Annotated in this window: 206 protein-coding genes and 7 pseudogenes; 106 read left to right on the forward strand and 107 right to left on the reverse strand. The window is 61.7% G+C overall.

The features are described from left to right. Positions 1–277 precede the first annotated feature (277 nt). Complete coding sequence (locus tag ACYCCG_RS00005) at positions 278–1279, reverse strand: bile acid:sodium symporter family protein (protein ID WP_209966417.1); 1002 nt, start codon at positions 1277–1279, stop codon at positions 278–280. 107 nt (positions 1280–1386) lie between these two features. Here ACYCCG_RS00005 and ampC point away from each other — a divergent pair, with 107 nt between their 5' ends. Beyond that, complete coding sequence (gene ampC / locus ACYCCG_RS00010; protein ID WP_209966420.1) at positions 1387–2529, forward strand: class C beta-lactamase; 1143 nt, start codon at positions 1387–1389, stop codon at positions 2527–2529. Positions 2530–2829: 300 nt separating this feature from the next. Beyond that, positions 2830–3162, forward strand: a complete 333-nt coding sequence (locus ACYCCG_RS00015) for a hypothetical protein (protein WP_003253895.1) — start codon at positions 2830–2832, stop codon at positions 3160–3162. A 46-nt stretch (positions 3163–3208) separates the two neighbouring features. Here ACYCCG_RS00015 and ACYCCG_RS00020 read toward each other — a convergent pair whose 3' ends face one another. The 6 genes from ACYCCG_RS00020 to ACYCCG_RS00045 all read right to left on the reverse strand — a co-directional run bounded on the left by ACYCCG_RS00020 (position 3209) and on the right by ACYCCG_RS00045 (position 7252). Further along, positions 3209–3520 (reverse strand): hypothetical protein, encoded by a 312-nt coding sequence (locus ACYCCG_RS00020; RefSeq protein ID WP_176683996.1) that lies wholly within the window; start codon positions 3518–3520, stop codon positions 3209–3211. Between the two features lie 143 nt (positions 3521–3663). After that, positions 3664–3852, reverse strand: coding sequence for a hypothetical protein (locus ACYCCG_RS00025; RefSeq protein WP_021782365.1), 189 nt, complete (start codon positions 3850–3852; stop codon positions 3664–3666). 138 nt (positions 3853–3990) lie between these two features. Then, a complete protein-coding gene (locus ACYCCG_RS00030; RefSeq protein WP_209966422.1) occupies positions 3991–4311 on the reverse strand; it encodes a YbjQ family protein in 321 nt (106 codons plus the stop codon). Between the two features lie 70 nt (positions 4312–4381). Continuing rightward, positions 4382–5266 carry an EamA family transporter gene (locus ACYCCG_RS00035; protein ID WP_129932508.1) on the reverse strand — a complete coding sequence of 295 codons (885 nt, stop codon included), beginning with the start codon at positions 5264–5266 and terminating at the stop codon, positions 4382–4384. Between the two features lie 164 nt (positions 5267–5430). Beyond that, positions 5431–6186 carry a class II aldolase/adducin family protein gene (locus ACYCCG_RS00040; RefSeq protein ID WP_176683997.1) on the reverse strand — a complete coding sequence of 252 codons (756 nt, stop codon included), beginning with the start codon at positions 6184–6186 and terminating at the stop codon, positions 5431–5433. A gap of 22 nt (positions 6187–6208) precedes the next feature. Further along, complete coding sequence (locus tag ACYCCG_RS00045; RefSeq protein WP_209966424.1) at positions 6209–7252, reverse strand: ABC transporter substrate-binding protein; 1044 nt, start codon at positions 7250–7252, stop codon at positions 6209–6211. Positions 7253–7427: 175 nt separating this feature from the next. Here ACYCCG_RS00045 and ACYCCG_RS00050 point away from each other — a divergent pair, with 175 nt between their 5' ends. From ACYCCG_RS00050 to ACYCCG_RS00060, 3 genes are all read left to right on the forward strand, one after another. Continuing rightward, positions 7428–9380 carry an oxidoreductase gene (locus ACYCCG_RS00050; protein WP_209966426.1) on the forward strand — a complete coding sequence of 651 codons (1953 nt, stop codon included), beginning with the start codon at positions 7428–7430 and terminating at the stop codon, positions 9378–9380. Between the two features lie 39 nt (positions 9381–9419). Further along, entirely contained in the window at positions 9420–10019 is a 600-nt protein-coding gene (locus tag ACYCCG_RS00055) for a helix-turn-helix domain-containing protein (protein ID WP_176684000.1), read from the forward strand. A gap of 80 nt (positions 10020–10099) precedes the next feature. Further along, positions 10100–11302: an NAD(P)/FAD-dependent oxidoreductase gene (locus ACYCCG_RS00060; RefSeq protein ID WP_459669142.1), complete on the forward strand. Its 1203-nt coding sequence runs from the start codon at positions 10100–10102 to the stop codon at positions 11300–11302. 74 nt (positions 11303–11376) lie between these two features. On the opposite strand, the gene ACYCCG_RS00065 is transcribed toward ACYCCG_RS00060, so the two are convergent. Beyond that, a complete protein-coding gene (locus ACYCCG_RS00065; RefSeq protein ID WP_339535189.1) occupies positions 11377–11988 on the reverse strand; it encodes an FMN-dependent NADH-azoreductase in 612 nt (203 codons plus the stop codon). A 133-nt stretch (positions 11989–12121) separates the two neighbouring features. Here ACYCCG_RS00065 and ACYCCG_RS00070 point away from each other — a divergent pair, with 133 nt between their 5' ends. Both ACYCCG_RS00070 and ACYCCG_RS00075 read left to right on the forward strand, forming a co-directional pair. Then, positions 12122–13024: a LysR substrate-binding domain-containing protein gene (locus ACYCCG_RS00070; RefSeq protein ID WP_339443551.1), complete on the forward strand. Its 903-nt coding sequence runs from the start codon at positions 12122–12124 to the stop codon at positions 13022–13024. Further along, positions 13017–13376: an MmcQ/YjbR family DNA-binding protein gene (locus tag ACYCCG_RS00075; RefSeq protein ID WP_339443552.1), complete on the forward strand. Its 360-nt coding sequence runs from the start codon at positions 13017–13019 to the stop codon at positions 13374–13376. The genes ACYCCG_RS00070 and ACYCCG_RS00075 overlap by 8 nt, the downstream gene beginning before the upstream one ends. Before the next feature lie 58 nt (positions 13377–13434). Here the strand turns inward: ACYCCG_RS00075 and ACYCCG_RS00080 are convergent, their stop codons facing one another. Both ACYCCG_RS00080 and ACYCCG_RS00085 read right to left on the reverse strand, forming a co-directional pair. Further along, on the reverse strand, positions 13435–13848 hold the full coding sequence (locus ACYCCG_RS00080; RefSeq protein WP_176684004.1) for a DUF1294 domain-containing protein: 414 nt from the start codon (positions 13846–13848) through the stop codon (positions 13435–13437). Then, positions 13841–14671: an undecaprenyl-diphosphate phosphatase gene (locus tag ACYCCG_RS00085; RefSeq protein ID WP_176684005.1), complete on the reverse strand. Its 831-nt coding sequence runs from the start codon at positions 14669–14671 to the stop codon at positions 13841–13843. Before ACYCCG_RS00085 ends, ACYCCG_RS00080 begins: the two co-directional genes overlap by 8 nt. Before the next feature lie 389 nt (positions 14672–15060). On the opposite strand from ACYCCG_RS00085, the pseudogene mcpP reads away from it, so the two are divergent. The 12 genes and pseudogenes from mcpP to ACYCCG_RS00145 form a co-directional block, all read left to right on the forward strand. After that, a pseudogene (gene mcpP, locus ACYCCG_RS00090) lies at positions 15061–15732 on the forward strand (methyl-accepting chemotaxis protein McpP); the annotation flags it as partial. Between the two features lie 138 nt (positions 15733–15870). Next, complete coding sequence (locus ACYCCG_RS00095) at positions 15871–16605, forward strand: methyl-accepting chemotaxis protein (RefSeq protein WP_422630963.1); 735 nt, start codon at positions 15871–15873, stop codon at positions 16603–16605. Positions 16606–16848: 243 nt separating this feature from the next. Then, positions 16849–17415, forward strand: coding sequence for a nicotinamide riboside transporter PnuC (gene pnuC, locus ACYCCG_RS00100; RefSeq protein ID WP_209966434.1), 567 nt, complete (start codon positions 16849–16851; stop codon positions 17413–17415). Next, on the forward strand, positions 17412–17981 hold the full coding sequence (locus ACYCCG_RS00105) for an AAA family ATPase (protein WP_339443553.1): 570 nt from the start codon (positions 17412–17414) through the stop codon (positions 17979–17981). Before pnuC ends, ACYCCG_RS00105 begins: the two co-directional genes overlap by 4 nt. Before the next feature lie 298 nt (positions 17982–18279). Then, on the forward strand, positions 18280–18717 hold the full coding sequence (locus ACYCCG_RS00110) for a hypothetical protein (protein WP_209966438.1): 438 nt from the start codon (positions 18280–18282) through the stop codon (positions 18715–18717). 1 nt (position 18718) lies between these two features. Then, the gene (locus ACYCCG_RS00115) at positions 18719–19297 is read left to right on the forward strand and encodes an adhesin (protein WP_176684010.1); all 579 of its coding nucleotides are present in this window, start codon (positions 18719–18721) and stop codon (positions 19295–19297) included. Between the two features lie 49 nt (positions 19298–19346). Continuing rightward, the gene (locus ACYCCG_RS00120) at positions 19347–20798 is read left to right on the forward strand and encodes a heme utilization protein (RefSeq protein ID WP_176684011.1); all 1452 of its coding nucleotides are present in this window, start codon (positions 19347–19349) and stop codon (positions 20796–20798) included. A 61-nt stretch (positions 20799–20859) separates the two neighbouring features. Continuing rightward, positions 20860–21540 (forward strand): C39 family peptidase, encoded by a 681-nt coding sequence (locus ACYCCG_RS00125; protein WP_209966443.1) that lies wholly within the window; start codon positions 20860–20862, stop codon positions 21538–21540. Positions 21541–21585: 45 nt separating this feature from the next. Further along, the gene (locus ACYCCG_RS00130; RefSeq protein ID WP_209966445.1) at positions 21586–22338 is read left to right on the forward strand and encodes a hypothetical protein; all 753 of its coding nucleotides are present in this window, start codon (positions 21586–21588) and stop codon (positions 22336–22338) included. A gap of 46 nt (positions 22339–22384) precedes the next feature. Beyond that, complete coding sequence (locus tag ACYCCG_RS00135) at positions 22385–23665, forward strand: hypothetical protein (RefSeq protein WP_209966447.1); 1281 nt, start codon at positions 22385–22387, stop codon at positions 23663–23665. A gap of 135 nt (positions 23666–23800) precedes the next feature. After that, a complete protein-coding gene (locus ACYCCG_RS00140; protein WP_459669143.1) occupies positions 23801–26002 on the forward strand; it encodes an LTA synthase family protein in 2202 nt (733 codons plus the stop codon). 93 nt (positions 26003–26095) lie between these two features. Further along, complete coding sequence (locus tag ACYCCG_RS00145; protein ID WP_252458515.1) at positions 26096–26824, forward strand: DUF899 domain-containing protein; 729 nt, start codon at positions 26096–26098, stop codon at positions 26822–26824. Between the two features lie 1185 nt (positions 26825–28009). On the opposite strand, the gene ureG is transcribed toward ACYCCG_RS00145, so the two are convergent. The 9 genes from ureG to ACYCCG_RS00190 form a co-directional block, all read right to left on the reverse strand. After that, positions 28010–28633 (reverse strand): urease accessory protein UreG, encoded by a 624-nt coding sequence (gene ureG / locus ACYCCG_RS00150; RefSeq protein ID WP_209966451.1) that lies wholly within the window; start codon positions 28631–28633, stop codon positions 28010–28012. An 11-nt stretch (positions 28634–28644) separates the two neighbouring features. Beyond that, a complete protein-coding gene (locus ACYCCG_RS00155; RefSeq protein WP_209966453.1) occupies positions 28645–29319 on the reverse strand; it encodes an urease accessory protein UreF in 675 nt (224 codons plus the stop codon). Next, positions 29319–29864, reverse strand: coding sequence for a HupE/UreJ family protein (locus ACYCCG_RS00160; protein ID WP_021782341.1), 546 nt, complete (start codon positions 29862–29864; stop codon positions 29319–29321). The genes ACYCCG_RS00155 and ACYCCG_RS00160 overlap by 1 nt, the downstream gene beginning before the upstream one ends. An 18-nt stretch (positions 29865–29882) precedes the next feature. Next, entirely contained in the window at positions 29883–30386 is a 504-nt protein-coding gene (ureE, locus tag ACYCCG_RS00165; RefSeq protein ID WP_459669144.1) for an urease accessory protein UreE, read from the reverse strand. 10 nt (positions 30387–30396) lie between these two features. After that, positions 30397–32100, reverse strand: a complete 1704-nt coding sequence (gene ureC, locus ACYCCG_RS00170) for an urease subunit alpha (RefSeq protein ID WP_459669146.1) — start codon at positions 32098–32100, stop codon at positions 30397–30399. Then, on the reverse strand, positions 32097–32414 hold the full coding sequence (locus tag ACYCCG_RS00175) for an urease subunit beta (RefSeq protein WP_010953752.1): 318 nt from the start codon (positions 32412–32414) through the stop codon (positions 32097–32099). Before ACYCCG_RS00175 ends, ureC begins: the two co-directional genes overlap by 4 nt. A 19-nt stretch (positions 32415–32433) precedes the next feature. Continuing rightward, complete coding sequence (locus tag ACYCCG_RS00180) at positions 32434–32736, reverse strand: urease subunit gamma (protein ID WP_003253929.1); 303 nt, start codon at positions 32734–32736, stop codon at positions 32434–32436. A 9-nt stretch (positions 32737–32745) separates the two neighbouring features. Beyond that, positions 32746–33579 (reverse strand): urease accessory protein UreD, encoded by an 834-nt coding sequence (locus tag ACYCCG_RS00185; protein ID WP_459669147.1) that lies wholly within the window; start codon positions 33577–33579, stop codon positions 32746–32748. Between the two features lie 278 nt (positions 33580–33857). Continuing rightward, on the reverse strand, positions 33858–34772 hold the full coding sequence (locus tag ACYCCG_RS00190; protein WP_021782337.1) for a site-specific integrase: 915 nt from the start codon (positions 34770–34772) through the stop codon (positions 33858–33860). Between the two features lie 215 nt (positions 34773–34987). On the opposite strand from ACYCCG_RS00190, the pseudogene ACYCCG_RS00195 reads away from it, so the two are divergent. After that, positions 34988–36169: pseudogene (locus ACYCCG_RS00195) on the forward strand (NnrS family protein). A 99-nt stretch (positions 36170–36268) separates the two neighbouring features. On the opposite strand, the gene ACYCCG_RS00200 reads toward ACYCCG_RS00195, so the two are convergent. From ACYCCG_RS00200 to ACYCCG_RS00220, 5 genes are all read right to left on the reverse strand, one after another. Then, a complete protein-coding gene (locus tag ACYCCG_RS00200; protein WP_459669148.1) occupies positions 36269–38530 on the reverse strand; it encodes an ATP-dependent DNA helicase in 2262 nt (753 codons plus the stop codon). Beyond that, positions 38527–40176 carry a VRR-NUC domain-containing protein gene (locus ACYCCG_RS00205; protein WP_252458942.1) on the reverse strand — a complete coding sequence of 550 codons (1650 nt, stop codon included), beginning with the start codon at positions 40174–40176 and terminating at the stop codon, positions 38527–38529. The genes ACYCCG_RS00200 and ACYCCG_RS00205 overlap by 4 nt, the downstream gene beginning before the upstream one ends. A gap of 146 nt (positions 40177–40322) precedes the next feature. Next, positions 40323–41678 (reverse strand): GntR family transcriptional regulator, encoded by a 1356-nt coding sequence (locus ACYCCG_RS00210; protein ID WP_209966465.1) that lies wholly within the window; start codon positions 41676–41678, stop codon positions 40323–40325. Then, positions 41678–43063: a hypothetical protein gene (locus ACYCCG_RS00215; RefSeq protein ID WP_209966467.1), complete on the reverse strand. Its 1386-nt coding sequence runs from the start codon at positions 43061–43063 to the stop codon at positions 41678–41680. Before ACYCCG_RS00215 ends, ACYCCG_RS00210 begins: the two co-directional genes overlap by 1 nt. 516 nt (positions 43064–43579) lie before the next feature. Then, positions 43580–44602 (reverse strand): zinc-dependent alcohol dehydrogenase family protein, encoded by a 1023-nt coding sequence (locus ACYCCG_RS00220; RefSeq protein ID WP_209966470.1) that lies wholly within the window; start codon positions 44600–44602, stop codon positions 43580–43582. A gap of 206 nt (positions 44603–44808) precedes the next feature. Between ACYCCG_RS00220 and ACYCCG_RS00225 the strand changes: the two genes are divergently transcribed. The 7 genes from ACYCCG_RS00225 to ACYCCG_RS00255 all read left to right on the forward strand — a co-directional run bounded on the left by ACYCCG_RS00225 (position 44809) and on the right by ACYCCG_RS00255 (position 54163). After that, on the forward strand, positions 44809–45723 hold the full coding sequence (locus tag ACYCCG_RS00225) for a LysR family transcriptional regulator (protein ID WP_003253946.1): 915 nt from the start codon (positions 44809–44811) through the stop codon (positions 45721–45723). Between the two features lie 904 nt (positions 45724–46627). Continuing rightward, positions 46628–46981, forward strand: a complete 354-nt coding sequence (locus ACYCCG_RS00230) for a hypothetical protein (RefSeq protein ID WP_459669149.1) — start codon at positions 46628–46630, stop codon at positions 46979–46981. Next, positions 46978–48183, forward strand: a complete 1206-nt coding sequence (locus ACYCCG_RS00235; protein WP_459669150.1) for an MFS transporter — start codon at positions 46978–46980, stop codon at positions 48181–48183. The genes ACYCCG_RS00230 and ACYCCG_RS00235 overlap by 4 nt, the downstream gene beginning before the upstream one ends. Before the next feature lie 46 nt (positions 48184–48229). Then, entirely contained in the window at positions 48230–49276 is a 1047-nt protein-coding gene (locus ACYCCG_RS00240) for a fatty acid desaturase family protein (protein ID WP_196996481.1), read from the forward strand. 130 nt (positions 49277–49406) lie between these two features. Continuing rightward, complete coding sequence (gene leuS, locus ACYCCG_RS00245; protein WP_196996482.1) at positions 49407–52001, forward strand: leucine--tRNA ligase; 2595 nt, start codon at positions 49407–49409, stop codon at positions 51999–52001. 689 nt (positions 52002–52690) lie between these two features. Beyond that, positions 52691–53413, forward strand: a complete 723-nt coding sequence (locus ACYCCG_RS00250) for an NAD(P)H-dependent oxidoreductase (RefSeq protein WP_459669151.1) — start codon at positions 52691–52693, stop codon at positions 53411–53413. A gap of 69 nt (positions 53414–53482) precedes the next feature. Continuing rightward, positions 53483–54163 carry an HAD family hydrolase gene (locus ACYCCG_RS00255; protein WP_459669152.1) on the forward strand — a complete coding sequence of 227 codons (681 nt, stop codon included), beginning with the start codon at positions 53483–53485 and terminating at the stop codon, positions 54161–54163. Positions 54164–54181: 18 nt separating this feature from the next. Here the strand turns inward: ACYCCG_RS00255 and dapB are convergent, their stop codons facing one another. Then, complete coding sequence (gene dapB / locus ACYCCG_RS00260) at positions 54182–55000, reverse strand: 4-hydroxy-tetrahydrodipicolinate reductase (protein ID WP_339535941.1); 819 nt, start codon at positions 54998–55000, stop codon at positions 54182–54184. A gap of 297 nt (positions 55001–55297) precedes the next feature. Between dapB and ACYCCG_RS00265 the strand changes: the two genes are divergently transcribed. Next, positions 55298–55876, forward strand: coding sequence for an NAD(P)H-dependent oxidoreductase (locus ACYCCG_RS00265; protein WP_209966493.1), 579 nt, complete (start codon positions 55298–55300; stop codon positions 55874–55876). Between the two features lie 165 nt (positions 55877–56041). Next, on the forward strand, positions 56042–56425 hold the full coding sequence (locus ACYCCG_RS00270) for a MerR family transcriptional regulator (RefSeq protein WP_209966496.1): 384 nt from the start codon (positions 56042–56044) through the stop codon (positions 56423–56425). Positions 56426–56494: 69 nt separating this feature from the next. Here ACYCCG_RS00270 and ACYCCG_RS00275 read toward each other — a convergent pair. From ACYCCG_RS00275 to arfB, 3 genes and pseudogenes are all read right to left on the reverse strand, one after another. After that, positions 56495–56950 (reverse strand): annotated as a pseudogene (locus ACYCCG_RS00275) (transporter); the annotation flags it as partial. Beyond that, a pseudogene (locus ACYCCG_RS00280) lies at positions 56946–57386 on the reverse strand (outer membrane lipoprotein-sorting protein); the annotation flags it as partial. The pseudogenes ACYCCG_RS00275 and ACYCCG_RS00280, both read right to left, overlap by 5 nt. 403 nt (positions 57387–57789) lie before the next feature. Continuing rightward, positions 57790–58203 (reverse strand): alternative ribosome rescue aminoacyl-tRNA hydrolase ArfB, encoded by a 414-nt coding sequence (gene arfB, locus ACYCCG_RS00285; RefSeq protein WP_021782324.1) that lies wholly within the window; start codon positions 58201–58203, stop codon positions 57790–57792. A gap of 252 nt (positions 58204–58455) precedes the next feature. Between arfB and ACYCCG_RS00290 the strand changes: the two genes are divergently transcribed. Genes ACYCCG_RS00290 through ACYCCG_RS00305 form a run of 4 tightly spaced genes read left to right on the forward strand, consistent with a single transcriptional unit; the run spans position 58456 to position 68589 of the window. Next, positions 58456–60288, forward strand: coding sequence for an AAA family ATPase (locus tag ACYCCG_RS00290; protein WP_339533744.1), 1833 nt, complete (start codon positions 58456–58458; stop codon positions 60286–60288). A 2-nt stretch (positions 60289–60290) separates the two neighbouring features. Then, positions 60291–60926, forward strand: coding sequence for a 4Fe-4S cluster-binding domain-containing protein (locus ACYCCG_RS00295; RefSeq protein ID WP_209969852.1), 636 nt, complete (start codon positions 60291–60293; stop codon positions 60924–60926). A 14-nt stretch (positions 60927–60940) separates the two neighbouring features. After that, complete coding sequence (locus ACYCCG_RS00300) at positions 60941–67240, forward strand: AAA domain-containing protein (protein WP_459669153.1); 6300 nt, start codon at positions 60941–60943, stop codon at positions 67238–67240. Beyond that, positions 67237–68589, forward strand: coding sequence for a hypothetical protein (locus ACYCCG_RS00305; protein ID WP_459669155.1), 1353 nt, complete (start codon positions 67237–67239; stop codon positions 68587–68589). The genes ACYCCG_RS00300 and ACYCCG_RS00305 overlap by 4 nt, the downstream gene beginning before the upstream one ends. Before the next feature lie 189 nt (positions 68590–68778). Here ACYCCG_RS00305 and ACYCCG_RS00310 read toward each other — a convergent pair whose 3' ends face one another. Further along, positions 68779–70053 (reverse strand): type II toxin-antitoxin system HipA family toxin, encoded by a 1275-nt coding sequence (locus tag ACYCCG_RS00310; protein ID WP_459669157.1) that lies wholly within the window; start codon positions 70051–70053, stop codon positions 68779–68781. After that, on the reverse strand, positions 70046–70363 hold the full coding sequence (locus ACYCCG_RS00315) for a helix-turn-helix domain-containing protein (RefSeq protein ID WP_021782301.1): 318 nt from the start codon (positions 70361–70363) through the stop codon (positions 70046–70048). Before ACYCCG_RS00315 ends, ACYCCG_RS00310 begins: the two co-directional genes overlap by 8 nt. Before the next feature lie 439 nt (positions 70364–70802). On the opposite strand from ACYCCG_RS00315, the gene ACYCCG_RS00320 reads away from it, so the two are divergent. The 3 genes from ACYCCG_RS00320 to ACYCCG_RS00330 all read left to right on the forward strand — a co-directional run bounded on the left by ACYCCG_RS00320 (position 70803) and on the right by ACYCCG_RS00330 (position 73457). Next, positions 70803–71396, forward strand: a complete 594-nt coding sequence (locus ACYCCG_RS00320; RefSeq protein WP_459669158.1) for an N-acetyltransferase family protein — start codon at positions 70803–70805, stop codon at positions 71394–71396. Next, entirely contained in the window at positions 71393–71752 is a 360-nt protein-coding gene (locus tag ACYCCG_RS00325; RefSeq protein WP_021782298.1) for a cupin domain-containing protein, read from the forward strand. The genes ACYCCG_RS00320 and ACYCCG_RS00325 overlap by 4 nt, the downstream gene beginning before the upstream one ends. Positions 71753–71819: 67 nt before the next feature. Next, entirely contained in the window at positions 71820–73457 is a 1638-nt protein-coding gene (locus ACYCCG_RS00330; protein ID WP_459669159.1) for a mechanosensitive ion channel family protein, read from the forward strand. 11 nt (positions 73458–73468) lie between these two features. Here the strand turns inward: ACYCCG_RS00330 and ACYCCG_RS00335 are convergent, their stop codons facing one another. Together ACYCCG_RS00335 and ACYCCG_RS00340 are read right to left on the reverse strand one after the other, a co-directional pair. Beyond that, positions 73469–73627 (reverse strand): hypothetical protein, encoded by a 159-nt coding sequence (locus ACYCCG_RS00335; RefSeq protein ID WP_339443199.1) that lies wholly within the window; start codon positions 73625–73627, stop codon positions 73469–73471. Then, positions 73624–74511 (reverse strand): MerR family transcriptional regulator, encoded by an 888-nt coding sequence (locus ACYCCG_RS00340; RefSeq protein ID WP_209966530.1) that lies wholly within the window; start codon positions 74509–74511, stop codon positions 73624–73626. Before ACYCCG_RS00340 ends, ACYCCG_RS00335 begins: the two co-directional genes overlap by 4 nt. Positions 74512–74665: 154 nt before the next feature. Between ACYCCG_RS00340 and ACYCCG_RS00345 the strand changes: the two genes are divergently transcribed. The 7 genes from ACYCCG_RS00345 to ACYCCG_RS00375 all read left to right on the forward strand — a co-directional run bounded on the left by ACYCCG_RS00345 (position 74666) and on the right by ACYCCG_RS00375 (position 80173). Next, positions 74666–75112, forward strand: a complete 447-nt coding sequence (locus ACYCCG_RS00345) for a PAS domain S-box protein (RefSeq protein WP_339443197.1) — start codon at positions 74666–74668, stop codon at positions 75110–75112. 104 nt (positions 75113–75216) lie between these two features. Then, complete coding sequence (locus tag ACYCCG_RS00350) at positions 75217–75639, forward strand: nuclear transport factor 2 family protein (RefSeq protein ID WP_339443196.1); 423 nt, start codon at positions 75217–75219, stop codon at positions 75637–75639. Continuing rightward, complete coding sequence (locus ACYCCG_RS00355; protein WP_459669160.1) at positions 75636–76388, forward strand: SDR family NAD(P)-dependent oxidoreductase; 753 nt, start codon at positions 75636–75638, stop codon at positions 76386–76388. Before ACYCCG_RS00350 ends, ACYCCG_RS00355 begins: the two co-directional genes overlap by 4 nt. A gap of 6 nt (positions 76389–76394) precedes the next feature. After that, a complete protein-coding gene (locus ACYCCG_RS00360; protein ID WP_459669161.1) occupies positions 76395–77642 on the forward strand; it encodes an NAD(P)/FAD-dependent oxidoreductase in 1248 nt (415 codons plus the stop codon). Further along, complete coding sequence (locus tag ACYCCG_RS00365; RefSeq protein WP_209966538.1) at positions 77639–78448, forward strand: DUF1365 domain-containing protein; 810 nt, start codon at positions 77639–77641, stop codon at positions 78446–78448. The genes ACYCCG_RS00360 and ACYCCG_RS00365 overlap by 4 nt, the downstream gene beginning before the upstream one ends. Next, a complete protein-coding gene (locus ACYCCG_RS00370; RefSeq protein WP_459669163.1) occupies positions 78423–79685 on the forward strand; it encodes a class I SAM-dependent methyltransferase in 1263 nt (420 codons plus the stop codon). The genes ACYCCG_RS00365 and ACYCCG_RS00370 overlap by 26 nt, the downstream gene beginning before the upstream one ends. Beyond that, entirely contained in the window at positions 79685–80173 is a 489-nt protein-coding gene (locus tag ACYCCG_RS00375; protein WP_459669164.1) for a DUF2878 domain-containing protein, read from the forward strand. The genes ACYCCG_RS00370 and ACYCCG_RS00375 overlap by 1 nt, the downstream gene beginning before the upstream one ends. On the opposite strand, the gene ACYCCG_RS00380 is transcribed toward ACYCCG_RS00375, so the two are convergent. Genes ACYCCG_RS00380 through ACYCCG_RS00400 form a run of 5 tightly spaced genes read right to left on the reverse strand, consistent with a single transcriptional unit; the run spans position 80111 to position 83202 of the window. Beyond that, positions 80111–80293 (reverse strand): DUF2256 domain-containing protein, encoded by a 183-nt coding sequence (locus ACYCCG_RS00380; protein WP_209966545.1) that lies wholly within the window; start codon positions 80291–80293, stop codon positions 80111–80113. The genes ACYCCG_RS00375 and ACYCCG_RS00380 overlap by 63 nt on opposite strands. Beyond that, the gene (locus ACYCCG_RS00385; RefSeq protein WP_459669165.1) at positions 80290–81816 is read right to left on the reverse strand and encodes a cryptochrome/photolyase family protein; all 1527 of its coding nucleotides are present in this window, start codon (positions 81814–81816) and stop codon (positions 80290–80292) included. The genes ACYCCG_RS00380 and ACYCCG_RS00385 overlap by 4 nt, the downstream gene beginning before the upstream one ends. An 8-nt stretch (positions 81817–81824) precedes the next feature. Then, positions 81825–82130 (reverse strand): DUF6482 family protein, encoded by a 306-nt coding sequence (locus ACYCCG_RS00390; RefSeq protein WP_021782287.1) that lies wholly within the window; start codon positions 82128–82130, stop codon positions 81825–81827. Beyond that, on the reverse strand, positions 82127–82663 hold the full coding sequence (locus ACYCCG_RS00395; protein WP_003254010.1) for a DUF3833 domain-containing protein: 537 nt from the start codon (positions 82661–82663) through the stop codon (positions 82127–82129). The genes ACYCCG_RS00390 and ACYCCG_RS00395 overlap by 4 nt, the downstream gene beginning before the upstream one ends. 2 nt (positions 82664–82665) lie before the next feature. After that, positions 82666–83202 (reverse strand): chalcone isomerase family protein, encoded by a 537-nt coding sequence (locus tag ACYCCG_RS00400; protein ID WP_339443191.1) that lies wholly within the window; start codon positions 83200–83202, stop codon positions 82666–82668. Positions 83203–83361: 159 nt separating this feature from the next. Between ACYCCG_RS00400 and ACYCCG_RS00405 the strand changes: the two genes are divergently transcribed. From ACYCCG_RS00405 to ACYCCG_RS00420, 4 genes are all read left to right on the forward strand, one after another. Further along, positions 83362–83853, forward strand: coding sequence for a DUF1543 domain-containing protein (locus tag ACYCCG_RS00405; protein WP_209966551.1), 492 nt, complete (start codon positions 83362–83364; stop codon positions 83851–83853). 78 nt (positions 83854–83931) lie between these two features. Then, on the forward strand, positions 83932–84702 hold the full coding sequence (locus tag ACYCCG_RS00410) for an SDR family NAD(P)-dependent oxidoreductase (RefSeq protein WP_459669166.1): 771 nt from the start codon (positions 83932–83934) through the stop codon (positions 84700–84702). A gap of 95 nt (positions 84703–84797) precedes the next feature. Next, positions 84798–85490: a DUF421 domain-containing protein gene (locus tag ACYCCG_RS00415; RefSeq protein WP_209966555.1), complete on the forward strand. Its 693-nt coding sequence runs from the start codon at positions 84798–84800 to the stop codon at positions 85488–85490. Positions 85491–85582: 92 nt separating this feature from the next. After that, the gene (locus tag ACYCCG_RS00420; protein WP_209966557.1) at positions 85583–86122 is read left to right on the forward strand and encodes a type 1 glutamine amidotransferase domain-containing protein; all 540 of its coding nucleotides are present in this window, start codon (positions 85583–85585) and stop codon (positions 86120–86122) included. Positions 86123–86178: 56 nt separating this feature from the next. Here the strand turns inward: ACYCCG_RS00420 and ACYCCG_RS00425 are convergent, their stop codons facing one another. Next, positions 86179–86703, reverse strand: coding sequence for a hypothetical protein (locus tag ACYCCG_RS00425; protein WP_176684064.1), 525 nt, complete (start codon positions 86701–86703; stop codon positions 86179–86181). 193 nt (positions 86704–86896) lie between these two features. Here ACYCCG_RS00425 and ACYCCG_RS00430 point away from each other — a divergent pair, with 193 nt between their 5' ends. From ACYCCG_RS00430 to ACYCCG_RS00440, 3 genes and pseudogenes are all read left to right on the forward strand, one after another. Next, the gene (locus tag ACYCCG_RS00430) at positions 86897–87754 is read left to right on the forward strand and encodes a glucose 1-dehydrogenase (RefSeq protein ID WP_021782280.1); all 858 of its coding nucleotides are present in this window, start codon (positions 86897–86899) and stop codon (positions 87752–87754) included. A 37-nt stretch (positions 87755–87791) separates the two neighbouring features. After that, positions 87792–87923 (forward strand): annotated as a pseudogene (locus ACYCCG_RS00435) (hemerythrin domain-containing protein); the annotation flags it as partial. 75 nt (positions 87924–87998) lie between these two features. Further along, complete coding sequence (locus ACYCCG_RS00440) at positions 87999–88307, forward strand: hypothetical protein (protein ID WP_080694523.1); 309 nt, start codon at positions 87999–88001, stop codon at positions 88305–88307. Here ACYCCG_RS00440 and ACYCCG_RS00445 read toward each other — a convergent pair. Then, positions 88249–89190, reverse strand: coding sequence for a GlxA family transcriptional regulator (locus tag ACYCCG_RS00445; RefSeq protein WP_459669167.1), 942 nt, complete (start codon positions 89188–89190; stop codon positions 88249–88251). The two genes, ACYCCG_RS00440 and ACYCCG_RS00445, sit on opposite strands and share 59 nt — an antisense overlap. A 109-nt stretch (positions 89191–89299) precedes the next feature. Here ACYCCG_RS00445 and ACYCCG_RS00450 point away from each other — a divergent pair, with 109 nt between their 5' ends. Further along, positions 89300–90097 (forward strand): SDR family NAD(P)-dependent oxidoreductase, encoded by a 798-nt coding sequence (locus tag ACYCCG_RS00450; protein ID WP_176684065.1) that lies wholly within the window; start codon positions 89300–89302, stop codon positions 90095–90097. A gap of 151 nt (positions 90098–90248) precedes the next feature. Continuing rightward, on the forward strand, positions 90249–91256 hold the full coding sequence (locus ACYCCG_RS00455; protein ID WP_176684066.1) for a zinc-binding alcohol dehydrogenase family protein: 1008 nt from the start codon (positions 90249–90251) through the stop codon (positions 91254–91256). A gap of 119 nt (positions 91257–91375) precedes the next feature. Here ACYCCG_RS00455 and ACYCCG_RS00460 read toward each other — a convergent pair whose 3' ends face one another. After that, the gene (locus tag ACYCCG_RS00460; protein WP_176684067.1) at positions 91376–91549 is read right to left on the reverse strand and encodes a hypothetical protein; all 174 of its coding nucleotides are present in this window, start codon (positions 91547–91549) and stop codon (positions 91376–91378) included. A 214-nt stretch (positions 91550–91763) separates the two neighbouring features. Between ACYCCG_RS00460 and ACYCCG_RS00465 the strand changes: the two genes are divergently transcribed. From ACYCCG_RS00465 to arsH, 4 genes are read left to right on the forward strand one after another with little or no spacing between them, the layout of a single operon-like run. After that, positions 91764–92111, forward strand: a complete 348-nt coding sequence (locus ACYCCG_RS00465) for a metalloregulator ArsR/SmtB family transcription factor (protein ID WP_209966561.1) — start codon at positions 91764–91766, stop codon at positions 92109–92111. 21 nt (positions 92112–92132) lie between these two features. Continuing rightward, complete coding sequence (locus ACYCCG_RS00470; RefSeq protein ID WP_209966563.1) at positions 92133–93416, forward strand: arsenic transporter; 1284 nt, start codon at positions 92133–92135, stop codon at positions 93414–93416. A 28-nt stretch (positions 93417–93444) separates the two neighbouring features. After that, on the forward strand, positions 93445–93915 hold the full coding sequence (locus ACYCCG_RS00475) for an arsenate reductase ArsC (protein ID WP_209966565.1): 471 nt from the start codon (positions 93445–93447) through the stop codon (positions 93913–93915). A gap of 13 nt (positions 93916–93928) precedes the next feature. Next, positions 93929–94630, forward strand: coding sequence for an arsenical resistance protein ArsH (arsH, locus tag ACYCCG_RS00480; protein WP_010953631.1), 702 nt, complete (start codon positions 93929–93931; stop codon positions 94628–94630). A 12-nt stretch (positions 94631–94642) separates the two neighbouring features. Here arsH and ACYCCG_RS00485 read toward each other — a convergent pair whose 3' ends face one another. From ACYCCG_RS00485 to ACYCCG_RS00540, 12 genes are all read right to left on the reverse strand, one after another. Then, positions 94643–96007 carry a sensor histidine kinase gene (locus tag ACYCCG_RS00485; RefSeq protein ID WP_209966568.1) on the reverse strand — a complete coding sequence of 455 codons (1365 nt, stop codon included), beginning with the start codon at positions 96005–96007 and terminating at the stop codon, positions 94643–94645. Next, positions 96004–96666, reverse strand: coding sequence for a response regulator (locus tag ACYCCG_RS00490; protein WP_010953629.1), 663 nt, complete (start codon positions 96664–96666; stop codon positions 96004–96006). The genes ACYCCG_RS00485 and ACYCCG_RS00490 overlap by 4 nt, the downstream gene beginning before the upstream one ends. Before the next feature lie 2 nt (positions 96667–96668). Further along, entirely contained in the window at positions 96669–97310 is a 642-nt protein-coding gene (locus ACYCCG_RS00495) for a hypothetical protein (protein WP_339533783.1), read from the reverse strand. Next, the gene (locus tag ACYCCG_RS00500; RefSeq protein ID WP_339533785.1) at positions 97307–98113 is read right to left on the reverse strand and encodes an SDR family oxidoreductase; all 807 of its coding nucleotides are present in this window, start codon (positions 98111–98113) and stop codon (positions 97307–97309) included. Before ACYCCG_RS00500 ends, ACYCCG_RS00495 begins: the two co-directional genes overlap by 4 nt. After that, positions 98100–98780, reverse strand: coding sequence for a TenA family transcriptional regulator (locus ACYCCG_RS00505; protein WP_103462401.1), 681 nt, complete (start codon positions 98778–98780; stop codon positions 98100–98102). The genes ACYCCG_RS00500 and ACYCCG_RS00505 overlap by 14 nt, the downstream gene beginning before the upstream one ends. Before the next feature lie 8 nt (positions 98781–98788). Beyond that, positions 98789–100258: an AMP-binding protein gene (locus tag ACYCCG_RS00510; protein ID WP_209966575.1), complete on the reverse strand. Its 1470-nt coding sequence runs from the start codon at positions 100256–100258 to the stop codon at positions 98789–98791. Then, positions 100248–100928 (reverse strand): thermostable hemolysin, encoded by a 681-nt coding sequence (locus ACYCCG_RS00515; RefSeq protein WP_459669168.1) that lies wholly within the window; start codon positions 100926–100928, stop codon positions 100248–100250. The genes ACYCCG_RS00510 and ACYCCG_RS00515 overlap by 11 nt, the downstream gene beginning before the upstream one ends. Before the next feature lie 117 nt (positions 100929–101045). Continuing rightward, complete coding sequence (xth, locus tag ACYCCG_RS00520; protein ID WP_209966579.1) at positions 101046–101843, reverse strand: exodeoxyribonuclease III; 798 nt, start codon at positions 101841–101843, stop codon at positions 101046–101048. After that, a complete protein-coding gene (locus ACYCCG_RS00525) occupies positions 101840–102082 on the reverse strand; it encodes a hypothetical protein (RefSeq protein WP_209966582.1) in 243 nt (80 codons plus the stop codon). Before ACYCCG_RS00525 ends, xth begins: the two co-directional genes overlap by 4 nt. 66 nt (positions 102083–102148) lie before the next feature. After that, a complete protein-coding gene (locus tag ACYCCG_RS00530; RefSeq protein ID WP_245355074.1) occupies positions 102149–102538 on the reverse strand; it encodes a hypothetical protein in 390 nt (129 codons plus the stop codon). Continuing rightward, positions 102535–103719, reverse strand: coding sequence for a M20 aminoacylase family protein (locus ACYCCG_RS00535; protein WP_209966584.1), 1185 nt, complete (start codon positions 103717–103719; stop codon positions 102535–102537). The genes ACYCCG_RS00530 and ACYCCG_RS00535 overlap by 4 nt, the downstream gene beginning before the upstream one ends. A gap of 1 nt (position 103720) precedes the next feature. Further along, positions 103721–105022, reverse strand: a complete 1302-nt coding sequence (locus ACYCCG_RS00540) for an MFS transporter (RefSeq protein WP_176684081.1) — start codon at positions 105020–105022, stop codon at positions 103721–103723. 373 nt (positions 105023–105395) lie between these two features. Here ACYCCG_RS00540 and ACYCCG_RS00545 point away from each other — a divergent pair, with 373 nt between their 5' ends. Beyond that, complete coding sequence (locus tag ACYCCG_RS00545; protein ID WP_209966585.1) at positions 105396–106526, forward strand: porin; 1131 nt, start codon at positions 105396–105398, stop codon at positions 106524–106526. Here ACYCCG_RS00545 and ACYCCG_RS00550 read toward each other — a convergent pair. Together ACYCCG_RS00550 and ACYCCG_RS00555 are read right to left on the reverse strand one after the other, a co-directional pair. Beyond that, positions 106503–107441 (reverse strand): LysR family transcriptional regulator, encoded by a 939-nt coding sequence (locus tag ACYCCG_RS00550; RefSeq protein ID WP_176684083.1) that lies wholly within the window; start codon positions 107439–107441, stop codon positions 106503–106505. The genes ACYCCG_RS00545 and ACYCCG_RS00550 overlap by 24 nt on opposite strands. An 86-nt stretch (positions 107442–107527) precedes the next feature. Next, entirely contained in the window at positions 107528–108028 is a 501-nt protein-coding gene (locus ACYCCG_RS00555) for a peroxiredoxin (RefSeq protein WP_209966588.1), read from the reverse strand. 210 nt (positions 108029–108238) lie between these two features. Between ACYCCG_RS00555 and ACYCCG_RS00560 the strand changes: the two genes are divergently transcribed. From ACYCCG_RS00560 to ACYCCG_RS00575, 4 genes are all read left to right on the forward strand, one after another. Continuing rightward, positions 108239–109222, forward strand: a complete 984-nt coding sequence (locus tag ACYCCG_RS00560; protein ID WP_176684084.1) for a DUF1852 domain-containing protein — start codon at positions 108239–108241, stop codon at positions 109220–109222. 27 nt (positions 109223–109249) lie between these two features. Beyond that, positions 109250–110284, forward strand: a complete 1035-nt coding sequence (locus ACYCCG_RS00565) for a methionine synthase (protein WP_176684085.1) — start codon at positions 109250–109252, stop codon at positions 110282–110284. 25 nt (positions 110285–110309) lie between these two features. Then, the gene (locus ACYCCG_RS00570) at positions 110310–110819 is read left to right on the forward strand and encodes a flavin reductase family protein (RefSeq protein ID WP_209966590.1); all 510 of its coding nucleotides are present in this window, start codon (positions 110310–110312) and stop codon (positions 110817–110819) included. A gap of 98 nt (positions 110820–110917) precedes the next feature. Then, the gene (locus ACYCCG_RS00575) at positions 110918–111847 is read left to right on the forward strand and encodes a LysR family transcriptional regulator (RefSeq protein WP_392462434.1); all 930 of its coding nucleotides are present in this window, start codon (positions 110918–110920) and stop codon (positions 111845–111847) included. Between the two features lie 66 nt (positions 111848–111913). Here ACYCCG_RS00575 and ACYCCG_RS00580 read toward each other — a convergent pair whose 3' ends face one another. Beyond that, positions 111914–112801: a LysR substrate-binding domain-containing protein gene (locus tag ACYCCG_RS00580; protein ID WP_176684088.1), complete on the reverse strand. Its 888-nt coding sequence runs from the start codon at positions 112799–112801 to the stop codon at positions 111914–111916. Positions 112802–112896: 95 nt separating this feature from the next. On the opposite strand from ACYCCG_RS00580, the gene ACYCCG_RS00585 reads away from it, so the two are divergent. The 11 genes from ACYCCG_RS00585 to ACYCCG_RS00635 all read left to right on the forward strand — a co-directional run bounded on the left by ACYCCG_RS00585 (position 112897) and on the right by ACYCCG_RS00635 (position 125728). After that, positions 112897–114339, forward strand: a complete 1443-nt coding sequence (locus ACYCCG_RS00585) for an aldehyde dehydrogenase family protein (protein ID WP_459669169.1) — start codon at positions 112897–112899, stop codon at positions 114337–114339. Between the two features lie 13 nt (positions 114340–114352). After that, positions 114353–115339 (forward strand): dipeptidase, encoded by a 987-nt coding sequence (locus ACYCCG_RS00590; protein ID WP_209966596.1) that lies wholly within the window; start codon positions 114353–114355, stop codon positions 115337–115339. A 55-nt stretch (positions 115340–115394) separates the two neighbouring features. Continuing rightward, on the forward strand, positions 115395–116945 hold the full coding sequence (locus tag ACYCCG_RS00595) for a BCCT family transporter (protein ID WP_176684091.1): 1551 nt from the start codon (positions 115395–115397) through the stop codon (positions 116943–116945). 26 nt (positions 116946–116971) lie between these two features. Then, complete coding sequence (locus tag ACYCCG_RS00600; RefSeq protein WP_459669170.1) at positions 116972–118666, forward strand: hypothetical protein; 1695 nt, start codon at positions 116972–116974, stop codon at positions 118664–118666. Positions 118667–118668: 2 nt separating this feature from the next. Then, positions 118669–119364, forward strand: coding sequence for a DUF3726 domain-containing protein (locus ACYCCG_RS00605; RefSeq protein WP_209966600.1), 696 nt, complete (start codon positions 118669–118671; stop codon positions 119362–119364). Between the two features lie 27 nt (positions 119365–119391). Beyond that, entirely contained in the window at positions 119392–119763 is a 372-nt protein-coding gene (locus ACYCCG_RS00610; protein WP_012052761.1) for a RidA family protein, read from the forward strand. A gap of 431 nt (positions 119764–120194) precedes the next feature. Further along, positions 120195–121604, forward strand: a complete 1410-nt coding sequence (locus ACYCCG_RS00615) for a circularly permuted type 2 ATP-grasp protein (protein ID WP_176684094.1) — start codon at positions 120195–120197, stop codon at positions 121602–121604. Between the two features lie 3 nt (positions 121605–121607). Next, complete coding sequence (locus ACYCCG_RS00620) at positions 121608–122558, forward strand: alpha-E domain-containing protein (RefSeq protein WP_176684095.1); 951 nt, start codon at positions 121608–121610, stop codon at positions 122556–122558. Further along, on the forward strand, positions 122555–123334 hold the full coding sequence (locus ACYCCG_RS00625; protein WP_176684096.1) for a transglutaminase family protein: 780 nt from the start codon (positions 122555–122557) through the stop codon (positions 123332–123334). Before ACYCCG_RS00620 ends, ACYCCG_RS00625 begins: the two co-directional genes overlap by 4 nt. A gap of 73 nt (positions 123335–123407) precedes the next feature. After that, positions 123408–124130, forward strand: a complete 723-nt coding sequence (locus tag ACYCCG_RS00630) for a proteasome-type protease (RefSeq protein WP_209966604.1) — start codon at positions 123408–123410, stop codon at positions 124128–124130. Between the two features lie 248 nt (positions 124131–124378). Beyond that, complete coding sequence (locus ACYCCG_RS00635; protein WP_339443179.1) at positions 124379–125728, forward strand: D-serine ammonia-lyase; 1350 nt, start codon at positions 124379–124381, stop codon at positions 125726–125728. Positions 125729–125803: 75 nt separating this feature from the next. Here ACYCCG_RS00635 and ACYCCG_RS00640 read toward each other — a convergent pair whose 3' ends face one another. The 15 genes from ACYCCG_RS00640 to pedF form a co-directional block, all read right to left on the reverse strand. After that, entirely contained in the window at positions 125804–127468 is a 1665-nt protein-coding gene (locus ACYCCG_RS00640) for a PAS domain-containing hybrid sensor histidine kinase/response regulator (RefSeq protein ID WP_019436698.1), read from the reverse strand. Continuing rightward, positions 127452–128615 (reverse strand): alcohol dehydrogenase-like regulatory protein ErcA, encoded by a 1164-nt coding sequence (ercA, locus tag ACYCCG_RS00645; RefSeq protein WP_053870448.1) that lies wholly within the window; start codon positions 128613–128615, stop codon positions 127452–127454. Before ercA ends, ACYCCG_RS00640 begins: the two co-directional genes overlap by 17 nt. Before the next feature lie 89 nt (positions 128616–128704). Then, positions 128705–128977, reverse strand: a complete 273-nt coding sequence (pqqD, locus tag ACYCCG_RS00650; RefSeq protein WP_209966612.1) for a pyrroloquinoline quinone biosynthesis peptide chaperone PqqD — start codon at positions 128975–128977, stop codon at positions 128705–128707. Between the two features lie 51 nt (positions 128978–129028). Further along, a complete protein-coding gene (gene pqqA, locus ACYCCG_RS00655) occupies positions 129029–129100 on the reverse strand; it encodes a pyrroloquinoline quinone precursor peptide PqqA (protein WP_003243383.1) in 72 nt (23 codons plus the stop codon). 230 nt (positions 129101–129330) lie between these two features. Next, entirely contained in the window at positions 129331–130851 is a 1521-nt protein-coding gene (gene exaC / locus ACYCCG_RS00660) for an acetaldehyde dehydrogenase ExaC (protein WP_209966614.1), read from the reverse strand. Positions 130852–131167: 316 nt separating this feature from the next. Further along, complete coding sequence (gene pedH / locus ACYCCG_RS00665) at positions 131168–132955, reverse strand: PQQ-dependent alcohol dehydrogenase PedH (protein ID WP_209966615.1); 1788 nt, start codon at positions 132953–132955, stop codon at positions 131168–131170. A 163-nt stretch (positions 132956–133118) separates the two neighbouring features. Next, positions 133119–134336, reverse strand: a complete 1218-nt coding sequence (locus ACYCCG_RS00670) for an MFS transporter (protein ID WP_339443175.1) — start codon at positions 134334–134336, stop codon at positions 133119–133121. A 42-nt stretch (positions 134337–134378) separates the two neighbouring features. Next, positions 134379–134765, reverse strand: coding sequence for an ectoine synthase (locus ACYCCG_RS00675; protein ID WP_176684102.1), 387 nt, complete (start codon positions 134763–134765; stop codon positions 134379–134381). A gap of 36 nt (positions 134766–134801) precedes the next feature. Next, positions 134802–135974 (reverse strand): acyl-CoA dehydrogenase family protein, encoded by a 1173-nt coding sequence (locus ACYCCG_RS00680; RefSeq protein ID WP_459669172.1) that lies wholly within the window; start codon positions 135972–135974, stop codon positions 134802–134804. Beyond that, complete coding sequence (locus tag ACYCCG_RS00685; RefSeq protein ID WP_209966618.1) at positions 135967–137001, reverse strand: class I SAM-dependent methyltransferase; 1035 nt, start codon at positions 136999–137001, stop codon at positions 135967–135969. The genes ACYCCG_RS00680 and ACYCCG_RS00685 overlap by 8 nt, the downstream gene beginning before the upstream one ends. A gap of 15 nt (positions 137002–137016) precedes the next feature. After that, the gene (locus ACYCCG_RS00690; protein ID WP_459669173.1) at positions 137017–138558 is read right to left on the reverse strand and encodes a class I adenylate-forming enzyme family protein; all 1542 of its coding nucleotides are present in this window, start codon (positions 138556–138558) and stop codon (positions 137017–137019) included. 809 nt (positions 138559–139367) lie between these two features. After that, positions 139368–140306 carry a quinoprotein relay system zinc metallohydrolase 1 gene (locus ACYCCG_RS00695; protein WP_459669174.1) on the reverse strand — a complete coding sequence of 313 codons (939 nt, stop codon included), beginning with the start codon at positions 140304–140306 and terminating at the stop codon, positions 139368–139370. Positions 140307–140344: 38 nt separating this feature from the next. Continuing rightward, complete coding sequence (locus tag ACYCCG_RS00700; protein WP_459669175.1) at positions 140345–141106, reverse strand: quinoprotein dehydrogenase-associated SoxYZ-like carrier; 762 nt, start codon at positions 141104–141106, stop codon at positions 140345–140347. A gap of 8 nt (positions 141107–141114) precedes the next feature. Next, the gene (locus ACYCCG_RS00705) at positions 141115–141990 is read right to left on the reverse strand and encodes a substrate-binding periplasmic protein (protein WP_209966622.1); all 876 of its coding nucleotides are present in this window, start codon (positions 141988–141990) and stop codon (positions 141115–141117) included. Between the two features lie 5 nt (positions 141991–141995). Then, positions 141996–142457 (reverse strand): cytochrome c-550 PedF, encoded by a 462-nt coding sequence (pedF, locus tag ACYCCG_RS00710; protein ID WP_176684107.1) that lies wholly within the window; start codon positions 142455–142457, stop codon positions 141996–141998. Between the two features lie 254 nt (positions 142458–142711). Between pedF and exaA the strand changes: the two genes are divergently transcribed. Both exaA and ACYCCG_RS00720 read left to right on the forward strand, forming a co-directional pair. Then, positions 142712–144607 (forward strand): PQQ-dependent methanol/ethanol family dehydrogenase, encoded by a 1896-nt coding sequence (gene exaA / locus ACYCCG_RS00715; protein WP_209966623.1) that lies wholly within the window; start codon positions 142712–142714, stop codon positions 144605–144607. 66 nt (positions 144608–144673) lie between these two features. Next, positions 144674–145333, forward strand: a complete 660-nt coding sequence (locus ACYCCG_RS00720; protein ID WP_459669176.1) for a pentapeptide repeat-containing protein — start codon at positions 144674–144676, stop codon at positions 145331–145333. Between the two features lie 658 nt (positions 145334–145991). Here the strand turns inward: ACYCCG_RS00720 and ACYCCG_RS00725 are convergent. After that, on the reverse strand, positions 145992–146630 hold the full coding sequence (locus ACYCCG_RS00725) for a response regulator (protein WP_003254098.1): 639 nt from the start codon (positions 146628–146630) through the stop codon (positions 145992–145994). Beyond that, on the reverse strand, positions 146630–147904 hold the full coding sequence (locus ACYCCG_RS00730; RefSeq protein WP_209966626.1) for a HAMP domain-containing sensor histidine kinase: 1275 nt from the start codon (positions 147902–147904) through the stop codon (positions 146630–146632). Before ACYCCG_RS00730 ends, ACYCCG_RS00725 begins: the two co-directional genes overlap by 1 nt. A 150-nt stretch (positions 147905–148054) precedes the next feature. Between ACYCCG_RS00730 and ACYCCG_RS00735 the strand changes: the two genes are divergently transcribed. The 6 genes from ACYCCG_RS00735 to ACYCCG_RS00760 all read left to right on the forward strand — a co-directional run bounded on the left by ACYCCG_RS00735 (position 148055) and on the right by ACYCCG_RS00760 (position 153387). Then, positions 148055–149248, forward strand: a complete 1194-nt coding sequence (locus ACYCCG_RS00735; protein ID WP_459669177.1) for an ABC transporter substrate-binding protein — start codon at positions 148055–148057, stop codon at positions 149246–149248. A gap of 30 nt (positions 149249–149278) precedes the next feature. Beyond that, entirely contained in the window at positions 149279–150268 is a 990-nt protein-coding gene (locus ACYCCG_RS00740) for a YVTN family beta-propeller repeat protein (protein WP_459669178.1), read from the forward strand. Further along, positions 150265–151005 carry an ABC transporter ATP-binding protein gene (locus ACYCCG_RS00745; RefSeq protein WP_459669179.1) on the forward strand — a complete coding sequence of 247 codons (741 nt, stop codon included), beginning with the start codon at positions 150265–150267 and terminating at the stop codon, positions 151003–151005. Before ACYCCG_RS00740 ends, ACYCCG_RS00745 begins: the two co-directional genes overlap by 4 nt. Next, entirely contained in the window at positions 151002–151793 is a 792-nt protein-coding gene (locus tag ACYCCG_RS00750) for an ABC transporter permease (protein ID WP_401097654.1), read from the forward strand. Before ACYCCG_RS00745 ends, ACYCCG_RS00750 begins: the two co-directional genes overlap by 4 nt. A 313-nt stretch (positions 151794–152106) precedes the next feature. Continuing rightward, positions 152107–152667, forward strand: a complete 561-nt coding sequence (locus ACYCCG_RS00755) for a PQQ-dependent catabolism-associated CXXCW motif protein (protein ID WP_020193874.1) — start codon at positions 152107–152109, stop codon at positions 152665–152667. 54 nt (positions 152668–152721) lie between these two features. Then, entirely contained in the window at positions 152722–153387 is a 666-nt protein-coding gene (locus ACYCCG_RS00760; RefSeq protein WP_209966632.1) for a response regulator, read from the forward strand. A 45-nt stretch (positions 153388–153432) separates the two neighbouring features. Here the strand turns inward: ACYCCG_RS00760 and ACYCCG_RS00765 are convergent, their stop codons facing one another. From ACYCCG_RS00765 to ACYCCG_RS00815, 11 genes are all read right to left on the reverse strand, one after another. Continuing rightward, positions 153433–155331, reverse strand: a complete 1899-nt coding sequence (locus ACYCCG_RS00765; RefSeq protein ID WP_339533807.1) for a PAS domain-containing hybrid sensor histidine kinase/response regulator — start codon at positions 155329–155331, stop codon at positions 153433–153435. Next, positions 155300–156463 carry a nitric oxide-sensing protein NosP gene (gene nosP, locus ACYCCG_RS00770; protein WP_339533808.1) on the reverse strand — a complete coding sequence of 388 codons (1164 nt, stop codon included), beginning with the start codon at positions 156461–156463 and terminating at the stop codon, positions 155300–155302. Before nosP ends, ACYCCG_RS00765 begins: the two co-directional genes overlap by 32 nt. A 140-nt stretch (positions 156464–156603) precedes the next feature. Continuing rightward, positions 156604–157791: a porin gene (locus ACYCCG_RS00775; protein WP_209966636.1), complete on the reverse strand. Its 1188-nt coding sequence runs from the start codon at positions 157789–157791 to the stop codon at positions 156604–156606. Between the two features lie 345 nt (positions 157792–158136). Beyond that, complete coding sequence (locus tag ACYCCG_RS00780; protein ID WP_209966638.1) at positions 158137–158736, reverse strand: hypothetical protein; 600 nt, start codon at positions 158734–158736, stop codon at positions 158137–158139. After that, positions 158736–159434, reverse strand: a complete 699-nt coding sequence (locus ACYCCG_RS00785) for a hypothetical protein (RefSeq protein WP_209966640.1) — start codon at positions 159432–159434, stop codon at positions 158736–158738. Before ACYCCG_RS00785 ends, ACYCCG_RS00780 begins: the two co-directional genes overlap by 1 nt. Positions 159435–159528: 94 nt before the next feature. Next, complete coding sequence (gene pstB, locus ACYCCG_RS00790; protein ID WP_003254117.1) at positions 159529–160314, reverse strand: phosphate ABC transporter ATP-binding protein PstB; 786 nt, start codon at positions 160312–160314, stop codon at positions 159529–159531. 50 nt (positions 160315–160364) lie between these two features. Then, positions 160365–161258: a phosphate ABC transporter permease PstA gene (pstA, locus tag ACYCCG_RS00795; protein WP_209966642.1), complete on the reverse strand. Its 894-nt coding sequence runs from the start codon at positions 161256–161258 to the stop codon at positions 160365–160367. After that, on the reverse strand, positions 161255–162223 hold the full coding sequence (pstC, locus tag ACYCCG_RS00800; protein WP_004574212.1) for a phosphate ABC transporter permease subunit PstC: 969 nt from the start codon (positions 162221–162223) through the stop codon (positions 161255–161257). The genes pstA and pstC overlap by 4 nt, the downstream gene beginning before the upstream one ends. 70 nt (positions 162224–162293) lie before the next feature. After that, a complete protein-coding gene (gene pstS / locus ACYCCG_RS00805; protein ID WP_014591398.1) occupies positions 162294–163325 on the reverse strand; it encodes a phosphate ABC transporter substrate-binding protein PstS in 1032 nt (343 codons plus the stop codon). Between the two features lie 217 nt (positions 163326–163542). Further along, positions 163543–163776, reverse strand: a complete 234-nt coding sequence (locus tag ACYCCG_RS00810) for a hypothetical protein (RefSeq protein WP_339533813.1) — start codon at positions 163774–163776, stop codon at positions 163543–163545. A 71-nt stretch (positions 163777–163847) separates the two neighbouring features. Further along, positions 163848–164273, reverse strand: a complete 426-nt coding sequence (locus tag ACYCCG_RS00815) for an MAPEG family protein (RefSeq protein WP_176684121.1) — start codon at positions 164271–164273, stop codon at positions 163848–163850. A 156-nt stretch (positions 164274–164429) separates the two neighbouring features. Here ACYCCG_RS00815 and ACYCCG_RS00820 point away from each other — a divergent pair, with 156 nt between their 5' ends. The 3 genes from ACYCCG_RS00820 (at position 164430) to ACYCCG_RS00830 (ending at position 167850) form a co-directional block, all read left to right on the forward strand. Continuing rightward, positions 164430–165248: a helix-turn-helix domain-containing protein gene (locus ACYCCG_RS00820; protein ID WP_209966644.1), complete on the forward strand. Its 819-nt coding sequence runs from the start codon at positions 164430–164432 to the stop codon at positions 165246–165248. Between the two features lie 206 nt (positions 165249–165454). After that, on the forward strand, positions 165455–166330 hold the full coding sequence (locus ACYCCG_RS00825; protein WP_459669181.1) for a universal stress protein: 876 nt from the start codon (positions 165455–165457) through the stop codon (positions 166328–166330). Between the two features lie 293 nt (positions 166331–166623). Then, on the forward strand, positions 166624–167850 hold the full coding sequence (locus ACYCCG_RS00830) for an MFS transporter (RefSeq protein ID WP_209966652.1): 1227 nt from the start codon (positions 166624–166626) through the stop codon (positions 167848–167850). A gap of 106 nt (positions 167851–167956) precedes the next feature. Here the strand turns inward: ACYCCG_RS00830 and ACYCCG_RS00835 are convergent, their stop codons facing one another. From ACYCCG_RS00835 to pdxR, 4 genes are all read right to left on the reverse strand, one after another. Further along, the gene (locus ACYCCG_RS00835) at positions 167957–168334 is read right to left on the reverse strand and encodes a DUF2493 domain-containing protein (protein ID WP_003254146.1); all 378 of its coding nucleotides are present in this window, start codon (positions 168332–168334) and stop codon (positions 167957–167959) included. Positions 168335–168355: 21 nt separating this feature from the next. Beyond that, entirely contained in the window at positions 168356–171070 is a 2715-nt protein-coding gene (gene mgtA, locus ACYCCG_RS00840; RefSeq protein ID WP_459669182.1) for a magnesium-translocating P-type ATPase, read from the reverse strand. 741 nt (positions 171071–171811) lie between these two features. Then, positions 171812–173437 carry a methyl-accepting chemotaxis protein gene (locus ACYCCG_RS00845; protein WP_339533818.1) on the reverse strand — a complete coding sequence of 542 codons (1626 nt, stop codon included), beginning with the start codon at positions 173435–173437 and terminating at the stop codon, positions 171812–171814. A 248-nt stretch (positions 173438–173685) separates the two neighbouring features. Then, a complete protein-coding gene (pdxR, locus tag ACYCCG_RS00850; protein WP_459669183.1) occupies positions 173686–175176 on the reverse strand; it encodes a MocR-like pyridoxine biosynthesis transcription factor PdxR in 1491 nt (496 codons plus the stop codon). Here pdxR and ACYCCG_RS00855 point away from each other — a divergent pair, their 5' ends adjacent. Then, positions 175177–176943, forward strand: coding sequence for an NAD(P)H dependent flavin oxidoreductase family protein (locus ACYCCG_RS00855; protein ID WP_339443161.1), 1767 nt, complete (start codon positions 175177–175179; stop codon positions 176941–176943). A 115-nt stretch (positions 176944–177058) separates the two neighbouring features. Continuing rightward, complete coding sequence (locus ACYCCG_RS00860) at positions 177059–177505, forward strand: GNAT family N-acetyltransferase (RefSeq protein ID WP_176684129.1); 447 nt, start codon at positions 177059–177061, stop codon at positions 177503–177505. 36 nt (positions 177506–177541) lie between these two features. Here ACYCCG_RS00860 and ACYCCG_RS00865 read toward each other — a convergent pair whose 3' ends face one another. From ACYCCG_RS00865 to ACYCCG_RS00935, 15 genes are all read right to left on the reverse strand, one after another. After that, positions 177542–178054, reverse strand: coding sequence for an AmiS/UreI family transporter (locus ACYCCG_RS00865; protein ID WP_209966662.1), 513 nt, complete (start codon positions 178052–178054; stop codon positions 177542–177544). A 12-nt stretch (positions 178055–178066) separates the two neighbouring features. Continuing rightward, the gene (locus ACYCCG_RS00870; protein WP_012052055.1) at positions 178067–178651 is read right to left on the reverse strand and encodes an ANTAR domain-containing response regulator; all 585 of its coding nucleotides are present in this window, start codon (positions 178649–178651) and stop codon (positions 178067–178069) included. Then, positions 178648–179805: a transporter substrate-binding domain-containing protein gene (locus tag ACYCCG_RS00875; RefSeq protein WP_245355072.1), complete on the reverse strand. Its 1158-nt coding sequence runs from the start codon at positions 179803–179805 to the stop codon at positions 178648–178650. The genes ACYCCG_RS00870 and ACYCCG_RS00875 overlap by 4 nt, the downstream gene beginning before the upstream one ends. A gap of 21 nt (positions 179806–179826) precedes the next feature. Beyond that, positions 179827–180948 (reverse strand): AAA family ATPase, encoded by a 1122-nt coding sequence (locus tag ACYCCG_RS00880; RefSeq protein WP_459669184.1) that lies wholly within the window; start codon positions 180946–180948, stop codon positions 179827–179829. 55 nt (positions 180949–181003) lie between these two features. Next, positions 181004–182047: an aliphatic amidase gene (locus ACYCCG_RS00885; protein ID WP_176684133.1), complete on the reverse strand. Its 1044-nt coding sequence runs from the start codon at positions 182045–182047 to the stop codon at positions 181004–181006. Between the two features lie 186 nt (positions 182048–182233). Further along, positions 182234–183100 carry a 4-hydroxy-tetrahydrodipicolinate synthase gene (gene dapA, locus ACYCCG_RS00890; RefSeq protein ID WP_209966669.1) on the reverse strand — a complete coding sequence of 289 codons (867 nt, stop codon included), beginning with the start codon at positions 183098–183100 and terminating at the stop codon, positions 182234–182236. A gap of 337 nt (positions 183101–183437) precedes the next feature. Next, positions 183438–186956 carry a cellulose synthase complex outer membrane protein BcsC gene (bcsC, locus tag ACYCCG_RS00895; RefSeq protein WP_339443158.1) on the reverse strand — a complete coding sequence of 1173 codons (3519 nt, stop codon included), beginning with the start codon at positions 186954–186956 and terminating at the stop codon, positions 183438–183440. Then, a complete protein-coding gene (gene bcsZ, locus ACYCCG_RS00900) occupies positions 186944–188059 on the reverse strand; it encodes a cellulose synthase complex periplasmic endoglucanase BcsZ (protein ID WP_209966674.1) in 1116 nt (371 codons plus the stop codon). The genes bcsC and bcsZ overlap by 13 nt, the downstream gene beginning before the upstream one ends. Next, complete coding sequence (gene bcsB / locus ACYCCG_RS00905) at positions 188059–190347, reverse strand: cellulose biosynthesis cyclic di-GMP-binding regulatory protein BcsB (protein ID WP_339443156.1); 2289 nt, start codon at positions 190345–190347, stop codon at positions 188059–188061. Before bcsB ends, bcsZ begins: the two co-directional genes overlap by 1 nt. After that, positions 190344–192953: a UDP-forming cellulose synthase catalytic subunit gene (gene bcsA / locus ACYCCG_RS00910; protein ID WP_459669185.1), complete on the reverse strand. Its 2610-nt coding sequence runs from the start codon at positions 192951–192953 to the stop codon at positions 190344–190346. Before bcsA ends, bcsB begins: the two co-directional genes overlap by 4 nt. Beyond that, positions 192950–193657 (reverse strand): cellulose biosynthesis protein BcsQ, encoded by a 708-nt coding sequence (gene bcsQ / locus ACYCCG_RS00915; protein ID WP_176684139.1) that lies wholly within the window; start codon positions 193655–193657, stop codon positions 192950–192952. The genes bcsA and bcsQ overlap by 4 nt, the downstream gene beginning before the upstream one ends. Beyond that, the gene (gene bcsR, locus ACYCCG_RS00920) at positions 193654–193872 is read right to left on the reverse strand and encodes a cellulose biosynthesis protein BcsR (protein ID WP_209966682.1); all 219 of its coding nucleotides are present in this window, start codon (positions 193870–193872) and stop codon (positions 193654–193656) included. The genes bcsQ and bcsR overlap by 4 nt, the downstream gene beginning before the upstream one ends. Continuing rightward, the gene (gene bcsG / locus ACYCCG_RS00925) at positions 193869–195482 is read right to left on the reverse strand and encodes a cellulose biosynthesis protein BcsG (RefSeq protein WP_339443154.1); all 1614 of its coding nucleotides are present in this window, start codon (positions 195480–195482) and stop codon (positions 193869–193871) included. The genes bcsR and bcsG overlap by 4 nt, the downstream gene beginning before the upstream one ends. Then, a complete protein-coding gene (gene bcsF, locus ACYCCG_RS00930) occupies positions 195475–195660 on the reverse strand; it encodes a cellulose biosynthesis protein BcsF (RefSeq protein WP_176684142.1) in 186 nt (61 codons plus the stop codon). Before bcsF ends, bcsG begins: the two co-directional genes overlap by 8 nt. Further along, complete coding sequence (locus ACYCCG_RS00935; RefSeq protein ID WP_339533840.1) at positions 195657–197147, reverse strand: BcsE family c-di-GMP-binding protein; 1491 nt, start codon at positions 197145–197147, stop codon at positions 195657–195659. Before ACYCCG_RS00935 ends, bcsF begins: the two co-directional genes overlap by 4 nt. Positions 197148–197450: 303 nt before the next feature. On the opposite strand from ACYCCG_RS00935, the gene ACYCCG_RS00940 reads away from it, so the two are divergent. Beyond that, positions 197451–199304, forward strand: a complete 1854-nt coding sequence (locus ACYCCG_RS00940; protein WP_459669186.1) for an ABC transporter ATP-binding protein — start codon at positions 197451–197453, stop codon at positions 199302–199304. Positions 199305–199381: 77 nt separating this feature from the next. On the opposite strand, the gene tssM is transcribed toward ACYCCG_RS00940, so the two are convergent. Genes tssM through vasI form a run of 3 tightly spaced genes read right to left on the reverse strand, consistent with a single transcriptional unit; the run spans position 199382 to position 205100 of the window. Continuing rightward, entirely contained in the window at positions 199382–203002 is a 3621-nt protein-coding gene (gene tssM, locus ACYCCG_RS00945) for a type VI secretion system membrane subunit TssM (protein WP_459669187.1), read from the reverse strand. Further along, complete coding sequence (gene tssA / locus ACYCCG_RS00950) at positions 202999–204462, reverse strand: type VI secretion system protein TssA (RefSeq protein WP_459669188.1); 1464 nt, start codon at positions 204460–204462, stop codon at positions 202999–203001. Before tssA ends, tssM begins: the two co-directional genes overlap by 4 nt. Continuing rightward, positions 204450–205100, reverse strand: coding sequence for a type VI secretion system-associated protein VasI (gene vasI / locus ACYCCG_RS00955; RefSeq protein ID WP_459669189.1), 651 nt, complete (start codon positions 205098–205100; stop codon positions 204450–204452). The genes tssA and vasI overlap by 13 nt, the downstream gene beginning before the upstream one ends. A gap of 327 nt (positions 205101–205427) precedes the next feature. On the opposite strand from vasI, the gene tssB reads away from it, so the two are divergent. From tssB to ACYCCG_RS01055, 20 genes and pseudogenes are all read left to right on the forward strand, one after another. Beyond that, positions 205428–205931: a type VI secretion system contractile sheath small subunit gene (tssB, locus tag ACYCCG_RS00960; RefSeq protein ID WP_209966696.1), complete on the forward strand. Its 504-nt coding sequence runs from the start codon at positions 205428–205430 to the stop codon at positions 205929–205931. 17 nt (positions 205932–205948) lie between these two features. Then, a complete protein-coding gene (tssC, locus tag ACYCCG_RS00965) occupies positions 205949–207439 on the forward strand; it encodes a type VI secretion system contractile sheath large subunit (protein WP_176684148.1) in 1491 nt (496 codons plus the stop codon). Then, positions 207436–207846: a type VI secretion system baseplate subunit TssE gene (gene tssE / locus ACYCCG_RS00970; protein ID WP_010953542.1), complete on the forward strand. Its 411-nt coding sequence runs from the start codon at positions 207436–207438 to the stop codon at positions 207844–207846. Before tssC ends, tssE begins: the two co-directional genes overlap by 4 nt. Before the next feature lie 3 nt (positions 207847–207849). Beyond that, on the forward strand, positions 207850–209616 hold the full coding sequence (tssF, locus tag ACYCCG_RS00975) for a type VI secretion system baseplate subunit TssF (RefSeq protein WP_209966698.1): 1767 nt from the start codon (positions 207850–207852) through the stop codon (positions 209614–209616). Further along, entirely contained in the window at positions 209580–210596 is a 1017-nt protein-coding gene (gene tssG / locus ACYCCG_RS00980) for a type VI secretion system baseplate subunit TssG (protein WP_209966700.1), read from the forward strand. The genes tssF and tssG overlap by 37 nt, the downstream gene beginning before the upstream one ends. After that, the gene (locus ACYCCG_RS00985) at positions 210593–211162 is read left to right on the forward strand and encodes an FHA domain-containing protein (protein ID WP_209966703.1); all 570 of its coding nucleotides are present in this window, start codon (positions 210593–210595) and stop codon (positions 211160–211162) included. Before tssG ends, ACYCCG_RS00985 begins: the two co-directional genes overlap by 4 nt. Beyond that, positions 211159–211956: a type VI secretion system lipoprotein TssJ gene (tssJ, locus tag ACYCCG_RS00990; protein ID WP_209966705.1), complete on the forward strand. Its 798-nt coding sequence runs from the start codon at positions 211159–211161 to the stop codon at positions 211954–211956. The genes ACYCCG_RS00985 and tssJ overlap by 4 nt, the downstream gene beginning before the upstream one ends. 55 nt (positions 211957–212011) lie before the next feature. Further along, entirely contained in the window at positions 212012–213349 is a 1338-nt protein-coding gene (tssK, locus tag ACYCCG_RS00995) for a type VI secretion system baseplate subunit TssK (RefSeq protein WP_459669191.1), read from the forward strand. A 1-nt stretch (position 213350) separates the two neighbouring features. After that, the gene (gene icmH, locus ACYCCG_RS01000) at positions 213351–214220 is read left to right on the forward strand and encodes a type IVB secretion system protein IcmH/DotU (RefSeq protein ID WP_209966709.1); all 870 of its coding nucleotides are present in this window, start codon (positions 213351–213353) and stop codon (positions 214218–214220) included. 133 nt (positions 214221–214353) lie between these two features. Beyond that, a complete protein-coding gene (locus ACYCCG_RS01005; protein ID WP_209966711.1) occupies positions 214354–214869 on the forward strand; it encodes an Hcp family type VI secretion system effector in 516 nt (171 codons plus the stop codon). 75 nt (positions 214870–214944) lie between these two features. Further along, entirely contained in the window at positions 214945–217113 is a 2169-nt protein-coding gene (locus tag ACYCCG_RS01010; RefSeq protein WP_339443150.1) for a type VI secretion system Vgr family protein, read from the forward strand. Beyond that, complete coding sequence (locus ACYCCG_RS01015) at positions 217110–218033, forward strand: DUF4123 domain-containing protein (protein ID WP_256818979.1); 924 nt, start codon at positions 217110–217112, stop codon at positions 218031–218033. Before ACYCCG_RS01010 ends, ACYCCG_RS01015 begins: the two co-directional genes overlap by 4 nt. After that, positions 218026–221016: a T6SS effector BTH_I2691 family protein gene (locus ACYCCG_RS01020; protein ID WP_459669192.1), complete on the forward strand. Its 2991-nt coding sequence runs from the start codon at positions 218026–218028 to the stop codon at positions 221014–221016. The genes ACYCCG_RS01015 and ACYCCG_RS01020 overlap by 8 nt, the downstream gene beginning before the upstream one ends. A 2-nt stretch (positions 221017–221018) precedes the next feature. Further along, positions 221019–221909, forward strand: a complete 891-nt coding sequence (locus ACYCCG_RS01025; protein ID WP_459669193.1) for a DUF6708 domain-containing protein — start codon at positions 221019–221021, stop codon at positions 221907–221909. Then, positions 221906–222115: pseudogene (locus ACYCCG_RS01030) on the forward strand (toxin VasX); the annotation flags it as partial. The gene ACYCCG_RS01025 and the pseudogene ACYCCG_RS01030, both read left to right, overlap by 4 nt. 30 nt (positions 222116–222145) lie before the next feature. Then, a pseudogene (locus ACYCCG_RS01035) lies at positions 222146–223123 on the forward strand (T6SS effector BTH_I2691 family protein); the annotation flags it as partial. Positions 223124–223125: 2 nt separating this feature from the next. Continuing rightward, positions 223126–224019: a DUF6708 domain-containing protein gene (locus ACYCCG_RS01040; protein ID WP_339535036.1), complete on the forward strand. Its 894-nt coding sequence runs from the start codon at positions 223126–223128 to the stop codon at positions 224017–224019. Continuing rightward, entirely contained in the window at positions 224016–224273 is a 258-nt protein-coding gene (locus ACYCCG_RS01045) for a PAAR domain-containing protein (protein ID WP_209965346.1), read from the forward strand. Before ACYCCG_RS01040 ends, ACYCCG_RS01045 begins: the two co-directional genes overlap by 4 nt. Positions 224274–224594: 321 nt before the next feature. Next, positions 224595–225008 (forward strand): histone-like nucleoid-structuring protein, MvaT/MvaU family, encoded by a 414-nt coding sequence (locus ACYCCG_RS01050; RefSeq protein ID WP_209965344.1) that lies wholly within the window; start codon positions 224595–224597, stop codon positions 225006–225008. Positions 225009–225294: 286 nt separating this feature from the next. Then, positions 225295–226620 carry an MFS transporter gene (locus ACYCCG_RS01055; RefSeq protein WP_103469077.1) on the forward strand — a complete coding sequence of 442 codons (1326 nt, stop codon included), beginning with the start codon at positions 225295–225297 and terminating at the stop codon, positions 226618–226620. A gap of 153 nt (positions 226621–226773) precedes the next feature. Here ACYCCG_RS01055 and ACYCCG_RS01060 read toward each other — a convergent pair whose 3' ends face one another. Beyond that, positions 226774–227589 carry a sugar phosphate isomerase/epimerase family protein gene (locus ACYCCG_RS01060; RefSeq protein WP_459669194.1) on the reverse strand — a complete coding sequence of 272 codons (816 nt, stop codon included), beginning with the start codon at positions 227587–227589 and terminating at the stop codon, positions 226774–226776. A 29-nt stretch (positions 227590–227618) separates the two neighbouring features. Next, the gene (locus tag ACYCCG_RS01065) at positions 227619–228671 is read right to left on the reverse strand and encodes a Gfo/Idh/MocA family protein (RefSeq protein WP_459669195.1); all 1053 of its coding nucleotides are present in this window, start codon (positions 228669–228671) and stop codon (positions 227619–227621) included. Positions 228672–228732: the final 61 nt, after the last annotated feature.

Raw genomic sequence — 228732 nt, forward strand, 5'->3', positions numbered from 1 at the left:
CAGAAGCAAAAAGCTTCCTCGAATAGGCCTGATACATAGATGCAACCGGGTTCCTATGTTCAAAAAGCAGCTAGACAGTGTGGGCGAGTCCATACATAGGAGCGGGTTTACCCGCGAATACGGTGGCGGCGGCAACGGTGAACGGCGGGTGGAGATTGGCCAGCAGCCCTGGCCTCTTCGCGGGTAGCAACCCTTTGTACGACCAAGCTTTTCAGCTCTCAGCACCGCAGAAAAGCTTGACCACCAACACAGCATCTACATGGGAACGTAAAGGCGCTCAAGACACCGCCGAAGCCTCCACCGCCTGCTCACGGCTGGCATAACGCTGCGCCAGCACAGCACACACCATCAGTTGTATCTGGTGGAACAGCATCAGCGGCAGGATCATCGCGCCAATGCCACTGCCCACGAACAACACCTGGGCCATGGGCACACCAGTAGCCAGGCTTTTCTTGGAGCCGGCAAACAGGATGGTGATGCGATCCTCGAGGTCGAAGCCCAGGGCCTTGCCAAGCATGCGTGTGCCGAACAGCACCACTGCCAGTAGAATCGCGCACACCACGAACAACCCCGCCAGGTGCTGCGGCGATACGGTATGCCACAGCCCGGTAACCACGGCCTCACTGAAGGCGGTGTACACCACCAGCAGGATCGAACCCTGGTCTACCACCTTGAGCCAGCGGGCATTGCGCTTGACCCAGGCACCGATCCAGCGCCGCGCGATCTGCCCGGCAACGAACGGCACCAGCAGCTGCAAAGTGATCTTCAATACCGCATCCAGGCCGGACCCCGTATCACCACTGGCACCCAGCAACAACATCACCAGCAACGGTGTGAGGAAGATACCCAGCAGGCTGGAGGCCGCCGCGCTGCAGATGGCCGCTGGCACGTTACCGCGGGCCAGCGAAGTAAAGGCAATGGCCGACTGCACGGTTGCAGGCAAGGCACACAGGTACAGGACGCCCAGGTAAAGCTCGTTACCTACCAACGGTACGAACAGTGGTTTGAACGCCAGGCCCAGCAGCGGGAACAATGCGAAAGTACAGGAGAACACCAGTAGGTGCAGGCGCCAGTGCCCGGCACCGGCAATGATGGCTTCACGCGACAGTTTGGCGCCATGCAGGAAGAACAACAGGCCGATGGCCAGGTTGGTCAGCCAGCCGAAATACACCGCGCCATCGCCCGAGCAAGGCAGCACGGTGGCGATGAGTACCACCCCGAGCAAGGCCAAGGTGAAATTGTCAAATAACATGCGCAAATACTTCATCACTGTATCCATCTTGTCATTGTGGCTGGGCAGACGATAAGGTCTCTGGCTCTCCGTCGCTAACGCCGGAACCCCGAGTGGTATCGCTCAACGGACACGTTCCACAACAAGGACTCGCCATGCTCCGCCCACGTCTGGCTGCACTTGCAGCCGCCATTACCTTTGCTTTGGGCCATGCCAGCGCCCAGGCCGACGACCAGTTACAGGCCAAGGTCGACCAGATCATCCGCCCACTCATGCAGGAACAAGGCATCACCGGCATGGCTGTGGCCATCTATGCACGCGACCACGCGCATTACTTCAGCTACGGCGTGGCCAGCAAGGCCGACAACGTACCGGTGAGCCGCGATACGCTGTTCGAGATCGGTTCGCTGAGCAAGACCTACACTGCCACCCTGGCCGCACTTGCCAGCGCCGAGGGCAAACTTGACCTCCAGGCCCCGGCCAAGCGCTATCACCCGGCACTGGCCGGCGTCCCCATCGGCGACGCGACCGTGCTGGAACTGGGCGCCTATAGCGCCGACTGCCTGCCACTGCAGTTCCCCGACACTGTGCAATCGCCGCAACAGGTAGTTGATTTCTTCCGCCACTGGCAACCTCGCGCCAAACCCGGCACCCAGCGCTGCTACTCGAACCCCAGCCTGGGTTTGTTCGGTGACCTGGCCGCCCGGGCGCAACACCAACCGTTCTCCACGCTGATGACTGAAGGCCTGCTGGCGAAGATGGGCCTGAAGAATACCTACCTTCAGGTTCCGGCCAGCGCCCAGGGGCTTTATGCCCAAGGGTATGACGCCGCCGACAAGCCGGTGCGTGTGGGTCCGGGCCCTTACGCCGACGAGGCATACGGCATCAAAACCAGCGCCAGCGACCTGCTGCGCTATGTGCGGCTGCACATGCAGCCGCAGGGCCTGCCACCGGCCCTGGTGAAAGCCACCGCCATTACCCAGCAAGGCTATTTCCAGGTTGGCGCCATGACGCAAGGACTGGGCTGGGAACGCTACCCCTACCCGGCCACGCTGCGCACTCTGATCGATGGCAACAGCTCGCTGCTGATCCGTGAACCGCAGGCAACCACTCGCTTGCAACCGGCCCTGCCCGCGCTACCGGCAGCCTGGTACAACAAGACTGGCTCCACCAATGGCTTCGGCGCGTACGCCGCGTTCGTGCCGGCAGAACAACTGGCAGTCGTGTTGCTGGCCAATCGGAATTACCCCAACCAAGCGCGGGTGCAAGCCGCCTTCGACATCCTTTCCGGCTTGTAACGCCAGCGGTGATTGTCGGACAAAACGACAGAATGTAGTGAGCAAAAAAAATCACTACAAAACGGTTGACGCCGTTCATCGCGCTTGGGCATGATGAAGCCGTCTCCCCGATCGGGAGCGGTGGCAAGGGTGTTCCAGACGGCCTGCGCGGTAACGCAGGCCGTCCGTGGAGAGGGAAACTGTCCAAAAGGCAGCGTGAGAAAGCCCCTGTTGCGATGCTGCTGTAGCAGCCTTGGTAGTGCGCTACACCGTGATAGCGCCAACTGTGAAAATCACCTATGAATGGGTAATGGGGGCTTTATGATGAACTTGAACAACAATCCGACTATCGACCAATTGGCCCAGCTGTTCGCCGTGCGCAAGGACAGCCTTGACGACCATCTGCTGTGGGTTAGCCAAACCGGTGAAGTGCGCCTCGACCGCCTGCCACCGAACACCGTCGAAGATGAATTTGAAGAGCACCTGCCCAGCATGCGTGCCCGCTTCAAGGTCTACCGCCGTGGCCAAGGCTACGTCGGCAAGAAAGCCGCCGCCGACACCGAATTCGTCGGCCGCGTGCTGCAGACCCTGCAACAAGAATGGCCCGCTGCCCGTGAGCAGCAGGCAGTCAAGGTGATCGAACCGCTGAATTGAGGGTTCGTACCCTTACCAGAGCCCGGCCCGCACAGGCCGGGCTTTTTCATGCCTGGCGCCGCTGCAAGCGGGTTTCCGGCAAAGGCAAGGCGCCCGTTGCCATCGCCCGGGCGCGGTCGACACCCCACACCAGCGCACGGGTCATGGTCTCGCCCGGCAGCGCAGGGTAATACTCTTCCAGCAACGCCCGCCCATTCCCGGCGTACAACCCCAGAAAAAGCTGCGTCGCCCCCAGGCGCGACAAGCGCACCTGCACGTCCAGTGTGGTGCCGTCGCTGAGCGCTTCGTCGTGGCAGCGGCTGTGCAACTGTGCGTCGGCCCACTGCCAATAGGTTTCTTCCCTGACTCGCATGAGCATTCAATCCTCCGTCGCTGGAATGCCGCGTCAGAAAACCACAGGCCGGGCCATCCGGCGAGCGCTACCGGGCAATACCATGAGGCGGATCAACGAATGGCAATAAAAACCCCGCCGTTGGGCGGGGGGCGTGTGCAGACGCGGGATCACTTCTTGATCGGTACCCGCGGCATGAAGCGGCCTTTTTTGCTGCGCTGCAAATGTGCAGGCTGGAGCTGTTCGGAATCATCCAGCGTCATGTGGGCGAAACCCAGGCGAAATGCCGCCTGGCCGCAACGCACCTGGCTGTTGATCGGGAACGCATCGTTCAGGTCTTCGAAAAAGGATTCGCTCATGCCCAGTCTCCCTCCGGTGGCGGTCGCGTCGGCAACCAGACAAGTTGCCCAGGAAACGCGGCCTGTGAGAGTGAGACTAGCTGGTCATTTGCGGACCGACCGGACAAGAACCTTGTAGCCGACCAATGGCCGCAGGCTTTACTTCAGGCGTACTGCCGTACCGGTGGCAAATACCACGACCATGCCGCCCTGTACCGACGGCATGCTGATCTCAAAGTCCACCCCCACTACCGCATCGGCTTGCAACTGTCGTGCCCGGACCTTGAGTTCTTCCGTGGCCTGCTCCCGGGCCTCGCGCAACGCGCTTTCCAGGGTTTGCGAACGGCCGCCGAAGAAGTCGCGAAACCGTGTAAAGAAATCGCGCACGAAGTTGATGCCCTGCACCGATTCGGAACTGACCACGCCCAGGTATTCGGCAATCGGGCGGCCTTCGAGCTGGCTGGTGGTGGAAATGATCATGGATGCGCTCCGTTGGCCTGGCAAAAAGAGGCCGATTCTAACAGAGCGCAGCTCAGCAGATTGAAGCGCCTTACGCGTTGGCTGCCCGCAAACGCTGACCGATGCGCGCACCAAACACATTCACCAGCAGGCCGGCCATCACCAGCAATGCACCCCAGCCCTGCGTAGCGGTCAGGCGCTCTCCCAGCAGCAAAGCCGACGAACTCAGGCCAATCACCGGTACCAGCAGCGAGAACGGCGCCACCTTGCCTGCCGGGTGGCGCGACAGCAACTTGCTCCACAGGCTGTAGCCGAGCATGGTGGCCACAAAGGCCAGATACGCCAGGGCCAGCACCGAACTCCAACTGATATTGGCCAAGGCATGGCCAATGCGCTCGGGGCCTTCCAGCCACCAGGACAGTGCCAGAAATGGCAGTGGCGGTATCAGCCCGCCCCAGATCACCAACGCGACCAGGTCGACCGAGCCAAACCGTCGGGTAATGATGTTGCCCAGGCCCCACATTGCGCCGCCACACAGCGTCAGCACCAGCGCCAGCATGGGCACATGGCCGCCGTCTTCGCTGCCGATCAGCGCCAGGCCACTGGCCGCCACCAGTAGCCCCAGCACGCTGGCAAGGCGCAGCCGCTCACCGAGAAACAACGCTGCAAAACCGAGGGTGAAGAAGGCTTGCGACTGCAGGATCAACGAAGCCAACCCTGGCGGCATGCCGCTGTACATGGCCTGAAACAGGAACGCGAACTGGCCCAGTGAAATGGTCGCACCGTAAGCGATCAGCCAGCGCCACGGCAGTTTGGGCCGCCTGACCAGCAAGATCGCCGGGAACGCCACCAACAAGAAACGCAATGCCCCCAGCAACATCGGTGGCAGCCCGTCGAGGCCAACCTTGATGACCACAAAGTTGACTCCCCAGGCGACAATCACCACCAGGGCGATAAGCAGGTCCTTGAGTGGCATTGCGACTTCCTTCTGCAGGCTTTTTAGACATATTTCGTTACAGCATAAAGGTATTCCACACAAAGGGACCAGCACAGTTGAAACCAATGGTTGCACTACAGTGACTGTTCCGTCCGCCCGCTATCTGGCTGGACATCTACGCAACCAAATCAGCAAGCACAGGTTCAATCCTGATAACCAGGCGCCACCTTCTCCAGCATTCGCAACAACGCCGCCCACGCCAATTGCAGCGCATCCGGGTCGGTCAGTTCCCCCTGCTTCAAGCCGCTCCCCGGCGCGTTGAACTGCCGTTCGGTACGACTGCACACATCAGTCGACGGGAAAATCAGTTGCCCAGCACGCTGCGCCGCCAACTGGATCTCGCAAGCCTTCTCCAGGTAGTACATGCGCAGGAAGGCTTCAGCCACACTGCGCCCCGTGGTCAACAGCCCATGGTTGCGCAGTATCATCACCGGCTTGTTGCCCAGGTCGGCCACCAGCCGTTGCTGTTCATCCATGTCCAGCGCGATGCCCTCGTAGGCGTGGTAAGCCACATTGCCGTAAAACTCCATGGACATCTGGCTGACCGGCAGCAGGCCACATTCCAGTGCGGCCACCGCGCAACCTGCGCGGGTGTGGGTGTGCAGCACGCACTGGGCATCCTCGCGGGCAGCGTGAATGGCACTGTGAATGACGAACCCGGCCGGGTTGACTGGGTGACGGGCAGCCCCCACCGGCCGCCCTTGCAGGTCGATCTTCACCAGACTGGAAGCGGTGATCTCATCGAAGAGCAGGCCATACGGGTTGATCAGGAAATGGTGCTCCGGCCCAGGCAAGCGCAAGGAGATATGCGTGAAGATGAGATCACTCATGCGAAAATGTGCGATCAGCCGGTAGCAGGCAGCCAACTCCCGACGCAGGCTTTGTTCCGTTGCAGTCATCTTGTTGCCCCTTTACTGAACGCTATTTGCTGGCCCAGGCGTTGAAGCGTTGCTCCAATTCTTCGCCATGGTCGACCCAGAATTCCACGTTCATGGCCAGTGCCCCTTGCAGGTTCTGTGGTGACGTGGGTACCCAATTGGCCAGGGACGGGTCAAGCCTGGCTGCGGCCTGGGTATTGGTCGGCCCATAGGGTATCTGCTGCACATACCGCACCTGGGTATCCGGCTGATTGGCATAGGCAATCAGCCGCTTGGCCTGGTCGACATGCCGCGAGCCTTTGATGATCGCCCAATAGTCCATACCGTACAGGCTGCCAGGCCATACCACGGCCAACGGGCTGCCCTGCTGCGCCGCCACCGCAATTCGTCCGCTGTAGGTGGAGGTCATCACCACGTCACCGGCTGCCAGCCATTGCGCGGGTTGAGCGCCGGCGTCCCACCACTGGATATGGGGCTTGAGTTCGCTGAGTTTGGCGAAGGCCCGTTCGACACCCGCCGGCGTGGACAGTACCCGGTAAACGTCCTCGACCTTGACCCCGTCAGCCAACAGCGCGAATTCCAGGTTGTACACCGCACGCTTGCGCAGGCCACGCTTGCCAGGGTACTTGTTGATGTCCCAGAAATCGGCCCACGAGGCCGGCGCCTGGGCGAGCTTGTTGCGGTCATAGGCAATAGCCACGCTCCAGACCAGCGCGGCCGACCCACAATCCTGTGCGGCTGCCGGGATCAGTTCGTCTGCATGGCCCAGGCGCTGCCAGTCCAGGTGCTCGTATATTCCCTCGTCGCAGCCGCGCATCAAGTCAGGGCCTTCGATCTGCACCACGTCCCAATCGACGTGGCCGGTGTCAGCCATGACCTGGATACGTGCCATTTCGCCGTTGTATTCACTCTGAATCAACTGACTGCCGTCCTGGTCACTGAAGGGTTTGAAGATCGCCTCATCCTGGGCCTTCTGGCCTGCGCCGCCATAACCGACCACAACCATCTGCTGCGCAGCTTGCGCATTGCCCAGGCCAAGGCCCAGCAAGGCTGCGCAAAGGCCGGTCATTCGTGGAAATAGCTGCATCGTAGCTTCCTCCTTCCGGTGCCCGACGGGCCCCTTTTTCTTGTTGTTCTGAGGTCACACCCTCGCCACGCGAGTGAGGAAAACCTAGACAGACACTAGTAAAAAAACAAGTTGATTTTTTACTATCGCTACACTTTTATAAGAAAAAATAACAAACCCGTACCGGAGCCGCCTGATGCAGACCGCCTTCCCTCACCTGTTCGAGCCCTTGCAGATCCGCGGCAAACGCTTGAAGAACCGCATCATGTCCACCGGGCACGACACCTGCCTGCCCACCGACAACCTGGTCAACGACAAACTGATCGCCTACCAGCGCGACCGCGCTGCCGGCGGCGTCGGCCTGATCGTGCTGCAGGTCGCCGGGGTGCACGACAGTGCCCGCTACACCTCGCATGTGCTGATGGCCACTGACGATGCCTGCATCGCCGGCTACCGCCAGCTTGCCGAGGCCTGCCACGCGCACGGCACCGTGGTGCTGTCGCAACTGTTTCACCCCGGGCGGGAGATCATGGAGTCGGCAGACGGCCTGTTGGCGGTAGCCTACTCGGCCTCTGCGGTGCCCAATGAGCGCTTCCGGGTGATGCCGCGTGCGCTGGACCAGGCAATGATCGACGAAATCGTCCAGGGCTACGCCAGCGCCGCCCGCCGCCTGCACCAGGCCGGGCTGGATGGCGTCGAGGTGGTGGCCAGTCATGGTTACCTGCCCGCGCAGTTTCTCAACCCGCGGGTGAACGTACGCAGTGATGGCTACAACGGCGATCTGGATCAGCGTCTGAGGTTCTTGCGCGAAGTGCTGGCCGCAGTGCGCGCCGCCACCGATGAGCAGTTCATCATTGGCCTGCGCATCAGTGCTGACGAGCGCGACAGCCAGGGCCTGAGCGAAGACGAGTCACTGGCTGCTGCCGTGGCCTTGCAGGGCCAGCTCGACTACCTGCATATCGTCGCCGGCACCTCGGCCTCACTGGGTGGCGCAGTCCATATCGTGCCACCGATGGCCATCGAACCGGCGTACCTGGCCCGCGAGGCTGGCACCTTCAGGCAGCAGCTGGCCATCCCCCTGTTCGTCACCGGGCGCATCAACCAGCCCCAGGAAGCCGAGCTGATCCTGGCCCGCGGTCAGGCTGATGTGTGCGGCATGACCCGGGCGCTGATCTGCGACCCGTTGATGCCAGTCAAGACCGAAAGCGGCCAGGTCGAAGACGTGCGCGCCTGCATCGCTTGCAACCAGGCATGCATCGGCCATTTCCATCGCGGCTTGGCCATTTCCTGCATCCAGCGCCCGGAAACCGGCCGAGAGTTACAGTACGGGCACCTTACGCCCACTTCCTCGCCCAAACGCATAATGGTCGCCGGCGGCGGGCCTGCCGGCATGAAAGCCGCCGCCGTGGCTGCCGCGCGCGGGCACCAGGTCACTCTGTACGAGGCGGGCCCGCAGCTCGGTGGGCAGGTGCTGCTCGCCCAACTGCTGCCACGGCGCAGCGAGTTCGGGGGGGCCAGCACCAACCTGCAACGGGAAATGGCCCTGGCGGGGGTAGAAGTGGTGCGCAACACCCGGGTCGACCGCGCACTGGTCGAACGTGAGCGCCCTGATCTGGTCATCGCTGCTACCGGTGCCACCCCCTACTGGCCCGCGTTCGAACGTACCGGCGAGCTTCAGGTAGTGGACGCCTGGCAAGTGCTGCGCAATGAGGTGAAACCGGGGCGTTCGGTGCTGGTGATCGACTGGCGCTGTGACTGGATCGGCCCCGGTATCGCCGAACGCCTGGTGCGTGAAGGCCATCAGGTACAGTTGGCGGTCAACGGCACTCATTGCGGCGAGAGCCTGCCGCTTTATGTACGTGACCAACTGGCCGGCGAGCTGCATCGCCTGGGTATCCCTGTCACACCATACGCACGCCTGTATGGTAGCGACGACAACACGGTGTACCTGCAGCACACCGCCAGCGGCGATCCGATGATCTTCGAAGGCATCGACACCCTGGTGCTGTGCATGGGGCATCAACCGCAAGACCGCCTGGCCACCGAACTGGCAGGTGTGGTGGACGTCCGGCGGATTGGCGACTGCCTGGCGCCGCGCACGGCCGAAGAAGCGATTCACGATGGTCTGACGGTTGCCTGGTCGCTCTGAGGCTGTACATACTGCGGCTTTTGCGATGGACCGACGCGCATGAGCCAACCCTCCCAGCCTCCCGCCAGCGAACCCGGGGGCGCCGCGCCGCAGTTCCTCGGCACCCGCATCCGCGGTCTGCGCAAGCGCCGCGGCATGACCCTGGCGGAGCTGGCCGCACACAGTGAACTGACCGCAGGCTACATCAGCCAGCTGGAGCGCAACCTGTCCTATCCGTCGATCCCGGCGCTGTTCAACATCGCCCGCAGCCTGGGCGTGACCATCCAGTGGTTCTTCGCCAGCGAGGCCACCACCGCGCCCGAAGACCAAGGCTATGTGGTGCGGCGCAACAGCCGCCTGAGCGTGCATTATGAAGACGGCATCGTCGATCAACTGCTCACCCCCCAGCCCAACCGCCAGTTGGAGATGCTGCACTCCCGTTTCCCTCCGGGAACCTACAGCCAGCAAAGTTACAGCCACGACGGTGAAGAAGCCGGCTACCTCCTCAGCGGCACGTTTGAGCTGTGGGTAGGCGAGCGGCATTTCCAGCTGAGTGAAGGCGACAGCTTCAGCTTCCCGAGCCAGGAACCACACCGCTACGGCAACCCCGGTGAAGTGGATGCCGTGGTGATCTGGGTGATCACGCCGCCAACATTCTGAAGCACTCCAGCAAGCACTGGTAACACCGTTGACCGGCAATAAGGTCTACCTTGTCCACCGAACTTCAAAGGAGCACAACCATGAAGCAGATCCTGATCATTGGTGCGGGCTTTGCCGGCCTGTGGAGCGCGCTCAGCGCCATCCGCCAGCTTGACCTCAACGGCAGCAAGGACGTCGAGGTCACCTTGCTCGCGCCCCAGGCTGAACTGTCTGTGCGTCCGCGCTTCTACGAGCCAGACGTGCATACCATGGCCGCACCACTGCAGGCGCTGTTCGACGCTGTCAATGTCCGCTTCGTGCAGGGCACGGCATTCCACATTGATGAGGCAGCCCGTCGCGTGGGCTACCGCACCCGCAGCGGCACTCGCTGCGCCCTGCCCTACGACCGCCTGATCATGGCCTGCGGCAGTGTGCTCGATCGCCCTGACATGGTCGGCATCGAGCATGTCTTCGATGTCGACACGCTCGACAGCGCTGCACGCCTGGAAACCCACCTGAAGTCACTGGCCAGCCTGCCGAACACGCCGGCACGCAACACCGTGGTGGTAGCCGGGGGCGGTTTTACCGGCATCGAGACGGCCACCGAACTGCCGGCCCGCTTGCGCGCGATACTGGGTGAAGACGTCAGTTTGCGCGTAGTGGTAATCGACCGCGGCGCAAACATTGGTGCAACCCTGGGTGACGGCATCCGACCGGCCATCGAGCAGGCATGCGAGGCCCTGGGCGTGGAGTGGGTTTGCGGTGCCACGGTGGTTTCGGCAGACCCTGCCGGAGTGCAGCTGGACAACGGCCAGCGTATCGACACCAGCACGGTGGTCTGGACGGTTGGCTTCAAGGCCAACCCGCTCACCGAACAAATCAGCGGCGAGCGCGACAACCGCGGCCGCTTGCATGTCGATGGCAACCTGAAGGTCAAGGGCAATGAGGCCGTGTATGCAGCTGGAGACGTGGCTTACGCTACCTGTGACGCGCTTGGCAATCATGCCGTGATGTCGTGCCAGCACGCGATTCCGCTGGGGCGCCATGCGGGCAACAATGCCGCAGCCGATTTGCTTGGCGTAGCACCAGTGGCTTACAGCCAGCCCAAGTACGTGACGTGCCTGGACCTGGGGGCCTGGGGTGCGGTTTATACCGAAGGATGGGACCGTGAGGTTTCACCACCGGAGGACAAGGCCGAAGCCAAGGCGCTGAAGCGCCAGATCAATTCAGTGTGGATTTATCCGCCAGCGGCTGACCGGGAAGCGGCCTTGGCGGCAGCTGATCCGCTTATCCCGGTGGTCTGAGTCACTCTTCTACAGGTTGGAGTGGCCTTGTGCCTCGACAGGGGCCACTCTTGCGATCCACCGCATTCCCTTGATCAGGCAGCAGCAAACAGCTCGTTGGCGATCTGCGCCTGTGCAGCATCGATCGCCTGGCTCCGCTGCTCCGGGCCATAGGCCAGGCCATGGGCCCGGACGATTTCAAGGTCGGTAACACCGATGAAGCCCAGGAACACTTTCAGGAAGTCTTCGTGCCCGGCACCAGTCGGCTGGCCAGCGTGCAGGCCACCCGCGGTGGAAACCAGCACCACTTTCTTGTTGCCGCACAGGCCTTGCGGGCCGGCTTCGGTGTAGTGGAAGGTCTTGCCGGCGACGGCCACGCGATCAATCCAGGCTTTTAGCTGGGTCGGCACGGTGAAGTTGTACATTGGCGCACCAATCACCACGGCATCGGCAGCCAGGAACTCTTCGAGCGTCTCGGTGCTCAGCTTGGCTTCGAAAGCCTGGGCCGCGTCGCGTACGTCTTCAGGGGTGCCTGCAGCCACAAGGGTGGCGGCGGAGAAGTGGGCAATGGCATCGGCAGCCAGGTCGCGGTAAATCACTTCAACGCTTGGGTCTGCAGCCTTCCAGGCTTCGACCACTTCGCGGCTCAACTGGCGCGAGGCGGAATTGTCGCCCAGGATGCTCGAATCGATGTGCAACAGTTTCATGGGACTCTCCTGTGATTGAAGACCGCATCTGTGGGCGATCACGATGGGGAAGATCCTACCGAAGTGATCAATAGCTGATAAGTAAGCAAAAATGCGTTAGTTTGTCCCACAGATGGAACAGTGAGACATTCCCATGCAAGACCTCAACGACCTCTTCTACTTCGCGCGCGTCGTCGAAGCTGGCGGATTTGCCGCCGCCGGGCGCCAGCTGGGCATCCCCAAGTCGCGCCTGTCGCGGCGTATCGCCGAGCTTGAAGAGCGCCTGGGCACACGTCTGTTGCAGCGCACCACACGGCAACTCAAGCTCACCGCAGTGGGTGAACGTTACTTGCATCATTGTCAGGCCATGCTGCTGGAGGCCGAAGCCGCGGACGAAACCGTGGCCAGCATGAGCAGTGAGCCGCGCGGGCGTTTACGGGTTTCCTGCCCGGTGGCACTGGCACACGCCTTCCTGCCGGATGTGATCAGCCGCTTTCTTGAGCAGTACCCGCTGGTGCAACTGGACATGGTATTGCTCAACCGCCGGGTCGACCTGATTTCCGAAGGCATTGACGTAGCGTTGCGCGTACGCGACCTGGGCGACGAAGACCCGGCCCTGGTTACCCGCCGCCTGCGCCAGGCACAAATGCAACTGGTAGCCGCGCCCGGCTTTGCCGACCACATTCGCGAACCGGGCGAGTTGGCATCATTGCCCGTGCTGGGCGCAGCCGAAGCAGACCGGCTGGTACACTTCCGCCTGTTCGGCCCCCATGGCAAGCAGCAGGAAATAGCGCTGGAACCGCGCCTGGCGATCGATGATTTCGTAGTACGTAACGCTGCTGTACGTGCCGGCCTGGGGTTCACTGCGCTGCCCAGCATGTTCTGTGAAGAGGAACTGGAACGCGGCGAACTGGTGCGCCTGCTGCCAGACTGGTCGCTGCCGGGTGGCTACCTGCAGGCAGTTTACCCACACCGGCGTGGCTTGCTGCCTGCGGTCCGGGCGTGGATCGATCACCTGGCGGCGTCATTCGAGGCTTGTGGAGAGCGGTATGTCTGAACGAAAAATGAGCGAAGCCCAGGTAGCGGCGTTTTGCCTGAGCCTGCCAGGTTCGCGGGAAGACTACAAATGGGGCGGCATCCGAGTGTTTTCGGTGGCAGAAAACAAGATGTTCGCGGTGCTCGACCTGGCGGGTGCCGGGTTATCGTTCAAGGTGGCCGACGAGCTGTTTCTGGGTTATTGCGATCGCCCGGGGATACGGCCGGCTCCGTACCTGGCGCGGGCGCGGTGGGTCAGCATGGCGACACCCTACCCGATGGGGCGTGATGAACTGTGTGACGTGTTGCAGCGGTCGCACCAGCTGGTAGTGCGTCGGTTGCCCAAGCGGTTGCAAGTGGGGTTGGTCATGTGATCTAGCTGTGCCGGCCCGTTCGCGGCTTTACCCGCGAAGAGGCCGGTACAACTGCACATCAACCAAAGGGCAGATAACGCCCGTCAAGAAACAGCCAGTCTGCCCAGAACACCTGGTGCACCAGCACAATCCCCCAGCACACCAATTGGAACGAAACCTTGCGGGTCTTGTGCCGAAACAGCTGCTGTGCCAACAGCGCCCCCGGCCAACCACCGAGCAATTCACTGGCATGCAGCACTTTCTCGGGTGTACGCCAGGCCCGCGTACGTGCCTGCTGCTTGTCCTGCCAATACAGCAACAGGCTGATCAGGCTCATGGCCGGGTACAACGCCAACGGCCACCAGGTCTGATCGTTCCAGGCCATGCGCGCCGCCCCCAAGCCGGGCAACAGGCAAAGCACGCCCAACACCAGCAGCTTCAGGCGCACATTGCGCACACCTTCAGCCCGTTGCCCACGCAGCGCCTCAGCCATGCGCCGTGGACCAGTCGACCCAACCAAACTGCCAGGTCGCCAGAATGAACAGGCCGAACACAATGCGATACCAGGCAAATGCCGCGTAGCTATGGTTGGCAATGAACTTGAGCAATGCCCGTACGGCAATCATGGCAAAGATGAACGAGGTCACGAAGCCGAGCGCGAACACCGGCAGATCGCCGGGCTGGAACAAGTCGCGGTACTTATAGCCCGAATACACCGCCGCACCGACCATGGTCGGCATTGCCAGAAAGAACGAGAACTCGGTCGCTGCCTTGCGCGACAGGCCGAACAGCAGGCCACCGATGATGGTCGAACCGGAGCGCGACGTGCCCGGGATCATCGCCAGGCACTGGATGAAGCCGATTTTCAGTGCATGGCTCCAGCGCATGTCGTCCACATGGTCCACCTGCACGCGGTGCTCACGGCGCTCGGCCCAGAGCATGATGATGCCCCCCACCACCAGTGCCGCCGCCACGGTGACGGGGTTGAACAGGTATTCGTGAATAAGGTCGGCGAACAGGACACCCAGCACCACCGCAGGCATGAACGCCAACAGCAGGTTGCCCGTAAAGCGGCGCGCCGTGGGCTGACGGGTCAGGCCGAAGACCACTTCGAATATCTTGCTGCGAAACTCCCACACCACCGCCAGGATCGCCGCCAGCTGAATGATGATGTTGAAAGCCATGGCCCGTTCGCCGCCAAAACCGATCAGGTCGGCGACGATAATCTGGTGGCCGGTACTGGAGATCGGCAGAAACTCCGTCAGCCCTTCGACCACGCCTAAGATGATTGCCTGGAAGGCAGTCCAAAAATCCATCATTCCCCCGGATGGAGCGCTGCTTGTCGCAGGCCCCTTATTCTTGATTCGCTTGAGATTGCCTTACACGGCCCGGCTGTTTTACAGCGACTGTTGGGCGCAACGCCAGTGGAAAAGTTCACGCCTGTTAAAGGTTTCATCTTGCGCGGCCGAAATCCTGACAGAGCCCCTTGGCAATCGCTTTAACGACCTGTTGCAGACTATCACCAACATAGCACTTAGCCATTAGTCGAGTGGGGGCTCGCTGCAAAGCATGCTTCGATGCACCTCAATAAAAAGAACAATGCGGGAGCTGATGGATGAACACTCTGAGATCGATGTCAATCAGTCGGCGCCTGTGGCTGATCCTTGTGGTAGCGGTGGCCATGCTGGTGGTCCTGGGCCTGCTGATGCTGCGGCAGATCCATGGTGACCTTTACCAGGCCAAGGCGGAGAAAACCCGCCATGTGGTGCAGACCGCCGCGGGTGTGTTGGCCTATTACCAAGGCCTGGAAGCTGCCGGCACGCTCAGCCGCGAAACCGCCCAGCAACAGGCGCTGCAAGTGGTGCGCGCGCTGCGCTACGACCATGACGACTATTTCTGGATCAACGACCTGGGGCCGAAGATGATCATGCATCCGGCCAACCCCAAGCTCGACGGCCAGGACCTTTCAGCCATTCGCGATCCCGATGGTTTCGCCGTGTTCAACGAAATGGTCGCCCTTGCCCGTCAGCAGGGCGCCGGCCCGGTCAACTATCGCTGGCCCAAGCCCGGCGCCAGTGAGCCGGTAGCCAAGACTTCCTATATTCAGCTGTTCAAGCCGTGGGGCTGGATCATCGGTTCAGGCGTGTATGTGGATGACGTGCAGGCCGAATTCGCTCGCCAGTTGCGCGACGCTTCGCTGGTTGGCGTGGGCATTGCCCTGCTGATGGCGCTGGTGGTCATGCTGATTGCCCGCAGCATAGCCCGCCCGCTGCAGGAAGCGGTGCAGGCGATGGGCAACATTGCCAGCGGAGAAAGCGACCTCACCCGGCGCCTGGACACCCATGGCCGCGACGAGATCACCCACCTGGGCGAGCACTTCAACCGTTTCAACGGCAAACTGCAAGGCGTAGTCGGCCAACTGCAAGGCGCGGCCCACGCGTTGGCCCAGTCCGCCGGGCACGTCGGTGACAACGCGGGTGCCGCCCAACAGCACAGCGCCCAGCAATCGCTACAGATGGACCAGGTGGCCACTGCAGTCAATGAGGTGACCTACGCCGTGCAGGACGTGGCCAAGACTGCAGAACAGGCCGCCGGAGAGATGCGTACGGCACAACAACAGGTGACCCACGGTCAGCAGGCCATCCACGGCAGCCTGGCGCAGATCGACCGCCTGTCGCTGACCATCGATCAGGCCGTACAGGTGATTCGCGACCTGGCCGGGCACAGCACGCGCATTGGTGGTGTGCTGGACGTGATTCGTTCCATTGCCGAACAGACCAACCTGCTGGCGCTGAATGCTGCCATCGAGGCGGCGCGGGCCGGCGAGCAAGGCCGAGGCTTTGCCGTGGTCGCCGACGAAGTGCGACTGCTGGCCCAGCGTACAGCGCAATCGACGGCCGAGATTCATACCATGATCGAGCACCTGCAGAGCCAGTCGGACGCTGCAGTCAAGGCCATAGACACCAGCAGCGAGGCATCGCGCCAGACCGTCGAACAGGCACGCGAGGCCGGCGCCAGCCTGGACGCCATCAACCAGGTGCTGAACAACCTCACCGCATTGAATGCCTCCATCGCCAGCGCCACCTTGCAGCAGTCGCATGTGGTCGAAGAGATCAACCGCAATGTGCTGGATACCGCCGGGTTGTCGCAGCAGACCGCCGATGCGGCCCGTCAGTCCAGCGATGCCGGGGCGGCGCTGGGGCGATTGAGCGAAGAGTTGGAGCAGTTGTTGCGGCAGTTCCGGGTCTGAGAACAAGCCCTTGGTGGGCGGGCATGCCTGCTCTTGCAGGTATCGAGTGACCTTGAAGCCTGCGCTGCACCTGTGGGAGCGGGCATGCCCGCGAAGGAAGCAACGCGGTGGATGGCACCGGCGCTGCCGGTGTTCGCGGGTGAACCCGCTCCTACCAAGGGGCATCCCACCGCTGCGCCCTACACCTTCCGCGGCCGACCCGCTACAATCGCGCCCCTCCCCCGTAGCCTCCAAGGATCGCCGATGTCCGGCCTTGAACTCATTGCCGCCGTCCTCGGCGTAACCGCTGTCTGGCTCACGGTCAAGCAGAACGCCTGGTGCTGGCCGATCGGCCTGGTCATGGTGCTGATCTATGGCTGGCTGTTCTACGAGGTAAAGCTGTATTCGGGCATGTTGCTGCAACTGGCCTACGCCATCCTACAACTGTACGGCTGGTGGCAATGGAAACGCCCCGACCACGTTGAGGACGCCCGCCAGGTCTCCCGCCTGCAACGCCCGGCACTGCTCACCGGGCTGGCCGCCGGGGCGCTGCTGAGCGCAGCCCTGGGCGCGGCCATGGCCAACTGGACCGATGCCGCCCTGCCCTGGCTGGATGCCACCCTGACCGGCTTCAGCCTGGTGGCGCAACTGTGGATGGCGCAGAAACGCCTGCAGTGCTGGCCACTGTGGGTCGTGGTCGACATTATCTATGTGGGCCAATACCTGCATCAGCAGCTGTATTTCACCGCAGGCTTCTTCGCCGTGCTCACCCTGATTGCTGTACGCGGCTGGCTGGAATGGCGCCGCGACCCGGCGCTTGTACAGCCATGAGTGCGCAGCAATCAATGAAAGTGCTGGTACTGTGCGGCCCTGAATCCAGTGGCAAAAGCTGGCTTAGCGGGGTGATCCAGGCACATTTTGGTGGCGTGCTGGTGGGCGAGTACGTGCGCCATTTCATCGACCAGCAATGCCGTGACACCTGCTACGCCGATATTCCCGCCATCGCCCGTGGGCAACTGGCATGGGAGGACCGTGCGCGCGAGCAGGCGCCACCGCTGCTAATTCTGGACACCCACCTGCTGAGCAACATGCTCTGGAGCCGCGCACTATTCGACGACTGTCCAACCTGGCTGGAAGAAGCACTGCTGGCACGGCGTTATGACCTGCACCTGTTGCTCAGCCCGCAAGGGGTGGACTGGATTGCTGATGGCCAGCGTTGCCAACCCGACCTCAGCGATCGTCAACGCTTTTTCGAGGACAGCCTGGCTTGGCTGAAGCGGCACAACCAACCGCACCAAATACTGGATGGCAATTGGCCGCAGCGCCAATTGGTGGCCTTGCAGGCGGTTGCTACGCTACTTAGCGGCGATGAGCCATCATGCCCTACCGAGTGTTAAGCCTCTGACACAACCTGGCGGGGCAAAGCCCCCGAAATTGCGGGGCTTTCCCCCGACCCGGGGCCAGTGTCACGCTCATGAAACACACTCTGCAAAAACCCTTCCACTCAAGGCCACCGCTGCCTTTGCCGGCAACGATCACGGCAAGCTGTTTCACGCCTGAGACAGCATGCGCCGCATTTTGTCAGCCTCCAGCGCTAACTATCTGATCCGAAAAGAATTCTAAAAAGCGGCACACCTTCTGCTCTGTGGTACGCATCGCTGAACAGGGCCAGCGCTCAAAGAAGGAGTTGCCGTCGTGAGGAAAAGTGACAATCACCTCTATCACCTATTACTGGTGGGCTGTGTACTGGGGTCACTAAGCCTGACGGCTCAGGCGGACAAGGGGATCATCATCATCAAGCGCGATGTGCAAGTGCGCAACGCGACCATCCCCCCTCTGATCCCAGACCCGAGCCCTACCACCATCAATGCCAACCCTTCAGCTCACGTGCTCAAGCAAACCAGCGAGCTGAGCGATGGCGACTTCGCCAGCATCAGCAGTGGTGCAGGCATCAGCAACATGATCACCCAACAAACCAACAACCTGGGGGGCAACCTCGGCAACCAGAACCAGCTCCCCAACTTGGCGGGCGGGCGCGGTACGGGGTCGGGTAACGGTATCTCGAACATGGTCAACTCAAGCGTGCAGCGTGGCCTCGCGCCGCTGCAGATTCTGACCGGCGGGGGCAAGTGAGATGAAGCGCACTCTGCTGATGCTGGCCGCCCTTTGCACTGCACCGGTCTTCGCGCAATCCCTGGTTCCCGTCATCAACAACGCCGATATCGACAGCTCCGGCAGCCGCTATCAGGGGAACCTCTCTGTCAACCAGGCTGCTGGCGACATGCAGCAGCAGGTCAATGCGCGTGCCATCGCCGTCGGCCCCGAAGCCAGTGCAAGCACCCAGATCCGGCAACGGCTCAATACGCCCGCCGACCCTGCAATGGACGCCCGCTCGACCATCCAGGGCAACGCCTTCAGCAACGGCAGCGGCGCCCTGGGGATCAACCAGAGCGCAGGCGCCAACACCCAGCAAGCCAACGCACTGAACATCAGCATTGGTGCGCAGCCGCAAAGCATCGACGACAGCGTCCTCATGCAACAAAACGTGGCGCTGATCAACAACTCCGGAGCAACTGACATTCCAGCAGGCTATCGCCAGGTCACCACCAGTGACCAGGCCTTCACCGGTAGCCACGGGGTGATCCAGTTGAACCAGAGTGCCGGGGTGGGAAACCGAATGGCCAACACCTTGAGCATCCGGGTCGCGGATTGACCCTGCAGTTAAGAACGACACTTAACCTAATAGCGTACGGAGAATCACCATGAAACCCTCGATGGCAATCAAGCCTCTGGTTTTCGCAATTGCTGCGGTCATGGCTGTTGCTGTACAAGCTGGGCAAAATGATCGGCGTAATGACCACCATAACGGCCACCATAACAATGGTCATCACACGCCTCCACCCACCAAGATCCCTGTGTATGCAACGGCCAATGCCTGGGATACCCAAACCAGCACGCGTAACCGCATCACCAACCAAGGCACCATCAACGATGCCGAGATGAGTGACTCTGGCACCGGCTCCAGCGGCAACGTTGGCATAAACGTGGCGGCCGGTAACGGCAACCAGCAAGATAACGCCGCTGCCATTGCCAACGCAGGCTCTGACTCGAGCCTGGACAACAGCTTCGTGTTCGGCATGGCCAATGCCACGGCTGACGTTGTGCAAACCAGCAGAAACAACCGGGTCGACAACTACTCGACCCAGTCTTCGGCTGTGATGAGCGGCTCAGCCAGCGGGGCTGAGGGCAACATTGGCATCAACATTGCCGGTGGCGACCTCAACCAGCAGAAAAACACCATGGCCATCGCCAACACCGGTGCACCGTTGGGTAACGCCACCGCCACCGCGTCGGCCAATCAGGACGGTCCAGGCCTGATTGTAAACAATAGCGCTGACCGCACCTACCGGGTGGATACGATTACCATCACCAAGTCGGCCAGCGGTTCAAGCTCGCGTGATGGCTCGTTCAACTCGACCGACGACCGCAGCTCGTCCTCGAGCTTCAGCCTCGCCGGTGCGCATAGCGCCAGCTCCAGCGGCTCCAGTGGCTGGGACTCCAGCGGCTCGCATTCCAGCAATGCCAGCGGCTCCCACAACTCGAGCGCAAGTGGCTCGAGCGGTTGGGGTGCCAGTGGCTCTGCCAGCGGCAGCCACAGCGCGTCGAGCAGCGCCAGCCTGGCAGCTTCGCTGGACGCTGAAGTTAACGCCACGCGTACCCATACCACCGACTATGGCCGTTATGAGCGCTCCCACTCCAAGTCCTTCGATGGCTCGCTGAGTGCATCGCTGGATGCATCGGTCGACAAGTCGCGCGAAAGTGCATACGACTCGTCGTTCGAGAAAGCATTCGACTCCAACTACGACAAGTCGCGTGAATCGGCGTATGACAAGTCCAAGGACTCTTCGTACTCCAAGTCTCACGACTCTTCGTACGAGAATGCTTCGGCGTCCGACTTCTCGAAGTCTGGCGAGCAATCGAAACAATCCTCGAACGACGTTTCGAAGAGCTACAGCGAAAGCAGCGCTTACGACTTGAGCAATACTGTGTCCTTCCAAGTGCTGACCCCGACCGGCTGGGCCAACCCAGTTACCAACACTGCAACCCTTAGCGGTTCGGTGAATGGTGGCAGCGGTAACCTGGGCGTCAACGTAGCAGCCGGTGTGGGCAACCAGCAAAGCAACTCGCTGGCCATCTCCAACACCTCGTTCTGACCGCTGTGCTTGAGGCCCCCTTCGGGGGGCCTTTCTTCAACACACCGTAAGGCACCCGATCATGCGTATTTTCGCCTTGGCGTTTTTGCTGTGCCTGGCCAGCGTGAGCGAAGCTGCACAAATGCCCCTGTCCGTCCTGCCGGGCGGCGCCGTGGTGTTCAAACCGATCCAGAGCTTGCGTGAACGCAAGTTCGCCGACCTGGTGCAACAAAAGACCGACTTCAGCTGCGGCGCCGCCGCACTGGCAACCATCCTGCGTCAGGCCTACTGGCTGGACGTGGACGAACATCAGATCATCGAAGGCATGCTGGCCCACGCCGACCAGGACCTTGTGCGCACGCAAGGCTTCTCGATGCTCGACATGAAGCGCTATATCGAAAGCCTCGGGATGCGTGCCCGCGGTTACCGGGTGGCGCCCGAAACCCTGCAAAGCGTGCGCATTCCCGTCGTGGTACTGATGGATGTGCGCGGCTACAAGCACTTCGTGGTCATGCAGAAGGTCGACAAAGGCTGGGTGTACATCGGTGACCCGGTGCTGGGCCACAAGCGATACAAGGTCGACGATTTCCTCAAGGGCTGGAACGGCATCATCTTCGCGGTGATCGGCCAGGGTTACGACAAGAACAACATCCTGCTCGACCCGCCCCTGCCACTGACCGCCAAGGGCCGGGTGAACAACTTCACCCCCGTGCAGGACTCAGAGCTGCTGGACTTCGGCTTCATCAGAAGCGACTTCTTCTAACGACTGTTCTAATGACAAGGAGCATGATGCTCCAGGGAGCATTTCATGAAGACTTCATTGTGGTTGGCCATGGCCTGTCTGGCAGCCAGCCTGCCCAGTCACGCAGAGGCATTCAAACCCATCGAACTGAAGGACCAGGAGCTGGCGAACCTGCGGGGCCGCTATGTGATGCCCGGACGAATCGTGAGCTTCGGTATCATCATGTCCAGCACCTGGCAAAATGCCAAAGGGGATGTGATCGGGGCAACGTCCACGCTGCAGGTTCAGCAATCGACCATCAAGCCCCAGTTCTATGTATCGATGATTGATAAAAAAGGCGCAGGTAAGGCGCCGAGCAGCGCTTCTGCTGCCGGGACTGGCGTGGTAACGGGCGGCAACGGCCTGACCACCACCGAAGGTGTGACCCAGGTGGTGCGTGCAGCCGGTGACAACAACGCCGCTTACAACAACGTCGATATCAACGTGACCAAAGCCAACCAGGCCCCCGCCGTACAACAGCACGGCCAGGTACTGGCCGCCGGCCAGACCCTGGTTGGGGAAAATGGCGCCGGCGCACTCAGTGTGTCTTCCAGCGGTGTGGGCGTGCAGCTCAACATCAATGCCAGCAACAACCAGGGCAGCAGCGTGCAACGCCTGGCCCAGGGTGGCCTGCTGCAGAACTCGACGCTGCTCGGCAACGGTAACCTGGTCAACAACGTCACCAGCCTGAACGTTGTCATGCGTGAGAGCGTGCCGACAGCGGCTTCGCTCAGCGGTAGCCTCGACCAGCTCAAAGGTCTTCGCACCTTCGGATACTGATCTACGCTCAGTCTCATCGAAAGTAGTTGGAAGGGACGGCAACTCCATGTACCGATCTTTTACGCTCAGAGCTTTTGTGTGCTTGACTGCCTTGGCCCCAGCCACAGCACTTTACGCAGCCGCTGACCCACAGGTCGAAGCGCTGAAACAGGAACTGACTGAACTCAAACGCCGCTATGAGGCACAGCAACAGGCACTGATGGTGCTGGAACAACGTGTACGCCAGGTCGAAGAGGCCCCTGCAGCAACGCAACCCAGACGCCTGGTCAAGTCTCCCGCCGAGGGGGTAAAAGGTGCGCAAACCGTTGCCTCTGGGGCACCGGGCACTTCAGGTAGCTCCTACGGTCAGGCACTGACGGCCGACTCCCAGCCGGCGCAAAGCGTTACCAACCTGTATGACGAAGCCAGCGGATTCTTTGGCGGGGGCAAGTTCAGCTTCGAAACCGGCCTCACCTATACCCATTACGATACCCGTGCGCTGACCCTCAATGGCTTTCTGGCACTGGACTCGATCTTCCTCGGCAGCATCAACCTCGACCGGATCAAGGCTGACAACTGGACCCTGGACATGACCGCGCGCTATAACCTGGCACAGCGCTGGCAGTTCGATATCAACGTCCCCGTGGTCTACCGCGAGTCCACCTACTCGTCTGGCGGTGCGGGAGGGGCCGGGGCAACCACCTCCGATGCCAGCGTGACCCGCGACCCGGAAATCGGCGATATCAACGTTGGGGTGGCCTATAAATTCCTCGACGAGGACGAAACCTGGCCGGACGCAGTGGCCACCCTGCGAATAAAGGCACCGACCGGCAAGGACCCCTATGGCATCAAACTGCGTGAGGTGGATGGCAACAACAACCTCGCGGTACCGGAAAGCCTACCGACTGGCAACGGTGTATGGTCGATCACACCGGGCATCTCGCTGGTCAAGACCTTCGACCCGGCCGTGCTGTTCGGCAGCCTGTCCTACACCTACAACATGCAAGACTCGTTCAGCGACATCAGTCCGCAGGTGAACAGCAAGGTACCGGGTGACGTCAAGCTTGGCGACTCGTGGCAGATCGGCGGCGGCATCGCCTTTGCCCTGAACGAAAAGATGAGCATGTCGTTCTCGGTATCCGACCAGTTCGCCCGCAAGAGCAAGATCAAACCTGATGGCGGCGACTGGCAATCGATTTCCAACAGTGACTACAACGCCGCCAACTTCAACATTGGCATGACCTTCGCCGCCAGCAAAAACCTGACTATCGTGCCCAACCTGTCCATTGGTCTGACCGATGATGCACCTGACTTTTCCTTCAGCCTGAAATTCCCTTATTACTTCTGATAGTTGCCATCGGCCGGGGCTGTGCGAACGACCCCGGCTTTGGTTACCAACCTTGTAATCGACCGCCTTCCCTGGCCTGGCCTGTTATCATCAAGCACAGATGCATGACGATTTAATGGCAAAAGGGAAGTTTTTGTGAAGAGCCTGTCCGACCACCCACGCACCCGGCTTGCCGCTTTGGCGGCCCTGGTGTTGGTGATCCCACTGGGTACGCGCGCCATGCTGGGTTGGTCCAACCCGTTCGGCTACCTGTCAGACCTCGCCCTCGGCAGCCTGTTGATCGTGCTGCTACACCGCAGGCCGTGGTGGCTTGCGTTGCCCGTGCTGCTGGCCTGGGCGGCGCTGTGGGTGGCCTCGGCCGAACTGGTGAGCGCAGTGGGCCGACTGCCCACCAGCGCCGACCTGAACTACCTGGTCGACCCGCAGTTCATGGAGAATTCGACCGGTGGCAGCCTGGCCCATGCCTGGCTGCCCTGGGCTCTGGGTGGCGGCTTGCTGGCCTGGCTGGCCTTCGCATGGCGCAGCCGTGCACAGGCCAGCCAGCCACTGCCGCACAAGGCCTGGGCCATACCCGTACTGCTGTTTGGCACGCACTGGGGCAGCCAGCAGTTGCTACCTTCCGATGCCGACCAGTGGCGGCAATACAACCTCCCCCACCAGTTGATGTCTGCCGGGGTCGGTAACCTGCAACGCCAGGTCGAAGGCTGGATGGGCCGCACGCAAACCTTCACCCCGCTCGCCAGCAGCGGCCTGACTCAATCCGACCTGCATGGGCAAAGGCTGCTTGCCGGCCCGGGAAGCGCCCGCAACCTGCTGGTGATTACCATGGAAGGCATCCCGGGCGCCTACCTGCGGCCTAACCGCCAGGCGCTGAACAGCCGTTTCAATGAGGACTTGATGCCCAGGCTCAGCAAGTGGGCCGAGCGCGGCATGAACACCCCAGACTACGTGCTGCACACCCACCAGACCATCCGTGGCCTGTATGCGATGCTGTGCGGCGATTACGACAAGCTGGCCAATGGCACGCCCAAGGGCGTGGAACTGCTGACCCAGAACGCACGCAACCAGGCCTGCCTGCCGGCACAATTGCGCCAGGCCGGTTTCACCACCCACTACCTGCAAGGCGCGGGCCTGCGCTTCATGGCCAAAGACCGCATCATGCCGCACATCGGTTTCGATTCGGTGCATGGCCAGGAGTGGTTCAGCAACAAGAACTACCTGAACTTCCCATGGGGCAAGGATGACCGCGCTTTCTTCGAAGGCGCCCTGGGCTATGTGGGCCAGTTGCAGAAGCAGGACAAGCCATGGATGCTGACGCTGCTCACCGTGGGCACCCACCAGCCCTATTCGGCGCCGGCCGAGTACCTCAAGCGCTACGACACAGCGAAACAGGCAGCGGTCGCCTATCTGGATGACGCGGTCGGGGCATTTCTTGACAACCTCGAGCGCCAGGGCGTCCTCAAGGACACACTGGTGGTGCTGACTTCCGACGAGTCCCACGGCATCGATGGCGTGCGCCTGGCCTCGTCCTGGGGTTTCAACCTTACCCTGGCGCCGGAGCAGGCCCAACTGCCAACCATCAAGCACGGCACTTACGGCCATATCGACCTGGCCACCTCGCTGCTCGACTACTTCGCACTGCCCATTCCTGTCGCGCTTGGCGGCCGCTCGTTGTACCGCGACTACGACAACGGCCGCGAAATGATCTCCTACACCAACGGCATGCTGCGCTACCACAACGGCCAGGGCCTGTTCACCGAATGTGACTTCCAGCAGCGCTGCCGGCGTTATGCCAGTGAAGGTTTCATCGCCGACCAGGCCCGCTACCTCGGTCCGGCCGACAGCCTGCTGGGCCAGCAGATCGGCGCCCTGGTCGGGGTGCTCGACCAATCCCTGCTGCAAACCCCGCTCAACCTGCGTTACCAGTTCGGCGGCCCTTCGCCGATCAAGTTGCGCAAGCGCATTCACGATGACTGGGCCGACAACCTGATTGGCGCCCAGTACCTGGAAATGCCTGGAGGCTCGCACACCCGCGTGCGGGTCAAGGTACGCTCGCTGGATCCCAAACGTGCGGCCTATATACGGCTCAAGGCCAAGCAGTTGGAACAGGACGTGCCGTTAGGCCTGCCAGAAGAGGTAAAGGTCACCGCCGACGCGCCCCTGGAGATGGAGTTCAGCTTCGACAACCCGACCGAACGCAAGGCGTTTTCCTTCCATTTGCTGGGCTATGGCGGCGGCAAGGTAGAAGTCAGCGATTTCAGCGTGATCACCGCCCTGCCTGGCGAGGATGACGGCGCCGATGAACTGGCCGAGGGGCATATCGCCCACTCGGGATGAGCCGGTACCGCTCATCGCCCGGCCACCGGTGCCTGTCGATTCGACCCGGCCGTAGTCGACCAAGGTGTGAATCCCCAGCGAGGAGACAGCACCATGAGCACCAGCGAAAGCAGGCACCCGGTGGTTTCCCGCAGCCAGTGGCTGGCGGCTCGCCAGCAACTGTGGCTGCACGAAAAAGCGTTTACCCACCACCGCGACGCGCTAGCCGCAGCCCGTCGCGCCCTGCCATGGGTAAAGGTCGAACAGGATTACCGCTTCTTCGGGCCAAACGGCGCGTTGAGCCTGGCCGACCTGTTCGCAGGCCGCAGCCAGTTGCTGCTTTACCACTTCATGTTCGCCGAGGGCTGGAGCGAGGGCTGCCCTGGCTGCTCTTTTCTGGCCGACCACTTTGACGGCGCCAACCTGCACCTGGCACACCACGATGTGTCGCTGGTGGCGGTGTCACGGGCGCCGTATGCCGAATTCCAGGCATTTCGCCGGCGCATGGGCTGGCTGTTTCCGTGGTATTCATCGAATGGAAGCGACTTCAACGAGGACTTTGGTGTCAGTGTCGGCCGCGAAGGCCAGCGCCAGTATAACTATGAGCCGTATGAGGGTAATGAAAGCGAGCTGCCCGGCTTGAGTGCGTTTTTCCGCGAAACCGACGGCAGCGTGTACCACACCTACTCGACCTACGCCCGCGGGCTGGACATTCTGGTCAACACCTACAACTTCCTCGACATTGCGCCACTGGGGCGCAACGAAGGTGGGACTATGGACTGGGTGCGGCACCATGACCGCTATGAAGGGCAAACGGAAAAGCCTCACTGCTGTCACAGATGATGCAGGCGACACACGCACCTGTGGGGGGTAACTGTCCTGCTCAACACTTGAAGGCCTGCGCAGTCGCCCGTAGGAGCGGGTTCACCCGCGAAAGGGCCGGGCCTGCTGGCCAATATCCCTGGCCGTTCACCGTTACCGCCGCCACCGTATTCGCGGGTAAACCCGCTCCTACGCCTGATCGGTGACGGACGCACATCGGGGGGCACAGGCCATCGTAGGTGCGGGGTCACCCGCGAACGGGTCGGGCCTGCTGGCTAATATTCCTGGTCATTCACTGTTGCCGCCGCCACCGTATTCGCGGGTAAACCCGCTCCTACGCCTGATCGGTGACGGATGCACATCAGGGGGGGACACAGGCCATCGTAGGTGCGGGGTCACCCGCGAACGGGTCGGGCCTGCTGGCTAATATTCCTGGTCATTCACTGTTGCCGCCGCCACCGTATTCGCGGGTAAACCCGCCCCTACACAGATCGGTGGTGGACACACATCGGGGGTTGGACACAGGCCGCCGTAGGAGCGGGTTTACCCGCGAAAGGGCCGGCCCTGCTGGCCAATTTCCACCAGCCGTTCACGGTTGCCGCCGCTACCGTATTCGCGGGTAAACCCGCTCCTACACAGATCGGTGGTGGACACACATCGGGGGTTGGACACAGGCCATCGTAGGTGCGGGGTCACTCGCGAACGGGCCGGGCCTGCTGGCTAATATTCCTGGTCATTCACCGTTGCCGCCGCCACCGTATTCGCGGGTAAACCCGCTCCTACGCCTGATCGGTGACGGACGCACATCGGGGGGAGACACAGGCCATCGTAGGTGCGGGGTCACCCGCGAACGGGCCGGGCCTGCTGGCTAATATTCCTGGTCATTCACCGTTGCCGCCGCCACCGTATTCGCGGGTAAACCCGCCCCTACGCCTGATCGGTGACGGACGCACATCGGGGGTTGGACACAGGCCATCGTAGGAGCGGGTTCACCCGCGAAAGGGCCGGGCCTGCTGGCCAATGTCCCTGGCCGTTCACCGTTGCCGCCGCCACCGTATTCGCGGGTAAACCCGCTCCTACACACTGATGATCGGTGGTGGACACAGGCCGTCGTAGGAGCGGGTTCACCCGCGAACACCGGCGGAGCCGGTGCCATCCACTGCGTTGGTTTCTTCGCGGACATGCCCGCACAGAGACCTCGATCTGTCAGGCTCGCACACCCAGCATCCCGCGCTCGACGATAAAATCGATCACCGCCTGCAACCCCTCGCCCTTCTTCAGGTTACTGAAGGTCCAGGGCCGCTGCGGCCGCATGCGCCGGGTGTCGCGCTCCATCACTTCCAGTGAAGCCCCGACGTAAGGCGCCAGATCGGTCTTGTTGATCACCAGGAAGTCAGACTTGGTAATGCCTGGGCCGCCCTTGCGCGGGATCTTCTCGCCCTCGGCCACGTCGATCACGTAGATGGTCAAGTCGGCCAGCTCCGGGCTGAACGTGGCGCTGAGGTTGTCACCGCCACTTTCCACGAAAATGACTTCGAGGTTACCGAACTTGCGCGCCAGCGCCTCGACCGCCGCCAGGTTCATCGACGCGTCTTCACGAATGGCCGTGTGCGGGCAGCCGCCGGTCTCCACGCCGACGATGCGCTCCGGCTCAAGGGCGCCGGCCTCGGTGAGAATACGCTGGTCTTCCTTGGTATAGATATCGTTGGTAACCACGGCAATCTGGTAGTGATCGCGCATGGCCTTGCACAGCGCTTCCAGCAGTGCGGTCTTGCCAGAGCCGACCGGGCCGCCGACACCGACGCGCAGGGGTTGTTGATAGCTTTGCATGCAGGCAGTCCTCAGGAACGGAACAAACGGGTGTATTGGGTTTCGTGACGCGATGAAGCGATGGCCAGCAGCGGCAGGCCGCCGCCGAGCTGGTCATCGCCCAGGGCCAGCGCCTGGTCCAGTGCAGCGGGCAAGTCGGCGCCAAGGTCGCGCAGCAAGGTCTGGGCAGCCTGCTGGCCGAACGGCACCAGCTTGACCCCGGCCATGACCGCACCCTCCAGCCAGGCAAAGCCATGGCCCAATGCCAGTTGGCGCAACGGGATGGCCCAGTGCGCGGCCAGCCAGGCCATGCCACCCAACTGGGTCAGCTCAAGGCTGGTGCGCCAGGCCGGTGCCTGGCCCAGTTGCCAACCGTCGAGCAACCGCGCCAGCGCCGCGCCGCGCTGTTGTTCTTCCAGGCGCAGCTCGGCGGTTTCGCGGTTGGCCAGCAAGAACCGGCTCCAGTGGTAGAACGCTTCGGCGTCCTCGGCCTGGCAGGCGTGATACAGGCGCGCCAACACCGGCCAGTCAAGACAAGCCAAGGTGTCGTGAAGCTGCTCACGCTGCCAGCTGGCAAAGCTGTCCACGCCGCGAACCCAGCCGGCCTCGACCGCCCACTCCAGACCTTGCGAATAGGTAAAACCACCCACTGGCAAGCCGGGGCTGGCCAACTGCAGCAGGCGCAGCAGCGCCAGGTCGCTGTTCATCAACCGGCCAGCACCAGCGCGGCGCCGGCCAACAGGCCACCGCCAAAGGCCTTCTGCAGGCCGCTGTGGCGGCGCAGCAGGCAACCGATTGCAAAGCCTGCCGCCAGCAGCAAGCCGCTGACCGCGACAAACCCCGCGCTGAATTGCCAGAAAGCGCTCGGCGTGGCTTCCACGCCATGGGCCCAGCCATGGAACAGGGCGAACACCGGCATGGCCATGGCCAGCAGCAACTGGCGGCTCGGCAGCAGCACCGCCCCGGCAGCCACCAGCAGCGACACGGCAATCAGGGTCTCCATGCCCAGCACATCGCCGAACAGGTGACCGCACACGGCACCACCGAACATGGCCGCCAGGGTCGCCAGGGGCAACGTCAAGTTGCGCCGGGTCAACGCGGCGAGCACGCCGGTGCCCAGCAGCATAAGCAGGTGATCGAGCCCGGTCAGCGGGTGCAGCAGGCCGTCCTGCAGCGGGTTGCTGTCATGGCCTGGATGGGCGAAGGCTGGCAGTGCCAGCATCAACAGAAACAGGGCGAAAGTCTTTTTCATCGGTTGCTCCAGGGCAGTTCAGGAATGGGCAGGCAGGCGAACGAACGGGTGATCGTGGCCATGGGCATGACTGTGGCTGTGGCCATGCGGTGCACTTTGGTAAGCACCCGCTTCAGGCTCGAACGGGGCCTGTTCGGTCTCTACCGTCAGGCCCAGCCCCCGCAGCATGTCGTCCAGCACATGGTCGTGCTGGAAGCGCAACAGCCCGGGTTCGATCTGCAGCGGCACATGGCGGTTACCCAGGTGGTAGGCGGCGCGGGCCAACAGGTGTGGATCGGTACAGCGCACCGTCGACACCGCCTCGGGCGCCGCCAGCACGCGGATCAGCTGGGTGCCCTCGGCATCGGCCAGCAATTCACCTCCGCGCAGCAGGTGGCCGCGCTCCAGCATCAGCCCGGCTTCGCGACCATCGTCCAGAGTTACTCGCAGCCGGCTTTTGATACGGCTGTCCACGTCAAGGGTCACAGTGCCACTGACAACCCGCGTGCCGGGTTCGGAGATACGGCGGTTCAAGACAATCATGGGGGGCTCCTCAGAACAGGAAATAGCGCTGAGCCAGCGGCAGTTCGCTGGCCGGTTCGCAGACCAGCAGCTCGCCATCGGCACGCACCTGATAGGTCTGCGCATCGACTTCGATCAGCGGCTGCAGGGTGTTGTGGACCATGTCCGGCTTGCGAACCCGCCGGCAGCCGTTGACCACGCCAATCAGGCTGCGCAGGTTCAGCTCCTCGGCCAGCCCGCGGTTCATTGCCGCCTGGGGCAGGAATGTCATGCGTGTGGCATGCCGCGCCGCGCCCAGAGCGCCGAACATCGGCCGATAGTGCACCGGCTGGGGGGTGGGAATGGAGCCGTTGATGTCGCCCATTGGCGCAGTGACGATCATCCCGCCCTTGAGCACCAGGGCCGGCTTGACCGCAAAGAACGCTGGCGACCACAGCACCAGGTCAGCCAGCTTGCCGACCTCCACCGAGCCCACTTCGTGACCGATGCCGTGGGTGAGTGCCGGGTTGATGGTGTACTTGGCGATGTAGCGCTTGACCCGGAAGTTGTCGCTGTAAGGGGTGTCTGGTGCCAGCGGCCCGCGGCGCAACTTCATCTGGTGCGCCACCTGCCAGGTGCGCAGCACCACCTCGCCAACACGCCCCATGGCCTGGGAGTCGGACGAGGTCATGGCAAAGGCGCCCATGTCGTGAAGGATGTCCTCGGCAGCGATGGTTTCGCGGCGAATGCGTGACTCGGCAAAGGCCACGTCCTCGGCAATGCTGGGGTCCAGGTGGTGGCAGACCATGAGCATGTCCAGGTGCTCGTCCACGGTATTGATCGTGTAAGGCAGGGTCGGGTTGGTCGAGGATGGCAGCACGTTGGCCTGCCCCGCTGCACGGATGATGTCCGGGGCATGGCCGCCACCGGCACCTTCGGTATGGAAGGTGTGGATGGTGCGGTCGCCGATGGCCGCCAACGTGTCTTCGATACAGCCCGACTCGTTGAGGGTGTCGGTGTGAATCGCCACCTGGATATCCATTTCCTCGGCCACGCCCAGGCAGCAGTCGATGGCCGCTGGCGTAGAGCCCCAGTCTTCATGCAGTTTGAGCCCGACAGCACCTGCGGCAATTTGCTCACGCAGCGCTTCTGGCTGCGAGGCATTGCCCTTGCCGAGCAACCCGATGTTGATCGGCAAGCTGTCGGCGGCCTGCAGCATGCGCGCAAGGTACCAGGGGCCGGGCGTGCAGGTGGTGGCATTGGTGCCGGTGGCCGGCCCGGTTCCGCCGCCGATGAACGTGGTGACACCGCTGTTCAATGCCTCGTCCACCTGTTGCGGGCAAATGAAGTGGATATGCGAATCGACACCTCCGGCGGTGACGATCTTGCCCTCGGCCGCGATCACCTCGGTCCCTGGCCCGACCGGCACGTTCACGCCTGGCTGCACATCGGGGTTGCCGGCCTTGCCGATCAGCGCGATGCGTCCATGCTTGATACCGATGTCGGCTTTGACGATGCCCCAGTGATCGATGATCAGCGCATTGGTCAACACCAGGTCCATGGCCTCGGCCGCCAGCATCTGGCCCTGCCCCATGCCATCGCGAATGACCTTGCCGCCGCCGAACTTCACCTCTTCGCCGTAGATGGTGAAGTCTTTCTCGACCTCCACCCACAACGCAGTGTCGGCCAGGCGCACGCGGTCGCCAACCGTGGGCCCGAACATGTCGGCATAGGCCTGACGGGAAATACGGCTCATGCCCTGCCCTCCAGCGCGCCCATCACTTTGCCCTGAAAACCATAGACCTCACGCTTGCCGGCGTAAGCCACCAGTTGCACGGTACGCGCCTGACCCGGTTCGAAGCGCACGGCAGTGCCGGCCGGAATGTCCAGGCGAAAGCCCAGGGTGGGCGCACGGTCGAACACCAGCGCGTCGTTGACCTCGTAAAAGTGGTAGTGCGAGCCGACCTGCACCGGCCGGTCGCCATGGTTGGCCACGCTGACGCTGACCGTTTCTCGGCCACTGTTCAACTCGATGTCGCCCGCGGCGACCTGGATTTCACCTGGGATCATGCAACGCTCCTTGGCGGTTTCAGACGATGGGGTCATGCACGGTCACCAACTTGGTGCCATCCGGGAAGGTCGCTTCGACCTGCACGTCGTGAAGCATTTCAGCGATACCGGGCATCACCTGCTCACGGGTCAGCACTTCGCGCCCCAGGCTCATCAGTTCGGCGACTGTGCGGCCATCGCGGGCGCCTTCGAGCACTGCGGCGCTGATCAGCGCCACGGCTTCCGGGTAGTTGAGCTTCAGGCCACGGGCCAGACGCCGCTCCGCCAGCAGCGCGGCAGTGAACAGCAGCAGTTTGTCTTTCTCTCTCGGGGTAAGCTCCATGGCGCTCTCTCAGGTAGCCCAGATACGCGGCGGGCAGGCTGGCAGGCCGAGGATGGCCGGACGCAGCACATGCCACAGGCGTTGCAGGGTGCGTTGCAGGTGTTGGTTGTCATGGTCGAGCAGGCGGATCACCAGCAACGACCCGAGCAGGGTCGCACCGGTCGGGTTGCCCAGTTCATCGAGCAGCGGGCGAACCTGCTCCAGCACGGTCTGATCGGCCGGTGCGGCACAGAAGGTGGCAAGTAGCGGATGCCCACCCAGCTTGTCCAGGTGTCCGCCCTCGAGACGCAGGCGCTCATGCAGGCCAACCTCGTCAGGCAGTACGATGTGCAAAAGGCTGTCGAGGGCGCCGTGGTCGAAACGCTCGTGCATGACCGGGCGGCCCAGGCACAGGGTTTCCCAAGCCAACAGGCGGGCGCCCGGCTCGAGGGTAAAACGGCTGGCAAGGCTGGCGCGGGCGCCGGAGAAGAAGATGCTGTCCTGCGGCAGCCACTCCAGAGTGCTGCCCGCGGTCAGGTGAAAGCGCTGGGTCAACCGCGCGGTCGGGCCGATGCTGCGATAGAACTTGCTGGCGCCGGGCATGGTCAGCAGCGCATGGCTACCCGGCTCCAGGTGAATGTCCAGTTCCAGGCGGTCGCCGGCGACGATGCCGCCCGGCGGGTGCAGGACATAGACATGGCATGGCGCACCCTCAGGATAAAAAGGCCGCTGCACCAAAAGAGGTCCAAAATGCTTCCACGCACCAAGGCGGGTCACGCTGTCACGCTGCACAAAGCGCAACTGCAGGTGAGCACTCCAGCCTGCATCGTCTTGTTGTTGTTCGATCCGCTCCGCGAGCGACATCCTGCGGCCCCTGAAATCCGTGGCCTGCTGGCCGTTTAGAGGGTCCGGCGCGGGCGCCTGCCAGCGCGCACGGCCTGACCACTCGATCAAATTCGCAGGCTGGATATAGCAGGTTGCGGGCCAACTCCGCAGGTGAAGGATGATGAAACTTATGCTGCGGCCGCTCTGGCATCGGGCATACGGGGGGATGGCGCACAAAGCAGGGGCGTACGCCGGCCCTGTTTCGGTGCCGGCGCCTGTGAAAATGGGGCAGCTTTGCAGCCCCTGAAAATCAAACCTCAGTAATCGAAGCGGTCAACGGCACGCCGACGCTCGTTGTCATCACGCCGGTCATAGATGGCCGTGGTCTGGATATTGGCATGGTGCGCCAGCTTCTGCGCAATCGACAGGTCGTGCTCTTCGATCACCCGGGTGATGAATGCCCGGCGAAAATCGTGCGGCATGATCTTCACCCCCACCTGCGCGCCGCGCTGGCGGGCAATGTAGTAGATCGCATGCTTGGTAATGCGCGCACGGGTAATGTGGCTGCCGCGACGGATGCGGTTGAACAAAAACGGGTCATCCTCCGCCCCGGCAGGCAGGTCCTGGCGGCGCAGTTCAAGCCACGCCTGCAGCTTCTCGAACGCCCACGGCGGTGCATACTTGACCAACTGGTGGTTGCCCTTGCCCACTACCTGCAGGCTGCGCGCCTCGAAGTCGACCTGGTCGAGGTCGATGTCGACCGACTCCGACTTGCGCATGCCGGTGCCGTACAGCAAGGCAATGATCGCCGCATCACGTACCCCCTGTGGCCGCGGGTCGGCTGCGCACACATCCATCAGCTCGCGGATCAGGCTGCGGCGCAGGTTGCGCCCTGGCGGCAGACGGGAGCCTGTGGCCGGCTTGACCTCGCGAATGCGCAACAGCTGCTCGTGGTCGATCAGGCCCTGACGCCAGGCCTCGTTCATCACCCCGCGAATCGCGTTGACGTACAGCGACGAACTGTTGGGCGCGTAGCCATCAGCACGCAGGGCTGCCACCAGTGCAATCACATGGCCCGGCTCGAGCCGATGCCAAGGCACATCGACGATGTTGCAGTCGACGAAACCTAGCCGGTCGGCGGCGTCCTGAAGAATGTAGCGCATGGTTTGCTGGCTGGATGGGGCCAGACGGGCCATGTACTGCAGCAGCGGATTTTTCGAGAGGTCGGACAAAACGTGAATCCTGTAGCGAAGCGTCAGCCGGCACTGAACCAAGCGAACCCTGAAGCAAGTCAAAACGACATACAAGCTAGTCCGAATGACTGCAAAACGCGCGTGTCATTCGGACCCTGAGAAGTGCCATCACCTTGATATTCAAGGGCTTTGCAACTGGCACGGATCGTGATCTTACCCCAATTGAGCCCTACTGAACGAACCAAGGACCGCCCATGCTCTTGCAACCCACTGCTTCACGCCCGCGCCAAGCCGTCTGGGGTTTGGGTTTTCGCCCGTTCTTCCTGGGTGGCAGTTTGTTTGCGCTGATCGCCCTGCTGTTGTGGGCCGGCGTACTGGCCGGGGTACTGGCCCCTGCCCCGCCCGGCGGCATGCTCGCCTGGCACCGCCACGAGATGCTCTACGGCTTCGCCGCCGCCATTATCGCGGGTTTTCTGCTGACCGCCGTGCAGAACTGGAGCGGCATCCCAGGCTTGAGCGGGCGGGCGCTGCAGGGTTTGTTCCTGCTTTGGCTGCTGGGCCGGCTGAGCTGGTTTCTGCCACTACCGGGTAGCGTGCTGGTACTGGTCGAGGGTAGCTTCCTGCCATTGGTGGCACTGAGCCTGGCACGACCGATCGTGCAACGGCGCCTGCGCAACAACTACCCTATCGTGGTGCTGGTGCTGTTGATTGCCGCTTGCCAGTGGTTGACCTTGGCCGGCTGATTTCAGCAGGACGAACTGTGGCAGCGTCGTGGAATATTTGCCGGGCTGTGGCTGGTGACGGCGATGATGACCGTGCTCGGCGGCCGGGTCATACCATTTTTTACCCGCCGTGGCCTGGGTCACCTTGGCGCGGCCCCTGCCCGTCCATGGCTGGACCGTGCCTGCCTGTTGCTCAGCGTGGCAGTACCGCTGGCGTTTGCCACCGGCCTGGCCGATAAGCCCCGTGCCAGCCTGGCGGTGCTGTTTTTTGCCTTGTTCGCGCTGCACGCGACCCGACTGCTGTTGTGGCACGACCGTGGCCTGTGGCGCGTACCGTTGCTGTGGTCGCTGCACCTGGCCTACGCCTGGATCGCCCTGGCCTGCCTGGGCATGGCGCTGTGGCACAGTGGGGTGGCCCTGAGCCCGAGCCTGGTGACCCACGCGCTGACCGTTGGCGCCATGACCGGGCTGATCCTGGCCATGATGGCGCGGGTCAGCCTGGGCCACACCGGCAGGCCATTGCAGGTACCGACCAGCATTGCCTGGGCCTTTGCCCTGATGCAACTGGCGACCCTGGCCCGGGTGATTCTGCCGCTGTTCACATCGCTGGGGGTAAGTGTTTCGGCACTGTGCTGGAGCCTTGCGTTGCTGCTGTTCCTGCGCCATTACCTGCCGATCCTGCTGCGGCCCCGGGCAGACGGCATGCCCGGTTGACGCGCTTGGGCCGCATTGCAGCGATGCGCCATGAGGGGAGCTTGGTGGGTGGTTTGCTCACCCTCCTGATTGCGACTGATCGCCAAAGGCAAAGTACCGCTAGACAATAGCCGCCGCCCACCACCCTGGAAACATCTGCTGCACCCGGGGCTCGGCGAAGCGTTCGTCAATCAGCACCAGTACGCCCCGGTCCTGGTCACCCCGAATAACCCGGCCCGCCGCCTGGATAACCTTGCGCACGCCCGGGTAGAGATACGCGTAATCGAAACCCGCACCAAATTGCCGCCCCAGGCGCTGTTTGAACTGCTCGTTGACCGGGTTGACCTGAGGCAGCCCCAGGGTGGCGACAAACGCGCCAATCAGCCGCGTGCCGGGTAAATCCACCCCTTCGCCGAAAGCACCGCCCAATACGGCAAAGCCCACACCTCGGCCATCGGCGACAAAGCGATCGAGAAATGCCTGACGGGCCGCCTCGTCCATGCCCGGCGCCTGTGCCCACAGCGGAATCTGACCATGCCGCTCGGCCAACAACCCTGCCACCTGTTGCAGGTATTCGAAGCTGCTGAAGAACGCCAGGTAGTTACCCGGCATGCGCTGATACTGCCGGGCAATCAGGTCAACGATCGGCGCCAGGGAGGCTTGGCGCTGCTGGTAACGGGTGGACACCTGGCTGGCAATGCGCACTTCCAGCTGTTCGGCACGGAACGGGGCGGCCACTTCCAGCCAGGCGGTATCGGCTGGCATGCCTAGCAGGTCGCTGTAGAAGTGCCGTGGGCTCAACGTGGCGGAAAACAGCGTCACACTGCGCGCCGCCTGCATGCGTGGTGCCAGCAGCCGTGCCGGGGTGACATTGCGCAGGCACAGGGTGGCCAGCCGCCGTTTGCGCGGGCCCTGGCGCTGGCTGATGTCAAACAGAAAGTGCTCGTCGAACAGTTCGGCAACCCGGCAGAACTGCAAGGCCTGAAAATAGAACTGCAACACCTGGGGGTCCATGTGCGTGGGCGCCTGGTTCATCTGCTCCTGAATCAGCTCAACGCACTGCTGCAGGGCGCGCAACAGCCCTTCAGGCAGCGACTCGCTGGCCTGGTACGGCGCACGCTGCTCTTTATACAGCGCGTTCCATTGCCTGTTGAGGCGCTCCAGCGCACTGACCAGCCCAGGCGGTTTGCTCTGGCGCAACGCCAGCAGCTGGCCCTGGTCAAGGCTGGCGCTGTACATGCCGCGCCCACGCTCGACCAGGTTATGCGCTTCGTCCACCAGCACTGCCACTCGCCACTGGTTGAGTTGGGTAAGGCCGAACAGCAACGCATGCGCGTCGAAGTAGTAGTTGTAGTCGGCGACCAGCACGTCGACCCAGCGCGCCATCTCCTGGCCCAGGTAGTACGGGCATACCTGGTGCGCCAAGGCCACTTCACGCAGGTTGGCTCGGTCGAGCAACGGTACTGCTGCAGCAGCCTCGCGCGCAGCCGGCAAACGGTCATAGAAGCCTGCGGCCAATGGGCAGGACTCACCATGACAGGCCTTGTCCGGGTATTCACAGGCTTTGTCGCGAGCGATCAGCTCCAGTGTGCGCAACGCAGGTTGTGGCGTGGCATCGGTGATCTGGCGCATGGCGTCCAGCGCGAGCGCCCGGCCTGGTGTCTTGGCGGTGAGAAAAAACAGCTTGTCCAGCTGCTGCGGCACCATGGCCTTCAGCAGCGGGAACAAGGTACCGAGGGTCTTGCCAATGCCGGTGCTGGCCTGGGCCATCAGGCAACGGCCGGTGCTAACCGCCTTGTACAAGGTTTCAGCCAACTGCCGCTGTCCCTTTCGGAACTGTGGGTACGGGAAACTCAGCGCCAGCAGGCCTTGGTCACGTTCGGCCAAGCGTTGTTGCTGCAATCGGGCCCAGCCCAGAAAGCGCCGACACTGGGTTTCGAAGAAGGCCCGCAACTCGGCAGCCGAACAGTGCTCACTGAACAGCGTCTGGCCATCGCTGTCCACATCGAGGTACACCAGCGCCACCTCGATGGCCGGCAGTTGTCGCGCCTGGCACATCAACCAGCCATAGACCTTGGCCTGTGCCCAGTGCAACTGACGGTGATTGGCCGGTTGACGCGCCAGATCGCCACGGTGCGTCTTGATTTCTTCCAGGCGATTGCTGCCAGGGTCATAGCCATCGGCACGGCCCCGCACCGTCAGGGTTTCGAACTGGCCTTCAAGGGTGATTTCCGACTCGTAGCCAGCAGCCCGCCGTGCTACCACCCGCTGATGACCCTCGATACCCTCCTGGGCGGTGGGCGACGGCGTGAAACGCAGGTCCAGGTCGCCAACCTTGGCGCTGAACTCACACAAGGCGCGCACCGCTACGCTGTAGCTCAAGGCGTTTCGCTCCAGCGCACGTGGCACACCGCGACCGGCAGGCCGTGTTGCCTGCAGAACTCCAGCCAGCGCAGCTGATTGTCCTGCAGGCGGTCACCGGGCCCCTTGACCTCGACCATGCGATAACGGCCCTGCTCGGGCCAGAACTGGATCAGGTCGGGCATGCCGGCACGGTTGCTGCGAATGTCCTGCAACAGGCGCAGAAAACATTGCTTGAGCGCAGCGGCCGGCAAGCAAGCCAAGGCCTGCTCCAGCAGTGCCTCGCTGAGCATGGACCAGAACACGAACGGCGACTGCAGCCCCTGTTTGGCCACGTAGCAGTCGAGAATCGCCTGGCGGTGGCTGCCATCGTCTAGCCTCCCGAGGCAGCGTTCGAACAGTGCACTGCGCCGTTGCTGGAAGTCGCTGTCGTGCAGGTCCTGTGGCGCGACCTGGAACGGGTTGAAGAATGCGCCGGGCACCGGGGCGAAGATCGCCTCCCAGCACAACAGGCCAAACAGGCTGTTGAACAGCGTGTTTTCCACGTAATGCGCCTGCCCCCCCTCTTGCATCAGGTGCTGACGCACGGCTTCTTCAACGCCCAGCGCAGCATGCCCGCGGGGCAGCTCGAGCTCGATCAGTTCCAGCGGCGTGGTGCGCTGGCGCCGCTGTGGCGGGCCGCCAAGTTTGCGCGCCAGGCGTGGCAGCATGCGCTGCAGCGCCTGCTCCTCCAGCGCGTTGGCAGGTGCCGCAGCCAGTTGCAATGCCAATGCATGGGCCTGGTGCCACTGTTCGCTGCGCTCCAGCACCCTCACCTGGCGAATGCGCGCCTGGGGATGGTTGCACTGCGCATACACGGCCGAGGCCAGGTCCCACTCACCCAGGCGCTCGCATTGTTGGCCCACGGCGAATTGCAGCCGTGCATGGCGCCGGGCCAGCCAGGGGTTGTCGCTGTGCAGGCCCTGCAGGGTGGCAAGGATCGGCACCGGGTCACCGCCCTGCTCCAGGCGTTCGGCGCACTGGTGCAGGGCCATGGCCAGGTCGACATCGTCACGTTGCTGCAGGGCGCGAGAATCGGAGCTGAACGGTACCTGCTCGTAACGCAGCAAGCCCAGGTCGGCGAGGACAAAATCTGACCAGTCCTGGTACAGGTTGCCGAAGAACAGCAGGCGCATGCGGTCGCACAGAGGTTGCAGGCACCACTGCAGAATGCGCACCTCGCTGTCGGGAAACCATTCGGCCAGTGACCGCGCCGCCAGCGCCAGGGGTTGCAATTGTGCCAACAGCTTATGCTTGGCTGCGCGCGGGCGGCTCAGTTGCCGGGCGAAGCAGCGGGCCAGCTCTTCTTTGCGCAGCAACGCGAACAGCTGTTCAAGCTCCAGTTGCTCGGGCTCCCTTACCCAGCCAAGGGCCAGCAACGGCTGCAGCGCCAGCGCGGTATCGCCGATTTCGGCGTAGTCGAGCCGATCGCTGCGAAACAACTCGCCTTTGCGCATGACCATACGCACCATCAAGGCCTGGGATGGCGCTTGCAGTTGCCTGAAGGCACGGATGAAGGCCAGTTCCTGGTCATCGAGCAGGTCCTGGTAGCGCTGTTCGACCCACGACACTACCTGGCGGAAGTTATGCAGGTAGTAGAACGGGTCGTCGACGGAATGGGCAATCACGGGATAGCATCAGGTAGCAAAAACAGACACTGGTTATACATACAGAAAAGCGTACCTGACAAGAGCCGTGGGTCAGCCCGTTGACTCGTTCATTTGACTTGTCGGCCCCTTCGCAGCAACTGTCAGCGCCTGCAAGCGTCTTGGTTTCAACTCGAGAAGCGGATATTTCGCCCGCAGTGCACCTCAAGCGCCTGCGCCAGTCGCCTTACCGCCCGCTGCAGTTCATCCGGGTGCCCGCCCAGCCAAATCAGCGCGAGGTGTTGGGGGTAATGCCCCTGCAGGCCGAACTGCTCGCCCGGTAGCGCATGCAATGCAGAGCCGGCCAACGCCAAGGCAATACCGTCCCACGCCAGCGGCTGGCGGAAACTCACCCACAGCATTTGCCCTCCTTGCGGTAGCTCGAAGACCACCCGCTGGCCGAATTGCGACTGCAGCACATGCGCCAGGTATTGCGTGCGCCTTTGCAAGTCTGTGCGCTGTTGGACCAGTTGCGTCTCGATTTCCCCCTTGCCGAGCATGTGAGCAAGCGCCTGCAAGCGTAGCGGCGCAAGCCGAAACGCTCGCTCGGCGAATGCCTTGGCCAACACGGTGTCACGGCTCAGTAAATAGGCATACGGCGCCTCTGCCCCCACCGCGGCCTCGAACGTGCCCATCACCAACAGCCAGCGCGGGTCGATCCAGTCACGCAGGCGTGTGCTCGGCGGCCCGTCGTAACAGAGCTCGCTGTCCAGGTCGTTTTCCAGCAGCCATACCGGGTGTTGGCCAAGCAACAGCCCAAGCTGCTGCTGATAATACGGTGAAACCAGCCGCCCTTGTGGCATGCCCAGGCAAGACGGCATGACCAACAGGCTTACCGGCTCGCTCTCAAGCAGCTTGGCCAAAGCGTGCAGCTCGGGGTTGCCACGGGCATCCCGTGGTACCTCCAGCACGCGCATGCCGACACGTCCCAGGGCGCGCAACACTTGCCAGCAACAGGGCGAATGCACCAACGCAGTACCACCTTGCATGGCCAGTGCCCTGAGCAGTGTCTCCAGTAACGCCAGCACATCGGGGGCCAACTGGACGTCATCGGCCTGCCAGTACTGGTTGGAGCAGCGGGTGTATCGCTCAGCCACAGCGCTACGCAAACGGGCGCTGCCAACCGCTTCCCACGAGGCGACGCTGCGATCACGCCGACGCGCCAAACGCCGTTCATGACCAAGCAGAATGCGCTCCAACAGTGGCTGAGTCGGCAAGGGAGGCTGCCGCGCCACCTCTACAGCCTGATCTTTGCCACCGTTCTGTACGTAATAACCCGACCTCGGCAGGCAATGTACGCGGCCCTCCTCTTCCAGCAGGCTGTAGGCACTCTGTACCGTGGCCAACGACACCCGTAACCGCCGGGACAGCTCACGCAATGACGGCAACCTGCATGTGCCAACGCCCGCAGCCTGGTCGATCAACGCTTCCAGGTAGCGATACACCTTGCGATACGCGAACTCGCCTGGGGCCGCTCGCCCCATCAAGGCAGCCCCGCAACACCACGCCGCCGCCCCACCGCCTGCTGCGGTAGCAACCTCAGGTGTACATCCCGACGGGCCAGGTGGTTAAGCAGGCGCCATCCCGTCAGCGGTAACTGCCCATCATAAATCTGCCGCAGTTGCCCCAACGGCAGGCCACTGGTGTTCACCAGCCAGGCTTTGACTGCATCAGGGCAGGGTTTGCCTTGCAAGGCCCTGTGCAGGTACGGCAACGCCACGACCATATCGGCATGCCGGCACTGCAAGAACCGCTCGAGGTTTTTCCCCTGCCTGGCAAACGGGCTGAACAGCAGGCACACCATTTGGGCCTGATTGATGCCGTAGGCTTTGCCAAATAGCAACGGGGTGGCGTCACGCTGCTTGCTGCCACCCGCCTGCCCTGCCAGCTTCAGCGCTGGGCGACCGGCCTGCGGCTCCAGGCTACGGGCACGCAGTTCATGCAACTGTGCCGTGGCTAGCGAGTCGACGAACTCAGACAGCGGCAAAGCATCCGCAGCTGCCTCGAAGTGACAACCCAGCATCGCGTCAAGCTGCTGCTCTTCAAGCAAGTGCGGTAACAGGTCATCAATAGCAATCAGCCGCACCGTCGCACGCTCCGGTACGGCGCCCGGTACCAGCCCGTGCTGGCCACCCGGTGCGCCCCCAACAGCGCCGTGCAATCGGCTCAGACCTTGGGCCAGTGCCGCCAGGCACTGGTGCACTGCATGCGGGCCACGCTCGCCGGCCAGGCGCAGGCTACGCCGGGCCCACGCCAGGTATCGGCGCCGCTGGAACCCGGGCACGGCAGTGACCAATGCATCGGGAGGCACCGCTGACTGCAACGCATGATCCACGGCCCCCGCCAGCTCCAGGTGCAAGCGGCAACCCAGCAGGGCTTCAGGCCTGGCATCGATCATGTGGCCGAACATCAACAACGCATCCCTGGCGAGCAGCCAGCGCTCCGGCATTACCGAAAGCCGACGACTGAACGGCACCACTGCGCGCCCCTCGATCATCTGCAATTGCACCCGCGGGTCATCCTGCATGAACAGGGCGCTAAAACTGCGCTCGTGAGCTTCCAGCGTGGCGCTGTCGGCAACCGGCAGGCTGACCACCAATACCCGCAACTGGAAGGTTACCGGCGAACGCAGGGCAATACTCAGTTGCGCGGCACGCAACATGGCCAGCAGCCGGCTGCTATGGCGGTCGCTACCTTGCAATAGCTGCAAGCTGAAAGTACCGATGTACTCGGGCCCACCTGCAGCAACCAACAGGCGTTGTATCAACAACTGCAAGGAAGCGCGCTGCGCCTGAGACATGTGGTTCAACAAGCGCTCGAGTACTTGCTGGTAGATATAATGCATCGCCTGGTCGTGAATAGCAGTCACGCAATCACCTCATCAACTTCATGCAGCCAGCGCATGCCGTACCAACCATTTCAACTTGAACATGCGCCAAACTTACCCAGAAGAAATTTCCTACAACCAAATGAAAGTAATGACGGAACCCTTCACTGTCGCCAGGCCATCGAGAAAAAACCACCACTGCGATGCCCTGTCGCTGTCACATGCTGCTCTATACCAGGCATAGCCATGCTCATCCCACGTTCCTTGCACAAACTATCATTGGGCCATTATCGAGAGGGAGGCAGCGCGAATTGAAGACACAGTTCACGGTAAAAAAACCATTCAGCGGCCGTGTCAGTTCACAGTGGCTCGCAAGGGAAAAGCGTTCAAGGCTGAATATTTGGCGGGATATTTCTGAAACCCCAAAGACCACTGACTTATATGTAGTCCGCGTCGCAACTTATTGTAGGAACAATCCTACTTTAAAAGTTGAATCACTTTACCCCGCGCACAAAAAACCCGGGGGCTGCCCGGGTTTGCTGGTCATTTCAGTAACCGTCAGTGTTGCGCCATGTCCAGCACCACCCGCCCGCCGCACGGGCATTTGTCCATGTAACGATGCGCCTCGACCACCTGCTCGAACGGGTACACCTTGATGATCTGCGGCGTCAGCAGTTGGTCGGCGGTGAACTGGTTGATATCGCGCAAGGCACGCTGCAGTGCCACCTGGTCCTGGCTGATGCCAAGCTCTGGCTTGCCGGTGAAATTACCGATGCAGTGCACATAGAACTGAATGTTTTTCTGGAATGCCGCGCAGGCCGGGAACGGTGTCTGGTTGCCGCCTTGCAGGCCGTACAGCACCAGGCTGCCACGCGGCGCCAACACATCGCCCAACAGCGACATCTGCGGGCCACCCATGCCATCGAGCACCATGTCCACACCACGGCCATCGGTGTACTTGCCAATCTGCAGCAGCAGGTCCTGCTCTTCGGTGACAATCACTTTGTCTGCGCCCAAGCCCAGCAGGTAGTCACGCTGCGCCGCTTCCTTGGTGGCGGCGAACACTTTCAGCCCCAGGGCCCTGCCCAGCTGCACGAAGGCAGGCCCGGCGCAATGGCTGGCATCGGTGACCAATGCTGTCTGCCCAGCCTTGGCCCGAGCCAGGTCGACGTAGGCGAAATAGGCAATCAGCAGCGGGGTGTAGTGCACGCTGGCTTCGATCGGGGTGAGCACATTCGGGTAGCGAGTAATGGCTGTACGCGGCAGTACGATGACATCGCCATATACCGGATGGTCGTTGGCGCTGGTTGCCGGGAAACTGGCAACCCGGTCACCGACGGCAATGTCATCGACCCCTTCACCGACCGCCGTCACCACCCCGGCCATTTCGTGACCGATCCCTGCTGGCAGACGTGCCTGGGACGGTGCCAAATTCTGGCGCCAAAGCACGTCATACCAGCTGACGCCAACCGCTTCGACGCGGATCTGCACCTCGTCGGCAGCGGGTGACGGTTCGGCCTGCTCTTCGCAACGAAGCACGTCAGCAGCGCCGAACTTGTGGAAACGGATCATGCGGGACATCGCATACCTCGCCTTTGTGAACCTCTAATTACCACTGACTCTATCCGGGCTTTGCCCGTTAGACCATCAGTGGCCATTAATAGTCGACATGCTTGTCATCGATTGGGCACCTGACTTTCCCTGCGATTGGTCCCCCTAAACCCGTGCAGGGTAACAGCCTTTGGCCTTAAGATTCACCTCTGCCCCACATTAGGCGAAGCGCACCGATGAATCGAAACGACCTGCGTCGTGTAGACCTCAACCTGCTGATTGTGTTCGAAACGCTGATGCACGAGCGCAGCGTGACCCGCGCCGCAGAAAAACTGTTTCTCGGCCAACCGGCCATCAGCGCGGCGCTGTCGCGCCTGCGCAACCTGTTCGATGACCCGCTGTTCGTGCGCACCGGGCGCAGCATGGAGCCGTCGGCACGGGCCCACGAGATCTTCGCCCTGCTGTCACCGGCACTGGATTCGATTTCCACTGCAGTCAGCCGCGCCGCCGAATTCGACCCGGCCACCAGCAATGCGGTGTTCCGCATCGGCCTGTCGGACGACGCCGAGTTCGCCTTGCTGCCGCAACTGCTCAAACGCATTCGCGCCGAGGCGCCCGGTATCGTGCTGGTGGTGCGACGGGTCAACTACTTGCTGATGCCAACCCTGCTGGCCTCGGGCGAGATTTCAGTGGGTGTCAGCTACACCAGCGAACTGCCGGCCAACGCCAAGCGCAAGGTGCTGCGCCGCAGCATGCCGAAACTGCTGCGCGCCGACAGCGTACCCGGCAGCATCACCCTGGATGACTTCTGCGCGCGGCCCCATGCGTTGGTGTCGTTTGCCGGGGACTTGTCCGGGTTCATTGACGAAGCCCTGGAAGAAATCGGCCGCAAGCGCCACGTGGTGCTGGCGGTACCGCAGTTCAACGGGCTGGGGAGCTTGCTGGCAGGCACCGATATCGTGGCGACGGTACCGGACTACACGGCGGATGCACTGACGGCCGCCGGCGGCTTGCGGGCCGAGGACCTGCCGATACCCGTGCGCAGTTTCGAACTGCACATGGCCTGGCGCGGGGCACAGGACAATGACCCGGCGGAGCGGTGGCTGCGGTCGCGGATACAGATGTTCTTTGGCGATCCGGACAGTCTTTGATCAGAACGCCATGAAGGCAACAGTCCGGCCGGACAACTGCCATGGCACTCGCCGACGCGATAAGCCGAGACAGCGAACGGCCGTGACACAGCACCACGCCCTACCACAGCGCATGGAGTGGGACCTTCTTGGTTGGACTGATGTCCATCTCTGCCCATGCTTTCGCCACAACCCTCCCCCCCATATCGTCAGCCAGTGCCCTGACGGTGTCACGGGACACAGTACAAATCATGCCCAGCGACATGCCCGGACAACATTGCGGCGTAGGTGGCCGTTCCAGATTGAAGTTGGAAAGTCAATAACGGCAACCGCAAGACTTGTCATCTCCGACTATGGTACACGCCAATGACACCTATTACTGCGCTATACGCAGAGGCTGACGGGAGTTGTTTTCATGGCTACTCGGAATAATGAGTCCTCTACTTTTGACATCTTGAAGATGTGCGATACAAGGGTGCGGTGCAAAAGGATACTCGAGGAACATTTTGTAACGAAACCCAATGCACTCCGACGATTTTTCCTACAACTAAGTCGCCACCTTTAAACAGATCGATCACCGCCTCCAATGAGCGAAACTATGAATCGGATTTCGGTTCGAGGCGAGACGCTTAGGCGCTGAAGCCGCCAGCACCGCCCCAGGATTAGATAATTCAAGGACAGTTGCCTTTGACGCGACTATTGACAGCTCGATTTACTTGTCCGAAATAAATGCTTGACATCAAAATTGGGTTTTGGCCATATTTAAACGCACTGAGCACCGGCTACTGACCTACTACAACTGTGGTCAACGACTGAAACTCAGGTCAGTTTCTTCACTGCGCCCCCATACGGATACCCGAGGCAGCGCTCGACGTATTCGCAAAGACAACTTTTATCGAGCTTGAACCAAGCAAATGGAAGGTTTATGTCTAATTTGAAGAACCAATACATCAATACTGCCAGGACGGTCGAAATTGGTAATCCCTCCTGGCAACTTGCACAGAACTCAGGGCTGACCGACTTCCGGGTGGCCGCCATCGACTTCATCTACCCGCCCCACGCGGGGGTATTGGTCAAGGTGCATGCCGCACTGCCCGCACTGCCCGCAGGCGTCAGGTCGCAATTGGTCGTCGAGGCCGCCTCCGGCCGCACCTTGAAGCTGCCGCCGGATGCCTTTCTTGATCGAGCTGCGTTCATCATCACCCAGGCAGATACGGCGCACGAATGCCGTGCAGCGAGCACTGCGCGCGTTCGTGACACCGAGGTGATCCTCAAGTGAACAAGCTCTTCAAGGACGCGGGGCTGACGACGGCGATGCGCAACATCATCCTGCTTCGTCTGCTTTTCGTCATGGCGAACGCGTTGGGGCCATTCGCAGCGCTGTTTTTCAACCGTCACTACCATCTCGATGGCTCGGCAGTGGCGCTGGTGATAACGCTGGTATCGGCGTTCTACTTGACGGGCAACTTGTTGGGTGGGGCCTTGGCCAGTCGCTGCTCCTTTCGCTCACTGTTGCTGGGCACATCATTGTGCTCGTCGGTCTTTCTGCTGCTCGCGATGGTGTTCAACACGCCGACCACGTCCATTGCCATGGTGCTGATGTTCATGCTATGCGCAGGCGTGATCACGCCAGTGTTCAGCATGCTGACCTCGCTGGCGGCGGACGATGGCAACCGCATTGCATCCTTCGGCTACCTTCACCTGGCCAGCAACCTGGGCGCCGCGCTGCTGTTTGTCATCGGTGGGTATCTGCTCGGCCTGCATAGTCATTACCTGATGGTATTCGCCGCCGGCGTCAGCATTGCGTGTTTCCTTGCGAGTGTTTTCCTGGTGCTGCCTGAGCGACAGGTTCATACGCCACAGGCACGACGCAGAATCTTGCGCAACATGGTCGACATACCGAGGATCGTGATCGTCGCCGGCGCAATGTTTTTCGCTTTGTCGGTGTTGGATGCGCAGCGTGAGTATCAGCTACCGTTGTGGCTCGATGTAATAGCCGTTGACCGTGCCGCAAGCATCTTCGCTGCCGTGGGGATCGTCAACTCGTTGCTGGTCATCCTGATCACGCAGCCTCTGATCGCGCTAACCTCTCGATTCAGCACGCTCGCCAACCTGGCCGCGGCAGGAATCTTCTACGGTATCGGATTTAGCGCCTACGCGTTTTTCGAGCATACCGCGTTGATTCTGACGTTCGTTTTCTTCTGGACGATGGGTGAGATTCTCGGCATCACCCATATCACCGCGTTGATTTCCCAAAAGACATCATTGCAAACCCAGGCCAGCCTCTTTTCGCTGATTCCCATCCTGCTCGCGCTCGCCAGAATGGTCTCGGTGGGATTGGGCGCCTCGTTGAACTCCAGCGCTGGGTTCACGCTGAGCTGGAGCCTCTACGGACTGCTGGGTCTGCTGCTCGGAGGCGTCTGCTGGTTGTGGGGCCGGGAAGCCAAGGCTCCACAGGTTTCATCACCACGAAGAAGTTGAGCCAGGAGGCTCGTTTCAGACATCAAAAGGAAGAGGTGCATTCAGCATGAGCGAGACACTGACGCAGGACCTGTACGAGCGTTTGTATCGTGGCAATCCGACCCTGGTCAAAACCCGCGACTTCGACGATATCGATGTCACGACCAACAACTTGATCTTTGTATTTCTTGTACTGGTCAACGGCTACCAGTTTCTCATCGCTCCCCTGTTGATCTCTACAAACCCCTGGTTCATGCTGACCCTGCTACCCACCCTGTTGTTCTCTTCGACCACCGGCGTCATGGTGCATGAGGCGATACACGGATTGCTGCACCCTGCCCCCCGGAGGAACCGGCGTATGGGCCAGGTGATGGCGGTGTTCATGGGCATCGCCTATGACTTGCAACGCTTCGATCATCTGCGGCATCACCGCGTCAATCGTACCGAGCATGATTGCGACGAGATCTATATCGCCCCGCGCCGATCGACGCGCAAGGTCGTCAATTATTACTATCGCAAATTGTTTGGTGCTTACTGGCACGACTTCGTGCTGACCGCAATCGTCTGCTTCCTGCCGCCCCGTTTTATCTACCCGCTGACGAGCCTCATCTACGGTTCGACAGTAGTGCCGTCGGACCATTGCGCGCTGTCCATCACCCTGCGCAATAAAAAATTGAGCGCACTGCGCACCGAAGGCGCGTGCACCTTGCTGCTGTTAGCTTGCAGTGCTTTTCTGTATGGCGCCAACTGGTGGATATTGGTGATCATCTACTTACTCAGAGCATTCATTCTCACTGTGCTGGACAGTTTTGCCCACTACCAGACGCCCATCAATGACTCGCTGTTTGCGAGAAACGTGAAAGTGCCACTCTTTTTCGAGCGAGTGTGCCTGATGAACTTCAACTACCATGGCGCCCATCATATTTTTCCTACAGTTCCATGGGATAAGATCCCACAGTATATGCAGCACTTCCAACCCGATTTCTGCTTGATTACTCACGGCAGTCTGTTACGGTCGCTTAAAGCCAAATACAAGCCGCCTCGGGCTTTCAGCGTGTGGCCCCGTGGCTGGTTGGCGGGAGGGCGCAAAGAGGAAAAAACTTTTCAAACCTAATCCCTGCCAGATTACCGTAAGCGCTTACACTTGCGGCAAGCGATGTTCAACAGGCCGAGCGATATCTTACAAGAACATATGAGCCGGGCGATTTATCGTCGTCCAGCTCCAACAATATCGAGGACCCCCTATGCGACAGCAGTATGATCCTGCCTGGGTTGAAAGCACGGCTCAGGCCAAATGGCTTCGCGATGAAGTATTCAAGGCTGTCCAGGACGAAAGCCGGCCAAAGTTCTATGCCTGTTCCATGCTGCCCTACCCTTCCGGAAAGTTGCACATGGGGCATGTGCGCAACTACACGATCAATGACATGTTGGCCCGTCACATGCGGATGAAGGGCTACAACGTCCTGATGCCGATGGGATGGGATGCGTTCGGCCTACCGGCAGAAAACGCCGCGATGCAGTCGGGCGTATCACCCGCTCAATGGACACGGATGAACATAGCCGACATGAAGTCGCAGATGCAGCCGCTAGGACTGGCTTTCGACTGGTCACGAGAAATCGCCACCTGCGATCCCGAATACTACAAATGGAACCAGTGGTTTTTCTTGAAGTTGCTGGAAAAGGGCGTGGCCTACAAGAAGACCCAGATCGTCAACTGGGACCCCGTCGACCAAACCGTGCTGGCCAACGAGCAAGTGGTGGATGGCCGGGGTTGGCGATCCGGAGCGCTCGTCGAGAAACGCGAGATTCCCGGCTACTACCTGCGCATCACGCAGTATGGAGAGGAACTGCTGTCGGCCATCGATACCCTGGAGGGTTGGCCGGACATGGTCCGCAGCATGCAGCGCAACTGGATTGGCAAGGCCAGTGGAGTCCGCCTGGCCTTTGTCCACACTGTCGAAGACGCAAACGGGCAGTTGATCGACGCAGGCAAGCTGTGGGTGTTCACGACGCGCGTCGATACGCTGATGGGTGTGACGTTTTGTGCCGTTTCCCCTGATCATCCGCTGGCCAAGCGTGCCACGGCGCTCGATCCAGGGCTCGAGCCGCAGGTGCAGGCGTGTCGACAGGCGGCACAGACCAGCCCCGCCGCCGGCGCGCAGGCGAAGCTCGGTATCCCGAGCGGCTTGCACGTCGAGCATCCATTGACCGGCGAACCGGTCGCCGTGTGGATCACCAATTATGTGGTTGGTGAGTATGGGGAAGGCGCCTTGATGGGGGTGCCGGCCCATGATGAGCGCGATTTCGATTTTGCCCGTCAGTATGGCTTGCCCGTACACCCCGTCATCGCGCTCGACGGGGCTCCTTATGACCCTGCAGCTTGGTCGGATCGCTACGGCAGCCAGGAAGGTCGCCTGATCAACTCTGGCGCCTATGATGGTCTCACGGTGGAGCAAGCTGCCCTGGCAATCGTCGACGCCCTGGCCGAGCGTGGGCGTGGCGAGCAAGCCACCACGTGGCGCCTGCGTGACTGGGGAATCTCCCGGCAACGATACTGGGGAACTCCGATTCCGATCATTCATTGCGAATACTGTGGCGATGTACCAGTACCTTACGCAGACCTGCCGGTAATATTGCCGACCGATTGCATTCCCGACGGAAGCGGCAATCCGTTGCTGCAGCGTGAATCGTTCCGCCTCGTCGCGTGCCCTCGTTGTGCAGCACCCGCGCAACGGGAAACGGACACAATGGACACCTTCGTCGACTCGAGCTGGTATTTCATGCGCTACTGCGATCCCGACTGCCACACTTCGATGGTAGGGCCTGGCAACCGATACTGGATGCCCATCGACCAGTACATCGGCGGCATCGAGCATGCGGTGCTGCACTTACTCTACGCCAGGTTCTGGACAAGGGCGATGCGCGACGAGGGATTGGTGGACTTCAGTGAACCATTCAAGAATCTGTTCACTCAGGGTATGCTGCTGCGGGAAAGTTATTACCGCAAGGCGCAGGACGGTAGCCGACGATGGTTCTACCCCTGCGAAGTATCGGTTCAATACGATGAAAAAGGCCGTCCGGTCAGCGCGACAGCGATCGAAGATGGCTTGCCTGTCACCCTGGGTGGCGTGGAGAAGATGTCCAAGTCGAAGAACAACGTGGTCGAGCCCAAGGACATCATCGACCGGTTTGGTGCGGACACCGCCCGGTTGTTCACCATCTTCGCCGGCCCCCCTGATCAAAGCACGATCTGGAGCGACACCGGTGTCGAAGGGGCTTATCGCTTCCTGCGCCGTCTCTGGAGCTTTGCCGTTGATGAGCAGGCACGCTGGAGCGAAAGTGACGGCCAGGCGGCAGACGCCACAGAAGCCAGCCGTGTGCGCTTCATGACCCATGACTTGTTGAAGCAAATCAATAACGATTATGAGCGTCTGCAATACAATACCGTCGTATCGGGTGCAATGAAGATGCTCAAGGTACTGGAGAGTGCCCGCAGCGTTGGTCACCAGGTCTGCCGGGAAACCATGTCCATTCTCTTGCAGGTGCTGCAACCTGTGACGCCACATATCTCCCAGGTTCTCTGGGAGGCATTAGGATTCCCCGGCGCGATCTACGACAGTGCCTGGCCGACCCCGGACAGCGACGCCTTAAGGCAGGACGAAGTGAAGTTGATGGTACAGGTCAATGGCAAGCTACGGGGGGAGATTCTGGTCCAGGCCGATGCCGACCATGACACAATCCGTGACCAGGCGCTGTCCGATCCTGTGTTGAGCAAATATCTGGAAAGCGCAGGAAGGATGATCGTAGTGCCTAACCGATTGGTGAACTTCATCGTCTGACCATTCAGGTTGTCCCCTGAAACCAGAAAGCCGGCTTTCTCAGGAAATGTCGGCTTTCTGGTTCAGGCCTCAGTGGAAAACGTGTGCATCCCACCCACTGACTGCTGCGACGCGTAGCGACTGTGACGAGCCCAAAGCATAAGTTGCGCAAATGGGCGAGGGATTGCACATTTGAAACCGATCCCTCCTCGTTGCCTCCACTGGAATCCACTCGTAGCTGCAGTTGAAAGGGGTACATCTGCGGGTACAAATCTAATTTCCCATTCATAACCATTTGATTTATATGAATGTCCAAATGTTCTTTGGGGATCCTGACAGTCTTTAGAGGATAGTGTCCCGAGAGGTGGTGTAACTCATCCTGCGACGCTATTTAGCGTCCTCCCCGCCTATGCTTGATCAGCAGAAAACCAAGATTGACCATGTAAGGATTTGAACGAGCCCCCTTGAACACAACACATCCACCACAATCCGCAAAGCGCCATGGAGTGATGATCGGTGTGCACGATCCGGCGCAGAAACCCACTGACGCACCGCTGAGCGCCCCCCTACCTGAGATAGTTCGCAGCTAGCCGAAATGCCCCCGTTTGGCCAGAGTTTGCGGGCGAACGGCGTGAATCTGCCCTGCATGAGATGGGCTGAGTATGCACCGTTCGTTTACTTCCATCAGCGAACGACTCCCGGGAACACACATGAAAGTACACATCGTCCATGCCCATCCTGAAGCCAAGAGCTTCAACGCTTCACTCACAGCCCAAGCCTGCAGCCACCTCACTCAGCAAGGTCATGAAGTCACGGTTTCAGACCTCTACGCGATGAACTGGCAGGCACTGTCCAGGCGTGGCAACTTCACAACCTGTGCCGACCCTGACTATTTCAAGCAACAGGTCGAGGAGGCGCACGCTACCGAAAACTCAGGCTTTGCCCCGGACATTCAAGCAGAGATCGACAAGCTCTTTGCTTGCGACGCGCTGATTCTGCAGTTCCCACTTTGGTGGTTTTCGATGCCTGCGATTCTGAAGGGCTGGGTAGATCGAGTGCTGGCTTACGGTGCGGTCTATGGCGCCGGGGCCTGGTATGACAACGGCAAGTTCGCCGGCAAGAAAGCCATGGTTTCGCTTACCACCGGGGGCGGCGCCTCGATGTACGGCCATGACGGCATCAACGGCAACATCAATACGCTGCTGTTTCCCATTCAGCACGGTGTACTGCGTCTGACCGGCTTCGATGTGCTCGAACCCTTCATCTGCTGGCAACCTGCAAGTGTCTCCGCCGAGGTTCGTGCGGACTACCTACAAGCCTACCGTGATCGCCTGGACCATTTGTTCACAGCCGAAGCGCTGCCTTTCGCCAGCCTCCACGACTATGACCCCAGCACGTTCCGCCTTCGCCAAGCCACGACGCAAAACACCTAATTTCCCGCTTTGAGAAGCAGCCCGCGCTGCTTCTCGTCGGCTATGCGCCCATTTGAGATGGAATCCAGAATGAACAAGCTCGAAAAAATTCGCCATTTCGCGATAGACACCAATGGTGTATTGCTGAGCGATGTCTATAGCACTCCAATTCGTACCTTCGTCGAACGCCATGGCGGCCACTACACGGCCGATCTAGAACGCCAGATACTAGGCTCGCCGCATATGGCCGGGGGGCACATCATGGCGCTGGCCTGCAACCTGCCCTGGACAGCCATGGAAACCATAGATGCCTTCCTCGCAGAACAAGCCCAGTACGCCGCACGCCACCCTGTACAGCTGGCACCGGGAGCCGTTGCCTTGCTCGCCCGGCTCAAAGAAACAGGCGCTCGTATCACCGCATATGGGGGAAGCCCCAAGGCAGCGATCTTCGACCGCTACCTGGCGTCGGTAAGTGAGTACTTCGATGCCGACCTGCCTTACATCGACATGGGCCACGCACGCCCGGGCATGGCTGAAATCCAACGTCAAACAGCTACCGGTGCCGGCGAGCTGGTGTTCATCGATGACCTGAACCGGGTCGCCCAAGTGAGCAAAACGCTCGGTTGTGGCTTTATCGGCAAACCCGCAACCCTGTACCAGAAACAGCAGATGCAGGCATCGGGTGTGCGGTTCATCTGCAAGGATCTGGACGAGATCGACCAGACACTCTTGCAAGCGCTGGACCAATCCATGCGACTAGAGCACCACTAGCCCGCATCGCACACACGCTCAACTCACTGCCAAGCCAAGCACCGCTTGCATGGAATATACCCCGGCAGGCTGATGCCAAGCCCAGCGTGCCGCCCGCAGCGCCCCTCGGGTGAATACCTGCCGATCTAGTGCCTGGTGGCTAAGGGTAAATACTTCTCCTTCGCCCGCAAAGATGAGTGAGTGATCCCCCACCACTGAGCCACCCCGAAGGGTGGCGAAACCAATGGTGCCCACTTCACGCGGGCCGGTCAGCCCATCCCGCACGCGCACCGCCTGGCTGCCTAGGTCCACCTGCCGGCCCTTGGCGACTGCTTCCCCCATCATCAACGCCGTGCCGGACGGTGCATCTACCTTATGACGGTGATGCATTTCCAGCACCTCAGCATCCCAATCCTCCGCAGGTAGCACTCGACCGGCAATTTCAGCGAGGGCACTGAGCAACTGCACCCCTACGCTCATGTTGCCAGACTTGACAATGCGCGCCCCTTGGCTGCCAGCAATCGCCGCTTCCTGCTCGGGGTTGAAACCAGTCGTACCAATAATGTGAACCAACCCTCGGGCCGAGGTGTACTCCAAGCATTGCAACGTGACTTCGGGCTGGGTGAAATCAAGCACGCCATCAGCCCCGTCGAGCGATCGCAACATATCGTCAGTGAAATGCACCCCAGTCGGGCCACTCCCCACCACTTCAGCGCAGTCCTTGCCAACCAAGCTGGAACCAGGCCGTACCACCGCAGCATGCAGGCACGCACCCTGGGCATGAAGCAAGCTTCGCACCAGTCTCTGACCCATGCGCCCCGACGCGCCCAACACCACCAGTCTTATTGGTCTATCCATAGGTATCAAAACGTCTCCTTTAAAAAACGGTCTGCACGACCGGTATGAGGTACGAGACCTCTAAAAACACACCCTCAACGAAACTTGTGCGGCCGGCTCATCTCGCGCCGGTAAGGCTTCATAGACGCGTTGAGTGCTGGCTCAACGCACATTGCGTTTCTGCACCCGCTCATTCAACGTTTGCCGGGCTACACCCGAGCGCTGCTGGACTGTCTGTCTCTACCACTAACCGGCAAGGCTTGACTCTACCGTAAGGGGCAGACTTTACCCTTGGCACTTCATTACCCGGAGTTTGTCATGAAGCGCAAACGCATGCTCGTAATCCTCGGCCACCCTTCGAACAACAGCTTTTGCGGCGCTGTGTCCGAACGTTATGTCGAGGCCGCCACGCAAGCAGGCCATGAGGTGCGCCTGCTGCGCCTGGACACCCTGGATTTCGATCCGGTCTTGCACGATGGCTATAACCAGATCCAGTTGCTTGAGCCCGATTTGATCGACGCACAGAACGACATTACCTGGGCCGAACACCTGACATTGGTGTACCCGATCTGGTGGGGCGGCATTCCGGCGTTGCTCAAGGGGTTCTTCGACCGCGTGTTTCTGCCCGGTTTTGCCTTCAAGTACCGCAAGGGCTCGCCTTTCCCGGATAAGCTGCTCAAGGGCCGCACGGCTCACCTTTTGGTGACCATGGACACGCCACCGTGGTACTACCGGTGGGTGTATCGCATGCCGGGCCTGCACCAAATGCGCAAGACCACCCTGGAGTTCTGCGGCATAAAACCCCTGAAAACCCTGACCTTCGGTCCGGTATTGGGCTCCAAGCCGCAACAGCGCGAAGCCTGGCTCAAACAAGTCCAGGCAGTCGCCAGCCGCTGATCGGCCCCGGTCGGGCCGTGCCTCTGCGCTGCCCAGCCGAGCCTCCCTGCTGTGACACCTTGTCCAACTTGGCTTCCCACACCCTGATGCTCGTGCAAAGATGTCGCGCGCCTGTACGAGCACGCGACATCTTTTCGCTTCTGATGCGTCAAAAAAGGGATTTTCATGTACATCGGCAAAGCGGCCCAGCTGTCGGGCACCACCGTCAAAAGCATTCGACATTACGAAGAAATCGGCCTGCTGCCCCCCCCGCAACGCGAAGGCAAGTACCGCATCTACAGCCAGCAAAGCGTAGAGCTGCTGACCTTCATCAAATGCGCTCAGCAACTCGGTTTCAAGCTCAAGGAAATGCAGGCCATTCTGCAGGATCATCGCGGCCAGGAGCTGCCCTGGGATCTGGCCATGCAGGCCATCGATAACAAAAAGCAGGAATTGATGGGGCAGATCCAGGCCTTGCAGCAAGTGCATGACGGCTTGGTTGAGTTTGAGCTGAGCCTCAAAGATGCTCAGATGCAATGCCAGTTCGAACACCTGAAAAAAGCCCGCTGAATCCGCTCCGCTGCCCCTGAACGGCCATGGCGCACGGTGCCGTTTTCAGCACGCAGGCGCCACGGCGAATTAGCCTGGCACAGCCCCACCCCCCGGCTGCTCACCCTCTTGCACTGCTGGCTGCGGCACAATCGCGGCAAAGAACCACGGCGAAATCAGCGTGACCAGCAAAATGCTAATGAAGCCGCCGGATGACAGCGCCAGTATCACCAATACACCCAGGTCAATGACGGGTTTGTAGGCGCAGAACAGTAGCGCGGCAAAGCCCATCGAGAAGATCACGACATTGACCACCGTCGAGCGCCCGACGCCCTGCATGGCCGCCAGGATAGCCTCGTCGATCTCGAAGCCCTTCTGCACCAGCATCCTGATCCGTGACAGCAGGTGTACGACGTAATCCACGACGCCCACCACCAGGAAAGTCACCAGTGTGGTACCGATGCTCAACTCGATGTCCAACAGGTACATGCTGCCGTACACCGTCACCGACGTGGTCAGCAACGTCAGCATGCCGAGGATGGGCAGACACGGCGTATTCCGGCAAGTCGCCGGCTATCAGCCCGCACTTGATCGCGGTCTGCGTGAACAGGCGGTCGTCCAGCGCGACGTTGTACTGCAACTGGTTGAAGCGAAGCCGAGAGCGAGTACCGGCGATGAAGTCCTCGGTTTCGCTGTGGGTAATGCTGTCGATCTGGTCGAGGTCGGCATAGGAGTAGTCGCTACCCATGAACGCCCCGCGTTTGTCGGTGGTGGAAATCCTGCGGGTCTGTCGGCTGACCGGCAAATACATCCATTGGCTGTCTTCGAGGCCCAGGACCTCGCGCGGATTTTCGATGTGAAAGGCGACGTCACGCACATCACTCGGCGCGGAGAAGTACAGGGTGAATTTGTCGCTGTCCGGGTAATCCTTTTGCAGGTAGCTGAACTCGCGGATGCGGCTGTTACCTTGGGATCCTGACAGTCTTTAGGCGTCGTCGGGCGGGCTGTTCATCTGACACTCTCTTTTAGCCAGCCGTACCTGCGCTTGAGGCAGCCGTACTGCAGAGCCCAAGCTCTGTACGAAAAGCCTTGATACTTGTTCATGCTGCGTTGAAAACAGCCTCGGAATGCTCATGTACTCCAGTACAGTCGGGCGCGACCCCAGCCGTTCCTCGGCTGTTTTCGCCTTGCCTGACCTGCGTCTCAAGACTTTTCGTACAGCGCCTAGTGTGGTGTTTTGCAAATATGGCCAATAACTCGCGAGCGATTTTTGCGTTCAGGCAAGGCGTCGCGACGAGTCGTAGCCCAGCTACGGCGAGGAGCGACAACGCCGCATGAGTGCAAAAAGCGCCGCGAGTTATGGTCGTTATTTGTGAAACACCACACTAGAACTCCACCTTGCCCCGCCCCATCTTGATAGTGCTGCGTCTGGCTTTTCCTTCGAGCCGGCGGGTCTTCGAGCCGAGGGTCGGCTTGGTGGGGCGGCGCTTTTTCTCGGTCTTGCCGGCAGCGATGATCAACTCGGCAAGACGCGCCAGTGCGTCAGCGCGGTTCTGCTCCTGGGTGCGGTACTGCTGGGCCTTGATGATCAACACGCCGTCACCGGTGATGCGACTGTCACGCAACCCTAACAACCGCTCCTTGTAAAACTCGGGCAGCGACGAGGCCGGGATGTCGAAGCGCAGGTGCACCGCGCTGGACACCTTGTTGACATTCTGCCCACCCGCGCCTTGCGCGCGAATGTATGTCAGTTCGATGTCGGCATCCGGCAGATGCACGTTATTGGTGATGGTCAGCATGACATGGCCCGTGTAATTGCCCCCATTATTACAGCCTGCGCCGCTGTCCCATAGCACCATGCACAATTCCTTGAATCAGCGCCGAAATCTACCATTGCTGAACTCATGGACTTGTCTGGTTGCCATCCTTGGTACGTATCGAGGCATACTTGAAATGCTGCCCTCCAACGCGCTGAACTTTCAGACAGCAATACTGGAAAATGCGCGCAAGGACCAATACCCTGCCAAGGATACAACCTAGACGAGTTGAACATGTCAGGGACTACACCGTTTCAAACCCCGCGTTGGATGCGTGACCTCGTCCGCTTCCTGCCACTGAAAAGCCAATTCGTCCTGTCGGGCAACATCCGCGACCTCCAGGCTTGTGAGGTCGTTCCTGGCACGGTCACGGCCCAGAGCTTCAACCAGACCCTGTGCAATGCCCTGCTCGACACCGGCTATGGCCATGTGCTGGCTTGGGACCCGGTGGCTGGTTTTCGTGTGCTTGGCAAGCCCGGCAACGACCCGGCACCGGGCCAAGCCCTGCTCCAGGAACTCGGCCTGACCCCGGTGAACGGCGCCGCGCCTGCGGGTATCGACCTGCTGGCCGCCACCATGCAGCGGCTGCTGGCACGCACCGATACGCCTGTCGCCCTGATCATCGACTTCGCCTCGCGCCTGGCGGTACGTAGCGATTCCTTGAGTGCGGCCGAGCATCAGCTGTTCACTCAGGCCTTGGTGCATGCCCACCAGGCGCGCAGCCGGCCCCAGCCACAAACGCGCAAGCCTTTCTTCAATACGCTGCTGTGGCTGGTGGAGAAAGAAGGCGACCTGCCGGACTGGCTGCTGGTCGACAACCCCCGGATTCGCCACATTCCCGTCTCAAAACCTGACCAACTGGCCCGCCGCGCCCTGGCCCCGGCGCTGCTCAAGGGGCTCGCCGGTAGCCAGGAGGCGAGTCTGGAAGCGCTCGCCCAGGCCGCGGACGCCTTCGTGCAGAACACCGAAGGCCTGCTGCTGCTCGACCTCAGCGCCATCGCGCAACTCGCACGGGTCGAAGGTGTGGGCATGGTGCAGATCGCTGATGCCGTGCGCCGGTATAAAGTGGGTGTCACCGAAGACCCCTGGCTGCGCATCGATCGCCAGCGCATTCGCCAGGGCGAAGAACTGGTGCACCAACGGGTAAAAGGCCAGGACCACGCCGTGACCCACATGCTCGACATCGTCAAGCGGGCAATGACCGGCGTCGGCGCCAGCCGCAAGGGCAATCGCCCGCGTGGCGTAGCCTTCCTGGCTGGGCCGACCGGGGTGGGCAAGACCGAGCTGGCCAAAACCATGACCAGCCTGCTGTTCGGCGACGAAAGCGCGTATATCCGTTTCGACATGTCGGAATTCAGTGCAGAACATGCCGACCAGCGCCTGATCGGTGCACCACCCGGCTATGTCGGCTACGACGTCGGTGGCGAACTGACCAATGCGATTCGCGAGAAACCCTTCAGCGTCGTGCTGTTCGACGAAATCGAAAAAGCCCACCCGCGCATCCTCGACAAGTTCCTGCAAATTCTTGACGACGGCGTACTGACCTCCGGTCGCGGTGACCGGGTGTACTTTTCCGAGGCGCTGATCGTGTTCACCTCCAACCTGGGCATCTACCGCCTGGGCGAGAATGGCGAGCGCGTTGCCAACGTGCTGCCGGGCGAGCCTTACGAGCAGGTTCGGGAGAAAGTCCACTGCGAGATCGACCGGCATTTCAAGCAGGTGCTCAATCGTCCGGAGATCCTCAACCGTATCGGCGAGAACGTCATCGTGTTCGACTTCATTCGTGAGGATGTCGGTCAGCAGATCTTCGAACAAATGGTCGATGGCACCTTCAAGGACCTGCAGCAGCAGAAACTGCACGTGGCCATCGCCCCTGAGGCGCGCCAGGCATTGCACGCTTTGTGTCTGCGCGACCTGTCCAACGGCGGCCGTGGCATCCGCAACCAGCTCGAGGCGCATCTGCTCAACCCGCTAGCGCGGGCCCTGTTCGACCAGGACGCTCAACCTGGCGAGCATTTCACCATCAGCCGTCTGGGTGTCGGCGAATTGACCCTGGAACGCCGTTGACCATGGAACTGAGCCTGTCCCGCGTGCACTTCCCGGTCACCACCCTCGGCCCTGGTCGTCGCCTGGGCATCTGGTTTCAGGGCTGCAGCATCCGCTGCGCAGGGTGTATTTCCGTCGACACCTGGGGGCCAGGCAAGCGCCGCGTGGGCATCGCACAGTTGCTGAAGCAACTGATGCCCTGGCTGGCCGAGGCTGAGGGCATCACCGTCTCCGGCGGCGAACCCTTCGACCAGTTCCCTGCCCTGCTCGCCATGCTCCAAGGGCTTCGCCAGTCGAGCCCACTGGACATTCTGGTGTACAGCGGCTACTCGCTGGAGCAACTGCAACCCCAACTGCAACAAGCCGAAGGCCTGATCGATGCGTTGATCAGCGACCCCTTCGACAAGCGCAGCGAACAATCCCTGGCCTTGCGTGGCAGCGACAATCAGCGCCTGAACCTGCTGACCCCGCTCGGCCATGAACGCCTTGCCAGCTACCAGCGTCCCCTGCAACCCGCTGACCAGGCCCTTGACCTGATGTTCGACGAGAACGGTAGCGTGTGGATGGCAGGGATCCCTCGGCGTGATGACGTACTGCGTCTGCGCGACCTTTTGAACGCGCAAGGCCACCAGGTTAGCACCAGCGTGCACCGCCACTGACCGGAATTCGCCCAATGATTCGCTATTGCCCAAACTGCAACACCGCACGCCCGGTACAGGAAATGTTCTGCGAGGGCACCGTCGACCAGCACCCCTGCAACTGGGACCTGGCCGGGGAGCCGATCCACGCTGACGGCTGGCGCCCGCAGATCATCCATACCGTGGACAATCTCCCGCCGACGGACACATCTCCGGCGCCCGGCCTCGTCTGTGAAAACGGCCATGCCATGGACCCTGGCGACCTGATGTGCCTGCAGTGCGATGCTTCGCCGGCCCAGTCAGCAGCGGCCAACGGTGTGCCGGCTGCCCCGTCCGACGATGCGCCCGCAGCCAGCGAAACCTTGATCGACGGCTGGTCGCTGATCCGCCAGATCAGCAATACCGACGGCGTCCGCGAGCGTTACCTTGCAGTGCACCAGGAAACCGCTCGCCAGGCGGTGCTCACCCTTTATCGACCAGGTGCGGAGCCGGACCCAGCGGTCTATGACGTGATCCGCCGCCTGCCCCGCGAGCATGTGCCCGAAATCATCGCCACCGGCCGCTGGGATGGCCGTGCATTCGAAGTGGTCGAGGAACTGACCGGCGGCAGCCTGGCCGACCTCGGCGGCGTGATCCGTGAAGCCCACAGCGTGCGCCATATGCTGCGGGAGCTGGGCCAGGCACTGCACGCCTTCAACGAGGCCGGCTTGCGCCACCGTGACCTGCGCCCGAGCAGCCTGCTGGTACGTGCCCACGAGCCACTGGACCTGGTGATCAGCGGCTTTGGTTCGGCGCGCCTGTCGGAGTTCGACCTGGACATCGTCTCGCCGTTGGAAACCAGCCGCTACATGGCCCCTGAAGCCGTCGCCGGCGGTGTGGCGGCCGCCTCGGACTGGTGGAGCCTCGGCATGATCCTGCTCGAGCAACTGACCGCAGGGGCCTGCTTCGAGGGCATCCATGCCAATGCCTTCCTCATCCATGTACTGGCCAATGGTGTCCCGATTCCCGACGACCTCGACCCACAGCTGAACCTGCTGTTGCGCGGCCTGCTGGCACGCGACCGGCACCAGCGCTGGCAATGGCCCGAGGTCGAGGCCTGGCTCGACGGGCGCCCGGTGCAGGCGCCGGCCTCAGCCTTCACCGAACGCGACGACGGTGAAGGTGCTGCCTTGCAACTGGGTGATACGCGCTACCACAAGCCGGCGGTCTTCGCCCTCGCTGCCGCGCACGCCGAGCACTGGCAGCAGGCGCTCGACCATCTGTTGCGCGGCGTCATCGTCACCTGGGCCGAGCAGCTCGGCCTTTCCCCTTCATTGCTCGCCGGCCTGCGCCAAGTGGTGCAGCATGACGGGCTGGAGGACGATTTCCGTTTGATGCTCGCGCTGAAACTGCTCAACCCGGAAATCCCGCTGATCCACCGCGGTGAGATCGTCACCCCGGGCTGGTTGCTCGAGCATCCGCTGGAAGGCTACCGACTGATCAGTGGTTCGGTGCCCGACCTGCTGGAGCAACTGCAGACCGACAACTGGCTTTCTCGCCTCAAACTGCGCGCCGAGCAGGTGCGTCAGCGTGCCCTGCATCAGCAGATCGAACTGGTCGAGGAGACGTTGAGGGTATACCTGCTGTCAACCTCGCGGGCAAAGCTGGCCAGCGAATGGCAGGCACGCCAACGCCTACTGCCGGATACCGCGCACCCCGGCCTGCTGGCGTTGGCGGAACGACGGATCATCGCCGAAGAAGACCTGATCGTGTTGCTCAGCGCTTCGATCGGCCAATTCCGCTCGGTGGAGGCGATCATCCAGGAAGCGGCTGAGCTGGCGAACAGCGTCGAAGTCGGCTGGTTCGACAGCGACGCTGCCACAGCGCTGCTACAGTACCCGCGCCAGGATCTTTACCACAGCGTCGATGAGCGCATACGCGGGTTCGCCCGCTGCGGCGTTGCCGAAGTGGATGCATGGGCCGAGCAGTTCCGCCTGGAACGGCGCATGCCGCTGGCCCAGGCCTTGGTGCTGCTGGCCATTCCGGCAAGCCAGTGGCTTGAGCCGCAAAAGCAGCAGTATGTGTCACAGATCCTCGAGTTCTTCGAGAAGAAGGTGGTAACCGCAGTGATGCGCGGCCCGCTGGTGCGCATGAGCATCGGCAAGACAACCGCCCGGGTCGATCTCAACGAACTGCACAGCGAGCGCCACCCAGCCGCAGCCTTGCTCGACCACCTGCTGCTGCGCAATGAACGGCCCGTGAACCTGGACCCGGAATGCTTCCAGGCCATGCCGCAGATTGCCTCGCGCCTGCACGCGCTACACCGGCAGAGCGCATTGTACAAACGCGATACCGGCATCGACGGCCTGTACCTGGGCTTCCCTTTCCTGCTTAGTCGCGACCCGCGCGGCACCACGCGCACACGCATCATTCCGCTGTTGTTGTGGCCGGTGAAGCTGCTGCTGGAAGTGGGTAACCGCGGCCTTGCGGCCCTGGCCTTCGACAGCGAACGCGAAGAAGTGCGCCTGAACCCGGCGCTGGAAAGCGTCCTCGGGGCCGAGGCCTGCAAGCGCTGGCGCAAGACGGCCGATGAGTTGCTTGGCCGCTCTTCGATCCGCGCCAGCGATGTGATGGATGCGTTCGGCATGCTTGCCACCGCGCGCTCGCGCAGCATCGTCGGACTGCCGGCCAGCAGCGTGGAAGTGGTGCCTTACCAGGACGAACTGGCATGTGCCGGCGTGTTGTTTCACGTCACCTTCATGGGCCAGGCCATCGGCGAGGACCTGCGCCAGCTGAAGTCACTCTCGCCTGCCGGCAGCGGGCTCGAGACCGCACTGCGGCTCAGGACCGACGAGGAGGACGAGGCCGTGGCCCCGCCGGCCGAACTGCACCGCTACTTCACCGTCGCCAGCGACCCCTCCCAGGAGGCGGCCGTGCTGCAAGCGCGCCAAGGCCCGGGTTTGCTGGTGGAGGGGCCACCGGGCACAGGCAAGAGCCAGACCATCGTCAACATGGTCGCCGATGCCATTGGCCGCCAACGCAGCCTGCTCATCGTCTGCCAGAAGCATGCGGCGCTGGAGGTGGTGTACAAGCGCCTGGTAGCCGAAGGGTTGGGGCAGCGTATCGTCATGCTCAACGACGTCAATCGCGACCGCGAACCGATCATCCGCAGTATTCGCGAACAGCTGGAAACCCTGTTCATCGGTGGCGATGAAGGCCAGGGCCTGCTCCGCCAACGCGAACAAGTGGCGGCGCGTATCGAGACACTCGAAGGCGAGCTGGACCGCTTCCACCAGAGCCTGCACCGCCCGGACCCGGCAACCGGTTTGAGCTACCGGCGCCTGCTGGGCGAACTGATCGAGCTCGAAGACGGGCCGGCACCGCTCGAATTCCCGGCGTTGCGCCAGCGCCTGGCCGTGCTTGACGTTGCCAGCCTGACACGTCTGGAAGAAAACTGTGCGCCGCTGATACGCCTGTGGCTGCCTGCCCGCTACGAAGGCAGCCCTCTGGTGCAGTTGCAGCCGTTCGCCACTGACCGCTCCACTCTGCTGGCCTTTACCGACAGCCTGCAAGCCTTCAGCCAGGCTGAGCTACAGCGTCAGGCGACCCTGCAAGCACACCCGGCCAGCTTCGAGATCGACGACCCTGCGCCGTACCGGGCATGGATGGCCACCCATGTGGCGACCTTGCTCGGTCTGAGCCAGGAGCAGCGACTGCGCCTGGCCCGCTGGCTACCCCTGTTCCGCAGCAAGGACGGCGAACAGCTGCCGCGTGGCGAATCGATGCTGAATGAGCTGCGGCAACTGCAGCAGCAGCTCGACCAACTGCCCGAAGGCGATTACCTGACAGCACTGTCGCCTGCCTTGAGCCTGGTGGACAGCAAGCCGCTTCGCAGCCTGGAAAGCGATTGCGCCAAAGTCATGGCCGCTCGCTCGTGGCTGACGCGCATGAACCCGATGCACCTGCTCAGGCGCAAGCGACTGCGCGATTTCCTCGTAGCTCAGGGTAATGACCGTGTGGATGAAGCCCTGCCAGGGCTGCGCGCGGCCATCGACCTGGAACAGCAATGGCGCCCTCTGCGCGCCGAACTGGCTGCACTTCACCAGGCCCTGGCCCTGGACAGCGTTGCCCCGCAGGCAGGCCTGGAGCTGGCGGCCTTGGTAAAGGCTGATATCCATCAGCTCGTCGAGGTCCAGGTTTTGGCGCAGGCATTGGCACAGTCGCCCCGCGCACACCAGGCAGACGACGCCGTGCTTACCGGCGACAAACAACACCTGGAGGCCTTGCTCGGAGATCTGGATGCCTCGCTGCTGCGCCAAGGCGTGCGCCAGTCCAGCCTTGACCAGCTCAAGCTGCTCGAAGACTGGCTCGGCAAGGAACTGGCTCAACAGTTGCGGCATGCCGTGGAACACAACCTGAGCAACGAACTGGCGCTCAGCCGCCTGCACGACGCTTTGCCCCACCTGGCGGCCTACCAGGGCTTCCGCGCCCGCGCCAGGCAGCTCGCCGAGGCTGACCTGGAGTTGCTCGCCCTGCTGCGCCAGCGCCAGGCGCAACTCGACCTGTTGCCCTCAGAACAGCTCGACGCCGCCGTGCGCCGCCTGCTCAACCGCGAAGCGCGGCTGGGCTGGAAACACCGCATCGAACAGGCCAACCCGGAGCTGCTGTTCAGCCAGGAGGAGGCCCAGGCCAAGGTTGCCAGCCTGGCTCAAGCCGATACACGGATGCGTGAGCTCAACCGCCAACTGCTGGCCACAGGTATCGACCCCGCGCGCCTGGGTAGCCGCAAGCAGTGGGAGGATGTGACCCGGCTGACCGGCAAGCGCTCGCGCCGGCTGCGTGAATTCCTCGAACTGGGTGCTCCGCTGGGGCTGATGACATTGCGCCCGGTATGGCTGATGAACCCGGACGTGGCCAGTCGGGTGCTGCCATTGAAGAACGGTCTGTTCGACACGGTAATCTACGACGAGGCATCACAGATGCCGGTGGAGTTTGCCCTGCCGACTCTGTTCCGCGGCCAGGTCACCGTGGTCAGTGGCGACGAGAAGCAGATGCCGCCGACGGCGTTCTTCTCCAGCCGGGTCGAAAGTGACGAGGCCGAGTTGTTCGATGGCGATGAGCCTGACGAGGACGCCGACGAAGAACAACGCGAAGCCTTCGAAGACACCTGGAACCGCCGCGAAATCAAGGACTGCCCAGACCTGCTGCAACTGGCGCGCAACGCCCTGCCCAGCACCACCCTGCAGATCCACTACCGCTCGGCCTACCGCGAACTGATCGGTTTTTCCAATGCCTCGTTCTACGGCAACCGCCTGAACGTGCCGGTGCGCCACCCCCAGGCGAGCATTCGTCAGCTCAAGCCACTGGAACTGATCCAGGTCGAGGGCCTGTACCAGAACCAGAGCAACGCGACCGAAGCCGAGCGTGTCGTGCAGTACCTGGAGGCGCTCTGGCAGCTGCCTTACGCTCAGCGCCCGTCAGTGGGCGTGGTGACCTTCAACCGCAAGCAGGCCGAGCTGATCGAGGAGCACCTGGAAGCCCACGCCACCGAAAACGAAGCCTTCCGCGCCGCGTACGCCCAGGAGCGCGAACGCAGCGAGGGCGGTGAAGACATGTCGGTGTTCGTCAAGAACGTCGAGAACGTGCAGGGTGACGAGCGCGACGTGATCGTGTTTTCCTCCACCTTCGGCCGCAATAGCCAGGGCACCTTCCGCCGTCACTTCGGGGTGCTCGGACAGACCGGTGGCGAACGCCGCCTGAACGTGGCGGTGACCCGTGCTCGGCGCAAGGTGGTGATGATCACCTCAATGCCCATCGCCGACATTTCGGACATGCTCAACACCCAGCGCGCGCCCGCCAGCCCGCGCGACTACCTGCAAGGCTACCTGGAATATGCACGCGCGCTGTGTGCCGGCGAATTCGACTACAGCGGCAAGCTGCTGGGCCGCCTGCAGACGGACCGCAGCACGCAGGTGCATGGGCACGACCAGGGCCACGACGGCTTCGCCAGGATCGTTGGCGCGTTCATCGCGTCCCTGGGCTGGAATGCCGCCCCGGCCAGCGAAGGCGACGCGTTTGGCCTGGACTTCGCCATCGCAAGCCCGCAGACCGGAACCTATGCCATCGGCATCGAATGCGACGCGCCCAGCCACGCCCTGCTCGAGCGCGCCCGGGCCCGGGAAATCTGGCGGCCCTCGGTACTGCGCCGGGCGATCCCGCAGATCCACCGCGTCTCGTCCCAGGCCTGGTATCACGATGGCGACAACGAGCGCGCCCGCTTGCGCGCGGCCATCGAGGACGCCATGCAGGCACGGCAGCCGGTGGCCGCATCCAACGACAAGGAGACCTGCCAATGAGTGGCCCAAAGGTGGTGCGCATCGTCACCCGTGAAGAAATCATCGCCCTTTGCGAAGGCCATCTGCGCCGCCTTGATCAGGCTGTGGCCCGCTGGGAAGCCCAGGCCGAAAAGCTTGGCCAGCTGAGCGAGCAGGAACGCGCGGCCACGCGAGCACGGCAAGCGCGGTTGCGCGCCTTGCTCACTGAGGACCAGTACCAGGCATTGCAGAAAGCCGTCCCCATCGAAATCGAACACCTGCGGCGCGACCAGCTTGCCCGCGAGGAGCGCGCTATTGAGCAAGCGACCGAGCAGCGCCAGCATCAACGCCGCATGAAGGAAAATGCAGCGTTTCTGCTCAAGGCCCTGGTCAGCCGCACCGACACCGCCCCGCAGGTGGTGCAAGCCCTGACAAAGCTGGCCGATGGCGCCCAACTGGACAATGCCGAGCAACTGCTTGCCCAAGGCTTCGCCCAATTGAGCAGCAGCAACGAAGCGCAAACCCTGGACGAACAGCAACGCGCGCTGGCTCTGCGGCTCATGGATGAAGCCCCCACGCCCAATCTCACCACGTGGCTGGCCGCGCGAGCACAAGCCACCCGTGACCCACGCCTGCAGCAGATTGACCGGCATATCGCCGAGCTTCACCTGCTGCAAGGCACAGCCTGTGCTGAGCCCTTCGTACAAGCCTTGGCCCGGGCCGAGGCGCAGCCCCAGGCGCAACAGCGCAACTTGCTGCTCGACAGCCTGGTGATCGAGTTGGCTGACAGAAGCCGCGACTTCCAGCTGAGTCGCGATTCGCTCGCCAAGCTCCACGAACTGGCAAACGAAGTAAGAACCCGCCTGGGCGCCGGGAATGAGGCCTTGCTCAAGCAGGTCTGCCTTTGCACGACCACCAGCCCGCAAACCACGGTGAGCGAGCTGACGAGCCGCTGCGAAGCATTGCTCGCCGTGCATGTGCAAGCGCAAGCCGCCCTCGCCCGTCGCGAGGCCATGCTCAAGGGCCTGGCCGAACTCGGTTACGAAGTGCGCGAAGGCATGACCACCGCCTGGGCTGACGCGGGCAAGATAGTACTGCGCAAGTCGGCCACGCCAGGCTATGGCGTGGAGCTGGGCGGCAAGGCCGAGAATGGCCGCATGCAGGTGCGTGCGGTGGCATTGAGCCGTGATCGCGACACGCAGCGCGACAAGGACATCGAGACGATCTGGTGCAACGAGTTCGGGCGCCTGCAGGCGATGCTTCAGGGTAATGGAAGCGAACTGCTGATCGAGCGAGCGATGGGGGTGGGAGAGACGCCACTCAAAGAAGTGTTTGGCGCTGAAGACGAAGACATGGCTGCTGCCGGACAGCTACGGACGAAGTCATCATGAATGGGCACGATCTGTATGTTGATCTCAAGGATGTGCTGAGTCGTTGCCGAATAAACGGGTAGCTAGCCTGGGCTAATCCTGGAGCCGTTTTTCCGCTTGGTAGTCTCTCCATGAGGGCATCACCATCCCGCCCTTCGATCTCCCTTGCCAAAAATCGGCGCGCCGACTGAGCGCCCGCTCCTCCCTGCTTCAATGGCAACCGCTGCCCTGTAACCGAGCTACGTTCTGATCGATGCGGCCTTGGATCGTGCGCAAGGTGTCTGGCGTAATGACCTGTGGGTACAGGTTCTCGGCGATGCTTGCAAACTGGCTAGCCACCTCACAAATGCCGTCAATCATTCTGCCTGCAACCTCCGGGGGCACCTCGGCTTCCTCGGCAAGCCGAAGCATTTGTGTGCGGGTAATCGACAGGGCCTCCCCCATTACATCCATCTGGTGATATCCACCTGGCCCCTCGCAAAAGGTCACATCGTAGGCCGGCGACAGTCTCCAATGACCGTCCTGCGACATGACGTAGGCAAAGTTCTTGGGATGATCATCTCTGTTGTTGAACGCTACATTGAAGACGGCACGTTCGAAGGCCACCGCCATCTCTCGCACGTCGTTGGTACACATCTGGGTTGCCCGCAGGAAATTGACGTAGTCCAACACGCCTGGAGACCGGTAACTCGCCCCCGTGAAGGCCGCGAGGCTTTGCATGGGCACGCGCAGGCCACCCTGACGGTCAAATCGCTTGCTGGCAAACGCCGCCAACCCATCAGGCAGGCTGAAGTACTGCGTGTCAGGGGTCTCGATACCGCACATGCGCAGGCATTCGGCGTAGACCATTTCGACAGCGCACACCTCGGCATGCTCTTCCTTGGCCGGGAACTTGACCAGCCAGGCTTCAAAGCCCGCCGTCACGGCAGTTGTAAACCGGCCAGTTTCGGGATCACGATAGACGAGGGCCTTAGGCCTTGCACCTTGAGGCGAGCCACCCACCAGCAGCAACCTCTGCAGGAACTCACCGCCGTCTCCATGGAGCACTTCCTGCACTTCGGCGGCTAGCTGCTCCAGCGGGATGTGGACTTCAGACGCCTGCCCTTCGGGCGCCACGGGTTCAAACGTCATGGCCCCCATGGCATTACCACCGATATAGGCCAGCCGTTCCAGTGAGCCGATGCGCGCTGTGGTGAGCCCGCGGCGCCTGAACATACGGTCCATCAGCAACATGCCCCATCCGTCCGGCAAGGCGTCGTAAACAGGCCCTGGCAAGTACAGTTGGTGGTCTGGAAAGTCTCGGCGCAGTTGAGCCCCCTCCAGCGGCAGCGTGTAGGACGACAGCTCCAAGCCCCTTTGCCTGGCTTCATTGCTGTACTCGAACACAATCAGTGGACGACCGGTCAGGGCAGTCGTGGAGACCAGCGTGCCCCATTGCCATCGCTCCCCCCACCCTTCGTAGAAGACGTTCACCTGCTCAAGCATTGCCGGGCTTCCTCTTGGTACGAAGACGATTGGCGCTGTTTTCGTAGCGCCGGATATCCTCGATGCTGTCCAGCTTTGGCAGGAAAAGGCCTTCCAGTTCCTTGGTCCGGCCAAGCGCCATCGCCACCCGAACGACGTTCTCGAATCCGACATTGCGCCCGGCTTCAAGGTTGGACACTGTGTTTGTGGCGATGCCGGCACGCCCGGCCAAGTCTGCCTGTGTCATGTCCCGCGCCAAGCGCTCTGTGCGCAAGCGATCGCAGAGGCGCTTCACGACCTCACTCGGCTTGCTGAAGCTTAAATCCAACATAGTGTGTACCAAGCCCGCTCTGTACGAGTTAATCCACAAAATTATAGAATTAACGCAAGGCCCTATCAAGCGAGCTAATTCCCTTAATTTGCGTCTTATCGCTTAATTTCTAAATCTACCCACAATTTAGTGGATTTACGGACGCTTGCACAGAGGCTTCGTCGGCGGTTTGAAAGGGGTTGCACGATCCAATACCCAAGCCATCCCGAACCTTTTATAGCGCCACGTGCATGCGGGCATGTGGGCATGTGGGCATGTGGGCATGTGGGCATGAGGGCATGAGGGCATGAGGGCATGAGGGCATGAGGGCAGTGTCGCACGCCGTGCTGATGGTGTTCGCGCAGAGCATCATGGGAACCGCTGAAACCGTCTACCCTGCCCCGCAGCCAAAGGCTTAGCCCTTGCAAAATGACCACGCGGCCCCTTGGGAGCACTGTACATGTCTATCGACTTCAGACCCGCTCGGGTCTCGGACGCGCATGATATTGCGCGCTTCTTTCAACTGACATCGGAGGGCATGGCCGATTACATATGGAGCAAGCTCGCCGCACCTGGGGAAGCATTGCTGAGTGTCGGTGCGTCTCGCTATGCCAGAGAACAGGGCGACTTTTCATACAAGAACTGCCTGATGGCCACTTTCGAAGGGCGCGTAATCGGCATGATGCATAGCTATGTCTTGCGCGCGACGCCTGACAGGCCAGTCGAGGCCGACCCCGTCCTCGCGCCTTATTCCGACATGGAAATACCCGATACCTTGTACATATCCAGCCTGGCACTGGATGAGGCCTGGCGGAGCCAGGGGCTGGGTGCCCAGTTTCTTCGCCACGCCCAGCAGCGCGCTGACGACGCTGGCCTCGATGGACTGTGCCTGATCGATTACGCAGAAAACCACGGTGCACGCCGCTTCTACGAACGTCATGGATTTCAGATCGTGAAAACCTGCCAGATCGTTCCGCACCCGATGCTGGGCGTAACCGGTGAAGCCTATTTAATGTATCGCCCTACTCACAACGTGCTCGAGAAACAGCCATGAACCAGAAACTGACCGTGTTCCGCGAACTGGATATCCAACCGCTGCGCGACCTGCCCTTCTTTGAAGAAGTTTTGGAAGGTACCCCTCACACGCTGACGTCCAAGTACTATCACGATGAACAGCAAGGTCGCATTTCCGGAGAATGGGAAGCCAGCACCGGGGCGTGGCGCATTGACTACAAAGTCTGGGAGTTCTGCCACGTTTTGAGTGGATGCTGCATCATCGAGCTTGAGGGTTGCGCCCCGGTCAAACTGGCCGCTGGCGACACGTTCATTATCGAACCGGGCGCCAAGGGCAAATGGACCGTAGTGGAAGACATGAAGAAGAACTTCGTGATCCTCTTGCCCGCGAACTAAGCCACTGAATGCTGGCTGAAGCCGACTATGCTGGTAGCAATCCACACGCCGGCACAGGGGCTGTTAAATGGGCAAGAAGCGCAGGTTCGGACAGGCTGCTTGGCTGGTGCTACTGACCCACTTGCTGTTCTCGCCCCTGCTCCATGCAGACACCCCTCAGTCCGGGCCAGAGGTAGAGGGTGTCATTGCCGAGCCCGCCCCGCTGACCGTCATCAACCGCACGGTGCTGGTCTTTCGTGCGACGCTGCTGGGCGAAACACCCAAGGTGCGCGCCCAGCGCGCCAAGAAGGTCATCGAGGAAACGCTCCAGGAAACGAACGATCTGGAGGTTCGCGTCGACCCTATTCTGCGCAGCTACCTGGTGCTGCTGGGCGGGCGCCGTGCATTCATCGTGACGCCGCTGGATGCTGCGGCCGATAGCATTACAGCAGGCGAAGCCGCCGAGCAGGCCGCCGAGAACCTGCGCCTTGTCGTCGAGGAAACCCGTCAGGCGCGTAGCCTGCGCTTTTTGCTCACGGCGATAGGCTACGGCGCTGCGGCAACCCTGGTGTTTTTCATGCTGGTAAAGGCCGCAGGCTACTGTCGACGCAAGCTCTTGGGGCTGCTGCCCAAACTGATGGGCAAACACTCCGAGCGCCTCAAGGTCGGCCACACGCAACTGTTCGACCTGCAGAACCTGTACTACCTGATAGACCGCTCACTCTGGCTGCTGTACTGGTTGGTCGTGTTGTTGCTCTGCTACCAGTGGCTGGGCTTCGTGCTATCCCGGTTCCCTTACACCCGGGCCTGGGGTGAAAGCCTCAATATCCACCTGATGGAACTGCTCAACTACCTGGTCAGCGGCATTTTACGTGCCATGCCCGGCCTGGTAGTTGCGCTGTCGATCTTCTTCATCGCCCGTGGTATCAGCGCCTTCTCCAAACGTGTGCTAAGGCGCATGGCACGCCCGGGCACGTTGAAATGGCTGACCGCCGAAACCTTGCAACCGACCATGCGCCTGACGTCGCTGGCGATATGGCTATTCGCCCTGGTGATGGCCTACCCCTATCTACCCGGCTCGGGCACCGATGCCTTCAAGGGGCTCTCGGTGTTGCTCGGTCTGATGATTTCACTGGGGGCGACCAGTGTCATCGGCCAAGGGGCCGCCGGATTGATCCTTACCTACACACGCACGATGCGCGTCGGCGAGTTTGTACGCGTGGGCGATTACGAGGGCACGGTGACCGAAGTGGGCATCTTCACCACATCCATACGCACCGGGCTTGGCGAAGTGCTGACACTTCCCAATTCAATGATTACCGGCTCGGTGACCAAGAACTACTCGCGTATCGTGGAAGGGCCAGGCTATGTGGTCGATACCGTGGTGACCATCGGCTACGACACCCCCTGGCGTCAGGTCGAGGCGATGTTGCTGGAAGCGGCTCGGCGCACCGACGGCGTGCTGCAAACGCCCGCGCCCCAGGTATTCCAGACGGCGCTGTCGGATTTCTACCCCGAGTATCGATTAGTGGCCCAGGCCATTCCGTCAGAGCCCAGGCCACGCGCGCAGCTACTGAGCTTGTTGCACGCCAATATCCAGGACGTGTTCAACGAGTATGGAGTGCAAATCATGTCGCCTCACTACCTGGGCGATCCCGAGCAACCTAAATGGGTGCCCAAGGAGCAGTGGCACGCGGCTCCGTCCAAACCTGAAAACACCGCGTGAGCAATGAGACCTCAGGTGCCGGTCAGTGCAATGATCATCGGCCCACAGAGCGCCAACAGGGCATTGGAGACGGTGAAACCGATATGGGGCCAAAGCATGCCGAGCAGCGCCAGCATCACCAGCCCGCTATGCACCCAACCACTTTGAGCACGGCGCAGAACCAAACTCAAAGGTCCAGCGCCCCTCGGAGCAAGGCGTCAAGCACGCGCGCGACGTCAGCACCATGCTCGTCCAGCAGGCACACCGGCAGCCCGTGCAAGGCCGCCTGCACACCGGCCAGCCCCTCGCCTGTCAAGGCCAGCGGACAAGCAATTTCCATCTGCAGCGAGCGCAGGCGCTTGGCCAAGGCAGGGCTCACCGGTGGCTGCAGCGCGATCACCAGTGCCGCAGGCTGCATCGCCGCACACAGCAGCGGGAGCTCTTCCAGGGGCTGCCCGCAGCCAAGCACTTCGATGCGTTGTTGCTCACTGCTCAACAGCAGCCCGGCGCACAACACCTGGCATTCGGCTTGGCCCTCGGTGCCTGCCAGCAGTACCCGTGGGGCGTCGGCCTGGTTCATCTGCAAGCGCAGCAGCAGCCGGGCGCGCAAGAACGTATCGAGAAACAACCATTGGCTACGCTGGCCTGGCGCAGTGCCTGAAGCCAGGTCATGCCAAACCGGCATCAGCACGTCCCGCAGCACCGTGGCCTTTGGCAAAAGTGTGAACAGCTGTCCATGGATCGCTTCCAGCGCCTGCGCATCGAATGCCCTGGAAGCGCGCGCAACGGCGGCGCGCCAGTCGTCAAAGGCCGAGGGCTGCTGCACAGGCGCCTCAGGCTGGCCGGCGAGCCTGTCGCCAACCTTGCTGATGGGCAGGCCGTTGGCGGTCCAGCGCAAGATGTCGCGTATGCGCTGCACATCCTGGGCGGTGTACAAGCGATGGCCGCCCTCGGTGCGCTGCGGGCGAATCAACCCATGACGCCGCTCCCAGGCACGCAAGGTCACCGGATTGATGCCGGTCAGGCTGACCACATCGCGCATGGGTAGCAATTCGGGTGGGGTGGCGTCGGTCATAACGAGGTGTCATTCAAGGGGTGATACATTCTAAACCCAGATGCACCTTCTGCGGCGAGCCTCCTTGGTTCATCATGCAACAAACGGCGCCAAAAGCTTCTGTACCGGAAGCCTTTGGCGCATATCGCATACGAAATGTCTGTAGGTGAGCCCCATGATCAACGCAAAACTCCTGCAACTGATGGTCGAACATTCCAACGATGGCATCGTTGTCGCCGAGCAGGAAGGCAATGAGAGCATCCTTATCTACGTCAACCCGGCCTTCGAGCGCCTGACCGGCTACTGCGCCGAGGATATTCTCTATCAGGACTGCCGTTTTCTTCAGGGCGAGGATCACGACCAGCCGGGCATCGCAATTATCCGCGAGGCGATCCGCGAAGGCCGCCCCTGCTGCCAGGTGCTGCGCAACTACCGCAAAGACGGCAGCCTGTTCTGGAATGAGTTGTCCATCACACCGGTGCACAACGAGGCGGACCAGCTGACCTACTACATCGGCATCCAGCGCGATGTCACAGCGCAAGTATTCGCCGAGGAAAGGGTTCGCGAGCTGGAGGCTGAAGTGGCGGAATTGCGTCGGAAGCAGGGCCAGGCCAAGCACTGACAAAAAAACCTATACAAGACCGTTGACTTGTATAGATAAAGGCTTAGGCTTCAGTTATACCTGTACAACAAGTCAATTTTGTACAGGATTGCCTGGAGCCCAGTATGTCTGCGTACCTACAGCAATTCGCCGAGCGCTTCGCCTGCCTCGATGGGGCTAGCCTCGACACCCTGGATAAACTGTACAGCGACGATGTCACCTTTCGTGACCCCCTGCACCAGATACAGGGGCTGCAGGCCCTGCGCGCCTACTTCCAGCAGATGTACGCCAACGCCACCGATATCCGCTACACCTTCACCAGCGCCGACGAGGTAAAGCCCGGGCAGGGCTACCTGCGTTGGACACTGCAGTTTTGCCACCCGCGCCTGGCCGGCGGCCAGCCGATCACGTTGCAAGGCTGCAGCTGCCTGCATTGGCGCGACCGTGTGCATTTTCACCAGGACTATTTCGACGCCGGCGCCCTGCTTTATGAGCACCTTCCCGTCATGGGCACTGCGATCCGCTGGCTCAAAGGCAGGCTGGCATGAGCCGCTGCTGGCTGACCGGCGCCAGCAGCGGTATCGGTGCCGCGCTCGCGCAAGTCCTCCTGGAGCAAGGCCACCAGGTGGCCTTGGGCGGGCGCAACGCCGACCGCCTTGCCCCGCTGGCCGAACGGTTTCCCGGGCAAGCATTGCTGGCCATTGGCGATCTTGACAACCCGGAGCAGGTCGCCGGCATCGCTGCGCATATCGAGCAGGCCTGGGGAGGCCTGGACATGGCCATTCTCAATGCCGGCACCTGCGAATACCTGGAGCCAGGGCATTTCGATCCGGCGTTGGTCGAGCGCGTCATACGCACCAACCTGCTGGGTGTCAGCTACTGCCTGGCGGCAGCACTGCCCTTGCTTCGCGCAGGCAAACGCCCCCACCTGGTGGTGATGGGCAGTTCGGTGACCTGGTTGGCCTTGCCCCGCGCTGGCGCCTATGGCGCGTCCAAGGCCGCGGTGCGCTATCTGGTGGAGTCACAGCGAATCGACCTGGATCGCGAGGGCATCGCGGTCACCCTGGTAAGCCCAGGCTTCGTGGACACACCACTGACCCGCCGCAACGATTTCCCCATGCCACAGTTGTGGTCCGCGCAGCGTGCCGCCCGGCATATCGCCAGGCGCCTGCCCCGCCGCCCTCTGGAAATCAACTTCCCCGGTCTTTTCACCTTGGTGTTGCGCCTGCTCGGGGCGCTGCCCGCGCGCCTGCGCCTGGCGCTGGGCCAACGCCTCGCCCGTCATGAACAGGAATGATGATCCATGCGTATAGCAATCATCGGCAGTGGCATCGCGGGGCTGACCTGCGCCCATTTGCTGTCACGCAAACACGAAGTCACGGTTTTCGAGGCCGAGCAATGGGTCGGGGGCCACACGCACACCCTTGATGTGGTCTGGAAAGGCCAGCGCCATGCAATAGATACCGGTTTCATCGTCTTCAACGACTGGACGTACCCGAACTTCATCCGCTTGCTCGACCAGCTCAAGGTTCCTTCGCAGCCGACCGAGATGAGCTTTTCCGTGCATGACCCGATCACGGGCCTGGAATATAACGGCCACGACCTGAACACCCTGTTCGCCCAACGCAGCAACCTGGTGTCCCCAGGGTTCTGGGGGATGATCCGGGACATTCTGCGCTTCAACCGTCAGGCACTGGCCGACCTGGACAACCAGCGTATCGATGCCAGCACCACGCTGGGCGCCTACCTTCAGGCGAAACGCTATGGGCAACGCTTCATCGATCATTACATCGTACCGATGGGGTCGGCGATCTGGTCGATGTCTCGCGCAGACATGCTCCACTTCCCGCTTGAGTTCTTCGTGCGCTTCTGTCGCAACCACGGCTTGCTGTCAGTCAACCAACGCCCACAGTGGCGGGTGATCAAAGGCGGCTCACGCAGCTATGTCGCGCCGCTGTGCCGACCGTTCGCTGAGCGCATCCGCCTCAACTGCAAGGTTTACCGCGTCAGCCGCGACGAAGGTGGCGTGACCCTCGTGAACGCGGCCGGCACCGAGCGCTTCGACAATGTGGTGTTCGCCTGCCACAGCGATCAGGCCCTGGCACTGCTGGAAAGCCCCAGCAACCAGGAGCGCGCCGTGCTCGGCGCGATCGATTACGCCAGCAACGACGTGGTGCTGCACACCGATACCCGGCTGCTGCCACGCCGCCAGCGCGCCTGGGCCAGCTGGAACTACCGCCTGGGCGGCCCCGAGCAGGCTCCCGCCGCGCTGACCTACAACATGAACATTCTGCAAGGTATCCAGGCACCGACAACTTTCTGCGTGAGCCTCAACCAGACCGCACTGATAGACCCGGCGCAGGTGATCGCCCGCTTCCAGTACGCCCATCCCCAGTACAGCGTTGCCGCGTCCGCCGCGCAAGCGTGCCAGGAGCAACTGCAGGGGCAACAGCACAGTTACTTCTGCGGCGCTTACTGGGGCAATGGCTTTCATGAAGACGGGGTGGTCAGCGCACTGAAAGTGGCCGCGCACTTCGGAGAGCAACTGTGAACAGCAGCCTCTGCCTGGGCTGGATCAGCCACCGTCGGCTGACGCCGCGGGCCCACGCGTTCCGCTACCGGATCGGCATGTTCTACCTGGACCTGGACGAACAAACCTGGCTGATGGGCCTGTCACGCTGGCTGGGGCGCTGGCGCCTGGCGCCGTTGTGCTGGCGCGAAGCCGACTACCTGCCCGCCCAGACCCGCCAAGGCGAATCGCTGGCCCAGGCTGCACGCTTGCTGGTCGGGCAGGCGACGGGGCATATGCCCGAAGGCCGGGTACAGCTGCTCACGCAACTGCGGTGCTGGGGGCTGTCGTTCAACCCGGTGAGTTTCTATTTCTGCCATGACCGCGACGGGCGCCTGACCGCGATCCTGATGGAAGTGCGCAACACGCCCTGGCGTGAACGCTTTCACTACGTGCTACCGGTGCAAGGCAACCTTGCCAGGCCCTTCAGCGTCGGCAAGGCCTTCCATGTGTCGCCGTTCATGCCGCTGGACATGGACTATCGCCTGCGCTTTTTCCTGGACGCGCACCATGTGCGCATTCACATGCAGAACTGGCAAGGCGGCACAAAGGTGTTCGAGGCCGACCTCGCCCTGCGCCGCACGCCACTGGATGGAGCAGCGCTGCGCCGGTATGTCCTGAACTTCCCATGGATGAGCCTGCGCACTGTCTCGGCCATCTACTGGCAAGCGCTCCGCCTGTTGCTCAAACGCACGCCCGTGCATGACCACACCGCCTGCCAGGGTGACCTGGCGCTCGGCCAACCTTGCGAGGACCTTGATGATGTCGAATCCCACCCTGAGCGTTAGCAAGTTCGCAGGCCTTGCGCCCCTGCTCGGCGGGCTGGCACGAAGCGCCGTGCTCGCCCAGTTGGGCAAGCTGCGTCACGGCCACCTGCGCCTGCTCAGCCACGGGCAGCAATGGAGTTTCGGTGATGCCGAAAGCCCCTTGCAGGCGGAGGTGGAAATCCTCGATGACGCCACCTGGAGCCTGATCGCCGGCAATGGCTCGATCGGAGCTGGCGAAGCCTACATTCACGGCTATTGGCGCAGCCCCGACCTGGCGCTGGTGACCCGCCTGTTCGTCGCCAACCTTGAAGTGCTCGACGCGCTCGAGGGTGGCCTGGCCCGCTTGGGCCGCCCTGCCCTGCGCCTGCTGCACCGGCTCAACCGCAACGACAAGCGCGGTGCCCGGCGCAACATTCTGGCGCACTACGACCTGGGCAATACCCTGTTCGAGCGGCTGCTGGACCCCACCATGATGTATTCGGCTGCGCAATTCGAACACCCTGACCAATCACTGGAGCAGGCCCAGTTGCACAAGCTGGAGCGCATCTGCCAGAAGCTCGAGCTGAGCCCTGACGATCACCTGCTGGAAATTGGCAGCGGCTGGGGCAGCCTCGCTATCCACGCAGCCACCCGTTACGGCTGCAGGGTCACCACCACGACGCTCTCCGAGGCGCAGTACAGCCATACCCTGGAGCGCGTCAAGGCCTTGGGGCTGGGGCAGCGCGTGCAAGTGCTCCGCGAAGACTACCGCGACCTTCAAGGCACGTTCGACAAACTGGTTTCGATCGAGATGATCGAAGCGGTCGGCCATCGCTACCTGCCGGTGTATTTCCGCCAGTGTGCTTCGCTGCTCAAGCCTGAAGGCCTTATGCTATTGCAGGCGATCACCATCCGCGACCAGCGCTATGCCCAGGCGCAGCGCTCGGTCGACTTTATCCAGCGCTACATCTTCCCCGGTGGCGCCCTGCCTTCGCTGAGCGTGTTGCTCGACACCGCCAGCCGGCACACTGGCCTGAACCTTGTGCACATGGAAGATTTTGGCCTGGACTACGCCCACACCCTGCGACACTGGCGCGAAAACCTGCGTCAGGCACGCACTGCGCTGACGGACCTTGGCTACGACGACATGTTCCAGCGCCTGTGGGAGTTTTACCTCTGCTACTGCCAGGGCGGTTTCGAGGAACGTACCATCGGCGTAGCGCACCTGCTCTGGGCAGCCCCCCAGGCACGCCGCGCGCCCTTGCCTGGCGGTGCCTGATGCCCAGCCGCTGGCTGATCGGCAATGCCCTCTGGCTGCAAGCCGGCTGGTGGGTCTGCGTGCTGGGCGCCGAGCGGCCCTTGCTGTTGCTGCTGGTGATTCCGGGCGTGGCAGTGCACCTGCGCCTGTGCCCGGACATCAATGCCGAGCTCAAGGCGCTGTTGCGCGTCACCTTTGTCGGCTGCGTGCTCGACAGCGTGCTGGGAGCACTGGGGGTGTTCGGTTTCGACGCCTGGCCCCTGCCGCTGTGGCTAGCGCTGCTGTGGTTGGTGCTGGCCAGCGGGATGCGTCACAGCCTGGCATGGGCCGGCAGGCACTGGCGAATCGGCGCACTGCTGGGGGCGCTTGGCGGCCCCCTGGCCTATGTAGGTGGCGCCAGGCTGGCAGATGTCGCCTTGCCATTGGGCGCGCTGGAAACCGGCCTGCTACTGATGCCGATATGGGCTTTGGCCCTGCCCCTGCTGGCGCGCATCGCGGCGCGGCGCTGACCGGCGACATCGCTCGGAGCAGTAGCGCACCTGCTCCCAACAGCGTGCCCAGCGCTTGCGCCAGGTGAACGACCGGCCACACACCACGCAAACCTTGCTGGGCAGAAGGCTCTTTTTCATAACACCTGCCCCGCATCGAGCCGCGCCAGCAGTGACTGGCCACGCTGCCACACGGCATCGCGACGACCAGGGGGCATGCCATCGAGGCTGCGATAGACCAGGGCCAGGCGCGGGTTAGCCGAGAGCTGGGGGCGATGGCGAATGAGAAAATGCCAATACAAGGCATTGAACGGACAGGCATCCTCTTCGGTCACCTGGTCGACCCTGTAACTGCAAGCCTTGCAATGGTCGGACATGCGCTGGATATAACGACCACTGGCGCAATACGGCTTGGACCCCAGGTAGCCGCCGTCGGCGTGCATCACCATGCCAAGCGTGTTGGGCAGTTCGACCCACTCGAAGGCATCCATGTAGACCGCCAGGTACCACTCACAAATCGCGGTTGGCACGATACCGGCCAGCAGGGCGAAGTTGCCGGTAACCATCAACCGCTGAATATGGTGAGCGTAGCCCAACCGCAGGGTTTGCCCGATGGCTTGCGCCATGCAGCGCATGCGGGTGCGCCCGGTCCAGTAGAACGCTGGCAGCGCCCGGTCGTTGTTCAGGTGATTGAGCCCGGCATACGCCGGCATGCGCTGCCAATAGATGCCGCGCACATACTCACGCCAGCCGATCAGCTGGCGAATGAAGCCTTCAGCTGCATTGAGCGGCACACGCCCCTCGCGCCAGGCCTTGTCGACGTCGTCGCACAGACGACGCACATCCAGAAGGCCGATGTTGAGCGCCGCACTGATGCGCGCATGAAACAGGTACGGCTCACCTTCGGCCATCGCGTCTTGGTAGTCCCCAAAAGCCGCCAGGCCGAAATCCAGAAAATGCTGCCAGAGCTGTTGTGCCTCGGCGTGGGTCACGGGGTAGTCGAAACCGTCGACGCCCCCGTAGTGGTCGCTGAAGCGCTGGCGCACCAAGGCCACCACCGCTGCCGTGATGTCGTCTGGCGCGAAATGCGCAGCGAACGGGCCACGCAGCTGCCGTGGCAATGGCTTGCGATTGTCGCCATCGAAATTCCAGGCCCCGCCTGCCGGGCTGCCGTCAGGCTCCATGAGCAGGCCGGTTCGCTTGCGCATGCCACGGTAGAAGTGCTCCATACGCAGCTGGCGACGTTCTGTAGCCCAGCGCCCGAAGGCTTCACGGGAGCACAGAAAACGCGTGTCGCGAAACCACACAAGCGGCAGCGCAGCATCACGCAAGGCCTGCTCCAGGCGCCACTCCCCGCACTCGGTCAGGTGGATGTGGGTGGCGCCCAAGGTTTGTTGCCATCGACGCAACTCACCCACGATGCTGCCGCTGTTACCCTCGGCGTCCAGCTTGACATAGTGCACCTGCCATCCCCGTTCACGCAGGGCCTGGGCAAAATGGCGCATGGCGCTGAAGATGAGAACGATCTTCAGCGGATGATGCGGTACGTATCGGGCCTCCCCCTCCACTTCCGCCATCAGGACCGCATCGCGAGCAGGGTCCAGGGACGCCAGGCTTGCCAGGTCGAACGACAGTTGGTCACCCAGCACCAGGCCCAGGCGCATCGTCCGGGCTACCACTGGCTGGTGAGCGTTACCGGTACGCGCAGCGGCGCGATGGGGCCGTCACGTTGCCCGCACATCTCATCGTGCACCACCTGCTGCACCAGCATGCACGGCACCGGCGGCAGGTCGGCCAGCAACTGCCGCAGTTCGGTCGTGGAGCGCACGCGCACGGGCTGCCCCTGGGCATCGCTCAATGTCACAGGGCCGGCGTCGGTCAGGGCGCGCAGGAGGTAGAAGCCCCCCTCCAGCGACAGCAGTTCAAGTTCCTTGGCTTCGCCGGTCGAAACCAGCTGGGTCAGCGCGTTCAGGTTCATGGTGTGCCCTCTGGCAGGCGGCGGAAGAACAAGGTGATCTGGCCAATCTCCACGCCCAGTTTGCTCATGCTCGAGCGGTTGATCAGGGTGTCGTCATCCATGAGGTACATCCAGTCGTCCAGGTCTACCTGCCAGTGCCGCCCGTCGACTGGCAGATCCAGTTGGTAACGCCATCGCAGCGCGTTGCCCGCCACTTCCCCGCGCGCCTCGCCGATCACGTCCCCCGCTGTTCCCCGCCAGCGCCCGGGGCCGTCCGGCACCAGCGTCCAGGTACGCTGCTGGCGTGTGCCATCGCTATAGAGGAAATGCTCGTCGAGGATCAGTCGTTCACCTTCGCGTCGGCTGTCGATGCGCACATGGAAGCGCTTGACCACCTCACCGGAACGCTTCTGGAACATCCCCCACGCCTGAACCGGGCGCGAGAAGAACGCCGCCAGGTCCAGCTTCGGCTGCTCCTGGGCATAGTGCTCAATACCGACATTGCCACAACTGCCCAGAAGCAGGCAGGCAGCCAGCAACAGCGCTTTGTACATGTTCAGGCTCCTCGGTCATCGCCAGCCAGCCCAAGCAGCCGCTGACGCAATTGGGGGTCTCTGGCCCGGGGGTCGAGCCAGATGGCGAAGAAGGCCCGGGCGAACACCGGATCATCGATCGCGTGGCTCAGTTTGCCGTCGACGTAGAAGCGGCAACCCTGCCCCGGCAGGTACAGGCCCGTGATGCGCATGCCAGGGCTCACGTCCACGAATGCCTGCTCTATCGCCCTGGTCCATGCCGCGCGCTGCTGCGCCGTCATGCTGCCGCCATCCAGGCGTTGCATTTCCTTGAGGCTGGCCTTGACCAGCGTGTCCCTGGACAATGACCGGTGATAGAGCAGCTCAAGGGCGAACGGCTGGTTCCAGTCCTGAACCGGGCCAACTGCCCACAACCGGGCGGTATACAGCCGCAGGCCGAACCAGGTGAAATCACCGGCGCCCAGCCGTTGCGCCGCAGGCAGCTCCGCTCGCCAGTCTGCCGCCGACGACATGGCGGCTAGCAGCAGGCACAAACAGGTCCAACGTGCGGGGTGCGCCATTCTGACCTCGAGCACTTCGGGAAATATTATACAATAGTAGACTCTTGTACACATATTCGCTGGGGCATGTATAGATTTCAATGCCGAGCATGCATATTTCTGCAAGCCTCGCGCCCCGTTATCGAACACCCATGAAAGTCGAGATAGAAGGAATTGCTCATGCTGTACGTCGTCATGCTCGGTGGACGCCACCCACGGGCGAATATCGAGGTCCACGACGTGGTGTTCGCGCAGGCGGACTCACTTGAACAGGCCTACCCATGTCTGCGCCAAGCCTGGTTCGGGAGCCGAACGGGCCTGCACATCGACGCGTGGATGGAAGTCGACGGTATTGACCGCTACCGCGTCGCGTTCAGCCAGGTAGCGCCTGGCCCACACGATCCCAGGCTGTTCTTCATCAACCTTGGCGGCTACGAGCCCGGGGTGTTTGGCGAGGCACACCGCTACCTGCTGGTGATGGCGAAGGACAAGGCCGAGGCCAGGCAACTGGGCAAACAGCGCCTGCAGGCAGACTGGCTCAAGCCGCATACCGACGCGGTACTGGACGTCGACGATTGCCTGCCGATCGACTGGGTGAACGACCGTTACGTGCACTTGATCGAAGGGCCCCATGCCGGCTTACGGCAGTACAGTGACTATATCCTGCTGTGAGCTCACCCCTGCCAGGTGCGAGAACGTTGGCAGGCATCACAGGACGAGGCGCCAGCGCCCAGCCAAGAGGACACTCCGATGAGCCTGATCAACGACCTTCACACACCCGCCAACGTGCTGGTCTGCGGGGCCAGTGAAGGGATTGGCCTGGCATTGTGCACGCAGTTGCTGGCGCGCGATGACATCGGGCTGGTGTTCGCCGTTTCGCGACGAGCCACCACCAGCCCTGCGCTGGATACCTTGTTCACAGAGAACGGACGACGGTTGGTTCGCCTCGACTGCGACGCCCGATCCGAGCAGGCACTGCAAACACTGGCCGCGCAGGTGGGCGCCTGCTGCGACCAGCTGAACCTGGTCTTCAGCACGCTTGGCGTGCTGCAAGAAGGCCCGGCACGGGCTGAAAAAGCGCTGACCCAGCTTGATATGGCGGGTTTGCTGAGCAGTTTCACAACCAACTGTTTCGCCCCTGTTCTGCTGCTCAAGCACTTGCTGCCGCTGCTGCGTCGGCAACCGATGGCCTTCGTCGCCTTGTCTGCGCGAGTCGGGTCGATAGGCGACAATCACCTGGGTGGCTGGTACAGCTACCGTGCCAGCAAAGCCGCGCTCAACCAGCTTCTGCGCACTGCAAGCATCGAGCTGAAGCGACTGAACCCCGCTTCAACGGTACTTGCATTGCATCCCGGAACCACCGACACCCAGCTTTCCCGCCCCTTTCAGGGCAACGTGGCGCCGGACAAGCTGTTCTCGCCCGCGTTTGCCGCCACCTGCATCCTGGCGCTTGTGAGCCGTCATGGCCCGGCGCAGAGCGGAACGTTCTGGGCGTGGGATGGCATGCCGATTCCTTGGTGACGAGCACGGAGAGCGCCCGGCCAAGTTGATGAACCAGGCATGCGCGAGAACGGTCAACCCTTTATCTGAAAACGGCAGAAGGAAGGGTGGAACGAATGGTTTCGTTTGATCTGCAACGGATGCTGTTAGGCAACTTCCCTTTTACCTTTCTGCTGGAAGTTGCCGTGCGTGTTTCAGCGGCTTTCCTGGCCGTGTTCTTTTTTCTGAAGTTCAGTGGCCGGCGCGGTATCAGACAGCTGTCCCGGTTCGAGCTCGTGGTCATTCTCACGCTGGGCTCTGCTGCCGGCGATGTGACCTTTTACGAAGATGTACCGCTGCTTCCGGTGGCCGTGGTTTTCCTCACCCTGTTCATGCTTTATCGAGGAACGGTCTACCTCATGAGGCGAAACAGAACCTGCGAGGCCTGGATCGACGGGTTGCCGGTCACGGTAGTAAAAGATGGCATGTACGAAATCCATTCGCTGCGTCACCTGAACATTTCACCGAATGAGCTGTTCATGGAGCTACGCCAACAAGGTGTCGAGCATCTGGGCCAGGTTCGGCTGGGCCTTCTGGAAACCGATGGCGACCTCAGCTTGTATTTCTACGACCAGCAAGACACACGCCCCGGCCTCTCAGTGCTGCCGTTCGAGCATCGCCCAGAGTACAGATCACCGCCTGGCGCCGGGTTGCATTGCTGTGTGAGCTGTGGTTTTCCGGCCTACCATGAGCCTCACGACACCCTGGCGTGTTCACGTTGCGGTCATACGGTCTGGTCGCCTGCATTGGATACCATGCGCAACCGTTAGCAGGTTCTCCCCATACCGCCAGGCATCGAGCAGGAACTTTGCTCGCTGTTTGCAGGCCCTTATGAAAGGCCTATCAGCACGAGGAGAGAATGATGAGTGCACAATTGAACGGCAAGCGTGTGGCCTTTTTGGTCACCGATGGCTTTGAACAGGTGGAACTGACCGGCCCGCGTGACGCCTTGGAGAACAGCGGCGCGGTGGTCGATATCCTGAGCGAGAAAGAAGGCACGGTACGTGGCTGGAACCATGACGAACCCGCCGACGGGTTCAGCGTGGATGCGACTTTCGACAGTGCACAGCTTGACCTCTACGATGCCCTGGTGCTGCCTGGCGGTGTACAGAACTCGGACACGATTCGCTTGATGCCCGGCGCGCAGAAGCTGCTAAAAAGCCATGATGCGGCCGGCAAGCCGCTGGCGGTCATCTGTCACGGCGCGTGGCTGCTGATATCGAGCGGGCTGGCCAACGGTAAGCGGATGACCAGCTACAAGACCTTGCAAGATGACATTCGCAACGCTGGCGGTACGTGGGTGGATGAACCAGTGGTGGTCGATGGCAACCTCATCACCAGCCGCCAGCCGGATGACATCCCCGCTTTCAATGAGCAGTTGATCAAGGCATTGGCAGGCTAAGCCTGATGCTCTTCAGCGCGTGCTGGTCGCCCATGGCACCGACCAGCACGCGCTGGTCACGCCAGCTGGATGAAAACCGAATAGCTGCCCAGCAAAACCCAGAAGCACAGGAAAATCCAGGGCGTGCGCAAGGAAAACAGCAGCGATTTACGGTGCCCTGCCTGAGAGGTTTCGGCCTCGCAGAACAGCGGCGACTCGTCATAGGCCAGGCCCATCATCGGCTCGCTGCGCAGCAGGTGGCTCTGCTTCATCTGCCAGTGCTCGATAATCCGGAAGGCCGCGCGGATGCCAGGCCAGGCATTCAGTGTACTAAGCACACCGAGCAGTGCGAGAAAAGCCGGCACCATCAAGGTGAACATCTCGCCCCAGCCTGGGTTCAGGTTGCCCATCGATGACACATAGGCAATCACCAGGAACGACTGGGCAGCAAGATAAGCGTCAGTGCGGTTGGCCAGGATGGTGGTCTCATACTGAATTTCGCGTCGATAGAAATCCAGTCGCTCTTTGGGCGTACCGAACATCCTCTCGCTCGTCTGGTCGATCTCATGCTCCGGCGTGGAAGGCGTGATGATTCGAGGCACTGCAGGCTCCTTGATAACGTGGGCCTCACCCATGCCAGCAAGCCCCGTCAGCGGTAGAGCCAGGCGGTTGGTAAAAATTCATTGGAAGTGGGTGCATCAACCGCTCGTCGCTCAGCACGAAGATCCACTTCAACACTGCCTTGGCGCGCCTTTCGAACGGAAATGAGCGTTTCAACCTGCAGGAGCTTCCAGCATGAGCGACTACCCTACCCCTCCATTCGCCTCCCAACCGCAAAGCGTTCCAGGTTCCCAGCGCAAGATGGAGCCGTATCCGGACTGTGGCGAGCAGAGCTACACCGGCAACAATCGCCTCGAAGGCAAGATCGCCTTGATAACCGGTGCTGACAGCGGCATCGGCCGTGCGGTAGCGATTGCCTATGCCCGGGAAGGCGCTGACGTAGCCATTGCCTATCTGAATGAACACGAAGATGCGCAGGAAACCGCGCGCTGGGTCAAGGCTGCTGGCCGCCAGTGCCTGCTGCTGCCCGGCGACCTGGCACAGAAACAGCATTGCCATGACATCGTCGACAAGACCGTGGCGCAGTTTGGTCGCATCGATATCCTGGTCAACAATGCCGCGTTCCAGATGGCCCATGAAAGCCTGGACGACATTGACGACGATGAATGGGTAAAGACCTTCGATACCAACATCACCGCCATTTTCCGCATCTGCCAACGCGCTTTGCCCTCGATGCCAAAAGGCGGCTCGATCATCAACACCAGCTCGGTCAACTCTGACGACCCGTCACCCAGCTTGTTGGCCTATGCGGCCACCAAAGGGGCCATTGCCAATTTCACTGCAGGCCTTGCGCAATTGCTGGGCAAGCAGGGCATTCGCGTCAATAGCGTCGCGCCCGGCCCGATCTGGACACCGCTGATACCGGCCACCATGCCTGATGAGGCGGTGAGAAATTTCGGTTCCGGTTACCCGATGGGGCGGCCGGGTCAACCTGTGGAGGTGGCGCCAATCTATGTCTTGCTGGGGTCCGATGAAGCCAGCTACATCTCGGGTTCGCGCTACGCCGTGACAGGGGGCAAACCTATTCTGTGAAAGTGCTGCCGGGGCCTGCTGACGCGGGCCTCGGTGCCACATCGAGGAAGAGGAAGAAGAGCTCTTCCCCACCGCGAAAAAACTGCTCGGAAAAGACCAACTGGAAGAGCTGGGGCTCGCCATGCAAGCCCAGAAAAAACTGCTGAAGGGTGAGCAACGGGCCGCGTGAATCAAAGGCGCCAGGCCAGGTCGGGCACGATCGACCCGCCCTGGTGCCATGGGTTAATGTTGGGGACTCGCTTCGATGGAGAGCTGGATCGACTTGCTGGAGTGGCCGGCCATGCTGGTCACAGTGGTGGCAGCCTGGTGCATCGGGTCGCACCGCCCAGGACGGCGCATGGTGGGCTTCTGCTGTTTTATCGCCAGCAACATACTGTGGTCAGTCTGGGGGTGGCATGCCCAGGCCTGGGCTTTGATTGTGCTGCAGCTTGTGTTGTGCGTCATGAACCTGAGGGGATGGCGCAAGAATAAAAGCGCTTCAACGAAAGCGCAGGTCACACTTGCCGAGCATCCCTTCGCACCGCCTGAGGAGGGACGCCAAACCCACGGATGAACACCTCGCGCATGTGCCGGCGATCCCTGAACCCGGTTTCCTTGGCCACCACCTCCAGGCTGTGCCGGCTCTGCTCGATCATCAGCCGGGCAGCCTCGAGCCGCAGGCCCTCGATGGCCTTGGCGGGTGATTGCCCGGTCTCGGCAGTGAATACACGGGTGAACTGCCGAGGGCTCAGGTGCGCCACCTGGGCCAGCTCCTCCACGCTCAATGGGCGGCTGAGGTGCACGCGCGCGTAATCCAGCGCGCTCTGGATACGGTCAGTCCTGGGCGACAGCGACAACAACTCGGAATGTTGGGACTGCCCACCAGAACGGCGTTGATGCATGACCATCTTGTGCGCCACCGACCTGGCTATCTCGTTGCCCAGATCCTTTTCCACCATGCCCAGGGCCATGTCCAGGGCGGCGGTCATGCCGGCGGACGTCCATATCGACCCATCGACGATGAAGATCCGGTCTTCCTCGACGTCGATCTTCGGATGTAACTCACGCAACTTGTTCGCGTAGGCCCAGTGGGTTGTAGCACGCCGCCCATCCAGCACCCCGGCCTGCGCCAGTACGAAACAGCCGGTGCAAAGGCCCGCAGTGCGCCGCGCAGCGTCGACGAAGCCCCGCACGCTGGCCAGCACCTCTTCACCGGGCGGCGTCAACGGCGTCAGCGTACCCGTCACCATCCAGGTGTCGGCTAGGCCAGGGGCGGCCAAAGGCAGCGTCTCGACAGACACCCCCTGCGAGGAGCGCACCGTACCGCCACCGACAGAGAAGTTCTCGAGCCTGTAAACCGCTTTGCCGGCGACGATGTTGGCAAACTCGAACACGGTTTGCGTTGCCAGGGACATGATCTGAAAGCCTTCGGTTAACAAATAGCCGACCCGGTGCATGGTTGAACCTCACTGAGCAATGTCCTGAAACACTACCATATACGTCCTTTAAGACAATAACCATCTTCTGCATCATGGCTCCACCCACTCAAAGCAACGGAGTATCACCATGGCACAGGCATTCAAAGGCACCGCGCTTGTCACCGGCGCTTCCACCGGCATCGGTTCGCTCTACGCAGAGCAGTTGGCACGCCGCGGTTATGACTTGGTACTGGTGGCCCGCAACCGGGAACGCCTCAACGCATTGGCGGGCCGGCTCACTACCGAAACCCGGCAGAATGTGGAAGTGTTCCCGGCCGACCTGGCCAATACAGATGACCTTGCCAAGGTAGAACGCAAACTGCGCGAAGATGCCAGCATCAGCATGCTGGTGAACAACGCCGGCATCGGCACCCATACCAGCCTGCTGGAAAGCGATGTCGAGCGCATGGCCGAAATGATCAGCCTGAACGTGACCGCCCTCACCCGCCTGACCTATGCGGCTGTACCTGGCTTTGTGGCGCGTGAGCGGGGGGCGATCATCAATATCTCGTCCATCGTCAGCCTGGCGCCAGAACTGCTCAACGGCGTCTACGGCGGCAGCAAGGCGTACGTCACTGCGTTCACCCAGTCCTTGAACAAGGAGTTGGCAGGCAAGGGGGTGCAGGTGCAGGCGGTACTGCCCGGGGCCACCGCCACTGACTTCTGGCAAATCGGCGGCTTACCGGTCGAAAACCTCGACCCCGGCATCGTGATGTCGGCCCAGGACTTGGTGGACGGTGCGCTGCAGGACTTCGACAACGGGGTGCTGATCTCCTTGCCGTCAATGCAAGATCTGCAAGCCTTCGACCAATACGAAGCTGCCCGCCAGGCCTTGTTCGGCCAATTATCCAGCAACCAGCTTGCACCGCGGTACAGCGCCAGCTGACGGTTGCGCGTGAGGCGCTTACGCTTGGTAACGAGCGCCTCACACCATTTTCACTGAAGGAGAGAAAGTCTTGCGCTATTTGGCCAGTTTATCGCCTTAATCGAAACGACTAGCCTGAGCTCACTTTTCCCCTACCCAAGAGGTTGCGCCAATGAAGGCTGTCGTTTACACCCAACCCGGTTTGCCGATCCAGGACCCGCAGTCGTTGTATGACGCGCAGTTGCCCGAACCCAAGACGGGAGCCCGGGATCTGCTGGTCGAGGTAAAGGCCATTGCTGTCAACCCGGTCGACACGAAAATCCGCGCGAGCCGCGGCGGTGAGCAACCACAGGTTCTCGGCTGGGATGCGGTTGGCGTTGTTCGCGAGGTTGGGCCAGAAGTCACGCTGTTCCAACCTGGCGATGAGGTTTTCTACGCCGGTGCCATCGACCGTGCTGGCAGCTACAGCGAGCGCCATGTGGTGGACGAGCGTATCGTCGGACACAAGCCCCGCAGCCTGGACAACGCCAGTGCCGCAGCCCTGCCCCTCACCTCCATCACCGCATGGGAGCTGCTGTTCGACCGCCTGGGTGTTGAAGAAAACGGGGGCCAGGGCCAAAGCCTTCTGGTGATCGGAGCCGCCGGCGGGGTGGGCTCGATCTTGGTCCAGCTCGCCAGCAAACTCACACAGCTGGTTGTCATCGGCACCGCTTCAAGGCCTGAAACCCAGGCCTGGGTCAAGGAACTGGGGGCACATCATGTCATCGATCACACCAAACCGATCCCCCATCAACTGGAAGCGCTCAAGTTGAACCCGGTCGATCATGTGATCAGCCTGACCCATACCGACACCTACCTCCCCCAACTGGTAGAAGTGCTTCGTCCACAAGGCAAGCTCGCGCTGATCGACGACCCGGCACAACTGGATGTCATGCCGCTCAAGCGCAAATCCCTTTCCCTGCACTGGGAGCTCATGTTCACCCGTTCGCTGTACCAGACCGAGGACATGATCAAGCAGCATCAACTACTCGATCGCATTTCACAGCTGGTCGATGATGGGGTGCTCAAGACCACCCTCGGCGAGCACTACGGCACCATCAACGCCGAGCACCTCAAACGCGCTCACGCCTTGATCGAGAGCGGGAAAGCACGCGGCAAGATTGTTCTGGAAGGTTTCTGATCGCGTTCCGGTTCCGAGGCAAGGCTCAGCTTTCATGACCACCCCGGACTCCGCCTCGCGAATGCACAAGCCGTGAACCATCACCTGAAAGGAACGTTTCACGGCGGCTGCCGGCATCCTCAAGGCTTTACAGTGCGCCCTTTTTTCCACTGCGCCCTGGAAACACCTTCAGAGTAACCGGTGACACCGATCGCTACCTGCTGAATGCGGCCGCCATGCTGAAGGAAGGCCTCGACCTGCTCGCAGATGCGCACATGGGCTTTTTGGGCCGCGTTGGGGTACGTCTGGGACATGTTGGCATCTCGGTTATGAGCCACTGAACGACAGTCACCCGAGCAGGCACTATACACCCTGCATTGCCATCAGGGCCTGAAGCCTGCCAAAACCCTGCTTTTGTCGACCGGAGGGGCCATGGCCATGCCGGGCTGCATGTGCCCACGCCCAAGAATGCTTGCCTGAACATATGGTAATACGTATATTCGGTTTTCCATATGTTCAGGCGCACCCATGATCACTCCGCCCGATGTCTTCAAGAGCCTCTCTGACGAAACCCGCGCTCGCGCGACCCTGCTTATCGCCAGCCTGGGCGAACTGTGCGTCTGCGAACTGATGTGCGCGCTGGACGACAGCCAGCCCAAGATCAGTCGCCATCTGGCACAGCTGCGCAGCAATGGCATGCTGCTGGACCGCCGTCAGGGCCAGTGGGTGTATTACCGCCTGAATCCGGAGCTGCCTTCCTGGGTTCACGACATGCTGCAGGTCACCTTGCAGGCCAATTCGCAATGGCTGGCAGACAACGCCCTTCGGCTGAAGAACATGGACGGTCGCCCCGTTCGTGATTCGGTCTGCTGCTGAACATCACCAAGCGAGATATTCATGCTGCCCGCCATTGCTGTCTTTGTGTTCACCCTCATATTGGTCATCTGGCAGCCCAAGGGGCTCGGGGTTGGCTGGAGCGCCGCGCTAGGCGCCCTCATCGCCCTGGCTGCAGGCGTAGTTTCCCTGCATGACATCCCTGCCGTATGGGCCATTGTCTGGAACGCCACCGCCACGTTCATCGCGGTCATCATCATCAGCTTGCTGCTGGATGAGGCGGGTTTCTTCGAATGGGCAGCATTGCATGTAGCGCGCTGGGCAAACGGCGGCGGCTACCGCCTGTTCGCCTTCTGCGTACTGCTCGGCGCCGCTGTATCGGCCCTGTTCGCCAACGACGGTGCGGCGCTGATCCTCACCCCCATCGTCATGTCGATGCTGCTCGCGCTGCGCTTTTCGCCTGCAGCGACACTGGCCTTTGTCATGGCAGCAGGCTTCATTGCCGACACGGCAAGCCTGCCGCTGGTGGTCTCCAACCTGGTCAACATCGTTTCGGCCGACTACTTCGGCCTGGGCTTCGCCGAATACGCATCGGTGATGGTGCCGGTGAATATCGCCAGCGTGGCGGCTACCCTGCTGGTGCTATTTCTGTACTTCCGTCGTGATATCCCCAAGCAGTACGCGCTCGATGCGCTGAAGGCGCCGAGCGAGGCAATTCACGACCACGCCACCTTCAAAGTCGGTTGGTGGGTGCTGCTGGTGTTGCTTGCAGGCCTGTTCGCACTGGAACCTCTGGGTATCCCGATCAGTGCGGTGGCCGCCGTCTGTGCCGTAATCCTCTTTGCCGTGGCCGCTCGCGGTCACCGCATCTCAACCCGTCGCGTGTTGCGGGAAGCGCCGTGGCAGGTGGTGATCTTTTCTCTGGGCATGTATCTGGTGGTGTACGGCCTGAAGAACGCCGGCCTTACCGACATGCTCACCCAGCTGCTGGACTGGCTTGCCGGGCAGGGACTGTGGAGCGCGGCCATTGGCACCGGGTTGATCTCCGCACTGCTGTCCTCAGTCATGAACAACATGCCCAGCGTGCTGATCGGCGCATTGTCGATCCAGGCCAGCGGCGCAGAGGGCCTGGTACGTGAGGCGATGATCTACGCCAACGTCATCGGCTGCGACCTCGGCCCGAAGATCACCCCGATCGGCAGCCTCGCCACGCTGCTTTGGCTGCATGTGCTGGCGCGTAAAGGCATGCGCATCACCTGGGGTTACTACTTCAAGGTCGGCCTGCTGCTCACGGTACCGGTTTTGCTGATCACCCTTTCTGCTCTGGCACTGCGCCTGAGCCTCTGACGTTCGCCCCCCAGCGGAGGAGCCCTCCATGCGAGTCCTGTTCATGTGCACGGCCAACAGCTGCCGCAGCATCCTTTCCGAAGCAATGTTCAACCACCTGGCACCGCCCGGTTTCGAGGCAGTCAGCGCTGGCAGCTTCCCCAAGGGCCAGGTGTTGCCACGCAGCCTGAGCACGTTGCAGCAGGCCAATATCTCGACCGAGGGCCTGAGCAGCAAAGGCAACGATGCGTTCGAGGGCACCCCGCCAGACATCGTCATCACCGTCTGCGACAAGGCCGCAGGCGAAGCCTGCCCGGTGTATTTCGGCCCTGCGCTGAAGTCACATTGGGGGCTGGAAGACCCGTCCGATGTCGTGGGTGACGAAGCTACGGTCGATGCGGCTTTCCGGGCCACACTGGCCCGCATCGAATCTCGCTGCCAGGCCTTCTTCGCGCTGCCGTTCGATCACCTCGACCGCGAGCAGCTCAAGCACGCGCTGGATCGCATCGGCTCGCTTTGAACAGGAAGAAAACATGTCCGAGCAACTGCCTAACCTCGACCTCACGCTGTTCGACCTGCCGCCTTCGGCAACCCCGACCTGCGAACACAAACCTCGCATCCTGCTGCTGTACGGGTCTACCCGAGAACGCTCCTTCAGTCGCTTGCTGGTAGAAGAAGCCGCGCGTCTGCTGGAGCACTTCGGTGCCGAAACCCGCACCTTCGACCCGTCGGGCCTGCCGCTGCCTGACGATGTACCCGTGGAGCATCCCAAGGTGCAGGAGCTGCGTGAACTGGTGCAATGGTCAGAAGGCCAGGTGTGGTGCTCGCCGGAGCGCCATGGGGCGATGTCTGCAGTGTTCAAGGCACAGATTGACTGGATTCCCTTGGCGCTGGGGGCATTGCGCCCCACCCAAGGCAAGACCCTGGCCGTGATGCAGGTGTGCGGCGGCTCGCAGTCGTTCAACGTGGTCAACCAGTTGCGCGTGCTGGGCCGCTGGATGCGGATGTTCACCATCCCGAACCAGTCTTCGGTACCCAAGGCTTATCTGGAGTTCGACGATGCTGGGCGGATGAAGCCATCGCCCTACTACGATCGCGTGGTTGATGTCATGGAGGAGCTGGTAAAGTTCACCGTCCTGCTACGCGACCGCCAGGCATTCCTGGTGGATCGCTATTCGGAGCGCAAGGAAAGCGCCGAGCAGCTATCTGAGCGGGTCAATCAGCGATCAATCTGAAGCAAAGGTGATTCAGGACAGTGGAAACGACAAGCTAGCGGCCAGCCCGCCAGCGGCTCTGTTTTCAAGACGTACCTGCCCACCCATGCGGTCGATGATCGTCGCGACGATGGAGAGCCCAAGGCCAGCACCATTTTGGCTATTGCGGCTATAAAAGCGCTCGAATACACGAGAAAGGCTCTCCTCATCGATACCCGTCCCTTCATCCTCGACGACCAGTTCGACGCTGCTGTCCAGGCGCTTCAGTGACACGGCTATCCGCCCCCCAGGCGGTGAATGTTCTACCGCGTTGGACACCAGGTTCTGTAGCGCAATGCCCAGCGCGCCGGCGTCGATCTGCAGGTGGTGGTCCCCTTCGTCGATGTCCAGCGAGGGTTCCAGGCCACGGTCCAGTATCCATGGGGTCAGTTCAGCCAGGGTTTCGGTGACGACCTCGGCCAGGTCGACCCGGGTGCTGGCTCGCTGCCCCAGTCTTGGCTCGACGCGGGCCAATGTCAGCAACTGGTTGACCACCCGTGTCAACCGATCGACCCCGCCCACAAGAAAGCCCAGGGCTTTCTGGCGCTCGGCATCATTGCTGGCGGCCAGCGCGTTCTGCGCGTGCAGCCGCAGTACGGCCAGAGGCGTACGCATTTCGTGGGCAGCATCGGCAATGAAGCGATGTTCACGCCGCAGCAGATCGTCGATCTGCGCCAGCAAGCGATTGATGGCGGCCTGCATGGGCTCCAGTTCAGTGGGAAGCGGTACCAGTTGCAGCGGCTCCAGCGAATCGGCATGGCGTCTGCGGATGACATTGGCCATGTTCTGCAGTGGCCTCAGCCCCCAGCCGATCGCAGCCCACACCAGCAGTGCCAACGCCAGGCTGCCAAGCAGGAACGGGAACAGCGTGTGGCGAACGATGCGGTCGATCAGGTCGTAGCGCACATCATCACGTTCACCCACCCAGATAAGCCAGTGTTTTTCCGGCACCGGCAAAACGAAGCCGCGCCATTGTTCACCGCCACTGGAAAAGTCGTAGAACCCTGGAGCAGTGGGTGGTGGGTCGATTGGCGGCGCACTGGGTGTATGCACCAGCAACGCCATGCCTTCCCCCCAGACCTGGAACGCCAGTTTGCTTTCGTAAGGGTGCCCCACCTGATGGCGCCCTGCTTTGCCCAAGGCGTCATTGAAGGCCTGATAAAGCGCATCACGCGAGCCCTCTTGTACCGGCATGCTCATGACGCCTTGCAGCAAACGCGCGTTCTGGGCCAGGTGCGCGTCATACACCTCGTTAATTTCGTGGCTGCTGTCGTGGTAGTTATAGAGCGCGAGCAAGCCGGTACCGAGCAGCAGCAAGAGCATCACGCGCCACAGCGTGCGCTGGCGAAGCGAGGTCATGCCTTGACCTCGACCAGATAGCCAATGCCGCGCACCGTGCGAATCAGGCCGTTGAACAGCTTCTTGCGCAGGTGGTAGATGTTCACCTCCAGCGTGTTGCTCTCCGGCTCTTCATCCCAGCCATACAGCAGCTGAGTCAGGCGCTCACGCGTGAATACCTTGCCGGGCTGTGCCAGCAGCTCATGCAACAGCACATACTCTTTGGGGGTGAGCACAACCTCGACGCCGTTGTATTGCACTTGCTGGGTGGTCGGGTCCAGGCTGACCCCGGCATGCTCGATCAGCACCTTGGCGCGCCCGACGCTGCGCCGCAGCAAGGCGCGCAAGCGTGCCTTGAGCTCGTTGAGGTCGAAAGGCTTGACCAGGTAATCATCGGCGCCGGCATCCAGGCCGGCAATGCGATCATCGAGGGCATCCCGTGCGGTGAGGATCAGCACCGGCAAACTGTCGCCGCCGGCGCGTAACCGCCTGAGTAGCTCGAGGCCATCCATACGGGGCAATCCAAGATCCAGGATCACCAGGTCGAAGGTCTCGTGCTGCAACGCATGCAAGCCACTGACACCGTCGCGCAACCAGTCGAGGGTGTAGCCCTCCTGGCGCAAGCCGTCGCAGATCCCTTCCCCCAGCGCGATGTCATCCTCAACCAGCAACAGCCGCATGTTCAGTCCTGTTTGTCCTTGATGGCCTTGAGTAAAGCATCGATATCGGCACGCCGGCCCTGGTCAGCCAACTCACGCCCCGGCCGGGGCGGGGCCTGCAAGGCTTTCTGCAGGGCTGCGGTAGCTTCAGGGTAGCGCTTCTGCCGATACAGATGATCAGCCCAGAAATAGTTGCTGTCGATACCGTTGGGGTTGATCTGCAAGGCTTTGCGCAGCATCTTGTCGGCCATTTCGGCATCACCGAAACCGATAGGCCAGCCGGGCACCTGGTCATACAGCGTGCCCAGGCTGGTGTAGGCCGAACCCTGCAGGGCGTTGGGGTCCAGCTTCATGGCCTGCTCCAGGCTGGCTTTCGCCGCCTTGACCTTGCCCAGTGCACTGAGGCCACCCGTCGCCCCCGCCCAACTGCTGTTGATGATGCCCTCCCAAATCAAGGGTTCAGGTGTGCCGGGATACTGATGAACAAATGTTGCTGCATCGCCTGCCAGCTTTTCGAAGGCGTCGGCACGCTTGTCCTTGGGCATTTGGTACTGAATCTGCGCCCAGCGCTTCTGCAAATCGCTCAGGCGCTGGCTGCCTGCCTGGTCCAAAGCCCAGGTGAAGGGTGCGAATGCCAGCAAGCTGGCAATGAACAGACGCTTCATTTGTTCGACTCCTTGGAATGGCTGCCGATATAGCGGCGAATGACAGGCAGTTGCTTGCGCAGTGCACGATCGACCATGCCCGGCAACATGCCGTTGATACGCACGAAGAGCTTTTCCGGCCACCCCAGATAAAGCTCGGTGCGCTCGGATTGCACCGCCTGAAGCACAGCACGAGCGACGTCCGCAGGGTCGTCCATGCCAACTTTCAGCGCTTGATTAAGCGCAGTCGCAGCGCTGCTGTTCATTGTTGTGCGGGTCGCCCGGGGGGCGGCATACAGCACGTTCACCGTGGTATCGGCCAACTCGCGGCGCAGCGCTTCCGAAAAACCACGCAGCGCAAACTTGCTGGCGCAGTAGGTGGCGTAGCCGGGGTAGCCGATCGAGCCATAGGTTGACCCGACATTGACCACCAACGCCTTGGGCTGAGCGCGCAGCAACGGCAGGCAGGCGCGTGTCAGTTGCAAGGGCGCCTTCAGATTGATGTCCAATAGCTCGTCCAGCGCATGCTCATCCAGCTGGTCGAGCAGAGCGAAGCGATTCACGCCAGCCGCGTTGATCAGCACATTGACAGCCCCCATCTCGCGTGCCCGCTCGATGACGTGTTCGCGCCCTGACGGGCTGCGCAGGTCGGCTTCCTGCCAGCGCAGCCGGTCGGGGTACCGATTCATCAGGCCAGCCAGCTTGCCCATATGCCGGCTGACCGCCAACACTTGGGCACCGGCAGCGCAGAGCTGTTCAGCCAGTTCCAGGCCTATGCCCCCACTGGCGCCGGTGAGGATCACCACGGACTCAGCCAAACGCATGGTGCACCTCTTGCTGCCCGGCACGCGGCAAGCCCTGGAACATCTCGGTATACAAGCGGTAGACGACCTTGGCCGCGTGGAGGACGGCCTGCTGGTCACCGGCATCGTCGAGACGGTCCATCAACTGTTTGTAAGTCACCATGTGGTCCTGATCGAGCGCACCGTGCGAGCTAAGGTAGCTGAACGCCTGGTCAGGCAGTGCCAATGTGTTCTGGATAACGCCCGCCGCCTGGGTGGCAAGGGCGATGCTGGTGCCTTCGAGCACGTTGACCATGCCGAACAACCCGACCGGGTTGCCGCGGGCGATCAGGTCGTACAGGTAGGCGACCATCAGCTCGATGGATTGCACCGGCTGGCCATCGCGCACGGCCTCCCAGTCACCGCCGCACGCTTTGATGTCGTTGAGGATCCACTGCTCGTGGCCGTATTCCTCCTCGATGTATTCGCAGACCGCGCCGCGCAGCCACTCCAGCCGTAGCGGCAATCGTGCGCCACAGGCCATCATCAGCGGCACGGTATGGCGCACATGGTAATAAGCCTGAGTCAGGAACGCGACGTAGCTGTCCAGGCTGACCTGGCCGGCCAGGGCCTCGCGGATCACCGGTACGGCGAACAGCGCCTGACGCTCTTGGGCGGTTTGTACTTGCAGGGTGTCGAAAAAGGACATTGTGAGCCTCACAACGAGATGTCGGATAACAGGGTGTGGTAACGCTGCAAGATCGCCTCACGTCGCGGGCGGCCATTGGCAGTCAGGGTTTCGTCAAGCGTGCTCAGAGGCACAGGTAAACGGCGCCAGGCATGCACCCGGGCGTAATCGGGCAACCGCACGTTGCATTGCTGTACGGCCTGTTCGATGGCCTCGTCGCTGATGCCGGGATCCAGTGGCCAGAGCAAGGCAAGGTTGTTTGGCAGGGCTTCGCCATGCACGAAAGCCTGGGCGATCACGCCACTTTGGCTCAGCTCGGCTTCCACCCACTCCGGGTTGACGTTGCGCCCGAAGCTGGTAATGAACTGGTGCTTCTTGCGGCCATCCAGATACAGGTAGCCATCCTCATCGAGGTGGCCTACATCGCCTGTTGCCCACCACTGCCCGGTTACAGGCGGCTCTCCCAGGTAGCCCAGCAATATCGAGCCGGCCACCAGGACTTCGCCATCGTCGGCGATGCGCACCTGCACATGCGGCAACGGCTTGCCAACGCTCCCCGGGCGTACAGCCCCTGTGCGGTTGAGCGCCACTACCGAGGCGCACTCGGACAAGCCGTAACCTTCGAACACCGGCAAACCGACCGCCTCGGCCCGCGCGAGCAGGCTTGGCGATACCCGAGCACCGCCTACCGCCACCAAACGCAGTGGGCCGACCCGCATCAGCCCACGCTCGATCGCTGTCACCAACCCCATCAGCAACTGCGGCACAAGGATCAGGCTTTGCGCCCCACTGAGGGCGATTGCGCCCAGCAGGCGCTTGAAGTCGACCTGGCTTGCCCCACCCATCCCCAACTGCTGCTGTGGATAGAGCTGCACACAAGCGCCAGCCATGAGCGCGGCGTAGACGCCCAGGTTTTCCAGCAAAACGCCCAGTGGCAGTACCGCCAGGTATCGCTGCGGCTCGGCTGGGCGGCTGGCGGCCTCCAGCTCATGCGCCACACGCAGCATGGTTTCAGCGCTCAGGCACACGCCTTTGGGCGTACCGGTGCTACCGGAGGTGTAAGTGATCTTGGCAGTGCCCTCAGGCAGCGCCGGGGCGACAACACGGTCACGCAGCCAGACATTAGCTGGTGCCTGCCGGTCAAAGCCAAGCGCAGTGAGCTGATCAGCCCACTGCGCCTCGCACACCACCGCCGTGACTCCGCTTTGCTGCAAGCAGTGCTGGAACTGGGCTGCGCTGAAAAACGGCGGCACTGTCACACTGGCGCGTTCGGCGAACAGCGCCGCCAGATCCCAGAATAGCGCTTCGGGCCCGTTATCCAGCACCACGGCGAAGGTTCCCGCAGGTTGGTTGCGCAGGCTGGCCGCGCGAGATTCGACTTCGTCGAGCAGTTGCTGGTAGGTGTAACACTGCGCATCTCCCTGGACGGCCACGGCGTCAGGATGTTCCAGGGCGTGTTGGCGCAACAGTGCCTGAAAGGCTGTCAGTTCATGCCGCATGGCCGGTCTCCAGGGCTAACATGGGAAACCCAAGCCGCTCGAACATGCCCGCCTGCTTCAGGGCATCGAAGCCAAAGCCTATGTTGCCGGCAAATACCTGGGGGCGCTGGTCGTAGTAGGTCCCCCATTGGTCCACTTGGCCCTGCAGGCGCGCAGGATCCGCTGAGGCCAGAACAGTGGGCACCAGCCCCAGTCGCCGGAAACTGTTGAACAGTGTCGCGGCGCCCGTGAATGCCACCCACTCCAAACCGCGCATGGCCAGCAACCACGTCACGGCGATGATCATTATTCGAGCGTTGCCGGCGCTGAGCGAGGCCAGGTTGCCTACTTCTACCATGCAGTTGCGATCCGCCGAGGCACCGGTTACCCGTGAAACAGCAGATTCCAGAGGCTCGTCCAGATACCGCTCAAGGAAGAGCGGCCCTTCGCTGGCAGGTCGCATGCCTGCCGCCGCGATCAGGCGACCGTGGCTACCCTGCAAGGCAAGCAGTTCCGGCAGGTAATGCTGCACATCCGCCTGGTGCACGCTGGCAAAGCGCTCGTGTATGAAGTGCTCCAGCTCGCCGCGCCCTTGATCGCCGCTGAGGTTGAGAGAAAGATGCGCCTGATGATCGACATGGCTACCGATGGGTAACGGAAGCAAACTGTGCCATTGATGAGACTGAGTCATGAAGTTTCCCCCGCCTAGGTGCGACGAAGGGAATTATCGGGGCCGAATCTGAATGCAATCTGAAGTCGGCTACTGTCGGAACGCCTTAGCCCGGCGCTCGTTCATGTGCTGCATTCACTATGATCGAGCACGACGCGTACCCAGCTCGATCCAGACGGGCGCATGGTCGCTGGCCTTGGCCTCGTTGCGCACCCATGCATCGACACCCGCCCGTTTCAAATAAGGCGCAAGCTCGTGGTTGAGCAACAGGTGATCGATTCGCAGCCCGGCATTGCGGGCCCAGTGGTTACGGAAATAGTCCCAGAAGGTGTAGACACGCTCGTCCGGGTACAGATGGCGTATGGCATCGAGCCAGCCCTGGTCTAGCAGTCGTTGGTAACACGCTCGCGACTCGGGCTGCAGCAGTGCGTCCTTCAGCCAGGAACGCGGGTTGTAGATATCCATGTCGGTGGGCACGACATTGAAATCCCCTGCCAGCAGCGTGGGGTGGCCACTTTCATAGAGGCTGCGCGCATGCTGGATCAGGCATTCGAACCAGTGCAGCTTGTAATCGAACTTGGGCCCGGGCTGCGGGTTGCCGTTCGGCAGGTAGAGACAAGCGACCAACACCCCGTGTGCAGCGGCTTCCAGATAGCGGCTCTGGCTGTCCTCTTCCATGCCGGGCAAACCGCGGCGAACCTCGTGCGGATCGCTGCCCCGCACCAGAATGGCCACGCCGTTCCATGACGGTTGCCCATGATGAAGGCTGCCATAGCCTGCCGCCTCCAGCTCCGCACGAGGGAACTGCTGATCGGCCGCCTTCAGCTCCTGCAGGCAGGCGATGTCAGGTTGCTCCCGCTCCAGCCAGGCCAGCAGCGCCGGCAAACGGCTGCGGATGCCATTGATGTTGAAGGTGGCAATCTTCAGCGCTTTCATGCGTCCGGGTCGCTCACATGGGCCTGCACGGCATCTTCCAGCGCGCGGATGTGCGCCTCAGCGGCCAGCGCCTTGAGCGCCAACCAGTCGTCCCAATCGATGGCACCGTCGTCGCGCAGGGCCTCGGCTGTGCGAAGCAGTTCATGGTGGTAGGCATCCGGTGACGCGCGCCGGTAACTGATGTCGTCGTACTGGGCGTACCAGGCTTCAAGCGCGGCAATGTTGCGTTCGATGCTCATGAAAGCGTCCTCGCTGTACCCTTTGCTTGTCAGAACCTGGGCACAGCGCGACGTTCAATCAGGGCGTCACTGAAAGTAATGGGGATACAGCGCCATGTCGCTCTCCAGCTTGTCCGCATCCGCTGCCCTCTTGCGCACTTCGGCATAAAAAAGCTGGCACTGGTTCTGAAACCTGGTGAAATCGCGGTTGGCAGCTTCAATGGCACTGCTCAGGTCGCTCCCCTCAAGGCCCTCGACAAGTCGCTGTGACGAGGTATACGCCTGCCAGCAGGCTTCAACCTGCTGCAGCCCCTTTGCAAGGTTCTCGGTGTCGATAGTCGCCATTGCTGCACCCTCTTTGGACCGACCCTGGTCCGTCAGTGTGAATCGCCAGAGCGACGATAACGGGATGAAGCCTGTAATGACGCGCTTCGGCTGAGAGCGTAGACCATTCCAGCGCAGATCACGCAGGGTCAACGCAGATAGTCCTGAACCCACTTCACCCAGCAATCAGCGCCAATCTTCACCAAGGCATCATTGAAATCGTAGTGGGGGTTATGCACCGAGCAACCATGGAACTCGCCCGTGCCATTGCCCAGCATGAAGTAACAGCCAGGCCGCGCCTGCAACATGTAGGCAAAGTCTTCGGTGCCCATGACCTTCTTCGGCATCTTGTCCAGCAGCGCGCCGTCGGCGAACAGCGGCCTCAGGCTGTCACGCAGCAACGCGCTTTCGTGATCGCTGTTGCACAAGGCGGGCGCCAGTTGGGTGAATTGCACCTCGATCTCCACGCCATAGCTTTCTGCGTGCCCCTTGGCCAGGGCGTCAATGCGGCTGTTGATCTTCTGCTGGGTCTGGGCCGTGTCGGTGCGCACGCTCAGCAACATGCAGGCCTCGTCAGGGATGATGTTGTAGACAGTGCCGGCCTGGATCATGCCGATGCTGATCACGGCGTAGTCCTCGACGCTGAGGTTGCGCGACTTGATGGTCTGGATGCCACTGATCAGGCTGTTCAACGCCATCACCGGGTCTACCGACAGTTCCGGCATCGCACCATGCCCGCCTTTACCGGTAATCCGAATGCTGACACGTTCGGAAGACGCCATGGTGGGCCCCGCCTGCACCACGCACGTGCCCACCGGCAGGCCGGGCATGTTATGCAGCGCATACACCGAGTCGCACGGAAAGCGCTCGAACAGGCCGTCGTCGATCATCGCCTTGGCCCCCGCCAGGCCTTCCTCGTCGGGCTGGAATATCACGTTCAACGTCCCGTTGAACTGGCGTGTAGCCGCCAGTTGCGCAGCGGCTGCCAGCAGGATCGCGGTATGCCCGTCATGACCACAGGCATGCATGCGGCCGGGAATCTTGCTGGCATGCGCAAACGCATTCTTTTCGCCCATGGGCAGTGCGTCCATGTCTGCGCGTAAACCGATGCTGCGCGGACTGTCCCCCACTTTCAGCACGCCGACCACTCCATGCCCGCCCACATTGCGATGCACTTCATAGCCCAAAGCTTGCAGCTTGTCGGCTACCAGGGCCGCTGTATCGGGGGTGTCGCCGCCAATTTCCGGCGCAGCGTGGATCTGCCGGCGCAGCATGACGAACTCATCCAGCTCGGCGGCTGAGCCCGGTGTTTGATTGCTCTGCAAAATACCCATGTCACTCGCATCCTTTGTTTTCAGGGAAGTATCTGAGGCAGGCCAGGCTGACAACGCCGCCGGCCAGCAGGAAGTAGGCTGGCGCCAACGGCGTGCCCAGCGCTGCAATCAGCCAGGTGGCCACCAACGGCGAAAAACCACCGAACAGGGTCACACCCAGGCTGTAGCTGACCGAGGTGCCGAAGGAGCGCCTGGCCTTCGGGAAGCCCTCCATGATCAGCGCGAAGAACGCACCGGCACCGATGCAGGTCGGCAAGATCAGGATCGCCACGCCCATCATGGCCAGGCCCATGTGCTGCACGTGCCCAAGCAGATAGAACACGGGCAGGGTCAACACCACCGGCGCGGCGACCGTCCACACCAGCAGGCGTTTTCTGAGCTGATACTTGTCGGCGAATTTACCGGCCAACGGGCAGATGACTGCCATGCAGCCGCTACTGATACAGGCAATTGCCATCGCGCTGCCGGATGGGTAATGCAAGGCCGTGGTCAGGTAGGTCGGCATGTAGAACACGAACAGGTACATGCCAATGGTCGAGCTGGCCATCAGGCCGATGCCTTGGGCGATGCGTTTGAGCAGTTCGGCATCCAGCCCCTGCTCTGCCTTCTGCGCCGGTGCGGCCTCATGGGTTTCCGGCAACCGTGTGCGTATATACCAACCGACCGGCCCGATCAGCAGGCCGAAGATGAACGGTATGCGCCATCCCCAGCTTTCCAGCGCGGAAGGGTCGAGCAACTGGCTGAGGGCCAGGCCAAAGCCGGCCCCCACCAAGGCGGCATAGCCCTGGCTGGCAGCCTGCCAGCTGACGCTCTGGCAGCGATTGCCGACCGCACTGGATTCCATCAGGAACACCGACGCGGTACCGACCTCCCCGCCTGCCGACATGCCCTGGATCAGCCGACCGGTCACCAGCAGCAACGTGGCGAAAATCCCGATCTGTGAATACGTGGGCGCAAAGGCAATCATTGCGGTGCCCAGGGTCATCAGCCCGATGGTCAGGCTCAAAGCGGCCTTGCGTCCATGCCGGTCCGCATAGCGACCGATGACCATCGCCCCGACCGGGCGCATCAGAAAACCGACGCCAAAAGTGGCCAGCGACATCAACAACGACGCCATGGCCGAGTCGGAGGGAAAGAAATGCTTGCCGATCAGTACAGCGAAGAAGCTGTAGATCGTGAAGTCGTACATTTCCAGCGCATTGCCCAGCGAGCAGGCGACCAAGGTTTTACGGGAGGACGACACCTGCGCGGCTGAATGCGCACCTTTTTGCAGGCTCGGCGATGTGGGTAGCGGTCTGATCATTGTTATCTCCGTTGGCAAATCGCGGCGTGCAGCGAATATCAGCCAATCGGGCACTCAATACACTTGCGCTTTCGGCATGTGCCTAACCAATGGTTAATCACCCGGAACGATCGTTGGCCAAAATGCCCTGAGCTGGCGCACCGTTCGCCCTCGCTCCGCGCGCGGCCCCAAAAACGCCCACAAGCCAGCATCCGTAGCGCAGCGTTGACGCTGTTACGAAGCCCTTCTAAAACGGATGCGCTCGCCAATCCACACGCCGCGCCAGCCCCTGATTAACCAAACGGCATGACCTGACCGAATAAGCAATCACGCTGCAACGTTCTGTTCACCGACGCTAAAGCCACCACATCACCGTGCTGGCCTGGAGTCGTGAATGAACACTCGCACTACGTCGTTGCTGTTGATGATCCAAGGGGTTTGCCTTGCTGCGCAGGCACAGGCAGAGGGTTTTCCGACGCTCGCGCGGATTGCGCCGGGTTTTGGTTACTACGGGGTTGATTACGGCTTCGATGACACGCTCAAGGTGTACGGCACCGTGGATGCATTCGCCAGCTATCACGATTCCCAGCACCACTCGGGTTTCAGGCTGGCCGGTGGCGGCGCCTGGACCAACAAGCTCGGGCTGTACGCACGCAAGGCGCTTGACTCCGATACCGTCGTGGAGCTTGACGTCGAGGAGGGTTTCAACCTCAATGGCGAGGCTCTGGAGGGCACCTGGGACACCGTCGGTACCCTGCGCCTGGCGACGGTCGCCCTGCGCTCGCGCACCCTGGGCAAGCTCGAGTTCGGCAAGACCTACGGCATGGCCACCCCCACCTATGCCGACCCGTTCCTGGCCACCTATGGCTCGCCCTACACCTACCTGGCCCTGCCTGCCGCCGGCAAGGGCGCCTTCTACCTTGACCTGCGCCCCAAGCACACCCTGGCCTACACCAGCCCCACCTTCAGCGGCTTCAGCCTCGGTACCGCGCTAAGCTTCGGCTTCGACGATGCCGCCAGCGCTGGGCGCACTGTGCGTGGCGGTGGCACCCGGCTGCAATACCGCAACAGCCGGGTGATGGTGCTGGCCTCCTACAACCGCTACTACAGCGACCCATGGGACGACGGGGGCGTCTTACGTCAGACCGCCAACGACTTCAAGAGCCTGTCGGCGTTCTACGATTTCGGCCCGCTGGCCACCAGCCTCACCTGGCAACGCCAGGACGTGGAGCAGGCCGGCACACCCAGCACCACGCTATACACCTTCGGCATGATGGCGCCGGTGGGCGAGCTGGACGTGCTGCGCCTGGCGGTGATGCAACGCCAGGTCAGCACCCGCGACAAGGACGCGTGGGGTGTGATGATCGGCTATGACCACTTCATCACCCCCCGCTGGGCCCTCTATGGACGCCTCGGCATGATCGCCAACCAGCGCGCCTCGTCGGTCACCTACGCCGGCACCCCGGTGGATCAGGCGGGCGATAACCCAAGCAACGTCTCGCTAGGCATGTACTACCACTTCTGACCCCACGGGGCGGGTCTGCTTGAGCACCTGCCCGCGCAAGCTGTGGAACAGCTCCTGGGCAGGTGCCGTGAGGCTGTGGCGGTCAATGCAGACCAGGTTGATGGGGTAATCCGGAATCAACTCCTGCACCGCCATGGCTACGAACTCGCAATCGATACCGTAGGTAAACCCTTGGTCCACCGCCAGTTCGCTGATGGTCATCAACGATTCCGTGTTCTTCAACAGCTTCAGCGCCATCATCACTGAAGTGCATTCAACGGTGTTCTGTGGCACCCGAAGGCCGTTGGCTTCGAACAATTGGTGAAACTGCGAGGCCTGATCGGACAACTCGTCCAGGCTGATCCAGGGGGCGTATTGCAAGGTGCGCAGTGACTGGCTGAACTTCTGCCGATTCGAGGCGTGGCAAATCACCGTGCCCTTGATACTGCCCAGTGCCTCCCAGTCCAGGCTCAGCCGACTCAGCGGTTGCTGCGAAGTAATGGCGAAGTCCAGGCTGCCATCGCGCAAGCGCTGCAGGATCTGACTGGGGCGCAGGTCGGTGATGGTGATCTTCACCCGCGGGTACTTGCGCCGAAAGGCCAGAATGCTTTCATCGACGCCATCGAGCATCGCCGTCAACGACGTAACCCCGATCGACACGGCGCCCAGCGCCGCATCCTGAATGCTCGCCGCTTCGATCTGCAGGCGGCGTATGCTCTCTACCACGAGGTTGGCATGGCGGATGACACGTTTGCCTTCCTCGGTAAGGGCCATGCCTTTGTGCGACCGCTGCAACAGGGTAAAACCCACCTCCCGCTCCAGCTCCTTGATCGAACGGCTCAGCGCGGGCTGAGTAATGTGCATGAGCTTTGAGGCTTCGAGGATGCTGCCTGCGTTATGAATGGCGACCAGCGCCCTGAGTTGGTGAAGTTTCAACCGTCTGTACCTTGTTGTTAGCGGCCGGTTCGAAAGGTGTTCTGGCAGCCCTGACAACCGTTGTCGGCAAGGCCTGAAAGGTATGGCTAGCGCAACACAGCCAGCAGGCTGGCCGCATCGCTGACCTCGAACTTGCCGGGGCTTTCAACCGCAATGTACTGGACTACCTGGTCGTCGACCAACATCGCATACCGCTGCGAGCGCCGCCCCAAACCGCGTGCCGAAAGGTCCTGGGTCAGGCCCAGCGCCTCGCTGAATTCGCCATTGCCATCGCCGATCATCTTCACCGCGTCCCCGACCTGCAAGCTGTTGCCCCAGGCGTTCATGACAAAGGCATCGTTCACCGAAACGCACAGGATTTCGTCAATGCCAGCCGCGAACAACGCAGGGGCCGCCGCGACATAACCGGGAACGTGACGTTCAGAACAAGTCGGCGTGAACGCGCCCGGCAACGCGAAGATCAGCACCTTCTTGTGCTTGCAACGCTCGCGAATGGAAAAGGCCATTGGGCCGATCGCGCAGGCGCCTGCGTCGCTGTTGTATTGATAAAGGGTAACGTCGGGCAATTGATCGCCGGTTTTGATCATCGCTGTCTCCTGGGTGAGGTGAAGGCAAGACAGCCATGATGCCGCAGTCGACCAGGCAACGCATCATGAGCAGAGCTAAAAAACCTGTGAAATAACTTCAATATCATTCATGCAGCGCCCCGCCTAGGATACGCCTCAATCAAACACATCAAGATTACGGTGTGAACGACTCAGCCGTTGCTCACACTCAGGCACCTGGAAGCCGTCACCATGAATAAAGCGCCAACATTCACCGTCAAGCGCATTGCGTTCGACGAACATTATCGCCCTGCCGAAAACACCCGCATCACGACCAACTTCGCCAATTTGGCACGGGGTACAAACCGCCAGCAAAACCTGCGCAACACGTTGATGATGATCAATAACCGTTTCAATGCGCTGGCGCACTGGGACAACCCCGAACATGACCGCTACCGCGTAGAGCTGGACATCATATCGGTGGAAATGAATCTCGAAAATGCGCAGCACGGCAATGCCCTGCCGCTGATCGAAATATTGAAAACCTATATTGTCGACCGCAAGAACAATACTCGCCTCGAAGGCATGGTAGGCAACAACTTCTCCTCGTACGTGCGCGATTACGACTTCAGCGTACTGTTACTGGAGCATAACAAGCACCGGTCGACCTTCAGCACACCTGATCATTTCGGCGAGCTGCATGGCAACCTGTTCAAGTGTTTCGTCAACTCGCACACCTACCAGGAGCACTTCAGCAAACCACCGGTTATCTGCCTGAGCGTATCGAGCAGCAGGACGTACCTGCGCACCGAAAATCAACACCCTGTGCTAGGTGTTGAGTACCTGCAGGATGAGTACTCGCTGACGGATGAATACTTCAAGAAAATGGGCTTGAAGGTGCGCTATTTCATGCCACCGAACAGCGTCGCCCCGTTGGCATTTTATTTTGCCGGCGACTTGCTGGCTGACTACACCAACCTTGAACTGATCAGCACCATCAGCACCATGGACACCTTCCAGAAGATCTACCGACCCGAGATCTACAACGCCAATTCTCCAGCAGGCAAGGCCTACCAGCCCAGCCTGAACAACCAGGACTACTCGCTCACGCGCATTGTCTACGACCGGGAAGAGCGCAGCCGCCTGGCGATCGAGCAGGGCAAATTTGCCGAGGAGCAATTTGTCAAACCCTACCAGGCCACGCTAGCGCACTGGTCCGCTCAATACGCACGTTGAACCATTCAAAACACAAGGTCACTGTTCATGAACACATTGCTACCCACCTCCACGGCCGGCAGCCTGCCTAAACCCGCATGGCTGGCTCAACCCGAAACACTCTGGTCACCGTGGAAGTTGCAAGACGAGCAACTGGTCGAAGGCAAACAGGATGCCTTGCGCCTGGCCTTGCAAGAACAACAACACGCCGGTATCGACATCGTCAGTGACGGCGAACAAACCCGCCAGCACTTTGTCACCACGTTTATCGAGCACCTCAGCGGCGTTGATTTCGAACAACGGAAAACCGTCAGAATCCGTGATCGCTACGATGCGAGCGTACCGACGGTGGTGGGTGCTGTCGCTCGACAAAAGCCGGTGTTTGTCGAAGATGCCAAGTTCCTCCGCCAGCACACCACACAGCCGATAAAGTGGGCGCTGCCCGGCCCCATGACCATGATCGACACACTGTATGACAACCACTACAAAAGCCGCGAGAAACTGGCCTGGGAATTCGCCAAGATTCTCAACCAGGAAGCCAAAGAGCTGGAAGCCGCGGGCGTTGACATCATTCAGTTCGACGAGCCGGCATTCAATGTTTTCTTTGACGACGTGAATGACTGGGGCGTAGCTACCTTGGAAAGGGCTATCGAGGGCCTCAAGTGCGAAACGGCCGTCCATATTTGCTATGGCTATGGCATCAAAGCCAACACCGACTGGAAAAAGACCCTCGGTTCAGAATGGCGGCAATATGAACAGGCCTTCCCCAAACTGCAGCAGTCCAGCATCGATATCATTTCGCTGGAATGCCATAACTCGCATGTTCCGATGGACCTGCTCGAGCTGATTCGCGGCAAGAAAGTCATGGTCGGCGCCATCGATGTGGCCACCCATGTCATTGAAACACCCGAACAGGTCGCCGCCACCCTGCGCAAGGCACTGCAATTCGTCGATGCCGACAAGCTCTACCCTTGCACCAACTGCGGCATGGCGCCCCTGCCCCGCCAGGTAGCCAGCGGCAAGCTCAAGGCCTTGAGTGCAGGCGCAGCCATCGTCCGTCAGGAACTTGCTAACGCACGCTGAAATGAATGCAGCCACAGGACCTACCATGTTGCTTTCCGGTACGGCGATCGAGCCGTCGACTTTTCGCCAGGCACTCGGGCACTACGCATCCGGCATCACGGTGATTACATCGCACCACGAAGGTGAGCCGATCGGCTTCACCTGCCAGTCGTTCTACAGCGTATCGATGAGCCCGCCGCTGGTGTCATTCAGTGTGATGTCCAGTTCGGCCAGCTACCCGAAAATTCGCCAGGCTGGCCGCTTCACGGTCAACATCCTGTCAGGTGAGCAGGTCGGCATTTCCAACCAGTTTGCCCGGCGCGGCGCCAACAAGTGGCAGGGCGTCGAATGGCAAGCATCGCCGTTGGGCAACCCGATCATTGCCGGCAGCCTGCACTGGCTTGATTGCGAAATTCACGCCGAACATGCCGCCGGGGACCACCTGATCGTGATTGGCGAAGTCAAAGCATTGAACCTGCTGGCAACTGCTGCCACGCAGCCGCTGCTGTATTTCAAGGGGCAGTACTGCAACCTCGCCGCGCCTCACGCGGCTTGAGCCTCACCCCACTCACGGAAAACCCATCAAAGGAATTGTCAGGATCACGCAGCAGTGAAGAAAACCCGCCATTACTGCGTTGATCCGCCATTTTACTCATGATCGATTTACGCCACCTGCGAACCCTCCACGCGCTGCGTGAAACCGACAGCCTGCACGAGGCCGCCGAGCGCCTGCACCTGACACAATCTGCCCTATCGCACCAGTTCCGCGATATGGAAGAGCGCATCGGCATGCCACTGTTCGTGCGCAAATCCAGGCCGGTGCGCTTCACCAGCGCCGGGCTGAAGCTGCTGCAGCTGGCCGACCGGGTGCTGCCTCAGATCCGCAGTACCGAACGGGACCTGGGCAAACTGGCCGGGGGCTGCGCCGGACGGCTGCACATCGCCATCGAGTGCCACAGTTGCTACCAGTGGTTGATGCCTTCAGTGGATGAGTTCCGCGGCGCCTGGCCTGAGGTGGAACTGGACCTCGCCTCCGGTTTTTCCTTCGCACCACTGCCAGCCCTGGAGCGCGGCGACCTGGACCTGGTGGTGACCTCCGACCCAGTGACACTGCCGGGTATCAGCTACGTGCCCTTGTTCAGCTATGAGGCACTGCTGGCCATCGACAACCACCACGCCATGCGCCACAAGCCGTACCTGCAGCCCGCCGATATCGCCAGCCAGACACTGATCACCTACCCGATCGAACGCACCCGTCTGGACATCTTCACCCGCTTCCTCGACCCCGCCGACGTCGAGCCCGCACAGGTACGCACTTCAGAACTGACCGTGATGATGATGCAACTGGTTGCGTCCGGGCGCGGCGTCTGCTGCCTGCCCAACTGGGCCGTGCACGAATACAGTTCGCGCGGCTATGTAACCGCCAAGCGCCTTGGCGAGCACGGCCTGCAGGCAAACCTCTATGCTGCACTGCGCAGTGACATGCTGGAGGTGCCGTACGTGCGTGATTTTCTGCTCACGGCCAAGGACATCTCGTTCACCACACTGGCAGGTGTCAGCGTGGCGTCAGGCCCGGTTCTCTGAAAGCCGGGCCTGCGTTTGCGAACCTCAGTGCCGGCCATGGCGCGCCATGCCCCTACCGCCAACGAATCAACTAGCCTTCGCCAACTGCACCTGCAGAAACGCCATCAGTGCCCCCGCCACAGGTGACAAGCTGCGCCCTTTGCGGGTGAGCATGCCGATATGCCGTTCTACCCTGGGCTCCTCAAGGGGGACGAACGCCAGTTTGTCGTTCTCCTGCGGAAAAGCGAGGTACGGCAAGGTACTGATCCCTACCCCCTCCTCCAGCATGGCGATCAACGAAATCATGTTGGAAATGAACAGCCGGCTATCGGCCAGCAAACCCTCGGCCTCGGTACCCGCCAGCAATTGCGAGGTACCGTTGCGGATCATCGGCACGCCCAGCAACTGCGCCCAATGCAGCCGCCCCCCCGCCTGCGCCAGCGGGTGGTCGCTGCGGCACACCACGCCAACCTGATCATTCACGATGGGGGCGAATTCGAGCTGGTCATCGTCCACCCACAGGCTGCTGATGCCGAAATCCACCTGCCCTTGTGCGAGCAACTGCTGCACACGTTCGGCCGTGCCGTCCTGAATGCTGACCTGCACATTGGGGTGCGCGGCCACGAAGCGGGCCAGCGGCCCTGGCAGCATTCGGCTGGCCACAGAAGGCACGGTGGCGATGCTGACCTGGCCGATCTCATGCCGGGCAAACAGCATGACTTCACGAGCAATACGGTCATGGTGCTCGATCAAGCCACGAAACAACGGAAGGCAATGCTCGCCAAATGGCGTCAGTTCTACCCGGCCACCGCCCTTTTCGACCAGTGCCTGCCCCAGCTTCTGCTCCAGTTCCCGCAGGGCCAGGGATATCGCCGGCTGAGTGCGAAAGGCCTGGCGGGCGGCCGCGTGGAAACTCTTGAGTTCGGCGACCAGCACGAAGTAACGCAACTGGGCGATTTTCAGCTCGGGCAACATGGTTAGCATTCCTTATCAAAGCATTTTTTTTATTAATTTTTATTTGCTGCATATTGCTCGCATGATGAATGCCATGCAAACGGAGGCGTTCATCCATGTCACACAAGACCTACAACAACTACATCAATGGCCAGTGGTGTGAAGGCCACGCCACTTTGGGCAACTACAGCCCCTCGGACACTGGCGACCTGATCGGCCAGTACCATCAGGCCAGCGCCGAACAGGCCCGCCAGGCCATCCAGGCCGCCCGCGCCGCTCAACCCCTGTGGTCCGCCAGTGGCCTGGAAAGCCGCCAGCAAGTGCTGATGGCCATCGGCGACGAGCTGATCGCCCGCAAGGAAGAGCTCGGCGAACTGCTGTCGCGAGAAGAAGGCAAACCCTTGGCCGAAGGCATCGGCGAGGTCAACCGCAGTGGCCAGTTCTTCCATTACTACGCCGCCGAAGTGCTGCGCCAGATGGGCGAGACTGCCGCCTCGGTGCGGCCTGGGGTCGACATCGAAGTGCATCGCGAACCGGTGGGTGTGGTGGGCATCATTACCCCATGGAACTTCCCCATGGCCACCGCCGCCTGGAAAATCGCCCCGGCCTTGGCCTTCGGCAACGCCGTGGTGTTCAAGCCGGCCAACCTGGTGCCGGCCAGTGCCTGGGCGCTCACCGAGATCATCAGCCGTCAGGGCCTGCCCAGCGGCACCTTCAACCTGGTGATGGGCAGCGGTGCCGACGTCGGCGAGGCCCTGATCCAGTCCACCGAGATCGATGCCCTGACGTTCACCGGTTCTCTGCAGACGGGCCGACGCGTAGCGGTGGCCACCGCCGGTAACCTGGTGCGCTGCCAGCTGGAAATGGGTAGCAAGAATGCCCTGGTGGTCATGGACGACGCCGACCTCGAACTGGCCGTGGAATGCGCGCTCAACGGGGCCTTCTTCGGCACCGGGCAGAAATGCACCGCGTCGTCACGGCTGATCGTCTGCGACGGCATCCACGACCGCTTCGTCGAGGCACTGCGCCTGCGCATGCGCCAGCTGAAGGTTGGCCATGCACTGGAGGCAGGCGTACAGATCGGCCCGGTAGCTGACGCGCGCCAGCTGGAACAGAACCTGGCCTACCTGCAACTGGCCCAGGCAGAAGGCGCCACCCTGATCGAAGGTGGCGAACGCCTGCAACTGGCCTCCGATGGCTACTACATGCGCCCTGCCTTGTTCATCAACAGCCGCAACGACATGCGCATCAACCGCGAGGAAGTGTTCGGCCCCATCGCCTGTGTGATCCGCGTGCGCGATTTTGAAGAGGCGCTGGCCACGCTCAACGATACCGAGTACGGCCTCACAGCCGGGATCATCACCCAGTCGCTGCGCCACGCCAGCCACTTCAAGCGCCGCGCCCAGACCGGCTGCGTGATGGTCAACCTGCCCACCGCCGGCACCGACTACCACGTGCCATTCGGGGGCCGCAAAGCCTCGAGCTTCGGCCCGCGGGAACAGGGGCAATACGCTCGCGACTTCTACACCGTGGTCAAGACCACCTACCTGCGGCCCTGAAGGAATACATGCCATGCACGACCTCTTGATGATCGACGGCCTGCAGTACTCCAACTGGAGCCAGGAAATATTCCAGCAGATGCAGGCCGGTGGCCTGAGCGCGGTGCACGCCACCATCGCCTACCACGAAAACGCCCGCGAAACCCTGTCGCGCCTGGGCGAGTGGAACCGCCGCTTCGAGACATGGCCCGAGCTGATCCGCCCGGTACGCACGGCCAGCGACATCCGCCTGGCCCACGAGGAGGGCCGGGTAGGCATCTTCTTCGGCTTCCAGAACTGCTCGCCGATCGAGGACGACATTGCCCTGGTGGAGGTTTTCCGCCAGCTCGGGGTGTTCGTCATGCAACTGACCTACAACAACCAAAGCCTGCTGGCCAGCGGCTGCTATGAGCGCGAGGACAACGGCATCAGCCGCTTCGGTCGCCAGGTGATCGCCGAAATGAACCGCGTCGGCATGCTCATCGACATGTCTCACAGCGCCGAGCGAAGCACGCTTGAGGCCATCGAACTGTCGAGCCGACCGGTGATCATCTCCCACGCCAACCCTGCCAGCTTCCACGCCGCCAAGCGCAACAAGTCCGATGCGGTGCTACGCGGGATCGCAGAGTCGGGCGGGCTGCTGGGGTTCAGCACCTACCCGTTCCACCTCAAGGGTGCCTCGGACTGTAGCCTGGAAAGTTTCTGCGACATGGTCGCGCGCACCGCCGACCTGATGGGTGTGGAGCACATCGGCATCGGCACCGACCTGTGCCAGGCGCAACCCTTGTCCGTGCTGGAATGGATGCGCAACGGCCGCTGGAGCAAGGACAAGGACTACGGCGAAGGCTCCAGGGACAACGCCAACTGGCCGGCGCCCTTGCAGTGGTTTCGCGACAGTCGCGACTTCCGCAACATCGCCAAGGGCCTGCGCGCCCGCGGCTTTGCCGAGCACGACGTGGGCAACATCATGGGGCTGAACTGGTTGCGCCTGCTGGAGACCGCCACCACGGCACAGGCCTGACCCCCTTGCACGGACAGCACCAAGAATAAAAACAATCGCAGGTTCCGGAGGTTTCATGAAAAACCCAACCACCTTGCAGGCTGACGGCCAGGCCATGGGCGTGCCTATGGCACGCGATATCGACTGGCCGTTGTTCCTGATCAGCGGCGGATTCCTCGGCGCCTTCCTGCTGGCGGCGCTGATCGACATCGACACCGTGTCGGCGCTGGTCAATACCCTGTTCGCCTGGTCGACAAAGGCCTTTGGCCTCTATTGGCAAGTGCTGATGCTGGCAACCTTCGCCGTCAGTCTGTTCATCGGTTTTTCCAGATGCGGGCGTGTACGCCTGGGCGGGGTCACCCAGCGCCCGGACGTCAGCACCTTCAACTGGATCGCAGTGATCATGTGCGCCCTGCTGGCAGGTGGTGGCGCCTTCTGGGCCGCTGCCGAACCCTTGATGCACTTTGCCAGCCCGCCGCCCTTCTTCGCCGGCCTGCAACCGCACAGCGAAGCGGCGGCCACCGCGGCACTGGCGCAATCGTTCGTGCACTGGGGCTTCCTGGCCTGGGCCGTGCTGGGCAGCCTGCTGGCGATCGTGCTGATGCACCTGCATTACGATAAAGGCCTTCCGCTGGCGCCGCGCACCCTGCTTTACCCCCTGTTCGGCCAGCGAGCGATCAAGGGCCCGATCGGCACCTTGGCCGACGCTGCCTCGATCATCGCGGTAGTGGCCGGCACCATCGGTCCGATCGGCTTCCTTGGCCTGCAGATCAGCAGCGCCATGCACGCCGTGTGGGGGTTGCCCAACACCATCGTCACCCAGTCGCTGACCATTGTCCTGGTTACCGCGATGTACACTGTTTCGTGCCTGGTGGGCCTCAAAGGCATCCGCTTTGTCAGCGAGATCAACGTCTGGTTGATGATCGGCCTGGCACTGTTCATGGTGGTATTCGGACCGACGCTGTTCATCCTCAGCGGTTTCCCGGCGGCCTTTGCCCTGCACGTGGAGCACTTCATCCCCCTGACGATGTTCCGCGCCGACCCCAAATGGCTGGACTGGTGGACGGTGTTCTACTGGGGCTGGTTCATCGGCTATGCGCCCATGGTGGCACTGTACGTCGCGCGGATCTCGCGGGGCCGCACCCTCCGCGAGATCATCATGACGCTGTCGATCATCGCACCGCTGGTGACCATGTTCTGGTTCACCGTGGTGGGCGGCACCGGGATCGGCCTGGAGCTGCAAACGCCAGGCAGCGTCACCGCCCATGGCGCCAAGCCTGAAGACCTGTTGCTGGGAGTGACGCAGAACCTGCCACTGGGTGGCCTTGTCAGCGCGCTATTCCTGTTCCTGAGTTTCATCTCGGTGGCCACCAATGGCGACGCCATGGCCTTCACCGTGGCGCTGGCGATGTCCAGCGACGATAAACCGAAGAAGTGGTTGCGCGGTTTCTGGGCCATCGGCATGGGCTTGGCGGCGGTAGTGCTGATCACCATTGGCGCAGGCGGAGTGACGGCCCTGCAATCCTTCATTGTCATCACCGCGGTGCCGGTGTCGCTGGTGATCCTGCCAGCGCTGTGGGATGCCGTGCGCATCGCTCGACACATGGCCCGTGAACAAGGCGTCTGAACATGATCCATCCAGGTACAACAACAATGCCCAACAGCGTGCCTGCAATACCCGCGTTGCGCCCTGCCAGCCAAGTCATGGACCTGGCCCGGCTAGGTAGCCACTTCCAGAGCCCGCTCAGCTTCGTGCGCAGCAGCATGCGGCGGATGATGCAACAGCGCTGGCAAATCCGGCGCAGCTGTTTCGACCTCGATGGCCAAGGTTTCGGCACTGCGATCTACCGCATCGAAACGCCAAACGGCCATTACCACTGCGTGATCTTCTCGGCCTACCTGCCGCCGGAAAAGCGCAGCGATCGGGTCATCGCCGACCAGTGGGACGTCAGCTTCGTGCTGGTGGCCGGCGATGTCGACTCGGCACAGCTGGCCGACCTGCAACGCAACGTGCCGCTGCAGGAAGCCGGCCGCTTCGATTCACGCGTGCTGGTGTTGTCGCGGGCCAACCGGAGCTTGCGCAATTTCGACCGGTTTCTGGCGGCGCTGGCAGAAGGTCGCCAGCCCGATCCACAGCAACTGGCTGAAGTCGGCTACCTGTATCGCACTACAGCTGTTTACGGTAACGGCAAGTTCGGCATCGCCGATTTTGGTTGCCTGCAAGATAACCCGGACTTCAACCAGCCGTTCAGCGCGCAGATGTTCACCGTCTACCTGCTGCGTCACTTCAGCATCGAGCAGATCAACCACATGGCCCAGGCACTCGCCCCGCAGCGGGCAGTGCAACTGGCCCCGGCCCTTCAACGCTACCTGGGGGTCGGCAACGCGACCGGGCTGGGAATGGCCCCTTTTCTGATCAACCACCCTCAACTGGTGGAGCACTGGATCAGTACGCGGGAAACGGCCCTGGCCCTGGTGCTGGCGCAGCCGGCGGAGCCCGCCCCGTTGGCGCGCCTGCAGCAATTGCTGGCGCGCGCCCAGTTGCACCTGAGCCAGTCCCGGACCGAAGACCAGCGCCAGCATGAGCAGAACCTGCAAACCTTGGCCGAGCTTGCTTTACTGGCCACCTGGCTTGGCACGCAAGCCGACGGCGCGGGCCTTTGGCCGCGCCTGCTGGCCTGGGCGCAATTACATACGGGGGTGGGCTGCCAGGAGCTTCTGGTCAGCCTGCTGCTGGAGCTGTACCCCGAGCAGATCGCGCCACTGGCCGAGCACATGGGCGTCAACGAAGGCTGGCAGCTGGACGCCCAGATGCCCCTTGGGCAACTGCGCCAGCTCATCGAGCAGCAGTATGGCTGGGCGTTGCGCTACGACTTCAGTGCTGTCGATGCGGAGCACTTCTTCTGGTACCGCTCAGCTGAAAAAGAAGAGCCGCGCCTGGGCATTCGCGCAGAGGAGCCAGGGGCCGAAAAAGAAATGCAATTGGGTATTGCCCGCAATATCCAGCAGTGCCATAGCGCGCTGCTGGAGCACCTGCAACTGCAGCCTCAGGCGCTGACCGCTCACTTCCTGATCGCCCAACCGATGTTCAAGGGCGCGGTACGCCGCCTGCAAGGCATGGCAAAAACGAACTACGGTGAAATCCGTGCCAATCTGCTGGCCCGGGACATGCTGCCGATTCACCTGCTGCGCTGCAAACTGGCATTTTTCGGCGCGGGGAAATTCGACCCCAAGTCAAGCCGCTGGGTGCGTATCACGCTGTTCCAGGGCGCGCCGCTGGTCAGCGACATCGGTCAGCCGTTCGCAGACGACTGGAATTTCGCAGTCATGCCGCAAAGGGAGTTTTGACCATGCGCGTATCGCTTAACGAAATACAGGTGATGTGCCGCAAGGCATTCGAAGGCATGGGCTTCGCCCCGGGCGACTGCGAGGATGCCGCCGAACTCGTGGGCTGGTTGCAACTGCAGGGGCTCGATGGCGTCGGTGCACTGGAAAAGGCGTTGCGTTATCTGCAAGCCGAAGCTGCACGGCCATACGCCTTGTGCCATGAGGATAACGCCCTGCTGGTGATCGACGCCAAGGGCCAGAGCGTGTTGCGCTGCGCCGCCACGGTGGTGGAACTGGCGGCAGCCAAGGCCATGCGCTGTGGTCAGGCCGAACTGCGCATCCGCCACTGCCACAACCGTTTGCTGTTGCTGGGCTACCTGAGCCGGGCAGCTGTGCAGGGGCTGCACGTGCAAGCCCGCTGGGAGGACGCCCGCCAATGCCACCTGGCCGATTTTACCGCCGGCATGCCGCGTCCGAAACTGAGCAGTGAAACCCGGCCCCAGGCCATTGAAGCGGCCGCGCAGGACGTAACGGTGCTGTTCACCCGAGCAGGCCAGACCGCCCAGGCAATAACCGACCCGCAGCGCACACTGCAGCAAGGTTTTACAGTCAACGAACATACCTGGCAAAGGCTCAGGCAGCTGGCCGAACACATCCTTGTCGAGAGCACCGATGCCTCACGCCGCCACGGTGCAGGCGGCGGCAGCGACGCCGACTGAACACCCTTGCCACTGAGGAAACAACCCATGAAGCATGCAATAAAGACCGAGCTGTTCGCCTCCAGGGCGCCACTGGAATGGGCGGTCGTCGGCAACGGTACGTTGTACACGGCCCAGATCCCAATCGATACGCAGGGCCAGGTGGTTGCCGGCGGCATCGAGGCCCAGGCCCGCCAGACACTGGACAACCTGCGCCACACCCTGGAAGCCGCTGACAGCTCGCTGGATGCCGTGACCCAGGTGCTGATCTACGTGACCGACCGCCGCTATCTGGCAACTGTAAATGCCGTGTACGCCGAGTATTTCCAGGCACCCTACCCCAACCGCGCGGCCGTAGTGGTGGCAGGCCTCGCCCGGGAAGAAATGCTGGTGGAGCTGGTGGTCTACGCCTGCCTCTGACGCCCTGAAGGCGCCCGTCTCACGATATTCAGCGTTCGCCCAATCGAGTGCCGCCCGCGCGGCGCTCGATGCATGCCCCCTCCGCCCCACGTCATGCACCCGGAATATTCCCTTTTTCGCCCGCCAGGTACCGGCCTGCGCCCCATTTCGGTTCAAAAGCCGCGCCCGGATCAATAGCGCCCTTTTTTGATGCGCCGACCCTTGCGGCCAGGCAGCTCACATCGGTTGTGCCCCTCACATTTCCCGCCCCCAGAGCCGCCAGGCGTGTTCGGCACTTTTATTGCACAGACTGATTGTGCTCAACACACAGGCAATCTACCGAGACCGAGGTTAACGCGAGACACAGCTCCCACTTACCCCAGCAAGGCAGCACCCTGAAAGACGCAGATGAACCGCAATGAAGCTGCCGGCAACGGCGGCAAGGAGTGGGTATGTCCCGGGCTTTTTTCAATGAAATGTACGAAGCGGACGGCAACTGCCGCCCGCATTACCAGGAGTTCGCCCGCTGGCTGGCCAACACCCCGCTGGAGTTGCTGGAACAGCGCCGGCGCGAGGCCGACCTGCTGTTTCACCGCGCAGGCATCACCTTCACCTTGTATGGCGACAAGCAGGATACCGAGCGCCTGATCCCCTTCGATATCATCCCGCGCAGCATCCGCGCCAGCGAGTGGCGCACGGTCGAGCGTGGCTGCATTCAACGGGTACAGGCGCTGAACCTGTTCCTGCAGGACATCTACCACGACCAGCGCATCCTCAAGGCGGGCATCATCCCGCCAGAGCAAGTGCTGGCCAACGAGGGCTACCAGATCGCCATGCAGGGCCTGGACCTGCACCGTGGGCTGTATGCACATATTGCCGGTGTCGACCTGGTACGTGACGGCGATGGCAGCTACTTCGTGCTGGAAGACAATCTGCGCACCCCCAGCGGCGTCAGCTACATGCTCGAAGACCGCAAGATGATGATGCGCCTGTTCCCCGAACTGTTTGCCGCCCAGCGTATCGCGCCCATCGACCACTACCCCAACCTGCTGCTGGACACGCTCAAAAGCGCCAGTCCACTGGACAACCCCACTGCCGTGCTGCTCACCCCTGGCCGTTTCAACAGCGCCTACTTCGAGCATGCCTTCCTGGCCCGGGAAATGGGCATCGAGCTGGTCGAAGGCGCCGACCTGTTCGTGCGTGATGAGCATGTCTACATGCGCACCACGGCCGGCCCCCAGCAGGTGGACGTGATCTATCGCCGCCTGGACGACGACTACCTCGACCCGCTGTCCTTCAACCCTGATTCGATGCTGGGCGTGCCGGGGCTGGTCTCGGTTTACCGCGCCGGCAATGTGGTGCTGGCCAACGCCGTCGGCACTGGCGTGGCCGATGACAAATCCATCTACCCCTATGTCGACGACATGATCCGCTTTTACCTGAGCGAAGAGCCCATCCTGAACAACGTGCCGACCTGGCAGTGCCGCAAGCCGGCGGACCTGTCCCATGTACTGGCCCACCTGCCCGAACTGGTGGTCAAGGAAACCCAGGGCTCCGGCGGTTATGGCATGTTGGTCGGGCCTGCTTCGACCAAAGCCCAGATCGAGGACTTCCGCGCGCGTATCAAGGCCCGCCCGCACGCTTATATCGCTCAACCGACGCTGTGCCTGTCAACCTGCCCGACCTTCGTCGACAGCGGCATCGCACCGCGTCACATCGACCTGCGCCCGTTCGTGCTGTCGGGCAGTGAAACCCGCCTGGTGCCCGGCGGCCTGACGCGCGTGGCGCTCAAGGAAGGCTCGCTGGTGGTCAACTCGTCGCAAGGCGGCGGTACCAAGGACACTTGGGTGGTGGAGGACTGAGCCGTGCTTTCGCGAACCGCTTCCGACCTGTACTGGATGTCCCGTTACCTGGAACGTGCAGAAAACCTCGCGCGCATGCTCGAGGTCAGCTATTCGCTATCGCTGATGCCCCAGGCCGGGCGCAGCGACGGCCATACCGAACTGGCAATGTCGCTGATGGCCTCGGGCATGCTGGACGACTACCTGCGTCGGCACAATGAACTCGACACCGAGCGCATGCTGCACTTCTTCGCCCTCGACGCCACCAACCCCAGCAGCATCTATTGCTGCCTGCAGGCCGCCAGGACCAATGCCCATGCAGTGCGCGGCCGTATCACCGCCGACATGTGGGAGAACATCAACGCTACCTGGATCGAAATGCGCAACATTGCCAGCAATGGCCTGGGTCGCTATGGCATCAGCCAGTTCTGCGACTGGGTCAAGGAACGATCGCACCTGTTCCGCGGCGCGACCTCCGGCACCATCATGCGCAACGATGCCTACAGCTTCATCCGCCTGGGGACCTTCCTGGAGCGGGCGGACAACACCCTGCGCCTGCTCGATGCGCGCTACGAAATGTTCGGCGAGGCCTCCGAAGAGGTCAGCGACGACTCCGCCCGCGGCTATTACCAGTGGAGCGCCCTGCTGCGCGCGCTGACCTCGTACGAGGCCTTCAACGAGCTCTATCGCGCCGCGCCCAGCGCCCGGCCGGTGTCCGAGCTGCTGCTGTTGCGGGTGGACGTGCCGCGCTCGCTGCATGCCTGCATCGAGGAACTGGACCTGATCCTGGCGGGCCTGCCGGGCAGTACCGGGCGTGCCGCCCAGCGCATGGCCGCCGAACTGAATGCGCGCCTGCGCTACACCGCAATCGACGAAATCCTCGATGCCGGGTTGCACCCCTGGCTGAGCGACTTCATTGGCCGCATCAACCAACTGGGCCAGGCCGTCCATCACTCCTACCTGGAGGTTGTATGAAACTGTCCATTCGCCACGACACGACCTATAGCTACGCCAGCGACGTGTGCAACAGTATCCAGTTCCTGCGCCTGACCCCGCGCAGCAGCGAACGCCAGCGTATCAATCAATGGCAACTGGACCTGCCCTGCAAGGTAAAGGGCCAGATCGACCCTTACGGCAACATCCTGCATGTGCTGACACTGGACAAACCCCATGGCCACCTGGCGCTTACCGCACACGGCCAGGTCGAGATCGACCCGGATTGCGAACACGAAACCGAGAGCCAGTCGCCCCTGCCGTTCCTGCGCGGCAGCCACCTGACGCAGGCCGACGACACCCTGACTGCTTTCGCCGCCCGGCAATGCGGCAGTCACCGCGACCGGGCAGCACTGATCGGGCTGATGCAAGGCCTGGCCGAGCACATGCCCTACAGCCCTGGTGCCACATCGGTGGGCACCACGGCCATCGAAGCCTTCCGCGGTGGCGCAGGTGTGTGTCAGGACCACACGCACGCGTTCCTGGCCTGCGCACGCAGCCTGGGAGTGCCGGCACGCTATGTGTCCGGCTACCTGTGTACCGAAGACGAACAACACCTGGCCAGCCACGCCTGGGCCGAAGCCTGGGTCGACGATGCCTGGTACAGCTTCGACATTACCAACCGCCTGACCCGGCCAGAGCGTCACCTGAAGCTGGCGGTGGGCCTGGACTACCTCGATGCCTGTCCGGTCAGGGGCGTACGCCGCGGCGGCGGCGCCGAATCGATGCAGGCCAGTGTCCACGTGCATCGCCAGTGACAGGATGGCTTCAGACCGGTCTTGCCGCGCGAGTGCGGCAAGACCCTTCCACACGCAACACAAGGGAAACCGCATGACTTACTGTGTCGCCATGCACCTGGAGGACGGGCTTGTCTTCATCAGCGACTCACGCACCAACGCCGGTATCGACCAGATCTCCACGTTCACCAAGTTGTTCGTTTTCAGCGTCCCGGGCGAGCGACTGATCGTGCTGCAGACCGCCGGCAATCTGGCGACCTCGCAGTCGGTGATCAACCTGCTGCAGCAACGCACCCAGAGCAACGGCCCCCACCTGCTGAACGTTGCCACGCTCTACGATGCAACGGTGCTGGTCGCCGACACCCTGCGCGAGGTGGTCAAAAGAGACCGCAGCAAGCTCACGGCCGATATCGACCTCAGCAGTTCATTCATCGTTGGCGGCCAGATAGCCGGCGGCCCCATGGCCATCTACAACGTGTATGCACAAGGCAATTTCTTCCAGGCCACACCGGACACCCCGTTTCTGCAGCTGGGTGAAAGCAAGTACGGCAGGCCAATACTCGACCGCAACCTGGATTACCGCACGCCGCTCGATGAAGCGCTGCGCTGCGGCCTGATTTCGTTCGACTCCACCATCCGCAGCAACCTGTCGGTGGGTATGCCGCTGGACTTGCTGGTGTACCGCAATAACAGCCTGGAAAGCATGACGCGCAAGCGCATTACCAGCGACGATGCCTATTACCAACAGATTCGCAGGCAGTGGAGCGACGGTTTGAAAACCCTGCTGGCCGAACTGCCAGCGCCGCCTTATGGCTGAACAAGCAAACGGTTCAGATCCTTTGCCTGTACCGGCCCCTTCGCGGGCTTGCCCGCTCCCACAGGTACTGTGCAAGCCTTGAAGGCTGTGATGTCCTGTGGGAACGGGCGAGCCCGCGAAGGGGCCGGTACAGGCAACACCTCAGTAAAGCCAATGTGTAATGTTCGAGACTCCGTGGGTTATCCTGCCCCTTCCCCCTGTCACGAGACTGCTGCTGGCGGCCCACAGACTGCACTGCAGGTGAAATCATGATTCACGGAAAAACCCTGGAAGCCTGGCAACAAAGCCACCCGATCATCGCCGAGCTGGTTGCCCTGAAGCAGACCAGCTGGTTCAACCCTGGTATCGCCAAGGCTGCAGAAGCCCTGCACGATGTGGGCCTGACGGCTGCCGACGTGCAAGCGGCCAGCGCGCGGCTGCAGCGGTTCGCGCCTTACCTGGCCACCGTGTTCCCCGAAACAGCCGCTGCCGGCGGGGTCATCGAGTCGCCTGTCATCCCGCTGCCACAGCTGCGCCGGGTGCTTGTCGAAGAAGGATCACTGCAGAACGCAGGCAGCCTGTGGCTCAAGGCGGACAGTGACCTGCCCATCTCCGGTTCGATCAAGGCCCGGGGCGGTATCCATGAAGTGCTCAAGCACGCCGAAGACCTGGCCCTGGCGGCCGGATTGATCACGCCAACGGATGACTACACCAAACTGGCGAGCGACCAGGCCCGCGCATTCTTCAGCCAGTACACGATCGCCGTGGGTTCGACCGGCAACCTGGGGCTGTCGATTGGCATCATGAGCGCCAAGCTGGGTTTTAAGATGAGCGTGCACATGTCGTCAGACGCCCGGCAATGGAAGAAGGACAAGCTGCGGGCCAACGGCGTGACCGTGGTAGAACACGCGTGCGACTACAGCGTAGCGGTCGAGCAGGGTCGCCAGCAGGCAGCCTCAGACCCCAATTGTTATTTTGTCGACGACGAAAACTCCCCACAGCTGTTTCTTGGCTATGCCGTCGCCGCCGAACGGTTGGCACGGCAATTCGACCAGGCTGGCATCCAGGTGAACGCAGATCACCCGTTGTTCGTGTACCTGCCGTGCGGCGTAGGGGGCGGCCCGGGCGGTGTCGCATTCGGGCTGAAGCTGGTGTTCGGCGATGCGGTGCACTGCATCTTTGCCGAGCCCACCCACTCCCCCTGCATGCTGCTGGGTGTCTACACCGGCCTGCATGATGAAACCTGCGTGCAGGACTTCGGCATCGACAACATCACCGCCGCAGACGGCCTGGCGGTCGGGCGCCCATCAGGGTTTGTCGGCAAAGCCATGCAGCGACTGATCGATGGTTACTACACCGTGACCGACGAAGAACTGTACCGTTTGATGGTCATCGCCCATGAGCAGGACAAGGTCAAACTGGAACCCTCTGCCCTGGCCGGCGTACCCGGTATGCTACGGGTGCTGCAAGCGGGCGAGTACCTGGCTCGCCAAGGCTTCACCCCAGCCCGGCTGCAACAGGCCACCCACCTTGTCTGGGGAACGGGGGGCAGCATGGTGCCGGAAGATGAGTTCAATGCCTATCTGGCAAAAGGGCGCAGCGTGCAGGCAAACGCGTAACCGCACCCCGTGAACTGCGCAGGCGGTGGCGATGAAGACGGGGTTTCGCGTTCTCTCGGCGGGGCCGCATCAGGCCTACCCCAGTAACTGGCTCAGCACCGCCCGTAACTTGCCCGGTTTGACCGGTTTGTTCAGCAACGGCGCGCCAAGTTTCTGCAATGATCGCCGGCACTGGTCACTGCGGTCCGCGGTGATGATCACGGCAGGAATGGGACTGGCAAAGTGTTCGCGCAAGTGCCTGACCACCTCACATCCGACCACGCCGTGGTCCAGGTGAAAATCCGCCAGGATCAGTTCCGGTGCCTGCCCCTGCAGCGCCAGCAAAGCCGCCTCCTGATCGGTGGCGGTGACCACCTCGCAGCCCCACTGCCCAAGCAGGGCACCCATGCTCTGGAGAATGCTTACTTCGTTATCCAGCACCAACAAGCGGCGGCCCGGCAATGGATTGCCGGCACTTGGCTGCAACAATGCCTGGTGAACAGCCTGCGGCAGCTGCTCGCCAATCGGCACCTCGATGCTGAACACCGAGCCACGCCCCGGCCACGACCGCACTTCGATCCGGTAACCGAGTATCTTGGCGATCCGCTCGACGATGGCCAGCCCGAGGCCAACGCCCTTGCGATCCGCTGCACGCCCCACATCCAGCTGATTGAACTCGAGGAATATGTCCTGCAGCCGGTCCTGCGCAATGCCCCGTCCGGTATCCCACACCTCCAGCCGCAAATGACCACCGCGGCGCCTTGCCCCGAGCAGGATCCGCCCCTCCTCGGTATACCGGCAAGCGTTGCTGAGGAAGTTGCGCAGGATGCGTGTGAGCAACCGCAGGTCAGTGCTGATGGCGTAGTCGGCTATGCGTGCGTGCAGCTTCAGGCCCGCCGCCTCGGCCACCGGGCTGAACTCCGAGACCAGCGGCGCGAACAGCTCGTCCAGGCGGTACACGGCCACATCCGGCTTTACCGCCGCCTGGTCGAGCCGGGAAATGTCCAGCAGGTCGGTCAGCAGGTCTTCCGCGCCCTCCAGGGCCTGGTGGGTACGCTCCACCAGCACATGCTCGGCCTCTGGCAATGGCCGCTCGCGCAAGGTCGAAATCAGCAAGCGGGCAGCGTTCAACGGTTGCAGCAGGTCATGGCTGGCGGCGGCGAGGTATTTGTCCTTGCTGCGGTTGGCGGCTTCGGCGGCATCACGCGCCTCCAGCAATTCATCGGTACGCGCAGCGACCCGTTGCTCCAGTTCATCATTGAGCTGTTGCAGGCGCTGCTGGGCCAGCTTGCGTTCGGTAATGTCGGCGACGAACCCCTCCACCAGCCCTTCATGGCCGGGTTTGAGCAGCAGGTTCATCAGCACATCGAGATGGCTGCCGTCCTTGCGCCGCAGACGGGTTTCGTAGCCGTGCAGGCTGTGCTCACGGGCGAGCACCGCGGTAATGGCCTGCAACTCCTCGGCACCGCCATCAAACAGGTTGGCGGCCAGGTCAGTCAGGGAAAAAAGCACCGCTTGCGGGTCGTCGTAGCCAAGCATGCGGGCCAGCGCCGGGTTGGCGGCACGCATGCCGTCCTGAAGGCTGGCCTGGAAAATCCCGTGCACGGCGTTTTCGAACAGCCATTTGTAACGGTTGCGCTCGGCTTCCAGTTCGTCCAGGCGGGCAGACAGCTCCGGGTAATGGCTTTTGCGCGCCGAGTGGTCACCCAGCCCCAGCAGCCCGGCCAACGCCCGCTGCTGCTCGTCAGAGGGCCTCGCCATAGACCACCTCGACATCACGCTGGCTCGACGCACGGGGGTTGGTGAGGATGCACGGATCGTCCATCGCGTGTTGCGACAGGAACGGGATATCGGACGTGCGCACCCCATGCAGGCCCAGGGTTTCATGGAAGCCAATGGCATGCTTCAGGGCAGTCAAGTGCTCCACCAGGCGCCCACAGATCTGCCGGTGATTGAGACCGCGGCAGTCGATCCCGAACACCTCGGCAATCACCTTGAAACGCTCCGGCGCCGAGCTGTAGTTGAACGCCACCACGTGTTCCACCAGCACCGCGTTGCACAAGCCATGGGGCAAGTCGAGGAAGCCGCCCAGGCTGTGCGACATGGCGTGCACGGCGCCCAGGATCGCATTGGAGAACGCCAGCCCCGCCTGCATGCTGCCGAGCATGATCTTCTCGCGCAGCGCAATATCAGTAGGGTTGGCGATCATCTCCACCAGGTTGCCATTGATCAGGCGCATGGCTTCCAGCGCATGGGGATCGGTCAGCGGCCCGTGGCCGGTAGACACGAAGGCCTCGATGGCATGCACCAACGCATCGATGCCGGTGCAGGCCGACAGGAACGGGTCCATGCTCAGGGTGGTCTGCGGGTCGATCAGCGACACGTCCGGCACCACCGCCTTGCTGACGATGGAGAACTTCATGCGTTCCTGCTGGTTGGAAATGATCACGAACTGCGACACGTCCGCCGAAGTGCCGGCGGTGGTCGGGATCAGGATCAGCGGCGGGCTGGGCACGCGGATCATGTCCACGCCTTCGAATTCAAGGATGCTGCGCCCATGGGCAACCACGATACCGATGGCCTTGCCGCAATCCATCGGGCTGCCGCCACCGACGGCGACGATCACGTCACAGTGGTTCTGCCGATAGATTTCGGCGCCGAGCATCACCTCCTCGACCCGCGGGTTGGGTGACACCGCTGTGTACAGGCAATAGTCGATGCCTTGGGCCTGCAGGCTGGCCTCCACATCCGCCACCCAGCCGGCGGCGATCACGCCAGGGTCGCTGACCACCAGTACCTTGCGCGCACCGAAGGTTTTGGCGTAGTTGGCCACGTTGTGCCGGCAGCCGGCACCAAAGATGATTTCAGGCGATACGAACTTGCGAAGGGGGCTGAAACTCTGGCTCATCGGTAAGCCTGTTCTTATTGTTCTGGAAGATAAACGCCAGCGTAAAGCATCCCACCACGAAAGCAACCAGACCAAAGCGGGGCTACCGGTCATTCTATCCAGGATTTGGCGCGGGCCACCTCCAGAAATGCCAGCACGTCCTCTTCGAGCCGCGGTACATCGGGGAAGCGTTGTGCCAGGCGGTCGATGATCGTTGCCACGGTACTGTGGCCGTCCAGCAGCGCCAGGACCCAGCCGGCACTGGCATTGAGCTCAATGATGCCCCCGGCGTACAACAGCACGTGGCAAGCCTTCTGTGGCTCCCAGTCCAGGCGCAAGCCGCGCCCCAAGGCAAGGGCTTGCTGGCGATCTATCAGGTTCACAGGCGCATGCTCCAGGAGGATCCGGCCACCGTGGCGATGGCCGGGCCGTCATCAACGGTTGGCGAAATACATCGTCACTTCAAAGCCAATGCGCAGGTCGGTATAGGCGGGTTTAGTCCACATAGGGCAAGTCCTCTTCTTGTGCCGGAGGATTCCGGTAGAAGCATTAATGCACGGGGGCGGACTGGACCGAATGCTACTTTGGAACGAGCTTGCGGGGTGCGTTGGTACGGGTAGGCCATGCATGTGCCGGCCCTTTTGCGGACTCGCCCGCCCCCACAGGTTCTTCACCGGTTCTGGAACCAACGGTGAACCTGTGGGAGCGGGCGAGCCCGCGAAGGCCGCGACGCGGTCTAGAAGAAGCCCAGTGGATTGATGTCGTAGCTCACCAGCAGGTTCTTGGTCTGCTGATAATGGTCAAGCATCATCTTGTGGGTCTCACGGCCAACACCGGACTTCTTGTACCCCCCGAACGCCGCATGCGCCGGGTACAGGTGGTAGCAGTTGGTCCACACTCGCCCGGCCTTGATCCCGCGGCCCATGCGGTAGGCACGGTTGATGTCGCGGGTCCACAGGCCGGCGCCCAGGCCGAATTCACTGTCGTTGGCGATCGCCAGCGCTTCGGCTTCGTCCTTGAAGGTGGTCACGCCCACCACCGGCCCGAAGATTTCTTCCTGGAACACGCGCATCTTGTTGTTGCCCTTGAGCAGGGTTGGCTGAATGTAGTAACCGCTGGCCAGGTCACCCTGCAGCCGCTCGGCACCACCGCCGGTGAGCAGCTGCGCGCCCTCCTCCCGGGCAATTTCCAGGTACGAAAGGATCTTGTCGTACTGTTGCTCGGACGCCTGGGCACCCACCATGGTTTCGGTATCCAGCGGGTTGCCGCGGGTGATCTTGGCGATCTTCTTCATCACCTCGGCCATGAACGGCTCGTAGATCGACTCCTGGATCAGCGCCCGTGACGGGCAGGTGCACACCTCGCCCTGGTTGAAGAACGCCAGCACCAGGCCTTCGGCAGCCTTCTCGATGAACGCCGGCTCGGCCTGCATGATGTCTTCGAAGAAAATGTTCGGCGACTTGCCGCCCAGTTCGACGGTGGACGGGATGATGTTCTCGGCCGCGCACTTCATGATGTGCGAGCCCACCGGGGTGGACCCGGTGAAAGCGATCTTGGCAATGCGCTTGCTGGTGGCCAGCGCCTCGCCGGCCTCACGGCCAAAGCCCTGGACGATGTTCAGTACGCCTGCCGGCAACAGGTCGGCGATCAGTTCGGCAAAGACGGTAATCGACAGGGGCGTCTGCTCTGCGGGCTTGAGCACCACGCAGTTGCCAGCGGCCAAGGCCGGGGCAAGCTTCCAGGCGGCCATAAGCAGCGGGAAGTTCCACGGGATGATCTGCCCCACCACACCCAGCGGCTCGTGGATGTGATAAGCCACGGTGCCTTCGTTGATCTCACCTACGCCACCTTCCTGGGCGCGGATGCAACCGGCGAAATAGCGGAAGTGGTCGGCTGCCAGCGGCACGTCGGCATTCAAGGTTTCGCGTACGGCCTTGCCGTTGTCCCAGCTTTCGGTAACCGCCAGCACTTCCAGGTTCTGTTCGATGCGGTCGGCAATTTTCAGCAGTACCCGCGCACGGTCTTGCACCGAGGTCTTGCCCCAGGCTTCGGCGGCGGCATGCGCGGCGTCCAGGGCGCGCTCGACGTCCTGGGCCGTGGAACGCGGGAATTCGGCAATCGGCTGGCCATTGACCGGCGAGCTGTTGGTGAAATACTGGCCCGCCAACGGCTGCACGAACTCGCCACCGATGAAGTTGCCATAACGGGGTTTGAAGGATACGACGGCGCCTGGAGTTCCGGGTTGTGCGTAGATCATGCTGAGCCTCTGCGGGTCGGTGCCTGTCCCACGACAGGCGATGCACCGATGGTAACAAGCCCGCGTGCCGGGCGAATGCATCGTTGGCAGCGGGGCTCTCGTCATTTGGTAGTAGGCTCTGTACGAAAAGTCTTGAGACGCAGGTCAGGCAAGGCGAAAACAGCCGAGGAACGGCCGGGGTCGCGCCCGACTGTACTGAAGTACATGAGCACTCCGAGGCGGTTTTCAACGCAGCATGAACAAGTATCAAGGCTTTTCGTCAGAGCCCAGGGCCGCTTGCTACCGATCAGCGGCAGCAAGCGGCAGTAGGCAGGCGTTAGGGCTTGGTGCTCGCGGTTTGCTGCAACTGCTTGGGCAACTTGAAGGTCCAGAGCATGCCGCCCTGGTTGAAGTCCTTGACCCGTTTGGCCACTTCGCCGCCCCACAGCGGCACCGCGCCGCCCCAGCCGGAGACCACCGAAACGTATTGCTCGCCGTCCATTTCCCAGGTGACGGGCGAGCCAAGCACGCCTGAGCCGGTCTGGAATTCCCAGACCTTGTCGCCGGTCTTGGCATTGAATGCCTGCAGGAAGCCCTCTGGCGTGCCCGTGAACACCAGGTTGCCCTTGGTGGTCAGCACGCCGCCCCACAGCGGCGCGTAGTTCTTGTGGCGCCACACTTCCTTGCCGCTGATCGGGTCGATGGCACGCAGCACGCCGATGTAGTCTTCGTTGAGCGGCTTGATGGTGAAGCCGGCACCGAGGAACGCCGCGCCCTTCTTGTAGGCGATGCCTTCGTTCCAGATGTCCATGCCCCACTCGTTGGACGGCACGTAGAACAGCCCTGTGTCCTTGTTGTAGGCCATCGGCATCCAGTTCTTGGCGCCGAGGAAGGCCGGGGCGACGAACACCGAGCTGCCCTTGGCCTCGCTGCCGGGTGCGCCCGGGCGGCTGGCGTCGTTGTAGATCGGCCGGCCGTCCTTGTCCAGGCCTGTGGCCCAGGTGATCTTGTCCACGAAGGGGAAGCCGCGGATGAACTTGCCGTTGGTGCGGTCGAGCACGTAGAAGAAACCGTTGCGGTCGGCCGTAGCGGCAGCCTTGACCTCCTTGCCGCCGTCCTTGTAGTTGAACGAGATCAGCTCGTTGACGCCGTCGAAGTCCCAGCCGTCATGCGGCGTGCTCTGGAAGTGCCACTTGATGGTGCCGTCGTCCGGGTTCAGCGCCAGGCGTGAGGAAGAGTACAGGTTGTCACCGGGGCGAAGGTGCGAATTCCACGGCGCCGGGTTGCCGGTACCGAACAGGATCAGGTTGGTTTCCGGGTCGTAGTAACCGCCCAGCCAAGGCGCTGCGCCGCCGGTCTTCCACAGGTCGCCAGGCCAGGTCTTGCCCGCCTCACCGCCGGAAATGCCGTTCTCGATCGCCTTGCCGTCCTTGTACACATAGCCCATGTGCCCTTCCACGGTGGGACGCATCCACAGCAGTTCGCCGTTCTCCGGGTTGTACGCCTGGATCTTGCCCACCACGCCGAACTCGCCGCCGGCAACGCCTGTGATCAGCTTGCCATTGACGATCATCGGCGCGGCACTGATGGAGTAGCCTTCTTTGTGGTCGGCAACCTTCTTGCTCCAGACCACCTTGCCGGTGTCCTTGTTCAGGGCCACCAGCTTGGCGTCCAGCGTGCCGAAGAACACCAGGTTGCCGTACAGTGCGACGCCGCGGTTGATCACGTCGCAGCAGGGGCGGATGTCATCCGGCAGACGTGCATCGTATTGCCACAGTTTCTTGCCAGTGCGGGCGTCCACGGCGAACACCCGCGAGTAGGAGCCGGTCAGGTACATCACCCCGTCCTTGATCAGCGGCTGGGCCTGCTGGCCGCGCTGCTTCTCCCCGCCGAAGGAGAACGCCCAGACCGGGCGCAGCTCCTTGACATTATTGACGTTGAGCATATCCAGCGGGCTGTAGCGCTGGCCCTGCACGCCCAGGCCATTGGTCACGATCTGCTGGGGGTTCTTCGGGTCCTGGAGGATGTCTTCATTGCTGACAGCGGCGTGAGCCGCGCCGGCAAGCAGCATGGCGCTGAGCACCAGGCTCACGGCGAACAAGGGGCGACGTGGGGATCGGGTCATGACGGCTACCTTTGGTTTTTTTGTTGTGCCCGGGAAAATTTCCCGGTGTGTCGGGAATTCTTGGTCCCGACCCGATTGCCAACAATTGCCCGCAGTGCGGAGTTTTCTAGTTCCTTGGTAGGGGTTGGGTTTGCCCGTCCTGTTCAACCAGAAACTGCTTGAGTCAATCTGCCCTGCCTTGGATAACTGCTTCCCCAGGCAAACGCCGTACGCCGCCAAACCACCACACAACTCCCGCTCCAATCACGGTAGTCAGCACTGCAAGCAGCAAGATAACCCCTTGCGCCCCCACCGGCGCCGCCAGTATTCCCACCAGCAAGCCCGCCAACGGTTGCGACAAGTTGTTGAGCAATGTGACCACTCCCACCGTCTTGCCAAAGTCCTGGGTCGGAATTACCCGCTGCCGAACATTGCGCATATAGACATTGAACATCTTGTCGAAACCGACAATCAGCAAAAACCCCAGCACATACCCTGCAAAGTTCGGACTCAAGGCGCTGATGAAAGCGCCGGCGGCAATCATCAAGTAGCCCACGCCACCCATTACCCGTAACGGCAGCACCACCCGGGCGAGAAAGAACAGGATCACGATAGTAGTTACTGCGGCAGCCGCCTGCAGCCATGCGTAGGTGTCCTTGCCAGCGCCATGCTCGCCGAGCACCATGGCCGCCGAGGTTGCTAAGGTGACCCCGACGATCAGGTTGACGCCGACGGCCAAGGTGATGATCTTCTTCAGTTCGGCCTGTTCGCCAATATGCCTGAAGGCGATACGCACGGGTTGGAACCAGATATCACGATGCTGCTCGTACACCGGCAGGGTGACCTGGCTGGCGCGCTGCCATGCCCGCATGCTCAGGTCGGCCAGCAGGAACAGTCCAGCAGTCCATAGCACTACCCAGTGCCATGCCATAAACTCCAGCAGCGCAGCTGCCACCAGTGGCCCGAGTACCAGGCCCGTCTGGTCAGCGATCTGAGAATAGGCGAGGGTCTTGGTGTAGTTGTAGTGCTGGAAGATATGCGGCATCACCACCTCGCGGGCCATGATGCCCTGAGTGGTCAGCCCCCCACACAGCGCCGACAGTACCACCAGCCAGGCAAAACCGCCGAACAAGGCATGAAGTCCCATCGCCAACAAGCACAGCAATGCCCGGTAAACTTGGCTAATGTGCAGGATCTTGATGGGTGAGAACTTGTCGCACAGTGCGCCGCATACCGGGAAGGCGAGAAAACGCGGCAGCGACTCGACAAAGAACGCCAGCCCTGCCCAAGCGACGCTGTTGGTGGCCTGGAACACTATCAGCGGCACGATGAACAACAGGATCTGGTCTGCCAGGCGCGAAAGAAACAGCGAAATGAAAAAGGCCAGGTAATCCTTGCGCATGCTGAACTCCTGTAAGAAGCAAGAAAGAGACCTTGCCAAACCTCAATAGGCCGAGCCCAAACGGTCGTTGAGGTTGTGTTTCTCGTCACCACGCAACGGTGGGTTGAACACACTGACCAGGATCAAGTCCTGCTCCTTGCCGCCGCGTAGGTAGTGCCGATCATGCTGGTCGAGTACATACACATCACCGGGACGTATCGGGTAGACATTCCCCTGCATGTCCTCGACCTCGCCTTCCCCGGCTATGCAGTAGCACGCCTCCAAATGGTTCCGATAGTGCAACAGCGATTCAGTGCCGGCACGAACCACCGTGTGGCAGAGGGTAAATCCCATGGCATCACGTTCGGTGAGTAGACGATGGCTAGTGCCGGCGCCCCACTCCACGTAGTAGGCGGTTTTCTCCACGTCGGACCTGCTGCGGATGAACATGTGAACCTCTCTGGGTATAAGGCGTTGAATGAAGAGTCATGCTTGGTCGTGACTACCATTGCGCAAGGTCGCTTCGCCGCAAGCCAGCATCGCGTCGCTCCAGGCCAGATCGCGATGCGCGGCGATAGCCTGGATGTCACACCAATGGCGCTGGAGTGGATGCCCTGCCGCCAACGAAGAGGCACCGAGCCGTCCTACCAGACGTTGCACCGCTTGCACGCACTGCCTCGCCAAATAGGCACGGTCGCGGCGTAACCGCAGCAGTTGACAGGTACTCAGGGCTTGATCGTGAATGCCTGCTTCATGCAACCGCGATATCAACGAGTCATAGAGAAGGCCAGCGCTGTGCAACTGTGCGGCCGAGTGAGCGACCTGCTCGGCAATCCTTGGGTCGCTGGCCAGCGAGTCAGTGAGCGCCGACACGAACGCATCATGGGCCCCCTCCGCGCAGCCAAACAACGGACCGATGATCGAAGTAGCCAGAAAGGGCGCCAATGGCAAACGGTCGATGTAATCGATCTCCGGTTTGGATGGGCGTTGGGCGAAGATTTCATGCAAGGCGAAAACCCGCTCGTGTGGTACCAGCAACTGGTGAGCCTGAACGTCGTGAGAGCCAGTTGCGGCCATGCCGCAAATGTCCCAGCTGTCGATTCGCTCAATATCCTGCGCGGCGACCAGTACGAGAAAACGTGGAGTGTGCCAGGCAGCCGGGTGGTTCTGACAAGGTGCATTGAGCATCAACCACGTCGCGTCTTCGATCCCTGAGCTGAACCGCCAGCGCCCGTTCACCCTTATGCCGCACGCCTCGTAGCTGAGCTGGCTGTTGGCGCTGGTGGACGCCGAGGCGAACAGCTGCCGGGGGCCGTCAGCGTACATTTGATCCTGGCATGCCGGGGGTAAACGTCGAGCGATGCTGCTGTGCCCACCCACCAAGGCCATCACCCAGCCGGTGGAGGCGCAGGCCCTTGCGGCAATGCGTGCGCTCTCCACCACTGTTGGCCAATGTGAGCTGCGGGTTGCAGGCGCTCGAGGCGACAACAGATCCAGCCACTCACCGGTGAACAGTTCGTTGAATGTATCGCGGCTCAAACGACGGTCTTTCTGCGCTGCTCCCGCTCGCTCGCGCCACCTTGACAGGTGTTGCAGTGCCCGTTGGCAGGGCGCGGGTTGGGCGGCGCGATGCAATACCTGTTGAACGTTTTCAGACATTGGCCGGCACCTCGACTTGATTACCATGGAGCACCACCGAACCCAGTCGCGAACCTTCAAAGCAGAAGCCCGGTGGTTGCACAACCGGGCCTAGCAGCTTGAGGAATCGTTCAATCCGCTGTTCGTCGTCCGAGGCCACAAACTCGCAGAAATTACTGCTGTTCCACAGCAGGTGGACGTGCTTGAAGCGAGCCGACAGGGCGCCTACCAGTTCTTCCATGGTGACCTGACCGTTTTGCATCTGCACGAGCATCTGCTGGCGTTTCCAACGGATTTCTTCCACTTTGAAGTAGCGGGTCTTGAATACTTCGTCCTTTATCTTCTCTCGTCGCAGATACTCTTCTGAATCGGGGTGGTTGAGCTTTTCGAGGAAAAATGCAAGCCCGCTGGGCTTCAGAAAACGCTTGATGTGGGCGATTTGTTGCGCGCGGTTACGGTTATAGAACTGGAATGCGGCCATTTCGTATATGAAATCGAATCCCTGGCTGAACGCTTTATATTCCGGCTTTTGCAGCAGCTTCGTGTTCATTTTGAAGAATGAGTGCGGGTAGAAGTGTGATAAGGCTGGGTCGGCATACCGCTCGAAGGCTATCTGGTTGGCACGGTTGGGCGACGAGGTGAGGCTAAGGATCAGGCCTTGGGATTGGCCAGCCAAAGCACGACCATTACTACCATCGAAGGCGTCCACCTCGAATATGCTGTAGCGCTGGCCGGCCCTGGGCGGGTAGGCCGAGACCAGTCGGGACAGCGTCACGCCAATCCTGGAGAGTTCCTCAAGGACGTACGGTACGCTAGCTAGAAAATGCGAAAACAGTGGGCCCGCCCCCGCAAGCAGGCGGTCGTGGTACTCGAGTACCTGAGGGTCGTCGATCTGTGACTTGAGGTGGCTGTCCAGAGACTGCGACGGAACTTGGCTCGCGCCAGTCGCCAGGCTGTGAAAATGCTCGGCCAGTTTCAACATGGCGCTTTGATGGAGGTCGTGGTCAAGACTGGCGTCGTCCAACGATTGCTGCGGAAAAGCGTTCATGTGTCTCTCCTGCTGTCAGATCAGCCCTCTGGCGCTGAATTTGCCTGAATCGGTTTTTGGCAAGGCCTCAAGGAACACGTAATAAGCCGGCACCATGTGCCAGTCCAATTGGGCTATGCAGTGATCACGCAGGGATTGCTCGATGGTCTGTATATGGTCAGTTTCGAGCACAACATAGGCCTTCGGTACGTGCCCGGCCGATTCGTCTGCGACCGGCACCACTAATACCTCGGCAACCGCCGGGTGTGACGCCAAACATTGTTCAATTTCCCGCGGGTTGACCTTCCAGATATTGCGGGCAAACACGTCATCCTTGCGTGCCACGTAGTAGAGGTAGCCTTGGGCGTCTCGCTTGAACAGGTCACCTGTGCGAAACAGGCGCGGGTGGCCGAATGCATTGTGTAGGAAGGCCATGGCATTGGCCTCGGGCATGTTCCAATACTCGAGCATCAGGTAGTCGCTGGTTACCAGCAGTTCGCCGACCTCCCCAGGCTGGTCAATGGCCCGCCCTCGCTCGTCCACCAAGTACAAGCAGACGCCGGGCAGAGGTTTGCCCACCGAGGCTGGGCGCTGATCGAGCTCCTCGGGAGGCAGGTAACTGACACGTTTGCATTCCGTGAGCCCGTAGTTGGAAAAGATCCGTACCCGAGGCAAAGCTTGCCGAATCTTCTGGATATGACGGGTGTAGAGAGCCTGGCCACTGCTGGATATATAACGCAGGCTGGGCACCCGAGCGTCCCAATGCGGGCCGGTATTGGCCAACAGGAAAAATAATGGAGGAAACACATGCACGGCGGTTACCTCCTCCCGTTCAACCACTGCGAGTATGTCCTCGGCAGTAGTGGCCGGCTGGCTTTCAATCACGCTGGTGGCGCCGACTACCAGCGGCATCATCACGTTGTAGACACCATAATCGGAGGCCAGAGTCGAATAACTGAGGACGCGATCATCTGGGGTGTTCTGCTGGTAGGCGGTGACTTGGCGTGAGGCAGCCAACATGATTCGGTGGTTGACCAGCACGCCCTTCGGATTGAAGGACGATCCGGATGTATAGAATATCGACGTAGACCTTTCGGGGTCTTCAATCAATGGCGGATGCCTCGTAGCAGCCTTTTGCGAAGGTCTGGAGAGGGCATCGGACATTTGAATGACCTGAGGCGGGAGCACAGCGCTCGGGGTCGTGAGCAGCACCCATTCAAGCCCAACGGCCTTGATAAGGCCCGGAAGGTCGTCGGTGCAGTCAGTGATCAGCAACCGAGCGCCTGAATGCTTGAGTTGATGAATCAGCCTGGCACGGCTCAGGGTATGATGGATAGCAGCAGTAACTGCTCCGGCTTGCAGAATGCCCAGATAAGCAGCTACCAGTTGTACGGAAATTGCCGAGTACAGACCCACACGATCGCCTGGAGCAATTCCCAGGGTTGGCAGGATAGATGCGATATCATCCGCTTGTTGTTGCAACACTCGATAGGAAGTTGCTACACCGTCTAGAACGATTGCTGACTTGCTTGGGTATGCATTGGCATTGCCCGCAATGACTTTATGAAACAAAGGCATGGCTCGATATCCTCTCAATCCCTTGCTCGGGTGCTAACGGCGCTTTCTTGCGCTCACAAAAATATAAGTACCTTACAGCTGCAGGCAGAAACTCGAAGGTCGTCGATTTCAGTAAGTTGGCCGTGCGGGTCACCTAAAAATCAATAGCAGCTGACATACTCTGTCTTACCGATTTGAGAAAGCGGCACCACTCACCCTGATGATTTCTTTCAAAAGGTGTGCATAGCCTGCAAACAGGTTCAGAATATTTATGCACTCAAGACTTCAGACAGACAGAGAGGAACAGAGACAACCATTACAAATAGTCACAGAGGTATGACAACGGAAAAACATAAAAACACCACTTATATTTGCTTGACACCCACACCACCAACAAAAACCAAACATATCGACAAGCAAAATCCTCCACCACAAAAGTTATCACGTCAAGGCGATTCTAAATAAAGCCAGGTCATTTTTGTCACTATTCAGTGACATTGTTCGCGCACCAGCAATTTGAAATATTTTGTTATCAGAAGTATCTGACAGATATTTGGAAGTTCCAAGAAAGTTACCCCACCCGTTTGCAACGAGCAGCGTTTAAACGTGGCATAAACGCCCGCCCGAACGACACCTTTACCAGGCCACTGGGAGTCGCGAACTTCTCCGCACCTCTCCAACCTGTAGTGGACAATATGCTACTCGACAGTGTTCCGTGAGCAGCATTCCACCGACCCGACTCGGCTCTCAAGCCACGTGGATCATGGCTGCTGCACGACAGCGCGCCGCCTCGGTGACGGGCGTACTCCATAGAGCAGCGCGTTCCGCCATCAGATTGGGGGCCTGGTATCGATGCGCCGGAGTTGCTTGCGCTCATACCGGGGGTACAGGTGGCTGACACTGCGGATCAGCTCATAACGCGTCAGGCTGATCCCGGCAAACCGTTCGGGAATGGGGCTGCGGATCATCTCGGCCATGTCGTCACCGCGCGCCGCGCCATCGCGCATCAGGCCATCGAGCCAGCCCAGGTAGTCACGCATCTGCACGAACGGCTGCGCATCACTGGCCACCGGGCCATGCCCGGGTACCAACTGCTTCCAGGGCAGTGCCTGCAGGGTATCCAGGTCCTTGAGCCACACGTCCAGCCCTGGGCTGTTAGGCGTGGTCAGGGCCCGTTGGTAGAACACCAGGTCACCGGCGAAAAGTACGCCGGTCTTTTCATCGAAAATCGCCAGGTCGGCCCCCGTGTGCCCGCCCAGCCCCAGCAACCTCAGGCGGTGCCCACCCACCTCATGCACACCCGGCTGCAACACCCGGGTCGGCAGTACCACCTCGGTACCGCGCATCCAGTCGCCGACCAGGCGATACATGTTCTCGGCCATGGCATCGCCCTGCTCGCGCAGCAGGTCGCGGGTGCCGGCCAGGGCACCGATCGGCACATCGGCAAAGGCCTGGTTGCCCAGTACATGGTCAGGATGATGATGGGTCAGCAACACTTCCACTACCGGCTTGTCGGTGAGGGTGGCAATTGCCTTGCGCAACGCCTCGCCATAGCCCTTCGACGGCCCGCTGTCGATCACCACCACACCGCTGTCGGTGACGATGAACGCGGTGTTGACCACATTGCCGCCATTGGCCTTGGCGAAATTGTCGGTGCTGCCTTCCAGCAACCAGGTGCCCTCGGCGATCTGCCGGGGTGTGAGCCGGTACGCCAGATCAGCCTGGGCTGGCAGCCCCAGGCACAGCAGCAACAGCAGGATCCAACGCATGACAGTGCCTCGGGTCAGGGGGGAATCAGACAACGCGCTCAGGGCAGCGCCGCCTCGAACTGGTTGCCGCTGTTGTCCCGTAACAGCAGCCGGGTTGGCCCAGGGCCTTGAATGTCAAAACCAAGGTTGGGGTTTTCGCTGACCGCCGGGTACAGCTCCAGGCTGGCCAGGCGCTGGCCATCTGCACCTTGCAACTCGGCATGGTTGAGAAAGAATTCAGGAATGCCGCTGACCAGGCCGTTATCCATCGGGTGGGCCACCTGCAGGCGCAGGCGGCTGCTGTCATCACGCGGGTAGCGCCCGCCCAGCACCTCACCAAGGTGCTCCTCCCAGCCGGGCTGGGTGCGCACCACGCTGGGTGCGGTACAACCGCCGCCGGCAGCATCGATCAGGGTCGAACCGACGTGCCACAGGCCATCGCGTGTCAGTACGGCGGCGCGCAACGGTGTGGCCTGTTCGATGCGGATGCGGATCGACAACCAGGGCAACACGCGCTCGCCGGGCTGAAAGTCGACGATGCGCGGCAGAGGGTTCAGCTCTGCCCAGGCGATTATCCGCACCACCTCGCCCGTGAACGCCCGGGCGTCGATCTCCAGCGGCACCTGCCGTGCATCCTCGGCAAAGGGCGGCGCCAGAAGCTTCACACGGTCATCGAAAACGAACGCTGCCTGGCCCAGCAACTGCTTATGGTAGAAGTCCCACATCACGGAAGGCACCGGGTCTGTGTGGGTGCCTTGTGTCGCAGCCTGGGCGGCCCAGGGCATCCAGCAGGCCAGCAGGAAAGTTGCTCGCCAGTTCATGGCCACTCCTATTGATACATCTCCGGGACCTCGTAACGCAGGCCGTATGCGGCATACATCGCCTTGAGCCGGCCATCGCGAATCATCGCCTCCATGGCCTCCTCCACGGCATAGGCCAGCTGCCGGTTGCTCTCATGCACGGCCATGCCGATTTCCCAAGCCTGTTTACCGAGGTTCGGGTAGGCGTTTTCTGCCAAGGCCAGTTGCGCATCGGCGGCCTGGTGCAGCTGCCAGTCAACCTCGCCGCGCATCGCCATCACTGCGTCCACCTGGCCGGACTGCATCGCAGCAAATGCCTGTTGCACGCTGGGGTAATGGTGGGTCCTGGCGCTAAGCATGCCGTTGAACACCGACGTCAGGTAAAACGACGGCACGCTGTCCACCTCGACCCCGACAGGATGCTGCTGGAATACCGCGACACTGGCCACCGACGGCAAGCGACGGCGATCGTAGGCCACCTGCCAACGCTCCTCCTGATAGGGGCCGAACATCACCACCTGGGCGTTTTCCAGCTCACCCAGCTCGTTGCGCCGCTGCGCGTAGGCGCGATCGTAAGGCACCCGCATCATCAGGTCGGCCAATTGCTGATGACGCAGCGGGCTGCCGCGCCAGATGTAGTCGCGCAGGTCATCGTCGAGCTTTTCTCCGGGTGGCGCCCAGATCAGTTGCAGACGTACCCCCAAGGCCGTGGCCAGGGCCTGCGCCAGTTCCACATCGACACCACGCGGCTGGCCGTGGTCCTGGAAACTGTAGGGGGCGAAATCCTTGTACACCGCCACCTTGAGCTCTCCGGCAGCGATGATCGCGTCGTAGTTGCGCACCTGCGCCTGGGCCGCCGCGCAACACAGCAGCAGGCCACTCAACAGCACCGCCCACAGACGCATGGCCGTCACTCCTCGACGTGCACGCTGTCCAGGTAGGTGCGCACCGCCCACAGGGCTTCCTGACTGAGGTAATCGGCCATCTTCGGCATGTACACGCGGCCGTCGCGAACCGCGCCGTGGCGTACCCGCTCGACGAACCATTCATCGCCAGCATCACCTGCATCGAGCATGCGCAAGTCAGGGGCGATACCACCAGACTTGGCCTCCAGGCCATGGCAGGCGGCGCAGTTCTGGTTGTAGGCCGAGGCGCCGATTTCCACCGCCTTGTCGTGCTCGGGTGAGCTGCGGTAAGGGTTGACCGCCGCCCAGCCGTCGTCGTCCAGGGTCACACCAGCGTCCTTGATCGGGGTCAGGCCCTTGGTCTCCACTGCCTGGGGCACCACGTTGCCATGGGCCCAGGCTGTACCGGTCAGCACGGCTGCGGCCAGCACTCCAGCAGCAAGCAACACATTGCATTTTGTTGTCATTGTTATGCCCTCACCATTGCACACAAAGCCTCAACCACAGAGGCCGTGCCGCCATCTTAGAAACACCCCGCGGGCGACCGAATGCTGCTTTGGTGTCCGGGCCTTAATCCCTTGGTAGTAGGGCTTGTGGCGAAGGGCCAATTGAGGTGTCGTGCGGGAACTTTTCCCGGCAAGGGCGGGACTTTTTCCGTATCCCGCGATAGCCGCTGCGCCCCACCCTGTGCAGGCCAAAACCTCCACTGGGAACTGCAACCATGACAATAAGATCGCTACCCGCCCTTTCCCCGCTGGCCCTGAGCGTGCGCGTCCTGCTGATGGCCGGTAGCCTGGCCCTGGGCAATGTGGCAACAGCGGCCAGCACACCCGCTGCACCTGCCGGCAAGAACGTCACCTGGGAAGACATCGCCAATGACCACCTGACCACCCGGGACGTGCTGCAGTACGGCATGGGCACCAATGCCCAGCGCTGGAGCCCGCTGGCCCAGGTCAATGACAAGAACGTGTTCAAGCTGACCCCGGCCTGGTCCTACTCCTTCGGCGACGAGAAGCAGCGCGGCCAGGAATCCCAGGCCATCGTCAGCGATGGCGTGGTCTACGTCACCGGCTCGTACTCGCGGGTATTCGCCCTCGATGCCAAGACCGGCAAACGCCTGTGGACCTACAGCCACCGCCTGCCCGACAACATTCGTCCCTGCTGCGACGTGGTTAACCGCGGGGCGGCGATCTACGGCGACAAGATCTACTTCGGCACCCTCGACGCGCGGGTCATCGCCCTCGACAAGCGCACCGGCAAAGTGGTGTGGAACAAGAAGTTCGGCGACCACAGCGCCGGCTACACCATGACCGGTGCGCCAGTGCTGATCAAGGACAAGACCAGCGGCAAGGTGCTGCTGATCCACGGCAGCTCCGGCGATGAATTCGGCGTGGTCGGCCAGCTGTTCGCACGCGACCCGGACACCGGCGAAGAAGTGTGGATGCGGCCCTTCGTCGAAGGCCACATGGGCCGCCTGAACGGTAAGGACAGCACCCCGACCGGTGACGTCAAGGCGCCGTCCTGGCCAGACGACCCTACCACCGAAACCGGCAAGGTCGAAGCCTGGAGCCACGGCGGCGGTGCCCCTTGGCAAAGCGCCAGCTTCGACCCCGAAACGAACACCATCATTGTTGGCGCTGGCAACCCCGGGCCGTGGAATACCTGGGCGCGCACGTCGAAGGACGGCAACCCGCATGACTTCGACAGCCTGTACACCTCCGGCCAGGTCGGCGTCGACCCGAGTACCGGCGAAGTCAAGTGGTTCTATCAGCACACCCCCAACGATGCCTGGGACTTCTCCGGCAACAACGAGTTGGTGCTGTTCGACTACAAAGGCAAGGACGGCAAGGTGGTCAAGGCCACCGGCCACGCCGACCGCAACGGCTTCTTCTATGTAGTCGACCGCAACAACGGCAAGCTGCAGAACGCCTTCCCCTTCGTCGACAACATCACCTGGGCCAGTCATATCGACCTGAAGACCGGCCGCCCGGTGGAAAACCCCGGCCAACGCCCGGCCAAGCCGCTGCCGGGTGAAACCAAGGGCAAGCCGGTGGAAGTCTCGCCACCGTTCCTGGGCGGCAAGAACTGGAACCCCATGGCCTACAGCCAGGACACCGGGCTGTTCTACATCCCCGGCAACCAGTGGAAAGAGGAGTACTGGACCGAGGAAGTGAACTACAAGAAGGGCTCGGCTTATCTGGGCATGGGCTTCCGTATCAAGCGCATGTACGACGACCACGTCGGCACGTTGCGCGCCATGGACCCGACCACCGGCAAGCTGGTCTGGGAACACAAGGAACACCTGCCGTTATGGGCCGGTGTACTGGCGACCAAGGGCAACCTGGTGTTCACCGGCACGGGCGATGGTTTCTTCAAGGCCTTCGACGCCAAGACGGGCAAAGAGCTGTGGAAGTTCCAGACCGGCAGCGGCATTGTCTCGCCGCCCATCACCTGGGAACAGGACGGCGAGCAGTACATCGGCGTGACCGTCGGCTACGGCGGTGCGGTACCGCTGTGGGGTGGCGACATGGCCGAGCTGACCAAACCGGTGGCTCAGGGTGGCTCGTTCTGGGTGTTCAAGATCCCGAGCTGGGACAACAAGACTGCACAGCGTTGACCTGCAGCGGGGAGCGGCCTGCGCCCCTCCCCGTTTCTGCCCTTCTCCTGACCGGAGGCTTTCGCCATGAATTACCTGCCCTTTACCTTGCTGCTGGTGCTATCCCCTGCCCTGGCAGTGAACGCCGACGACGCCGGCAACGATGCTCCCTTGACCATCAACGGCTGCGTGATTGCCGAAGCCAGCCAGTGCCCGGGGGCCAACCTGCGCGGCGCCAACCTGGCCAACCAGGACCTGCGCAAGATGAACCTGGCCGGAGCCGACCTGCGCGATGCCGACCTGCGCCATGCCCAGCTGGACCTGGCAAACCTGGAAAAAGCCCGCCTGCAAGGTGCCAACCTGACCCGCGCCAGCTTGCAACAAAGCAATCTGCGCCTGGCCGACCTGAGCAACAGCAAGCTGGTGGCCATTCAGGGCTGGGGCTTGTTCGCCCAGGGCGCACAATTTGAAAAGGCGGACCTGCGCGCAGCCTATCTGCAGTTCGCCAGGCTGTCCGGGGCAAAGCTGCAGCAGGCCAACTTGCAGGCGGCGGACCTGGAGATGGCCTGGTTGAGCAAGGCCGACCTGCAAGAGGCCAACCTGGGCGATGCCAATATGCAGGAGGCCAAGTTTGGCCAGAGCAACCTGGCACGCGCCGATTTGCGCGGGGCGCGGCAGCATTACGGGAATTTTCAGGAGGCCAACATGGAGGGGTGCAAGGGGTGCCCTGAGACCTGGGACAAATGAGGGCCTGTAGGAGCGGGTTCACCCGCGAAAGGGCCGGCCCTGCTGGCCAATCCCCACCAACCGTTCACCGCTGCCACCGCCATCGTATTCGCGGGTAAACCCGCTCCTACACACAGATCGTTGGTGGACACACATCGGTGGTTGAACACAGGTCGTCGTAGGAGCGGGTTCACCCGCGAAAAGGCCGGCCCTGCTGGCCAATCCCCACCCGCCGTTCAGCATTGCCACCGCCACCGTATTCGCGGGTAAACCCGCTCCTACACCAGGTCGGTGGTGGACACACATCGGTGGTTGGGCGCAGGCCGTCGTAGGAACGGGTTCACCCGCGAAAGGGCCGGGCCTGCTGGCCAATCTCCACCCGCCGTTCACCGTTGCCGCCACCACCGTATTCGCGGGTAAACCCGCTCCTACACACACAGATCGTTGGTAGACACACATCGGTGGTTGAGCGCAGGCCGTCGTGTAGGAGCGGGTTCACCCGCGAAAGGGCCGACCCTGCTGGCCAATCTCCACCCGCCGTTCACCGTTGCCGCCGCTACCGTATTCGCGGGTAAACCCGCTCCTACACACAGATCGGTGGTAGACACATGTCGGGGGGGACTCATTCCGTTGTGCGCGGTGGGCTGCGACGCAGCCCCAACAGGTGCAATGAAATACCTCACCCCGCCACCCGCACCACACCCAGGTCAATCCCCAGATGCACCAGCTCGGCATGCGAACTGACCTGCAACTTGCTCTTGAGCAAGGTCAGGTGGTTGGACACGGTCTTGGCACTGATACACAACTGCTCGGCAATCACCCGCGCCGGGGTACCCTTGGCCAGCATCGTGAATATCTCCAGTTCGCGCTGGGTCATGCGCTGCAACCGCGGGTCACTGGTACTTTGCTGTGACAGGCAAGCCAGCTGGGTGGCCAGGGGCTGCTCGATGTAGGCATGTCCGGCCAACACCCGTTGCACCGCCTCGATCAGCACCTCGGGCGCCGAGTTCTTGGTCAGGTAGCCCGAAGCCCCCGCATCCAGTGCCTGGCGCACCAGCGGCAGCTCGTCGTGCATGCTAAAAAACAGCACCCGCAACTGCGGCAGACGCTGGCGCAGGCGACGGGTGGTTTCCAGGCCACTGATACCGGGCAGGCCAAAGTCCATGATCACCAGGTTGGGCACCTGCTCCTGGACCCTGGCCAGCGCCTCTTCACCACTGGCAGCTTCGCGCACCTGCACCAATGGCAGCACCGCCCGCAGCAGGCTGGCGTAGCCCTGGCGGACCACGGCGTGGTCATCGACCAACACGATATTCATCACACCTCCTCGGGAATGTTAAGGGCCAGCGCCCAGCCACCGCCCGGGCGGCTGAAAATGCGTAACTCGCCCCCAAGGCTGCGGGCGCGCTCGGTCATCGAGTGCAGGCCTACCCCTGGGCGCTGCGGCTGGTGGGCGCCGCAGCCGTTGTCGCGAATGAACAGGCGCAAGCCCTTGGTACTGCGCTGCAGGCGTACCCGCACCTGGCTGGCACCGGCATGCCGGGCGACGTTGGTCAGCGCCTCCTGCAACAAGCGGTACAAATGCGTTCTGCTCGGCCCAGTCAGCGCCGGCAAGTGCTCGCCAACCCGCAGCCGGCATTCGATACCCTGGCTGGCCTGCCACTGGCCCACCAACAGCCCGAAGGCCTCGGCCAGCGGCATGTAGTGCAGCGCCACCGGATACAAGTTGTGCACCAGCGCGCGAAAACCTTGCTGCAGGCGCTCGCAGTTGAGTTCAAGGGCCTGGGCCGTCTGCGTCACCACTTCAGGCTGTTCGGCCACCATACGCAGCAGGCATAGCTGGGCACGCATACCTGCCAGGTATTGCCCCAGATCATCGTGCAGGGTCTGCGCCAGCTGGGTACGTTCCTGCTCCTGCACCGCCAGCAGGGCCTGGGTCAGCTGGGCATTGTCGGCCTGGGCCTGCTCCAGGGTTGCGGCCATGCGGTTGAAGTGTTTGGCCAGTTGGCGCGCTTCCGGCAGGCCGGCTTCGCGCAGGCGTGCCGTCAATTGCCCGCCTGAGACCTGGTGCAAGGCGCCCAGCAGCTCATCCAGCAGGCCCATGGCCCGCCGCACCGCCCAGCGGATGGTCAACAAGCTCAGCAACAACGCCAAGCCACAAACGCCAAGCAGTTGTTGCAGGGAGTCCCAGACTTCATCGATTTCATCCCGCGCATCCACGGCAATCAACACGCGGCGGCCATCACTCAAGTCCAGCAGCCGGCTGCTGTGGTAGCGCTCGCCGACTAACTGGCGGCCCAGCCAGGCATCCATACCAGCCTCCTGCGGCAGCCTTGGCACCTCACCCGCTGCCAGCCAGTGCACCCGCACATGGCGCAGGCTCTTGGTCAAACCGGGCTGCAGGTTTGCCGGGTCGCGTTCAGCGGTGTCGCCCAGGTACGCCACCACCGCTTCGGCTGACTGCAACTCACGCTCGACGTCGGCCACCGCCTGGTGCAACAGCACCCCGGCACAAGCCAGCGTCACCAAGGCGAAGCATAACGTGACCCAGAGGTTGACTCGCCACAGGGCCGACAGGTTGACAAGGCGCACAAGCGGTTCTCCTCAGGCCGTTGTGGACCATCGTAAAACTGCGGCCCCCGCACTGAATTACTACCTTGGTACCGGCCGAGCGCTACTTTCTGCATATTTCCCCCTCCCGGCGGGCTTCCTATGCTGGCGCCATCTGCCGTGGAGTGTGTTATGCACCAGCCTGCCCACCTTGCCTTGACCTGCCTGCTGGCCTTGGCCGCAACGCTGGCTGCCCCCCTGGCGCCCGCCGCTCAGGGCCAGGCCGCAGCCCCGCTGCACATACGCATCGGCTACCTGGGCTATCGCCCCGCCGCTGGCCCGCTGCTGTCCAACGTCATCCCCGAACCCGGCGATGCCGGGCTACAAGGTGCCGAACTGGCCATTGCCGACAGCAACAGCACCGGGCGCTTCCTGAAGCAGCAGTTTCAGCTGACCAGCGCCAATGTCGACAGCCCCGAGGCCCTGCTGCAAGCCGCAAGGGCCCAGCATGAACAAGGCCTGCGCCTGTTCGTGGTGAATGCCCCGGCCGCCAGCCTGCGCGCGCTGTCTGCCGCCCTGCCCGACAGCCTGTTGTTCAACGCCGGCAGCCCCGACGACAGCCTGCGCAGCAGCCAGTGCCTGAGCAATGTCCTGCACAGCCTGCCGAGCCGGGCCATGCTGGCCGATGCCTTGGCGCAGTTCCTGGTACTGCGCAAATGGCAACGGGCACTGCTGGTGGTCGGCCAGACCCCGGACGACCAGGCGTACGCCGCTGCCCTGCGCCGGTCGGTGAAGCGTTTTGGCGTGCAACTGGTTGCGGAAAAAACCTGGACCTTCGACAACGACCAGCGCCGCAGCGCCCAGGCCGAGATGCCGTTGTTCACCCAGACTGCCGAATACGACGTGGTGCTGGTGGCCGACGAGCGCGGTGACTTCGGCGAGTACCTGCCCTACCAGACGTGGTATCCGCGCCCGGTGGCCGGTACCCAGGGCCTGACCCCCACGGGCTGGCACAAGACGGTGGAAACCTTCGGGGCGGCGCAGTTGCAAAAACGCTTCGAGGCCCAGGCCGGGCGCTGGATGAATGACCGTGACTTCGCCGCCTGGATGGCTGTACGCAGTGTCGCCAGTGCGGCCAGCAAGCTGCGCCTGGCCGAACCTCGCGCGGTTCAGCAACTGCTGCTCAGCGAGCAGTTGCCGCTGGACGGCTTCAAGGGGCGCAAGCTCAGCTACCGCCCGTGGAACGGCGAACTGCGCCAGCCGATCCCGTTGGTTCAGCCCCGCGCCCTGGTCAGCACCTCACCGCAGGAGGGCTTCCTGCATCCCTTCAACGAAATGGACAGCCTGGGTTACGACAAGCCCGAAGTGACGTGCAGCTACCCCTGACCCGACAACCACAACAATAAGGAATTCGCCATGCGCCGCCCCCTGTTCCACCGGGCCCTGATTTACCCCAGCCTGCTGTCGGGCGCCCTGGCGCTGGCCAGCAGCCACGCCATGGCTGCCACCGCCTGGGTCTCCAACGAGAAGGACAACAGCCTCAGCCTGATCGACATGCAAACGCTGGAAGTCACCGAAACCCTGCCGGTGGGCCAGCGCCCGCGTGGCTTGCTGCTGTCGCACGACAGCAAGCTGCTGTATATCTGCGCCAGCGATTCGGACCGGGTGCAGGTGATGGACGTGGCCACCCGCAAGATCATCAAGGAGCTGCCTTCCGGCAAGGACCCCGAGCAGTTCGCCCTGCACCCCAACGACCGCTGGTTGTATGTGTCCAACGAGGATGACGCGCTGGTGACCGTGATCGACACCGTCACCGACAAGGTGCTCGGCCAGATCGATGTCGGTATCGAACCCGAAGGCATGGCGGTCAGCCCCGACGGCAAGTGGGCGGTCAACACCAGCGAAACCACCAACATGCTGCACTGGATCGACACCAGCACCCAGACCCTGGCCGACAGCACGCTGGTCGACCAGCGCCCGCGCTTCGTCGAGTTCAGCAAAGACGGTTCGCACCTGTGGGCCTCGGCAGAGATCGGCGGCACGGTGACCATACTCGACGTGGCCACGCGCCAGGTGCTGAAAACCCTGAACTTCCAGATCAAGGGCGTGCACCCGGACAAAGTCCAGCCAGTGGGCATCAAGCTCAGCGCCGATGGCAAGTACGCCTTCGTCGCCTTGGGCCCGGCCAACCATGTGGCGGTAGTCGATGCCAAGACCTTTGATGTGCTCGACTACCTGCTGGTCGGGCGGCGTGTCTGGCAGCTGGCGTTCACCCCGGACCAGCGCCAGTTGCTGGCCACCAACGGTGTCAGCGGTGACGTTTCGGTCATCGATGCGAAGCACCTCAAAGTGCTCAAATCGGTGAAGGTCGGGCGTTACCCCTGGGGTGTGGTGGTGACACCATGAACGCCCTCGATGTCAGTGACGTGAGCTTTGCCTATGGCCAGCGCGAAGCACTCAGGCAGGTCGGTTTCAGCCTGGCACCCGGGCGCTTCGCCGCGTTGCTGGGCCCCAATGGTGCCGGCAAGTCGACCCTGATCGCCCTGCTCACGCGCCTGTACGACCTGCAGCATGGCGACATCCGCGTGTGCGGCTGCTCGCTACGCAACGCTGCACGCCCGGCCTTGCGCCAGCTGGGCGTGGTGTTTCAGCAAAGCACCCTGGACCTGGACCTGAGCGTTGAACAGAACCTGCGTTACCACGCCGCCTTGCATGGCCTGTCGCGGCGCCAGAGCAACCTGCGGGTCGAAGCCGAACTGGCCCGCCAAGACCTTGGGGAACGTCGGCGCGATCGTGTGCGAGAGCTGAACATCGGCCATCGGCGGCGGGTAGAAATTGCCCGCGCGCTGCTGCACGAACCGCGCCTGCTGCTGCTGGACGAAGCCAGCGTCGGCCTCGACCCGGCCAGCCGCCTGGCGCTTAACCAGCACCTGCGCCGGCTGTGCCGCGAGCAGCAGCTCAGTGTGCTGTGGGCCACTCACCTGCTGGACGAAGTGCAGCCCAGCGATGACCTGTTGATTCTGCATCAGGGGCGCCTGGTGGCCAGTGGCACCGCCGATGCGCTGAGCCTTGAACACGGCGGTGACCTCGATCACGCCTTTGCCCGCCTGACCAACGCCCCCTCAGGAGCCAACGCCCGATGAACGCTTACTGGCAATGTTTCAACGGCATCATGCTGCGCGAATGGCTGCGCTTCGTGCTGCAGCGTACACGCCTGCTCAGCGCGCTGGTGCGCCCGCTGCTGTGGTTGCTGGTATTCGCTGCCGGCTTTCGCGCAGCGCTGGGCATTGCCATCATCGAGCCCTACGACACCTACATACCCTACGAGGTGTACATCATCCCCGGCCTGGCCTGCATGATTCTGCTGTTCAACGGCATGCAGGGCTCACTGTCGATGGTTTACGACCGCGAGATGGGCAGCATGCGCGTGTTGCTGACCAGCCCGCTGCCACGCCCCTTCCTGCTGGGCAGCAAACTGCTGGCAACTTCGTTGATTTCCCTGCTGCAAGTCTATGCCTTCCTCGCCATCGCCTGGTTATACGGGGTACAGCCACCGGCTGCAGGCTTGCTGATGGCGCTGCCAGCGTTGCTGCTGGTGGCCTTCATGCTCAGTGCCCTGGGGCTATTGCTGTCGAACGCCATCCGCCAGCTGGAGAACTTCGCCGGGGTGATGAACTTCGTGATCTTCCCGCTGTTCTTCCTGTCTTCGGCGTTGTACCCGCTGTGGAAAATGCGCGAGGCCAGTCAGTGGTTGTACTGGCTGTGTGCTGTGAACCCGTTCACCCATGCCGTAGAGCTGGTGCGGTTTGCGCTTTATGAGCGGCTGAATCTGCTGGCGCTGGCGGTGTGCCTGGGCTTGACCGCATTGTTCAGCCTGCTGGCGATACTCACCTTCAACCCCCAGCATGCAGCGCTGCGCAAGCCGCGCTGAAAACCTGGCGTGCAACGCGTGTGGGAGCGGCCTTGTGTCGCGATTGGGCTGCGCAGCGGCCCCGGCCATGTGTGCGGTGCAGCTGAAATCGGGGGCCGCTTTGCGGCCCTTTCGCGACACAAGGCCGCTCCCACACGGATCGCGCCAGCTTTCAGAAATTGAGCAAGACAGTTGCTCCCACACCTAGGGCGTCTCCATGCCTTCAGGCGCCCGGCCATCTACTACTTTAGTACTGCATTTACTGTCTATCGTCGCATTCACAAAGCACCGCCACTGGCATGTAATGAGTCCATAACAAAAAGGGAAAACCTCCATGCCACGTGCCCTGCCCCGGCTGCCACGCCCCTTGCTGGCGGTACTTTCGCTGAGCCTGACGCTAGGTATCGCCCAGGCTGACACGGCGCCGCTGTTCTCCGCCGACGGCTATCGCACCACGCACTACCGCAGCCCGACCCCGCAACAGGTCGAAGGCGGCCAGGTCGTCGACACCGCCACATTGCAAGGCCTGCTGGGCCAGACGCCCCGGCCGGTGCTGATCGACGTCTATCGCCGTCAATGGCTGCAAGGTCGTTTCATCGAAGACGAACCGCACAGCAACCTCCCCGGCAGCCTGTGGCTGGCCAACACCGGCGACGGCGCACTGAGCCCGGCATGGCAGGACTACTTCGTGCGTAACCTGCAAAAAGCCACCGCCGGGCACCCGGACCAACCACTGGTCTTTTATTGCCGCTCCGATTGCTGGTTAAGCTGGAACGCGGTAAAACGCGCGAAAGCCTTGGGCTATAACAACCTGTATTGGTACCGCGACGGCCTGGATGCCTGGCAGCAAGCCAACCTGCCATTGCAGCCGGCACAACCGGTGCCGTTCCCCTGAAATGCCTGCATATGCGTGCCCCGCTCCATCCAATAAAAACAAGGTGAAAAGGCCATGTACAAAATTCTGATTGCCGACGATCACCCCCTGTTTCGCGAAGCCATCCACAACGTCATCAGCGATGGTTTCCAGGGCAGCGAGGTCATGGAGACCGCCGACCTTGAAAGCGCCCTGGCCCTGACCCAGGCGCATGACGACCTCGACCTGATCCTGCTCGACCTGAACATGCCCGGCATGCACGGCCTCAATGGCTTGATCACCTTGCGCAACGAGGCACCGACCACGCCGGTGGTCATCGTTTCGGCCGAGCAGGAAAAGCAGATCGTGCTGCAGGCCATTACCTACGGTGCCGTGGGTTTCATCACCAAGTCGTCGCCACGCTCACAGATGATCGAAGCGATCGAGCAGATCCTCAATGGCAATGTCTACCTGCCGCCAGACATCATCCGCGCGCAGAAAAGCAGTACCAGCCGGCGCCATAACGATACCCCGAGCTTCCCGCCGGAAATGCTCCAGGCCCTGACCCGCAAGCAACTGCTGGTGCTCGAGCGCATGACCAAAGGCGAATCGAACAAGCAGATCGCCTACACGCTGGACATCGCCGAAACCACCGTCAAGGCCCACGTTTCGGCGATCTTGCGCAAGCTCAATGTGCACAACCGGGTACAAGCCATCCTCAGTGCTGGCGATATCGATTTTGCTGATTATCTGCGCCGTTGACCTGTTCCGGCCGCTTCGCGGGTCAACCCGCGAAGCGGCCAACCGCTATGCCACGCCACTGGCCAGCAGATGGCTCATCGCCGTCTTGAGCTTCATGGGCCGTACGGGCTTGTGCATCAGTGTGTGACCCAGCTCGCGGATCTGCTGCTTGAGATCGTTGCTGTAGTTGGCAGTGATCATCAGCGCCGGTAGCGGCTGGGCGCGGCGGGCATTGATCCGCGCTACGGCGTCGACACCATTGCAGTCATTGTCCAGGTGGTAGTCGGCAATCAGCAGGTCGGCCTCGGCGTGGTAGTTGTCCACCTGGCGCGCCAGGTCTTCCTCCGACAGCGCAGTGACCACCCGGCAGCCCCAACCTTCCAGCAAGGTGCGCATGCCCGCGCAAATCGCCGCATCGTTATCCAGCACCCACACCCGCGCCCCGCGCAGGCGTTCGAGCATCGGCTCGCATATCGCCTGGCTCGGCTGAGCTTTGGGGGCGGTGGCGCTCAGCGGCACCTCGACTGCGAACACCGAGCCTTTGCCCAGCCATGACCGCACGCGGATCCGATGGCCGAGGATACCGGCGATTTTCTCCACGATCGCCAGGCCCAGGCCCAGCCCACGGTCCTGGTCCGGGCGCTGCACATCACCCCGCTTGAACTCCAGGAACATTTCTTCCAGGTGTTCTTCGGCAATGCCGATGCCGCTGTCCCACACTTCAATCCGCACGCCACCGCGCTGGCGCCGACACCCCAGCACCACGCGCCCGCTGCGGGTGTAGCGAATAGCATTGCTGAGCAGGTTGCGCAGGATGCGCGCCAGCAGTTGAATGTCACTGCGCACTACGGCAGAACACCCCACAAAGTGCAGCGCCAACCCTTCGCTACGCGCCACCTGGGCGTATTCGGCGGCCAGGTTTTCCATCAGTTCGCCGAGGGCGAACGGGGCGACATCGGCCTTGATCACGCCAGCATCGAGCTTGGAAATATCCACCAGCGTGCCTAACAGGTTTTCCACATCCTCCAGCGAATTGCTGACATTACGCACCAGGTGGGCAGCGTTCTGCGGCTCGTCGCGCTCGAGCAACGCGCTGGTGAACAGCCGCGCCGCGTTCAGCGGCTGCAACAGGTCATGGCTGACCGCAGCAAGGAACTTGGTTTTCGACAGGTTGGCCTGCTCGGCCTCGCGCTTGGCCTCGCGCAGACGCGACTCGGCCTGGCTGCGCTCTTCAATTTCACGCAGTAACTGGTCGTTGAGGCTGGTCAGTTCGGCAGTGCGTTCGCGCACCCGTTGCTCCAGGTGCTGATAGGCCTGGTGTAAGGCCTGTGCGGTGTTGCGGCGCTCGGTGATGTCGCGGATCAACACGAAGATACCCACCACTTCGCCACTGGCCAGGCGGTTCGGCACGTACGAGCGCAGCATGTAGCGTTCCTGACCGTTGATATTGGTCTCGGCGAACTCGAACGTCACGCTCTCCCCCGCCAGTGCCCGCACCACATAGCCTTCCAGGCGCTGGTAGTGCTGCTCGCTGTGGGCCTCGCGCAGGCTCTGGCCCAGCATCACGCCATGCGGCCAGCAATACCATTCTTCGTAAACCTTGTTGGTGAATTCGTAGACCAGATCGGCGTTCAGGTAGGCGATCAGTGCCGGTACGTTGTCGGTAATCAGGCGAATCTGGTGCTGGTGGGCCGTCTCGGCCCGCTGCCGGGCCTCGCTGAGCAGGCGGTTGACGGCCTTGAGCTCGGCCATGGCCTGGTTCAACGCATCGGTGCGTTCGCGTACCTGCTCGGCCAGCACCACCGAATGCTGGAACGCGGCGTATGGGTCGTTGCCCCGGGTCACGCCCGACTCGATGCGCTCGATCAGTGCGTCATTGATGCGCTGCAGCTTGTGGTTCTGGTGCTGCAGCCGGGTCAGCTCGGCCTGCAGTTCAGCGACCGACAGGAGGCCGGTTGCGGGCAATGGCGACACCGGTGAAGGTCTGGTTGATGTGCATGCCATTGAACTGTTCTCCGTAGGTGTTGAAGCCAATCACCCGTTGCTCGCGCAGAAACGCGCCGACCGGCTCCAGGCCGTGCCGGGCCTCCAGTTCCAGCCGCCGCAGGAAACAATCACAACCGATGGTCAGCAGCAATGGTCCGAGACGCTGGTGCAGGCCATCGAACAGCTGGTGCAGGTTCGGCAACAGCGGGCCCGGGGTCATGGCCGTGAGCACGATGCCGTTCTCCACCGCGCAGTAGAAGCTCAAGCTGAGGTCAGGATGCATCTGCTGGATCGCCCGCACGTAGTACTGATCATGAATGCGCACGGCCAGCGGGTGGGCGGCGAACACCCGGTGATCGAGCGCGGCCACTGGCACACCGATGTGGCGGGCATATTCCTCGGCCGCCGGCTCGGCATTCAGTTCGAAAACCCGGCGCTGGGCGCTGTCGGCACCGGTTACCACCAGCTTTTCCTGGCGCGGCAGGATGTGATGCGTTGTGAACACTTCGAAGTCGAGCCAGGTGTTGACCAGCACCACCACGGCTGCGCCGTTGTGGAATGTACCGCCGTAATACACATGGGTGCGGTTCAGGTAGTTGTCGTCACCGGCCGAGCCGCCGAAGTGCGGGATATCCCCCAGTGCTGCGCTGAGTGCGGCAAGCACCATCTCCTCGCGGCTGGACAAGCCATCGAGCAGCGTGAGTGCAAAGCTGTGGCCCTTGATTGGCGCCAGGGTATTGCTGCGGCAGGTGCCAACCAGCCGCTCGACCATCTGCTGCGCGTCGATCAGGCTGAAGCGCTCCATTTCATCGATCAACGCGGTGGCGATCGAAAAGTGCCGGTGATCGAAGCCCACCGCCGTCACGCAATTACGGCCGTAGCCCAGCGGGGTGATTTCACCGGCGCTGGTGCAGCCGACCAGGCGTATGCCGCCAAAATCCTGCTCCAACGCTTCGCCCAAAGCCTGCAAGTCGTATTCGGCGGAGCAGAAGAACAGCACGAAACCCAGGTGCGGGTGCAGCAACTGCCGCGCCAGGTCCTGGGCGGCCAGCCGCGCGTCGGTCGCCTGAGACATGGCACTGACCACACCGTCGTTATGAGCCTGCTGCATCGTGGTCTCCGGCACGGGGTGGCTGAGCGATCAGTTTAAGGAGGTGGTGGCGGGTGACGAATGCTACTTGGGTAGCGGGTGGGCGGTTCCATGGGCGTAAAAGACCGCGTCAATCGGGGCCGCCTTGCGGCCCCGGGCGCTTACCAGGTCAATACCGCGCCCACCGCAAAGGTATCGGTGTCTTCGTTCTGCGCACGGGTGTCATGCCCGTCGATGGAGAACTGGTTGTACTCGGCCACCAGTTTCAGGTTGTCGTTGATGTCATGGAACAGCGCCACACCCCGGGTCTCGTAGTCCGCACCGCTGCCAACCGCACCATTGCCATCGTCCTTGGTCTTGCCATAGGACAGCGCCACGCGGTTCTTGCCGAACTTGTACGAGCCCTGCAGCAGGTAGCCGTCACTGTCGACATTGCGCAAAACCGGTTCGCCGGCATTGTTGGTAAAGAACGGGTTGATGCCCTTGGCCTGGAACCCCGAGCCGGTCAGCGACCAGCCGCCCATCTTTGCCTGCACCCCGTAACCCACCCCCTTGGAAGTGACCGTTTCTACCGTGGAGTCAGTATTGTCCGAGGTCTGGTAACTGCCGTTTATCCAGCTGTAGATCTGCGCCCCACCCAGGTCGAACTGGTAGGTGATCTCGCTCTCGGTGCGTGGGTTTTCCTGGTAGGCCTTTCCGGTCGGGCTGCTGTCGTTGGTGTCCACCGGGTCCATGATGCCCACCGCCACCCGCAGGCCGTCCATCACTGGCGTGCGGTAGGTGATCTGCGAGGTTGGGAACGGGTACGGATAACCGCTGCCAATGTTGCCGAACGACACCCCGCCGCCGTCCACCAGCCCCAGGGTGTCGCTGACCTGGCCATAGCCGGCCAGCAGTTCGTCGAGCAGGATGTTGGAACGGGCGAACAGCCCGAAGTCCTTACCGATCAGCACCTCGCCCCACTCGGGGTTGGCCACCGTGCCGTAAAACTGGCGCACGTCGATAGCGGTGTCGGTGCCGTTGGTTTCACTGTCGTTGATGGTTACCCAGAACGAGGCACGCGCGCCGAGCTTCAGGTCATCCACCTGCTTGCCCATGTTGAAGCCCAGGTAGTTGGGCAAGAAGCCCATCTTCACCCGCGACTGGCGGCGGTCAAACTGCTCGCCCTCACGGTCGACCTTGCTGTTTACGTAGAAGGCGTTGATATAGCCATCGGTGGAAAACGTCGTCTGGTCCTTGTCGTACAGCATGATCTCGGCTTCAGCGACGCTGCTCAGGCCAAGCGCAGAAAAGCTGGCGATGGCGGCTGCGAGAACACGAGGCGGCAGGTGCTTATTGTTGTTGTGCATGGCGCGCTCCAAACGGGGACGGGATGTCGGAGGCGATTATCAGAAGTGGGCAAATTGCCAGGAACGCTGCTTTGGCGTGGGGTGGCGAGTGCTTTGGGGCGGGAGGGTGTGGCCCGATGATTTGGTCCCGGTACCTGCTTGGGTCCTGGTTCGAGACTTATGGCTCAGGTAGGAGTGGCAGGCGGGTATCACTACGATTGAATGAACCGGGGCCGCCTTGCGGCCCTTCGCGGGCTCGCCCGCTCCCACAATTTCAGGATATCCACGACCCCTGTGGGAGCGGGCGAGCCCGCGAAGGGCTGCAAAGCAGCCCCCTTTACATTGTCTGAGCGGAATCTCCTGGCTTCAGGAAGCCAGTGCCTGCGGACGCTGGCTAGCGGGCATTTCATAGCGGTGCGGTTGCTGCCAGGCCAGCCGTGCCTGCACATCCACCACCGCGTCCTTCACCTTCTGCGTCCAGTGCTCATCCTTCGGGCACACCACCACCACGCGGAAACCGTGGTCGACACCCTCCAGGCGCACACCTTCGGAATCATCTACGTGCAGATCAATATCAAAAGCCGAAGGCAGCTTGGAGGGTGAATTTTCCAGCCCGCGCTGGGCCAGGATATGCTGGTGCCGATCGCTGTTGACCACACCATCGACATGAATGCCGTAAAGCATCAGCCACCGGCGGATGTAAGCCGGGGTGCGCCCCGACGAGGTGTAGATCCAGATGCTGCAGCCCTGGCGGCGCAGGTCGCGGATCAGTTCGCGGGTGCCGCTGCGCAGGGGCTCACCCAGCCAGCGATGGACGAAACCCGGCAGTTTGCTGTCTTCGGCGGCAGCGTGCTCGGGCAGGCAGGCCAGCGTGTCGTCGATATCGAACGAAATGCGTACCTGGCCACGCTTGAGCTTGCGTTCGATGGCTTGCCGCCCTCGTGCGAACAGTGATGAATGTTGCATCAGCGGCTCCCCTCACAGGCAGGCTCGGGCGTGCCGCTCAGGAAGAACTTGCCGGGCTCAGGCGCCTTCGCTTCCAGGAAAGCAGCGTACTTTTTCTTGATCTTGGGGAGTTCGTACAAAGCCTTGACACCGTGTTTGGCGGAGTTGCGTATGACCGAGGACGGGTTGAAGTAACCCTCGGCGTTGTCCAGTGACAGCACGAATGGCGGCAGCCCGGCACGCATCAGCAAGTAACTGACAATGAGCGAACCCGTGCGGTTGTTGCCTTCGATGAACAGCTGCGGCTTGCTGAGAATGCGTACATACACACCCGCCGCCCGCTTCCAGATCGAATCGCTGCGGTACGAGCAGTACCAGTTGTACAAATCCTTGATGCCACCTTCCACGTTGTTGAAAAAGTGCGCTTCGGTTGCCGCAAGGTGTGGGGCGAATTCCAGGCGGCGGGCCGGATCGCTGCCGCATAGCACGGTGGCATTGATTTCCAGCATAAGGTTCAGCTGTTGCAGGTCGAACAGGTCGATACCGCGGGCGACATAGTCGTCAATCAGCGCATAGCCTTCAAGCACATTCAGCAGTACCTCGTCGGTAAACGGGTCCCGCGGTTCGGTGAAATGCTGGCTGAGTTCGGTAAAGCGGCCCTGCACCTCGCGCAGTGCGCGCTCTACCGCTGACAGATCAAGACGACGCGTCGCTCGCATTGGTAATCCCGGGTAACACTTTAACGGAAGGTAACGCGGCCGGGCGTTGCAACCTTCCTGGCTGCAACACCCGCCCACCTTGGGCTTGCAGGGCTCAGCTGAACTTGCCGCTGATGTAGTCGCTGGTCAGCTGCTCGCGCGGGTTCTGGAAAATCTGCGCGGTCGGGCCCATCTCGACCAGGTAGCCGGTGCGGGTGCCCTGGGAAATGTCGACCGAGAAGAACGCGGTGGTGTCGGCCACACGAATCGCTTGCTGCATGTTATGGGTCACCAGGGCGATGGTGTAGTCCTTTTTCAGCTCGACCATCAGCTCTTCCACGCGGCGGGTGGCGATTGGGTCGAGTGCCGAGCAGGGCTCGTCCAGCAACAGCACTTCCGGCTCGGTGGCGATGGCACGGGCGATGCACAGGCGCTGCTGCTGGCCACCGGACAGTGACAGCCCGCTGACCTTGAGCTTGTCCTTCACTTCGTCCCACAGCGCGGCGCCTTGCAAGGCGTGTTTCACGCGATCGCCCAAGTCGCCTTTGTAGCGGTTCAGGCGCAGGCCAAAGGCCACATTGTCGAAGATGCTCATCGAGAACGGGTTGGGCTGCTGGAACACCATGCCGATATAGCGGCGCACCACAACAGGGTCGACGCCCTTGCCGTAGACATCCTGCCCAAGAAAGTGCACATGGCCTTCGAAGCGGAAGCCCTTCACCAGGTCATTCATACGGTTCAAGCTACGCAGCACGGTACTTTTGCCACAGCCCGAAGGGCCGATGAAACCGGTGATCTCGTTTTTCCTGATCGGCACATGGCTGTCACGCACGGCCATGAAGTTACCGTAGAAAATCTTGTCGAGCTTGCAGTCCATGACAATGGGGGCTTCGCTGACCATGGGAGCGGCTCTTTGCGCAGTGGATACGTTCAAGTTGGATGCTCCCTTTCTCAATACTTGGGCTTGCCGAAGACTCGGCTCAAAATGTTGATGACCAGCACGATCATGACCAGCACCAGCGAGGCCGCCCAGGCGAGCTCCAGCTGGTTGTCGAACGGCATGCCGGAGAAGTTGTAGATCAGTACCGCAAGCGAGGCTGTGGGGTTCATCACCGCCAGGTCACCGTCGTGGTAGATCCAGTAGTTGCTGAACAACGCGGTGAACAGCAGTGGCGCGGTTTCGCCAGCGGCGCGGGCCACGGCCAGCATGACGCCGGTGAGGATGGCCGGCAGGCCGGTCGGCAAAACGATCTTCCAGATCACCTGGGCGCGGGTGCAGCCCATGCCGTAGGCGGCGTCCTTCATGATCTTGGGCACCATCTTCATCGACTCTTCGGCGGTGAGCACCACGATCGGCAGCATCAGTACCGCCAGGGCCACGCCGCCAGCCGGTGCCGAGTAGGTGCCGGTGGTCATCACCACCATGGCGTAGGCAAACACCCCGGCCAGGATCGATGGCAGGCCAGTGAGCATCTTGGCGGCAAAGCGAGCAGCGTTGGCCAGCTTGCTGTCGGGGCCGAGCTCGGCCAGGAACACCGCTGCCAGGATACCGACCGGCACAGCGATGGCGGCGGCAATGCCGACCATGACGAAGGTACCGGCCATGGCGTTACCGAAACCACCGCCCATCTCGAAGCCGGTCGGTGGCAGCTCGGTGAACACTTCCAGATTAAGGCGTGCCCCGCCGCGAGTGATCAGCATGTACAGCACGGAAATCAGCGGCACGCTGGCCACCAGTGCCGCGAACCATGCCAGGGTGGTCAATACCAGGCTGCGCAGGGCGCGGCCTTCCAGCTTGCGCTGCAGGCTGGGCAACGCGGCTACAGGGGTCGTCAGGTCAGTCATTGTTTGTTACCACGCTGGGCGTAGAGCATGATCATCGAGCCGAGGACGTTCACCAGCAGGGTGATGAACATCAGCACCAGTGCCGCGTACATCAGCACTTCGACCTCGTTCGGGCCGGCTTCCGGGAAGTTCAGCGCCAGCAGCGCCGCCAGGGTGTTGGCCGGTGCGAACAAGGACAGGGAAATGGTGTTGGCATTGCCGACCAGCATGGCCAGCGCCATGGTTTCACCGAGTGCACGGCCAAGGCCCAGCACCAGCGAACCGAAGATGCCGGTAGCCGCCGAGGGCACCATCACCTTGAGGATGGCTTCCCAGTGGGTGGTACCCATGCCGTAGGCAGCCTGCTTGGTTTTCATCGGTACGCTGGTCAGCGCATCCTGGGAAACCGCCGCGATGGTCGGCAGGATCATGATCGCCAGTACCAGCGCCGCAGGCAGCAGGCCTGGGCCACTGAGGGAGGTGCCGAAAAACGGGATCCAGCCCAGCTCGCTGTTCAGCCAGGCGGTCAGCGGGCGAATCGCCGGGATGACCACATAGATGCCCCACAGGCCGTACACCACGCTGGGGATGGCGGCGAGCAGCTCGACGATGGTGCGAAACACCGCGGCAAGCTTGGCCGGAAGGAAATCCTGGGTAAGGAAAATGGCCATGCTGACGCCGAAGAAACCGGCGATCAACAGGGCGATCAAAGCGCTGTACAGCGTGCCCCAGATCGCTGGCAGAATACCGTACTTGCCTTGGTTAACGTCCCAGACACTACCGAACAACACGTCAAAACCGTGCTTTTCAATGCCGGGCAGTGCCTTGCGGCCCACTTCGTAGACCAGCGCGAAGACCAGCGCCAGCACCAGCACCACGCCAATGCGCGCAAGCGCACGGAAGGTGCGATCGACCAGAAAGTCTTTCGCAGACGGTGGCTGGCACGCGGAGTCGGGGTTATCCGGTATGGCAAAAGGTGTGTTCATTGGCGAGTTCCGGGACAAGAGACAAACACCCCCGGCACGGCTTCATGCCAATACCGGGAGCGCCTGGGTATTACTGGATGTTGGCGGACGCTTTACGCACCTGGTCGACTACCGACGGCGGCAGCGGGATGTAACCCATCGAGTCGGCGATGGTCTGGCCTTTGGTCAGGCTGTACTCGACCATTTCACGCATGGCCTTGGCCTTTTCCGGGTTGCCGTTGTCCTTGCGGAAAATCATCCAGGTATAGGAAGTGATCGGGTAGGACTTGGCACCGTCCGGGTCAGGCAGCCAGGCCACCAGGTTTTCCGGCATTTTCACCGCAGCCAGTGCTTCGGCACCGCTCTCGGCATTCGGCACGACGTATTGGCCAGCCTTGTTCTGCAACATGGCGAAGTCGACCTTGGCCAGCTTGGCGAAGCCGTACTCGATGTAGCCGATAGCGCCCGGGGTCTGGCGGACGGTGGCGGTTACGCCGTCGTTCTTCGGCGACTTGATGAACTTGTCGGTGGCCGGCCAGTTGACGGTGTTGCCTTCGCCCAGCCCTTGCTTGAAGTCAGCGTTGATGGCCGACAGGTGCTTGGTGAAGACGGCAGTGGTGCCGCTGGAGTCGGCACGCACGACCACGGTGATCGGGGTGGCAGGCAGCTTCAGGTCAGGGTTGGCCGCCGCGATTTGCGGGTCGTTCCACTGGGTGATCTTGCCGAGGAAGATATTGGAGTAGACGTCGCGCGGCAGCTTCAGCCCTTTAGGGTTACCCGGCAGGTTGTAAGCCAGGACGATTTCACCGGCGGTCATTGGCAGCAACTGCACGCCTTCGCCAACCTTGGCAATGTCTGCTTCGCTCATGGCCGAGTCACTGGCGGCGAAGTCGACAGTCTTGTTCAGGAAGTCCTGAACGCCCGCACCGCTGCCCTTGGACTGGTAATCGACGGTGACGCCAGCCGTGTTCTTGCTGAAGTCCTTGAACCAGGTCAGGTAGATCGGTGCAGGGAAGCTGGCGCCCGAACCGGTCAAGCGGACGTTTTCTGCAGCAAAGGCTGCCGAGGTGGCGCAAAGGGAAACCGCAACGGCGAGTGCAGCAGACTTCATCAGGCGTTTCATCAAAAAGTGCTCCGTGTGATGGCCAGCACACTTTGCATCAGCTGTGTTACAACTTTGTGACTGTTGAATGGCAAGCCGCGCGGTAGAGCTTTTTGCCTGTGCCATCAGCCGCTGAGCCGGAACCCTGAAACGGTTCCAGCCTCATCGCAAACGCTTGAATGTGGCGATAGCCCCTGCAAAGCAGCACAAGGAACAAGAACCGGGCCACTGCAGGCGATCAACCAATACTGGCGAGATCTGCATCACCGGCATCCCCACAGCGGTTGCGGCATGCACATTCGAACTCGGCTTGGGCACGGGTGGAAAAGTTCATGCTCAGACGCATCTTGTCTTGCGTGTCATAGAGGTCATACCCCTCCGCTAGTGCGGCGGGAAAGCCGAGCCGCCGAGGATAAGCCTCTTTCTTGGGTGGCACTGCGGGAACCACAACGAAGCGTGTCTGCATGATCATCCCCTTCGGCAGTGCTTAAGTATTAGTACTGCTATGTGAAAGCATCAAGATGACTCATGCAATATTTTGGGTCAGTCGCCTATTTTCGCTGCGATGAGTGAGCAGAAGCCCAGCAGGCAAATGACCCCGATGCCATAGAACAACGTTCTCCATGGCTGCAGGCCCCGCAGATAGGCCAGCGTGTGCAGGACCCTGGCAACCGTGAACACCGTACTCAGCCACAGCACCGGCAGCGTGGCTGCCTCCAGCGCGACAGCCAGCCCGCCGAGGGCAAAGAACATGGGGATGTTCTCCAGATCGTTGGCCCATACCTTGGCAGCACGTATCACCTGCGGGCGTTCAACGGCCTGGGCGACGCGCCTGAACACGGCAGCGTCCTCCGGGTTGGTGAACGCGACGAAGCGCAAGCGGTGATAGCCCTGATAGCAAGAAACCAGGAACATCTTGAGGGACAGCACCACCACGCACAGCGCATAGACCTGCAGAGCACCGCTCATGGCTGGCACCCCTCGGCAACGCCTCTGGTCACCAGGTTACGCAAGCCCATAGGGCTCTCCTTGATAGGGTTTACCGGCACAGTAGTGATAGGGTTGCTTGCACTCAATGACCCGTGAGGTCATGGACATTGCACTCAAGGACGATCAGGGCAACGCATGAATCATCATCTGTTCCATCGCAGCACCCCTGCCCCGCACATCTCAGCGGGCCAGCATCTTCGCGAACTGCGCCGTCAGGCCAACCTCAGCCAGCTGGAACTGGCGCTGCTGACAGGGCTGTCGCAGCGTCATCTGAGCTGTGTGGAAACAGGACGCGCCAAAGCCAGCCCAGGCACCTTGCATGCCCTCCTGTCGGCCCTGGATACGCCGTTGGAGCGGTGCAATGAAGTGTTCGTTGCTGCTGGATACGCGCCCCGCTATGCCGCCACGCCACTCGATGCGCCTGAACTGGCCTTGGTGAATACTGCCATCGAGCATATTCTGCAGGTGAACAACCCCGCTCCGGCGATCGTCATCGACAGCAGCTGGGACGTCATCGCCGCCAACACCAGTACCGGGCTGCTGCTGGCGATGGCCGGTGTCAGCGCACAGCCGGCGACCGGCCTCAACCTGCTGCAGACACTGCTGTGCCCCGGTGGTCTGGGTGATCACCTGGCCAACGCGCCGGAAATCCGCGCTGCAGCCTGGCACCGCGCATCCAGGGAGGCCGCAGGCAATCTGGCACTGGCAGCGCACTTGCGCGACTTGCCGGCCCCGGCAAGCCCGTGCCAGACGGCGACAGCCACCCCCTTGTTGCTGACCCGCGTGAACACCCCGTATGGCGAGCTGAGGTTCCTGTCCACGTTCACCACCTTCGGTATGCCGCTGGATGTCACCGTGCAATCACTGCGCATCGAACACCTGATCCCCGCCGACGCACAGACCCGGCAAAGAATGCAGGCAGCGTTCGAGCAATGGTCGGCCGTTACTGCCTGAACGTCAGGGTCTGGCTGCGCCTGGTTGCGTGCTGTTGCCGGCATGATCCGCCGCCGCACCGACACTCCATTGACCCAAATCAAGCCCTCGCGCCGGGTTCGCGCGACGATGGCTGCACGCAAGGAACGACTCAAGTACCGCCAGGCGCACTGTGCTCAAGGTTTACCGCTTGATCACGGTGCGCAACCTTGGACAAGGAGCCCCACATGAACCCGCTGAAACACATACTGGTTGCCACCGACCTTTCCCCACACGCCCGCAACGCAGCTGAGCGCGCTGCCTACCTGAGCGATGCGCAGCAGGCCTCGCTGGACCTGCTTTACGTTGCCAACCCGGCACCCTTCGAGCGCCTCAAACAGTTGATGACGCCTGATGACGACCTGCTGAAACGCGTACTGGAGAGCGCTGGCGAAAAAACCCGCGCACTGGCAGCCATGCTGTTCCAGCGCTACGGTATCTCCGCTGGCGTGCAGGTCGCCAGCGGGTCGGTGATCACGGAGATCAACCGGGTGGTGCAGGACAAGCACAGCGACCTGCTGGTGTGTGGGGCCAGGGGCCAGAGCGTGGCGCGGCGCCTGCTGCTGGGTTCAACCGTGCAGAAAATGCTCAACCACATGCCCTGCCCTTTGCTCGTGGTCAAGCCGGCCCCTCGTGATGCCTACCGCACCGTGCTGGTGCCAGTCGATTTTTCGCCCGTTTCACTGCGCGCCATCAAACTGGCCAAGGCCCTTGCCCCGCAAGCAGAGATCATTCTGCTGCATGTGTACGAAGCGCCATTCGAAGCCAGCGTGCGCTTCGCCCATATCGACCACGGCACCCTCACCCAGTACCGCAATGTCATCCGCAAGGATGCAGAAGCACAACTCGCGGCGTTGAGTGAGGCTGCCGGCATGGCCGGCGCTCGGCAGATCCTGGTGCACGGGAACCCTGGCTGGAGCATTGTCGAGCAGGAACAGGAGCTGGAGTGCGACCTGATCGTGGTCGGCAAGCAGGGGGCAAGCGCGCTGGAGGAGCTGCTGGTGGGCAGCGTCACCAAGCATGTGCTGAACGAATCACTGTGTGATGTGCTGGTGACGCCATAGGCTGCATGAACGTTCTGCACTGCCACCTGTTGCGCCTGTCCGGGTCAAGCACAAGCGCCCTTGGCTAGCCTGACGGCGCGCGGGTTAGGGAAGAAAGCCCCCCGCCCATAGCATTCGCAAGCGGGACGTCATTGCTCAGAGCAGCCGCTCTACGCGAGACGTTTCATCGATTGCACTGATGATTACTATCGAGCGGCCTGCCTGTCGGTCAGGCAAGGCCGTCTCTACAATCGCCTGCAAATCCTCCCGCTCCTGCGCCTGCTACAGGCGAGATCCCTCATGGAACCTAACCCATGCCAAGCAACAGCCAGGCCCCTCGCGGCCTTCCCGAGCACAATCAACAGAGTGTCACCCAGCAATGGCTGGCAATCCTCTCGGTAGCCGTGGGTGCGTTCGCCCTGGTCACCAGTGAGTTCCTCCCGGTGGGGGTACTGAACGATGTGGCCAGCGACCTTGGCATCAGTGCAGGCCTTGCCGGCCTGATGGTGACCCTGCCCGGCATCATGGCTGCGTTGGCCGCCCCGTTGATTTCCGTAGGCGTCGGCGCGCTGGACCGGCGCTACCTGCTGATCGGCCTGACGCTGATCATGATCATCGCCAACACCATCGTGGCCTACGCCGGCGACTTCAGCCTGCTGTTGGCCGGCCGGGTGCTACTGGGTATCAGTATTGGCGGCTTCTGGGCCACAGCCATCGCCCTCAGCGGCCGCCTGGCACCTGACGGGATGGGCGTAGCCAAAGCCAACTCCATCATCATGGCTGGCGTAACCCTGGCAACCGTCGTGGGCGTGCCTGTGGGCACCTGGCTGAGTGGCCTGATGGGCTGGCGCATGACGTTCCTGGTCACTGCACTGGTAGGCGTACCGGTGCTGCTGGCACAGGTATTCCTGCTGCCGCGGCTGATGCCGGAAAAAGCCATCCGCATCAGCGACCTGCCAGCGTTGTTCATCAATCCGCAAGCACGGGTCGGCTTGATCGCCGTATTGCTGATCGGCCTGGCACACTTTGCTGCGTACACCTATGTCGCACCGTTCTTCAAACAGAATGCCGGCTTTGACGGGCCTACGATCAGTTCATTGTTGCTGCTTTATGGCGTGGCCGGCTTCATGGGTAACATCTTCGCCGGCTTTGCAGCCAACCGCAGCGTGCGGCATACGCTGATGCTGGTCGCGCTCATGATCGCAGTCAGCACCGCCCTGTTCCCGCACTTCGCCACCGGCATGACGGGTGCCGCGATGCTGATCGCACTGTGGGGCTTTGCCTTCGGTGCGTTCCCGGCTTGCGCCAATATCTGGATGTTTGTCGTGGCGCCCAAGGATGTCGAGCGTGGCATGCCACTGTTCGTGGCCATGTTCCAGGTGATCATTGCCGTGGGCTCGTTCTTCGGCGGGCAAGTCGTAGACCATATGGGCACTGCGGTACTGCTGAGCCTGGCCACGGCGCTGGTGGGCTGTGGCTTTGTCACCGTGCTGGTGCTGGGGCGCAACGTCAGCAACGATCTGGCGGCGCAGCCAGGCTGAGCAGCCGCCCAGGGCGGCTGCGCAATGCTTGAGGCCGTGAAACCGAGGCGCCTGCTTCGCGGGCAAGCCCGCTCCCACAGGTACCGTACGGCCCCAGGCGCTTGCATTAGCTGCAATCGCCCCGCTCGGGCTGACGTGGTTGCCTGGCGCACATCACCTGAACCTCGGCACCACGGGCCCTGGCCAGCAGCTCCTCGGTGTCATCGCCACCGGGCAAGGCAAGCAACAGGTCAGGGCGGCTGTCATTGAGCATGAACAGGTTGCGCAAGCGTTCGGCCTGCTTGCCGTGCAGCTGCCAGTTTGGCGGGTAGCGCACCAGATCGGCGCCATGTTCGCGCGCCCAGCTTTCGATTTCCCCGCCAAGGAACTGGCTGCCACCGTGGATCAACACCCGGATTGGCCGCTGGCGCTGGACGTCGTCCAAGGCCTGCCGGCAGCGCCGGGTGTCGGCGTAGTTGCGTCCTGCACAGATCAGTACTCGCATGGTCGGCTCTCCTTGAATGACTCAGAACCACTGGCCGAAACGGCGGATGTAGAGGGTCTTCATGGCCTGGGCGACCACGCAGTAGCCCAGCAGGGTGGCGACCAGCCAAGGGAAGTACTCCCACGGCAGCGGCACCAGGCCAACCATCGCGCCCACAGGGGAGAACGGGATATAGATACCCAATGCCATGACCAGCCCCGTTGCCAATACCACTGGCAATGCAGCGGTACTCTGGAAGAACGGCACCTTGCGAGTGCGCAGCATGTGCACTACCAGCGTCTGAGACAGCAACCCCTCGATGAACCAGCCAGACTGGAACAGCGCCTGCATTTCGACGCTGTTGGCGGCGAACACGTACCACATCAGGGCGAACGTGGTGATGTCGAAGATCGACGACGTAGGACCTATCCACAACATGAAGCGGCCGATGTTGCGGGCATCCCATTTGCGTGGCCTGCTGAGGAACGCCTTGTCCATGCGGTCCCAGGGCAGCGACAGCTGGGAAAAGTCATACATCAGGTTCTGCAGCAACAAGTGAATCGCCAGCATCGGCAGGAACGGAATGAACGCACTGGCCACCAGGACCGAGAACACGTTGCCGAAATTGGAACTGGCAGTCATGCACAGGTACTTCATGATGTTGCCAAAGGTTTCGCGGCCTTTGAGCACGCCCTCCTCGAGCACCATCAGGCTCTTTTCCAGCAAAATGATATCGGCCGATTCCTTGGCGATGTCAGTGCCGCTGTCCACCGAGATACCGACATCAGCATCGCGCAGGGCTGCGGCGTCGTTGATGCCGTCGCCAAGGAAGCCCACGGTGTGACCATTGGCCTGCAAGGCTTTGAGCACCCGTGATTTCTGCAACGGGGTGAGCTTGGCGAAGACGGTGCGTTCCTCCACCTGAAGCTTCAGGGTGGTGTCGTCCATGCCCTCGATGTCCTGGCCGAGCAATGGCTGGCCTGGCGCCAGGCCCACTTCACGGCAGACCTTCGACGTGACCACCGGGTTGTCGCCGGTCAGTACCTTTACCTGCACGCCCATGTCGCGCAAGGCGGCAATGGCCGGGCCGGCAGTTTCCTTGGGCGGGTCGAGGAAGGTCAGCATGCCCTGGATGACCAGATTGCGCTCATCTTCGGTGTGATACTGCGCCTTGCCTTCGGCCGCCGGGATCTCCCGGGTGGCAACCACCAGCACGCGGAAGCCGTCCTGGTTGAAGGCATCGACACTGGCCATCAGCTGCTGGCGGCGGCACGGATCAAGGGCAACGACCTTGTCGCCTTCCTGCACATGGGTGGCGATGGCAAGCATTTCCTCGACCGCCCCTTTGCTTACCAGCAGGTGATCGCCCAAGGCATTCTTCACTACCACTGACAGGCGGCGGCGGATGAAGTCGAACGGCAGTTCGTCGACCTTTGCGTAGGCGTAAGGCGCCTGGAACTGGCGGTCCTGGCCGGCGAAATGCAGCACGGCCTGGTCCATCAGGTTGCGGATGCCGCTTTGGTGATGGCTGTTGAGCCAAGCCAGCTCGAGGATGTGATTGTCGGTTTGGCCGTCGAAGCGCACATGGTGCTCGAGGATGATCCGGTCCTGGGTGAGCGTGCCGGTCTTGTCGGTGCACAGTACATCCATGGAGCCCAGGTTCTGGATGGCATTCAGGCGTTTGACCACCACCTTGCGCCGGGCCATGGCCACGGCGCCCTTGGCCAGGTTGGCGCTGACGATCATCGGCAGCATTTCCGGGGTCAGGCCCACTGCCACGGCAAGCGCGAAGAGGAAGGCATCACCCCAGTCGCCTTTAACCACACCGTTGATCATGAACACCACCGGCACCATCACCAGCATGAAGCGGATCAACAGGCTGCTGACGCTGTTCACGCCGCGGTCAAACGCGGTCTGGCTGCGCGAACCGGCAATGGCCTTGGCCAGCGAGCCAAAATAGGTGCGTCGGCCGGTGGCGACCACCACGGCGCGGGCGCGGCCACTGACCACATTGGTCCCCATGAAGCAGATGTTCGGCAACTCGAGCAGGTTATCCTGATGTGCGCCATGCTCGGCGGCGGACTTCTGCGCGACATTACCCAAGGTGTCGTACTTTTCGACCGGCAACGCTTCGCCGGTGAGCACGGCCTGGCTGATAAACAGGTCTCGCGCTTCGAGCAGGCGGATATCGGCGGGAATCATGTCACCTGCAGAAAGCTGCACGATGTCGCCGGCCACCAGTTCGTCCATGGGCACTTCGCGCAGGCGCGGGGCTTGCCCGATCTGCTCGCGGCGCAACACGGTGGCAGTAGTGCGCACCATTGCCTTGAGCGCGTCGGCAGCCTTGTTCGAGCGGTACTCCTGCCAGAAGCGCAGCAGGCTGCTGAGGCTGACCATGGTCATGATGATGATGACCTTGGTCAGGTCGGCGTCGTCGGCTTCGCCTGCGCTGAGCGGCAGCCAGTAGTCGGTGACGAAGCTGATCCCGGCCAGGGTCAGCAGTACATAGATGAACGGGTTATGCAGGGCCTTGAGAAACTGTACCAAGGCGTGGGGTTGCGGGCCGTGGGCGACCTGGTTGGCCCCATTGCGCGCCAGGCGCTTGGCGGCTTCGTGCTCGGTCAGGCCCTGTTCGCTGGCATCGAGGTTGGCGAGGGTGACCGCCAGGCCATTGCGCGCTTCACGGGCGGCGCGGGTGGACAGGCGGGTTTCGCGTTCGGCCTTGGCCGATGAGGTGTTACGGTGTTTGACAGTCATGTTGCTGTGCTCCTGCCGCTGCGGCGGCACGACACACAGACGTTTCACTCAGGCGGTGAACGAAGGCATGTCGGGTCGCTGAATAATGCTGGTTCTTTCCGACAGTTGTCTGTCCGCTGCCGAGAGTCGGAAGTTGTTTCGGCAGCGAACTTTCTACTCGCGCAATCCATGGTTTAATCCCTTTTCATAAACACAGGTCAATAGTTATCCCGCGAACTTTTAACGTGAAAAGTTCGAGCACAAAGATACCGTTTAATATCTGTTATTCAGTGAGAAGTGCGGAGGCTCAAGCGTGCATGAAGACGCGCCAGCACCCCGCACCTACTGGGGGGTTCCTGGTGGTGGTCAAGATAGCCGTGCAGACGCAGCGGCCAGGCGCGGGCCTGCTGTGGCGCAAGGCACGCAGGCTGGCGATGTGAAACGAATGAAGTGAGGTTCATGAGCTTGCCTCCAACCGGCCAACACCGGCGGCGGCAAGTCACAGCGGAGCATCAGGCTCTGGCGCGGCTTGCCCGACCGGGGTGTCGGGACCGGTGTTCCGGTTCAAGTGCCTGACCGGGCCATACGGCAGGGGTCAGACAGCGACTAGATACTGTGTCCATTGAATTCTTCAGTGAAGGGAAAAAAGGCCCCGCGCTCGGGGCGGTCGAACTTTATTCAAGCGTAGTATCGAAGTCAACCCGCAAAGGGAACTTTGAATAAGTTTAACCTTATCTTAATGTTCCACGCAGGCGCAGCGGCTCAAACCTTGAACCGCCCCACCAACGCCGTCATCTCCCCCACCAGCCCCGACAACGCCTTGCTCGCCTCGCTGGTCTGCTGCGCACCTGCCGCGGAATGGTTCGACAGTTCGCGGATGTTCAGCAAGTTGCGGTCTACTTCCCGCGCCACCTGAGCCTGCTCTTCGGCCGCACTGGCAATGACCAGATTGCGCTCGTTGATTTCGCCGATCGCACTGTAGATGCCCTCCAGCACTTGCCCCGAGGCCAGAGTCACGTCCAGTGTCGACTGGGCGCGGTTGGTGCTGGCCTGCATGGAAGCCACCGCAGCTTCGGTCCCCGCCTGCACGCTGCCGATCATCTGCTCGATTTCCTGGGTCGATTGTTGCGTGCGGTAGGCCAGTGTGCGCACCTCATCCGCCACCACCGCAAAGCCGCGCCCGGCCTCACCGGCACGGGCCGCCTCGATGGCAGCATTGAGCGCCAGCAGGTTGGTCTGCTCGGACACCGAGCGGATCACTTCCAGCACCTTGCCGATGTCCCGCACCTGCCCCACCAACTGCTGCAGGTGCGCACTGCTGGTCTGGATTTCGCGGGTCATGGCTTCGGTGCCGTCAATGTTTTCACTGACTTGCCGGCGGCTTTGCGCGGCCAGCTGGTTGGATTCACTGGTGGTTTGCGAGGTGGTGATCGCGTTGCGCGCAACCTCCTCCACTGCCGTGGTCATTTCGGTCACGGCAGTCGCGGCCTGCTCCAGCTCCTGCCCCTGCTGACGCAGGTTGTTGGCGCTTTCCTCGGTGACCGCGTTCAACGCTGTGGCAGCGGCGTCCAGCTGCCGGGCACAGTTGTTGATTTGCCCAAGGGTGTCGCGCTGGCTCTGTTGCATGCGCTGCAGCTCATGGAACAGTTGGCCGATCTCGTTGTTACCCTGCCCTTGCACCGGCACACTCAGGTCGCCACTGGCAATGCGCTGGAAATGCCCACCGGCTTCACGCAGTGGGTGCAACACACGCTGGGCAATGAAAGCCCAGCACAGCACCGCCAGCACCACGGTCATGCCCAGCAGGCACACGCTCAGCAATTGTGCCCGGGCCAGACGCCGGTCCGACTCGAGCATGATTTGCTGGCCACGCTCGCTCAGCGTGGTCACCAGTTGCTGGCGCAGGGTTTGCAGCCGTCCCATGGCATTACCGGCATCGCTGTTGACCTTGAAATACTGCTCCAGCGAACGCTGGCGGGTCGCATCACGCTGCCCGGCCACCGCCTTGGCGTATTCGGCAAAGGTTGCCTGCAGCTCGGTTGCCAGCACGCGAAGGGCGGGTTCGCGGGCGTTTTCGACAAATTCGTCGACCAGCGCCTGGCTCTTGTTGTTCAGCTCCACCGACAGCGCCATGCGCTTGCCTGCACTCTCGTCATGGCCACCCAACTGCTCGATAAAGCCCGAAGACACGTTGGCGCTGGAACGAATCGCCATCAGCAACGCATTGTTCAACCGGTCCGACTGGTGCGCAGTCTGGTCCAGTTCAGTGATCTGCTGGTCGCTACCCAAGGCAGCCCACCAGGCACTGGCGGTCGAAAACAGCAGGGTCAGGCTGAACAGCGACAACACCCAGAACATTCCGGTGCGAATTTTCAGGTTTGCAAGCATGCAGGCAGTACTCCTTGTTGGCACCACGTCTGGTCGATGATTCGACGGTGGGTGTGCAGCTATCGGAGGTGCTGGCGCAGGCTTGAGGCGCCGTGATGCGGTTATGTGCGGTAACCGAACGGAATGCGTTGAGACCCAGAGGCCTCGAAACCCTTGAGGGCATAACCCTTTTGCATAAATCCTGAGGCCAGCGCGGTTATTGTGGGAGCGGGCTTGCCCGCGAACACGGGCGAAGCCCGTGCCATCCGCTACCGCGCCTTGCCAATCGCTTTCGCTGCGTCTGCCAGGCGTTGGGTCGCCTGCCGGATCTCATCCGCATCCAGCGAAGCAAACCCCAGGCGCAAGGCGTTCTCGGCATGGCCAAACGGTGAAAACTGTCGCCCACTGCGCACCACCAGGCCCAGCTCCAGCGCTTTGTCGACCAACTGATCCACGTTGATCCCATCGGCAAACCTCACCCACAGCGCCAGACCACCTTCTGGCGCCTGCACGCTGATCTGCTCACCGAACGCATCGCGCAAACACCCCAACAAGGTCTCACGCCGGCGCCGGTACTCGCGGTTGACCCGGCGCAGGTGTTTCTTCAGCTCGCCATCATTGATCAGGTCCGCCAACATCTGCTGCATGACTGCATCGCCCTGCCCCAGGGTCAGCATCGCCCTGCGTTCCAGCACGGTTGTCACTTCCACCGGTGCCACGATATAGCTGCAACGGAACGTGCTGCCCAAAGGCTTGGACAGTGAGCCAATGTAAATCACGTGCCGTTGATGGCGGTCGCTGGCCAACGGCAGATAAGGCCGCCCGGCAAAGTGGTATTCGTAGTCGTAATCCTCTTCGAGCACGCAAAAGGCATGCTGGCGCGCCAGCTCCAGCAGCTGTTGCCTGCGCCCGGCTGGCAGGCTGACCGTGGTCGGGAACTGGTGATGGGGTGTTATGTACATCATCCGCACCTTGTGCTGCCGGCACAGGGCCTCGAGCTGATCGACCCGGCACCCCTCATGGTCCAGCTCCACGGTCACCAGGTGGGCACCCAACTGACGGAAGATCTCCCACGCTGGGGGGTAACTCAGGCGCTCGACCAGCACAACGTCACCCGGCTTGAGCAACACACTGGCCACGAGGGACAGCGACATCTGCACCCCTTGGGTCAGGCAGATATGCTCGGCGCCAACGTTCAGGCTGCGATTGTGCCGCAGCATATCGGCCAGGGCGCTGCGCAGATTGCGGCTGCTGCACTCGCTGCCATGGCGCACGCTGTTGCTGGTGAAGCTGCTGCGCAAGGCATTACGGTAATAACGATGCAGTACAGCCTGTGGCAGCAGGCGGTGGTCACAGGCGCCGTTGTCGAAGAACAAGGCCCCTGGACGCCCTTGCTGGGCTACAGCCTGTTCGTTCGCCTTGAAGTAGGCAACGGCAGGTTCCTCTGGCAGCGCCAGGGCAAAAGGCCGCGCGGCACCGCAAACGGCCGCTGTGCCAGGCGCCAGCTGCTGGCTGACAAAGGTGCCCCGGCGTTGCACGCTTTGCAGCCAGCCTTTGGTTTCGGCTTCCTCATAAGCAAGGATCACGGTCTTGCGATTGACGTTCAGCAGTTGCGCCATCTCCCGCGTGCCCGGCAACGGCGTGCCAGGGCGCAGGCGACCCTCGCTGATTGCGGCCACCAGCCCTTCGACGATCTGCCGGTACGAAGCCTGTGCCCCATCGAGTTTGAGCAGTGGCTGCCATTTACGAAGCTGGACCATATGAAATATCCAAAACTGGAGGTTCTGCTGGTCCTGGACTATAGCAACAATCGAACCTCCATTTGCCCCGAGGTGCTCATGCAAAGCCGCCACGTCATTGAATTGTCGCCCTCGGGCAAAACCTTCGAAGCCAGCCAGGAGCTGCTGCTCGATGCCATGCTCGCCAGCGGCCTGCCGGTACCCTTTTCCTGCCGCCGCGGCGCCTGCGGCTCGTGCAAGGTCAAGGTGGTATCGGGGCAGCATCAGGACAAGCAGCGGGATGCGGACACACCGCCGCCTTCCTATCCCTTGGCCGCCGACGAGATGTTGCTGTGCCAGAGCCACGCCTGCAGCGACATGCGTCTGGAAATACCCGGCTGGTCACTGGACGCCCCGGCACTGGAAACCCAGGCACAGGTGGTTGGCAAGCGCGCGCTGAGCGCAGATATTGTCGAACTGGTGCTGCAGCCTGCTCAGCCGCTGGAGGTGCGGGCGGGTCAGTACATGCGGTTTCAGTTGGGCAACGGCGACAGCCGCTGTTTCTCCATCGCCAACCTGCCCGCCCAGGAACAAGGGCAACTGGTGTTTCACATCCGCAAGGTCAGCGGCGGCCTGTTCACCGAAGGCTTGCTGCCCACCCTGCAAGCAGGTGCAACGGTAAAGCTCGAAGGCCCGCTGGGCGCCTGTACCTGGCAGCACGATGACCAACGCCCGCTGATCCTTTTCGCCACCGGCACAGGTTACGCCGGCATCAAGCCGCTACTGCTGACGGCCTTGGCCGGCGATGCCGAAGTCACGTTGTACTGGGGTGGCTCATCGCCGGCGGATTTCTATGACCGCGAATTTCTCGACGTGTCCAGCAGTGTGCACCCACACTTCCACTGGCAACCGGTACTCTCGGCCCAGGCCCGTATACAGCAGGTGGCGCTCAGCCAGACGCATCGCTGGGGCGAAGCCCAGGTCTACGCCTGTGGCAATGCCACAATGATCAGCCAGACTCGCGAGCAATGCCTTGCGGCAGGGGTACAGCCCCATCGTTTTGTGGCCGAGGCCTTTGTCGCCAGTGGTGCACTGACAACGCAGGCTTCAGCAGCCAGCACGCTGCACCCTGAGCTGGAAAAGGTCGGCCCACGTTATTCGCTGGACGGCATGCTCGCGGCCCGCGAACAGTCGGTGCGGGCCGTGGCCGCCATTGCCAGCCAACTGCAGGTCGGCATGACCACCGCACAGGCACTGGAGATGGCCGCGCATACCCTGCAGGCGATGGGCGCCTCACACACCTGGCACCCCACCTACATCCGATTTGGCGACGATACCGTGCGTACGCCACGGCAAGGCATTGACCTTCAACGTGCGCTACGCGCCACGGACATCGTCGTGGTCGATGTTGGCCCGGTATGGGATGGCTATGAAGGTGACTATGGCGATACGTTCGTGTTTGGCCAGCACGCCCTGCACCACGCCTGCGTGAAGGCACTGCATGAAGTGTTCGACGAGACTCGCCAGGCCTGGGGCCGCGGGTTGACCGGGCGTGAACTGTATGACTTCGCCGAGCGCAGTGCCCAGGCCAAAGGTTGGCAGCTGGAGCGCAACCTGGCCGGGCATCGCATCGCCGACTTCCCGCATGTGTTGTATAGCCAGGACAAGCTGGCCGAGGTGGAGATTGTCCCGAGCGAGGTGGTATGGGTGCTGGAGATACAACTGTGCCACCCTACCGAACCTGTCGGGGCATTCTTCGAAGACATCCTGATTGACGAACGCAAGCCGGGCGCTGCCACGGCAGCTTGATGCCGCCAATCAAAGCACGCACTGTGTGCTTTGGGTTAACGCCTCAAGGCTCGGCCCTTGAACCCGTAACAGGTTAAAGTTGGCAGCAGAAGGAAACCATACAAGGACGATTACCATGCAAGTACGCACGCTCACCCCTGACGACCTCCCCCAGGCCTGCGCCTTGTGCATGGATGCCTTCATGCAGGCGGTCGCGCCCACGCTGTCGGCGCAAGGTATCGAGACCTTTACCCAGGTGTCGGCACCCCAGGCGTTTGCCGAGCGCATGCAGGGTGACAACCTCATGCTGGCCTGTTTTGTCGAAGGCGCTATCGCAGGGCTGATCGAGCTCAAGGAAGGCCGTCACGTTGCGATGCTGTTCATTGCACCAGGCCTGCAACGCCAGGGCATAGGCAAGCGCCTGATGAACGCAGCACTGGAGCATGCCAGAACTGAGGTGGTGACGGTAAAGGCATCATTGTCTTCTGTACCCGCTTACCAACGCTACGGCTTTACCCCGGCAGGCGACGTGGGCGAGCTTGCCGGGCTGGTGTATCAGCCGATGGAAAAGCGCCTGCCGTAAGCAGCGCAAGGCTGCTCCACAGCGGGCGCATGGTCGTCAGCCCATCTGCTGCCACAAGATCAACAACCCGGGCACCCAGGCTGTGAAGATCGCGCACAGCAAGGTCATTGCCGCCACCAGACGCTGGATCTTCCTGGCCAGCGCCAGCAGCAGGAAAAAGCTGAACCACAACACCGTCCACGCCGCCCAGTTCAGCACATCCCACACCCTCAACAGCCCTTCGGCGCCAGGGATGGAACTGACTGTCACCACCAGCGCCGTCACGCTGACGAACAGGCAGAACCAGCCTAGCCCGCGTCCATCTACCTGCAACATCTGGTTGGCGGCCACCCACAGGTAGGTAAAGGCGAACAGGAGGGTCAAGGCTCCGGCCTTGATGCCTTCGTCCGAGCCCACCACGAAGATCAGGTAGACCGCCACCAACAGGCTGAGCAAACCGACAAACAGGTTGATCACCGTCACTTCGCGGTCGGTGATACGCCCCATCAGCCAGATGCTGTTGATGAACAACACTGCACCCACATACAGCAGAACCAGTCCGTACAACATGGCAACCTCTTCTCATTCGAATTGTTTTAGGGTTTTTCTTGCCATTTCCAGCATCGACAACCGCTGTTTCATCGCCTCTTTCGACAAGTAGGCATGGGCTTCAGGCTCCTGCCAGCCCTGGGCCGCCATCAGCAGGACCTTGGCTTTGTTGATGTCGGCCTGGTGCTCCAGACGCTCCTGCAACTGGGCATTTTTCTGCATCAAGCGGGCCTGGGCCTCACTGTTGCTTCTGGCGCACACCAACGCCGGAAGCACCTTGTGGTTGTCCAGCGGCAGCACCATCACGCCGTGACACCCCAGCTCCAGGATTTGCGAAAGAATGGTCGGGCTCTCGTACTCCACCAAGGCGATGGCGGTCAGGCGTACGCCGCCCTGGGCCAGCAGCTTGCCCAGCTCGGCATGGTGGCGGCCTTCGAACACCCCGCAGAACACCAGGTCAGTGTGGGTGTCGAAGGCCTTGGGCGGTGGCCAGCACTGCTTCACCGAGCAGCCGATGCGCATCAGTTGCAGTACCAGGGCATCAGTGATTTCACTGGGCGGACAAACAATGCCCACGTGCAGTTCACGCAGCGTGTTCAGGATGTTCGAAGTGCTCATGAGGGGCCGCCTCCCATCATGCTCGCAGTCCAGTCGTCCAGGTTGTGAACCACCACATAGGGGTCAGGACGGATGGTCGTAGGCGATTGCCATTTGATGCAGATCTGCCCGCTTGCATCGATCTCGCCAATGCGTGAAAACAGGTGCGAATGGTTGTTCTGCTGCTCCACCTGCACCCTGCCCTGGGGGCTATCCATGCTCGTGTAGTACAGGTGATTGCGGATCACTTCCACCTCCAGGCTGCCGGTGGCATTCACCGCCTGGCACAGCATGCGCATCTGGCAATACGCCGCCTCGGCCCAGGCAGTGATGCGCACATCGGCCGGAAAGAACGCACGGCACTGACTGACGAATGCATTGCTTTGCGGCGACTCGACGCTGGTGAAGTACGGTGCCACGACGATGTTGCCGTGAGCCACCTCGGCCCCCATTTCGGCAATTTCTGCCTCGCTGGTAGTCAAGCTGGCGATCGGCGGCCGAGGGCCACTGCCATAGCGCTGTGCTATTGCTTGATAAAAGCTTGCCGTCCCCGTACCGACCACGGTCGAAAACACCACATCCGGGGCAGAACGTACCACTCGCTCGACCACCAGGGCCAAGTCATCGGCCGAGGGGTACAGGGGCATGTAGACTTCTTCCACCACTTCGCCGCCATGCTGCTTGTACAGGTGACGCATGACATGGTTGCTTTCCCGCGGGTAGATGTAGTCGGAACCGACGAAGGCGACCCTGGCGCCGTAATGACGTGTCAGGTATGCCGCCAGCGGCGCGCTGTTCTGGTTGGGTGCCGGGCCGCCGTAGATGATATTGGGCGAGTACTCGAAGCCCTCGTAGGGCGTGGGATAGAACAGCAAGCCATCGGCGCGCTCGATGACGGGCATCACGGCTTTGCGGGTGTGCGACATGTAGCAGCCGAGCATCAGGCGCACGCCGTGGTTGCGCACATAGTCGTCACACAGGTTGCGATAACGGTCCGGGTCGCCTCCGGGGTCGCCGACCAGGGTCAGCACCGGCTGGCCGAGCACTCCCCCCTCGCGGTTAACCTGTTCTACCGCCAGCAGCGCGCCACAGCGCTGCGAGCGTTCAATGGCTGCGGTAACGCCGGTTTCGGCGAACAGCAAGCCCACCTTCAATTGCCTGTCTTGTCTACTCATCACACCATCCTGTGACAACCATCATGTCGGCAACGAAAAACGGATGCGCCCGCGCTCGAGGTGGCCGGCCACCGTCATGCACGTCACTTCTGCCCGGCATGGGATGCGGTTACCGAGCAGGTACTCGGCCAGTGGCACTTCCAGCTCATGGCGGATAAAGCGCTTGAGCGCACGCGCGCCAAACTCCAGGTCATGGCCTTCGCTGGCCAGCTTGCCAACCACCGCAGCATCCAGCTGCAGGCGGCAGTGATGCTTGGCAAGGCGCCGGTTCAGGCGTGACACCTCCAGTTCAACGATGCGCTCGCCCACCTCCTGTTCGATGGCATTGAACACCACGGTGCTGTCGATGCGGTTGACGAACTCGGCAGAAAAACGCTTCACCAGGCGCCGCCGCACCAGACCCGGCAAACGCTCGCGGCGCGCTGCCTGCAGGCCAAGCAGGCGCCGCAGCGACGCCAGCGGGCCCAGCCTGTGCTGGCGTATTTCGTCTGCCGCCAGGTTGCTGGTCATGAACACCAGCGTGTTACGAAAATTGCAGCTCTTTTCACCGGAGGCCAAGCGCAGCAGGCCGTTGTCAAACACATTGAGCAGCGCCTGGGACACCTCCTTGCTGGCCTTTTCCAGCTCATCGAACAGCACGATCCCCGGGCGTCCCTGGCTTCCGTCCAGCAGCGCCTGGTCGAACAGCGTGCGGCCCTCCTTGGCGCCAGCATAGCCCGGTGGCGCGCCGGTCAGGGCGGCGGCGTAGTGTTCCTGGGCCAGCGTATTCATGTCGACCCGGCAGTAGGCATCGGCATCACCGTGCAGGGCGCGGGCCAGGGCACGCACGACCTCGGTCTTGCCGACTCCGGTCGGGCCGAGGAACAGTGCCGTGAACAGCGGCCGGCGCGGGTCGAGAATATCCGCCCGCACCACCGTGAGCACATCTTCGATGGCCTGCAAGGCTTCGTCCTGGCCCAGTACTTCGTTGCGTACTACCTGCATGACGGCAGCGACATCGAAGCGGAAACGCGACTGCAGGGTGTCTTCGCTACGCTGGTGGGTCTCGACGATTGCCCGGGTGTGGCAGTTTTCGGCATTCAGTGCAGCGCTGGAGGACGCATCGCGACGCGTCTGCTCCAGCAGGTCGTTCAGGAACGGCATGGTCTTCCCCTCGCTTTGTGAAACAGCGTGCCCGCAGGCACGCTGGGCAAGCCCGTCAGCGGGCTTCCTTTTCCTTGGCATCGTAGGGAAGACTGCCGACCGGGCACTGCGCCACCCCCGAGGTGCGCCGGGTCAGGGCCTCGACGTCCTCGCGGGCCTTCTCGGCATCCAGCACCCAGGTGCGATAGAACTCGAATGGGCATTCGGCAATGCCGCGGTCGCCGTCGCCAGACAAATGCATACCGCTGTAGCCACGGTGCAGGATCTTGTACAGGTGGTTTTGCGACTGGTCGTTCTGCCGCGCATCGCGAATTTGCGAGATCGACAGCTGGGCGTACTGGATACCCATCTCCTCTTCACCGCACTCGCCAAGTGTACGGCCATCGAAACCGATGATTGCCGAGTGACCGAAGTAGGAATACACACCATCGAAGCCCGCGGCGTTGGCCACTGCAACATAGCAGTTGTTAGCCCACGCCATGGCCTTGGCCATGAGCACCTGCTGGTCCTTGGCCGGATACATGTACCCCTGGCAGCGCACGATCAGCTCGGCGCCTTTCATGGCGCAATCGCGCCAGATTTCCGGGTAGTTGCCGTCATCGCAGATGATCATGCTGATCTTCAGGCCCTTGGGGCCATCGGCAACGTAGGTCTGGTCGCCCGGGTACCAGCCCTCGATCGGACACCAGGGGATGATCTTGCGGTACTTCTGCACGATCTCGCCGTTGTTGTCGATCAGCACCAGGGTGTTATAGGGGGATTTGCGCGGGTGCTCTTCATGGCGCTCGCCGGTCAGCGAAAACACGCCCCAGACGTTGGCCTTGCGGCAGGCCTGGGCGAACACTTCGGTTTCCACGCCGGGTATGGCCACGGCGGTTTCCATCATTTCGGCCGGGTCATACATGATGCCCTGCAGGCTGTACTCCGGAAAAATCACCAGGTCCATGCCCGGCAGCCCCTGCTTCATGCCGACAATGATGTCGGCGATTTTTCTGGCGTTTTCGAGCACTTCATCGCGGGTATGCAGGCGCGGCATCTTATAGTTGACCACGGCGACGCCGACGGTGTCATTGCTGCTGGAAATATCACCATGACGCATGTTGACCACCTCTTGTTGTTATTTTCCAGGGACGAAAAAAAGCCCTCTCCGCATGCGGAGAGAGCTCATTTGCTCTTTGGGGTTCGGTGTGGAGGCCGCGACATCGCCATTGATGCGCGGCTCCTGACAACCAACGGTATATGCCGGGTGTGGCGGCTTGTCAACCCGCCATCAACCGTTGCCGCTTCAGGCGCCGAGTGAGCACAGCACGCTTTGCAGCTTGTCTCGGGTGGTATTCGTGCACGCCTGCATGGGCTCGCGCAGCTCGTCTGCAATCAGGCTTTGCAGCTGCAACGCCGCCTTGACCACAGCCGGGTTGGGCTCGGTAAAAGCCACCTTGATCCAGGGCAGCAACTGGTAGAACGTACCACGCGCGGCGGCCCAATCGCCGCTGTCGACCTGCTGCACCATGCGTACGTACAGGTCGGCGCGCACATGCGCGGAGGCTGAAATGGCCCCAGCCCCACCCAGGCAGAGGTTATTGAAGATCTGCAGGTCTTCACCGGCCAGCACCTGGGCGTGGCCGTCCTCGATCAGGGCCATGGTCGTCTCGCTGTCACCGCCACAGTCTTTCACTGCCGCAATGCGTGGATGGCGCACGATACGGCGCAGGGTTTCGCGTTCGATGCGCACGCCGGTGCGGTAGGGAATGTCGTAGACGATCACTGGCACGCTGGCGGCATCGGCCACGGTGGCGAAGAAAGCTTCGATGCCGGCCTGCGAAGGGCGGATATAGCAAGGTGCGGGCACCAGCAGCCCGCCAATGTCACGCTGCTGGATTTCAGCCTGGAAGGCCAGCAACTCACGCAGGTTGTAACCTGACAGGCCCATCACCACCCTGCCCGGCTCCACCCAGGCCAGCACGGCATCCAGCACCGCCAGTTGCTCGACCTTGGACAATGCCGCCGCCTCCCCCGTGGTACCGCACACCACAAAACCGGCCACACCGTCTTCGAGCAGCTTCTTCACCAGCCTTTCCAGGCCTGGGAAGTCGATTTCATTGGCGCGCATTGGCGTGACGAGGGCGATCCAGATACCACGGAAATTCGACATGCAAAAACTCCTGATGTTGACCGAAAGTCAGCGTCAGCAGGGCGAAGAGTGGAGGTGGTGGCAGGGATACCTGGCGCCTTCTGTCTCGTCAGCCCACCTGACGAGACAGCGCGCCTCGGTCAGATGAGCGGCTGTTTCTTGGATTTCTTGGCAACGGCAACGCACGCGCCTGCCTGGGCGATGAAGCCCGAAGCGGAAATGGCGTGGTTGGATGGGGACATGCTGGCAAGCCCGTTGCGTAGGTATGGCTGGATAATGGTGGGGCGGCGTGCCTGGTGTCAACCCTTGGCCCGCATCGCCCCGTGCAGGCGCGCCCCTTGCAACGCCGCGATTGCCGTCACCGCCACTCGCTGTAAGGCTCCAGTGGTGTCACCGGCAGGGCCAGGTTGCCTCGCCACGGTTCGAACAGGTAGCGCAGGTAGAGCATGCCATGGCTAGGCGCATAGTCATCGCTGTGCTGCCAGTCGAAGCCGCCGCCCAGTACCCACTGGTCACTCAGGCGCCGTTCGAACAGCCCGCGCAGGCGGTAGCCCAACCCACTGCTGTCGCTGGCTTCAGTCATCGCATTGAGGTTGGAATCGACGCTATATTGCGCCAGTATCTTGCGGTTGATGTGTGCGTCCGGGTACAAGCGGCTACTGCCACTATGGGCCTGAGACCAGCTGACGGAACCTTCCAGCAGCAGCGACCAGTCGTAGTTGCGCCAGGCATAACTGACCGGCACGCCCACCGAACTGTAACGCTGCGGGCTGTAATAACCGCCCTGCCCCAGGCTGTAGCCGCCCAGGTCCTTGTCGTGGCGCCAGTGCATCAGCGTCACGCCTACACGCACACGCTCGTCGGCCTTTTCCACCACGCGGTGGTAAAAGCCGGCCATGGCCCGGGTCCGCTGGTTGTCGGCCACGTTTTCGCCGTACAGCCAATGGTACCCCAGGCTGGCCCACACCCCGTTGTCGCCACCTTGGTCCCAGCTCAGGCCGAGCGTGGCGCCATTGGCAGTGACCCCGCCCCAGCGCACGCCCGTCGGGCGGTCGCGTGCGCCGGCGAACGACAGCAATGAATTGCTCATCGACCGGCGCGAGGCGGTCAGCGACCAGCCAACCTGCCCGAGGTCACCGTTGACCGTTGCGCCGCCCAGCCAGTTGTTGATTGCATAGCCCTGGGTGGTGCCCAGGTCGAACGCCCAGCGGCTGCCCTGCCAACCCAACGCCAACAGACTGCCGCTTGCAGTCTGCGATCCCCCCGTGCACGCGGGCAGTGTTTTGCCGTCAGCGGTCTGGCCAACAAACTGGCAACTGCCGAAGTCGGGGGTGTAGCGCCCCTGATCGTTCGGCTCGAACGACCCCGCATCCATGCCAATGCGCTCTACCCGCGCAAACGCGGTGCCCTCCTGCCAAGGAGTGTCGACATGCAACAAGGTCGACTGGGTACTCAGTTCCGACGTGCCGGGCGTACCGTCATCCTCGCGCCAGCCGTAGTCATGCATCAGCGTCACATGGGTATTGCGCTGGCGATACAGGGCATCCACATCACTGCGCAGGCTGCGGGCCAGCCAGTCGTCGCCATCCTGCTCGCGGCTGGCCAGGGTCAATGCACGGTCATCCCGTGGCGCTACGGCAGCACGGTCCAGCAACTGTGCATCGGCCATCGCCGCCGCATAAAGGTCCAGTGCTCGTTGAGGATCATCCTGCGCTACCAGGCGGGCGGCGTCGCGCCGTAACAACGGATCGGGGCGCGTCTGCTGCGCTGCAACACGGTCAAGCAGCCTGGCCGCCTGATCGTGTTCGCCCAACGCGGTCCACACCGCCGCCAGGCGCCGCTGGGCGTTGCCGTCATCAGCGGCAAATTGTGGCACCTTCACGCCCAGCATGTGCCGGGCCTGCTGCAGGTTGCCTTCGGCCAAGGCGCTTTCCATCACCCCAAGGCGTGCATCAGGACGCCCAGGCTGCACGACCAGTACACGCTGGTAATAGCTGCGCGCCTTGCCATGTTCACCACGCGCTGCTGCCCAGTCAGCCAACAGCATCAAGTCGTCCGGGCTACCTTCACCACGCGCCAGGCCGGCTTCAAGCAAGGCTGTCGCCTCGGCACTGCGGCCTTGTGCCTGCAACTGCTGCGCAGAGGCCAGGGTCATACGCCGTTGAACACGCTGCTCCAACGCGTGCATGTCCGCGTTCCAGGTCGCCTGAGGTACCGCCCTCAGACTGTCCAGAGCCAAGGCATCACGGTCGCTGGACGCCAGGAACAGGCCGTGGGCATAGCGCGTTGCCGGATCACGTGGCTGGTGCTGCACCAGCCTGGCAAATGCCCCGTCGGCCTCGCCATTGCGCCCTTGGTGACGCAGACTGTTGGCCAGCTGATACACCAGCCAAGGCTCATCGGGGGCCAGAGCCGCGGCCTGGCCCAGCACGTGGCTGGCCGTCGACCAGTCCTCGCGCTGCAGGGCTTCGTCCCCTTGCTGGCGTAACCGCGCAAGTTCCAGGCTGCGTCGCAGGCTGGCGAACTGCGCCTGCTGCCGTGGGGGCAGGCTGTCCAGGTATGCCTGCGCCTTGCCTGGCGATTGCGCCTGGTAAACGCGCATCAAGCCACGCACGGCACTTTCGTTATCCGGCGCCATACGCCGTACCTGCAGGTACTGCCGCTCGGCAGCCGCCACATCGCCCTCGGCCAGCGAGACATCTGCCAGGCCCAACAACGCGTATTCATCCTTTGGCCGTTGCTGGCGAGCCTGCCGGTAAAGTGTGCGCGCACCGCGCACGTCTTTCGCCGCCAAGGCCCGCTCGGCTTTTTTCAGCAGGGCCCAATACTGGCTGGACGACTCCAGGTCCTTCCATTGGCTGATCCGGTAGGTGTCCTGCTCCTTGGCGCTCGCCGCGCGGAACGCAGCATGGGCGTCTTCATGGCGGCCCTGGCGCATCAACGCATAACCCAGGGCCCCCTGCAGGCTGGCATCGCCCGGGTACTGGCGCAGGGCGCGGCGCAGCTGCGTTTCGGCTTCGACATTACGGCCCTTGTCGAGCAACGCCTTACCCCGTTGACCGGCCTGCCATGCCGGGTCGGCCAGCAGCTTGCGCTGCTGTTGCAAGGTCTCGCTGGCCTGTGCCAACAACGGTGAAGCCGGGTAACGCTGAAGAAAGGCTTGCCAGGCTGCCGCGCTGGTGGCACTCACGGCTTGCCCGGACAGGTAGTCGAACTCGCGCTGGGCAGCGGCATCCCGTGCACCGGGGTCTCGCGCCAGCTGATCGAGCAGGGCCAAGGCCTCGCGGTCACGCTTTTCGGCGAACAACCAGCCAGCCAAGGTCTGGCGCAGCCCGGCACTGCCTGGATACTGCTGATCCAACCGCTGCAACTGGCGGATCGCCTCTGGGCGTTGGCCTGGCAGATTGCCGCGCACGCGCCAGTAGTCCAGGGCTAATTCAAGGCTGGGTGGTTCGCCGGCAAACAACTGTTCGTACACCGCCAGCGCCTCTTCGTTACGGCCGGTAACCGCCAGCAGACGCGCCTGCTGCAAGCGCCGCGCAGGCGCCGGTTGTTGAAGTTCAAGCAGGCGCCTGGCCTGACGTGCTTGCAGGCTGCCAGGCGCAACGGCACTGATCCGCGCACTCAACTGCTCGGCTTCACTGCTGTTCTTCTCGCGCAATGCCAGGCTCAAGGCCGCCAGCAACACGTCCGGGTTGCGCGGTTCAAGCAACTGCAAACGGCCCAGCGCATCGCGCACCAGGTCGTCACGGTGCAGCGCTTCGCCGCGGCGTACCTGGTCCAGCAGCCATTGGCGCTGTTCATCGATATCCTTGGGTTGCGCATCTGCCTGGCAGGTTATTGCCGCCAGCATCAACACGCCGATCATTCGCTGCATGGCGCGCTCCAGACCGGCAACAGGTGGCCGTGCGGGTCAAAACGGTAACGGGCCTCGTCGAAGCCCTGGCCGAACAGCGCCAGCACCTGGCTGTAATATGCCTTGGCCTCGATCGGCTGTTCGCGCAAGCGCTGGCGCTGGGCCGCCAAGCCGGCCACGTGCTCAGGCGAGGCAGCAAGCAATGGCAGCAAGGCCGCAGAGAAACCCGCCGGGCCATGGCCGCGGGCTTCACCGCTGCGTGTATCCAGGTGCTCAGGAGGTAGCCCCTGGCGCTGGGTCAATGCCGCCATCGGCGCATAATGGGCCACCAGTTCGCGGCGTTGCGCCGCCCCCTCGGCCAACATGCCGACCCACAGGTACACGCGAATGGCGTCATAATCACCGGCACTGCCATGTTTCGTGTCTGCCGCTGGCTTTCCGGCCGGCGTCCACAGCAACCAGTCCGGGGCAAAGCCCTTTGGCGACGATGCCAACCACAAACGCCGCGTGTTGGCCGCCAGCTCACCCCACAATGGGTCCACCTCGCTGAAACGTTCGAGCAGCTGCAGCGGCAGGTAGCTGGGGTTCAGGCGGGTACCCTGGGCGTCTTCGAAGCCGTAGTCACCTGGCAGCAACATCACGCCGAGGCCTGGAAGCTTGCGCACGGTCTGCGCGGCGATACGCCACAGCAGGTGCTGGCCCAGCTGCGTGTAGGCCGGCTGGTCCCACAACCGCCCTGCTTCCAGCAGGCTGTAGGCGATCCACAGGTCGGCATCACTGGCGTTGTTGGCGTCCAGCACCTGCCACTGCTGCTGCCCGTCACGGCCCCACAGCCAGGCAGGCAGATGCCGGGCCAGGTCACCCTCGGCGAGGTTGTTGCTGGTCCAACGCAGCAACTGCGCGAAGGTTTGCCGGTCGTTGCCTACCAGGGCGAAGAACAGCGCGTAACTCTGCCCTTCCGAGGTGGTGATCAGGCGCTCGTCACTCGGGTCGATGACCCGGCCATCCACACTCACCAGCTCGGCCTTGAACCGCTCCCAGGCAGGCCATGGGCAAACCGACCCGGCAGTGGCGAAAACGGGCAGGCCCAAGGCGACCAGCCCTACCAGCATCTGGCGCATCATCACCCCGCCTCACCCAAGCGGCGCTTGCCAGCCCAGCGCAGTGCCCGCCACAACAAGAAGGCGAACAGCACCACACAAACAGCCGCGATCACCGCCAGCAACACAGGGTGCTCGGACAAGTGGAACCACAGCAGCAGCCACCACGGCAGCGCGCCCACGAAGTAGTGCTCGCCGACGAACTGGCTGCTCACGCCACTGCTGCGTACCAGCGTTACCGAACCCGCCACCGCATCAAGCTTGCCCACATCGCCAAGCACGTCGCGCAGCAATGCATAATCGCTGTCGCTGTTGGCCAGCAAGGCCACAACACTGCGCTGCTCATGGAACGGCGACTTCAGCCCGGTGATGGCCGCAATCGGCGCCTGGGCGCTGACCGCCACGCGGCTGCTTGCAGCCACCGGCTCAGTATCGAAACGCTGGCCGCCGGGCAACGATGCGCTGCGGCCCTGCAGTAACCAGTCACGCTGGGCGCTGAGCAACAGGCCAAGGTTGGGCGCATCGCGCAGGGCCTCGGGCAGGCTGCCGATCAGCAGCAAGTCGGCATCTGCCGCTGCGGCCTGTTGCCAGTCGTCGATCAATTGCAGGCCAAGCGCCGGGTAACCGATCTGTCCGGCCAACCCGCCAACCGTGTCGAGCAAAGTGCCGACCTGCATCGCCGTAGGTTTGGCCGGCATGATGACCAGCGTCTCGGACAGGTCGGCCATGCGGCTGAACGGGAAGCCACTGCGGGCGAATGCACGCAGGTCGGGCATGGCGATGTAATGGTGGTAACCGGAAAGGTCGATGGTGGAGCTGTCGTCGATCGCTGCACGCACGTCCACCGGCAGCGAGGTCTGGCAGCGATCGCGCTGGGCGCTGCCCAGGGTGCTGGCAAAGCTGAAGTCGAAGCGCAGGCGGTTGCGGTCGCCAATCTTCAGCGCCGGCACCAGCGAGTTCTCGGTCAATGCAGTGTTGTCACCGGACAGCACTGCCAGGCGCATTTCCTCAAGGGTACCGCCGCGCCGGTCATTGCCCACCAGCGGCATGCTTGTGATGTACTGATCGTTGACGCTGATGCTCAGGCGCGATTCGTCGGTCACCGCTGGCGCCGTATAGCGGTACAGGGTGCGCAGCGGAATACCCTGGTTGCGCCAGACGAACAAGTCGGGCGGCAGGTTCAGTTCCAGTGTCACCGGCCGCGGTTGCAGGCCGCTGACTTGCAGTTGCTCGGGGTAATCCAGCAGCTCGGCAAACCGTACCGGCCGGTCGGTGCGCGTCCAGTTCGGCGCATCGTAGGGCTGACGCGGTTGCAGCGCGGTCATCTGCTCCACTTTGACGCGCGCGCCACGGAACAGATTGTTGCCGACCGCCAGCGCCGAGGCGGCCTTGATCAGGTCGTCGTCGTTACGGCCCAGCACCAGCAGCACTTTGCTGAAGCGGTCGTCCGGATGATCGATCACCTGCAGCACGGGGCCGTCGACTGGCGGGAACTGCTGCAGATCGGCGAGGAACGCAGGGCGACGGTCGTTGCTGGCAAACACGATGCTCGGTGCAGGTTTTTCGCCACGGGCCGGCAGGTGGTTGTACAGCACAGGGAAGCTGGCCTTGCGCCAACCGGCCTGGCTGCCGAAGTAGGATGCCAGGATTGCCGCCGCACGCTGCTCGCCCAGGCTCGGCACGCCGCTGAACACCACCGGCAGTACTACCTTGCCGGTGTCGCGAGTATCGAAGAACGGCAACGGGAAATACGCCAGGTCGTTTTCCAGCACCAGCGCCTGCTCGTGCAACTGTACCTGGCTCTTGCGGTTAAGGTTAAGCCACAGGCCGCTGTGCGCCGGGTCTTCGCAGACATCGGTATAGTGTCCGACAAACTCCAGACGTACCCGGTTGAAGTCGCCGAGCAGTTTCGGGTCCAACGGCAGCTGGCGACGTACACGCTGGCCCAACTGCTCCTTTTCCACCGGAACTACGCCCATCAGCTCGTCGTTGAGGTAGACACGCAAGTGCGACAGGTTCGGCAGCAAGGCTGGCGAAGGCGTGTAGTCCAGTTGCAAGCTGGCATCGGTGGCCAGGCGATCGCGACGCAGGCCGAACTCGATATGCTCGCTGTTGCGTACCCCCAGCAGCAGGCTGTCGGACGCATGCCCAAGCTGCTCGAAGGTTTTCACAACCGGCCAGTTTGGTACCGTGGTTGTGGGTACCGCAGGCTCGGCAAGCGGGGCTACAGGAGCAGCAGCGGCGCTCTGCGACAAGGCGGTAAACAGCGCCATCGCCAGGCCCCAGGTACGCGCGGGATAACCAGTCATCATGCGTCTCGATCAACAGGGTTCATGGAAGGGATTGCCCGCGGTGTGCGGGGCCAGTAGCTGGCCAGCCACAGCGCCAGCGAACGCAGTGGGCGCAACCACGCCCGCAGCCATGGCGGCATGTGCTCGACCAGACGCACGTAACCGACGCCGCCCAGCTTCAACACATCGATCAGGCTGCGCAGTGGGCGCTCGACCTCGTGCTGCTCGTTCCAGCCAAGCCAGGCATCGGCGCGAGCAAAGGTGCAGTGGACCAGGTCGATGCGCTGCTGCAGGGCGAGGTCGTGGAACACCAGGCCCACGTGTTGCCCGACAGTACGGGTGACACTCGCCTGGAAGGCGAACTCTCGCTGGCCGCGGTTGAGCAGCAGGTGTACCTGCTCCCCCGGGTTCAGCTCCAGACCTGGCTGTACCTGCAGGCCGACACCACCGTCGGAGTAGTCGACCAGGGTGCAGGGGTAGGCATGACCGCTGGCCAGCATCAACCCAGCCGGCAAGCGCATCTGCACCCGATGGGCGCGGCGCACCTGGCGCACTTCGGCGGCCACCGCAACTGCGGCACCGATGATCAGCAGGTTGTAGATCACCCACAGCGAGCTGACGATCACCGTGCCGATTTCTGCCGCCGGGCCGGTGACCAGGCGCCACACCGCAAAGCCCAGACCCACCACGTTGAGCGCTGCCAGCCACAGGTAAGGTTGGGCGATGCGCCAGTCGAACTGTTCCTGCTCCATCAGGCCGCCCTTGGCGGTGACGTTGAACGTGCCTTTTTTCGGCGCGAACAGCGCCACCGTGGTCGGGCGGGCGATGTACCAGGCCAGTACGGTCTCGTAGACCTCGCCCCAGAAGGTTTGTCGGTACTTGCCCTGCATCCGCGAGTTGGTCAGGCTGGCGTGGATCATGTGCGGCAGCACGTACAGCAGAATCATCAATGCCGGTGCGTAGATGATGTAGGCATGCAGCAACAGGAACGCCAGAGGCGCCGTCAGGAACACCAGCCGCGGCAGGCCGGCCAGGAAGTGCAGCATCGCGTTGGCGTAGCACACCCGCTGGAACAGGCTAAGGCCACGCCCGAACAGCGGGTTGTCGGTGCGGAAGATCTGCACCATGCCACGGGCCCAGCGAATGCGCTGGCCGATGTGCGCCGACAGGCTTTCGGTGGCCAGACCCGCGGCCTGCGGAATGCTCAGGTAGGCCGACGTCCACCCTTGGCGATGCAGGCGCAGGGCGGTGTGGGCATCTTCGGTCACAGTCTCGACGGCAAAACCACCGATGCTTTCCAGCGCGGTGCGGCGCAGCACGGCACAAGAGCCGCAGAAAAACGCCGCGTTCCACATATCGTTGCCGTCCTGGATCAGGCCGTAGAACAGCTCCCCTTCGTTGGGGCGGCGGCGGAACGAGCCGAGGTTGCGCTCGAACGGGTCAGGAGAGAAGAAATGGTGCGGTGTCTGCACCAGCGCCAGTTTCGAGTCCTTGAGAAACCAGCCCACGGTCAGTTGCAGGAAGGAGCGCACCGGTACATGGTCGCAGTCGAAGATGGCGATCAACTCGCTGTCGGTGACGCCCAGCGCATGGTTGAGGTTGCCGGCCTTGGCATGCTTGCTGTCGGGCCGCACGATATAGCCCACCCCGACTTCGTCGGCAAAGGCACGAAACGTGTCGCGGCGGCCATCATCGAGGATGTAGATGCGCAGGCACTCGCGTGGCCAGTCCAGGCCCAGCGCGGCCATTACCGTGGTGCGCACCACTGACAGGTCTTCGTTGTAGGTGGGGATCAGCAAATCGACGGTTGGCCAATGCCGGGTGTTGGCCGGGAGGTTCGCCGGCTTGCGCTGCAATGGCCAGCTGGTCTGGATGTAACCCAGGATCAGCACGAACCACGAATAGGTTTCTGCCGCCAACAGGATCACCCCGAATACCAAGTCGGTGTTGTCGTTCCAGTTCAGGGTCGAGGTGTAGCGCCACCACAGATAGCGGCAGGAGATGATGGTCGACAGCACGATCAGCATCAAAGTCGGGAAACGCCCCGGCATGTGTCGCACCAGCATGGCGATGACCAGCAGCAGGCAGATGAACATCAGCTGCGCCAGGTAGCCGAACGGCTCGGTCACACACAGCAGGGCGAGGCTGAGGGCGAACACCGTCAGCACGCTGTAGAACGTCCGCCGGGCAACCGCGTTCAGGCCGCGCAGGCGTGCCGAGGCTTCGTGCCTGAAAGCACTGGCGCGGTAGCGCGCAGGCACCTGGTGCAGTGCATCGATCAGCAGGCCGCGGTAGTGGCGCGCCACCCCGCCTGCCCCCCGCAGGTGCATGCGCACTGCGCCCAATGCGCGGCGGCCAGGCCCTGCAGTACGTGCCTGCGGTTGGCGCCGCAGCAACAACCACAGGCTCTGGATCAACAGGCGTAGCGGGTCACCCAGCGTGGGGCGCTTGCCCGCCAGCTGCGGGTACAGGCGTTGGCGCTCGGCCAGCAGCGCTTGCCAGGCAGGAGACTCCAGGCGCAGGAACAGGAAGGCCAGCCACGCGCCGAGGGTGAACAGCCATGCAACCGGCAGGCGCGTGCCACGGACTTTGAACCAGGTATAGGCCGACAGAGGGGTCAGGGTCACGGCTGGCGCCTCGTCAGACAGCGCACCGCCAAGCTCTGCACATCACGGCAGGCCAGGCTCTGCGGTGCGTAAAGGCCAAGAGGTGCCTTGTACGCCAGCGCTTCGAGGAAGGCTTCGTCGCGATGGACCACCTGGATCGGCAAGCGATCACGGAACAGATCACGCCACACCATCAACAGGTCGCTCTGCAAGCGGCTGGCCGGGTCGTAGCGGTTGACCAGCAGCATGTCGAAGTGCTCGACCGGGCGGCGCCCGAGCAGCAGGTGGCTGGCCATTTCGGCTTCCGCCACCAGTACCCGTACATCAGTCTCGATGCCGTTGCCGGCGGTATCGCCCGGCAATTGCGGCAGGTCGTACAACAGCCAGTCGAAATGCTTGGCCAGCTCGACCTGGCGGGCGCGCCATGACTGCGCATCGGGCACACGGTGCTGCGCACCGTCGGCCAGGTTGCCGTACGGCAGCAGGCACAGGCCATCGAGCACCTCGTACACGGCATCACTGAATGGCCGCCCTTCCCGCTCGGCCAGCGCCCAGCCCTCGGATGTATTCAGCGGCAGGTTGAAGTGCAGCCCGAGCAAGTTGCTGGGGCACAGGTCAATCAACAGCACCCGTTCGCCCACGCCCTGCAGCGCGTAGCCCAATGCAGCCAGCAAGGCGCTGCGCCCCAGGCCTCCGCGCACCCCATGCAATGCCAGGCTGGTCATGGCACGATCCTCTCGCGCTGGGTGACAGCCGCGTACAGCGCATCGTCGCTGCTGGCCCTGCAGCTTTCACCCAGCAATGGCCAGCGCTGCAGGGCCTGCTGAACGCCCACCAGCATCGAGATGTCCTGATAGTTCAGCTCTGGCATGTCCAGGTGCTGGCGCAACTGGGCAATATCGTCGCTACGGTCGGACGGGTCTGCCTTGCCAGTGATCATGGGCGCTCCTTGGGGATCGGCTGCCAGTCAGGCTGGCCTTGCAGGCGCATGTAGGCACGCCCCTGGTAATTCAGCACCTGTGCGCCAGAGGTTTCGGCAACCTGCTCGGTGGTTGGCAGGTCGGTCAGCAGGCCGGGCACATCCAGCACCTGCTGCTGGCCGAGGCCCGCATACACACGCGAGATCAGCTCGGACAACGCCAGGTAGCTGGTGGCAGCTGTGACCCGCAGCGGCTCGTTGCGGGCAGGCTGGCCCATGCCGATGAACTTAAGGCCGACCGGCACATGGGTAATCGACGGCGTGGGAATTTCGCGCATGCCAGACAACTGCATGCGGTCACCATGCAACGCGGCCCCATGCTCAGGGACAATGGCCACCACTACCCGGCGGCCACTGCGCTCCAGTTCGTCAAGGAAGGTGCCAAGCTCGCCAAACAGGCGATTGGCGCGGGTGGCATAGTCGGCCACGCGGGTACCGCCGTCGGCAGTGACGATACGGTTGCCGTCATGCAGGCTGATGCTGTTGTAGAACAGTGACACATGCTCGTCCGGGGTACCTTTGCGTTGCCCCCACCAACGGCGCAATACATCCAGGTCACTGGCAATCGGCGAGCCGTCGAAGCCCACCAGTGCCCGTGGGAAGTCGGTATTTCGCATGCCCGGTTGCGGCATGTGCTGCTGGGTAATGTCGCCGATGAAGTTGTCGAACCGGCCGCTGTGGTTGAGCAAGGTATTGCTCTGGAAACCCAGCCGGGCCAGGTTCTGGAACAACAGGCACTGCTCCGGGGCCGGTTGGTACAGGCCTGCGTGCGACGACTGCCCGCAGCTGGCTCGCAGCACACGGATGGCGGCCGGGCCGCTGTAAGAGGTCGCCGAGTTGAACTGGTCGAAGATCACGTCCATGCGCGACAACAGCGGGTTGTCCCGTAGCCCCACGGCAGACAGGTCATCCCAGGCCAGCGAGCAGATGTTGATCACCAGCAGGTCGAACGGTTGCTCATCGGCATTCACGGCCGGGAACGCCGTCACCCGCTCGCGCTCACTGGCGAAGAAGCGCTCAAGCCAGCTGTCGAGCGTGGCATTGTCGGCTACTGCAGTGGCTGGCGCGGGTTCGGCTGCGGTGCGCGCCGCCACGCCGGGCGCCTGGCCTGCACCCAGCGACGGCAAGCCGCCAACCGACAGCCATGCCAACCCCAGCAGGCTCAGGGTGCTCAGGCGCAGCCAATGGCGTAGGTACAGGTAACCCACCAGCAACATTGCCAGCGCCCCCAGCAGGTTCCAGTTGATGAAGCGGCCCAGCAGTTCGAGTAGATAGTCCCACGAGAAGTCCAGCACCCCCGGCTGCGCCAGCAGGCGGCTGAAGGGTGGCAGCCAGGTGTCCTGGTAGAACAGCGCGATGCCGATTGGCACCGCCAGCAGTTGCCGGGCAATACGCAGCCACTTGCCCGGCAAAGGGACAAGCAGAAACGCAGCGAACAACAGGTTCGGCAGCGCCTGGAAGTCGAGCATGCCAAGTGCGACCAGCAGAAACTTTGCAAAAAAATAGAGGTTCCACCCTCCCAGTCCAGGCCAGCGGGCCAGTACCGGGAGGGTGATGGTGGTATTAGTCATTCTGGGGTTCCTGGCGTGCAGCGCGGCGGCGTACGCCCAGCGGTTTCAGGTAGCGGGGGGGAAGGCGACGGCGCAACCCGCCACGTAATGCCGAACTCAGGCGCACTAGCAACAAGGCCAGGCCCAGCGTGACGAGAGCAGTAATGCCGACCACCTGCAGCAGTTGCACGAAGTTCATGCGCTACCCCGCTTGGCCAGGCCGACCTTGCGCGGTGCCAGCGCCGACCATGCCTGTGCAGGCAGTTGCGCCGCCGTGTCGCTCCGGGGTGGCTGCGGTAGGTTGCTGTCGAGGAAGGCCGGAGTGGCCAGGCTGTCGACGCCGGCAAGTACCTCCTGGCTGATGAACAGCTCTTTCCATGACAGCTGGAAGATGTGGTCAAGCGCTTGCTCGACCCCTTCGGAGCGGCAGGCGAACAGGAACAGGAACAGCACCTCGCCAACCACGCAGGCAATGTCGCCATCACGGCGGAATACCGTACGCGAGCAAGCCTGCAGCGGGGTCAGGCCAGGCGCCGGACGCAACACCAGCAACTGGTGGACGATTTCGCCGTTGCGCACCCCGTGCCACATGCTTTGCACTGCATCGGCGAACGCCCGTGGCGCTACCAATCCGCAGATGGCCAGCGGCCGCAGACGTGCCAGCAAGGCATCGAAGTCGGTTGGCAGGTGTCGACGCCAGACGTAACCCTGGATGCTCTCCACCATGGTCAGGAAGCGTGACAAGCTGGCACCGAACGGCACGATCTGGCTGGCACCACAAGCCAGCAGCAACTGTTCGTCCTGATAACGCAGGGTCGGCGCCATTTCGCGCACGACCAGCTTCAAGGCGTTGCCACGCGACTGCCGCAGGTGGTGCAGTTGGCGCGCCAGGCTATCCAGACGCTGCCCACCGTCCATGGCAAAGATCACCGTGGCAGACACCGCCCGGCTGGCTTTGCCCCCCAGTTCCTCAAAGCTTTCGCAGACCTGCCAGTGTTCGGAGAAGGCTGGCGCGCCTTCCAGTACCGGGCGCTGGGCCAGGCACAGCAACTCGTCACCACCGGTGTCGCTGGGTGCCTGAGGCGCGGCAGCAACGGCAAAGCCCGCGCTCAGCCGAGTCAGCTCCATGTCCCGGGTGGCTGCTTTGCCAAGCGGGTTGCTCCAGAAATGCTGCAGGTAGCGTACCCCACCTTTGCCGCGGTACACCTGCCCCAGGCCGTCGAGGCACTGGTTGAAAACGCGCAGACGCTCGACCAAGGCAGTGCTCTGCCCCCCACTGACGACCAGCAGCAACGCCGCTTCAGCCAACAATGCCGTGCGCAGCGCATTGCACCAGTGCTCGACTTCGCTATCCAGCCAGGCGTGTGCCGGTGCCAGCAGCACCAGCACACGCCCATGGGCATCAAGACGAGGCAGGTCTTCAACCAGATAACGGGTGGCTTGCGAGTTGGCCTCATACAGTGCCAGCTCGGCCGGGCCGCGCGTTGCGTCGAGCGCACCCAGCACGTCATCCATGGCTTGCGCATCGGCGATCAAGGCTGCCCTGGTATTATCGGGCATGCCTTCGACTACCTGGCGGCATAGCAAGGAGGCGTCTTCGGCGGCGTCACAGGCTAACCAGTACAGTCCTTGTTGATGAAGCTGGCTGCTCTCGACGCTCAGGCCGGAAATCGCCAACAACTGCATTCCATTAGTCAAAACACTGGCTCTGCAAAAGGTAAATTGAAACGGTTTGAAGGCGGAATGTGTCACATCCTCTGCTGACGCTTTATGACTCACGTCAAAAAAACGACAAATATGATGAATGGCACAAGGTTTCGTCAATTATACAGCATCAAGGCAAAATGAAATCAATCTGAAATGTAATGAGTTGCAAAGGTTTGTTAACAAACACCCCAAGGCCGACCTGTTCCGGGTTAAAAACAAAAGTCGCCAAAGGCAAGCCGGCAGGGCATTGGCCAATGCAAAAACCGTTTTCCGGAGACAAGCATGCTGCGTATCTTTGAACGTCGGCTCGACCCCTTCCCGCCCGACGAAGTACCACCGCCGCCGGTTGGCCTGTTGCGCTTCATGTGGGCTTGTACCCGCGGCGCTCGTGGCTACATCCTGGCGCTGGCACTGCTCAGTGCCGGGGTGTCGATATACGAAGCCTGGCTGTTCGCGTTTCTGGGCCAGGTGGTCGACCTGCTCGCGTCCTGGCAGGCCGGCGGTACTGTTGGCCCCGAGGAAAGCCGAGTGCTGTGGGGTATTGGCATCGTCCTGCTGGTCAGCATCGGGCTGGTGGCGCTGCGCACCATGGTTCAGCACCAGGTGCTGGCGATCAACCTGCCGCTGCGGCTGCGTTGGGATTTTCACCGGCTGATGTTGCGCCAGAGCTTGTCGTTCTTTTCTGACGAGTTTTCTGGTCGGGTCACTACCAAGGTGATGCAGACGGCGCTGGCAGTACGCGATGTGCTGTTTACCCTCATCGAAATCCTGCCCGGGATTGGCGTGTATTTCATCGCGATCATTGCCCTGGCCGGTGGCTTTGCCCTGAAACTGATGCTGCCCTTCATTGCCTGGGTCGTGCTGTTCGGTTTGGCCATGCTGTATTTCGTACCCCGGTTGGGCAAGGTCGGACAGGAGCAGGCCAATGCCCGATCGTCGATGACCGGGCGGGTTTCTGACGCTTACACCAACATCACCACGGTAAAACTGTTTTCGCACTCCAACCGCGAAGCGCACTTTGCGCGCGCAGCCATGGAAGACTTCAAGCAGACCGGTTTTCGCCAGATGCGCCTGGTGAGCCAGTTCGAAATCGTCAACCAGGCGCTGGTGGTGGGCTTGATCTTTGGTGCCGGTGGCTATGCACTGTGGCTATGGCACCAGGGACAGGTCGGCACCGGGGCCGTCGCGGCGATTACCGCCATGGCCTTGCGCGTCAACGGTATGTCGCACTGGATCATGTGGGAAATTACCTCGCTGTTCGAAAACATCGGCACCGTGCAGGACGGTATGGCCACCCTTACCCGCGGCCCCAAAGTGCAGGATGCGCCGGGTGCCGCAGAGCTGGTAACCACGGGTGGCGCGGTGAGTTTCGACAAGGTCAGCTTCAACTACAATGGCGAGCGCCAGGTGCTCAATGAGCTGACGCTGCACATTCGGCCGGGCGAAAAAGTCGGCCTGGTCGGCCGCTCCGGCGCCGGCAAGTCCACCTTGATCAACCTGCTGCTGCGCTTCTACGACGTGGACAAAGGGGAAATACGCATCGACGGGCAGAACGTCGCCAAGGTCACGCAAGACAGCCTGCGCAGCGCCATCGGCATGGTCACTCAGGACACCTCGCTGTTGCACCGTTCGATTCGCGACAACATTGCCTATGGCCGCCCTGATGCTACCGAAGCACAGATCCGTGCCGCCGCGGCCAGTGCCCAGGCCGATGGTTTCATCAGCCAGCTCAGCGACCGCCAGGGCAACAGCGGTTACGACACCCTGGTGGGTGAACGCGGCATCAAGCTGTCTGGCGGCCAGCGCCAGCGTATTGCAATTGCCCGGGTGATGCTGAAGAACGCACCGATCCTGCTGCTGGACGAAGCCACCAGCGCGCTGGACTCGGAGGTGGAAGTGGCCATTCAGGAGAGCCTGGATGAAATGATGCAAGGCAAGACCGTTATTGCCATCGCCCACCGGTTGTCGACGATCGCCGCCATGGACCGGCTGATCGTGATGGATGAAGGGCGCATCATCGAGCAAGGCACCCATGCCGAACTGTTGGCGAAAATGGGTACCTATGCACGGTTGTGGCAGCACCAGAGTGGCGGGTTCCTGGGTGAGGATCAGGGCGTGGCCGAGGCTGTGGAGTAAGCAGTGACCGAGGTCAGCCAGCGCATACCCAGCCTTCGAAAGCCTGCTCAGTCAATGAACTGCGCCCCTGGCGATGTTCATGGTCGCTGCTCACCCGACAGCATCGCCTGCACCCCATTGGCTGGCTGTTGCAACAAGCCTCGGGGCAAGCGGAAACCTTTGAACGGTTGCTGGGTAATGGGATTGAAGGCTTTTTCAGCGTTAAGCCGATAGCGCATCACGCCATCTCCGGTCCTGAAGCTCAGGTCCACGCTGGTCGCCGTCCGGCCATTGAGCGCGCCGCGGCTGAACAAGCGGAACATCGACCACGGGCCACGGTACTCCAGGCTGCTGCTGTTGCCATTTTGCCTTAGCAAGGTGAGATTGCTGCGGACCTGCTGCCCCAGAGTGTTGGGCCAGACAATGCCCGTGATATGGCTTGGGCCATGGGTGTAGGCAATCAACTGGCCATCCAGGTCCAGCAGGCTGGTACGCTGGTTCGCACTGAGCCCCAAGGGCTCGATGCTGAACTGCACACTTAGCTTGCCACGCTGATCGAAGAATGTTTCGCGGATGCGATCCGCCAGCTCGAGCTGCTCGATCACGTCGGCACGAATCAGGGATTGCCCGTGCTGAGCGGATTGCAAGGCCTCAAGGTTGTCCTTCAGGAAAACCTTGAGATACCGATCATTGAACTGCTGCAGGCGCCCTTTCGGCCCGAAGAACGCCTCGAAGTCATCCAAAGAAGCATCGGGTGCCTTCACCACAAAGGGGTAGCGGCCTGCCAGGCGTTGCTGGAAAAAACTGTACACGTCAGCATCCCAGCGTCGCTCAAGTTCGCGCAGTGCTTCAACGTTCAGCACCTGGGCAGTCTGGTCGGCGAGCTTTCTGACCTGGTGGCTGATGGGCTCCGGTAAACCTGTGGCGACACGTTGCAGGGTGCCGATCGGGTCCTGCCCTGTCATCGCAAAGCGCTGATGCACGGCTTGCAACGCAGCCTTGCCGCGGTCCGGGCTGTCTTGTACGGCCTTGGCGTAGTCCAGCACGGCCGCAACAGCGCCAAGGGTTTCATCGTAGTAGCTCGGCTTTTCTCCTGTCGCCTGCAGCATGGCGCCCAAGCCTGCAAACGCCCGCTGGATGGCCAACGCTTGCTGTTGCTCGGGTTTTCCGGCCACTACCCGCAGCGTACTCAGCTCACCCAGTGATTCAACAACTGCTGGAGGCGCAAGCGAGGTGTTATCCCTGACCGTATCCAGCAGCCGTTGCAACGGTGCTGCGGGGCCGGTCAACTGTTCCAGGATCGCGACACCATGGTCCAGATCACGGAAATCAGCCACCGTAAAAGCGTTCAGCGCGCGCCGCCAACTGTCAATGTAATCGGCGCTGTAGAGGTTAGAGAGCCGCTCGGTCAGCGCATCGCGGTCGACGTCCGAATAGTCGAGTTGACTGCGCTCCCCCAATGCCCATTGATCAACCATCGCCATTTCAGCGAACCGCTGGCTGCGCGGCGCGAAGTATTCCCTGAAGCCTTTGGCGGTGAGCATGGCGGCCAGCCGTACATCCTCATTTCCTTGCCTGGCCCCGGAAGACAGCTGGTACACCACATCGAACGCAGGCCCTACCTGGTGGCGCAGGTCCAGCCCGGCGTGCAGCTGCTGGTACGATTGTTGTTTGAGCCCAGCATAGACCCGCTGTGGCAACGGCAATTTGCGCAACGCCTGCTGCACTTCGCTGACCCGCTGGCGGTACTGCGGCAAATCGGTATCGGCATAGGCCAAGGCGTATTTCAGGAGCTGCATGAGGTCACGCTGCAACTGCCCCTGGCCAGGAAAGGCCCGTTGCCACTGACGGGCCATCCAGTCCTCGACCCATTCGGGCCGGCGGCTGTTACGCTCCTCGATCATCCGGTAAACCCTGAGCGCAGCCATTTGTTGCTCGCTGCCAGGGGGTGCTGCGTTCATGGCATCGATCACACCACTGGCCAAGGCCGGCAAGAAACGTTTAGACAACAAGCTGAGGTACGCCTCATCAACCAAGGGACCAATGTTGCGCCCTTGATACAAGCCAAAATCGGCAACCACCGGCCAGGCCGCACGATAGTCGCCAAACACCGCCACCGCATCGCGAATCTGGTCCAGTGGCGCCAGCAGGTTGCGCCCGGTCGGATCAAGACGCATATCGACTTCGTGACCGCTGTACTCCTGGCTTTTGGCGAGCACACTGGCAGCCTTGGCGCCATTGATATCGGCGTAACGCTGCCAACTGGCAATGGCGATACTGAACGCCAGGATGCCTACACCAGAGCCCACCCACAGCAAGTGGCGCTTGCTGCGCGCAACCCGAACATTGTCGCCCGCCAGCCCGGCTTCCTGATAAATAACCCGCCTGAATGCTTGCTGGATGAAATAGACCAACGCCTTCCCTTGTGCCTTACCTTCACGCAGGGGCAGCTTCGTCGTGTAGGGCTGTGCCGCTTCACGGACAAAGGCATTGCGCATGTCGCCTTGCTGTACCACTGACGACCAGTACACACCACGTACCAAGGGTGGCGTGGTGAACCGGTCACTCGCCAAGGTTTCGCGCAGGAATGCCTGCAGTATGGGGCGCAACCCGATCAGCTGTGCATGCAGTGAGAACAGGCGCCCGCACGGTGCCGTCTTGCCCAGTACATCCAACCGGTCGATGACCTGCTCCTGCAATTGGGTGAGAAGCCGCCCGTAGTGCTCGTCATACTCATCCAGCCAGGCGTCGAACGCGTCAACCGCATCCAGCTTGAAGGTGAACCCCAACAGGCTTTCACGCTTGGCGGCCGGAAGCTGGCTGTAGAACTGGTCGAAGCCGTCCAGCAGATCGAACTTGGTCAGTACCACGTACAGCGGCAGGCGCGCCCCCAACTGACTGCTCACTTCGTAAAGGCGGGTGCGCAACCCATGGGCCAGCGCGACGCGCTGCTCGGGCTTGCCATGCAGCAGCGCTGGCAGGTCGACCACCAGCAACACACCATTGAGCGCCCGCTGGCTTCGCTTACGCTGCAGCCAGCCCAACAGGTGCTCCCACAACCGGGCCTGGATGCCGGGCGGCGCGGAGGCTTCGGAGGGGGCGTTGGCCGCCGAGCCCGCCGTTGTTTTTTGACTGATGAAAACACCAGGCGGGTCGATGATCACGGCATCGTCGCTCACCCACCAGCCTACCGGGTAGGCCAGTGCTTCAGACTGTCGGCCCCGTGCCTGGGCCTGGTCGATACGCGTCAGGGAAAAGCGCTGATCGGTGCGGTCGATGAAGCTGCTTTTACCGGACTGTTCGTCGCCCAACACCAGGTACCAGGGCAGCCGGTACAACGCGCGTCGCCCACCGGCATTGTCGAGGTACCGCGCAAGCCCCTGGCTCAAGGCCCGCTCTTGCGCCTGCACGAACGGTAGCGCGACATCCTGTTCGGCGGCCAGTGCCTGCCGGCGCTCCGCTTGCAGGCGGCGAAAGCGCGTGCGCAGCACCCCAAGCCAGCACAGAAGCGGCACCAGCACGAGCACCAGGCTGGCCACGCTGCGATGAGCCACACTTGCCAGCGGCTGCTGCTCACGCCATGTCCATTGCGGGCCAAGCCACCAGATGGCGACCAGCATCAGCAAGGCGCCAAGCCCGAGCAGCAGCGGCAGCGCCAGGCCAATGCGCGTTACCCACGGCCAGCCCCAACGTTTGAGTTGCGTCCATATTTGATTCATCGAGGCTCCTGATCCTTGTTTTGAACTGCCAACACTGGGGATGCCGCGTACTGCTGAAGCCGCTCAAACACCTCGGGCTCCCACGCACTGGCGGTGGTTTGCTGCATGGTTCGGGCAACGTTGGCGCACAGGTCCTGGGCCAGCCAGGACACACCCCGCGCAGCCAGCAGATCAGCTGCAATCACGGTGGTGTGGCAGCGCTCACGGGGAGCACGAAAGCCGGCTTGCAGCCCTTGCAGCCGAAGGAGCAGCGGTTCTACGCCACCGGTTTCCAGCTGGCTGACCAACTCCTCGCGCAGGCCACTGAACTCCTGAGGGGTTGCACCTTGGCCAGACGGCCCTTGCGTGCCCTTGAGCCAGGCCAGGCACTGGTCGTCGACAAATACCAGCCCGTCGCTGAAGCACAGCTGCTGCAGCGACGGCATACGCTGTACAAAACGGGCGGTGGCACAACGGATGGCTTCGGCCACCTCGCACATCGCCAGCTGCGTGGCGACGGTCGCAGCCAGAAAGCTGCCACGAATCCAGAAGGGGCAAGCCGTCAGGCTCTTTTCAATGCGCTGCAGCAAGGCGGGGTCAACCACCTTACTGGCTATGGCCTCTTCATAGACCCGCGTGATATCCAGCGGAACCGCCATCAATTCCGTACGGTTGCCCTGCCTGACTTGCGGAGCAACCTGAATGTGCGCCCACAAACCGAAACGCCGTAACTGGTAGCCGGTAGCGTCGTAAGGGTCCTGCTGGTTGATGAGCTCGGCCATGGACAGGACGGCCCGGCGTGTCTCACGCTCATTGCCCATCGACATGCGTGACACGGGTGTGGCGATGACATCGGCCAACGGTGCAGGCTTCTCGGTTGCAGCCGTTGCTTTGGGCACAGCAGCCTCGCTGACGCCGTTGGCAAGTTCCGAGTATTTGCCTAGCAGGCGCTCAAGTTCGCCGAGTGCTGCCGTGTCCAGCTGCACCGTTTCCTGTTGTTGCAGGCGTTTCAAGGCAGCCTGCGCTGCCGCTGCGTGGGTCGGGGTGTAGGTAAAACGATCAAGACGAGGGAGCGCCTCGGCCAAGCGATCGATCACCAGGGCAACCAGCTTGCGCTTACTCAGGAAGCCTTTCGGTCCCGGCTTGGGATGAGCGGCCTCCCAATAGCACTCGAGCATGCCGGCCAGCAACGCCAAGGTGCATCCCCACTGCTCCCAGCAGCCGCTACGCAACCATGCGGCACTCAGGTGCGCAACGATTCGCAAGTGCTTGCATTGCCGGCTCAGGTACTGACGGGACGCGTCTTCGATGTAGACCCAGTCGATAGAGGCTTCCTGCAGCCCACCCAGCTTGACCATCTCCTGATCAATGGCCTGATAGGTTTCGTCCTCGACATCGAACAGGCCAGCCGGAACTGCCGGATCAATCGGCGCGAGCAACCGAGTGACCTCTTCCGCGGATATCTGCGCTACCACCGACATGTGCTTCGCGCCCGGCTGATCAAGGGGTCCAGGCCTTGCGCATCGAAGGTCAGCCCGTCGACCTCGCCGTGATCACTCACAACCTCGATACGCTGGGCACCGATCAGCTTCCTGATCTGCTCGATGGCGGGCAGGCCCCGCCCGGCATCGAGCACTTGGCCGTTTTCCATCACCTGCCAGGGGGTCTCACGGGTAGACCAGCCCTCCCCGCTCAGGCGTACCTTGACCCAGCTTGCTTCGATCGGACGCCTGGCAATCAGCTGTAGCCGGGAGATGGCCTGGATGCAACTGATTGCCATGTAGGCACGTTCATCACCCGATGCGGTCGCGGGCGCCGAAATCACAAGCGCTGGTGCGCCTGCTCCGTCCCGGGTCTGGCTCCCGATGCGAAACGTCAGGTCATCCGGTGCCCGTTCAGCTTCATTTGCCATCACGCGCAACACAGTGGGGGCCTGCTGCTCCGGTGCAGACCACTGCCGTTCTGGCGTGTACGCCGGGGTGCCGGCAGCCTGATCGAAACAGGCCAGTCGCTCGACGTTGGACACAATCCGGGGACAGTCCCGCGTGGAGCCTGCCAGCACCGGCTGCAGACAAAACAGCAACGAGAGACCGGCGCCATATGCACAGCGGTTAATCATCCTGAATTTACTCTCTGAATAGTACAAATGGCCTATATGAAGCAAAGAACTTTCCTACAACTAAATAGCAGTACCCGCGCCCCCCGCACGACCGACCAAAACAAATTCAGCAGAAGCCTATTACACAGTACCGAACGCACACAAACAAATATTTCCTTACAACTTCACGCTCGACCAAAGAGCACTTCCCCCTGCATGGTTTTTATAGAAAACAGACAGAACACCTAATCAATCAAACACATGTAAGAATCTTCCTACAAGGCCGAGACAATACTAAACACAACTTATGTCTGAACATCCTACAACCCAACAGGGAGTTGCGTACTGATGCCTAAAAAGACGGGATCCGTCGCGCCAAAAGAGCGCGTCAATATCAAGTATGTGCCCGCTACCAGCGATGAGCAGGCTGAGGTGGAGCTGCCGCACAAGATGCTGGTGCTGGGCGATTTCGGCCTGGATGACGGCCGTGCGCTTGAGGACCGCCAGGTCATGCGCATCGATAAACACACATTCAACAGCGTGTTGAACGACGCCAACGTAAGCCTGAACGTGACGGTACCGTCCAGGCTCAGCACCGCCCCGGATACCGAGCTGGCCGTCCAGCTGCAGTTCAGGTCCATCAACGATTTCGGACCAGACCGGATAGCGCGCCAGGTGCCCGAGCTGAACAGGCTGCTGGAGCTGCGCGAAGCGCTGGTCGCCCTGAAGGGCCCGCTGGGCAACGTCCCGGCCTTCCGCAAGCAATTACAGCACCTGCTTAACAACGAGCAGGCGCGTAAACAGCTCGCCCAAGAACTGGACCTGGTGCTCGAGGCGCCAGAAAAAGATTGAGACAACGGAGCGTCCCCATGCCCAAGCCAAGCAGCACCGCCATCACCCCAGACGCAACGGCCGACACGTTGAGCAATGCCACCTTGCTCGACCAGATCATGGCAGAAACCAAACTGGTACCTGCCCAGGAGGGCTACCAGGTTGCCAGGCAGGGCGTATCTGCCTTCATCGCCGAAATCCTCAAGAGCAATGACCCGGACCAAATGATCAACAAGCATCGGGCCGACCAGATGATTGCCGAAATCGACCGGGTTCTCGGCAAACAAATGGATGCCATTCTGCATCAGCCTGAGTTCCAGCAGCTTGAATCATCCTGGCGCAGCCTGAAACTTCTGGTCGACCGCACGGACTTCAGGGAGAACATCAAGCTTGAAGTCTTGCATGTCACTAAAGAGGACCTGCTCGACGACTTCGAGAATGCTGCGGACATTACCTGCAGTGGTATCTACAAACATGTTTACACCGCAGGTTATGGCCAATTCGGGGGAGAGCCGATTGCGGCCATGGTAGGCAACTACAACTTCGCCCCCTCTTCCCCTGACATCAAGTTGCTAAGTTACATGGCCTCCGTTGGCGCCATGTCCCATGCCCCTTTTCTTGCCGCACCTGCCCCCGAGTTCTTCAATTTGAACAGCTTCGAGGAGCTGCCGAACCTCAAGGAAATAAAAGACCTCTTCGCCGGCCCACGGCATGCCAAGTGGCGCGCTTTTCGTGAAAGCGAAGACGCCCGCCACGTCGCCCTGACCGGGCCGCGCTTCATGCTTCGCTCCGCTTACCACCCGCAGGAACAACCGATCGAGAGCTTCAACTACGACGAAGACATCGCCGGGCAGCACGACAACTACCTGTGGGGCAATTCTGCTTTCCTGTTGGCCAGTTGCATCAACGACAGCTTCGCCCGCTACCGCTGGTGCCCGAACATCATCGGCCCCCAATCGGGCGGTGCCGTCGAAGACTTGCCGGTCCATCTGTACGAATCACTGGGCCAGTTGCAGGCCAAGATTCCTACCGAGGTGCTGATATCCGACCGCAAGGAGTTCGAACTGGCCGAAGAGGGCTTCATCGCCCTGACCATGCGCAAAGACAGCGACAACGCCGCGTTCTTCTCCGCCAACTCGGTACAAAAGCCCAAGCACTTCCCGAAAACCCCTGAGGGGCTTCAGGCACAGACCAACTACAAACTGGGTACCCAGTTGCCCTACCTGTTCATCGTCAACCGGCTCGCCCACTACATCAAGGTGCTGCAGCGCGAGCAGATCGGCAGTTGGAAAGAGCGCCGTGACCTTGAGTCCGAGCTGAACAAGTGGATCAAGCAGTACGTCGCCGACCAGGAGAACCCGTCTGCCGACGTTCGCAGCCGTCGGCCGCTGCGTGCCGCGCGTATTGAGGTATCGGATGTTGCGGGTGACCCGGGCTGGTACCAGGTTTCGCTCGCCGTACGTCCGCACTTCAAGTACATGGGCGCGAACTTCGAGATTTCCCTGGTCGGGCGGCTCGATACGCAATGAGTGGTCTTTTTGATCGCCTGATGGTGGACCAGTGCACCCGCCGGGAGGCCTCCCGACGCGAGAGCGCTTCCCACAAGTTCGCCGCCATCAAGCGCCACCTCGAAACGCTGCTGAATGCCCGCCAGGGGTGCTCCCAGAGCAGCCCTGAATTGGGCCTGCGCGACTTCAACGGGCATGACGTGAGCAACGGCGACTTGCTTGTGCAGGTGAGCGCGGATATCCGCCGCACCCTCCAGCGCTTCGAGCCGCGCATACAGGTACGCACGCTCAACGCAGTGCCCGATACCCATGCCCCGCTGGAGCTGCATTTCAGGCTGGATTGCCTGGTACAGGTCAACAACCACGCAGAGCAGCTGCAACTCGAGCTGCTGGTCGATGGCCACAACCGCTACACGCGAGTGAGGTGACCGATGTCACTGAGAGACAGTTTCAGCGAAGAACTGCGTTACCTGCACGAACTGGGGAACGACTTTGCCAAGGACAACCCACAACTCGCGCGATTGCTTGGCAAAGGCGCCAGCGACCCCGATGTCGAACGCCTGATGGAAGCCTTTGCGTTCCTGACCGCCAAACTACGGCTGAAGCTGGAAGACGACTTGCCAGAGCTGACCCAGCCCATGCTGCAGTTGCTCTGGCCGAACTACCTGCGGCCGCTGCCCAGCGCGACGATCATCAAGTTCAGCCCGGTGAGGCAATCCCTCAGCCAGTCACAGCGCATTCCCAAGGGGTCGCGGTTGTTCTCGAAACCGGTAGACGGCGTGGCCTGCGAGTTCCGCACCTGCACAGCGGTCAACATTCATCCGTTCGAGATCGACACAGTGGCCGCCACCCAGACATCCGACCGTTCTGTGGTCTGCATCGGCCTTCAAACACTGGTCGAGCGGCCGTTGAACAGCCTGGGCTGTACCAGCCTCGACTTTTACCTCAGCGGCGATACCGGTACCGCCCGCACGCTTTACCTGTGGATTTCTCAATACCTCAAGCATGTCAGCGTGACCATCAATGGCGAGGTTCGTCGGCTGCCGGCAAACAGCATCGCATTCCCAGGATTCAGCCCCAACGACGCCTTGCTGCCTTACCCACAGAACGTCTTTGATGGCTACCGGATCCTGCAGGAATACTTCGCGTTCCCCCAACGCTTCCACTTTTTCAGCGTTACCGGGCTGGAAAAGATCTGGCCAGCTCATGACAGCCAGCAGGTAAGCCTCGAATTTCACTTCACGCGCCAGCTACCCGACTCGTTGCGTGTCGGCAAAGCAGATTTCAACCTGTTCTGCGCACCTGCGGTCAACCTGTTCCAGCACAGCGCCGAGCCCATCGACCTGTCCGGCAAGGACGCCATGGTTCCACTGAAGCCCAAGGGCACAGCGCCGCACGGCTACGAAATCTTCAGTGTCGACCAGGTTATCAGCACCCGAACGACGACTGACGGTAACACCGGTGAGCACCTTCGGACCTTCCGTCCCTTCGAGTCCTTCGCCCATGAAATCGAGCACGTCCAGGGGCGCACGGCGCTGTATTACCGCTGCCAGCTGGAAGAGTGCCTGCACGGCAATGGCGTCATGCATCGAATCGCCTTCGTCCGCGCCGACGCCAACAACTACATAGGCGAGCTGGAAACCGCGTCCATCGACCTCACCTGCACCAATCGGGACCTACCGCTGGCGCTAGGCATCGATGATATCAACGTCCTGAGCGAACTTACGCCGCCGCTGGCCACCTACACCAATCTCTGTATCCCCACCCGCCCCTGTCGCCCGGTGCTGGACGGCCAGTTGCAGTGGGCATTGATCTCCAACATGTCGCTCAACTACCTGTCCATGCTCTCGGTAGAGCCGCTGAAAGCGGTGATCCGCGCCTACGACTTCATGGCCCTGCACGACATCCAGCAGGCCCGCACCACCCGTAAACGCCTGGAAGGTATGCGCGACATTCATACGCAGCCCATGGATTGGCTGATCAAGGGGCAACCCATTCGCGGCCTGCACACCCGGCTGAAACTGGACCAGACCGCCTTCCTCTGCGAAGGCGACTTGTACCTGTTCAGCTGTGTGCTCGCGCACTTCTTCGCCCTGTACGCCAGCATCAATTCCTTCCACCAGCTGGAAGTGATCAACACCACCAATAACGAGCACTACACATGGCCAATACAGACCGGCAAGCAACCGCTGATCTAGCCGACAAGCTGCTCTGCAAAGCGCACCAGTACAACTTTTTCCAGTTGCTGGAGCGGTTGCACGGGCTGCATGGCGATGACCTGGAACCGCGTTGGCCGGACAAGGCCACCCGGCTGCGCGTGCGCCTGGCCTGCGACCCACGGCTGACCTTCCCTGTATCGGACGTGTACAAAGCCCAGCGAATGCCCGCTGAGGAAGAGCGCTACCGCATCGTTGCCACATTCCTGGGGTTGCACGGTACCGATTCGCCATTGCCCACCTATTACCTGGAACAGGTGGCGTATGAACATGCGCATGACATCGGTGTACGGCCGGCCTTCTTCGACTTTTTCAACCATTACCTGCTCAGCCTGTTGCACCGTATCTGGCGCAAGTACCGCTATTACATCCGCTTCCAGCCAGGTGCCAGTGACGGGTTCTCGCAGTACATGTTTGCCCTGCTGGGGCTTAACGACAAGCAGTTGCGAGGGGACACGGCGCTGCCCTGGAGCCGCCTGCTCAGTTTTGCCGGCGTGATCGCCAGCCGCAGCCGTGCACCGGGGACCGTCGCCGGCATCATCGCCCACTGCTTCGACCTCAAGCAGGTGCACATCCGCGAGTTCGAGACGCGATCAGTCGTCACGCCGTCCAGGCAGCTTGCAAGCCTGGGGCGGACCAACGGCCAGCTGGGCAGCACGTTCATGATCGGCAGCCGCACGCGCACCCGCAGCAGCAAGTTCACCATCGTGATCAGCGAACTCGACCAGACGCAGCTGCGGGGCTTGCTGCCCAGCGGCATAAACTTCGGCCGTTTGCGTGCACTGATCGACTTTCTGCTGCGTGACGGGCTGGCCTATGACCTGGAGCTGCGCCTCAAGCAGAGCGCGTTGTCACCCTTCTGCTTGCACCGCAGCCAGGGCGCATACCTGGGCTGGACCAGCTTCGTCGACGACCGGTATGGCCAGATCAGCCCGGTTGTACGCATCCGGGGGCGCTCATGAGCACAGTCACCTTGAGCATCACCAACCTCGACCAACTGCAGCACGGCATTACTGCTCGGCACCTGTTCGATTGCAAGGGCGGCACCATCGGTAGCGGGCGAGCAAACTGGCAGATCAATGACCGTGATCAGACCGTTGCGCCCATCCACTGCGAAATCCGCTGGATCGAAGGCAGCTTCTGTGTGATCGACCACTGCCACCGCACCTACGTCAATGGCAGTGCCAACAGCCTGGGGCCGCTTCCACCCAGGCGCCTGGTTGAGGGTGACCAGCTTCTCATTGGTGCCTATCGCCTACAGGTTCAGTACTCCCGGGATCAGGCCTGCACACGCTCGCTGGAGGACCTGTTCAACCCGGACCCGAAGGTGCTCGACCGACTGATAGCCGAAGCGCCCGCACCCGCTTGGCCGGCACAGCCTTCTGCCCCCCAACCAGCCGTCGAGATCTGCTCGGTCTTCAAAGCAGCCATGGGGAGCGACCCTCTGGCAGCGCTGGACGCAGCAGACGGTGAAGGGGCACTCCGAGAAAGCCCGCTGCAGCGCCTGATTGCCGGAGCATACCCATGAAGCCTCATCCACTTCTGCTCGCCCCCCTGCTGCTTGCGCTGGTCGGGCCCGCCGGCTGCACATCTTTGAGCAGAATGAGCCAGGTAGCCATGGACCACTCGTTGCCCATCGGGCCGCCCAAGGATCACCCGACCGAGGTCGCATTCAGCATCAATGCCAGCCCTACCCTCAACGGCAATCCGGACAGCCTTGACGTCGCAGCCGATCAGGATCGCGCCCTGGAGCCAAGCCCCTACGCTGTGACCCTGAGTGCTGGCGACCCCTATGCGTTGACCGAAAAAATCGGGATTCTGCTCGAATACCTGCAAGCGCAATTCCCGGCCATGTCCCCCGTCGAGCTGGACGAAGGAGACGAAAGCGACCCGGCTCGCTCGCCCTTGGAAGAAAGCGGCCCCGGCAGCTACGACGACCCTCAGGTGGCGTTGACCTTGCCGCACACCACAAGCGTTGCCTCAGCGCTGGTCGCCACGCCCATTGCCATCACGATCCTGCAACTGCGCGACGACTCACTGCTGCGCAACACCGTGTACCAGCTACTGGAGCAGGACCCGGCCAAGGCGCTGCGCAGTACCTATATCCGTAGTGACGACTACCTGCTGCGCCCTGGCCAGTTCAAGTACATCCCCTTCGAACCCATCCACGCCGAAACCCGCTTCGTCGCGGTGATTGCCGACTACCGAGGCCATGAAAACGCCAGCTGGCGGCAAGTACTGCGCATTCCACCGCGTGGCCGCCAGATCATGCTGTCGGTGTTGGTCAACGACACGCACATCGTGCTCAAGGAAGAAGACTGATGGCGCCTCACCACCCTTTGCCCTTCCTGCTTACTCACGCTGACACGGAGCGCCCATGAGTTCACGCAATCCCGTTCTCTGGCCCGAAGGCCTCTTCGTCAAACCGCAGCATTTCCAACAGGCGGCCAGAGCCAGCGAAGCAGCCCTGCACCAGCGCCTCGCCAGCCTCAATGCAGCCTTCTACGGCTTCAGCGAACTTCAGTTGAACGACGAATACCTGAGCCTGGGCAAAGTCGCCATCACCCGGGCGCGAGGCGTCATGCCGGACGGCACGGTGTTCGACATTCCCGCCGACCTGCCGCCACCGCCGCCGCTGGAAATCGGTGACGACGCGTGCAAAGACAGTGAGGTGTATATGTGCCTGCCGCTGCGCACCGATGGCGGCCGCGAAGTGAGCTGGCCCGACAATGCAGCCAATTTCCGCTATACCGCCCAGGCACAGGAAATCAAGGATACCCACACCGCTGACGGTGACCTGGTGCAGATCGACCTTGCGGTGCCCAATCTGCAGCTCAAACGCAAGACCGAAGACAGCAGCGCCTACACCCGCCTGGCCCTGGCACGTATTCTGGAACGGCGCCCCGACGGCAGCCTGCAACTGGACGAAGCGTTCTACCCCACCAGCGTTTCGGTGCGGGCGGTGCCAGCGCTGCAGCGGTTTCTTGAAGAAATCACCCATACCTTGCGCGAGCGGGCGCGCGGCCTTGCCACGCGGATTGGTGCATCGGGCCAGTCCGGGATCGCCGACATTCGCGACTTCAACCTGCTGCAGGCCATGAACCGTTGGTGGCCATGCTTCCAGCATCTGGCCAGGCAAGCGCAAACGCACCCCGAGCAGCTGTACCTGTGCATGAGCCAGGCCTGTGGCGAATTCGTCACCTTCACCGACCAGAACCGGCTGCCGCAGGAGTACCCCGCCTATCACCACACCGCACTGCGCACGTCTTTCAAACCGCTGGAAGATACCTTGCGCCGGTCTCTGAGCACCGTCTTGCGGCCGCGCGCTGTTTCACTGCCGCTGGAGAGCGAACAATTCGGCGTGATGACGACCACGCTGGAAGACCGCCGGCTGATCGACGAAGCCGACTTCATCCTCGCCGTGCGCGCCAGCATGCCACCACAGGCGTTGCGCCAGATGTTCATCCAGAAAGCCAAGATCACCTCACTTGAGTCACTGAATGACCTGGTGCCGCTGCAATTGCCGGGCATCCCTTTGTTGCCATTACCCGTGGCGCCCCGCGACCTGCCCTTCCATGCGGGCTTCAGCTACTTCGAGCTGGACCGACGTGACCCGGCCTGGGCGTGCATGAGCAAGGCGAATGGCTTCGGCATCCACATTGCGGGCGACTTCCCAGGGCTTGAACTGCAGTTCTGGGCGATCAGGAGTGAGTGACATGGGAAAAGACAACAACACGCCCACCGACGAAAACAACGCTGCAGTCAACGCGCTTGATTCAACCCTTGAACAGCCAGTACCCGCCCCCCGGGCTGCGGCAAGCAATGCGCAAGTATCCACGGACAAACCTGAGCCAGAGCCCGTTTCCGAAGGCTACCCCGCTGACCCGGAATTTCAACTGCGGGGCGGCTTCGCCAACCTGATGCTGGATGCCGCATCACCGTTGTTCGGCTTGGTTATACGCCTGCGTACGCTGGACGAGCTGCCGAACATCCAGGACGTGCACCAGCAAGTACGCAGCCAGATCGACAACATTCAGGAAGAAATGCGCCAGCACGGTTACGAGCCGGCTCAGTTGCTGGCGTACTCCTACGGTCTGTGCCTGTTCATAGACGAGGCCGTTATGGAGCGGCCCTGGGGCAAGAGCAGCTGCTGGAGCCAGGAGCCGCTGCTTAGCATCTTCCACGACGAGACCTGGGGTGGGGAAAAAATCTTCACGGTGATTACCCGCCTGATGCAGGAGCCCAAGCGTTATCAGGACGTACTTGAGTTCATGTACTACGCCCTGTGCCTTGGGCTGAAGGGCAAGTACGCGCTCGCGCCGAAAGGCGAAGAAAAACTCAATGCACTGATTCACCAACTGCACGGGATCATCCGCGAACTGCGCGGCCCCACCCCCGAAGAAGTCTGCGACCCCTACACCAATGTGGCCCCACGCAACTTCCGCATGAGCCGGCAATGGCCCTGGTGGAGCCCCTTGGTGATTTCCGCCATCGCCATGGCGGTGGCTTACAGCATTTACAGCTATCGCCTGCACCTGATCACAACCGAGGTGCTGGAGTCGCTGAACGGCATTTTGCAGCAATAGCCAACCGTGACACAGCACCACTGAATGCAACGAATTCGCGAGGTTTTTGCCTCGCTGACAAGCCCATCGCTCCCGATGGCCACGCCACCCGTGGTGCGCGTGCTTTACCCACATGGACGCAGGAGTAACTGCCATGCCAACACCCGCTTACATCAAGATCGAAGCCCAGAAACAAGGCAACATCACCGCGGGCGCCTTCACCTCCGACTCCGTCGGCAACATTTATCAGGAAGGCCATGAGGATGAAATTCTGGTGCAGGAAGTCAAGCACCAAGTCACCGTCCCCACCGACCCGCAAAGCGGTCAACCGGCCGGGCAACGGACCCACAAGCCCTTCATTTTCACCAGCTCGCTGAACAAGGCCACGCCACTGATGTACCTAGCGCTGGCCAGTGGCGAAAAGCTGCCAACGGTTGAAGTCAACTGGTACCGCACCTCGGCAGTGGGCGAGCAGGAGCACTTCTTCACCACCAAGCTGGAAGACGCCATCATCGTCGAGATCAACACCGTGCTACCCCACGCCCAGAATGCGAAGAACGCGAACTACACGCAGCTGGTGGAAGTGGCGATGATGTATCGCAAGATCACCTGGACCCACGTAACAGCGGGTACCGAAGGCTCTGACGACTGGCGCAAACCGATCGCCTGATCTCACTGAAATGCCCTAGGCAGGCGTGCTCTGCCTGGGCTTTTCGAATATTCAGACGGCGGACAAGGATCGTGTATGCCTAGCCAATCTGACGTGCGTTACAGCTTCCAGCCGCTGGTTGGCAAAGCTGAATTCGAAGTGGTGTCGTTCGAACTCCGAGAGGGCATCAGCGCACCCTTTGAACTGGAGCTGAAACTGATCAGCTTCGAGAACGATATCGACTTCGGCCATTTGCTCGACAAACCCGTGCTCTTCACCATCCTGGAGGGCGAACGCCCGGTACGGTACGTGCACGGCCTTGTCAGCCGTTTCAGCCAGGCTGAAAGCGGCTTCTACCGCACCTACTACCACGCGCTGGTCGAGCCCCAACTGGCACGGGCCAACCTGCGCTCGAACTGGCGCATCTTCCAACAGAAGACCGTGCCGCAAATTCTCGAGCTGATGCTCAAGCGCCAGGGCATCGACCAGTACGAACTACGCGCCAGCATGGACCATCAGGTGCGCGAATTCTGCGTACAAGCCGGCGAAACCGATCTCGACTTCATCGCCCGCCTGGCGGCCGAAGAAGGCTTCGTCTACCGCTTCGAGCACAATGAAAAACGCCATAAGCTGATCATCACCGACAGACTGCAGTCACTCGGCCTGATAAGTCACGGTGTCATCAAACACGAGGACGACGCCGAAGGCTTCTCCCGTGAGCGTGAACCGTCAGCCCCGGACACCGTGCTGTACCATTCCAACCACGGCGGCGACCAGCCTCAACCGTGCCTACGGCGCTTGCGCTACAGCGAACAAGTGCGTACTGCACGGCAGGTTCAACGCGACTACACCTTCACCCACCCGGCCTATCGTCAGGAACACAGGGCCTCAGGCCCCTATCTTGAGCACCAGTCCACGGACTATGAGTGCTTCGACTACCCCGGCCGTTACAAACGCGATGCCGTTGGCAAGCCGTTCACCGAAAGCCGCATCACAGCGCTGCGCCATGACGTGCGTATTGCCGAGGTCCAGGGCGATGACGTGCGCCTGCAACCGGGGCTCAGTTTCACCCTGACCGGCCACCCACGCGAAGACCTGAATGTGCATTGGCGGGTCAGCACGGTCCGCCACGAAGGCAGTCAGTTCACCAGCCTGCAGGAAGAAGCTGCCGGGGCCGACCAGGGCACACGTTACGAGCAAAAAGCGGTACTGGTGCCAGGCAGAACCGAGTGGCGCCCAGCTCCGTTGCCCAAACCACGCGTTGACGGCCCGCACATGGCCACTGTGGTCGGGCCGCCCGGTGAAGAGATCTACTGCGACGAATGGGGCCGGGTCAAGGTCAGCTTCCCCTGGGACAGAGAAAGCCAGGACAACGCGTTCAGCTCCTGCTGGGTACGCGTATCCCAAGGCTGGGCCGGTGGCAGCTGGGGCTCGATGGCCATCCCACGGATTGGCCAGGACGTGATCATCCACTACGTCAACGGCGACCCCGATCAGCCGATGATCACCGGCCGTACTTACTGCGGTAACCAACTGCCACCCTACGACCTTCCCCGCCACAAGACCCGCATGACCATCAAAAGCCAGACCCACAAGGGCGATGGCTTCAACGAGCTGCGCTTCGAGGACGAACTGGGCCAGGAGGAAGTGTTCATTCATGCCCAGAGGGACCAGAACAATGTGGTCAAGCACGATGAGACTACGCAGGTCGGCAATGACCGCAAAGAGCAGGTCGATAACGACGAATCGATCCTGATCGGCCACGACCGTACGGAAACGGTTGGCAATGACGAGCGCATCACCATTGGGCAGGATGCCGCGCTCGACATCGGTAGAAACCACACGATCAGGATCGCCAAGGACCGTGTCGAAAACATCGGCAATCACCGTCACGACCAGATCGCCGCCAATCACCACACCCGTATCGGTGGCAACTTCGAGCAACGGGTCGAAGGGCATGCCGAGCTGGAAGCCCGTGGGGATATCCGCAGACGTACACGCCGTTATGAACTTCGAGCATCGGAAGCCGTGGTCATCCAAGGCCCTGGGGGCTCCATTCGAATCGACGAAACAGGCATCACCCTGGACAGCCCGACGATTCGCATCACCGGCCAGATGCTCAAGTCGGCAAATGGGACGGCAAGCCCCTTTTCCATCAGCAGTGCACCGAACACTGGCAAGCCGCTGGAGCGCCTGTGTGGGCGCCGCCCTGATGGCTCCTGCCCCCTGCCCGATTGCCGCTGTATCCGAGGGCAAGTCCAATGACCACCTTGTCATCACCTCCTCCGCGTAGCGAAGACTTCGCTCACAACTGCCGCTTTCTGCTGCTCATGACCAGTGCAATCGAGAACTGGGCCTATCGGCCCATCCCGCAGGAAGGTGAACTGGTTCCTGCTTATGCCCCATCGGTACTCGACCTTATAAACGCTGTCAGCCGGAATACTCAAAAGGCATGGTTATGGAAGAGCAGCGCCCTGGATGACCGTCATGAGTTTGGGCCTTTGCTGGTGGACGTTGCAGACGCTCACGAGCTGCTTGCCCATGCAATCACGACCTGGATGCCTATCGGTGGCGCCATCGCGCTGGATGCCGAGGTTGGCCTGGCAGCGCTGGCAGACCACTTCACCAGCCTGGTGCAGGTCGTGCTCCCTGATCAGAGCGTTGCCACTCACCATGTCACACCGGACCATCTTGCAGCCTGGCTGAATGCGCTGGACGACGACCATCGCAAGGCCTGGCTTGGCCCGGTGTCTCGGTTGGCATGGCGAGTCAACTGGGGGCCGGCTCATGAGTGGAAAACACACGAAAACAAGCCGATTGCTGCCCGCTCAAAATCAGAACTGCCTTTGACCCTCCAGCAGCTTGAACTTGATCGGCTGCAAGCAGGCATGCACGAGCACTTTGTCCTCTCATTGGCGCATGAGGTCTTGGCCATGCCGCCCCATGCCAACCATACCTTGGCGGACATACGCCTATGGATAGAAACACTCCTGCCGCAACTGACAGCCCTCAATTTCCGGAGCGAGGAAGTTGCGGGCCAATTCATTCGGCTGATAGCCGGGCACATGTGGCTGATGAGCAATGACAAGGCGGGAAAAATCTACACCAACCTCGAAGAGTCGCCCCAGGCCCGCCTTCGCGAGCTCCAGGCACTGGTCGAAAGCAAGGAGCCTGCCCATGACTAACGCCTCCGTCAGCCGCGCCACCTCCGGCCCTGCCTGCAGCGCACGCGTACCCATCCTGCCAGTGCGCTACGCCATCGTGCCCCGCACCGCCGACGCCCCCGCCTGCCGCTATGCCGATGCAGGCTTCAACCTGGAACAAGGCTTCACTCCACTGCAGCACTCGGCCTATACCCTCCGCGCTTTGCGCCCGGGCTATGTCTACGTGTTCATGAAAGGCCCTCAGGGCGAAAAGCTGGTCATTCATGAGCACGTCGGCGCGGGCCTCTACAAGGAGCTGCGCTACCAAGGGCTGGAGGACTACCACCAGCGTGGCCGCTACCTGTCCGGCCAGAGCACGGGCTGGGTGTGGGCCGACACCTGTCAGGACACCGCCAAGGAAGTGTGGATCGGTTACAGCCCGCACCTGTGGACCAACGCCATCACCGCCCGTATCACCGGTTCGCCAGCCCTGCGCAAACGGCACATGCGCCAGCTGGACATGGCCGAGCTGGTGAGCGGCAACCAGGCGCCGTCCACCCAGCCCCATGTGTTGCCAGTGAGTGCCCTGCAAACCTGGGTCGAAGACTTCAAGCCAACCGAGCGGCGCATGCCGCTGACCTGGAGCAGCGACCCGGTCACCGAAACCTTGCCCATCGGCAACCTCACTGCCATCGCCCGCCACTACCCCTGGACCCAGCCGAAAGTGCCGGTGGTGGTGGCGCTCGCCGATGCCGAAGGCATGGCCCTGGACCTGAGCCTGTCGGTCTCGGCCTACCAGCATCAACTGCGTGACCTGATGCCCGCCGAGCAACTGGAACACACAAAACCCGCCCAGCCTCCCGAGCAGGAGCGCGTGCCGGCATGCTACCGGCTGGATGCCGAGCAGCTCAGCCCGCAGAGCCGCGACTTTCACCATCGCAATTTGGTCGCCATGCTGCTGAACAAGACGCTGGAAAGCCTGTACCCGGCAGATGCCCCCTCACCAGAACTGGCCGCGTTCAGGCTTGGCACGTCACGCCGGGGCCCCGCCCTGTCGCCGGCCGAGGCACACTTCCAGGCCCTCACCCATGAAGATTACTCCCCCAATGGCGCGCGCCTGGCACAGCGCCTCGATGTCGACAAATACCGGCGCTTCCTCGCCGAACGCGACGCGCTGGAACGGCGGATTGCCGCCCTGCGCAACCTGGCCTTGCAAGCCAGCAACGATCATGACGCCTGGCTGGCGACGGCCGAATCCCAACACATCGATAACCCCTACAGCCTCGCTGCGGCACTGGCCTGTTACGACCGCAACGAACGCACCTCCGCCCGCGGTCTGGAAATCTCACTGGCATTGCTGATTCACCCAATGGGCCAGCCGACACCCGGCACCGAAGATCATGACCGACGCTTCAAACGCCTGGAGCAATGGCTGGACCAGCACGACAGCCCGCTTTACACCGCCTTGGCGCCGTTCAACCCGTTCAAGGACAAGGCCGACGCCATCGGCGCCTTGTTCGGCGCCAGCGACAACGTGATCGAAGGGCTGGCCGGTCGCTTCCCGGCCATGGCCGACATCACCGACCTCACCGCCCAGTCGGTCAATACCGTGGTGCTCAAGCGCCTGCGTGGCCAGACCCGCTGGGATGCCAGCCATGGCCTGCGGCGGCAGGTGCAGTTGGCAGCGCGTGAGGCCAATGCCGAGAAAGCGCTGGGGTTGTTGGCGGCGCGCTATCGCATCACCGAGCAGGCCATTACCGAAAACCCCTTTAGCCAGGAGGTGCAGCGGTATTTGAAGAGCGGCATGGCGCAGGTTGAAGAGATGAAAGCGTTGCGCATATCAGGAAGCCGCACGGTGTCCATCGAGCTGACCACCACTGCGCGGGTGAAACCCAACTTCCTTGGGTTGCTCACCTCCGGCGGTGGTGGCGGTTTAAACGCGGGGATGCTGTGGTTCAACATCTTGTCGCTCAAGACGGCCTACAACAGCCTGCAGAAGAGCGATGCACCGGAATACACCCTGGGGTTCGCTTCATCTGTTTTCGGGGTGATCGGTGCAGCGGCGGCAACATTGGTCAGCGTGCGGGCAACGCAAAAGGCCGTCATGCTGAGATTAAGTGCCACAGCGCCGGGCATGGCCTTTGGCAATGGGGTTATCAAGTTTTTGAGTAGCAATTTGTTTGCGCGTTTAGCCGGATACCCGGCAATTGCATTTTCTCTGATCTCAGATTGGTCAAAGGGATTGCGCCAATTCGATAACGGTAACTCTACGGCTGGCAGATACACAATTGCTGGTGGATTAACCATGGCCATTGGCTCTGCTGTCACTCTTGAAGCAGGACTTGCCATTGCGGGAGCTACAACGCTAGTACCTTTTGCCGGATGGGCCGCCGCTGCCCTTGTCCTCGTAGGCGTAGCCATCATCGCAGGAGGCCTCTACCTACACGCCAAGGCACATGAACGCCTTCACAGCCCAATAGAACTGTGGGCAGCACGTAGCATATTCGGCAATCGCATCAATGATGGAGAGTCGCACGCCGACATCAACTTGGACTTTGACAAGAAACTTCCTGCTTCCACCTCACTGCAAACAGAAATTAAGGCTTGGCACAATGAACATTACGGGGCCAAGTTACTATCCGCCGAGCAGGCCCTATCCCTCGGCATAACTAAAGCCGACACCCGATGGCATCAGAATAACCACTGGTCGCCGCCAAATTGGACAGCTATCACACATAACGAAGTAGCCACCCCCCAACCAACCGTAGATTTCACAGTGCTGCTGCCTGCATTCAGGCTAGGCGTAAGTGAATGGTCAGGAAGTTTGAGCTCCGTCCGTGACGACCAAGGAATTGACGTATTCCCAATCACTCCAACCGGACACATCGTAGACGCTGGCTTAATCCTGCATTTCGAGAACACGGTTACCAACCAAAATCATGTCTCACTGCATCTAGCTTACAGCGCTAATCAAGGCCTGGACGAAGACAATGAGATCCTGTCAACTTTTCGCCTGGAGCGCTGATCATGGCAACCATCTGGATATTCAATTCAACGTCATACTCCGGACACACCCCTGCAATTGGAGGGCAGTTGGCAAACGTATCCGAGAATACCTTGTGCCTGAGAAACCCATGGATAACAGATTCCGTGTTTATGGGAAAACTATACTGCGCAATGACGATCACACTGCTGACAGGCACTTACCCTTATCTACCCCCTAACATCTCGAAACTTTACAACGAAGAAATTTTATTGATGCTTTTATTATTAATAACCCCCTTCGTGTTTACTCCATTCCTAGCTTATCGAATTTTCTTTATAAAGGGCTTATCAACCATTTGCCTCAACCGATCAACCCAAAAAATCTACTACCAACGTTTGAGCAAGGTATTTGTGTTTGAATGGGCTAACACAGGAGGTGGCATCTTCAAACGCACCGAGTACGGCGGCTCATCATTCAGCACCAGCTATGCCCTCGCCTTCGCCCCTCGCCGGGAAGACGGCAGCCTGCATCAAAAGGACTGCCTCTGGGTCGACAGCAACGAACCCACCGAACCCGGCGTCAAGCATGTCGCCGAAGTGTGGGAGTACCTCCGCCACTTCATGGACCACGGCCCGGACAAACTCCCTCCGCCCGGTGAGCCCAACTGGTGGCACAAGCCACTCCACGCCATCTGCCTGACCCCGGCAGAAGCCTGGCGCCACTACGCCCCCTGGCGAACCGGTGAGCCCGGTGAAATGCAGGGCAAAAAGAACTGGCAATTGCCGTTCTGGGCTGTGCTGTTCCCCTACAACCTCTCCGTCGCCCTCTGCTGGTATGGCATCTGCCGCCTGTTCAACGTCCGAGCAGCGCCACCGCCTCCCGAAGCATTTGAGGAGGCACCAGCGCATTCAACCCAAAGGAAGCGTACATGAGCGACGCCTCCGTCAGCCGCGCCACCTCCGGCCCAGCTTGCAGTGCTCGTATACCCATCCTGCCAGTGCGCTACGCCATCGTGCCACGCACCGGCGACACGCCCGCCTGCCGCTATGCCGATGCAGGCTTCAACCTGGAACAAGGCTTCACTCCACTGCAGCACTCGGCCTACACCCTCCGCGCTTTGCGACCGGGCTATGTCTACGTGTTCATGGAAGGCCCTTTGGGCGAGAGGGTGCTTGGTGCAGCGGCGGCAACGTTGGTCAGCGTACGGGCAACGCAAAAGGCCGTCATGCTGATATTAAGTGCCACAGCGCCGGGCATGGCCTTTGCCAATGGGGTTATCAAGTTTTTGAGTAGCAATCTGTTTGCGCGGTTAGCCGGTTACCCGGCAATAGCATTTAGCTTGCTTTCTGATATCTCCAAAACAAGGCGCCAGAGAGCGAACGGCAATCAAGCGGCTGCCGACTACACGTTGACTGGTGGTTTCACCATGGCTGTCAGTTCCGCTGTCGTCCTTGAAGCAGGACTTGCAATTGCGGGCGTGACATCGATTGTGCCCTTTGCCGGATGGGCCGCAGCAGCCCTTGTCCTCGTAGGAGTAGCCATCATTGCAGGAGGCCTCTACCTACACGCCAAGGCACATGAGCGTCTCCACAGGCCAATTGAACTTTGGGCAGCACGTAGTATTTTCGGGAATCGCAAAAATGATGGAGAAGTGCACCCTGGCATTACCTTGGACTATGAGAAAAAACTACCCTACTTCACCTCACTGCAAACAGAAATTAAGGCTTGGCACAATGAACATTATGGACCCAAGCTACTATCCACCGAGCAGGCCCTATCCCTCGGCATAACTAAAGCCGACACCCGATGGCATCAGAATAACCACTGGTCGCCGCCAGACTGGACAGCTATCACACATAACGAAGTAGTCACATCCCAACCAACCGTAGAATTCACAGTGCTGTTGCCTGCGTTCAGGTTAGGCGTAAGTGAATGGTCAGGAGGTTTGAGCTCCGTCCGTGACGACCACGGAATTGACGTTTTTCCAATCAGCCCGACCGGCCACCTCGTAGGTGCTGGCTTAGTTCTACATTTCGAAAACACCCTAGCCAACCAAAATCATGTCTCACTTCATCTAACCTACAACGCCAATCAAGGCCTGGACGAAGATAATGAGACCCTGTCAGTTTTTCGTCTGGAGCGTTGATCATGGCAACCATCTGGCTATTCAACTCAATGTCAGACTCTGGACACAAGCCCACTATCACAGGACAACTATTAAGCTTATCTGACACTATTTTATGCTTAAGGAATCCATGGGTCACAGACTCTGTCTTCATGGGAAAGCTGTATTGCGCGATTACTATTCTTTCAATTGCCGGCTTTTACCCACACTTACTCTCTAGAGACATATGGCGCATGTACGAATCCGCTCCATTATTAGCCACCGGATTCTTGCTTATGCCTTTCACTTTCCTACCTTTCCTCATTTATCGAATATATTTCATAAAACGCTTATCAAGCTTCTGCTTCAATCGTTCAACCCAAAAAATCTACTACCAACGTTTGAGCAAAGTACTCGTATTCGAATGGGCCAACACCGGAGGTGGCATCTTCAAGCGCACCGAATACGGCGGCTCCTCCTTCACCACCAGCTATGCCCTCGCCTTCGCCCCCCGCCGGGAAGACGGCAGCCTGCATCAAAAGGACTGCCTCTGGGTCGACAGCAACGAATCCACCGAGCCCGGCGTCAAGCATGTGGCCGAAGTGTGGGAATACCTGCGCCACTTCATGGACCACGGCCCAGACAAACTCCCCCCGCCCGGTGAACCCAACTGGTGGCACAAGCCACTGCACGCCATCTGCCTGACCCCGGCAGAAGCCTGGCGCCACTATGCTCCCTGGCGAACCGGCGAGCCCGGTGAAATGCAGGGCAAAAAGAACTGGCAATTGCCGTTCTGGGCTGTGCTGTTTCCCTACAACCTCTCCGTTGCCCTCTGCTGGTATGGCATCTGCCGCCTGTTCAATGTCCAAGCAGCGCCACCGCCACCCGCTGCCTTTGAGGAAGCCCCCGTTCAACCCGGCAAAAGGAAGCGCAAATGAAACCCATCGTACTGGTAGGCCATCGTCATAGCTGCCCGCTGCATGGCGAAGGCACTGTGGAAACCGGCGCAAGTGCAACATTAGTAGATGGCAAGGCCGTCGCACGCGTGGGCGATCGCATCAATTGTGGTGCCATTATCGAAACCGGCGCTGCCTGCACGATTATCGAGGGCCAACCCGCAGCAAGGCTGGGTGACACTACCAGCCATGGAGGGACTTTGATCGAGGGGGACCCGGGTTGGCTCATTGATTGAAGCAACTACCGACCTCTGAGCCAAAGGCGATTAAACGTCAGAGTTCATACGAAACCACTCCTTTGATGACGAAGCCTGTGAGTCAACAGTTATGGGGCGTCCCGTCAAATAGCGGGCAAGCGCTCACAGGCACGAGACACCAGTGACATCATTAATGCCAAAAGTGTGGGAATATTCTTACACAGAGCACCTGGCACCAAACAATTCCACGCTTTAAAAAGCATCGTTAACCACCAAGAAAAATCCATCAAATTATTTCACCGCTTGCATTCACGCCCAACAACCACTAACACTAAGCCCATCACCCGATGGAGATAAGACATGTCCCGACTCGCAGAGTTTCGCGCCCTCGAGCGACTACTAGCGGCAAAAAAAAACGAGCTTTCCTTCATTAAAATCGACCCTCGCCTCATCCGCGAATTCGAGTTTGAAAGCAAGCTGCACAACCTGCTGGCCGAATATCAATTCAATCTGTCGAATGTACTGGCGATCATCGAGAGCGAACACATGAGCAATGATGAGGATGTCTATCAACAATGCCGCCCTGTCGCACAGCCCCCACGTTACAGGGCTCGGCAAAGCAAATACTATATAAACCCTTATACAGGGGAGAAAGTGGAAGCAAAAAGCACCTTGCATAAAACCGTGCGGTCCTGGATTCAGCAGTACGGCCGCGCCGAAGTCGAGAGCTGGGCAACTGCATGGTCTCTGTATTCACACAAACCTGGCTTGTAGGCATCCCATACCCTGTGCGGCACAACTATCACAGCCTGCCCTCACCCTCCTGACCTGCGCCCATCAGGCAACCAGGGCCCAAGCCTTCTAACCTTCAGTGACGTGAATACCTGCCGCGCCCACAGGCCAACGCAACCGTTCGATAACCGAACAGTAGCCCGTCTCTCGAATTGACGCTGCTGTCTTCACTGCTCACCATGCACCGGCCTTGCGTGCCCCCTGCCTGGAAAACGATCACGCACCCGTAGCACCGCAGCTGAATACAATTTCAAGAAACGAGCAGTCTATGAACCACTCCAAGATCCCCCCCGCCGCGCCCCGGATGTCCCAGGGCTCGATCGGCGACAAGCTCCGCGGCGCCTTTGGCGTCGGCAAGACCCGTTGGGGCATGCTGGCCCTGGTGTTCTTCGCCACCACCCTGAACTACATCGACCGAGCCGCCCTTGGCATCATGCAGCCCGTACTGGCCAAGGAAATGAGCTGGACGGCGATGGACTACGCCAACATCAATTTCTGGTTCCAGGTCGGCTACGCCATCGGCTTTCTGCTGCAAGGCCGGCTGATCGACAAGGTTGGGGTCAAACGGGCCTTCTTCTTCGCTGTACTGCTGTGGAGCCTGGCCACGGGTGCCCACGGCCTGGCCACCTCGGCGGCAGGTTTCATGGTCTGCCGCTTCATCCTCGGCCTGACCGAGGCCGCCAACTACCCGGCCTGCGTCAAGACCGTGCGCCTGTGGTTCCCGGCGGGTGAGCGGGCCATTGCAACGGGGCTGTTCAACGCCGGCACCAATGTTGGCGCCATGGTCACCCCCGCGCTGTTGCCGCTGATCCTGGCTGTGTGGGGCTGGCAGGCTGCGTTCATCGCCATGGGCAGCCTGGGCCTGGTGTGGGTCGTGCTGTGGGTATTGAAGTACTACAACCCTGAAGACCACCCCCGCGTGCGTCAGAGCGAGGTGCAGTACATCCAGCAGGATGATGAGCCCGAGCCGACCCGCGTGCCGTTCAGCCGTATCCTGCGCCTGCGTGGCACCTGGGCTTTTGCAGTGGCCTATGCGATGACCGCACCGGTGTTCTGGTTCTACCTGTACTGGCTGCCGCCGTTCCTGAACCAGCAATACAGCCTGGGCATCAACGTGACCCAGATGGGGATCCCGTTGATCATCATCTGGCTGACGGCAGACTTCGGCAGCATCGGGGGAGGCATCCTGTCGTCGTGGCTGATTGGCCGTGGCGTGCGTGCTACGACAGCGCGCTTGGTGTCCATGCTGATCTTCGCCTGCACCATGCTCAGCGTCATCTTTGCCGCCAACGCCAGTGGGCTGTGGGTCGCGGTGGCGGCCATCTCGATCGCGGTGGGCGCGCACCAGGCGTGGACGGCGAATATCTGGAGCCTGGTGATGGACTACACACCCAAGCACCTGGTGAGCACCGTATTCGGCTTCGGCAGCATGTGTGCGGCAATTGGCGGGATGTTCATGACGCAGATTGTCGGCAGCGTGCTGACCGCTACCAACAACAACTATGCGGTGCTGTTTACCATGATCCCCGCCATGTACTTCCTGGCGCTGGTGTGGATGTATTTCATGGCACCGCGCAAGGTCGAGAGCGCCTGAGAGCGCTAACCACTTACCTCTACGGGGCCCTTGCGGGCCCTTTTTTTGGCCTGGTATTTTTGAGAAGCGGACAACGCCACTGCAACGTTCGGTGTGTGAGCGGGTTGCCCCACGGACGTGACGTAGCCGGTGCCATGCACCACGTTCGCCCAATCAGACTGCGGCCAGCACCGCCTTGGCTTTCTCCAGCGCCATGCGCGCACGCTGTTCGCCGCTGATGCCCTGCTCCAGCAATTGCCGCGTAGGGGTTTCCAGGCTCAGCGGCATGCTCGGCGGCAAGGCGCGTAACAGGCCAACCAGGTCAGCATCGCCATCACCCGGGAAGCGACGTTCGTTACGCGCCTGGCGCAGTATCTCGTCCATGTCGGCCGGTACCGGGCCAGCAACGTCACACAGTTGGGCATAGCGCATGCGCTGCGGCTTCATCTGCGCCAGGTCGTCCAGCGAAGAGCCGGAGCGGTTGAAGTGGAAGGCATCCACCAGCACGCAGCCATTGGCGCAATCGGCGTTGGCCACCACCCGCATGGCCTGGCGCAGGTCGCGTACGTCGGTCCAGGGCATGAACTCCAGGTGAGGGTGAATGCCGTATTGCGCCGCCAGCTCGCACAATGCGGCAAAGCGTTCGGTCAGGCGCGCTTCGTCGGGGTCGTTGCCCGCTACCAGCAATTCAGTGCCACCCAACCCGGCGCCCACCGCCAGGATCGCTTCGAAATCGGCTACACAGGTTGCCGGCTCAAGGCGCAGGATCTCCAGGTCGAGCACCTTGATACCCGTGTCGCGCAGGCGCGCCTGGGTTTGCCGGCGCAGTTCGGCATCGGCTACCAGCGGGAAATGCCGCTCCTGTTCGGTGGCGGGTACCAGCCGTAGGCCGACATGGCTGTAACCCGCTCGGGCGGCGGCCTCGACCATGTCCGGTGGAGACAGCTCGAGCACCGTCAGGGCCGCGAGGGAAAAAATTCGATCAGTCATTTATCATCACCAGCAATAGTAAGGTTGCATCAGCCAATGTGCTCGGGCGCGCAAGCCCGACCGCTCTGGGCTGCCTGTCGTATCGCTTCGATCAGCGCCAGTGTGCACCCCCCGTCGGCAGCGTCGATCAGCGGCGCCTGTTCACCCCGGGCAACCCGCACAAAATGCTGCAATTGCAGGGTCAATGCCTCGCCGGCGGGGATGCTTTCCGAGCTTTGCAACAGGGGCGTATGCCAGCCCGAGCCTGCCTCGGCGTAATGCCAGCGCTTGAGCTGGGGAATGCTCAGTGCTCCTTGGGTACCGGCCAGCAGATAGCACGGCTGGCCATCCTGGCGCGGGTACACAGGGCTTTCGCCAGTGTCCAGCTCCCAGCTCCACGGAGCAGCCACCGCGTCAGACCCGGTCAGGCTGCCCAGGGCACCGTTGGCAAACTGCAACAGCACTGCGGCGCTGTCTTCGTTGGCAAAACCGCGGACATCGTTGCGGGTGAAGGCCTGCACCTGCACCACCTCGCCGCACAGGTAACGCAACAGGTCAAGGTCGTGGATCAGGTTGGTCAGCAAGAAACCGGCCCCTGGCTCGCGGCGCCAGGGCGTTTCGAAATAGCTGTCGGGCTTTTGCAGTTGCCACAGCGCGGTGACGTTGATCAGACGGCCCAGCTTGCCTTCGTTGATCACCTGGTGCGCCTTGGCGATCAGCGGATTGTGTCGGCGATGGTGCCCTACAAGCACCGGCACACATCGGCGGCGTGAGGCTTCCACCAGTGCACGCACTTCATCCAGGTGCACGCCCACCGGTTTTTCCAGCAGCACCGGCACCCCGGCCTCGACACAATTCAGGGCGGTGGCGACATGCAGGTTGTTGGGATTGGCGACGATCACTGCCTCGGGGCGCACCTGCTCCAGCATTTGCCGGTGGTCGGCAAAGCAAGGCACGCCGCACTCGGCAGCGAAGGCCTCGGCCTGCGGGCCGGGGTCGGCCACGGCACACAGTTGGGCTTGCGGCACATTGCGCAAATGCTGGTAATGCTGCCGGCCCATGATGCCGGCGCCAATCAAGGCAATACGAAGGGGTGGGTTCAACAGCCTGTCCTCTTGTCATTGTTGTCATGAAATTCTGAAACCTGGTTCCACAATTTACACT

The sequence above is a fragment of the Pseudomonas sp. VEM90 genome (assembly GCF_054611535.1).

Excerpts from the sequence above, each read along its gene's own strand:
- ACYCCG_RS00005 (WP_209966417.1), bottom strand. The coding sequence starts at position 1,279 with ATGGATACAGTGATGAAGTATTTGCGCATGTTATTTGACAATTTCACC.
- ampC (WP_209966420.1), top strand. The coding sequence starts at position 1,387 with ATGCTCCGCCCACGTCTGGCTGCACTTGCAGCCGCCATTACCTTTGCT.
- ACYCCG_RS00015 (WP_003253895.1), top strand. The coding sequence starts at position 2,830 with ATGATGAACTTGAACAACAATCCGACTATCGACCAATTGGCCCAGCTG.
- ACYCCG_RS00020 (WP_176683996.1), bottom strand. The coding sequence starts at position 3,520 with ATGCTCATGCGAGTCAGGGAAGAAACCTATTGGCAGTGGGCCGACGCA.
- ACYCCG_RS00025 (WP_021782365.1), bottom strand. The coding sequence starts at position 3,852 with ATGAGCGAATCCTTTTTCGAAGACCTGAACGATGCGTTCCCGATCAAC.
- ACYCCG_RS00030 (WP_209966422.1), bottom strand. The coding sequence starts at position 4,311 with ATGATCATTTCCACCACCAGCCAGCTCGAAGGCCGCCCGATTGCCGAA.
- ACYCCG_RS00035 (WP_129932508.1), bottom strand. The coding sequence starts at position 5,266 with ATGCCACTCAAGGACCTGCTTATCGCCCTGGTGGTGATTGTCGCCTGG.
- ACYCCG_RS00040 (WP_176683997.1), bottom strand. The coding sequence starts at position 6,186 with ATGACTGCAACGGAACAAAGCCTGCGTCGGGAGTTGGCTGCCTGCTAC.
- ACYCCG_RS00045 (WP_209966424.1), bottom strand. The coding sequence starts at position 7,252 with ATGCAGCTATTTCCACGAATGACCGGCCTTTGCGCAGCCTTGCTGGGC.
- ACYCCG_RS00050 (WP_209966426.1), top strand. The coding sequence starts at position 7,428 with ATGCAGACCGCCTTCCCTCACCTGTTCGAGCCCTTGCAGATCCGCGGC.
- ACYCCG_RS00055 (WP_176684000.1), top strand. The coding sequence starts at position 9,420 with ATGAGCCAACCCTCCCAGCCTCCCGCCAGCGAACCCGGGGGCGCCGCG.
- ACYCCG_RS00060 (WP_459669142.1), top strand. The coding sequence starts at position 10,100 with ATGAAGCAGATCCTGATCATTGGTGCGGGCTTTGCCGGCCTGTGGAGC.
- ACYCCG_RS00065 (WP_339535189.1), bottom strand. The coding sequence starts at position 11,988 with ATGAAACTGTTGCACATCGATTCGAGCATCCTGGGCGACAATTCCGCC.
- ACYCCG_RS00070 (WP_339443551.1), top strand. The coding sequence starts at position 12,122 with ATGCAAGACCTCAACGACCTCTTCTACTTCGCGCGCGTCGTCGAAGCT.
- ACYCCG_RS00075 (WP_339443552.1), top strand. The coding sequence starts at position 13,017 with ATGTCTGAACGAAAAATGAGCGAAGCCCAGGTAGCGGCGTTTTGCCTG.
- ACYCCG_RS00080 (WP_176684004.1), bottom strand. The coding sequence starts at position 13,848 with ATGGCTGAGGCGCTGCGTGGGCAACGGGCTGAAGGTGTGCGCAATGTG.
- ACYCCG_RS00085 (WP_176684005.1), bottom strand. The coding sequence starts at position 14,671 with ATGGATTTTTGGACTGCCTTCCAGGCAATCATCTTAGGCGTGGTCGAA.
- ACYCCG_RS00095 (WP_422630963.1), top strand. The coding sequence starts at position 15,871 with ATGGACCAGGTGGCCACTGCAGTCAATGAGGTGACCTACGCCGTGCAG.
- pnuC (WP_209966434.1), top strand. The coding sequence starts at position 16,849 with ATGTCCGGCCTTGAACTCATTGCCGCCGTCCTCGGCGTAACCGCTGTC.
- ACYCCG_RS00105 (WP_339443553.1), top strand. The coding sequence starts at position 17,412 with ATGAGTGCGCAGCAATCAATGAAAGTGCTGGTACTGTGCGGCCCTGAA.
- ACYCCG_RS00115 (WP_176684010.1), top strand. The coding sequence starts at position 18,719 with ATGAAGCGCACTCTGCTGATGCTGGCCGCCCTTTGCACTGCACCGGTC.
- ACYCCG_RS00120 (WP_176684011.1), top strand. The coding sequence starts at position 19,347 with ATGAAACCCTCGATGGCAATCAAGCCTCTGGTTTTCGCAATTGCTGCG.
- ACYCCG_RS00125 (WP_209966443.1), top strand. The coding sequence starts at position 20,860 with ATGCGTATTTTCGCCTTGGCGTTTTTGCTGTGCCTGGCCAGCGTGAGC.
- ACYCCG_RS00130 (WP_209966445.1), top strand. The coding sequence starts at position 21,586 with ATGAAGACTTCATTGTGGTTGGCCATGGCCTGTCTGGCAGCCAGCCTG.
- ACYCCG_RS00135 (WP_209966447.1), top strand. The coding sequence starts at position 22,385 with ATGTACCGATCTTTTACGCTCAGAGCTTTTGTGTGCTTGACTGCCTTG.
- ACYCCG_RS00145 (WP_252458515.1), top strand. The coding sequence starts at position 26,096 with ATGAGCACCAGCGAAAGCAGGCACCCGGTGGTTTCCCGCAGCCAGTGG.
- ureG (WP_209966451.1), bottom strand. The coding sequence starts at position 28,633 with ATGCAAAGCTATCAACAACCCCTGCGCGTCGGTGTCGGCGGCCCGGTC.
- ACYCCG_RS00155 (WP_209966453.1), bottom strand. The coding sequence starts at position 29,319 with ATGAACAGCGACCTGGCGCTGCTGCGCCTGCTGCAGTTGGCCAGCCCC.
- ACYCCG_RS00160 (WP_021782341.1), bottom strand. The coding sequence starts at position 29,864 with ATGAAAAAGACTTTCGCCCTGTTTCTGTTGATGCTGGCACTGCCAGCC.
- ureE (WP_459669144.1), bottom strand. The coding sequence starts at position 30,386 with ATGATTGTCTTGAACCGCCGTATCTCCGAACCCGGCACGCGGGTTGTC.
- ureC (WP_459669146.1), bottom strand. The coding sequence starts at position 32,100 with ATGAGCCGTATTTCCCGTCAGGCCTATGCCGACATGTTCGGGCCCACG.
- ACYCCG_RS00175 (WP_010953752.1), bottom strand. The coding sequence starts at position 32,414 with ATGATCCCAGGTGAAATCCAGGTCGCCGCGGGCGACATCGAGTTGAAC.
- ACYCCG_RS00180 (WP_003253929.1), bottom strand. The coding sequence starts at position 32,736 with ATGGAGCTTACCCCGAGAGAGAAAGACAAACTGCTGCTGTTCACTGCC.
- ACYCCG_RS00185 (WP_459669147.1), bottom strand. The coding sequence starts at position 33,579 with ATGTCGCTCGCGGAGCGGATCGAACAACAACAAGACGATGCAGGCTGG.
- ACYCCG_RS00210 (WP_209966465.1), bottom strand. The coding sequence starts at position 41,678 with ATGGGGCGAGCGGCCCCAGGCGAGTTCGCGTATCGCAAGGTGTATCGC.
- ACYCCG_RS00220 (WP_209966470.1), bottom strand. The coding sequence starts at position 44,602 with ATGTCCCGCATGATCCGTTTCCACAAGTTCGGCGCTGCTGACGTGCTT.
- ACYCCG_RS00225 (WP_003253946.1), top strand. The coding sequence starts at position 44,809 with ATGAATCGAAACGACCTGCGTCGTGTAGACCTCAACCTGCTGATTGTG.
- ACYCCG_RS00230 (WP_459669149.1), top strand. The coding sequence starts at position 46,628 with ATGTCTAATTTGAAGAACCAATACATCAATACTGCCAGGACGGTCGAA.
- ACYCCG_RS00240 (WP_196996481.1), top strand. The coding sequence starts at position 48,230 with ATGAGCGAGACACTGACGCAGGACCTGTACGAGCGTTTGTATCGTGGC.
- leuS (WP_196996482.1), top strand. The coding sequence starts at position 49,407 with ATGCGACAGCAGTATGATCCTGCCTGGGTTGAAAGCACGGCTCAGGCC.
- ACYCCG_RS00250 (WP_459669151.1), top strand. The coding sequence starts at position 52,691 with ATGAAAGTACACATCGTCCATGCCCATCCTGAAGCCAAGAGCTTCAAC.
- ACYCCG_RS00255 (WP_459669152.1), top strand. The coding sequence starts at position 53,483 with ATGAACAAGCTCGAAAAAATTCGCCATTTCGCGATAGACACCAATGGT.
- dapB (WP_339535941.1), bottom strand. The coding sequence starts at position 55,000 with ATGGATAGACCAATAAGACTGGTGGTGTTGGGCGCGTCGGGGCGCATG.
- ACYCCG_RS00265 (WP_209966493.1), top strand. The coding sequence starts at position 55,298 with ATGAAGCGCAAACGCATGCTCGTAATCCTCGGCCACCCTTCGAACAAC.
- ACYCCG_RS00270 (WP_209966496.1), top strand. The coding sequence starts at position 56,042 with ATGTACATCGGCAAAGCGGCCCAGCTGTCGGGCACCACCGTCAAAAGC.
- arfB (WP_021782324.1), bottom strand. The coding sequence starts at position 58,203 with ATGCTGACCATCACCAATAACGTGCATCTGCCGGATGCCGACATCGAA.
- ACYCCG_RS00290 (WP_339533744.1), top strand. The coding sequence starts at position 58,456 with ATGTCAGGGACTACACCGTTTCAAACCCCGCGTTGGATGCGTGACCTC.
- ACYCCG_RS00295 (WP_209969852.1), top strand. The coding sequence starts at position 60,291 with ATGGAACTGAGCCTGTCCCGCGTGCACTTCCCGGTCACCACCCTCGGC.
- ACYCCG_RS00300 (WP_459669153.1), top strand. The coding sequence starts at position 60,941 with ATGATTCGCTATTGCCCAAACTGCAACACCGCACGCCCGGTACAGGAA.
- ACYCCG_RS00305 (WP_459669155.1), top strand. The coding sequence starts at position 67,237 with ATGAGTGGCCCAAAGGTGGTGCGCATCGTCACCCGTGAAGAAATCATC.
- ACYCCG_RS00310 (WP_459669157.1), bottom strand. The coding sequence starts at position 70,053 with ATGCTTGAGCAGGTGAACGTCTTCTACGAAGGGTGGGGGGAGCGATGG.
- ACYCCG_RS00315 (WP_021782301.1), bottom strand. The coding sequence starts at position 70,363 with ATGTTGGATTTAAGCTTCAGCAAGCCGAGTGAGGTCGTGAAGCGCCTC.
- ACYCCG_RS00320 (WP_459669158.1), top strand. The coding sequence starts at position 70,803 with ATGTCTATCGACTTCAGACCCGCTCGGGTCTCGGACGCGCATGATATT.
- ACYCCG_RS00325 (WP_021782298.1), top strand. The coding sequence starts at position 71,393 with ATGAACCAGAAACTGACCGTGTTCCGCGAACTGGATATCCAACCGCTG.
- ACYCCG_RS00330 (WP_459669159.1), top strand. The coding sequence starts at position 71,820 with ATGGGCAAGAAGCGCAGGTTCGGACAGGCTGCTTGGCTGGTGCTACTG.
- ACYCCG_RS00340 (WP_209966530.1), bottom strand. The coding sequence starts at position 74,511 with ATGACCGACGCCACCCCACCCGAATTGCTACCCATGCGCGATGTGGTC.
- ACYCCG_RS00345 (WP_339443197.1), top strand. The coding sequence starts at position 74,666 with ATGATCAACGCAAAACTCCTGCAACTGATGGTCGAACATTCCAACGAT.
- ACYCCG_RS00350 (WP_339443196.1), top strand. The coding sequence starts at position 75,217 with ATGTCTGCGTACCTACAGCAATTCGCCGAGCGCTTCGCCTGCCTCGAT.
- ACYCCG_RS00355 (WP_459669160.1), top strand. The coding sequence starts at position 75,636 with ATGAGCCGCTGCTGGCTGACCGGCGCCAGCAGCGGTATCGGTGCCGCG.
- ACYCCG_RS00360 (WP_459669161.1), top strand. The coding sequence starts at position 76,395 with ATGCGTATAGCAATCATCGGCAGTGGCATCGCGGGGCTGACCTGCGCC.
- ACYCCG_RS00370 (WP_459669163.1), top strand. The coding sequence starts at position 78,423 with ATGTCGAATCCCACCCTGAGCGTTAGCAAGTTCGCAGGCCTTGCGCCC.
- ACYCCG_RS00375 (WP_459669164.1), top strand. The coding sequence starts at position 79,685 with ATGCCCAGCCGCTGGCTGATCGGCAATGCCCTCTGGCTGCAAGCCGGC.
- ACYCCG_RS00380 (WP_209966545.1), bottom strand. The coding sequence starts at position 80,293 with ATGAAAAAGAGCCTTCTGCCCAGCAAGGTTTGCGTGGTGTGTGGCCGG.
- ACYCCG_RS00385 (WP_459669165.1), bottom strand. The coding sequence starts at position 81,816 with ATGCGCCTGGGCCTGGTGCTGGGTGACCAACTGTCGTTCGACCTGGCA.
- ACYCCG_RS00390 (WP_021782287.1), bottom strand. The coding sequence starts at position 82,130 with ATGAACCTGAACGCGCTGACCCAGCTGGTTTCGACCGGCGAAGCCAAG.
- ACYCCG_RS00395 (WP_003254010.1), bottom strand. The coding sequence starts at position 82,663 with ATGTACAAAGCGCTGTTGCTGGCTGCCTGCCTGCTTCTGGGCAGTTGT.
- ACYCCG_RS00400 (WP_339443191.1), bottom strand. The coding sequence starts at position 83,202 with ATGGCGCACCCCGCACGTTGGACCTGTTTGTGCCTGCTGCTAGCCGCC.
- ACYCCG_RS00405 (WP_209966551.1), top strand. The coding sequence starts at position 83,362 with ATGCTGTACGTCGTCATGCTCGGTGGACGCCACCCACGGGCGAATATC.
- ACYCCG_RS00410 (WP_459669166.1), top strand. The coding sequence starts at position 83,932 with ATGAGCCTGATCAACGACCTTCACACACCCGCCAACGTGCTGGTCTGC.
- ACYCCG_RS00415 (WP_209966555.1), top strand. The coding sequence starts at position 84,798 with ATGGTTTCGTTTGATCTGCAACGGATGCTGTTAGGCAACTTCCCTTTT.
- ACYCCG_RS00420 (WP_209966557.1), top strand. The coding sequence starts at position 85,583 with ATGAGTGCACAATTGAACGGCAAGCGTGTGGCCTTTTTGGTCACCGAT.
- ACYCCG_RS00430 (WP_021782280.1), top strand. The coding sequence starts at position 86,897 with ATGAGCGACTACCCTACCCCTCCATTCGCCTCCCAACCGCAAAGCGTT.
- ACYCCG_RS00440 (WP_080694523.1), top strand. The coding sequence starts at position 87,999 with ATGGAGAGCTGGATCGACTTGCTGGAGTGGCCGGCCATGCTGGTCACA.
- ACYCCG_RS00445 (WP_459669167.1), bottom strand. The coding sequence starts at position 89,190 with ATGCACCGGGTCGGCTATTTGTTAACCGAAGGCTTTCAGATCATGTCC.
- ACYCCG_RS00450 (WP_176684065.1), top strand. The coding sequence starts at position 89,300 with ATGGCACAGGCATTCAAAGGCACCGCGCTTGTCACCGGCGCTTCCACC.
- ACYCCG_RS00455 (WP_176684066.1), top strand. The coding sequence starts at position 90,249 with ATGAAGGCTGTCGTTTACACCCAACCCGGTTTGCCGATCCAGGACCCG.
- ACYCCG_RS00460 (WP_176684067.1), bottom strand. The coding sequence starts at position 91,549 with ATGTCCCAGACGTACCCCAACGCGGCCCAAAAAGCCCATGTGCGCATC.
- ACYCCG_RS00465 (WP_209966561.1), top strand. The coding sequence starts at position 91,764 with ATGATCACTCCGCCCGATGTCTTCAAGAGCCTCTCTGACGAAACCCGC.
- ACYCCG_RS00470 (WP_209966563.1), top strand. The coding sequence starts at position 92,133 with ATGCTGCCCGCCATTGCTGTCTTTGTGTTCACCCTCATATTGGTCATC.
- ACYCCG_RS00475 (WP_209966565.1), top strand. The coding sequence starts at position 93,445 with ATGCGAGTCCTGTTCATGTGCACGGCCAACAGCTGCCGCAGCATCCTT.
- arsH (WP_010953631.1), top strand. The coding sequence starts at position 93,929 with ATGTCCGAGCAACTGCCTAACCTCGACCTCACGCTGTTCGACCTGCCG.
- ACYCCG_RS00485 (WP_209966568.1), bottom strand. The coding sequence starts at position 96,007 with ATGACCTCGCTTCGCCAGCGCACGCTGTGGCGCGTGATGCTCTTGCTG.
- ACYCCG_RS00490 (WP_010953629.1), bottom strand. The coding sequence starts at position 96,666 with ATGCGGCTGTTGCTGGTTGAGGATGACATCGCGCTGGGGGAAGGGATC.
- ACYCCG_RS00495 (WP_339533783.1), bottom strand. The coding sequence starts at position 97,310 with ATGAAGCGTCTGTTCATTGCCAGCTTGCTGGCATTCGCACCCTTCACC.
- ACYCCG_RS00500 (WP_339533785.1), bottom strand. The coding sequence starts at position 98,113 with ATGCGTTTGGCTGAGTCCGTGGTGATCCTCACCGGCGCCAGTGGGGGC.
- ACYCCG_RS00505 (WP_103462401.1), bottom strand. The coding sequence starts at position 98,780 with ATGTCCTTTTTCGACACCCTGCAAGTACAAACCGCCCAAGAGCGTCAG.
- ACYCCG_RS00510 (WP_209966575.1), bottom strand. The coding sequence starts at position 100,258 with ATGCGGCATGAACTGACAGCCTTTCAGGCACTGTTGCGCCAACACGCC.
- ACYCCG_RS00515 (WP_459669168.1), bottom strand. The coding sequence starts at position 100,928 with ATGACTCAGTCTCATCAATGGCACAGTTTGCTTCCGTTACCCATCGGT.
- xth (WP_209966579.1), bottom strand. The coding sequence starts at position 101,843 with ATGAAAGCGCTGAAGATTGCCACCTTCAACATCAATGGCATCCGCAGC.
- ACYCCG_RS00525 (WP_209966582.1), bottom strand. The coding sequence starts at position 102,082 with ATGAGCATCGAACGCAACATTGCCGCGCTTGAAGCCTGGTACGCCCAG.
- ACYCCG_RS00535 (WP_209966584.1), bottom strand. The coding sequence starts at position 103,719 with ATGGGTATTTTGCAGAGCAATCAAACACCGGGCTCAGCCGCCGAGCTG.
- ACYCCG_RS00540 (WP_176684081.1), bottom strand. The coding sequence starts at position 105,022 with ATGATCAGACCGCTACCCACATCGCCGAGCCTGCAAAAAGGTGCGCAT.
- ACYCCG_RS00545 (WP_209966585.1), top strand. The coding sequence starts at position 105,396 with ATGAACACTCGCACTACGTCGTTGCTGTTGATGATCCAAGGGGTTTGC.
- ACYCCG_RS00555 (WP_209966588.1), bottom strand. The coding sequence starts at position 108,028 with ATGATCAAAACCGGCGATCAATTGCCCGACGTTACCCTTTATCAATAC.
- ACYCCG_RS00560 (WP_176684084.1), top strand. The coding sequence starts at position 108,239 with ATGAATAAAGCGCCAACATTCACCGTCAAGCGCATTGCGTTCGACGAA.
- ACYCCG_RS00565 (WP_176684085.1), top strand. The coding sequence starts at position 109,250 with ATGAACACATTGCTACCCACCTCCACGGCCGGCAGCCTGCCTAAACCC.
- ACYCCG_RS00570 (WP_209966590.1), top strand. The coding sequence starts at position 110,310 with ATGTTGCTTTCCGGTACGGCGATCGAGCCGTCGACTTTTCGCCAGGCA.
- ACYCCG_RS00575 (WP_392462434.1), top strand. The coding sequence starts at position 110,918 with ATGATCGATTTACGCCACCTGCGAACCCTCCACGCGCTGCGTGAAACC.
- ACYCCG_RS00580 (WP_176684088.1), bottom strand. The coding sequence starts at position 112,801 with ATGTTGCCCGAGCTGAAAATCGCCCAGTTGCGTTACTTCGTGCTGGTC.
- ACYCCG_RS00585 (WP_459669169.1), top strand. The coding sequence starts at position 112,897 with ATGTCACACAAGACCTACAACAACTACATCAATGGCCAGTGGTGTGAA.
- ACYCCG_RS00590 (WP_209966596.1), top strand. The coding sequence starts at position 114,353 with ATGCACGACCTCTTGATGATCGACGGCCTGCAGTACTCCAACTGGAGC.
- ACYCCG_RS00595 (WP_176684091.1), top strand. The coding sequence starts at position 115,395 with ATGAAAAACCCAACCACCTTGCAGGCTGACGGCCAGGCCATGGGCGTG.
- ACYCCG_RS00600 (WP_459669170.1), top strand. The coding sequence starts at position 116,972 with ATGCCCAACAGCGTGCCTGCAATACCCGCGTTGCGCCCTGCCAGCCAA.
- ACYCCG_RS00605 (WP_209966600.1), top strand. The coding sequence starts at position 118,669 with ATGCGCGTATCGCTTAACGAAATACAGGTGATGTGCCGCAAGGCATTC.
- ACYCCG_RS00610 (WP_012052761.1), top strand. The coding sequence starts at position 119,392 with ATGAAGCATGCAATAAAGACCGAGCTGTTCGCCTCCAGGGCGCCACTG.
- ACYCCG_RS00615 (WP_176684094.1), top strand. The coding sequence starts at position 120,195 with ATGTCCCGGGCTTTTTTCAATGAAATGTACGAAGCGGACGGCAACTGC.
- ACYCCG_RS00625 (WP_176684096.1), top strand. The coding sequence starts at position 122,555 with ATGAAACTGTCCATTCGCCACGACACGACCTATAGCTACGCCAGCGAC.
- ACYCCG_RS00630 (WP_209966604.1), top strand. The coding sequence starts at position 123,408 with ATGACTTACTGTGTCGCCATGCACCTGGAGGACGGGCTTGTCTTCATC.
- ACYCCG_RS00635 (WP_339443179.1), top strand. The coding sequence starts at position 124,379 with ATGATTCACGGAAAAACCCTGGAAGCCTGGCAACAAAGCCACCCGATC.
- ACYCCG_RS00640 (WP_019436698.1), bottom strand. The coding sequence starts at position 127,468 with ATGGCGAGGCCCTCTGACGAGCAGCAGCGGGCGTTGGCCGGGCTGCTG.
- ercA (WP_053870448.1), bottom strand. The coding sequence starts at position 128,615 with ATGAGCCAGAGTTTCAGCCCCCTTCGCAAGTTCGTATCGCCTGAAATC.
- exaC (WP_209966614.1), bottom strand. The coding sequence starts at position 130,851 with ATGATCTACGCACAACCCGGAACTCCAGGCGCCGTCGTATCCTTCAAA.
- pedH (WP_209966615.1), bottom strand. The coding sequence starts at position 132,955 with ATGACCCGATCCCCACGTCGCCCCTTGTTCGCCGTGAGCCTGGTGCTC.
- ACYCCG_RS00670 (WP_339443175.1), bottom strand. The coding sequence starts at position 134,336 with ATGCGCAAGGATTACCTGGCCTTTTTCATTTCGCTGTTTCTTTCGCGC.
- ACYCCG_RS00675 (WP_176684102.1), bottom strand. The coding sequence starts at position 134,765 with ATGTTCATCCGCAGCAGGTCCGACGTGGAGAAAACCGCCTACTACGTG.
- ACYCCG_RS00680 (WP_459669172.1), bottom strand. The coding sequence starts at position 135,974 with ATGTCTGAAAACGTTCAACAGGTATTGCATCGCGCCGCCCAACCCGCG.
- ACYCCG_RS00685 (WP_209966618.1), bottom strand. The coding sequence starts at position 137,001 with ATGAACGCTTTTCCGCAGCAATCGTTGGACGACGCCAGTCTTGACCAC.
- ACYCCG_RS00690 (WP_459669173.1), bottom strand. The coding sequence starts at position 138,558 with ATGCCTTTGTTTCATAAAGTCATTGCGGGCAATGCCAATGCATACCCA.
- ACYCCG_RS00695 (WP_459669174.1), bottom strand. The coding sequence starts at position 140,306 with ATGCGTTGGATCCTGCTGTTGCTGCTGTGCCTGGGGCTGCCAGCCCAG.
- ACYCCG_RS00700 (WP_459669175.1), bottom strand. The coding sequence starts at position 141,106 with ATGAACTGGCGAGCAACTTTCCTGCTGGCCTGCTGGATGCCCTGGGCC.
- ACYCCG_RS00705 (WP_209966622.1), bottom strand. The coding sequence starts at position 141,990 with ATGCGTCTGTGGGCGGTGCTGTTGAGTGGCCTGCTGCTGTGTTGCGCG.
- pedF (WP_176684107.1), bottom strand. The coding sequence starts at position 142,457 with ATGACAACAAAATGCAATGTGTTGCTTGCTGCTGGAGTGCTGGCCGCA.
- exaA (WP_209966623.1), top strand. The coding sequence starts at position 142,712 with ATGACAATAAGATCGCTACCCGCCCTTTCCCCGCTGGCCCTGAGCGTG.
- ACYCCG_RS00720 (WP_459669176.1), top strand. The coding sequence starts at position 144,674 with ATGAATTACCTGCCCTTTACCTTGCTGCTGGTGCTATCCCCTGCCCTG.
- ACYCCG_RS00725 (WP_003254098.1), bottom strand. The coding sequence starts at position 146,630 with ATGAATATCGTGTTGGTCGATGACCACGCCGTGGTCCGCCAGGGCTAC.
- ACYCCG_RS00735 (WP_459669177.1), top strand. The coding sequence starts at position 148,055 with ATGCACCAGCCTGCCCACCTTGCCTTGACCTGCCTGCTGGCCTTGGCC.
- ACYCCG_RS00740 (WP_459669178.1), top strand. The coding sequence starts at position 149,279 with ATGCGCCGCCCCCTGTTCCACCGGGCCCTGATTTACCCCAGCCTGCTG.
- ACYCCG_RS00745 (WP_459669179.1), top strand. The coding sequence starts at position 150,265 with ATGAACGCCCTCGATGTCAGTGACGTGAGCTTTGCCTATGGCCAGCGC.
- ACYCCG_RS00750 (WP_401097654.1), top strand. The coding sequence starts at position 151,002 with ATGAACGCTTACTGGCAATGTTTCAACGGCATCATGCTGCGCGAATGG.
- ACYCCG_RS00755 (WP_020193874.1), top strand. The coding sequence starts at position 152,107 with ATGCCACGTGCCCTGCCCCGGCTGCCACGCCCCTTGCTGGCGGTACTT.
- ACYCCG_RS00760 (WP_209966632.1), top strand. The coding sequence starts at position 152,722 with ATGTACAAAATTCTGATTGCCGACGATCACCCCCTGTTTCGCGAAGCC.
- nosP (WP_339533808.1), bottom strand. The coding sequence starts at position 156,463 with ATGCAGCAGGCTCATAACGACGGTGTGGTCAGTGCCATGTCTCAGGCG.
- ACYCCG_RS00775 (WP_209966636.1), bottom strand. The coding sequence starts at position 157,791 with ATGCACAACAACAATAAGCACCTGCCGCCTCGTGTTCTCGCAGCCGCC.
- ACYCCG_RS00780 (WP_209966638.1), bottom strand. The coding sequence starts at position 158,736 with ATGCAACATTCATCACTGTTCGCACGAGGGCGGCAAGCCATCGAACGC.
- ACYCCG_RS00785 (WP_209966640.1), bottom strand. The coding sequence starts at position 159,434 with ATGCGAGCGACGCGTCGTCTTGATCTGTCAGCGGTAGAGCGCGCACTG.
- pstB (WP_003254117.1), bottom strand. The coding sequence starts at position 160,314 with ATGGTCAGCGAAGCCCCCATTGTCATGGACTGCAAGCTCGACAAGATT.
- pstA (WP_209966642.1), bottom strand. The coding sequence starts at position 161,258 with ATGACTGACCTGACGACCCCTGTAGCCGCGTTGCCCAGCCTGCAGCGC.
- pstC (WP_004574212.1), bottom strand. The coding sequence starts at position 162,223 with ATGAACACACCTTTTGCCATACCGGATAACCCCGACTCCGCGTGCCAG.
- pstS (WP_014591398.1), bottom strand. The coding sequence starts at position 163,325 with ATGAAACGCCTGATGAAGTCTGCTGCACTCGCCGTTGCGGTTTCCCTT.
- ACYCCG_RS00810 (WP_339533813.1), bottom strand. The coding sequence starts at position 163,776 with ATGATCATGCAGACACGCTTCGTTGTGGTTCCCGCAGTGCCACCCAAG.
- ACYCCG_RS00815 (WP_176684121.1), bottom strand. The coding sequence starts at position 164,273 with ATGAGCGGTGCTCTGCAGGTCTATGCGCTGTGCGTGGTGGTGCTGTCC.
- ACYCCG_RS00820 (WP_209966644.1), top strand. The coding sequence starts at position 164,430 with ATGAATCATCATCTGTTCCATCGCAGCACCCCTGCCCCGCACATCTCA.
- ACYCCG_RS00825 (WP_459669181.1), top strand. The coding sequence starts at position 165,455 with ATGAACCCGCTGAAACACATACTGGTTGCCACCGACCTTTCCCCACAC.
- ACYCCG_RS00830 (WP_209966652.1), top strand. The coding sequence starts at position 166,624 with ATGCCAAGCAACAGCCAGGCCCCTCGCGGCCTTCCCGAGCACAATCAA.
- ACYCCG_RS00835 (WP_003254146.1), bottom strand. The coding sequence starts at position 168,334 with ATGCGAGTACTGATCTGTGCAGGACGCAACTACGCCGACACCCGGCGC.
- mgtA (WP_459669182.1), bottom strand. The coding sequence starts at position 171,070 with ATGACTGTCAAACACCGTAACACCTCATCGGCCAAGGCCGAACGCGAA.
- ACYCCG_RS00845 (WP_339533818.1), bottom strand. The coding sequence starts at position 173,437 with ATGCTTGCAAACCTGAAAATTCGCACCGGAATGTTCTGGGTGTTGTCG.
- pdxR (WP_459669183.1), bottom strand. The coding sequence starts at position 175,176 with ATGGTCCAGCTTCGTAAATGGCAGCCACTGCTCAAACTCGATGGGGCA.
- ACYCCG_RS00855 (WP_339443161.1), top strand. The coding sequence starts at position 175,177 with ATGAAATATCCAAAACTGGAGGTTCTGCTGGTCCTGGACTATAGCAAC.
- ACYCCG_RS00860 (WP_176684129.1), top strand. The coding sequence starts at position 177,059 with ATGCAAGTACGCACGCTCACCCCTGACGACCTCCCCCAGGCCTGCGCC.
- ACYCCG_RS00865 (WP_209966662.1), bottom strand. The coding sequence starts at position 178,054 with ATGTTGTACGGACTGGTTCTGCTGTATGTGGGTGCAGTGTTGTTCATC.
- ACYCCG_RS00870 (WP_012052055.1), bottom strand. The coding sequence starts at position 178,651 with ATGAGCACTTCGAACATCCTGAACACGCTGCGTGAACTGCACGTGGGC.
- ACYCCG_RS00875 (WP_245355072.1), bottom strand. The coding sequence starts at position 179,805 with ATGAGTAGACAAGACAGGCAATTGAAGGTGGGCTTGCTGTTCGCCGAA.
- ACYCCG_RS00880 (WP_459669184.1), bottom strand. The coding sequence starts at position 180,948 with ATGCCGTTCCTGAACGACCTGCTGGAGCAGACGCGTCGCGATGCGTCC.
- ACYCCG_RS00885 (WP_176684133.1), bottom strand. The coding sequence starts at position 182,047 with ATGCGTCATGGTGATATTTCCAGCAGCAATGACACCGTCGGCGTCGCC.
- dapA (WP_209966669.1), bottom strand. The coding sequence starts at position 183,100 with ATGTCGAATTTCCGTGGTATCTGGATCGCCCTCGTCACGCCAATGCGC.
- bcsC (WP_339443158.1), bottom strand. The coding sequence starts at position 186,956 with ATGCAGCGAATGATCGGCGTGTTGATGCTGGCGGCAATAACCTGCCAG.
- bcsZ (WP_209966674.1), bottom strand. The coding sequence starts at position 188,059 with ATGATGCGCCAGATGCTGGTAGGGCTGGTCGCCTTGGGCCTGCCCGTT.
- bcsB (WP_339443156.1), bottom strand. The coding sequence starts at position 190,347 with ATGATGACTGGTTATCCCGCGCGTACCTGGGGCCTGGCGATGGCGCTG.
- bcsQ (WP_176684139.1), bottom strand. The coding sequence starts at position 193,657 with ATGACCAGCCTGGCATTGCATGGGGTGCGCGGAGGCCTGGGGCGCAGC.
- bcsR (WP_209966682.1), bottom strand. The coding sequence starts at position 193,872 with ATGATCACTGGCAAGGCAGACCCGTCCGACCGTAGCGACGATATTGCC.
- bcsG (WP_339443154.1), bottom strand. The coding sequence starts at position 195,482 with ATGACTAATACCACCATCACCCTCCCGGTACTGGCCCGCTGGCCTGGA.
- bcsF (WP_176684142.1), bottom strand. The coding sequence starts at position 195,660 with ATGAACTTCGTGCAACTGCTGCAGGTGGTCGGCATTACTGCTCTCGTC.
- ACYCCG_RS00935 (WP_339533840.1), bottom strand. The coding sequence starts at position 197,147 with ATGCAGTTGTTGGCGATTTCCGGCCTGAGCGTCGAGAGCAGCCAGCTT.
- ACYCCG_RS00940 (WP_459669186.1), top strand. The coding sequence starts at position 197,451 with ATGCTGCGTATCTTTGAACGTCGGCTCGACCCCTTCCCGCCCGACGAA.
- tssM (WP_459669187.1), bottom strand. The coding sequence starts at position 203,002 with ATGAATCAAATATGGACGCAACTCAAACGTTGGGGCTGGCCGTGGGTA.
- tssA (WP_459669188.1), bottom strand. The coding sequence starts at position 204,462 with ATGTCGGTGGTAGCGCAGATATCCGCGGAAGAGGTCACTCGGTTGCTC.
- vasI (WP_459669189.1), bottom strand. The coding sequence starts at position 205,100 with ATGATTAACCGCTGTGCATATGGCGCCGGTCTCTCGTTGCTGTTTTGT.
- tssB (WP_209966696.1), top strand. The coding sequence starts at position 205,428 with ATGCCTAAAAAGACGGGATCCGTCGCGCCAAAAGAGCGCGTCAATATC.
- tssC (WP_176684148.1), top strand. The coding sequence starts at position 205,949 with ATGCCCAAGCCAAGCAGCACCGCCATCACCCCAGACGCAACGGCCGAC.
- tssE (WP_010953542.1), top strand. The coding sequence starts at position 207,436 with ATGAGTGGTCTTTTTGATCGCCTGATGGTGGACCAGTGCACCCGCCGG.
- tssF (WP_209966698.1), top strand. The coding sequence starts at position 207,850 with ATGTCACTGAGAGACAGTTTCAGCGAAGAACTGCGTTACCTGCACGAA.
- tssG (WP_209966700.1), top strand. The coding sequence starts at position 209,580 with ATGGCCAATACAGACCGGCAAGCAACCGCTGATCTAGCCGACAAGCTG.
- ACYCCG_RS00985 (WP_209966703.1), top strand. The coding sequence starts at position 210,593 with ATGAGCACAGTCACCTTGAGCATCACCAACCTCGACCAACTGCAGCAC.
- tssJ (WP_209966705.1), top strand. The coding sequence starts at position 211,159 with ATGAAGCCTCATCCACTTCTGCTCGCCCCCCTGCTGCTTGCGCTGGTC.
- tssK (WP_459669191.1), top strand. The coding sequence starts at position 212,012 with ATGAGTTCACGCAATCCCGTTCTCTGGCCCGAAGGCCTCTTCGTCAAA.
- icmH (WP_209966709.1), top strand. The coding sequence starts at position 213,351 with ATGGGAAAAGACAACAACACGCCCACCGACGAAAACAACGCTGCAGTC.
- ACYCCG_RS01005 (WP_209966711.1), top strand. The coding sequence starts at position 214,354 with ATGCCAACACCCGCTTACATCAAGATCGAAGCCCAGAAACAAGGCAAC.
- ACYCCG_RS01010 (WP_339443150.1), top strand. The coding sequence starts at position 214,945 with ATGCCTAGCCAATCTGACGTGCGTTACAGCTTCCAGCCGCTGGTTGGC.
- ACYCCG_RS01015 (WP_256818979.1), top strand. The coding sequence starts at position 217,110 with ATGACCACCTTGTCATCACCTCCTCCGCGTAGCGAAGACTTCGCTCAC.
- ACYCCG_RS01020 (WP_459669192.1), top strand. The coding sequence starts at position 218,026 with ATGACTAACGCCTCCGTCAGCCGCGCCACCTCCGGCCCTGCCTGCAGC.
- ACYCCG_RS01025 (WP_459669193.1), top strand. The coding sequence starts at position 221,019 with ATGGCAACCATCTGGATATTCAATTCAACGTCATACTCCGGACACACC.
- ACYCCG_RS01040 (WP_339535036.1), top strand. The coding sequence starts at position 223,126 with ATGGCAACCATCTGGCTATTCAACTCAATGTCAGACTCTGGACACAAG.
- ACYCCG_RS01045 (WP_209965346.1), top strand. The coding sequence starts at position 224,016 with ATGAAACCCATCGTACTGGTAGGCCATCGTCATAGCTGCCCGCTGCAT.
- ACYCCG_RS01050 (WP_209965344.1), top strand. The coding sequence starts at position 224,595 with ATGTCCCGACTCGCAGAGTTTCGCGCCCTCGAGCGACTACTAGCGGCA.
- ACYCCG_RS01055 (WP_103469077.1), top strand. The coding sequence starts at position 225,295 with ATGAACCACTCCAAGATCCCCCCCGCCGCGCCCCGGATGTCCCAGGGC.
- ACYCCG_RS01060 (WP_459669194.1), bottom strand. The coding sequence starts at position 227,589 with ATGACTGATCGAATTTTTTCCCTCGCGGCCCTGACGGTGCTCGAGCTG.